Annotated in this window: 214 protein-coding genes, 2 tRNA genes and 3 pseudogenes (2 of these 219 only partly in view); 116 read left to right on the top strand and 103 right to left on the bottom strand. The window is 63.1% G+C overall.

All coding sequences use genetic code 11. The features are described from left to right. The 3 genes from ACZYHG_RS13035 to ACZYHG_RS13025 all read right to left on the bottom strand — a co-directional run. A protein-coding gene (locus ACZYHG_RS13035; RefSeq protein WP_464614138.1) for an SAM-dependent methyltransferase crosses the window boundary here: on the bottom strand, window positions 1–765 show its 5' portion. 264 nt of this gene lie to the left of the window's left edge; 765 of the gene's 1,029 nt are visible here — the first part of the coding sequence; the start codon lies at window positions 763–765; its stop codon lies beyond the left edge, outside the window. Beyond that, entirely contained in the window at window positions 762–1,598 is an 837-nt protein-coding gene (locus ACZYHG_RS13030; RefSeq protein WP_464614137.1) for a DUF1295 domain-containing protein, read from the bottom strand. Before ACZYHG_RS13030 ends, ACZYHG_RS13035 begins: the two co-directional genes overlap by 4 nt. A 180-nt stretch (window positions 1,599–1,778) precedes the next feature. After that, a complete protein-coding gene (locus ACZYHG_RS13025) occupies window positions 1,779–2,459 on the bottom strand; it encodes a hypothetical protein (RefSeq protein ID WP_464614136.1) in 681 nt (226 codons plus the stop codon). 3 nt (window positions 2,460–2,462) lie between these two features. Here ACZYHG_RS13025 and ACZYHG_RS13020 point away from each other — a divergent pair, with 3 nt between their 5' ends. The 6 genes from ACZYHG_RS13020 (at window position 2,463) to ACZYHG_RS12995 (ending at window position 6,684) form a co-directional block, all read left to right on the top strand. Beyond that, entirely contained in the window at window positions 2,463–3,125 is a 663-nt protein-coding gene (locus tag ACZYHG_RS13020; protein ID WP_027060047.1) for a response regulator, read from the top strand. Beyond that, window positions 3,122–4,516, top strand: coding sequence for an ATP-binding protein (locus ACZYHG_RS13015; protein WP_464614135.1), 1,395 nt, complete (start codon window positions 3,122–3,124; stop codon window positions 4,514–4,516). Before ACZYHG_RS13020 ends, ACZYHG_RS13015 begins: the two co-directional genes overlap by 4 nt. A 96-nt stretch (window positions 4,517–4,612) precedes the next feature. After that, the gene (locus tag ACZYHG_RS13010) at window positions 4,613–5,185 is read left to right on the top strand and encodes a rod-binding protein (RefSeq protein ID WP_464614134.1); all 573 of its coding nucleotides are present in this window, start codon (window positions 4,613–4,615) and stop codon (window positions 5,183–5,185) included. Between the two features lie 13 nt (window positions 5,186–5,198). After that, window positions 5,199–5,624 carry a hypothetical protein gene (locus tag ACZYHG_RS13005; protein WP_027030856.1) on the top strand — a complete coding sequence of 142 codons (426 nt, stop codon included), beginning with the start codon at window positions 5,199–5,201 and terminating at the stop codon, window positions 5,622–5,624. 29 nt (window positions 5,625–5,653) lie between these two features. Further along, window positions 5,654–6,184 carry a hypothetical protein gene (locus ACZYHG_RS13000; RefSeq protein WP_464614133.1) on the top strand — a complete coding sequence of 177 codons (531 nt, stop codon included), beginning with the start codon at window positions 5,654–5,656 and terminating at the stop codon, window positions 6,182–6,184. Window positions 6,185–6,399: 215 nt separating this feature from the next. Next, window positions 6,400–6,684 (top strand): SCP2 sterol-binding domain-containing protein, encoded by a 285-nt coding sequence (locus tag ACZYHG_RS12995; RefSeq protein ID WP_464614132.1) that lies wholly within the window; start codon window positions 6,400–6,402, stop codon window positions 6,682–6,684. Between the two features lie 73 nt (window positions 6,685–6,757). Here ACZYHG_RS12995 and ACZYHG_RS12990 read toward each other — a convergent pair whose 3' ends face one another. Together ACZYHG_RS12990 and odc2 are read right to left on the bottom strand one after the other, a co-directional pair. Continuing rightward, window positions 6,758–7,327 (bottom strand): GNAT family N-acetyltransferase, encoded by a 570-nt coding sequence (locus ACZYHG_RS12990; RefSeq protein WP_464614131.1) that lies wholly within the window; start codon window positions 7,325–7,327, stop codon window positions 6,758–6,760. A gap of 96 nt (window positions 7,328–7,423) precedes the next feature. Then, window positions 7,424–8,557, bottom strand: coding sequence for an ornithine/lysine decarboxylase (gene odc2 / locus ACZYHG_RS12985; RefSeq protein WP_464614130.1), 1,134 nt, complete (start codon window positions 8,555–8,557; stop codon window positions 7,424–7,426). Between the two features lie 541 nt (window positions 8,558–9,098). Here odc2 and ACZYHG_RS12980 point away from each other — a divergent pair. From ACZYHG_RS12980 to ACZYHG_RS12960, 5 genes and pseudogenes are all read left to right on the top strand, one after another. Beyond that, window positions 9,099–10,293 (top strand): annotated as a pseudogene (locus ACZYHG_RS12980) (amidase). Window positions 10,294–10,295: 2 nt separating this feature from the next. Continuing rightward, window positions 10,296–11,195, top strand: a complete 900-nt coding sequence (locus ACZYHG_RS12975; RefSeq protein WP_027030861.1) for a LysR family transcriptional regulator — start codon at window positions 10,296–10,298, stop codon at window positions 11,193–11,195. A gap of 163 nt (window positions 11,196–11,358) precedes the next feature. Beyond that, window positions 11,359–12,027: a DUF1007 family protein gene (locus ACZYHG_RS12970; RefSeq protein ID WP_464614129.1), complete on the top strand. Its 669-nt coding sequence runs from the start codon at window positions 11,359–11,361 to the stop codon at window positions 12,025–12,027. Next, window positions 12,024–13,259: a nickel/cobalt transporter gene (locus tag ACZYHG_RS12965; protein WP_464614128.1), complete on the top strand. Its 1,236-nt coding sequence runs from the start codon at window positions 12,024–12,026 to the stop codon at window positions 13,257–13,259. The genes ACZYHG_RS12970 and ACZYHG_RS12965 overlap by 4 nt, the downstream gene beginning before the upstream one ends. 145 nt (window positions 13,260–13,404) lie before the next feature. Next, window positions 13,405–13,758 carry a hypothetical protein gene (locus ACZYHG_RS12960; RefSeq protein ID WP_464614127.1) on the top strand — a complete coding sequence of 118 codons (354 nt, stop codon included), beginning with the start codon at window positions 13,405–13,407 and terminating at the stop codon, window positions 13,756–13,758. 15 nt (window positions 13,759–13,773) lie between these two features. Here the strand turns inward: ACZYHG_RS12960 and denD are convergent, their stop codons facing one another. The 4 genes from denD to ACZYHG_RS12940 form a co-directional block, all read right to left on the bottom strand. Then, on the bottom strand, window positions 13,774–14,751 hold the full coding sequence (gene denD / locus ACZYHG_RS12955; protein ID WP_464614126.1) for a D-erythronate dehydrogenase: 978 nt from the start codon (window positions 14,749–14,751) through the stop codon (window positions 13,774–13,776). A 12-nt stretch (window positions 14,752–14,763) separates the two neighbouring features. Then, window positions 14,764–14,976 (bottom strand): hypothetical protein, encoded by a 213-nt coding sequence (locus ACZYHG_RS12950; protein WP_027030865.1) that lies wholly within the window; start codon window positions 14,974–14,976, stop codon window positions 14,764–14,766. 89 nt (window positions 14,977–15,065) lie between these two features. Next, the gene (locus ACZYHG_RS12945) at window positions 15,066–16,040 is read right to left on the bottom strand and encodes a cation diffusion facilitator family transporter (protein ID WP_464614125.1); all 975 of its coding nucleotides are present in this window, start codon (window positions 16,038–16,040) and stop codon (window positions 15,066–15,068) included. 31 nt (window positions 16,041–16,071) lie between these two features. After that, window positions 16,072–16,758 carry a GNAT family N-acetyltransferase gene (locus ACZYHG_RS12940; RefSeq protein WP_464614124.1) on the bottom strand — a complete coding sequence of 229 codons (687 nt, stop codon included), beginning with the start codon at window positions 16,756–16,758 and terminating at the stop codon, window positions 16,072–16,074. Window positions 16,759–16,841: 83 nt separating this feature from the next. On the opposite strand from ACZYHG_RS12940, the gene ACZYHG_RS12935 reads away from it, so the two are divergent. Further along, window positions 16,842–18,026, top strand: coding sequence for a pyridoxal phosphate-dependent aminotransferase (locus tag ACZYHG_RS12935; protein WP_464614123.1), 1,185 nt, complete (start codon window positions 16,842–16,844; stop codon window positions 18,024–18,026). A gap of 150 nt (window positions 18,027–18,176) precedes the next feature. Then, window positions 18,177–18,551, top strand: a complete 375-nt coding sequence (locus ACZYHG_RS12930; protein ID WP_464614122.1) for a YciI family protein — start codon at window positions 18,177–18,179, stop codon at window positions 18,549–18,551. 32 nt (window positions 18,552–18,583) lie between these two features. Here ACZYHG_RS12930 and ACZYHG_RS12925 read toward each other — a convergent pair whose 3' ends face one another. The 3 genes from ACZYHG_RS12925 to trhO all read right to left on the bottom strand — a co-directional run bounded on the left by ACZYHG_RS12925 (window position 18,584) and on the right by trhO (window position 21,422). Beyond that, window positions 18,584–19,339, bottom strand: coding sequence for an SDR family oxidoreductase (locus tag ACZYHG_RS12925; RefSeq protein ID WP_464614121.1), 756 nt, complete (start codon window positions 19,337–19,339; stop codon window positions 18,584–18,586). 295 nt (window positions 19,340–19,634) lie between these two features. After that, window positions 19,635–20,375: a tellurite resistance TerB family protein gene (locus tag ACZYHG_RS12920; RefSeq protein WP_464614120.1), complete on the bottom strand. Its 741-nt coding sequence runs from the start codon at window positions 20,373–20,375 to the stop codon at window positions 19,635–19,637. 117 nt (window positions 20,376–20,492) lie between these two features. Further along, on the bottom strand, window positions 20,493–21,422 hold the full coding sequence (gene trhO / locus ACZYHG_RS12915) for an oxygen-dependent tRNA uridine(34) hydroxylase TrhO (RefSeq protein WP_464614119.1): 930 nt from the start codon (window positions 21,420–21,422) through the stop codon (window positions 20,493–20,495). A gap of 213 nt (window positions 21,423–21,635) precedes the next feature. On the opposite strand from trhO, the gene ACZYHG_RS12910 reads away from it, so the two are divergent. Beyond that, window positions 21,636–22,274 carry a 2-dehydro-3-deoxy-phosphogluconate aldolase gene (locus ACZYHG_RS12910; protein WP_464614118.1) on the top strand — a complete coding sequence of 213 codons (639 nt, stop codon included), beginning with the start codon at window positions 21,636–21,638 and terminating at the stop codon, window positions 22,272–22,274. Between the two features lie 71 nt (window positions 22,275–22,345). Here ACZYHG_RS12910 and ACZYHG_RS12905 read toward each other — a convergent pair whose 3' ends face one another. The 3 genes from ACZYHG_RS12905 to ACZYHG_RS12895 all read right to left on the bottom strand — a co-directional run bounded on the left by ACZYHG_RS12905 (window position 22,346) and on the right by ACZYHG_RS12895 (window position 26,691). After that, the gene (locus ACZYHG_RS12905) at window positions 22,346–22,546 is read right to left on the bottom strand and encodes a hypothetical protein (protein WP_464614117.1); all 201 of its coding nucleotides are present in this window, start codon (window positions 22,544–22,546) and stop codon (window positions 22,346–22,348) included. 168 nt (window positions 22,547–22,714) lie between these two features. Beyond that, complete coding sequence (locus ACZYHG_RS12900; RefSeq protein WP_464614116.1) at window positions 22,715–24,583, bottom strand: peptidoglycan L,D-endopeptidase MepK; 1,869 nt, start codon at window positions 24,581–24,583, stop codon at window positions 22,715–22,717. 545 nt (window positions 24,584–25,128) lie between these two features. Continuing rightward, window positions 25,129–26,691 carry a sigma-54-dependent transcriptional regulator gene (locus ACZYHG_RS12895; RefSeq protein WP_464614115.1) on the bottom strand — a complete coding sequence of 521 codons (1,563 nt, stop codon included), beginning with the start codon at window positions 26,689–26,691 and terminating at the stop codon, window positions 25,129–25,131. Window positions 26,692–26,846: 155 nt separating this feature from the next. On the opposite strand from ACZYHG_RS12895, the gene ACZYHG_RS12890 reads away from it, so the two are divergent. The 13 genes from ACZYHG_RS12890 (at window position 26,847) to ACZYHG_RS12830 (ending at window position 42,558) form a co-directional block, all read left to right on the top strand. Beyond that, window positions 26,847–28,685, top strand: coding sequence for a M3 family oligoendopeptidase (locus tag ACZYHG_RS12890; RefSeq protein ID WP_464614114.1), 1,839 nt, complete (start codon window positions 26,847–26,849; stop codon window positions 28,683–28,685). Between the two features lie 360 nt (window positions 28,686–29,045). After that, complete coding sequence (locus tag ACZYHG_RS12885) at window positions 29,046–29,849, top strand: proton-conducting membrane transporter (RefSeq protein ID WP_464614113.1); 804 nt, start codon at window positions 29,046–29,048, stop codon at window positions 29,847–29,849. 170 nt (window positions 29,850–30,019) lie between these two features. Beyond that, the gene (locus tag ACZYHG_RS12880) at window positions 30,020–31,177 is read left to right on the top strand and encodes an aminodeoxychorismate synthase component I (protein ID WP_464614671.1); all 1,158 of its coding nucleotides are present in this window, start codon (window positions 30,020–30,022) and stop codon (window positions 31,175–31,177) included. After that, entirely contained in the window at window positions 31,126–31,788 is a 663-nt protein-coding gene (locus tag ACZYHG_RS12875; RefSeq protein ID WP_464614112.1) for an aminotransferase class IV family protein, read from the top strand. The genes ACZYHG_RS12880 and ACZYHG_RS12875 overlap by 52 nt, the downstream gene beginning before the upstream one ends. A 3-nt stretch (window positions 31,789–31,791) precedes the next feature. Next, window positions 31,792–32,718, top strand: coding sequence for a heme-dependent oxidative N-demethylase family protein (locus tag ACZYHG_RS12870; protein WP_464614111.1), 927 nt, complete (start codon window positions 31,792–31,794; stop codon window positions 32,716–32,718). A gap of 2 nt (window positions 32,719–32,720) precedes the next feature. Continuing rightward, window positions 32,721–33,959 carry a hypothetical protein gene (locus ACZYHG_RS12865; protein ID WP_464614110.1) on the top strand — a complete coding sequence of 413 codons (1,239 nt, stop codon included), beginning with the start codon at window positions 32,721–32,723 and terminating at the stop codon, window positions 33,957–33,959. 126 nt (window positions 33,960–34,085) lie between these two features. After that, window positions 34,086–35,531, top strand: a complete 1,446-nt coding sequence (locus tag ACZYHG_RS12860) for a homospermidine synthase (RefSeq protein WP_464614109.1) — start codon at window positions 34,086–34,088, stop codon at window positions 35,529–35,531. Between the two features lie 182 nt (window positions 35,532–35,713). Beyond that, complete coding sequence (locus ACZYHG_RS12855) at window positions 35,714–36,091, top strand: outer membrane lipoprotein Omp10 (RefSeq protein WP_027030884.1); 378 nt, start codon at window positions 35,714–35,716, stop codon at window positions 36,089–36,091. A gap of 189 nt (window positions 36,092–36,280) precedes the next feature. Beyond that, the gene (locus ACZYHG_RS12850; RefSeq protein WP_464614108.1) at window positions 36,281–38,431 is read left to right on the top strand and encodes a 5'-nucleotidase C-terminal domain-containing protein; all 2,151 of its coding nucleotides are present in this window, start codon (window positions 36,281–36,283) and stop codon (window positions 38,429–38,431) included. A 136-nt stretch (window positions 38,432–38,567) separates the two neighbouring features. Continuing rightward, window positions 38,568–39,632 carry a ferrochelatase gene (hemH, locus tag ACZYHG_RS12845; RefSeq protein WP_464614107.1) on the top strand — a complete coding sequence of 355 codons (1,065 nt, stop codon included), beginning with the start codon at window positions 38,568–38,570 and terminating at the stop codon, window positions 39,630–39,632. Between the two features lie 157 nt (window positions 39,633–39,789). Next, window positions 39,790–41,001, top strand: a complete 1,212-nt coding sequence (locus tag ACZYHG_RS12840) for an NAD(P)/FAD-dependent oxidoreductase (RefSeq protein ID WP_464614106.1) — start codon at window positions 39,790–39,792, stop codon at window positions 40,999–41,001. Between the two features lie 121 nt (window positions 41,002–41,122). Beyond that, the gene (locus tag ACZYHG_RS12835) at window positions 41,123–42,073 is read left to right on the top strand and encodes an SPFH domain-containing protein (protein ID WP_464614105.1); all 951 of its coding nucleotides are present in this window, start codon (window positions 41,123–41,125) and stop codon (window positions 42,071–42,073) included. 20 nt (window positions 42,074–42,093) lie between these two features. Further along, entirely contained in the window at window positions 42,094–42,558 is a 465-nt protein-coding gene (locus tag ACZYHG_RS12830) for an NfeD family protein (RefSeq protein WP_464614104.1), read from the top strand. A 168-nt stretch (window positions 42,559–42,726) separates the two neighbouring features. Here the strand turns inward: ACZYHG_RS12830 and ACZYHG_RS12825 are convergent, their stop codons facing one another. Further along, window positions 42,727–43,728: a KpsF/GutQ family sugar-phosphate isomerase gene (locus tag ACZYHG_RS12825; RefSeq protein ID WP_464614670.1), complete on the bottom strand. Its 1,002-nt coding sequence runs from the start codon at window positions 43,726–43,728 to the stop codon at window positions 42,727–42,729. A 248-nt stretch (window positions 43,729–43,976) separates the two neighbouring features. Here ACZYHG_RS12825 and ACZYHG_RS12820 point away from each other — a divergent pair, with 248 nt between their 5' ends. Further along, complete coding sequence (locus ACZYHG_RS12820) at window positions 43,977–45,779, top strand: outer membrane beta-barrel protein (RefSeq protein WP_464614103.1); 1,803 nt, start codon at window positions 43,977–43,979, stop codon at window positions 45,777–45,779. 24 nt (window positions 45,780–45,803) lie between these two features. Here the strand turns inward: ACZYHG_RS12820 and galU are convergent, their stop codons facing one another. Beyond that, the gene (gene galU / locus ACZYHG_RS12815) at window positions 45,804–46,709 is read right to left on the bottom strand and encodes a UTP--glucose-1-phosphate uridylyltransferase GalU (RefSeq protein ID WP_464614102.1); all 906 of its coding nucleotides are present in this window, start codon (window positions 46,707–46,709) and stop codon (window positions 45,804–45,806) included. 207 nt (window positions 46,710–46,916) lie between these two features. On the opposite strand from galU, the gene ACZYHG_RS12810 reads away from it, so the two are divergent. Continuing rightward, window positions 46,917–48,140, top strand: a complete 1,224-nt coding sequence (locus ACZYHG_RS12810) for a lytic murein transglycosylase (RefSeq protein WP_464614101.1) — start codon at window positions 46,917–46,919, stop codon at window positions 48,138–48,140. 28 nt (window positions 48,141–48,168) lie between these two features. Beyond that, window positions 48,169–49,395, top strand: coding sequence for an SGNH/GDSL hydrolase family protein (locus ACZYHG_RS12805; protein ID WP_464614100.1), 1,227 nt, complete (start codon window positions 48,169–48,171; stop codon window positions 49,393–49,395). 68 nt (window positions 49,396–49,463) lie between these two features. Here ACZYHG_RS12805 and ACZYHG_RS12800 read toward each other — a convergent pair whose 3' ends face one another. Both ACZYHG_RS12800 and gltB read right to left on the bottom strand, forming a co-directional pair. Next, window positions 49,464–50,918 (bottom strand): glutamate synthase subunit beta, encoded by a 1,455-nt coding sequence (locus ACZYHG_RS12800; protein WP_464614099.1) that lies wholly within the window; start codon window positions 50,916–50,918, stop codon window positions 49,464–49,466. 141 nt (window positions 50,919–51,059) lie between these two features. Beyond that, entirely contained in the window at window positions 51,060–55,805 is a 4,746-nt protein-coding gene (gene gltB, locus ACZYHG_RS12795) for a glutamate synthase large subunit (RefSeq protein WP_464614669.1), read from the bottom strand. A 483-nt stretch (window positions 55,806–56,288) separates the two neighbouring features. Between gltB and ACZYHG_RS12790 the strand changes: the two genes are divergently transcribed. After that, window positions 56,289–57,341, top strand: coding sequence for a threonine aldolase family protein (locus tag ACZYHG_RS12790; RefSeq protein ID WP_464614098.1), 1,053 nt, complete (start codon window positions 56,289–56,291; stop codon window positions 57,339–57,341). A 69-nt stretch (window positions 57,342–57,410) separates the two neighbouring features. Here ACZYHG_RS12790 and ACZYHG_RS12785 read toward each other — a convergent pair whose 3' ends face one another. After that, window positions 57,411–57,884, bottom strand: coding sequence for an Hsp20 family protein (locus tag ACZYHG_RS12785; RefSeq protein ID WP_464614097.1), 474 nt, complete (start codon window positions 57,882–57,884; stop codon window positions 57,411–57,413). Between the two features lie 480 nt (window positions 57,885–58,364). Between ACZYHG_RS12785 and ACZYHG_RS12780 the strand changes: the two genes are divergently transcribed. The 4 genes from ACZYHG_RS12780 to ACZYHG_RS12765 all read left to right on the top strand — a co-directional run bounded on the left by ACZYHG_RS12780 (window position 58,365) and on the right by ACZYHG_RS12765 (window position 60,833). Then, window positions 58,365–59,342, top strand: a complete 978-nt coding sequence (locus ACZYHG_RS12780; RefSeq protein WP_464614096.1) for an alpha/beta fold hydrolase — start codon at window positions 58,365–58,367, stop codon at window positions 59,340–59,342. Window positions 59,343–59,488: 146 nt separating this feature from the next. Then, entirely contained in the window at window positions 59,489–59,644 is a 156-nt protein-coding gene (locus tag ACZYHG_RS12775) for a hypothetical protein (RefSeq protein ID WP_464614095.1), read from the top strand. A gap of 3 nt (window positions 59,645–59,647) precedes the next feature. After that, complete coding sequence (locus ACZYHG_RS12770) at window positions 59,648–59,902, top strand: DUF1127 domain-containing protein (protein WP_464614094.1); 255 nt, start codon at window positions 59,648–59,650, stop codon at window positions 59,900–59,902. 100 nt (window positions 59,903–60,002) lie between these two features. Next, window positions 60,003–60,833, top strand: a complete 831-nt coding sequence (locus tag ACZYHG_RS12765) for a helix-turn-helix domain-containing protein (RefSeq protein WP_464614093.1) — start codon at window positions 60,003–60,005, stop codon at window positions 60,831–60,833. A 6-nt stretch (window positions 60,834–60,839) separates the two neighbouring features. On the opposite strand, the gene hisN is transcribed toward ACZYHG_RS12765, so the two are convergent. Further along, on the bottom strand, window positions 60,840–61,613 hold the full coding sequence (gene hisN / locus ACZYHG_RS12760) for a histidinol-phosphatase (RefSeq protein WP_464614092.1): 774 nt from the start codon (window positions 61,611–61,613) through the stop codon (window positions 60,840–60,842). A gap of 314 nt (window positions 61,614–61,927) precedes the next feature. After that, window positions 61,928–62,869 carry an N-formylglutamate amidohydrolase gene (locus ACZYHG_RS12755; RefSeq protein ID WP_464614091.1) on the bottom strand — a complete coding sequence of 314 codons (942 nt, stop codon included), beginning with the start codon at window positions 62,867–62,869 and terminating at the stop codon, window positions 61,928–61,930. Window positions 62,870–63,032: 163 nt separating this feature from the next. On the opposite strand from ACZYHG_RS12755, the gene cpdR reads away from it, so the two are divergent. After that, complete coding sequence (gene cpdR / locus ACZYHG_RS12750; RefSeq protein ID WP_027030909.1) at window positions 63,033–63,395, top strand: cell cycle two-component system response regulator CpdR; 363 nt, start codon at window positions 63,033–63,035, stop codon at window positions 63,393–63,395. 105 nt (window positions 63,396–63,500) lie between these two features. Beyond that, a tRNA-Val gene (locus ACZYHG_RS12745) sits at window positions 63,501–63,575 on the top strand. Between the two features lie 87 nt (window positions 63,576–63,662). On the opposite strand, the gene ACZYHG_RS12740 is transcribed toward ACZYHG_RS12745, so the two are convergent. The 3 genes from ACZYHG_RS12740 to ACZYHG_RS12730 all read right to left on the bottom strand — a co-directional run bounded on the left by ACZYHG_RS12740 (window position 63,663) and on the right by ACZYHG_RS12730 (window position 67,454). Continuing rightward, the gene (locus ACZYHG_RS12740; RefSeq protein ID WP_464614090.1) at window positions 63,663–65,111 is read right to left on the bottom strand and encodes a hypothetical protein; all 1,449 of its coding nucleotides are present in this window, start codon (window positions 65,109–65,111) and stop codon (window positions 63,663–63,665) included. Then, window positions 65,089–66,057, bottom strand: a complete 969-nt coding sequence (fcl, locus tag ACZYHG_RS12735) for a GDP-L-fucose synthase (RefSeq protein WP_464614089.1) — start codon at window positions 66,055–66,057, stop codon at window positions 65,089–65,091. The genes ACZYHG_RS12740 and fcl overlap by 23 nt, the downstream gene beginning before the upstream one ends. A 242-nt stretch (window positions 66,058–66,299) precedes the next feature. Continuing rightward, window positions 66,300–67,454: a dihydrodipicolinate synthase family protein gene (locus ACZYHG_RS12730; RefSeq protein WP_464614088.1), complete on the bottom strand. Its 1,155-nt coding sequence runs from the start codon at window positions 67,452–67,454 to the stop codon at window positions 66,300–66,302. Window positions 67,455–67,693: 239 nt separating this feature from the next. Here ACZYHG_RS12730 and ACZYHG_RS12725 point away from each other — a divergent pair, with 239 nt between their 5' ends. The 14 genes from ACZYHG_RS12725 to ACZYHG_RS12660 all read left to right on the top strand — a co-directional run bounded on the left by ACZYHG_RS12725 (window position 67,694) and on the right by ACZYHG_RS12660 (window position 83,718). Then, complete coding sequence (locus tag ACZYHG_RS12725) at window positions 67,694–68,752, top strand: LacI family DNA-binding transcriptional regulator (RefSeq protein ID WP_464614087.1); 1,059 nt, start codon at window positions 67,694–67,696, stop codon at window positions 68,750–68,752. After that, entirely contained in the window at window positions 68,749–69,765 is a 1,017-nt protein-coding gene (locus tag ACZYHG_RS12720) for a Gfo/Idh/MocA family protein (protein ID WP_464614086.1), read from the top strand. The genes ACZYHG_RS12725 and ACZYHG_RS12720 overlap by 4 nt, the downstream gene beginning before the upstream one ends. After that, the gene (locus ACZYHG_RS12715; protein WP_464614085.1) at window positions 69,762–71,363 is read left to right on the top strand and encodes an acyl CoA:acetate/3-ketoacid CoA transferase; all 1,602 of its coding nucleotides are present in this window, start codon (window positions 69,762–69,764) and stop codon (window positions 71,361–71,363) included. Before ACZYHG_RS12720 ends, ACZYHG_RS12715 begins: the two co-directional genes overlap by 4 nt. Next, on the top strand, window positions 71,356–72,132 hold the full coding sequence (locus ACZYHG_RS12710; protein WP_464614084.1) for an enoyl-CoA hydratase/isomerase family protein: 777 nt from the start codon (window positions 71,356–71,358) through the stop codon (window positions 72,130–72,132). Before ACZYHG_RS12715 ends, ACZYHG_RS12710 begins: the two co-directional genes overlap by 8 nt. A gap of 14 nt (window positions 72,133–72,146) precedes the next feature. Continuing rightward, the gene (locus ACZYHG_RS12705) at window positions 72,147–73,658 is read left to right on the top strand and encodes an aldehyde dehydrogenase family protein (protein ID WP_464614083.1); all 1,512 of its coding nucleotides are present in this window, start codon (window positions 72,147–72,149) and stop codon (window positions 73,656–73,658) included. Window positions 73,659–73,716: 58 nt separating this feature from the next. Next, the gene (locus ACZYHG_RS12700; RefSeq protein WP_027030918.1) at window positions 73,717–74,970 is read left to right on the top strand and encodes an ABC transporter substrate-binding protein; all 1,254 of its coding nucleotides are present in this window, start codon (window positions 73,717–73,719) and stop codon (window positions 74,968–74,970) included. 153 nt (window positions 74,971–75,123) lie between these two features. Next, window positions 75,124–76,074: a carbohydrate ABC transporter permease gene (locus ACZYHG_RS12695; protein WP_464614082.1), complete on the top strand. Its 951-nt coding sequence runs from the start codon at window positions 75,124–75,126 to the stop codon at window positions 76,072–76,074. Continuing rightward, entirely contained in the window at window positions 76,071–77,030 is a 960-nt protein-coding gene (locus ACZYHG_RS12690; RefSeq protein ID WP_464614081.1) for a carbohydrate ABC transporter permease, read from the top strand. Before ACZYHG_RS12695 ends, ACZYHG_RS12690 begins: the two co-directional genes overlap by 4 nt. Before the next feature lie 20 nt (window positions 77,031–77,050). After that, window positions 77,051–78,166: an ABC transporter ATP-binding protein gene (locus ACZYHG_RS12685; RefSeq protein WP_464614080.1), complete on the top strand. Its 1,116-nt coding sequence runs from the start codon at window positions 77,051–77,053 to the stop codon at window positions 78,164–78,166. 5 nt (window positions 78,167–78,171) lie between these two features. After that, window positions 78,172–79,674 carry an FAD-dependent oxidoreductase gene (locus ACZYHG_RS12680; RefSeq protein WP_464614079.1) on the top strand — a complete coding sequence of 501 codons (1,503 nt, stop codon included), beginning with the start codon at window positions 78,172–78,174 and terminating at the stop codon, window positions 79,672–79,674. After that, window positions 79,671–80,432, top strand: coding sequence for a 3-ketoacyl-ACP reductase (locus ACZYHG_RS12675; RefSeq protein WP_464614078.1), 762 nt, complete (start codon window positions 79,671–79,673; stop codon window positions 80,430–80,432). Before ACZYHG_RS12680 ends, ACZYHG_RS12675 begins: the two co-directional genes overlap by 4 nt. Window positions 80,433–80,443: 11 nt before the next feature. Then, entirely contained in the window at window positions 80,444–82,072 is a 1,629-nt protein-coding gene (locus ACZYHG_RS12670) for a GMC family oxidoreductase (protein ID WP_464614077.1), read from the top strand. Window positions 82,073–82,092: 20 nt separating this feature from the next. Then, the gene (locus ACZYHG_RS12665) at window positions 82,093–82,410 is read left to right on the top strand and encodes a Dabb family protein (RefSeq protein ID WP_464614076.1); all 318 of its coding nucleotides are present in this window, start codon (window positions 82,093–82,095) and stop codon (window positions 82,408–82,410) included. A 90-nt stretch (window positions 82,411–82,500) separates the two neighbouring features. Beyond that, on the top strand, window positions 82,501–83,718 hold the full coding sequence (locus tag ACZYHG_RS12660) for an MFS transporter (RefSeq protein ID WP_464614075.1): 1,218 nt from the start codon (window positions 82,501–82,503) through the stop codon (window positions 83,716–83,718). 6 nt (window positions 83,719–83,724) lie between these two features. On the opposite strand, the gene ACZYHG_RS12655 is transcribed toward ACZYHG_RS12660, so the two are convergent. From ACZYHG_RS12655 to ACZYHG_RS12600, 12 genes are all read right to left on the bottom strand, one after another. After that, window positions 83,725–84,570: an EamA family transporter gene (locus ACZYHG_RS12655; RefSeq protein WP_464614074.1), complete on the bottom strand. Its 846-nt coding sequence runs from the start codon at window positions 84,568–84,570 to the stop codon at window positions 83,725–83,727. A 7-nt stretch (window positions 84,571–84,577) separates the two neighbouring features. After that, window positions 84,578–85,486: an endonuclease/exonuclease/phosphatase family protein gene (locus ACZYHG_RS12650; protein ID WP_464614073.1), complete on the bottom strand. Its 909-nt coding sequence runs from the start codon at window positions 85,484–85,486 to the stop codon at window positions 84,578–84,580. 207 nt (window positions 85,487–85,693) lie between these two features. Next, window positions 85,694–87,247: a cation:proton antiporter gene (locus ACZYHG_RS12645; RefSeq protein ID WP_464614072.1), complete on the bottom strand. Its 1,554-nt coding sequence runs from the start codon at window positions 87,245–87,247 to the stop codon at window positions 85,694–85,696. An 85-nt stretch (window positions 87,248–87,332) separates the two neighbouring features. Further along, window positions 87,333–88,397 (bottom strand): ABC transporter ATP-binding protein, encoded by a 1,065-nt coding sequence (locus ACZYHG_RS12640; protein WP_464614071.1) that lies wholly within the window; start codon window positions 88,395–88,397, stop codon window positions 87,333–87,335. Window positions 88,398–88,411: 14 nt separating this feature from the next. After that, on the bottom strand, window positions 88,412–89,203 hold the full coding sequence (locus ACZYHG_RS12635; RefSeq protein ID WP_464614070.1) for an ABC transporter permease: 792 nt from the start codon (window positions 89,201–89,203) through the stop codon (window positions 88,412–88,414). Next, window positions 89,200–90,117, bottom strand: coding sequence for an ABC transporter permease (locus ACZYHG_RS12630; protein ID WP_464614069.1), 918 nt, complete (start codon window positions 90,115–90,117; stop codon window positions 89,200–89,202). The genes ACZYHG_RS12635 and ACZYHG_RS12630 overlap by 4 nt, the downstream gene beginning before the upstream one ends. A 65-nt stretch (window positions 90,118–90,182) precedes the next feature. Further along, entirely contained in the window at window positions 90,183–91,289 is a 1,107-nt protein-coding gene (locus tag ACZYHG_RS12625; protein WP_464614068.1) for an ABC transporter substrate-binding protein, read from the bottom strand. A gap of 243 nt (window positions 91,290–91,532) precedes the next feature. Next, the gene (locus tag ACZYHG_RS12620) at window positions 91,533–92,705 is read right to left on the bottom strand and encodes an iron-containing alcohol dehydrogenase (protein ID WP_464614067.1); all 1,173 of its coding nucleotides are present in this window, start codon (window positions 92,703–92,705) and stop codon (window positions 91,533–91,535) included. 17 nt (window positions 92,706–92,722) lie between these two features. Beyond that, window positions 92,723–94,111: an aldehyde dehydrogenase family protein gene (locus ACZYHG_RS12615; protein ID WP_464614066.1), complete on the bottom strand. Its 1,389-nt coding sequence runs from the start codon at window positions 94,109–94,111 to the stop codon at window positions 92,723–92,725. Window positions 94,112–94,198: 87 nt separating this feature from the next. After that, a complete protein-coding gene (locus tag ACZYHG_RS12610) occupies window positions 94,199–95,569 on the bottom strand; it encodes a glutamine synthetase family protein (protein WP_464614065.1) in 1,371 nt (456 codons plus the stop codon). Between the two features lie 97 nt (window positions 95,570–95,666). Further along, window positions 95,667–97,280 (bottom strand): amino acid permease, encoded by a 1,614-nt coding sequence (locus tag ACZYHG_RS12605; protein WP_464614668.1) that lies wholly within the window; start codon window positions 97,278–97,280, stop codon window positions 95,667–95,669. Window positions 97,281–97,299: 19 nt separating this feature from the next. Continuing rightward, window positions 97,300–98,118 carry an N-formylglutamate amidohydrolase gene (locus tag ACZYHG_RS12600; protein ID WP_464614064.1) on the bottom strand — a complete coding sequence of 273 codons (819 nt, stop codon included), beginning with the start codon at window positions 98,116–98,118 and terminating at the stop codon, window positions 97,300–97,302. A gap of 136 nt (window positions 98,119–98,254) precedes the next feature. Between ACZYHG_RS12600 and ACZYHG_RS12595 the strand changes: the two genes are divergently transcribed. The 3 genes from ACZYHG_RS12595 to ACZYHG_RS12585 all read left to right on the top strand — a co-directional run bounded on the left by ACZYHG_RS12595 (window position 98,255) and on the right by ACZYHG_RS12585 (window position 103,571). Continuing rightward, entirely contained in the window at window positions 98,255–99,082 is an 828-nt protein-coding gene (locus ACZYHG_RS12595) for a MurR/RpiR family transcriptional regulator (RefSeq protein WP_027030940.1), read from the top strand. 200 nt (window positions 99,083–99,282) lie between these two features. Next, entirely contained in the window at window positions 99,283–100,443 is a 1,161-nt protein-coding gene (locus ACZYHG_RS12590) for an efflux RND transporter periplasmic adaptor subunit (protein WP_464614063.1), read from the top strand. Continuing rightward, window positions 100,440–103,571: an efflux RND transporter permease subunit gene (locus ACZYHG_RS12585; RefSeq protein ID WP_464614062.1), complete on the top strand. Its 3,132-nt coding sequence runs from the start codon at window positions 100,440–100,442 to the stop codon at window positions 103,569–103,571. The genes ACZYHG_RS12590 and ACZYHG_RS12585 overlap by 4 nt, the downstream gene beginning before the upstream one ends. Before the next feature lie 20 nt (window positions 103,572–103,591). On the opposite strand, the gene ACZYHG_RS12580 is transcribed toward ACZYHG_RS12585, so the two are convergent. From ACZYHG_RS12580 to ACZYHG_RS12555, 6 genes are all read right to left on the bottom strand, one after another. Continuing rightward, complete coding sequence (locus ACZYHG_RS12580) at window positions 103,592–103,996, bottom strand: GtrA family protein (protein ID WP_464614061.1); 405 nt, start codon at window positions 103,994–103,996, stop codon at window positions 103,592–103,594. Then, window positions 103,993–104,811, bottom strand: a complete 819-nt coding sequence (locus tag ACZYHG_RS12575) for a ChbG/HpnK family deacetylase (protein WP_464614060.1) — start codon at window positions 104,809–104,811, stop codon at window positions 103,993–103,995. The genes ACZYHG_RS12580 and ACZYHG_RS12575 overlap by 4 nt, the downstream gene beginning before the upstream one ends. Then, entirely contained in the window at window positions 104,808–105,791 is a 984-nt protein-coding gene (locus ACZYHG_RS12570; RefSeq protein WP_464614059.1) for a glycosyltransferase family 2 protein, read from the bottom strand. The genes ACZYHG_RS12575 and ACZYHG_RS12570 overlap by 4 nt, the downstream gene beginning before the upstream one ends. Beyond that, entirely contained in the window at window positions 105,784–106,965 is a 1,182-nt protein-coding gene (locus ACZYHG_RS12565; protein WP_464614058.1) for a glycosyltransferase family 87 protein, read from the bottom strand. Before ACZYHG_RS12565 ends, ACZYHG_RS12570 begins: the two co-directional genes overlap by 8 nt. A 210-nt stretch (window positions 106,966–107,175) precedes the next feature. Then, window positions 107,176–108,213, bottom strand: coding sequence for a zinc-binding dehydrogenase (locus ACZYHG_RS12560; protein WP_464614057.1), 1,038 nt, complete (start codon window positions 108,211–108,213; stop codon window positions 107,176–107,178). A 55-nt stretch (window positions 108,214–108,268) separates the two neighbouring features. Then, complete coding sequence (locus ACZYHG_RS12555; RefSeq protein WP_464614056.1) at window positions 108,269–109,510, bottom strand: acyl-CoA dehydrogenase; 1,242 nt, start codon at window positions 109,508–109,510, stop codon at window positions 108,269–108,271. A 119-nt stretch (window positions 109,511–109,629) separates the two neighbouring features. Between ACZYHG_RS12555 and ACZYHG_RS12550 the strand changes: the two genes are divergently transcribed. The 6 genes and pseudogenes from ACZYHG_RS12550 (at window position 109,630) to ACZYHG_RS12525 (ending at window position 113,994) form a co-directional block, all read left to right on the top strand. Next, window positions 109,630–110,445 (top strand): SDR family oxidoreductase, encoded by an 816-nt coding sequence (locus ACZYHG_RS12550; RefSeq protein WP_464614055.1) that lies wholly within the window; start codon window positions 109,630–109,632, stop codon window positions 110,443–110,445. 39 nt (window positions 110,446–110,484) lie between these two features. Further along, on the top strand, window positions 110,485–110,970 hold the full coding sequence (locus ACZYHG_RS12545) for a MaoC family dehydratase (RefSeq protein ID WP_464614054.1): 486 nt from the start codon (window positions 110,485–110,487) through the stop codon (window positions 110,968–110,970). Further along, window positions 110,967–112,019 carry a phosphotransferase gene (locus ACZYHG_RS12540; RefSeq protein WP_464614053.1) on the top strand — a complete coding sequence of 351 codons (1,053 nt, stop codon included), beginning with the start codon at window positions 110,967–110,969 and terminating at the stop codon, window positions 112,017–112,019. The genes ACZYHG_RS12545 and ACZYHG_RS12540 overlap by 4 nt, the downstream gene beginning before the upstream one ends. Next, window positions 112,003–112,781: pseudogene (locus ACZYHG_RS12535) on the top strand (SDR family NAD(P)-dependent oxidoreductase). Before ACZYHG_RS12540 ends, ACZYHG_RS12535 begins: the two are co-directional and overlap by 17 nt. A gap of 116 nt (window positions 112,782–112,897) precedes the next feature. Beyond that, the gene (locus ACZYHG_RS12530) at window positions 112,898–113,542 is read left to right on the top strand and encodes a TetR/AcrR family transcriptional regulator (RefSeq protein WP_464614052.1); all 645 of its coding nucleotides are present in this window, start codon (window positions 112,898–112,900) and stop codon (window positions 113,540–113,542) included. Between the two features lie 203 nt (window positions 113,543–113,745). Next, entirely contained in the window at window positions 113,746–113,994 is a 249-nt protein-coding gene (locus tag ACZYHG_RS12525; RefSeq protein WP_464614051.1) for a DUF680 domain-containing protein, read from the top strand. 149 nt (window positions 113,995–114,143) lie between these two features. On the opposite strand, the gene ACZYHG_RS12520 is transcribed toward ACZYHG_RS12525, so the two are convergent. The 8 genes from ACZYHG_RS12520 to ACZYHG_RS12485 form a co-directional block, all read right to left on the bottom strand. Further along, on the bottom strand, window positions 114,144–115,193 hold the full coding sequence (locus ACZYHG_RS12520) for a Gfo/Idh/MocA family protein (RefSeq protein WP_464614050.1): 1,050 nt from the start codon (window positions 115,191–115,193) through the stop codon (window positions 114,144–114,146). Between the two features lie 49 nt (window positions 115,194–115,242). Continuing rightward, window positions 115,243–116,028: a ThuA domain-containing protein gene (locus ACZYHG_RS12515; RefSeq protein WP_464614049.1), complete on the bottom strand. Its 786-nt coding sequence runs from the start codon at window positions 116,026–116,028 to the stop codon at window positions 115,243–115,245. Between the two features lie 77 nt (window positions 116,029–116,105). Beyond that, window positions 116,106–116,336, bottom strand: coding sequence for a hypothetical protein (locus ACZYHG_RS12510; RefSeq protein ID WP_464614048.1), 231 nt, complete (start codon window positions 116,334–116,336; stop codon window positions 116,106–116,108). A 58-nt stretch (window positions 116,337–116,394) separates the two neighbouring features. Beyond that, window positions 116,395–116,979 carry a sarcosine oxidase subunit gamma gene (locus tag ACZYHG_RS12505; protein WP_464614047.1) on the bottom strand — a complete coding sequence of 195 codons (585 nt, stop codon included), beginning with the start codon at window positions 116,977–116,979 and terminating at the stop codon, window positions 116,395–116,397. Further along, complete coding sequence (locus ACZYHG_RS12500; RefSeq protein WP_464614046.1) at window positions 116,972–119,980, bottom strand: sarcosine oxidase subunit alpha; 3,009 nt, start codon at window positions 119,978–119,980, stop codon at window positions 116,972–116,974. Before ACZYHG_RS12500 ends, ACZYHG_RS12505 begins: the two co-directional genes overlap by 8 nt. Then, complete coding sequence (locus ACZYHG_RS12495; RefSeq protein WP_464614045.1) at window positions 119,977–120,273, bottom strand: sarcosine oxidase subunit delta; 297 nt, start codon at window positions 120,271–120,273, stop codon at window positions 119,977–119,979. Before ACZYHG_RS12495 ends, ACZYHG_RS12500 begins: the two co-directional genes overlap by 4 nt. 11 nt (window positions 120,274–120,284) lie before the next feature. Next, window positions 120,285–120,707, bottom strand: coding sequence for a hypothetical protein (locus ACZYHG_RS12490; protein WP_464614044.1), 423 nt, complete (start codon window positions 120,705–120,707; stop codon window positions 120,285–120,287). Then, entirely contained in the window at window positions 120,707–121,960 is a 1,254-nt protein-coding gene (locus ACZYHG_RS12485) for a sarcosine oxidase subunit beta (protein ID WP_027060149.1), read from the bottom strand. Before ACZYHG_RS12485 ends, ACZYHG_RS12490 begins: the two co-directional genes overlap by 1 nt. A gap of 214 nt (window positions 121,961–122,174) precedes the next feature. Here ACZYHG_RS12485 and ACZYHG_RS12480 point away from each other — a divergent pair, with 214 nt between their 5' ends. The 8 genes from ACZYHG_RS12480 to ACZYHG_RS12445 all read left to right on the top strand — a co-directional run bounded on the left by ACZYHG_RS12480 (window position 122,175) and on the right by ACZYHG_RS12445 (window position 128,239). Beyond that, window positions 122,175–122,543: a YrdB family protein gene (locus ACZYHG_RS12480; protein ID WP_464614043.1), complete on the top strand. Its 369-nt coding sequence runs from the start codon at window positions 122,175–122,177 to the stop codon at window positions 122,541–122,543. Window positions 122,544–122,651: 108 nt separating this feature from the next. Beyond that, window positions 122,652–123,410, top strand: a complete 759-nt coding sequence (locus ACZYHG_RS12475; protein WP_464614667.1) for an SDR family oxidoreductase — start codon at window positions 122,652–122,654, stop codon at window positions 123,408–123,410. Window positions 123,411–123,536: 126 nt separating this feature from the next. Next, window positions 123,537–123,923 carry an SET domain-containing protein gene (locus tag ACZYHG_RS12470; RefSeq protein WP_464614042.1) on the top strand — a complete coding sequence of 129 codons (387 nt, stop codon included), beginning with the start codon at window positions 123,537–123,539 and terminating at the stop codon, window positions 123,921–123,923. 176 nt (window positions 123,924–124,099) lie between these two features. Next, window positions 124,100–124,378: a 30S ribosomal protein S21 gene (gene rpsU, locus ACZYHG_RS12465; RefSeq protein ID WP_023671138.1), complete on the top strand. Its 279-nt coding sequence runs from the start codon at window positions 124,100–124,102 to the stop codon at window positions 124,376–124,378. Between the two features lie 138 nt (window positions 124,379–124,516). Then, on the top strand, window positions 124,517–125,359 hold the full coding sequence (locus ACZYHG_RS12460; protein ID WP_027030965.1) for a tetratricopeptide repeat protein: 843 nt from the start codon (window positions 124,517–124,519) through the stop codon (window positions 125,357–125,359). 198 nt (window positions 125,360–125,557) lie between these two features. After that, window positions 125,558–126,034, top strand: coding sequence for a DUF992 domain-containing protein (locus ACZYHG_RS12455; RefSeq protein WP_464614041.1), 477 nt, complete (start codon window positions 125,558–125,560; stop codon window positions 126,032–126,034). Between the two features lie 86 nt (window positions 126,035–126,120). Continuing rightward, window positions 126,121–126,603, top strand: coding sequence for a DUF992 domain-containing protein (locus ACZYHG_RS12450; RefSeq protein ID WP_464614040.1), 483 nt, complete (start codon window positions 126,121–126,123; stop codon window positions 126,601–126,603). A gap of 202 nt (window positions 126,604–126,805) precedes the next feature. Then, complete coding sequence (locus ACZYHG_RS12445; RefSeq protein WP_464614039.1) at window positions 126,806–128,239, top strand: MFS transporter; 1,434 nt, start codon at window positions 126,806–126,808, stop codon at window positions 128,237–128,239. 24 nt (window positions 128,240–128,263) lie between these two features. Here ACZYHG_RS12445 and ACZYHG_RS12440 read toward each other — a convergent pair whose 3' ends face one another. Genes ACZYHG_RS12440 through kdpF form a run of 7 tightly spaced genes read right to left on the bottom strand, consistent with a single transcriptional unit; the run spans window position 128,264 to window position 136,458 of the window. Further along, on the bottom strand, window positions 128,264–128,953 hold the full coding sequence (locus ACZYHG_RS12440) for a response regulator transcription factor (protein WP_464614038.1): 690 nt from the start codon (window positions 128,951–128,953) through the stop codon (window positions 128,264–128,266). Further along, window positions 128,950–131,685, bottom strand: a complete 2,736-nt coding sequence (locus ACZYHG_RS12435) for a DUF4118 domain-containing protein (RefSeq protein WP_464614037.1) — start codon at window positions 131,683–131,685, stop codon at window positions 128,950–128,952. Before ACZYHG_RS12435 ends, ACZYHG_RS12440 begins: the two co-directional genes overlap by 4 nt. 57 nt (window positions 131,686–131,742) lie before the next feature. Continuing rightward, window positions 131,743–132,306 (bottom strand): potassium-transporting ATPase subunit KdpC, encoded by a 564-nt coding sequence (gene kdpC / locus ACZYHG_RS12430; RefSeq protein ID WP_464614036.1) that lies wholly within the window; start codon window positions 132,304–132,306, stop codon window positions 131,743–131,745. Between the two features lie 11 nt (window positions 132,307–132,317). Beyond that, complete coding sequence (kdpB, locus tag ACZYHG_RS12425; protein WP_464614035.1) at window positions 132,318–134,411, bottom strand: potassium-transporting ATPase subunit KdpB; 2,094 nt, start codon at window positions 134,409–134,411, stop codon at window positions 132,318–132,320. After that, window positions 134,408–134,623 carry a hypothetical protein gene (locus ACZYHG_RS12420; protein WP_464614034.1) on the bottom strand — a complete coding sequence of 72 codons (216 nt, stop codon included), beginning with the start codon at window positions 134,621–134,623 and terminating at the stop codon, window positions 134,408–134,410. The genes kdpB and ACZYHG_RS12420 overlap by 4 nt, the downstream gene beginning before the upstream one ends. A gap of 7 nt (window positions 134,624–134,630) precedes the next feature. Beyond that, window positions 134,631–136,334: a potassium-transporting ATPase subunit KdpA gene (gene kdpA, locus ACZYHG_RS12415; RefSeq protein ID WP_464614033.1), complete on the bottom strand. Its 1,704-nt coding sequence runs from the start codon at window positions 136,332–136,334 to the stop codon at window positions 134,631–134,633. A 34-nt stretch (window positions 136,335–136,368) separates the two neighbouring features. Further along, a complete protein-coding gene (kdpF, locus tag ACZYHG_RS12410) occupies window positions 136,369–136,458 on the bottom strand; it encodes a K(+)-transporting ATPase subunit F (protein ID WP_032918612.1) in 90 nt (29 codons plus the stop codon). Between the two features lie 396 nt (window positions 136,459–136,854). Here kdpF and ACZYHG_RS12405 point away from each other — a divergent pair, with 396 nt between their 5' ends. Beyond that, window positions 136,855–137,352 (top strand): YciE/YciF ferroxidase family protein, encoded by a 498-nt coding sequence (locus ACZYHG_RS12405; RefSeq protein WP_464614032.1) that lies wholly within the window; start codon window positions 136,855–136,857, stop codon window positions 137,350–137,352. Between the two features lie 40 nt (window positions 137,353–137,392). On the opposite strand, the gene ACZYHG_RS12400 is transcribed toward ACZYHG_RS12405, so the two are convergent. Further along, window positions 137,393–138,112: a Crp/Fnr family transcriptional regulator gene (locus ACZYHG_RS12400; protein ID WP_464614031.1), complete on the bottom strand. Its 720-nt coding sequence runs from the start codon at window positions 138,110–138,112 to the stop codon at window positions 137,393–137,395. 220 nt (window positions 138,113–138,332) lie between these two features. On the opposite strand from ACZYHG_RS12400, the gene ACZYHG_RS12395 reads away from it, so the two are divergent. Together ACZYHG_RS12395 and ACZYHG_RS12390 are read left to right on the top strand one after the other, a co-directional pair. Continuing rightward, window positions 138,333–138,569, top strand: a complete 237-nt coding sequence (locus ACZYHG_RS12395; RefSeq protein WP_464614030.1) for a DUF6894 family protein — start codon at window positions 138,333–138,335, stop codon at window positions 138,567–138,569. A 143-nt stretch (window positions 138,570–138,712) separates the two neighbouring features. Further along, complete coding sequence (locus ACZYHG_RS12390) at window positions 138,713–138,931, top strand: hypothetical protein (protein ID WP_464614029.1); 219 nt, start codon at window positions 138,713–138,715, stop codon at window positions 138,929–138,931. Window positions 138,932–139,069: 138 nt separating this feature from the next. On the opposite strand, the gene ACZYHG_RS12385 is transcribed toward ACZYHG_RS12390, so the two are convergent. From ACZYHG_RS12385 to ACZYHG_RS12365, 5 genes and pseudogenes are all read right to left on the bottom strand, one after another. Beyond that, complete coding sequence (locus tag ACZYHG_RS12385) at window positions 139,070–139,372, bottom strand: DUF982 domain-containing protein (RefSeq protein ID WP_464614028.1); 303 nt, start codon at window positions 139,370–139,372, stop codon at window positions 139,070–139,072. 715 nt (window positions 139,373–140,087) lie between these two features. Beyond that, window positions 140,088–140,291, bottom strand: coding sequence for a hypothetical protein (locus ACZYHG_RS12380; RefSeq protein ID WP_464614027.1), 204 nt, complete (start codon window positions 140,289–140,291; stop codon window positions 140,088–140,090). Window positions 140,292–140,477: 186 nt separating this feature from the next. Beyond that, entirely contained in the window at window positions 140,478–140,690 is a 213-nt protein-coding gene (locus ACZYHG_RS12375; RefSeq protein ID WP_464614026.1) for a hypothetical protein, read from the bottom strand. Between the two features lie 101 nt (window positions 140,691–140,791). Next, window positions 140,792–140,908 (bottom strand): annotated as a pseudogene (locus tag ACZYHG_RS12370) (MucR family transcriptional regulator); the annotation flags it as partial. 225 nt (window positions 140,909–141,133) lie between these two features. Further along, window positions 141,134–141,223 (bottom strand) — tRNA-Ser (locus ACZYHG_RS12365). Window positions 141,224–141,593: 370 nt separating this feature from the next. Between ACZYHG_RS12365 and ACZYHG_RS12360 the strand changes: the two genes are divergently transcribed. From ACZYHG_RS12360 to ACZYHG_RS12340, 5 genes are all read left to right on the top strand, one after another. Further along, window positions 141,594–142,325, top strand: a complete 732-nt coding sequence (locus ACZYHG_RS12360; protein ID WP_464614025.1) for a hypothetical protein — start codon at window positions 141,594–141,596, stop codon at window positions 142,323–142,325. A gap of 120 nt (window positions 142,326–142,445) precedes the next feature. After that, on the top strand, window positions 142,446–142,769 hold the full coding sequence (locus tag ACZYHG_RS12355) for a hypothetical protein (RefSeq protein ID WP_464614024.1): 324 nt from the start codon (window positions 142,446–142,448) through the stop codon (window positions 142,767–142,769). 38 nt (window positions 142,770–142,807) lie between these two features. Beyond that, window positions 142,808–143,470 (top strand): peptide-methionine (S)-S-oxide reductase MsrA, encoded by a 663-nt coding sequence (gene msrA, locus ACZYHG_RS12350; protein WP_464614023.1) that lies wholly within the window; start codon window positions 142,808–142,810, stop codon window positions 143,468–143,470. 339 nt (window positions 143,471–143,809) lie between these two features. After that, a complete protein-coding gene (locus ACZYHG_RS12345) occupies window positions 143,810–144,799 on the top strand; it encodes a BMP family lipoprotein (protein ID WP_464614022.1) in 990 nt (329 codons plus the stop codon). Window positions 144,800–144,902: 103 nt separating this feature from the next. Then, window positions 144,903–145,343 carry a GNAT family N-acetyltransferase gene (locus ACZYHG_RS12340; protein WP_464614021.1) on the top strand — a complete coding sequence of 147 codons (441 nt, stop codon included), beginning with the start codon at window positions 144,903–144,905 and terminating at the stop codon, window positions 145,341–145,343. On the opposite strand, the gene ACZYHG_RS12335 is transcribed toward ACZYHG_RS12340, so the two are convergent. After that, a complete protein-coding gene (locus tag ACZYHG_RS12335) occupies window positions 145,338–145,727 on the bottom strand; it encodes a hypothetical protein (RefSeq protein WP_027031024.1) in 390 nt (129 codons plus the stop codon). The two genes, ACZYHG_RS12340 and ACZYHG_RS12335, sit on opposite strands and share 6 nt — an antisense overlap. 23 nt (window positions 145,728–145,750) lie before the next feature. Next, complete coding sequence (locus ACZYHG_RS12330; RefSeq protein ID WP_464614020.1) at window positions 145,751–145,960, bottom strand: SlyX family protein; 210 nt, start codon at window positions 145,958–145,960, stop codon at window positions 145,751–145,753. 199 nt (window positions 145,961–146,159) lie between these two features. Between ACZYHG_RS12330 and ACZYHG_RS12325 the strand changes: the two genes are divergently transcribed. The 6 genes from ACZYHG_RS12325 (at window position 146,160) to deoA (ending at window position 152,413) form a co-directional block, all read left to right on the top strand. Beyond that, the gene (locus ACZYHG_RS12325; protein WP_464614019.1) at window positions 146,160–147,689 is read left to right on the top strand and encodes an ABC transporter ATP-binding protein; all 1,530 of its coding nucleotides are present in this window, start codon (window positions 146,160–146,162) and stop codon (window positions 147,687–147,689) included. Next, window positions 147,686–148,825: an ABC transporter permease gene (locus ACZYHG_RS12320; RefSeq protein WP_464614018.1), complete on the top strand. Its 1,140-nt coding sequence runs from the start codon at window positions 147,686–147,688 to the stop codon at window positions 148,823–148,825. Before ACZYHG_RS12325 ends, ACZYHG_RS12320 begins: the two co-directional genes overlap by 4 nt. A 1-nt stretch (window position 148,826) precedes the next feature. Further along, window positions 148,827–149,798 (top strand): ABC transporter permease, encoded by a 972-nt coding sequence (locus ACZYHG_RS12315; RefSeq protein WP_464614017.1) that lies wholly within the window; start codon window positions 148,827–148,829, stop codon window positions 149,796–149,798. 63 nt (window positions 149,799–149,861) lie between these two features. After that, window positions 149,862–150,254: a cytidine deaminase gene (cdd, locus tag ACZYHG_RS12310; RefSeq protein ID WP_464614016.1), complete on the top strand. Its 393-nt coding sequence runs from the start codon at window positions 149,862–149,864 to the stop codon at window positions 150,252–150,254. A 30-nt stretch (window positions 150,255–150,284) separates the two neighbouring features. Next, window positions 150,285–151,094 (top strand): purine-nucleoside phosphorylase, encoded by an 810-nt coding sequence (locus ACZYHG_RS12305; protein WP_464614015.1) that lies wholly within the window; start codon window positions 150,285–150,287, stop codon window positions 151,092–151,094. Further along, window positions 151,094–152,413 carry a thymidine phosphorylase gene (gene deoA, locus ACZYHG_RS12300; protein ID WP_464614014.1) on the top strand — a complete coding sequence of 440 codons (1,320 nt, stop codon included), beginning with the start codon at window positions 151,094–151,096 and terminating at the stop codon, window positions 152,411–152,413. Before ACZYHG_RS12305 ends, deoA begins: the two co-directional genes overlap by 1 nt. Window positions 152,414–152,430: 17 nt before the next feature. On the opposite strand, the gene ACZYHG_RS12295 is transcribed toward deoA, so the two are convergent. The 3 genes from ACZYHG_RS12295 to ACZYHG_RS12285 all read right to left on the bottom strand — a co-directional run bounded on the left by ACZYHG_RS12295 (window position 152,431) and on the right by ACZYHG_RS12285 (window position 154,868). After that, window positions 152,431–152,994: a TIGR02281 family clan AA aspartic protease gene (locus tag ACZYHG_RS12295; RefSeq protein ID WP_464614013.1), complete on the bottom strand. Its 564-nt coding sequence runs from the start codon at window positions 152,992–152,994 to the stop codon at window positions 152,431–152,433. A gap of 121 nt (window positions 152,995–153,115) precedes the next feature. Next, window positions 153,116–153,745 carry a uracil phosphoribosyltransferase gene (gene upp, locus ACZYHG_RS12290; RefSeq protein ID WP_015315749.1) on the bottom strand — a complete coding sequence of 210 codons (630 nt, stop codon included), beginning with the start codon at window positions 153,743–153,745 and terminating at the stop codon, window positions 153,116–153,118. A 148-nt stretch (window positions 153,746–153,893) separates the two neighbouring features. Continuing rightward, window positions 153,894–154,868, bottom strand: coding sequence for an adenosine deaminase (locus ACZYHG_RS12285; protein WP_464614012.1), 975 nt, complete (start codon window positions 154,866–154,868; stop codon window positions 153,894–153,896). 134 nt (window positions 154,869–155,002) lie between these two features. On the opposite strand from ACZYHG_RS12285, the gene ubiE reads away from it, so the two are divergent. The 3 genes from ubiE to coaBC all read left to right on the top strand — a co-directional run bounded on the left by ubiE (window position 155,003) and on the right by coaBC (window position 158,979). Further along, window positions 155,003–155,779 carry a bifunctional demethylmenaquinone methyltransferase/2-methoxy-6-polyprenyl-1,4-benzoquinol methylase UbiE gene (gene ubiE / locus ACZYHG_RS12280; protein ID WP_464614011.1) on the top strand — a complete coding sequence of 259 codons (777 nt, stop codon included), beginning with the start codon at window positions 155,003–155,005 and terminating at the stop codon, window positions 155,777–155,779. Window positions 155,780–155,849: 70 nt separating this feature from the next. Beyond that, the gene (gene ubiB, locus ACZYHG_RS12275) at window positions 155,850–157,424 is read left to right on the top strand and encodes a 2-polyprenylphenol 6-hydroxylase (RefSeq protein ID WP_464614010.1); all 1,575 of its coding nucleotides are present in this window, start codon (window positions 155,850–155,852) and stop codon (window positions 157,422–157,424) included. Between the two features lie 85 nt (window positions 157,425–157,509). Further along, window positions 157,510–158,979 (top strand): bifunctional phosphopantothenoylcysteine decarboxylase/phosphopantothenate--cysteine ligase CoaBC, encoded by a 1,470-nt coding sequence (gene coaBC / locus ACZYHG_RS12270; protein WP_464614009.1) that lies wholly within the window; start codon window positions 157,510–157,512, stop codon window positions 158,977–158,979. Between the two features lie 56 nt (window positions 158,980–159,035). Here the strand turns inward: coaBC and ACZYHG_RS12265 are convergent, their stop codons facing one another. Both ACZYHG_RS12265 and ACZYHG_RS12260 read right to left on the bottom strand, forming a co-directional pair. Further along, window positions 159,036–159,617 (bottom strand): invasion associated locus B family protein, encoded by a 582-nt coding sequence (locus ACZYHG_RS12265; RefSeq protein WP_464614008.1) that lies wholly within the window; start codon window positions 159,615–159,617, stop codon window positions 159,036–159,038. Window positions 159,618–159,652: 35 nt separating this feature from the next. Next, window positions 159,653–167,713 carry an autotransporter outer membrane beta-barrel domain-containing protein gene (locus tag ACZYHG_RS12260; RefSeq protein WP_464614007.1) on the bottom strand — a complete coding sequence of 2,687 codons (8,061 nt, stop codon included), beginning with the start codon at window positions 167,711–167,713 and terminating at the stop codon, window positions 159,653–159,655. A 682-nt stretch (window positions 167,714–168,395) separates the two neighbouring features. Here ACZYHG_RS12260 and ACZYHG_RS12255 point away from each other — a divergent pair. Together ACZYHG_RS12255 and ACZYHG_RS12250 are read left to right on the top strand one after the other, a co-directional pair. Beyond that, window positions 168,396–168,704, top strand: coding sequence for a hypothetical protein (locus ACZYHG_RS12255; protein ID WP_464614006.1), 309 nt, complete (start codon window positions 168,396–168,398; stop codon window positions 168,702–168,704). Window positions 168,705–168,828: 124 nt separating this feature from the next. Beyond that, window positions 168,829–169,305 carry an NUDIX hydrolase gene (locus tag ACZYHG_RS12250; RefSeq protein ID WP_464614005.1) on the top strand — a complete coding sequence of 159 codons (477 nt, stop codon included), beginning with the start codon at window positions 168,829–168,831 and terminating at the stop codon, window positions 169,303–169,305. Between the two features lie 9 nt (window positions 169,306–169,314). Here ACZYHG_RS12250 and ACZYHG_RS12245 read toward each other — a convergent pair whose 3' ends face one another. From ACZYHG_RS12245 to ACZYHG_RS12225, 5 genes are all read right to left on the bottom strand, one after another. Beyond that, window positions 169,315–170,166 (bottom strand): citryl-CoA lyase, encoded by an 852-nt coding sequence (locus ACZYHG_RS12245; protein WP_464614004.1) that lies wholly within the window; start codon window positions 170,164–170,166, stop codon window positions 169,315–169,317. Next, window positions 170,163–171,347, bottom strand: a complete 1,185-nt coding sequence (locus ACZYHG_RS12240) for a CaiB/BaiF CoA transferase family protein (protein WP_464614003.1) — start codon at window positions 171,345–171,347, stop codon at window positions 170,163–170,165. The genes ACZYHG_RS12245 and ACZYHG_RS12240 overlap by 4 nt, the downstream gene beginning before the upstream one ends. A 15-nt stretch (window positions 171,348–171,362) precedes the next feature. After that, window positions 171,363–172,886 (bottom strand): tripartite tricarboxylate transporter permease, encoded by a 1,524-nt coding sequence (locus tag ACZYHG_RS12235; RefSeq protein WP_464614002.1) that lies wholly within the window; start codon window positions 172,884–172,886, stop codon window positions 171,363–171,365. 4 nt (window positions 172,887–172,890) lie between these two features. Continuing rightward, window positions 172,891–173,427, bottom strand: a complete 537-nt coding sequence (locus ACZYHG_RS12230) for a tripartite tricarboxylate transporter TctB family protein (protein ID WP_464614001.1) — start codon at window positions 173,425–173,427, stop codon at window positions 172,891–172,893. 124 nt (window positions 173,428–173,551) lie between these two features. Beyond that, complete coding sequence (locus ACZYHG_RS12225) at window positions 173,552–174,529, bottom strand: Bug family tripartite tricarboxylate transporter substrate binding protein (protein WP_464614000.1); 978 nt, start codon at window positions 174,527–174,529, stop codon at window positions 173,552–173,554. Window positions 174,530–174,713: 184 nt separating this feature from the next. Between ACZYHG_RS12225 and ACZYHG_RS12220 the strand changes: the two genes are divergently transcribed. After that, on the top strand, window positions 174,714–175,472 hold the full coding sequence (locus ACZYHG_RS12220) for an IclR family transcriptional regulator (protein ID WP_464613999.1): 759 nt from the start codon (window positions 174,714–174,716) through the stop codon (window positions 175,470–175,472). 256 nt (window positions 175,473–175,728) lie between these two features. Then, window positions 175,729–178,206, top strand: coding sequence for an EAL domain-containing protein (locus tag ACZYHG_RS12215; protein ID WP_464613998.1), 2,478 nt, complete (start codon window positions 175,729–175,731; stop codon window positions 178,204–178,206). Between the two features lie 3 nt (window positions 178,207–178,209). Here the strand turns inward: ACZYHG_RS12215 and ACZYHG_RS12210 are convergent, their stop codons facing one another. Both ACZYHG_RS12210 and ACZYHG_RS12205 read right to left on the bottom strand, forming a co-directional pair. Next, window positions 178,210–179,310 carry an OmpA family protein gene (locus ACZYHG_RS12210; RefSeq protein WP_464613997.1) on the bottom strand — a complete coding sequence of 367 codons (1,101 nt, stop codon included), beginning with the start codon at window positions 179,308–179,310 and terminating at the stop codon, window positions 178,210–178,212. 61 nt (window positions 179,311–179,371) lie between these two features. Continuing rightward, window positions 179,372–179,911 carry a GNAT family N-acetyltransferase gene (locus ACZYHG_RS12205; RefSeq protein WP_464613996.1) on the bottom strand — a complete coding sequence of 180 codons (540 nt, stop codon included), beginning with the start codon at window positions 179,909–179,911 and terminating at the stop codon, window positions 179,372–179,374. Window positions 179,912–180,121: 210 nt separating this feature from the next. Here ACZYHG_RS12205 and ACZYHG_RS12200 point away from each other — a divergent pair, with 210 nt between their 5' ends. Beyond that, on the top strand, window positions 180,122–180,577 hold the full coding sequence (locus ACZYHG_RS12200) for a DUF2214 family protein (RefSeq protein WP_464613995.1): 456 nt from the start codon (window positions 180,122–180,124) through the stop codon (window positions 180,575–180,577). Here the strand turns inward: ACZYHG_RS12200 and nth are convergent. After that, window positions 180,571–181,377: an endonuclease III gene (gene nth, locus ACZYHG_RS12195; protein ID WP_464613994.1), complete on the bottom strand. Its 807-nt coding sequence runs from the start codon at window positions 181,375–181,377 to the stop codon at window positions 180,571–180,573. The two genes, ACZYHG_RS12200 and nth, sit on opposite strands and share 7 nt — an antisense overlap. Before the next feature lie 22 nt (window positions 181,378–181,399). Between nth and ACZYHG_RS12190 the strand changes: the two genes are divergently transcribed. Then, window positions 181,400–181,894 carry a DUF2244 domain-containing protein gene (locus ACZYHG_RS12190; protein ID WP_464613993.1) on the top strand — a complete coding sequence of 165 codons (495 nt, stop codon included), beginning with the start codon at window positions 181,400–181,402 and terminating at the stop codon, window positions 181,892–181,894. 2 nt (window positions 181,895–181,896) lie between these two features. On the opposite strand, the gene ACZYHG_RS12185 is transcribed toward ACZYHG_RS12190, so the two are convergent. Next, entirely contained in the window at window positions 181,897–182,712 is an 816-nt protein-coding gene (locus tag ACZYHG_RS12185) for a class I SAM-dependent methyltransferase (protein WP_464613992.1), read from the bottom strand. Between the two features lie 115 nt (window positions 182,713–182,827). Here ACZYHG_RS12185 and ACZYHG_RS12180 point away from each other — a divergent pair, with 115 nt between their 5' ends. The 8 genes from ACZYHG_RS12180 (at window position 182,828) to ACZYHG_RS12145 (ending at window position 188,980) form a co-directional block, all read left to right on the top strand. Beyond that, complete coding sequence (locus ACZYHG_RS12180) at window positions 182,828–183,706, top strand: methylated-DNA--[protein]-cysteine S-methyltransferase (protein WP_464613991.1); 879 nt, start codon at window positions 182,828–182,830, stop codon at window positions 183,704–183,706. Between the two features lie 217 nt (window positions 183,707–183,923). Then, a complete protein-coding gene (locus ACZYHG_RS12175) occupies window positions 183,924–184,394 on the top strand; it encodes a hypothetical protein (RefSeq protein WP_464613990.1) in 471 nt (156 codons plus the stop codon). A 20-nt stretch (window positions 184,395–184,414) separates the two neighbouring features. Next, complete coding sequence (locus tag ACZYHG_RS12170) at window positions 184,415–184,807, top strand: hypothetical protein (protein ID WP_464613989.1); 393 nt, start codon at window positions 184,415–184,417, stop codon at window positions 184,805–184,807. Then, window positions 184,774–185,292, top strand: a complete 519-nt coding sequence (locus tag ACZYHG_RS12165) for a hypothetical protein (RefSeq protein ID WP_464613988.1) — start codon at window positions 184,774–184,776, stop codon at window positions 185,290–185,292. The genes ACZYHG_RS12170 and ACZYHG_RS12165 overlap by 34 nt, the downstream gene beginning before the upstream one ends. After that, window positions 185,264–185,749 (top strand): hypothetical protein, encoded by a 486-nt coding sequence (locus ACZYHG_RS12160; protein ID WP_464613987.1) that lies wholly within the window; start codon window positions 185,264–185,266, stop codon window positions 185,747–185,749. The genes ACZYHG_RS12165 and ACZYHG_RS12160 overlap by 29 nt, the downstream gene beginning before the upstream one ends. A 154-nt stretch (window positions 185,750–185,903) precedes the next feature. After that, on the top strand, window positions 185,904–186,809 hold the full coding sequence (locus tag ACZYHG_RS12155; RefSeq protein WP_464613986.1) for a ribokinase: 906 nt from the start codon (window positions 185,904–185,906) through the stop codon (window positions 186,807–186,809). Between the two features lies 1 nt (window position 186,810). Next, entirely contained in the window at window positions 186,811–188,259 is a 1,449-nt protein-coding gene (locus ACZYHG_RS12150; protein ID WP_464613985.1) for an amidase, read from the top strand. Between the two features lie 106 nt (window positions 188,260–188,365). Next, window positions 188,366–188,980 (top strand): LysE family translocator, encoded by a 615-nt coding sequence (locus tag ACZYHG_RS12145; protein ID WP_464613984.1) that lies wholly within the window; start codon window positions 188,366–188,368, stop codon window positions 188,978–188,980. A 190-nt stretch (window positions 188,981–189,170) separates the two neighbouring features. On the opposite strand, the gene ACZYHG_RS12140 is transcribed toward ACZYHG_RS12145, so the two are convergent. Continuing rightward, a complete protein-coding gene (locus ACZYHG_RS12140) occupies window positions 189,171–190,112 on the bottom strand; it encodes a nucleoside hydrolase (RefSeq protein ID WP_464613983.1) in 942 nt (313 codons plus the stop codon). Between the two features lie 291 nt (window positions 190,113–190,403). Here ACZYHG_RS12140 and ACZYHG_RS12135 point away from each other — a divergent pair, with 291 nt between their 5' ends. Further along, complete coding sequence (locus ACZYHG_RS12135; protein ID WP_027031061.1) at window positions 190,404–190,829, top strand: Hsp20 family protein; 426 nt, start codon at window positions 190,404–190,406, stop codon at window positions 190,827–190,829. A 64-nt stretch (window positions 190,830–190,893) separates the two neighbouring features. Beyond that, window positions 190,894–191,148 (top strand): BQ00720 family protein, encoded by a 255-nt coding sequence (locus ACZYHG_RS12130; protein WP_027031062.1) that lies wholly within the window; start codon window positions 190,894–190,896, stop codon window positions 191,146–191,148. Between the two features lie 131 nt (window positions 191,149–191,279). On the opposite strand, the gene ptsN is transcribed toward ACZYHG_RS12130, so the two are convergent. From ptsN to lptC, 6 genes are all read right to left on the bottom strand, one after another. Beyond that, window positions 191,280–191,744: a PTS IIA-like nitrogen regulatory protein PtsN gene (gene ptsN, locus ACZYHG_RS12125; protein WP_027031063.1), complete on the bottom strand. Its 465-nt coding sequence runs from the start codon at window positions 191,742–191,744 to the stop codon at window positions 191,280–191,282. Between the two features lie 59 nt (window positions 191,745–191,803). Then, window positions 191,804–192,388 carry a ribosome hibernation-promoting factor, HPF/YfiA family gene (gene hpf, locus ACZYHG_RS12120; protein WP_464613982.1) on the bottom strand — a complete coding sequence of 195 codons (585 nt, stop codon included), beginning with the start codon at window positions 192,386–192,388 and terminating at the stop codon, window positions 191,804–191,806. 264 nt (window positions 192,389–192,652) lie between these two features. Next, complete coding sequence (gene rpoN / locus ACZYHG_RS12115) at window positions 192,653–194,185, bottom strand: RNA polymerase factor sigma-54 (RefSeq protein WP_464613981.1); 1,533 nt, start codon at window positions 194,183–194,185, stop codon at window positions 192,653–192,655. A 300-nt stretch (window positions 194,186–194,485) separates the two neighbouring features. After that, window positions 194,486–195,304 carry an LPS export ABC transporter ATP-binding protein gene (gene lptB, locus ACZYHG_RS12110; RefSeq protein WP_464613980.1) on the bottom strand — a complete coding sequence of 273 codons (819 nt, stop codon included), beginning with the start codon at window positions 195,302–195,304 and terminating at the stop codon, window positions 194,486–194,488. Continuing rightward, window positions 195,304–195,903, bottom strand: a complete 600-nt coding sequence (locus ACZYHG_RS12105) for an LptA/OstA family protein (protein ID WP_464613979.1) — start codon at window positions 195,901–195,903, stop codon at window positions 195,304–195,306. The genes lptB and ACZYHG_RS12105 overlap by 1 nt, the downstream gene beginning before the upstream one ends. Next, entirely contained in the window at window positions 195,890–196,603 is a 714-nt protein-coding gene (gene lptC / locus ACZYHG_RS12100; RefSeq protein ID WP_464613978.1) for an LPS export ABC transporter periplasmic protein LptC, read from the bottom strand. The genes ACZYHG_RS12105 and lptC overlap by 14 nt, the downstream gene beginning before the upstream one ends. A 357-nt stretch (window positions 196,604–196,960) precedes the next feature. Here lptC and sppA point away from each other — a divergent pair, with 357 nt between their 5' ends. From sppA to lhpI, 5 genes are all read left to right on the top strand, one after another. Continuing rightward, window positions 196,961–197,917, top strand: coding sequence for a signal peptide peptidase SppA (sppA, locus tag ACZYHG_RS12095; RefSeq protein WP_464613977.1), 957 nt, complete (start codon window positions 196,961–196,963; stop codon window positions 197,915–197,917). Window positions 197,918–197,998: 81 nt separating this feature from the next. After that, complete coding sequence (locus tag ACZYHG_RS12090) at window positions 197,999–198,283, top strand: integration host factor subunit beta (protein ID WP_006200394.1); 285 nt, start codon at window positions 197,999–198,001, stop codon at window positions 198,281–198,283. A 31-nt stretch (window positions 198,284–198,314) separates the two neighbouring features. Next, complete coding sequence (locus ACZYHG_RS12085) at window positions 198,315–198,647, top strand: DUF1049 domain-containing protein (protein ID WP_464613976.1); 333 nt, start codon at window positions 198,315–198,317, stop codon at window positions 198,645–198,647. 171 nt (window positions 198,648–198,818) lie between these two features. Next, window positions 198,819–199,409 carry a hypothetical protein gene (locus ACZYHG_RS12080; RefSeq protein WP_464613975.1) on the top strand — a complete coding sequence of 197 codons (591 nt, stop codon included), beginning with the start codon at window positions 198,819–198,821 and terminating at the stop codon, window positions 199,407–199,409. 75 nt (window positions 199,410–199,484) lie between these two features. After that, window positions 199,485–200,450 (top strand): bifunctional Delta(1)-pyrroline-2-carboxylate/Delta(1)-piperideine-2-carboxylate reductase, encoded by a 966-nt coding sequence (lhpI, locus tag ACZYHG_RS12075; protein WP_464613974.1) that lies wholly within the window; start codon window positions 199,485–199,487, stop codon window positions 200,448–200,450. Here the strand turns inward: lhpI and ACZYHG_RS12070 are convergent. The 3 genes from ACZYHG_RS12070 to ACZYHG_RS12060 form a co-directional block, all read right to left on the bottom strand. After that, a complete protein-coding gene (locus ACZYHG_RS12070; protein ID WP_464613973.1) occupies window positions 200,447–200,881 on the bottom strand; it encodes an EVE domain-containing protein in 435 nt (144 codons plus the stop codon). The genes lhpI and ACZYHG_RS12070 overlap by 4 nt on opposite strands. Beyond that, a complete protein-coding gene (locus tag ACZYHG_RS12065; protein WP_464613972.1) occupies window positions 200,878–201,258 on the bottom strand; it encodes a VOC family protein in 381 nt (126 codons plus the stop codon). The genes ACZYHG_RS12070 and ACZYHG_RS12065 overlap by 4 nt, the downstream gene beginning before the upstream one ends. 78 nt (window positions 201,259–201,336) lie before the next feature. Then, window positions 201,337–202,023, bottom strand: coding sequence for a helix-turn-helix transcriptional regulator (locus ACZYHG_RS12060; RefSeq protein ID WP_464613971.1), 687 nt, complete (start codon window positions 202,021–202,023; stop codon window positions 201,337–201,339). Between the two features lie 132 nt (window positions 202,024–202,155). Here ACZYHG_RS12060 and ACZYHG_RS12055 point away from each other — a divergent pair, with 132 nt between their 5' ends. The 6 genes from ACZYHG_RS12055 to olsB all read left to right on the top strand — a co-directional run bounded on the left by ACZYHG_RS12055 (window position 202,156) and on the right by olsB (window position 209,261). Next, the gene (locus ACZYHG_RS12055) at window positions 202,156–203,241 is read left to right on the top strand and encodes an RsmD family RNA methyltransferase (RefSeq protein WP_464613970.1); all 1,086 of its coding nucleotides are present in this window, start codon (window positions 202,156–202,158) and stop codon (window positions 203,239–203,241) included. Between the two features lie 17 nt (window positions 203,242–203,258). Further along, window positions 203,259–204,116, top strand: a complete 858-nt coding sequence (locus ACZYHG_RS12050) for a TrmH family RNA methyltransferase (protein WP_464613969.1) — start codon at window positions 203,259–203,261, stop codon at window positions 204,114–204,116. Between the two features lie 13 nt (window positions 204,117–204,129). Next, entirely contained in the window at window positions 204,130–204,615 is a 486-nt protein-coding gene (lspA, locus tag ACZYHG_RS12045) for a signal peptidase II (protein ID WP_464613968.1), read from the top strand. Window positions 204,616–204,668: 53 nt separating this feature from the next. Beyond that, window positions 204,669–205,658, top strand: a complete 990-nt coding sequence (acuI, locus tag ACZYHG_RS12040; protein ID WP_464613967.1) for an acrylyl-CoA reductase (NADPH) — start codon at window positions 204,669–204,671, stop codon at window positions 205,656–205,658. 155 nt (window positions 205,659–205,813) lie between these two features. Next, window positions 205,814–208,096, top strand: a complete 2,283-nt coding sequence (locus ACZYHG_RS12035) for a hybrid sensor histidine kinase/response regulator (protein WP_464613966.1) — start codon at window positions 205,814–205,816, stop codon at window positions 208,094–208,096. 289 nt (window positions 208,097–208,385) lie between these two features. Next, window positions 208,386–209,261, top strand: coding sequence for a l-ornithine N(alpha)-acyltransferase (gene olsB / locus ACZYHG_RS12030; protein ID WP_464614666.1), 876 nt, complete (start codon window positions 208,386–208,388; stop codon window positions 209,259–209,261). A 63-nt stretch (window positions 209,262–209,324) separates the two neighbouring features. Here olsB and ACZYHG_RS12025 read toward each other — a convergent pair whose 3' ends face one another. From ACZYHG_RS12025 to ACZYHG_RS12015, 3 genes are all read right to left on the bottom strand, one after another. Then, the gene (locus ACZYHG_RS12025) at window positions 209,325–209,957 is read right to left on the bottom strand and encodes a trimeric intracellular cation channel family protein (protein WP_464613965.1); all 633 of its coding nucleotides are present in this window, start codon (window positions 209,955–209,957) and stop codon (window positions 209,325–209,327) included. Window positions 209,958–210,075: 118 nt separating this feature from the next. Further along, entirely contained in the window at window positions 210,076–210,708 is a 633-nt protein-coding gene (gene grpE, locus ACZYHG_RS12020; protein WP_464613964.1) for a nucleotide exchange factor GrpE, read from the bottom strand. A 180-nt stretch (window positions 210,709–210,888) separates the two neighbouring features. Next, the gene (locus tag ACZYHG_RS12015; RefSeq protein ID WP_464613963.1) at window positions 210,889–211,257 is read right to left on the bottom strand and encodes a hypothetical protein; all 369 of its coding nucleotides are present in this window, start codon (window positions 211,255–211,257) and stop codon (window positions 210,889–210,891) included. Here ACZYHG_RS12015 and ACZYHG_RS12010 point away from each other — a divergent pair. Then, the gene (locus tag ACZYHG_RS12010; RefSeq protein WP_464613962.1) at window positions 211,250–212,272 is read left to right on the top strand and encodes a fatty acid desaturase; all 1,023 of its coding nucleotides are present in this window, start codon (window positions 211,250–211,252) and stop codon (window positions 212,270–212,272) included. The genes ACZYHG_RS12015 and ACZYHG_RS12010 overlap by 8 nt on opposite strands. A 93-nt stretch (window positions 212,273–212,365) precedes the next feature. Here the strand turns inward: ACZYHG_RS12010 and ACZYHG_RS12005 are convergent, their stop codons facing one another. The 7 genes from ACZYHG_RS12005 to cysG all read right to left on the bottom strand — a co-directional run bounded on the left by ACZYHG_RS12005 (window position 212,366) and on the right by cysG (window position 219,779). Next, the gene (locus tag ACZYHG_RS12005) at window positions 212,366–212,986 is read right to left on the bottom strand and encodes a DJ-1/PfpI family protein (RefSeq protein ID WP_464613961.1); all 621 of its coding nucleotides are present in this window, start codon (window positions 212,984–212,986) and stop codon (window positions 212,366–212,368) included. Window positions 212,987–213,173: 187 nt separating this feature from the next. Next, window positions 213,174–214,781, bottom strand: coding sequence for a GMC family oxidoreductase (locus ACZYHG_RS12000; protein WP_464613960.1), 1,608 nt, complete (start codon window positions 214,779–214,781; stop codon window positions 213,174–213,176). 95 nt (window positions 214,782–214,876) lie between these two features. Continuing rightward, window positions 214,877–215,410: a DUF934 domain-containing protein gene (locus ACZYHG_RS11995; protein WP_464613959.1), complete on the bottom strand. Its 534-nt coding sequence runs from the start codon at window positions 215,408–215,410 to the stop codon at window positions 214,877–214,879. Between the two features lie 172 nt (window positions 215,411–215,582). Further along, complete coding sequence (locus ACZYHG_RS11990) at window positions 215,583–216,347, bottom strand: phosphoadenylyl-sulfate reductase (RefSeq protein WP_464613958.1); 765 nt, start codon at window positions 216,345–216,347, stop codon at window positions 215,583–215,585. Then, window positions 216,322–217,992 carry a nitrite/sulfite reductase gene (locus tag ACZYHG_RS11985; RefSeq protein WP_464613957.1) on the bottom strand — a complete coding sequence of 557 codons (1,671 nt, stop codon included), beginning with the start codon at window positions 217,990–217,992 and terminating at the stop codon, window positions 216,322–216,324. Before ACZYHG_RS11985 ends, ACZYHG_RS11990 begins: the two co-directional genes overlap by 26 nt. Window positions 217,993–218,037: 45 nt before the next feature. Further along, a complete protein-coding gene (locus ACZYHG_RS11980) occupies window positions 218,038–218,331 on the bottom strand; it encodes a DUF2849 domain-containing protein (RefSeq protein WP_464613956.1) in 294 nt (97 codons plus the stop codon). Next, complete coding sequence (gene cysG, locus ACZYHG_RS11975) at window positions 218,328–219,779, bottom strand: siroheme synthase CysG (protein ID WP_464613955.1); 1,452 nt, start codon at window positions 219,777–219,779, stop codon at window positions 218,328–218,330. Before cysG ends, ACZYHG_RS11980 begins: the two co-directional genes overlap by 4 nt. Before the next feature lie 313 nt (window positions 219,780–220,092). Between cysG and ACZYHG_RS11970 the strand changes: the two genes are divergently transcribed. Together ACZYHG_RS11970 and ACZYHG_RS11965 are read left to right on the top strand one after the other, a co-directional pair. Beyond that, window positions 220,093–220,326, top strand: a complete 234-nt coding sequence (locus ACZYHG_RS11970) for a hypothetical protein (RefSeq protein ID WP_464613954.1) — start codon at window positions 220,093–220,095, stop codon at window positions 220,324–220,326. Window positions 220,327–220,329: 3 nt separating this feature from the next. After that, complete coding sequence (locus tag ACZYHG_RS11965) at window positions 220,330–222,111, top strand: cation:proton antiporter domain-containing protein (protein ID WP_464613953.1); 1,782 nt, start codon at window positions 220,330–220,332, stop codon at window positions 222,109–222,111. Here ACZYHG_RS11965 and ACZYHG_RS11960 read toward each other — a convergent pair. Continuing rightward, entirely contained in the window at window positions 222,108–222,920 is an 813-nt protein-coding gene (locus ACZYHG_RS11960; RefSeq protein ID WP_464613952.1) for an AraC family transcriptional regulator, read from the bottom strand. The two genes, ACZYHG_RS11965 and ACZYHG_RS11960, sit on opposite strands and share 4 nt — an antisense overlap. A 102-nt stretch (window positions 222,921–223,022) precedes the next feature. Between ACZYHG_RS11960 and ACZYHG_RS11955 the strand changes: the two genes are divergently transcribed. Then, entirely contained in the window at window positions 223,023–223,943 is a 921-nt protein-coding gene (locus ACZYHG_RS11955) for a zinc-binding dehydrogenase (protein WP_464613951.1), read from the top strand. A gap of 9 nt (window positions 223,944–223,952) precedes the next feature. On the opposite strand, the gene ACZYHG_RS11950 is transcribed toward ACZYHG_RS11955, so the two are convergent. Further along, window positions 223,953–224,705, bottom strand: coding sequence for an SDR family NAD(P)-dependent oxidoreductase (locus ACZYHG_RS11950; RefSeq protein ID WP_027031095.1), 753 nt, complete (start codon window positions 224,703–224,705; stop codon window positions 223,953–223,955). Between the two features lie 63 nt (window positions 224,706–224,768). Beyond that, window positions 224,769–225,052: the end of a transglycosylase domain-containing protein gene (locus ACZYHG_RS11945; protein ID WP_464613950.1), read on the bottom strand. It continues 2,002 nt past the right edge of the window; 284 of the gene's 2,286 nt are visible here — the last part of the coding sequence; its start codon lies beyond the right edge, outside the window; its stop codon occupies window positions 224,769–224,771.

Below are 225,052 nucleotides of genomic sequence, written 5' to 3'. Positions count from 1 at the left end.
GATCAGACCGTGGCTCGGCATGATGCCGCCGGTGAAGAAATGCTGGGCGATCCAGTCGGACTTGTCGCGATGGTCGAAGCGGTAGGACCGGCTCTTGTGGGTGAAGACATGGATGAAAAGCCGGCCTTCCGGCTTCAGCCAGGAATGCACACGTTCGAGCAGCTTTTGCCAGTTCGACATATGCTCGAACATCTCGACCGAGACGATCCGGTCGAACATGCGGCCCGGATGAAAACTGTTCATGTCGGCGGTGATGACGCGGATGTTTGCGAGGCCCTTCTCCCGGGCCCGTGCTTCGATGTATGCCCTTTGCGGCGCCGAGTTGGAGACCGCGGTGATCCTGGCGGCGGGAAAACGCTCCGCCATGTACAACGTCAGCGAACCCCAGCCGCAGCCGAGTTCGAGGATGTCCTGGCCTTCACTGAGATCGGCGTGGGCGACGGTTTCCTCCAGCGCAAGCAGCTCGGCCTGCGCCAGGGTCTCGTCGCCGCGCCGGTAAAGGCATGAGGAGTATTTGCGCCTTGGGCCGAGCACCAGCCCGAAGAAGGCCGGCGGCAATTCATAGTGCTGTTCGTTGGCGGCTTGCGTGTGCTCGGCAATCGGATGATCGGCCATCGCGTGAACGAACGCCTGCTCCTGAATGGCTGGGCTTTCGAGCAGGTTTCGGCGGGTGCGTCCGACCAGGAGGCCGATGCCCGTCCGCGTCACGGGATCGGGCAGCGGGCTGCGTTCGACGGTGCGTATGGCGGATGCGATGAGGCTCATGATGCCTGACCTTTCGAAGTCTGTGGAGGGGTATGGCGGGACGGCCCCGGCCAGAATGCATTGACGCGCGCCTGGTAGGCGCGGAACTTTTCGCCACGCGATTTCAGCATGTGCGCTTCGAGCGGCGGAATGCCGGACACATGAACCAGAAGCCAGTACATGAAGAGCGGGCCGGACACGGCGACCCAGCCCCATGCGTAGGCGCCGGTAAAATCCAGCGCGATCGCCACATAGGCCAGCCAGCCGAACCACTCGAAGAAATAGTTGGGATGGCGCGAAAGTGCCCAGAGCCCGACGTCGCAGACTTTTCCTTTGTTGGCCGGGTTGTCGCGAAACCGCGCAAGCTGGCGGTCGGCCAGGCCTTCGCCAAGGATGGCGATCACCAGAATGGCAATGCCCAGCCAGTCGCCGATTTGCAGTTGTGGGGCCGGATTGCGGGCTGCCGCGAAGATGGAGAGAGCAAGCAGCCAGGCAGCGCCGGCCTGGATCTGCAGAAACCAGAACAGCCGGCGTGGAAAATCCTCGCCCCATTCGCTGCGCAATTGCGCATAACGCGGATCGTCACCGCCGTGCAGGGTTCTGCCAACGATATGCAGGCCAAGCCTGATCGCCCAGATCGCCGCGAGCAGCGCGACGACGACAGCCCTCGTCCCCGCGTGCTGCCAGCCGGGCAAGGGAACAAGCGCCATGGCGATACCGGCGGCACCCACCGCGAACGACCAGATCGCATCCACCCAGCCGGACTTGCCGCTTCGAAGGGCAATTGCCCAGGCGATCGACATGACGAGAGACAGGCAAATGCCCACACCGATAAACAAGATTGCAAACGTCACGACGTAGCCCTGCACGATCACTGTGATCTGTTGGGTGAGTTACGCATCGACGTGGCGGCAAGTTTCTCGCGCCCTTAGAGTTTTGCCGGACCGGCACTTTCCATCCGTTCCCGTATCGGCAGCGTGTGACAAGGCAGCCCCGGCTTCAGCCGGAGCCGCCTTGTCGATCTGGTGGTGCGCTCAGGCTTTAGGCGGAGGGGGTGCGTCATCGCCCGGGCCGGGCCTACGCGCATCCGGTCCGAAATCACGCCAGCCATGACGCGGGCCGTGAGGATGTGGCGGGCGCAGCTCATCGACGCGGCCGTCGCCATGGATCACCATCCCGGCATGAACGAAGCCGTCGTCGAAGCGGCCTTGCACCGTCACCTCCTCGTTTTGCGCCACAAGTGCTGCGTTGCTGCCTCCAGGCCCGACATCGACCAGTGTCCGGCCTGTGCTGTCGGAAATGATGAACTTGTTGCCGAATATCTCGGCGACTTTGCCCTTGACCGCGACGAGGCTGTCATTGGCCATTGCGTTGATCGCAACGGGCGGAAGCAGCGCCTGACGTTCATCGTGGTGCGATACCTTCATGGCGACTGCACCCGCTACGGCGCCAACCAGAAGCATACCCACCAGCGCCGAGCCGCTGATGATTCTAGCGCCGAGCCGGCGCTTGGACGGTCGGGTGGTTTCAACACCACTGGTTTCCGTTGGGCTTGCGGGTCCAATATTGTCTTGGTTCGACATTCCTAAAAATCCTTTTGTGCGTTGTAGACACCGCATTTCTAGCCGAGCAGGTCGAACCGAAACTGAACCGAGCCGTTCAGGCTGAGTTAAGCTGGAGCGCCTATCCGGCACGTCAGAAAGGATACGGTCCAACACATGCGCATCCTGCTCATAGAAGACGACAAGACGCTTTCCGACGGTATCGCCAAGGCGCTCCGATCGGAGAACTTTGCTGTCGATGTGGCGCGCAACGGCGAAGACGGTATGCATCTTGGTGACACGGAAGCCTATGACGCGGCCGTGCTCGACCTCGGTCTGCCCAAAGTCGACGGAATTAGCGTGCTCACCTCATGGCGCAAGGCGAACCGGACGATGCCGGTCCTGATCCTCACCGCACGCGATGGATGGTCGCAAAAGGTCGAGGGCTTCAAGGCCGGTGCCGACGACTATATGACCAAACCATTCCGGATCGAGGAACTTGTCATTCGGTTGCGAGCCCTTGTGCGGCGCGCGGCAGGCCATGCAGCCCCGCAAATCAGCTGCGGCCCACTCAGCTTTGACGCGCAGCTCGGGACGTTTGAAAAGGACGGGCTGCCGCTCAAGCTCACGGCGCTGGAATGGCGGGTCCTGCAATGTCTCATCCTGCGCAAGGATACGACAATCGATCGGTCCAACCTTGTCGAGCGTGTCTACGAAGGTGATGCCGACGTCGATTCGAACTCAATCGAAGTCATCATTGCCAGGCTTCGCCGAAAGATCGGGCATGACATGATCGCCACGGAGCGTGGCCGAGGCTATCGCCTGGTATCGGCGCCATGAACCCGCTTGGTCGCTTCCGGCGATTGGCACCGAAATCCATTGCGGCGCGGCTGGCGTTGGGATCAGCCGTCCTGGTTGTGGCGGCTCTGATCGCCACGGGCGTCAGCACGGGTATCGTTCTTTCGCGGTTCATCCGCGACCAGATCGACCAGCGCCTCGATACGCAAATCGGTGCCGTAACGAGTGCGCTGGAAAACAAGCCATCATTGCCCGATGTCCTGGCGTTGAACGATCCGCCGCCATTCGACCGGCCCGGTGCCGGCTGGTACTGGACGGCGACGGTCGATAGCCACACCTATCGTTCGGCATCGCTTAATGGCGGTGATATCACCAACCGCGGTTCAGACCACTGGTGGGGTGGATGGCATTACGGGCCGCCGGACGCCAACGAGCGCCCTCGCCCGTTCAACGGGGTCGGCCCACGAGGCGAGCCGCTTTATCTGCGCGTTCAGGTCGTGCCGATGAACGGTACATGGATAACAATTACGGCTTCCGCACCCGCCCATGCGCTGGTGCGGCCACTTCGCGATGCGCTGGCACCCGTCATTTTGACGATGCTGGCCCTGGGGGTGCTGCTCGCGGCTGCAAGCGTTTTGCAGATGCGACTGGGTCTTCGACCCCTCAAGCGCGTGACGAAGGGCCTGGAGGATGTTCGCGCAGGCCGCGCCACCCACATCGAAGGCAACCAACCCAGGGAATTGAGTGGGTTGGTGAATGAGCTGAACTCACTGATCAAGCAAAACGCCGAAGGGATGAGGCGTGCCCGTGGTCACGTCTCGAACCTTGGCCACGCGCTCAACACGCCACTCGCGGCTTTATCGTTGTCTCTCGCCGGCAGCAGGAACGGACGCGATGCCGAGCGTCTGAGGCTTGTTGGCGAGATGCAGGAGCGTATTCGACATCACCTTGGGCGAGCGCGCGCTGCGGCCCTGAATGGACCCGCCCACATCAGCACCGCGATCAGGCCGCGCATTCTGGACTTGAATATTGTTCTGTCAAAAATCAACGCTGAGCGCGGGTTGAGCGTGGCGGTCGATGTGCCCGAGACCCTTGCCGCCGCCTGCGAACCGCAGGATCTGGATGAGATGCTCGGCAACATACTGGACAACGCCTTCAAATGGGCTGCGAGCACAATCTCCATCAGAGGTCGCAATGACGGCACCCAGGTCTCGATAGAAGTCGCCGATGACGGACCTGGCATAAGTGTGGAGAAGATCCAGGACGTTCTGCAGGCCGGCAAGAAGCTCGATGAGAGCGTCGTCGGCCACGGGTTTGGCCTGTCGATCACCAGGGAACTCGCAGAGCTGTACGGCGGAGATCTCAATCTTGGCAAAGCTGCGGTGGGCGGACTGAAGGTCGTCGTTCGACTGCCAAGCGCGGTAGCATCATGAGTAGGCTACCGTCTGGGGCTTTCTCGCCCGCAAGCCTGCCACAAGCTTGTTGAGGCATGGTCTGGCTAAGGAACCCCCGGCAAAAGGCGGACTTTCTTGGCGATTTCTCCACCCAGCGACATCGTGATGGATGTCGCCCGAGCTGCCGATCCGATGGATATCGAGGCTGCCCGTGCCGCGCTGACCAAGCGCGCGAATGGGGCCGCTGGTGGCTTTTCGGTCGACACCGCGGCGTCCGTCGATGCCGGCTCGATCCTGTCGCGCGCCACGGCTGACAAAGCGGCGGCGACAGCCGATCCGGCCAAGAAATTCAAGAAGTTCGAGGCGATGGTCTTGCAGACCTTCATCCAGAACATGCTGCCCAAGGACACCGAAGGCGTCTACGGCACCGGTCTCGCCGGCGACATGTGGAAATCGCAGCTGGCCGAGCGCGTCGCCGACGTCATGGCTGAGCGCGGGGGCATCGGCATCGCCAAATCGATGCTTGCCGACCACTATATGGACGGCAAGCGCAAGGTGCCGATCGGCCCGATTTCAAACGGACTGGAAAAGACCGAGATCGATCAGCAAACCCGTCTGTCCACCTCGCTCGTCCAGGAACTGCAGCGCAAGGCCGCCAGGTCGATGACCGGCGACGAGACAACCATAAAAACAGACATCAAGATCTAAACTGGGAAACGCCATGGCCGACAATTCGGAATTCACACCCAACCTGCCGGCACGCACGACGGAATCGGAAACACCGATCCAGTTCGCGCGGCCGGGCAACCTCGCCGCCATCATCGGCCGCATCGAGGAGGTGGTCGAGGAAGAGACCGCCGGCATCCGCAACGACACCAGCTACGACCTCAAGGCGTCGAACGCCCGCAAGAGCAGGTATCTCTATGAATTGAACCGCGCAATGAAGGGCGGTGCCGAAGCCGAGTTCGTCGAGCAGCACCGCGAAGGCCTGACCCGGCTGCGCCAGAAGCTGGCGAAGAACGAGGCTGCCATCCTGGCGCATCTGAGCGCCGTCAATGAAGTCGCCAATCTGCTGCGCAGCGCCATCCAGCGCGCCGAGACCGACGGCACCTACTCCGCCGGCGAGTTCGGCCGGGCGCAAGGCTAGGCGCAGATGATCCAACGCTCGATATCTCTGTGATCAAGGTCATCGCCATCGCGGTCTGGGTCTGCGCCGCCACGCTGGGCGCGGTCTTCTATTCGTTCCAGGCCGCAGGCGAACGCGGTGTCGGCGAGAAACCCAAGCCGATGCTGGGTGGGCTCGATTACGTCAAGACCGATATCATTTCGGTCCCTCTGATCCGCGACTCCGAGATCAGCGGCTACTTCCTGGCCAAGCTCGTCTACACCGTCGAGCCCGAGCAAATAAAGAAACTGTCGATCCCGGCCGAGGCGCTGATCACCGATCAGGTCTACACCTATCTCTATTCCAATCCCCAGATCGACTTCAGCAAGAAGGGGTCGATCGACCTCGATGCCTTTCGCGCCGCGATCCGCGACACCATCAACACCCGTGTCGGCGCAACCCTTGTGCATGAGGTTCTGGTCGACCAGATCAATTTCCTGAGCAAGGACGAGATCCGCGACAACTGGTTGCGCCGCCGGCAGGATTCCAGCCCGAAGGCGCCCGGGACGCCTGAGACGGCAAAGCCGGTCGGCACGCATTGAACCACATCGCACTGGCCCTGCAGCGGTAATCCCCGCAGGTCGCCCCATGCGACGATAGGAACCAGCTTCCAGGATTTGCGTTGACGTAAACGTCAACCCAAAGCTATATGCGGCAGCGACTTTGATCGCCATGCGGCATGGGCTTCGACAGCATCGAAGCGCCGTAGCGCGTCAGATATAATAGACCAGAAGATGCAACAAACCAGGAGAACAGCGTGAGCGTTCAGGAGATTGCCGAGAAGATCAAGTCGCGCGTGGCCAGCAGCGGGTTCGATCGTTCCGTGAAATTCGACACCGGCAGCGACGGCGTCATCGTCATCGACGGCGCAACCGTCTCGACATCAGACGCCCCCACCGACTGCACCATCAAGCTTTCGCTCGACGATCTCGATTCGCTGATCGCCGGCGACCTGAACCCGACCATGGCGTTCATGACCGGCAAGATCAAAGTCGAAGGCGACATGACGGTTGCCATGGCGCTCAGCCAGTTGATCGGCTGAGCAGCCCGCCCGGATGTTACAAAAAACGCCGCCTTTTCGGGGCGGCGTTTTCATTTGAACGGCAATAGGGGTTTCAGGCGGCCAGCGTACGCGCCTGTGTCTTCAGCTTGCGGCCTGAAGCCTTCAACGTGCCGTGCACGCCATCAAGCGAGCCGTCCACCAGTTCCAGCGCCAGCAGGCGGTGCCGCTCATATGGCCCCGGCATGGCCAGCGAACCGGTCCTGGCGGCCGAGAAGCCGAAGCGGCCGTAATAGGGCGCATCGCCAACCAGCAGGATGGCCGCGTGACCGAGACGCGCGGCTTCCGAGATGGCGTGGCGCATCAGCGCCGAGCCGATGCCTGCATTCTTGAGCGACGGATCGACGGCAAGCGGGCCAAGCAGCAGCGCTGCCGGGCCGCCCTCGCCCAGCCTGACATCCCAGAGCCGCACCGTGCCGGCCACGCCACCCGATGCATCGCGCGCGACAAAGGCCAGGCCTTCCGAAGGCCGCCGGCCACGCCGCAGCTTCTCCGACGATTTGGTCTTGCGCTTCGGCCCCATGGCACGATCGAGCAAGGCTTCGCGCGCCGTGACGTCGGCAACGGTTTCGGCGACCATCATGAAGGCCGGCGCCTGAGCTACGATTTCAACTGACATTTCCATTTCCGCGATCCTTCACGAGCGGAGCTTGTTCCACAGGCGAGCCCAAGTGGGCGACTGACGCCCACCTGGGATGATCTGATCGGTTCTTTCGAACCGTCAGATCACGTAGGATCGGAGAGGCTCGAAGCCGTTGAACGCGACCGCCGAGTAGGTGGTCGTGTAGGCGCCGGTGCCTTCGATCAGCACCTCGTCGCCGATGGTCAGCGACAAGGGCAGCGGATATGGCGTCTTCTCGTACATCACATCGGCCGAATCGCAGGTCGGGCCGGCGAGCACGCAAGGCGCGGTCTCTGTGCCGTCATGGCGGGTGACAAGCGGATAGCGGATCGCCTCGTCCATCGTCTCGGCCAGGCCGCCGAACTTGCCGATGTCGAGGAACACCCAGCGCACATTGTCGTTGGCGGCCTTCTTCGAGATCAGGACGACTTCCGACTTGATGACGCCGGCATTGCCGACCATGCCACGACCCGGCTCGATGATGGTTTCCGGAATGGCATTGCCGAAATGCTTGCGCAGCGCCGAGAAGATCGCCTGTCCATAGGCCTGGGCCGCCGGCACGTCACGCAGATAGCGCGTCGGGAAACCGCCGCCCATGTTGACCATCTTCAAGACGATGCCTTCCTCGGCCAGCGTCGAAAACACCTTCTTGGCGTCGGCCAGCGCACGGTCCCAGGCGGTCAGGTCGGTCTGCTGCGAGCCGACATGGAACGACACGCCATAGGCGTCGAGGCCGAGGCCTTTGGCATGGCGCAGCACGTCGACAGCCATGTCAGGCACGCAGCCAAACTTGCGCGACAGCGGCCATTCGGCACCTTCGCCGTCGGTCAGCACGCGGCAGAACACGCGCGCGCCGGGAGCAACGCGGGCGATCTTCTCGACCTCCTCGACACAATCGACCGCGAACAGCCGGATGCCGAGCTGGTAGGCGCGTGCAATGTCACGCTCCTTCTTGATGGTGTTGCCGAAGGAGATGCGGTCCGCCGGCGCACCGGCGTCCATCGCCATCTCAACTTCGGCAACGGAAGCGGTGTCGAAGGACGAGCCCATCGCAGCAAGCAGGCGCAGGATTTCCGGCGCCGGGTTTGCTTTCACCGCATAGTAGATCTTGGAATCGGGCAACGCCTTCTCGAAGGCGCGGAAATTGTCGCGCACGACATCGAGGTCGACGACCAGGCAGGGGCCGGACGGACGTCGGGTGGCGAGGAAGTCGAGGATGCGCTGTGTAGCCATCGGAATTCTCCAACACGCCTTTCGGCGCGCACAAGGGTGCGTACGCGGGCTGTCGGCCTCGCGAACACGCGGTCAAACAAAGGCGGGACGGAAATCCATGGAACCAGCCGGTGGAGACCCCGGAACCATGAAACGCCGTCTCGCGGCGATGAACCTTGGCCTTGCCCGGCTTCGGTTCGCTTTGTCTGCCTTGGCTTGGATTGGGAGAACCCCGTTCCGCACTGCCGGCAATGAAGGTGTGCCTCTTTAGTAACCCCGGTCTTTGGACAACCGGAAGAGAACCAGAAAGGCCCGCACCGTCGTTGCTTCAAGGTGTCCTCGGGCTGGCGGTTGGCCGCTAGACCGACTGGAGGGGTTGGCTCCAGTTACCTTACCGATTTCCCTCACCATTCGAGGATCGGCGGACACCCACAGGCACGTGCGACTTTGGGCAAGCGCGATATATGGCTGGTGGCCGTCACAATCAATAAAAATCGTATCTCCGGTTGTAAAATTTCTGGCATCGAACAATGTAGGCGCAATCGTATCCGGATATCGAACGATGACAGGCACGCACGGCCCCTTCAACGCCTTTCTCGATCTTCGCCAGATGCCGGTGGCCCATGCCGAGCTCGGCCCGCTCGCCGGCCTGCGCCTCGCCGTCAAGGACATCTATGACGTTGCCGGCTACCGCACCGGTTGCGGCAATCCTGTGAAATTCGCCGAAAGCCATGCCGCCTCCCGCACTGCGCCTGCCGTGCAGATGATTCTCGATGCCGGCGCGCGCTTTGTCGGCAAGACACAGACCGACGAGCTTGCCTTCGCGCTGTATGGCCAGAACGCGCATTTTCCGTTTCCGGTGAACCCCGCAGCACCCGACCGCGTCACCGGCGGCTCGTCGTCCGGATCCGCCGCGGCGGTCGCGGGCAGGCTGGCAGACATCGCCACCGGCTCCGACACCGGCGGCTCGATCCGCGCGCCCGCGAGTTTTTGCGGGTTGATTGGCCTGCGCACCACGCATGGCCGCATTTCGCTTGATGGAGCCATGAAGCTGGCACCGAGCTTCGACACGTTCGGCTGGTTCGCCGACGACATCGAGACCTACGAGACCGTCGGCAAGCTGCTGCTTGGCCGCGACCCGCACCAGCACGCCCTCGACCGCCCCCTGTCGATCGCCTGGCTGGACGAGATGGTCGCTCGCCCAGCCCTTGCCGAATATGCCGGGATGAAGGCGCTGGCGGGTAGGGTTTGCGGCGCACTGGCAACACCAACGACACGCTTCAGCTCTACCCCTGATGAACTCTACTGGTGCTTTCGCCGGTTGCAGGCCAGGGAGGCCTGGGGCGTGCATGGCGAATGGATCACCAGTGGCGAGCGCGACCTTGGCCCCGGCGTCGAGGAGCGTTTCGGCTTCGGCCGCGCCGTCGATGACCGCACAGTGCAGGCCGAGAAGGTACGCCGGCTGACCTTTCGGGGCGAACTCGGCGCCCTGCTCGGCAAAGACGGCGTCCTTGTCCTGCCGACGGTGCCGGGCCCGGCGCCCTATGTCGAACTCGACGCCGGAGCAGTTCCAGGCCTATCGCGAGCGGGCCCTGCATCTTTTGTGCCTGGCCGGGCTCTCCGGCTTCCCGCAAATCACCTTGCCCATCGGTTCGGTCGCCGGCGCACCGTTCGGCCTGTCGCTGCTTGGCCCTTCCGGCAGCGACATCGCCCTGATACGGCTCGGCCGAAAACTTCTCGACGCAGCAAAGGCCTGACCATGGACACACTGACCCGCATGCGCGCCTTCATCGACGTCGTCGAGGCCGAGGGCTTTTCGGCGGCGGCGCGCAAGATCGGCCGCTCCAAGGCGCTGCTGTCAAAGTATGTGCGCGAACTGGAGGACGAGCTCGGCGCGCTGCTGCTCAACCGAACCACGCGCCAGTTCTCGATGACCGAGGCCGGCCACACCTATTACCGGCGCGCCTCGGAAATCGTGCGCGAGGTCGACAGCCTGGCTGATGCCGTGCGCGAATCCTCCGGCGACGTGCGCGGCCGGATCAAGCTGTCGGCGCCGCGCACCTTCGCCGACGCGCCGATCGGCCAATCGCTGATCGACTTCGCCAAGCAATATCCAGACATCGTGCTCGACATCCAGCTCGACGACCGCTTCGTCGACCTGGTCGAGGAAGGCTTCGACCTCGCCGTGCGTATCTCGCGACTGGAGAATTCGTCGCTGATCGCCAGGCGGCTGGCGCCATTCTCGATCAAGCTTTGCGCTTCTCCCGAACTGATCGCCAAGCACGGCATGCCGACGCGACCGCAGGACCTCGGCCACATGCCCTGCATCGTCGACACCAATGGCCGCGGGCTGAACAACTGGGCATTCAAGGGCGACAACAACGATCAGTTAAGCGTCGCCGTGTCGGGTCCGATCGAGGTCAACAGCCCGATGGCGGCGCGCGCTGCCGCCGTCTCGGGACTCGGATTTTGCATCCTGCCGGACTTCATCGCCTCGCCCGATCTCAAGAGCGGTGCGCTGGTGACGGCGCTCGACGACCGCATCCTGTCCGGCGGCGGCATCTTCGCCGTCTACCCGCACCGCCGCTATCTGCCGGCCAAGGTCCGTGTTTTCGTCGACTTCCTGGTGCAGTGGTTCAGGACGCGCGAGGTCGCTTGACCTATTCCAACCATCAAAGCGCGACGCGCTTTGAGTTTTGTTTGTGCGTGTCGTTATCCCAAAACCGCTGCGCACTTTTGGGCGACAAGCACTGGTCCCAATTTCGCCCCCTTTCTGGTTCCCTTCGGTATCTCTCCGAAGCCCAAGGGAATCGCGACCGGGAATGCACCTGAAACGGCACGCAATCATGCTGGCTTCGGCCCTGGCGGCGGTTTTCGCCGCCACGGGACCGGCTTATGTGCATCCACACGTCTTCGCCGAGGCCCGGCTCGACGTGATCCTGTCCCCGGATCACCAAAGTGTGAAAGCGTTGCGCCATCTCTGGCGCTTCGACGACCTGTTTTCGAGTACGGTGATGATGGAGTTCGACAAGAACTCCGACCTGAAGCTTGACGACAAGGAGCTGAAGGATGTCGCCGACACCGTTCATGCCTCGCTGGCCGAGTTCAACTATTTCCAGCTCGTCACGCAAAACGGCAAGGACGTGACGATGGTGCCGCCTCCACATTTGATGGCCAATTTCGACAACGACCAGCTGATCATCCTGTTCGAGTCCGAACCCAAGGTGCCGATCAAGCTGACGGGCACGATCGACATCGGCGTCTATGACCCGACCTTCTACACGGCGATCGACTTCACCGAGGATTCCAACATCACGGTCGAAGGCCTGCCGTCGAATTGCACCAGCAAGGTGATCCGGCCGGATCCGGATGAAGCCATCAAGGAAAACCAGAAGACCCTGACGGACGCCTTCTTCAATGACCCGACAGGCACCGACATGAGCAAGATCTTTGCCACCAAGCTCGAACTGACCTGTCAGCCAGAAGGATGACCCCGGTGACGAAACCGTCCCTGCGTTTGGCATTCGGCCTGTTGGCCCTCGCCTTTGTCACGATGCATTTCGCCAATGCCGCGCACGCCCAGAGTTCGCTCGGCATCGGCGTCAATGACGGCATGGCGCCGACCACCGGTCCGTTCGCCCACATCCTGATGTGGATCAACCTGCGGCAGCAGGAATTCTACCGCGCTCTTGCCGGCGCGATGAAGGCGATGCGCCAGGACGGCAGCAAGATCTGGATCCTCATCGGCCTATCCTTCGCCTATGGCATTTTTCATGCCGCCGGCCCCGGCCACGGCAAGGCCGTGATCTCGTCCTACATGGTCGCCAATGAAGTGGCGCTGCGGCGCGGCATCCTGTTGTCTTTCGTCTCGGCCCTCCTGCAGGGCCTGACGGCAATCGTGGTCATGCTGCTTGCCTATTTCGTCCTGCGCGGCACCACCATCTCGATGACCGACGCCGCCTGGTTCATGGAGATCATGAGCTTTGCCCTCGTCACCCTGTTCGGCGCCTGGCTGTTGTGGCGCAAGCTCGGCCCGTCCATCCTGCGCCTGTTCGGCAGAGCGCCCGCCTACAGCCTGTCGGCTGCCCATGCGGGTCATTCTCACGCCGGTCACTCCCATACAGGCCATTCGCACGCCGGGCATTCCCACGCCGGCCATTCGCACGCAGCCCACAGCCATTCGGCACATGCCCATTCGCACGCGCTGCAGGTCCATGACGACCACGACCATGTGCATGACCATTGGCACGATGACCACGACCACAGCGCGCATGAACATGATCACGGCGCGCACGAACACGCGCACCATGACCATGCGCATCACGATCATGCCGATGGCGAGGTCTGCGAAACCTGCGGCCATTCGCACGCGCCCGATCCGGCGCTGCTGTCGGGCGATCGCTTCGACTGGCGCACCGCCTGGTCGGCGGTGGCCGCCGTCGGCATACGCCCCTGCTCCGGCGCGCTGATCGTGCTCAGCTTCGCGCTGCTCAACGGGCTCTGGCTCGGCGGCCTGCTGTCGGTGCTGGCGATGTCGCTGGGAACCGCCATCACCGTCTCGGCGCTGGCGACGCTCGCGGTGACCGCCAAGAACTGGGCGGTGTATTTCGCCGGCGACGGCCGCATGGGCAACCGCATCCATTCGATCGTCGAGATCGGTGGCGCCGCTTTCGTGTTCCTGTTCGGATTGCTGCTGCTGTCGGCGAGCCTGGCCGGCGCCTGAGTGGCGTCAAGTGTCTGGGCTCTAAGATTTAGCTCCTGATTTCTGTCAGGCTCTTCGACTTGCCGTTTCCCGAATAGCGAAGAGGCTATTTTAACGAGTTACCGTCTTTCGTGTGAGCGTGTCAGGCTCGTGCGGGTATCTCGCGATGAACAAAGACTTCAGGACGTTTTTGTTGCGTATGGCGCTCGGCATCCCCGCCGTCATTGCAGGAGTTGTATTCCGCCCATTTTGGCTATCTGATTGGGGAATGCCCACTTTTATTTTTTTGGCATGGCTCGCAACGTCAATAGCGATAATTTGGGCGGGAAAAGGAACCCGACATTCGTTCCTTATGGGGATCATTGTAGGAGGCAGTTTTGCACTGGCTCTTGTTGCAGTAGCTCTTACCCACAGCGTTCTTGTCGGAATAGCGTTATTGCTGGCTTTGCTTTACGTGGGAGCAAAGACGAGATTCTTCGCGCGGTGGGGTGAACAAGAAAATTCTCGTCCGGAAGAGTAGCCGCAGCAGCAGATTTCAGACGCTATGCTTGCCGCCCAGCTCATCCTCGATATGGGCGCGGATGATCTCGTCAAAGCTCTTCTCGGCGCTGAAGCCGAGTTCCCTTGAACGCCTCGCCTCGAAGCGGGTCGGCCAACCCTTGACGATCGCCCAGATCGTCTCGTCGGGCACCTCGCGGATCAGGCCTACCGTCTTCGACCCGGCGATGCGCTCCAGCGCCTCGATCTGCTCGCCGACGGTGACGGCGACACCCGGCATCGTCAGATTGCGGCGCGGCCCAACGGTGGCGCCATCGATCCCGGCTGCATGGGTCAGGAAATTCACCGCCGAACGCGGGCTGGCATGGGTGTGCACGACCGAGCGCGGCACCGGCAGGATCGCCTCGTGGCCGCTCAACGGCTCGCGGATGATGCCGGAGAAGAAGCCGGAGGCCGCCTTGTTCGGCTTGCCTGGCCGCACGCAGATGGTCGGCAGCCGGATGCCGATGCCATCGAAGAAGCCGCGCCTGGAATAGTCGGCGAGCAGCGCCTCGCTCATCTGCTTCTGCGTGCCGTAGGAGGTCAGCGGCGTCGGGTGGAATTCATCCGGGATGACATCCGGGAACGGCGCGCCAAACACCGCGATCGATGAGGTGAAGACCACGCGCGGCGCAAAGCCAGCCAGGCGGATGGCATCGAACAGGGCGCGGGTGCCGTCGAGATTGACGCGGTAGCCGAGGTCGAAATTGGCCTCCGCCTCGCCCGACACGATGCCGGCGAGATGAAAGACGACATCGGGGCGCGACGCGACCAGGCTTTCAGCCGCACCGGCCTCGGCGAGGTCACCGGTATGGGTGCTGATGCTGACGCCGTCCATGGCCGGCGCCGGCGGCGGCACGATGTCATGCAGATCGAGCGCGGTGATCTTCTCCCCACGCAGCGTGCCGTCCTTGGCCAGCCGGGCGATGAGCTTGCGGCCGACCATGCCTGCGGCGCCGGTGATCAGAATGCGCATGTCAAAAATCCCTTATTTGCCCTGATTTTTGCGCTGGGTGCGCGCACGCAGCCAGAACACGAGGAAAAACGCCAGCACGAAGACGATGCCGAAGATGCCCGCCAGCACGGTCGAAAAACTGCCGAGTGCCAGCATCACCGTCGGCAGGTAGAAGGCGGCAATGCCGAACAGCAGCATGATCCAGACCGCCGCGATGGCCGCATTGCGCGTGTCACGGTCCATCATGCCGCACCGGGGCGGCGGTCGTTCATTGGGCTGGGTTTCAAAGCTGGAGAACTCCTGAGGCAGGTCCGATCAATGGTCATCAATCGGGCCTAGTGATGGTGGCCGTGATGCGTAGCCGCATCATGCTCATGCTCGTGATCATGGTCGTCGTCACCGTCATCGGCGCACTGGCCGAATTCCGGTTCCACGGTGGCATGGCTGATGCCGTGCTCGCTGGCAAGCCGCTTCTTGATGACGCTGACCGCCCGGTGTGCATCGACGCCCTCGTCGAGGCAGGCATGCAGCGTCGCCATGTTGCTTGACCCATCGAGCGACCAGACATGCATATGGTGTATCTCGCGCACGCCGGGAACCGTCGTTTCCAGGTCCTTGGCTACCAGGTCCCGATCGAGGCTTGGCGGCACGCCTTCGAGCAGGACATGGGCCGCTGCGCGCATCAGCGACCAGGCCGTCGACAGGATCAGCAGCGAGACCAGCACCGACAGGATCGGGTCGATCGGCGTCCAGCCGGTCGCCAGGATCACCAGTGCCGCCACGATCGCCGCGACCGAGCCGAGCAGGTCGCCAAGCACATGCAGGATGGCGCCGCGCATGTTCAGGCTTTCGCGGTCGCCGCCATGCAGCACCAGGAAGGAGCCGATATTGACCAGCAGACCGAGCACCGCCACCACCAGCATCGGTCCGCCCAGCACCGGTGCCGGCGTGAGCAGGCGATCCCACGCCTCGTAGACGATCCACAGTGCGATGACGAAGATGGCGATACCGTTGGTGTAGGCCACCAGCGTCTTGACCCGGCCAAAGCCGTAGGTGAGCTTGCCGGTCGCCGGCCGTCCCGCAAGATGGAAAGCGTACCAGGCAAGGCCGAGCGCAATCGCATCGGCCAGCATGTGGCCGGCATCGGCCAGCAGCGCCAGCGACCCGGTGAAGAGACCGCCCAACGCTTCCGCCACCATGAACCCTGCTGTCAGGCAGGCCGCGATCAGCACGCGCTTCTTGTCGGTCGAGCCATGCACATGGCCGGGACCGCCATGGTCATGCCCGCTATGATCGTGGGTGTCCGCCAATGGCAACTCCTGTCATGCGCCCAAGCCGGACTTAAGCTCCGAATTCCGCGCGAAAATCCTCGAGCCGTCGCTTCTGCTGGCCTTCGCCATCGAAATTGGCCGGATCGAGCCACGCCTCATAGGCCTGGCGCAGAGCCGGCCATTCCTTGTCGATGACCGAATACCATGCGGTGTCGCGGTTTTCACCCTTGACGATGAGGTGCTGGCGGAAAATGCCCTCGAACTTGAAACCGAACCGTTCCGCCGCCCGCTTCGACGGCTCGTTGCGGTTGTTGCACTTCCATTCGTAGCGACGGTAACCGAGCTCGTCGAAAATGTATTTCATGAACAGGAACTGCGCTTCGGTCGCTGCCGGTTTGCGCGAGATCAGCGGCCCCCAATAGATATTGCCGATCTCGATGACGCCGTAGGCGGGATCGGTGCGCATCAGCGTCTGGCGCCCGGCTACCTTGCCGCTGGCCTTGTCGATGATGGCGAAGAACAGCGGATCCTCGCTGGCCTCGACCTTGTCCAGCCATGGTTGGAAGGCGGCACGGGTTTCCGGCGGATAGTCTGGCAGCCAGGCGAAGCGGCCGTCGACATCGGACACTGAAGACGCTTCATAGAGGCCATCGCCGTGCTTTGTGGCGCTCAGCGGCTCAAGCCCGACATATCGGCCGTCGATCGCCTTGCGCTCAGGTCGCGGGCGCGGTTGCCAATCCTTGAGATTTTCGGACACCAAAAACTCCAATCCGTTTGACTTTTTCCTGATGAGGCTCACAAAAACGCAACCTCACAGTAAGAACCACATGGACGGGAAAAATGCTCCACACGATTTCGGCCTTCGATCGTCTCGGCGAGGAAAATGCGTTCGCGGTGCTGGCGCGGGCGACCGCACTTGCGAGCCAGGGCCGCGACATCGTCAATCTCGGCATCGGCCAGCCCGACTTCAAGACGCCGCAGCACATCGTCGAGGCCGCGATCAAGGCACTGCGTGACGGCCACCACGGCTACACGCCGGCCAACGGCCTTCTGGCGACGCGCGAGGCGGTGGTGCGCCGCACGCTGACGACCACCGGCGTCGAAGTCTCACCCGAGACGGTGATGATCCTGCCCGGCGGCAAGCCGACCATGTTTGCCGCCATCCTGATGTTCGGCGAACCCGGCGCCGAGATCCTCTATCCCGACCCCGGCTTTCCCATCTACCGTTCGATGATCGAATTCACCGGTGCGGCACCCATTCCCGTACCGATGCGCGAGGAAAACGGCTTTGCCTTCTCGGCCGAGGAGACGCTGGCGCTGATCACCTCGAAGACCAGGCTCCTGATCCTCAACTCGCCGGCCAATCCAACCGGCGGCGTGACGCCCCGCGCCGAGATCGAAAAGCTGGTCAAGGGGCTGGAGAAGCACCCTGATGTCGCCATCCTGTCCGACGAGATCTACGACGTCATGACCTATGACGGCGAGAAGCATTGCTCGCTGCTTGCCTACCCCGAAATCCGCGACCGGCTGATCGTGCTCAACGGCTGGTCGAAGACCTGGGCGATGACCGGCTGGCGCATGGGCTGGTCGATCTGGCCGAATGGCGACAAGGGCGCCCATCTCTACGACAAGGTGCGCAAGCTGGCGGTCAATTGCTGGTCCTGCGTCAACGCGCCGAGCCAGTTCGCCGGCATCGCCGCGATCGACGGCCCGCAGGACGACGTCGACACAATGATGCGCGCCTTCGACAACCGCCGGAAGATCGTCGTCGAAGGCCTGAACGCCTTGCCCAACATTTCCTGCATCACGCCCAAGGGCGCGTTCTATGCCTTCCCCAATGTTTCGAAGACCGGCTGGAAGGCCAAGAAACTCGCCTCCGCTTTGCTCGACGAGGCCGGCGTGGCGCTGATCGGCGGCCCCGATTTCGGCATTCTCGGCGAAGGCTACATCAGGCTCTCCTACGCCAACTCCGAAGAGAACATCTTGCGCGCGCTGGAACGGATCGGAGCATTCCTGGCGAAGTGAGGCTTCAAAGCGGCCTGTTGCCATCTTCCGGATTTGCGGCTGGCTGCCATGGCGGTGTCATGAGCCGTCCGGATGCGCTTGGCCAAGACTGGGCCTGCACGTCGAGAACGGCTACGGTCCTCGAATAAGGATCGAATTAGGGTGCCCCGGATGTTCTATGCAATCCTTGCCTATCACGTGGAAGATGCGATCAAGGCTCTGACGCCGCAGGAAGATGAAGCACTGATGGCCGAGTTGCTGAAGATCAACATCCGGCTTCATGAGGAAGGCGCGCTTGGACCGTCCGCGCGTCTTGGGGCGACACAGGATGCCTTCACCTTGCGCGGCCCTGGCGACGGCGTGATCATCGACGGTCCTTTCGCCGAAACCAAGGAACAGTTGCTCGGCCTCTACGTCGTCGACTGCGTCACGCGAGACGCGGCAATCGCGATCGCCCGCGACCTTCGCCGCGTCAATCCGACCGCCGTTTACGAGATCAGGCCCATTCTGCTGTTCAAGCCCGGCGTTCCGCTAGCAGGCAAATAGACCGGGGGGAAAGCCCTGTCAGTGCCCGCCGTTCACCCACGCCCGACAAACGGCATCTTGGTCGCCATCACGGTCATGAACAGCACGTTGGCGTCGAGCGGCAGGCTGGCCATGTGGACGACGGCATCGGCAACGCGCTGGACGTCCATCACCGCTTCGGCTGATATCGAGCCGTTGGCCTGCGGCACGCCGACGGTCATTGGCTGCGCCATGTCGGTCAGCGCGTTGCCGATGTCGATCTGGCCGCAGGCGATGTCATAGGGACGGCCGTCGAGCGACAGCGTCTTGGTCAGCCCCGTAATGGCATGCTTGGTCGCCGTATAGGGCACCGAGCCGGGGCGCGGCGCATAGGCCGACACCGAGCCATTGTTGATGATGCGGCCGCCCATCGGCCGCTGCTTGCGCATCGCGCCGAAGGCGGCACGCGCGCACAGGAACGAACCGGTGAGATTGACGCCGACAATATCGTTCCAGACCTCGACCGGAATCTCGTCGATCGGCGTCGACTTGTAGCCCATGCCGGCATTGTTGAAGAGCAGGTCGACGCGGCCGAAAGCGGCCAGCACTGTCTCGAACAGGTCATCGACCTCGCCGGCCTTGCTGATGTCGCAGGCAACGGCCAATGCCCTGGCCTCGGTCGGCCCGGCCTCGGCGATGGCCGCATCGAGCACCGGCTTGCGGCGGCCGCAGAACACGGTGTTCCAGCCGGCCTTAAGCAGCGCCCTGGCGACGCTCTTGCCGATACCCGTGCCGGCGCCCGTGACGATAGCGGTTTTATGCTCGGTCATATCTATCCTCCGGCAGCGCCGTGCGTGCCTGACTTATTTCTGGGGATTTGGCTCGGGAAGAAGGCATCGCAAATGACGGCGGCGATGGCAAGCGCGCGCGTTGGGCCGTGATCCCGAAAAGCTGGATGAGTTTTGGGGAGCCCTCGTAGGGGCCGACAAAAAGGGCGGTCATTGGCGACCGCCCTGATCTGAACCGGGCTTGGGAGGAGGAAAGCCGATCCGACTGTGTAGAATCATGCGCTTCCTGAGTTAACGCGGGGTTAACGCGGGGAAAGGCTGGCTGTGCCGTTTTGGCCTACCAGCGCGGATTGGGCGAAGTACCCGTTGTTGTTGCGGGAACCTTGGCCGCCGAGACCGTCGCCTCGACATGGTCGACCAATGCGTCCGGCAGGCCAAGCCGGCCGGCGAGCAGGTCGAGATAGCCACGCTCGGCGCGCGTGTCGGGATCGATGGTGAGGCGCGACGCCGTATAAAGTTCGAGCTTCTGCGCGTCGGTGTGCGCACCCGCCACCAGGGTGTCGAGGTCGAGCGGGCTTTCCAGCTCCGCCATCAGGAATTTCTCGGCATCGGTGCCGATCCCCGCAAGGCTGAGCTTGCCGGCGATCTTCTTGCGTTCCTCGTCGTCGACATGGCCGTCGGCCTTGGCCGCCGAGATCATCGCGCGCACCAGGGTCAGTGTGAATTCGTCCTCGCCTTGCGGCGCCTGCGACGGGTGGAAGGCGGTGTCCTTGGGCGGCGGCAGCAATTCGGGCTCGCCGGAAGCGGGCGCCTGCTCCGGCGCGTTGCCGGCCTTGTAGTTCTGGTAGGCCTTGTAGGCGAGGCCGCCGATCGCGGCCAGGCCACCGAGCTTCACGGCGGCACCGGTCACTTCCCGGCCGGCACCTGTTCCAAGCAGCACTGCCGCAAGCGCACCGGCGGCCAGCGGATTGTCCTTGGCCATCTGCACGGCCTGGCCCGCCTTGTCGCGGACAGTGCCGCTGGTGCCGGGAACTTGCGAACCGAGCAGATCGTCGAGAAGCTTCTTGGGATCGAACATTCAGTGCCTCCAGCATGTGCCCGGCCGAACGGGCAGGTTTCGAACGCCGAAGACGTAGGTCCCAAAACTTGACATTGCAATGACAGGCCCCGCTTTGCCGCGCGCCCTAGCCCTCGATCAGGATCCGATATGCGGCCCCTTGCCTCGCGCCTGCGCGAGCTCCACCTGCCGCTGGCGCTCTGCGTAGCGCTGACGGTCTTCGTCGGTACGGGCTTCAAAACAATGCGGGCAAGCGACGCCGGCGGCATATCTAGGCGACGCCAAATCGCTTGCCGTCAGCGGATGGCGGCAGGCACGACACAGTTCCGCATCGCCCTCGGTGAGGCCGTGTGACACCGAAACCCGCTCGTCGAAGACGAAGCACTCGCCTTGCCACAGGCTCTGTTCGGCTGGCACCTCTTCGAGATATTTGAGGATGCCGCCCTTGAGATGGAACACGTCCTCGAAGCCGAGCGACTTCACATAGGCCGTCGCCTTCTCGCAGCGAATGCCGCCGGTGCAGAACATCGCCACCTTGCGGCCTTCCAGCTCCGCCCGATGCGCTTCCACCCAGGCCGGGAATTCGCGAAAGCTCGCGGTCGCCGGATCGATCGCGCCCTTGAAGGTGCCGATCGAGACCTCGTAGGCATTGCGCGTGTCGATGACGATGGTGTCGGGCTGCGAAATCAGCGCGTTCCAGTCGGCGGGTGCGACATAGGTACCGGCACTCCTCGCCGGATCGATGTCCTCGACGCCCATGGTGACGATCTCGCGCTTCAGCCGCACCTTCATGCGGTGGAACGGCATGTCGGCGGCAACGCTGTACTTGACCTCGAGGCCCGCCAGTCCGTCGATGGCTTCGATGTAGTCGATGAGTTCGGCAATCGCGGCCTCACTGCCGGCGACCGTGCCATTGATGCCTTCATGCGCCAGCAGCAGCGTGCCCTTGATGCCGCGTCCGCAACAGAAGGCAGCAAGCGGCGCGCGCAGTTCGTCAAAGGCATCGAGCCGGGCAAACCGGTAAAGCGCGGCGACGCGGACGGGCTGGAATGGAGCGGACGGTGTCATTGCCAGAGCAACTAGACGCTCGTAAAAGCCGATTCAAGGCAAAACGGGTTTGGCAGCCTACTTCGGCTGATGTCATGGCTCTGACGGGGAACAGCCGGTAAACTGTCCGACGGCGCGTGACATCGCGACGCGACCGGTTTCGTGGACAGGCAAAGACGCGTCTGCTAATCGGTTGAAATCGACTTCGATATGGCTCGATACGGAGAGAGACAGATGCCCAGCAAGACCGAAAAACTCCTGTCGCTCCTCAACGGCCAGCCAGTCATCCCGGTGCTGAAGATTGCCAATGTTGCTGATGCGGTGCCGCTGGCCCGTGCCTTGGCGCGTGGCGGCCTGCCGGCCATCGAGATCACGCTCCGAACAGCCGATGCGCTGGAAGCGATCCGGCGGGTTGCTGCCGAAGTCGAGGAAGCCATCGTCGGCGCCGGCACCATTCTGGATAGCAAGCAGTTCGACGAGGCGGCCAGCGCCGGTTCGCGCTTCATCGTCAGCCCCGGCATCACGCGCGAACTTCTGGCGGCAGCCGCCGACAGCGAGGTTCCGCTGCTGCCTGGCGCCATCACGCCCGGCGAGATCATGGCCGCGCGCGAGGCCGGCCTGCGCTTCCTGAAGTTCTTCCCGGCCGAACAGTCCGGCGGCATCGCTTCGCTGAAGGCTTTCGCCTCGCCGCTCGCCGACGTGAAATTCTGCCCGACCGGCGGCATCACCGGCAAGAACGCCGCCGATTACCTTAGCCTGCCCAACGTCATCTGCGTCGGCGGCTCCTGGGTTGCGCCCGATGACCTGGTCAAGGCCGGCAAATGGGACGAGATCGAAGCGTTGGCCCGCGCGGCGAGCAAGCTCAAGAAATAGTGTTGCCACGCGCACACAAAAAACCCGGCCAGCTTCCGCCGACCGGGTTTTTCAAAATCGACTTTGACTGATCAGTTGCAGACCTTGACTTCTTTGGTCACCTTGTGATGGTGCTTCCAGGTCGTCACCACCCTGGTGTGGCAGTGCTTCTTCATCATGTGCATATGCCTATGATGATCGGTCTTGACGACAACGGTCTCTGCCTGTGAGGGAGCAATGGCCGCCGAAACGGTTGCCAGCGCAATGACCGATGCCAATAGAATGTTCTTCATGGATATCCCCGGGTTTGAAGGTACGGGGAGAAACTCTTGCAGCAGCAACGAGTTCCACGATCACGGCAATGTCAGGCCGCCGTGATCACAGCGGCGATCACCCTTAACCAGCGCAAAAAAGCCGCGCGGGTTGCCCAGCGCGGCTTCTGCTAAAAACTGGCCTGTCCGTTACTCCGTCTGGAAGCGGGCGACCGACATGAACTTGACGGCGTTGCCGGTGAAGCGGTTGGCGTCGGCCATCTCGTTGCCCGCCTGGAAGCCCGCCGTGTAAACCTCGCTCGGCGCGGTATGCACGATATTATAAGCATAGCCCGGCGCCGTTGTAGGGCTCGCGACGGTGGCAACAGCCTCGCCGCTGGTCAGCGCCCAGCGCGCGGCCTGGGGTGCCGCGGCGACAACCACGGCCCTGGGGCCGGGTTTCTGGTCGCGCGCGGTGGCCCTGGCTTCCTTGCGGGTCGTCTTCACGCCGGCGCCGATCGCGGCGGCCGGATCGGAACCGGCCGGGCGGGCGGCGACGGCCTGGCGGGGCGTTGCGACATCGACATAGGACGGATCGTTGAAGGCCGAGCGCGGTTCTTCGGCCAGCGAGGCAACCTGGTATTCGTCGGCGTTGCCGACTTGGGTCCCGACTTGGGCCTCAACCTGAGCATTGGCCTCGTCGAGCACCGCCTTGACGGCGTCCGGCTTGGCCGGCTCCGGCCGTGCCGAAGGCAGCACCGCGAACGCATCGGTCGCGGTCTTGCCCTGTTCGGCCGTCTCCGCCAGCGCCATCAGCACATCCTTGCTGGGCGGCGGTGCAAGCTCGGCCGGCAGCGTCGGACGCCATGTCGGCAAGGGAATGTTGTTGACGGCGACCTGCGCCGGATCGGCGGCGGCGGTTGCAGCCGCTGTTACCGCGGCAGGATCAGCCTTGCCGAAAGGCATGTTCGCCGGCGCCTGCGCGGTCGCAACGGCCTGTTCGGTCGTGGCCGTCGCATCCGCCGTGGCGAACGGAACATTCTCAGGCTGCTGCGCGCCAACGTCAGCCTTCGGCCGCGGCGCGAAATCGGGCAGCGGAATCTCCTTGGCCGGCAGCGCCGCGATGATCGTCTCCGGCGTATCCTTCTCAGGCTCGGGAGCCTGATCTTCGGCGACCTGTGGAATTTCGGCACGCTGCGCATTCTCGGGCGCGACGATGGCGATGCCCGGCAGGTTGCTGCTCTTGGCCGTCGCTGCCGGCTTCAGGCTCTTGGCCCTGGGCGCGGGGGCTGCCGAAGCGGTCTCGACATCGGCGCTGTCATCGGCCTCGTCGTCGCCACCACCGCCGAAGAAGGCAGAGAGGAACCCGCCCGATTTCTTGCTGCCGCCGCCGACACTGGCCATCTCGACATTCGGCGTGCCCGAGCCCTTGCGCGCCTTGTAGGAAGCCATTGCCTGCTCATAGCCGGGCAGCGGCCGGCCGTCGCTCGGCACATGCAGCGTCTTGCCATTGGGGAACAGGCTGACCAGTTCCTGGCGGCTGATGCCGGGCCAGTGGCGCACATTGCCGACATCCATATGGACGAATGGCGAACCGGAGGTCGGGTAGTAGCCGACGCCACCACCCTGCATCTTGAGGCCGATATTGCGCAGCTTCTTCAGCGGCACGCCGGGAATATAGAAATCCATCGCCTTGCCGAGCATGTGCTGGCTCTTCTCGGCGACACCCCGGCCGCGGCTGCGCAGCATCGAGTTGGTCGACGGCGAGCGGTAACCGCAGACGACCTGGATATAGTCGGTAGCGCCGCTTTCGCGATAGGCTTCCCAGACCAGGTCCAGCAGGCGCGGATCCATCTTGGTCGGCTCGTTGCGGCGCCAGTCGCGCAGGATGATGTTGATCTTGCGCAGGCCCTCGGGATCGTAGCGGCCGTTGCGCTTATAGACGATCTCGGCCTTCTCATGCGTATGCAGGTGATAAAGCTTCAGCGAACGAACTTCGGCCTGCGCGCCGGTGGCGGCCGCGGCGACAAAACCAAAAGCGACGATCAACGCTACCAGCCATCGCGGCCAGACGCTCAAGTGATCGTGACGCCCGTTTGTGAGTCGTTCGATTCTGTTCAAATCAAAAGGCCTTGCAGGCTGCCGTTTGTCCCCGGATTTGCCCAAACGGATGTGTGGTTTTCACATCCGAATATCGATCCTAATGGTTAATCATCGCTTATTGAAGCCGAAATGCGGTAACACCGTGGCGATATCCCGTCAAAAATTGTTCACAACGTTTCTTGGTAAACCGCTGGTTTAGATCAGGATTCCGGCTTTGGCCGAACACGATCTGTTACCGTTAGCCTTAATGCGTGAACAGAGCTGTCCATAGGCCTGCCATATTCCAGCCGAAACCCCCGATACAGGGCCAATCCTGGCATTGCAAGCTGGTCCCGGCCTTGCGTCCAGGCATGTCGCCCAAAAGCGGGAAGACAAGATGCATGAAGCAGACGCCTGAAGCGCGTCGCGGGAATCCGTTTCGGCGTTACGCGATTTAGAGCAATTCCAGGAAAAGGGTGAAACGGTTTTCCCGGGAGAAGCGCATAGCGCTTCCCCTTGGGAATTGCGTAAAAACAAAGAGTCTACGACGCGAGCCGTTCCACGCGGCCGGTCTCAGGGTCGATGCCGTATTCCTTGAGCTTGCGGTAGAGCGTCGAGCGGCCGATGCCGAGGCGGCGGGCGACTTCGCTCATCTGGCCATTATAGTGGTCGATAGCGAGCTTGATCATTTCAAGCTCGACATCGGCCAGCGCCCGCACATTGCCGCGCTCGTCGAGCGCGCGCAGCATCCCGAAGCGAGGCTGAAGTCTTGATGGCTGCTCGGGCGCGGCCGTTGGCGCCGCTTCGCCAACCAGGAGATCGTCGTCGCGTGGTTCCAGCGATGGCGGCGCGGCGATTTCCGTTTCGAGATTGCCATCCGCCGCGAGATTGCGATCTGTCTTGAGATTGACAGTGCCTTCGACCTGCGCCCGGATCTGCGGAAAATCATCGACATCAAGCACATCGCCTTCACACAGCACCGAGGCGCGGAAGACGGCGTTTTCCAGCTGCCTTATGTTGCCGGGCCAGTCATAGGTCTGCAGCACGGCGAGTGCCGCCGCCGAAATGCCTTGCAGGCGGTGGCGCGGGTCGGCGGGCGCCACCTTCTCCATGAAATGCGTGACCAGATGGGGAATGTCATCGCGCCGGTCGCGCAACGGCGGCACGAAGATCGGATAGACGTTCAGCCGGTAGAACAGATCCTCGCGGAACTTGCCGTCCTTGACCTGCTGCAGAAGGTTGCGGTGCGTCGCCGAAATCAGCCTGATATCGACCCTGACGGTAGCCCGGCCGCCGACCGGATCGACCTCGCCGTCCTGCACGGCGCGCAACAGCTTGACCTGCACGTCGAGCGGCAGGTCGCCGATCTCGTCCAGGAACAGCGTGCCGGAATGCGCCTCGACGAACTTGCCGGTGTGCTTGTCGGTGGCGCCGGTGAACGAGCCTTTCTCATGGCCAAAGAGGATCGATTCGACCAGATTGTCGGGGATGGCACCGCAATTGACGGTGACGAAGGGTTTTGAGCGGCGATCGCCGGTGCCCTGGATGGCGCGCGCCACCAGTTCCTTGCCGACGCCGGATTCGCCTTCGATCAGGATCGGGATGTTGGACGCCGCCGCTTTCTGGCCGAGGCGTATCACCCTGTCCATCGCCGGACTGTGGGTGATCATGTCCCTGAAGGTCAAAAGCCCGCCGCGCTTGCGTGATGTGCGTTTGACCTCGCCCTCGACCGCCTCGACCTTGAGCGCATTGGCGATCGAAGCCTGCAGCCTGTCGGGAGAGGCCGGCTTGACGACAAAATCGAAGGCGCCGTGACGCATCGCCGAAACCACGGTCTCGATGCCGCCCTGGGCGGTCTGCACGATGACCGGAATGGTGATGCCGCGTTCGCGCATCGCCTTCAGCACGCCGATGCCGTCGAGACCAGGCATGACCAGATCGAGAATGACCACTGAGACGTCGCGGGCGCTTGGCCCGTCGAGCACGTCGAGACCTGCGGCGCCACCATCGGTGACGATTGCCGTGTGGCCGAACCGCGTCACCGCGGCCTCGAGCAGCCGGCGCTGCACGGGATCGTCATCGACTATGAGAATGGAACCTGTCATGACTTTATGAGTTGCCCGCTCGAAATCCGCATGGATCATCTTGGCACAGGGTTCTAAATAAGCTTTCAAAAAACCCGGTGAACGAATTGCTTAGGATTTGACCGGCTTCCTCATTCCCCTCGATTCTGGCTCCGTGGTTCAAAGAGGTATCGTCCATGCGCATGATGTTTGATCAGCGGCTTGCGGCACCAGCGTCCGGTCAGGGCGCGGCCGAGCTTGGCGATCTGCCGGAATGGAACCTGCACGATCTTTATGCCGGCATGGAAGCGCCGGAGTTGAAGCGTGATATCGCCAAGGCCGCCACTGATGCGATCGCCTTCGAGACCCGCTGGAAAGGCACGCTTGCCGCCGAGGCCGGGCGTGGCAGCGCAGGCAAGCTTGGCGAGGCGCTTGTCGCCTACGAGGCGCTGGAGGAGCTGATCGGCCGCATCGTCTCCTATGCCGGCCTCATCTATGCCGGCAACACCGCCGACCCGCAGCGCGCCAAGCTCTATGGCGATATCCAGGAGAAGATGACCGATGCCAGCGCGCATCTTCTGTTCTTCGCGCTCGAACTGAACCTGATCGAGGATGCCGCGATCGAAGGTGCCTTGGCCACCGATTCCGCGTTCGGCCATTACCGGCCGTGGGTGCTCGACCTCAGAATGGACAAGCCCTACCAGCTCGAGGACCGCGTCGAGCAGCTTTTCCACGAGAAGTCGATAACCGGGCGCGGTGCCTGGAACCGCCTGTTCGACGAGACGATGACCGACCTGCGATTCGACATCGACGGCGAGGAATTGACGCTGGAACCGGCGCTCAACCGCCTGCAGGACGCGGACAGTGATGTGCGCCGCTGTGCCTCCGAGGCACTGGCCGCGACCTTCCGAAAGAATTTGCGCACCTTCACGCTGATCACCAACACGCTGGCCAAGGACAAGGAAATTTCCGACCGCTGGCGCGGCTTCGAGGACATCGCCGATTCACGTCATCTCGCCAACCGCGTCGAGCGCAGCGTGGTCGATGCGCTCGCCACCGCGGTGCGCGAGGCCTATCCGCGCCTGTCGCATCGCTATTACGCGATGAAGGCGCGCTGGCTCGGCATGGAGGTGATGAACCACTGGGACCGCAACGCGCCGCTGCCGGAGACGCCGCAGGCGGTGATCGGCTGGGACGAGGCCAGGAACACCGTGCTGTCGGCCTACCAGCGCTTCTCGCCCGAGATGGCCGAGATCGCCCGCACCTTCTTCGACCGCAACTGGATCGACGCCCCGGTACGCCCGGGCAAGTCGCCAGGCGCCTTTGCCCATCCCACCGTGCCGTCGGCCCACCCCTATGTGCTGCTCAACTACATGGGCAAGCCGCGCGACGTGATGACGCTGGCGCATGAACTCGGCCACGGCGTGCATCAGGTGCTGGCCGCCGGCCAGGGCGCGTTGATGGCCTCGACGCCGCTGACGCTGGCCGAGACAGCGTCCGTCTTCGGCGAGATGCTGACCTTCCGCTCGCTGCTCGAGCAGACCACCGACAAGCGCGAGCGCAAGGCCATGCTCGCCCAGAAGGTCGAGGACATGATCAACACGGTGGTGCGCCAGATCGCCTTCTACGAATTCGAGCGCAAGGTGCATGCCGAGCGCCGCAACGGCGAACTGACATCCGACAGGCTCGGCCAGTTCTGGCTGGAAGTGCAGGCCGAAAGCCTGGGACCGGCGATCAAATTGCGCGAGGGCTACGAGGTGTTCTGGACCTATATCCCGCACTTCATCCATTCGCCCTTCTACGTCTACGCCTATGCGTTCGGCGACTGCCTGGTGAACTCGCTCTACGCCGTCTACCAGAACGCCGAGCGCGGCTTCCAGGACAAGTACTTTGAGATGCTGCGCGCCGGCGGCACCAAGCATCACTCCGAGCTTCTGGCGCCCTTCGGCCTCGACGCCACCGACCCCGCCTTCTGGCAGATCGGCCTGGGGGTGATCAGCGGCCTGATCGACGAACTGGAAGCACTCGACGGCTGACCCCTCTCGCCTGCGCAGAACAGTTTAGCCGGAATGCATATCGGGATCGCACTATTCCTATGCTAAATATTTGTTCTTGAAGGACTCTAGACAGAAGTTTTTCCCATAGCTTTCCACAAGCTCTATGATAGCCTTCACTCCAAGCTCAGCCGGAGCGCATGCGGATCGGCGAGGGAAAGTCTCAGCCGGCCGTGACGCTCAGGCGAACGCGACAACGGCCGTTGGCCATGGGCAAGCAAAGCCGATCGCCGACAGCTCGAACCGAGGCCGGCTGTTCCGCGAACCCGCGGAACCATCATCGATTAGTCCATCGCCTGAGGTCATGAGCCCACGGCAGACGGATCTGACTGGAGAGAGACAATGGGCACTTTTTTCTACGTGGTCCTGGCGTTCCTGGTAGGCGTGTTGGTTGGCTGGTTCATCTGGGGCCGTCTGCGCGGTGAGCTCGACAGTTTGCGCGGCGACCTCGACCGCACCCGCAGCGAGCGTGACAGGCTGCGTGCCGACAGCGACCGCCTGACCGGCGAACTCAATGCATGCGGCAAGACCAGGGCCGACCTTGAGCGCCAGTTGCGCGACGCGCAGGCTGCAGGCAGCGGCGGGGCAAAGGCTGCCACTCAGCCGCCGGCCGCCCTGGTGTCGACGCCGGCCGTGGCCAAACCCGCCCCGGCACCGGCCAAGGCTGCACCGGCCAAACCAGCCGCGCCAAAGCCCGCAGCAACAAAACCCGTCGCGGCCAAATCCGCGGCTCCAGCCAAACCCGCGGCGAGCAAAACCGCAGCCGCCGGCTCCGCAACCAAGAGCGCGGCCGCTCCCAAGACTGCTGCAGCCGCCGCGCCCAAGGCAGCCGCTCCCAAGGCTGCCGCGCCGGCAGCGGCCAAACCAGCGGCGGCCAAACCAGCGGCGGCCAAGCCAGACAATCTGCGTCGGCTGATCGGCATCGGCCCAGCCAACGAAAAACTGCTCAAGGGACAAGGCGTGACCACCTTCGCCCAGATCGCTGCCTGGACAACCGCCGACATCGAACGGATAGAGCACGCCCTGCAATTCGGTGGCCGCGTCGAGCGTGAGCGCTGGGTTGAACAGGCCAAGCTGCTGGCAGCTGGCAATGAGGCGGAGTTCGCGAAACAATTTCCGAGCGCGGGAACCTCCAGCAACACCTGAACGCTGGAGGCCAGGACCATAGCCGGCGGCGCCAGTTGCGCCGCCGGCTTGTTTTTGCCGGCAAGGCAGGCCCTGTGAGGTTGGCCATAGGTCGGCTTTGAGGGGCAAGGTGCCGTTCCCTCCATTGCACGCGAGCGGCCCCCCATATAGAGCGATCGTCGGCTTCATCGATCCCGGTTCCCATGTCCCTGCCCGCCGCCATTTTCCGCAACGACGAAAGCGCGCGCCAGCTCGTTTTCGAGCGGCCGGCCGACATCATCGTGGCGCATGAGGCGCGGGACTTCTTGCCGGCGCTGGAAGCCGCACAGGCAGCGCACGACGCCGGCAAGTGGCTGGCCGGCTATTTCTCCTACGAGGCGGGTTACCTGCTCGAGCCGAAGCTCGTTCCCTTGCTGCCGGACGGGCGCCGCGCGCCGCTGATCTGCCTCGGCGTCTTCGATGCCCCGGTCGAAGAAGCAGTGCCGCCCCGCAACGCAGCAACCCCTAACGGCCCGATCTTCGATGCCAGGGCAAGCTGGTCGTTCGAGGATTACGAAAAGCGTTTCTCACGGCTGCATCAGCACATCAGGCAAGGCGATTGCTACCAGGGCAATCTGACCTTTCCGGTGCAGGCGAAATGGTCGGGCGACCCGCTCGCCGCCTTTGACGCGCTGACCGAACGCCAGCCGGTGAAGTATGGCGCGCTGGTCGCGCTTGGCGATCCCATCGTGCTGTCGCGCTCGCCCGAACTGTTCTTCGAGATCGATGCCGCGGGCATGATCGAAACCCATCCGATGAAGGGCACCGCACCGCGGGGCGCGACCAGGGACGAAGACGATCGGCAGAAGAATTTCCTGCGCAACGACGAGAAGAACCAGGCCGAGAACCGGATGATCGTCGACCTCCTGCGCAACGACATCTCGCTGGTCAGCGAGGTGGGTACGCTGGAGGTGCCGGCGCTGTTCCGCATCGAAAGCTACCCGACCGTCCACCAGATGGTCAGCGACGTCAGGGCAAGGCTGCTGCCCGGCCTCTCGATCCGCCAGGTCTTTGCGGCGCTGTTCCCCTGCGGCTCGATCACCGGCGCGCCAAAGATCCGCGCCATGGAGATCCTGCACGACCTGGAAGGCAAGCCGCGCGACGTCTATTGCGGTGCCATCGGCTGGATCGCGCCCGGCGGCACCATGCGCTTTTCCGTGGCGATCCGCACCATCTCGCTCTTTGCCAGTGGCGAGGCCGTCTACAATGTCGGCGGCGGCATCGTCTTCGATTCGACGCCCGAGGAGGAGTATCAGGAGTGTCTGCTCAAGGCCCGCTTCGCGACGGGGACACCGCCGATTTCGAGTTGATCGAGACCATGCGCTGGGAACCCGGTCCGGGCTTCCTGCGCTTCGATCGCCACCTTGCACGCCTCTACAGCTCGGCGGCGGAATTGGGTTTTGCTTGCGACCCGCAAAGGATCGCCGAGGTGCTGGGCGATGCCCTCGATGGCGCCCGCACCGACACGCGCACACGGCTCGCTCTGGCGCGCAATGGCGACGCGACGGCCTCGGCGCAACCTTACGAACCGCTTGCCGCCAGCAAGGTCTGGGTGCTGCGGCTGGCGCGGACGAGGCTCGATTCAGGCAACACGCTGCTGCGCCACAAGACGAGCCGGCGGCAACTCTACACGCATGCCCGCTCCGAATATCTCATCACCCAGGCCGACGAAGTGCTGCTGGCCAATGAGCGCGGCGAACTCTGCGAAGGCACCATATCAAATGTCTTCGCCGATTTCGGCGACGGGGTGCTGGCAACGCCTCGGCTCGATTGCGGCCTGGTGCCTGGCGTATTGCGCGCCGAGCTTCTGGATGAAGGCCGGGCGAAGGAAGCAATCTACAGCTACGATGATCTGAAATCCGCCAAGGCCTTGTTCGTCGGCAATTCGCTGCGCGGACTGATTCCTGCGAGACTGACCTGAAGCATGACGTCCTTGCCCACCCACACGCCCTATGATGGCTCGTCGAAGCTGTTCACCATCGGGCTGAAGCCGCTCGACCCAGCAGACTGGATCGAGGTCGACGGCTATCTTCTGCCCTATCTCGCCGAGAAGCGCCGGCTCTATGCCGAAATCCCAGAGCGGGTTTTCGTTGAGGAGGACGGCACGCGCGAGGCCCAGCAGGAAGTGCTCGAACTGCTCGGCGCGTATCTGCCGGAAAGGTTTCCGAGTACCCATCGCCGCACCGATGCGGGCATCGAGGTGACGGAGACCGCGAACCACCCTGCCCTGCCTTCTGGTCTCGCCGGTGCGCCACTGGTCACAGCCTCGCTGCTGGTCCAGGAAGACCTGATCCTTATGCGCCGCGACGACAGCGGCTGGCGGCTCGCAGCAGGGTCTTTGTGCTTTCCCTCGTCCTGGTCGCTCACCGAAAAATTCGGCAAGCCGCTGCAGCAGATCCACGAGCCCGTGCCGGGCTTCGGCCCAGGCACGCGTCCGGCCGAATTGATCAACCGTATGTTCGACGGCCTGCAGGGGCAGGCGGTCGAGCGCTTCAACTGGTCGATCCAGGCCGACAATGCCCTCTACCATCCGCTCTCCAATATCGAGCGCATCGACCGGGCCACGAACCGGCCGACACGCTTCCCAGACGGTGACGTCAAGGCACACGCCTTCATCCGCGTCGAACGCCAGACGCTGCGCAAGCTGCCCTTGTCACGCGACATCCTGTTCACCATCCGCATCCACCTCGACCCGCTCGCCGTGCTGGCGCGGCATCCGGACCGGGCCGCGCTGGCATCCTCCTTTGCCGGGCAATTGCTGGCGCTGGACGAGGCTCAACTTGACTACAAGGGGCTGACATCGGACCGTGACCGGATGGTGCAAAGCCTGGAAGCCATGGCGCAGGGGTGACAATGATCTGGACTGTCGTGAAGCGGGCAGCACTGCTCGGTGCCTTGCTAGCGTTGCCGCTGACGGCGCGCGCCGAGCCGGCGACCTATGCCGGCAAGCTCGGCAATATCGACATCGTCGTCGAATTCACCGGCGACCCGGCAACGGCCGGCGCGGCCTTGGCGGGCCGCTATTTCTACCGCTCCAAGGGCGTGGATATCCCTTTGCAGGCGAAGTCGAACAAAGGCACCGCCTTCCAGCTGGCCGAGGAAGAAGCGTGCGATGCCAAGAAGTGCGGCGACGGCCAGGCCCCACCGATTGCCGCTATCTGGCGGCTGAGTTCATCCGACAAGGGCAAGACGCTGGAGGGCACCTGGACAGCGAAGAAAGCCCTGCCGTTGAAGCTGACCCGGATCGCCAGCCGGGCGCAGACCGAGACGCCGGCGACAACGCCACGCGATCTCTATGATTTCACCGACATGACCTTCTCGGCCGACGATGCGCCGATCACCATGGACGCTTCACCCTATGACTATCTCAGGCTCGATTTCGCACCAAAGGCGGATGCCAAGACCGGCTGGCCTGACGCAGCCTATGATTACGTCACCGATCCGCGCACCAAATTCGCCCGGCCGCGCATCGTCGATCTCGCCGGCGGCACGCCTATCGAGGCCGCCAATGCCTTGCTGCAGAGCCGGCATTGGCATGACAGCCTCAGCGCCCTGAGCTGTGCGGCGCTGCGTTACGCTGGCTTCCATGAAGGTCCGCCCATCGAAGGCATGGATGACGGTTCCCTTGGCGGTTACGAGGATTCGCATTCGGAAGTGACGTCGCTGACGCCGAAGCTGATGAGCTGGCGGGAATCCGGCAGCCTGTTCTGCGGCGGAGCGCATCCGGACAACTATTCCGACGCCTATGTCATGGACGTACGCCGCGGTGCCCTGCTCGGCCTTCAGGACATGTTCTCCGATACGGTCGATGGCAAACCCGGCCCTTCGCTGCTCGCCTTCGTCAAGGAGAAACGCAAGAAGCCAAGCGAGCAGACCGAAATAGAGTCCGAGGCCGAATGCGGCACCGATGATCTGATCAACGACTATCTGGCCGCCAGCCTCAAACGCGATGGCGACAAGCAGATGCTGGTCTTCGGGCTGCAGGGTTTGCCTAACGTCATCCAGGCTTGCGGAGACGACTTGCTCGAAATGCCGGCCTCCGAGGCACAGGCGCTGTTCAAGCCGGAATTCGCGAAATTGCTCGAACCCTAGGCGGATACCAAGGTGCTGGGCTAACCCTGTTCCTGCTTTTCCCTTTATTGTGACAATGATCTATGGTTTGTCGCGCCGCGGCCGAACGGCTGCGGCCAAGCGTTGTCTGAAGGAGTGCTCGATAAAATGGCGAATGAAAACTGGCCCGTTTACGGTGAGATCACCGGCCCCGTGGTGATGATCGGCTTCGGTTCGATCGGCCGGGGAACGCTGCCTCTCCTCGAACGCCATTTCAAGTTCGACAAGTCGCGCATGACGGTCCTCGACCCACGCGATACCGACCGCAAGCTGCTCGACGAGCGCGGCATCGCCTTTGTCCAGGAAGCGGTGACCCAGAAGAACTACAAGAAGCTGTTGACGCCGCTGCTGACCAATGGCGGCGGCCAGGGCTTTTGCGTCAATTTGTCGGTCGATACCGGCTCAGTGGACCTGATGCGGCTCTGCCGCAAGCTCGGCGTCCTCTACATCGACACCGTCGTCGAGCCGTGGCTCGGCTTCTATTTCGACGCCAAGGCCGACAATGCCAGCCGCACCAACTATGCGCTGCGCGAAGCGCTGATCAAGGAAAAGCACGACAGGCCCGGCGGCGCCACCGCGGTCTCCACCTGCGGCGCCAACCCCGGCATGGTCTCGTGGTTCGTCAAGCAGGCGCTGGTCAATCTCGCTACCGATCTTGGCCTGGAGTTTTCGGAGCCCGGGCACGAAGACCGCGAAGGCTGGGCCAAGCTGATGAAAAAGGCCGGCGTCAAGGGCATCCACATCGCCGAGCGCGACACCCAGCGCGCCAAGAAGCCGAAGCCAATGAATGTGTTCTGGAACACCTGGTCGGTCGAGGGCTTCATCTCCGAGGGCCTGCAGCCGGCCGAGCTCGGCTGGGGCACGCATGAGAACTGGATGCCGAAGAACGCCAAGAAGCACAAGCATGGCTCCAAGGCCGCCATCTACCTGGAGCAGCCCGGCGCCAACACACGGGTGCGCTCCTGGTGCCCGACGCCCGGCCCGCAATACGGCCTGCTGGTGACGCACAACGAGGCGATCTCGATCGCCGATTTCTTCACCGTCCGCTCCAAGAAGGGCAAGGTTCAGTACCGGCCGACCTGCCACTATGCCTACCATCCCTGCAACGACGCGATGCTGTCGCTGGATGAGATGTTCGGCGCCGCCGGCAAGCCTCAGCCGGTGCACCACGTGCTTGACGAGAACGAACTGGTCGACGGTGTCGATGAGCTCGGCGTCCTGCTCTACGGCCACGACAAGAATGCCTACTGGTACGGTTCGCACCTCTCGCTCGCCGAGGCTCGCAAGCTGGCGCCCTATCAGAACGCCACCGGCATGCAGGTCACTTCGGCGGTTCTCGCCGGCATGGTCTGGGCCCTGGAAAACCCTGACGCCGGCATCGTCGAGGCCGACGAGATGGACTACAAGCGCTGCCTGGACGTGCAGGCGCAATATCTCGGACCGGTCGAGGGCCACTACACCGACTGGACACCGCTCGACAGGCGCCCGGGCCTGTTCCCCGAGGACCTTGACCGCAGCGACCCGTGGCAATTCCGCAACATCCTCGTCCGATAGCACCCTGGGCACCATGCCTCATTGCCTTGCAATCGCCCGGAAATCGGGCGATTGAAGGAATGCGGCTTGAAGCGGTGTGCATCCCATAGGACGCTTACCGCTATAACACTTGGGACGTTCGCATCGAGCCTTCCAGAAATCGAATCCGATTTCTTGGCCGATGCGTTTGGAGAGGATTTGATATGACTATTGCGCGCAAAGTTCTTTCTATGGGCGCGGCGGGTGCCCTTGCCACGATGCTCGCTGCCTGCACGACCAGCGGTCCTGACCAACCGCCGATGGCGGCCGCGCCGAAGGGCGTCGAGGGCTCGTGGATCGATGGCACCGGCAAGGCCCTGTCGACATTCAACGGCGGAAAATACAAGACTGTTTCGGCCGAAACCGGCGAGCCATTCGCCGAGGGCACCTACACCATGACTGGTGCTACGTCCCTCGAGATCACCGGTACCTCCTTGATCCGTCAGACGCAGATCAACACCAACTGTCTGATGGTGTCCATCAATCAGCTCAACTGCACGGACGCGGCCGGCAAGAACTTCGTGTTTACGCGCCGGAGTTGAACCGACACCGATCGGACTTCAAAAAAGGACGGCGGCCACTGGCCGCCGTCCTTTTTATGCTGGCAAATGTCACCGGATTTCTGCTTGCGTCGACCCGAACGCGATGGGAACATGACCCAGGCGCTGACTGTTATATCCCAGTCAAGCAAGAGCGTTAAACGCCTCTGATCAGCTTTCCGGGAGACGAAGATGAAGAAGATTGCCGCCATTGCCGCACTTTCCGCCTCCGCGCTCGGCCTGTCGGCCGGCGCGTCCTTTGCCGACTACACATTGAACATTTTGCATTTCAACGATTGGCACAGCCGCATCGAAGGCAACAACAAATACGAGTCGACCTGTTCGGCCGACGAAGAGACCAAGGGCGAATGCATCGGCGGCGCCGGCCGGTTGATCACGGCGATCGCCCAGGAGCGCAAGAAGCTTGAAGGGCAGAACGTTCTGCTGCTCAATGCCGGCGACAGCTTCCAGGGATCGCTGTTCTACACCACCTACAAGGGCGCTGTGGAAGAGGAATTCCTCAATCAGATCAAGCCCGACGCGGTGACGCTGGGCAACCACGAATTTGACGACGGCGAGAGCGCGCTGGTGCCTTACCTCGACAAGGCGAAATTCCCGATCGTCAGTGCCAATGTCATCGCCAACGACAAATCCGGCGCAGCCGGCAAGATCAAGCCGTCGATCGTCGTCGAAGTCGGAGGCCAGAAGATCGGCATCATCGGCGCCGTCACCAACGACACGCCCGAACTCGCTTCCCCCGGCCCGAACATCGCGATCGCCGACGACGTCAAGTCGATCACCGCGGAAGTCGAGAAGCTCAAGGCGCAGGGCGTCAACAAGATCATCGCCGTGACCCATATCGGCTACAACCGAGAGCGCGATATCATTGCCAAGATCCCGGGTATCGACGTGGTTGTCGGCGGCCACAGCCACACGCTCTTGTCCAACAAAGACCCGAAGGCGGCAGGCCCCTACCCGACGATGGTCGACAATCCCGACGGCTACAAGGTGCCGGTGGTACAGGCTGCCTCCTATTCGAAATATCTCGGCGAGTTCAAGGTGGTGTTCGACGACAATGGCGTCGTCAAATCGGCGAGCGGCGACCCGATCTATCTCGACAAGTCGATCACGCCTGATCCGGCAGTGCTCGCCCGCATCAAGGAACTCGGCGCGCCAATTGAAGCCTTGAAGAACAAGGAAGTGGCCGAAACCACCGACGTGATCGACGGCAGCCGCGAGAATTGCCGCGCCAAGGAATGCGCGATGGGCAACCTCGTCTCCGACGCCATCCTCGACCGCGTCAAGGGACAGGGCGTCGAGATCGTCATCTCCAATGGCGGCGGCCTGCGCGCCTCGATCGACAAGGGCACCGTCACCATGGGTGAAGTGCTGACCGTGCTGCCGTTCCAGAACACGCTGGCGACCTTCCAGATTTCCGGCAAGGATCTGGTCGCCGGTCTCGAAGGCGGCCTCAGCCAGATCGAGGACGGCGCCGGCCGCTTCCCGCAGGTTGCTGGCCTGAAATACGCCTTCGACAAGTCGGTCGCGCCCAATGCCGGCCGTGTCAAATCGGTGGAGGTGATGGAGAACGGCGCCTGGACGCCGATCAACCCCGACAAGGAGTATCTCGTCGCCACCAACAACTATGTCCGCCAGGGCGGCGACGGCTATAAGGTCTTCGCTGAAAAGGCCAAGAACGCCTATGATTACGGTCCGGGCCTCGAACAGGTCGTCGCCGACTATCTCGCCGCGCACCGGCCCTACACGCCGAAGCTCGACGGCCGCATCACCGAAATCGCCGCGACCGTGGCGGCGGCGCCTGCTGCCGAACCGGCCAAACCTGCCGAACCGGCAAAGCCGGCGGAGGCCGCACCGGCAACGCCAGCTCCGGCCGAAGCTGCCAAGCCGGCTGAACCGGCAAAGCCGGCGGATGCGGCGCCGGCAATGCCTGAACTGCCCGCCAACTCAGGCAACATCGCCAACACGCCACCGGCCATATCGACGGAGAATGCACCTCCCCCGCCAGCACCGCCAGCTCCAGCACCTGCGACCCCGGCACCTGCAGAAGCTGCAAAACCAGCCGCCCCGGCCACCCCGGCACCTGCGGAGCCAGCAAAGCCGGCAGAACCGGCGCCCGCACCAGCAGCGCCTGCGCCTGCAACGCCCGCCGAGGCCGCGCCGGCCACCGGCAGCCATGTCATCGTTGCCGGCGACACCTATTGGGATCTGGCCAAGAAAGCCTATGGCGATGCGACCAAGTGGAAACTGATCTATGACGCCAACAAGGGCCAAAAGCCCCACCAGCTCAAGCTTGGCGCGACACTGACCATTCCGGCGAAGTAGCGCCGCTTCGCCTCTTCCAACACCAGCCCGCCTGGGAAACCGGGCGGGTTTTGTGTTTTCGGGTTAAAGGTGCGGCCAGACGCTGCATTGAAAGAGCGCGCAAGATGATTAGGTTCGCGTCTCCTGGAGAACTTCAATGACGCTATCCACCCCTGTCGATGCCAAAGCCGCGAAGGCCGTCGGCCCGTTGCCGGCCGGCCATCCGCCGGTCAGGGCCGGCAAGATCGGCGTCATGCTGGTCAATCTCGGCACGCCTGACGGCACCGACTTCAAGCCGATGTGGCGTTATCTCCGTGAATTCCTGTCCGATCCGCGTGTCATCGAGCTCAACAGGGCAATCTGGTATCCGATCCTCTACGGCCTGGTGCTGACGACGCGACCGAAAAAATCGGGCGCTAACTACGCCCGAATCTGGAACCGGGAGAAGAACGAGTCCCCTTTGCGCACCTACACCCGCGCCCAGGGCGAAAAGCTTGCCGAGGCGCTGCGTGACCTGCCCAATGTCATCGTCGACTGGGCGATGCGCTACGGCAATCCTTCGACGGCGAGCGTCACCGAGAGGCTGGTCGCGCAAGGCTGCGACCGCATCCTCTCGTTCCCGCTCTATCCGCAGTACTCGGCGACCACCACGGCGACCGCCAACGACCAGCTGTTTCGGGCGCTGATGAAGATGCGCCGCGCGCCTGCCGTCCGCAGCGTGCCGCCCTATTATGACGAGCCGGTCTACATCGAGGCGCTGGCACGTTCGATCGAGCAGCATCTGGCGACACTGGATTTCGAACCGGAGGTGGTCATCACCTCCTATCACGGCATCCCGAAGCCCTATTTCGAGAAGGGCGATCCCTATCATTGCCACTGCCAGAAGACGACACGGCTGTTGCGCGAACGGCTCGGCTGGGACGACAAGAAACTGATCATAACCTTCCAGTCGCGCTTCGGCGCCCAGGAATGGCTGCAGCCCTATACCGACAAGACCGTGGAGAAACTGGGCAAGGACGGCGTGAAGTCGATCGCCATCGTCAACCCCGGCTTTTCCGTCGACTGCATCGAAACGCTGGACGAGATCGGCCGCGAGGCCGCCGAGACCTTTCACCACGCCGGCGGCACGAATTTCGCCCATATTCCTTGTCTCAACGACAGCGCCGAGGGCATGGCGGTGATCGAGGCCATGGTGCGGCGCGAACTGTCGGGCTGGGTCTAGGAGAAATTCCAGGAAAAGTGTGAAACGGTTTTCCCGGGAAAAGCGCGTAGCGCTTTCCCTAGGAATTTCGTCAACCAGAGAGTTAGAGCGGCTCGCCGCTCTAACACCGGAACAACACTCGCTTCGGGGCGTTGAGGCGCGCCTTCCGGAGAATTGAATGTCCCGCAAACTCGACCTCAGAACTGGCCGGCCCGTCTGGTCCGCCTATCGCGCGCCGGCTGTGCCGACGGATAGCCTGACCCGGGACGTCAAGACCGACGTGCTGATCATCGGCATGGGCATCAGCGGCGCCATGATGGCCGAGGCGCTGACATCAGATGGCCATTCCGTGATCTGCATCGACCGACGCGGACCGCTGAAGGGCTCGACGCCTGCGACCACCGCGCTTGTTCAGTTCGAAATCGACCAGCCGCTTTCGACGCTCTCGAAAATGATCGGCAAGACCAAGGCTGAACAGGCCTGGCGGCGCTCGCGGCTGGCCGTGACCAACCTTGCTGGCCGTATCGCAGAACTTGGCATCAACTGCAGCCCAACTCGCACCCAGTCACTCTATCTGGCAGGCACGGTGCTGGGTCCTTCGGAGCTGCGGGAGGAAGCCGACGCGCGACGGCAAGCTGGCATCAAGGCGACCTATCTCACACCAGCCCCGCTGGCCGAGCGATACGGCATCGATCGCGACGGCGCCGTCCTCAGCCATGACAACATCGCGCTCGATCCGCGCAAGCTGACGGCCGGGCTGCTGCTCAAGGCCCTGGAGCGCAAGGCGCGCTTCTACGCCCCTGTCGAAGCGACGGCGATCAAGGACGATGCCGACGAAGTTCTCGTCTATACAAAGGACGGGCCCACCATCACGGCACGGCATGTTGTCCTGGCCACCGGGTATGAACTGGTCGACATCGTGCCGGCGGCGGCGCACCAGGTCATCTCGACCTGGGCGATCGCAACGCGCCCGCAATTGCGAAAGATTTGGCCGGAAGCCGCGTTCATCTGGGAAGCATCGGACCCCTATCTTTATATGCGCGCGACAGCCGATGGACGTGTCATCTGCGGCGGCGAGGACGAGGATTTTGTCGACGAGGCCAGACGCGATGCACTCATCGCCGACAAGAGTGCGCGCATTGCCGAAAAACTGGGCCGGCTGTTTCCTCATCTCGACGTGCGGCCCGAATTCGCCTGGACCGGCTCGTTCGGCACCACGACATCAGGCCTGCCCTATATCGGGGCCATCCCCCGACATCCCCGCATCCATGCCGTCATGGGGTATGGCGGCAACGGCATCACTTTCTCCCAGATCGCTTCCGAAATCATTCCGGCTTCGATCAAAGGGCTTGCCGACACGGATGCAGAGCTGTTCGCATTCAATCGCTGATTGCAATCCTGCAAACAATCCCTCATCACCTGATTGTAACGTTGCTGAAACACACTTAAGTCTTTGGTGAAGTCGGCGGCGCTGAAATATGTCGCGCGGCTTGCATCTGAGGGAGAGCCAAATGGGTTTTAGTGGTTTCGATATTGCGGTTGTCGTTCTGGTGGCCCTTGTCGTGCTGGTGCTGTTCAAGGGCATCAAGACAATTCCGCAAGGCTACAACTATACCGTCGAACGCTTTGGCCGTTACACCAAGACACTGAGCCCGGGCCTCAACATCATCACACCATTTGTCGACCGCATTGGCGCCAAGATGAACATGATGGAGCAGGTGCTCGACGTTCCGAGCCAGGAGATCATCACCCGCGACAACGCCATCGTCGGTGTCGACGGCATCGCGTTCTACCAGATCCTCAACGCGGCACAGGCGGCCTATCAGGTTGCCGGCCTGCAGAACGCCATTCTCAACCTGACGATGACCAACATTCGTACCGTCATGGGCTCGATGGACCTCGATGAGCTCTTGTCGAACCGCGACGCCATCAACGAGCGTTTGCTGCGCGTCGTCGACGAGGCGGCGCATCCGTGGGGCATCAAGATCACCCGCGTCGAGATCAAGGACATCAACCCGCCCGCCAACCTCATCGAATCGATGGGTCGCCAGATGACCGCCGAGCGTAACAAGCGTGCGCAGATCCTGGCCGCCGAAGGTCTCAAGCAGTCGCAGATCCTCGAGGCCGAAGGCCGCAAGGAAGCCGCCTTCCGAGACGCCGAGGCGCGCGAACGTTCCGCCGAGGCCGAAGCCCGCGCCACGCAGGTGGTGTCGGAAGCGATTTCCAAGGGTGACGTGCAGGCGCTGAATTACTTCGTGGCGCTCAAATACACCGAAGCGCTTGGCAGGATCGGCACCGCCACCAACAGCAAGATCGTGCTGATGCCCTTCGAGGCGTCGTCGCTGATCGGCTCGCTGGGCGGCATCGGCGAGATCGCCAAGGAGGTCTTCCGCAGCGAAGGCACGACCGGCGCGCAGCGCCAGACCGCCCGCCCACCGGTCGTACGTCCGAGCGACAACTGAGATCATAGGGGTACATTCCCATGCTCGACCGCATCGTTTCCGAACTCGGCCCCTGGAACTGGATGGTTCTGGGCTTTGTCCTGCTGGTGATGGAAGTCATAGCACCCGGCATCTTCATGCTCTGGATCGGCATCGCGGCGCTCATCATCGGCGCTGTGTCGCTGCTGATCTGGGATGCGGCGATCTGGACCTGGCAGGTTCAGGTCCTCGCCTTTCTGGCCCTTTCGCTGGTTTCGGCCTATGTCGGCAAGAAGGTCGTCGGCAGTCGCAATGATCCGACGGACCAGCCGCTGCTCAACCGGCGCGGCGCACAGATGGTCGGCAGGATGGCAACGCTTGCCGAACCGATCAAGGACGGCCGTGGCCGCATCAAGCTCGGCGACACGCTGTGGCGCGTTGCCGGCCCGGACCTGCCAGCCGGCACACAGGTGCGGGTCACCGCAGCCGCCGATACCGATCTGGAACTGACGGTGGAACGGGTCTGAATTTTCACAGCACGCCGCGCGTTGGCGAGGTGTATTGAGATTCGGGTCAGGCCGAGCCGAGAACAATGGCTTTCGAGAACCGGAGCGGAGCGTACTTTAAGTACGTGAGCACCGGAAGCGCAGAAAGCCGTCGTTCGCAGGCCGGCCTCACCTGAATATCAATGCACCTCAGGCGGCGCCGATGCGCAACAGATCGTGGAAATGAACGACGCCTAGCGGCATATTGTTCTTCGTAACCACCAGCGCGCCGATATTGTGCTCGTTGAGCAGTGCGATGGCCGTGCCCGCAAGCGTTTGCGGGTCGACCGTCTTGGGCGTGCGGGTCATCACCTCGTCGACGATGACGTCGGCCAGGTGGCGGTGCAAATTACGGGCGACATCACCGTCGGTGATGATTCCGGCCAATTCGCCATTGGTGTCGACGATCAGGACGCAGCCGACCTTCTTCTGCGACAGCGTCATGACCGCTTCCGGCATCTTGGTGCCGAGAAGCGCTAGCGGAATCTGGTCGCCGACCCGCATGATCTCGGAGACCAGCGTCAGGTTGGCGCCGAGCTGGCCGCCTGGATGGAAGGTGCGGAAATGGTCCGGCGTGAAGCCGCGCGCCTCGAGCAGCGCGATCGCCAGCGCATCGCCGATCACCAGTTGCAGCAGCGTCGATGTCGTTGGCGCCAGGCCATGTGGGCAGGCCTCCGGGGTGCGCGGTAAAAGCAGCACCACGTCGGCCGCGCGCGCCAGCGCCGATGTCTCCCCAGCGGTGATGGCGATCAGCGGAATGGAGAAGCGCCTGGAATAGGCGATGATGCCCTTGAGCTCGAGGCTCTCGCCCGACCACGACATGGCGATGATGGCATCGTCCTTGGCGATCATGCCGAGATCGCCATGGTTGGCCTCGACAGGATGGACGAAAAAGGCCGGTGTGCCCGTCGAAGCCAGCGTCGCGGCGATCTTCGAGCCGATATGGCCGCTTTTGCCGACGCCGGTGACGATCAGCCGGCCTTCGATGTTCGAGATCATCTCTACGGCCTGCGCGAACGGCGCGGCCAGCCCGTTCTCCAGCGCGTCGGCAAGGGCGGCTATCCCGGCCTGCTCGGTCGCCACGGTTCTCAGCGCCGAAGCGATCGAGGCTTGCTTGTCCACGGGCTTCTTGTCGAGCGATTTCGCATGCATGGGGGATGCGATTAGCGCTTTGCCGGCGCGCTGTCCAACAGAAATGGCCATAGGGAAGTCGTCCAAACCGCGCGATGAATTGGGGCAAGGACCATGCTGAGAAGAACAAGTCTGATGAAGGCCGCATGATTCCATTGCGAAACCGGCTTTTGAAGGCCGAACGGCGGCCGCCTCAACCCTCCGTTAACCATCCCCATTTACGGTTCGGTAAGTATGGCGCGCATAGCGCCGCGCAAGCAGTGATGGCGATGTCCGGGGCCCAGCTAGAAAAATCAACACGACAGGGCAAGGCGGTATGCGCCTTGTTGCTGGCGACCAGCATGCTTGCCTTGCTGCGCCCGGGCGCCCTTCATGCCCAGGAAACGGAGCTTCGTGGCGAGGTTTCGGAATCCGCGATCCTGTCCGACCAGCAGCGCAAGGCACGGCAGCTCGCCCTTGCCGCCCAGGGCCAGCAGGCACCGGCCGACGCCGCGACCGACAACACGCCGCCGCGCACCTATTTGCCGGCCAGCGCCGGCGCTGTCCCTGACGACACGAACACTGATGCCGCGACCGCCACTGGCAGCATTTTCGATCCACCGCAGGCGACGGACGACACCGCCACCGACAATCCGACGCCGCCCAAGCCCCGCCGCCGCCCTTCGACGACCGGGCAGACCGCGGCGGATCAGGACAAGACCAAGGCCGGCACCAAGGCGGCCGACAAGTCGAAAAAGAAGAAAAAAACGACGGCTGCAACCACCGATACCACCGCTTCAACGACCGCTTCCACGACGGACGCTGCCGGTGCGACCGGCACGGATGAGGAGACGGCCAACCGCCGTGCGCTGACCGTCGACAGCGCTGACAGGCAGAAGCTCGACCCCGGCGCGGAGCGCACCGCCGCCATCGAAGGCCAGAACAAGAAAGCCGAGGAGGATCCCTTCACCGCCACCGGCGTCAAATGGGGCTCCTTCGTCATCCGGCCGACGATCGAACAGGGCCTGACCGCCACGACGAACGGCGATTCAAGCAGCGCCGGAACCTCGGCCCTGCTGTCCGAGACGGCGTTGCGTTTTACCGCTGTTTCCGACTGGCGTGAAAACTCCGCTACCATCGATGGTTATGGCATTTTCCGCGAGACCGTGTCGGGCTACCCGGTCCACGATGCGCAAGGCCGCATCGAGGGCCAGCTCAATGTCGACCTCGACAATGAGCTGCGCGCCATCGCCAAGCTCGGCTACGAAGCCGTGCCGGAATCCGCGTCTTCGCCCGATGCCATTGCCGGTGTCAGCACGCAGCCGCTGCGGCAGACGATCGACGGCAGCCTCGGCCTCGAAAAGGCGGTCGGCAAGATGCAGTACACGCTGACCGGCGCGGTCGCGCACGACTTCTATGGCGACGCCAAGCTTTCGGATGGCACCACGCTGTCGCAGAAGGATCAGGACAACACGCTCTACACCGCAACCTTGCGCGCCGGCTACGAAATCTCGCCGGCCCTCACCCCGTTCAGCGAAATCGAGGTCGGCCGCCGGACCTATGACCAGCGCATCGACAATGAAGGCTTCGAGCGCTCCTCGACACGCCTCGGCGCTCGCGCCGGCCTGCAACTCGACATGGGTGAGAAGCTGTCGGGCGAATTCTCGGCCGGCTGGCTGAGGGAAGCCATCGACGACAACAGCCTGGAGGCGATTTCAGGCGCCACCGTCAACGCCGACCTCAAATGGTCGCCGGAGCGCGGCACCACGATCGGCCTGACCGGCAAGACCACCGTCGAGACCACGACCACGGCAGGTGAAAGCGGCGACATTCTCTACTCTGGTCGCCTGACGGGCGAGCGGATAATCCGTGCCAATCTGACCGCGAATGCGGCGCTCGGCCTCGACTGGCGCCACTATGTCGGCATCGACGGCCATGACCAGATCTTGAGCGCCGAGGCCGGCCTGACCTGGTGGCTGAACCGCTACGCTGGCCTCACCACAAGGGTGAGAACCGAGAAGCTGACCAGCAATTTGCCGGGCCGCGACTACACCGCCAACAGCATTTATCTCGGCCTGAAAGTGCAGCGCTGAGGGCACGCCTGAACGGTGTGGCGCCTAAAAAGCGGCCCCGCGGCGCTCCGATGGCTTCATCTCGTCAAGCAGCGTGCGGATGACGCCAGCCATGTTCTCGTTCATGTCGCTGCGCCACAGCGCGAAGGCGACATTGGCCTCGACAAAACCTTCCGGCGAGCCGCAGTCGAAGGTGCGGCCCTGATAGTGGTAGCCGTAGAAAGGCTGTTGCTTTTCCAGCTTCAGCATGGCGTCGGTGAGCTGGATTTCGTTACCGGCGCCCTTCTCCTGGCCTTCGAGAATCTTGAAGATCTCCGGCTGCAGGATGTAGCGGCCGTTGATGTAGAGATTGGACGGAGCCGTGCCGGTCTTCGGCTTCTCCACCATCTCGGTGATGCGGAAGCCGTGATGCGTGTCCTCGCCACGGCCGACGATGCCGTATTTGTGGGCTTCGGCCGGGTCGCATTCCTGCACGGCGATGATGTTGTTGCCGGTTTCCTCGTAGAGCTCGACCATCGACTTCATGCAGCTCTTTTCAGACTGCATGATCATGTCGGGCAACAACAGGGCGAACGGCTCGTCGCCAACCAGTTCGCGCGCGCACCAGACGGCATGGCCGAGCCCCATCGGCACCTGCTGGCGGGTGAAGCTGGTCTGCCCAGGCCCCGGCTGCAGCCGCTGCAGGCGGGCAAGCTGCTCGTCCTTGCCGCGTTGGGCCAGCGTGTCATAAAGCTCGAACTGGATATCGAAATGGTCCTCGATGACCGCCTTGTTGCGGCCGGTCACGAAGATGAAATGCTCGATGCCGGCCTCGCGCGCCTCGTCCACCACATACTGGATGACCGGTCGGTCGACGACCGTCAGCATCTCCTTGGGGACAGCCTTGGTGGCCGGGAGGAACCGTGTGCCGAGACCGGCGACCGGAAAAACTGCCTTGCGAACTCTCTTCATGCTTTCAATTATCCGTTTGCTGGCCGGCTCCGCAACCCTGTCTCGCGACATTTTCACGCCGGAATTGAGGATTACTTGAGCGGTTGAGGGAACTTCCACCGTAAAGCATCAAGACGTCTTTTCGTTCCAGGTTCCGACTATGGTAAACTAATTCCTAACCCGGTTCGGCGATGAATGGTCTTTCCTGAGACAGAGAAGGAGGAAAAGATGTCCGTTCGCAATGCCGCAAAACGTTTGACCAGCGTCATGACGGCAGCCAGCCTCTCGCTCGCTCTGCTGATGCCTGCCGGGCCGGCTTTCGCCGATGCCGGTTTCCGGCAATGGGTCGCCGGTTTCCGTGCCACCGCGGTGGCGGGCGGCGTTTCCGGCGCTGTTTACGACCAGGCTTTCCGGGACATCAAGGACCCCGACCCCGTGGTGCTCGACAAGGCGCGCACGCAGCCTGAATTCACAGCGCCCGCCTGGGATTACTTCGACAACCGCGTCCACGACCAGTCCATCGCCGTCGGCCAGCAGATGGCCAAGAAATGGAAGCCGTGGCTGGACAAGATCGAGACTAGGTTCGGCGTCGACCGCTACATCCTGCTGGCCATCTGGTCGATGGAATCGAACTATGGCGAAATCCTCAAGCGCGACGACATCATGCGCAATGTCGTGCGTTCGCTGGCGACACTCGCCTATGGCGACCCCAAGCGGTCGAAATATGCCCGCACCCAGCTGGTCGCGGCGCTGAAGATTCTGCAAACCGGTGACATCGATGAAAGCCACCTCATGGGCTCCTGGGCCGGCGCCATGGGCCAGACCCAGTTCATCCCCACCAGCTATCAGCACTATGCCGTCGACATGGACGGCAACGGCAAGCGCGACATCTGGAATTCCATCCCCGACGCGCTGGCGACATCAGCCAACCTGCTGAAGAAGAATGGCTGGCAGGCCGGCAAGACCTGGGGCTATGAAGTCACCTTGCCGGCCGGCAAGTTGCCTGCCGGATCGAAGACGATCGCGCAATGGCAGGCACTCGGCGTCGCCAGAGCAAGCGGCAAGCCGTTCAAGAACCTCACCGACAAGGCAACGCTGAAGGTGCCGGATGGCCGTGGCGGGCCAGCCTTCCTGATGGTCAGGAATTTCTCCGTCATCAAGGCTTACAACAACGCCGACAAATATGCCCTCGCCGTTGGCCTTCTCGCCGACGAGATCGCCGGTGGCAGCGGCCTCGTGCAAGACTGGCAGCGGCCTTTCACCAAGCTCTCCTTCGAGGAAAGGCAGGAGCTGCAGAAGCGGCTTTCGCAGCACGGGCTTTATGACGGCAAGTTCGACGGCAAGATCGGTGACGGCACGAAAACAGCCATCATGACCTATCAGGCGAAGGTCGGCTTGACCCAGGACGGGTATCCGAGCATGGAAGTGCTCAAATGGCTTAGGAAGAAATAGGGCCTGTTACGGACTAGGGAGGAAATGTTTGGTCTGGGCTAAGCGCATTGGGACGCTCGTTCGTCGCATGCCGGTGCTTGTTCTGGCCATCGCCGTGCTCGCTATTGCCGTGGCGGGCACCTTCCATGTGCCGGCCATGGCGCAGGAACAGCCGCAACAAAATCGCGGCTGGTCGTTGCGAGATCTTCTCTTTCCACGCCGCAGCGAACGGGTCGAGCCGCCGCTCGACATCCTGAAGGCCAAGCCGAAGCCGCGCAAACCCAAGGCCCCACGCGCGCCCGCCGAGCCACAGACGCCAATCGTTGAGAAGGCACCGGACGCCCACACTGTCCTGGTCGTCGGCGACTTCATGGCGTCCGGTCTCGCCGAGGGCCTGGACACGGCCTTTGCCGACAACCCAGCCGTCAAGATCGTTGTTCGTTCCAATGGCTCGTCGGGCTTCGTGCGCGATGATTTCTACAACTGGCCAGAACAGATCAAATCGTTGATCGAGACCGAAAAACCAGCCGCCGTCGTCGTCATGCTGGGCTCCAACGATCGCCAGCAGATGAAGGTGGGGGATGTGCGCGAGCAGCCCCGATCCGAGAACTGGACCAAGGAGTATGAGCGCCGCACCGACGAACTGGGCAAGGCGATCGCCACCGCCAAGGTGCCATTCCTCTGGGTCGGCATGCCGGCCTTCCGTGTGCCGAAGATGACCTCCGACATGCTGGCCTTCAACGACATCTACCACAAGGCCGCCAAAAGCCATGGCGGCGAATTCGTCGATGTCTGGGACGGCTTTGTCGACGAGAACGGCGCCTTCATCACCAGCGGCCCCGACATGAACGGCCAGCCGGTGCGGCTGCGCGCCGATGACGGCATCAACGTGTCGACAGCCGGCAAGCGCAAGCTCGCCTTCTATACCGAAAAGCCGCTGGCGAAGATTCTCGGCCTGGCCGCGCCAGGAAGCCTGGCGCCTTCGACCGCCCCAGCCGGCGCGCCCGTCGAAGCGCCGGCGCCGGCCGCAGCACCAATCGTCATCGACCGCACCGCGCCGATGCTGCTCAGCGATCCGGCACTCGACGGCGGCACGGAATTGCTCGGTGCCGCGCCGCCGGTAAAGGCCAATCCGGACTTGCCCGGAGAAAAACTGGTGATCGAGGGCAAGGCACCGGAGGCTTCCCCCGGCCGCGCCGACGATTTCTCCTGGCCGCCAAAGGCAAGCCCGGCAGACACTGCGGCGGCCGATACGACGACTACCGTCAATCGCTAAGCGATCCGGGTTTCGTGGAAAACAAAAAAGGCGCCAGATCGGCGCCTTTTCCATTCGAAGCAGAAGCCTCAGCGCGGCAGGACGCTCGTCCCCATCAGCACCTCATCGATGGCGCGCGCCGCCTGGCGTCCCTCGCGGATCGCCCAGACGACCAGTGACTGGCCACGGCGCACGTCGCCGGCGGCATAGAGCTTGTCGACGCTGGTCTTGTAGTCACGGTCATTGGCCGTGACGTTCCTGGAGCGGCGGCTATCTGTGGTGATTTTCATCTCACCCTCCAATTCCGCTGCCACGCCGGCCTTCGCCGGACCGGCAAAGCCGATGGCTATGAAGGCGAGATCGGCGCGGATGACGAATTCGGAACCGGCGATCGGCTGACGCTTCTCGTCGACCTCGCAGCATTTGACGCCGGTCAACTGGCCCTCTTCGCCGATGAATTCGAGCGTCGCCACCTGGAATTCACGCTCGGCGCCCTCAGCCTGCGAGGACGAGGTGCGCATCTTGGTCGCCCAGTAAGGCCAGACGGCAAGCTTGTCTTCCTTCTCCGGCGGCTGCGGGCGGATGTCGAGCTGGGTGACGCGCACCGCGCCCTGGCGGAAAGCAGTGCCGACGCAGTCGGAAGCGGTATCGCCGCCACCGACGACGACGACATGTTGTCCGCCAGCGATGATCGGATGTGACGGCCAGGCCACCGACTGGATCGGCTCGCCACCGACACGGCGGTTCTGCTGCACCAGATAGGGCATGGCATCATGCACGCCGCCGAGGTCGTCGCCCGGAATGCCTGCCGCGCGCGGCGCTTCCGAACCGCCGCAATAGAGCACGGCATCATATTCGGCGAGCAGCTCGGTCACGGGCTTGTCGACGCCGACATTGACGCCGCAATAAAACGTCACGCCCTCGCCCTGCATCTGTTCGATGCGCCGGTCGATATAGTGCTTCTCGATCTTGAAGTCCGGGATGCCGTAGCGCATCAGCCCGCCCGGCCGACTTTCGCGCTCATAGACATGAACATCGTGACCCGCGCGGCCGAGCTGCTGGGCGGCTGCCATGCCGGCCGGGCCGGAGCCGATGATGGCGACCCGCTTTCCCGTCTTCTTCTCCGGCGGATAGGGCCTGATATGGCCGGTCTCGTAAGCCTTGTCGGCGATCGCCTGCTCGACCGTCTTGATGGCGACGGGAATGTCCTCGAGGTTCAGCGTGCAGGCTTCCTCGCAGGGTGCGGGGCAGATGCGGCCGGTGAATTCGGGGAAATTGTTGGTCGAATGCAGGTTGCGGATCGCGTTGTCCCAGTCGCCGGCATAGACGAGGTCGTTCCAGTCGGGGATCTGGTTGTGGATCGGGCAGCCCGTCGGTCCGTGACAGAACGGAATGCCGCAATCCATGCAGCGCGCGGCCTGTTTCTCGACCTCCTTGTCCGACATCGGCAGCGTGAATTCACGGAAATGCCGGATGCGGTCGGAAGCTGGCTGGTACTTGTGCACCTGCCGGTCGATTTCGAGAAAGCCTGTTACCTTGCCCATGGTCCAGTTCCTGCTGTCCAGATGGTGCGGGGTTCGCCGCACCCGTTAACCTCTTGACGCAGCCATGGCAAGCTTGCACCCGAGGTCAAACCGTCGATGAAGGTGGGCCGGGAAGCCTGGACCTCCCGGCAATTGCGAAATCTATTCGGCCGCGACGCCCATGCGCATGCGTTCCATCTCGATCAGCGCGCGGCGGTATTCGACCGGCATGATCTTGCGGAATTTCGGCCGGAAAGTCGTCCAATCGTCGAGGATCTCACGGCCGCGCACCGAACCCGTGAAGTGCACGTGGTTCGAGATCAGCTGATAGAGCCGCTCCTCATCATGGCTGGTCATGTCGCCCGAGACGTCGACGCGGCCCTTGTGGTCGAGATCGCCGCCATGGTGCAGCAGCCTTTCCATCAGATCGTCTTCTTCCGGCACCGGCTCCAGCTCGACCATCGCCATGTTGCAGCGCTCGGCGAAGTCGCCCGCCTCGTCCAGCACATACGCAACGCCGCCCGACATACCGGCGGCGAAGTTGCGGCCGGTCTTGCCGATGACGACGACGATGCCGCCGGTCATGTATTCGCAGCCATGGTCGCCGACGCCTTCGACGACGGCAGCCACACCCGAGTTGCGAACCGCGAACCGCTCGCCGGCAACACCAGCGAAATAGGCCTCGCCCTCGGTCGCACCGTAGAGCACGGTGTTGCCGACGATGATCGATTCCGCCGCGACGATCTTGGACTCTTCCGGCGGCCGGATGACGATGCGCCCGCCCGACAGGCCCTTGCCGACATAGTCGTTGGCGGCGCCGACGAGCTCGAACGAGACGCCGCGCGCCAGGAAGGCGCCGAAGGACTGGCCGGCCGTGCCGGCCAGCTTGACCTGGATCGTGTCCTCGCGCAGACCCTTGTGCTTGAAGCGCCTGGCCACCTCGCCCGACAGCATGGCGCCCGTCGAACGGTCGACATTGCGGATGTCCACTTCGATCTTCACTGGCAGCTTGCTCTCGAGCGCAGGCTTGGCCAGTTCGATCAGCTTGCGGTCCAGCACGTCGGCGATCGGGTGCTTCTGCCGCTCGGTCCAGTGCACTGCTTCGTGCGGCGCATCGGGCTTGTGGAACATCTTTGAGAAGTCGAGACCCCGCGCCTTCCAGTGCACGATCAGGTCGCGCTTTTCCAGAAGATCGGTATCGCCGATGATCTGGTCGATATGGGTGTAGCCCATCTCGGCAAGCAGCTCCCTCACCTCTTCCGCGACATAGAAGAAGAAGTTGATGACATGCTCTGGCGTGCCCTTGAAGCGCTTACGCAGCACCGGGTCTTGCGTCGCGACGCCGACCGGGCAGGTGTTGAGATGGCACTTGCGCATCATGATGCAGCCGGCCGCGATCAGCGGCGCGGTCGAGAAGCCGAACTCGTCGGCGCCGAGCAGCGCGCCGATGATGACGTCGCGGCCAGTGCGTAGGCCACCGTCGACCTGCAAAGCCACGCGTGAACGCAGACCGTTCAGCACCAGCGTCTGATGCGTCTCGGCAAGGCCCATTTCCCACGGGCTGCCCGCATGCTTGAGCGACGTCAGCGGTGAAGCACCGGTGCCGCCATCGTAGCCCGAAATGGTGATGTGGTCGGCGCGCGCCTTGGCAACGCCGGCCGCGACCGTGCCGACACCGACTTCCGACACCAGCTTGACCGACACGTCGGCCGCCGGATTGACGTTCTTCAGATCGTAGATCAGCTGCGCCAGATCCTCGATCGAATAGATGTCGTGATGCGGCGGCGGCGAGATCAGGCCGACGCCCGGCGTCGAGTGCCGCACCTTGGCGATGGTGGCGTCGACCTTGTGGCCGGGCAGCTGGCCGCCTTCGCCGGGCTTGGCGCCCTGCGCGACCTTGATCTGCATGACATCGGAATTGACGAGGTATTCGGCCGTCACGCCGAACCGTCCCGACGCGACCTGCTTGATCGCCGAACGTTCGGGATTCTTGCCGCCGCCAGGCAACGGCAAGTAACGGTCCGCTTCTTCGCCGCCCTCGCCGGTGTTCGACTTGCCGCCGATCTGGTTCATGGCGCGCGCCAGCGTCGTGTGCGCTTCACGCGAGATCGAGCCGAACGACATCGCCCCGGTCGAGAAGCGCTTGACGATGTCGGCCGCCGACATGACGTCGTCGAGCGCGACCTTCTCGCGACCGGTCTCCTCGGCCAGCTTGATCTTGAATAGGCCGCGAATGGCCTGAGCGCGCGCCGTCTCGCTGTCGATCTGCGCGGAATAGTCCTTGAACGTCTCCCACGAGCCCTGGCGCACGGCATGCTGCAAGGTGGCGACCGCGTCGGGCGACCACATATGCACCTCGCCGCGCATGCGGAACAGATATTCGCCACCGACTTCCAGGCTGTTGCGCAGCACCGGATCGTTGCCGAAGCCGTCGGTGTGACGGCTGACCGTCTCGCCCGCGACCTCGTCCAGCCCGACGCCTTCGATCAGCGTCGCGGTACCGGTGAAGTATTGCTGCACGAAATCGGTCTTCAGCCCGATGGCGTCGAAGATCTGCGCGCCGCAATAGGACTGGTAGGTCGAGATACCCATCTTGGACATCACCTTGAGGATGCCCTTGCCGATCGACTTGATGTAGCGCGAGACGACCTCGTAGGCGTCGACCTCTTCCGGCAGCTCGCCGCGCTTGTGCATGTCGAGCAGCGTGTCGAAGGCGAGATAGGGGTTGATCGCCTCGGCACCATAACCGGCGAGGCAGCAGAAATGATGCACTTCGCGCGGCTCGCCGGATTCGACGACGAGGCCGACCGAGGTCCGCAGACCCTTTCGGATTAGGTGATGATGGACTGCGGCTGTCGCCAGCAGTGCTGGAATGGCGATGCGGTCCGGGCCGAGCTGGCGGTCGGACAGGATGATGATGTTGTAGCCGCCGGCGACCGCCGCTTCGGCGCGTTCACACAGGCGGTCGATGGCGCCCTGCATGCCAGCAGCGCCCTCGCTCGACCCATAGGTGATGTCGATCGTCTTGGTGTCGAAACGGTCCTCGGTATGGCCAATGGAGCGGATCTTTTCCAGATCGCCATTGGTCAGGATCGGCTGGCGCACCTCGAGCCGCTTGCGGCGCGAATTGCCGACCAGATCGAAGATGTTCGGCCTGGGACCGATGAAGGACACCAGGCTCATCACCAGCTCCTCACGGATCGGGTCGATCGGCGGGTTGGTGACCTGGGCGAAATTCTGCTTGAAATAGGTGTACAGCAGCTTCGACTTGTCCGACATCGCCGAGATCGGTGTGTCGGTCCCCATCGAACCCACGGCTTCCTGGCCGGTGGTCGCCATCGGCGACATCAACAGCTTCGTGTCTTCCTGGGTGTAGCCGAACGCCTGCTGGCGATCGAGCAAGCTCACATCCCTGCGCAGTTCGCGCGGTTCGACCGGCTTCAGATCTTCGAGGATCAACTGCGTGTTGGCGAGCCAGGTCTTGTAGGGATGCTTGGTGGCGATCTCCGACTTGATCTCCTCATCGGGAACGATGCGGCCCTTGGCAAGATCGATCAAAAGCATGCGGCCAGGCTGCAGCCGCCACTTCTTGACGATCTTCTCCTCCGGCACCGGCAGCACGCCGGCTTCCGAGGCCATGATGACGCGGTCGTCATCGGTGACGATGTAGCGCGCCGGGCGCAGGCCATTGCGGTCCAGCGTGGCGCCGATCTGGCGGCCATCGGTGAAGGCGACTGCCGCCGGCCCGTCCCACGGCTCCATCAGCGCTGCATGGTATTCGTAGAAGGCCTTGCGGTCGGCACCCATGAGCTTGTTGCCGGCCCAGGCTTCCGGGATCAGCATCATCATGGCGTGGCTGAGGCTGTAGCCGCCCTGGAACAGGAACTCGAGCGCATTGTCGAAACACGCCGTGTCGGATTGGCCGTCATAGGAGATCGGCCAGAGCTTCGAGATGTTGTTGCCGAACAGTTCGGAATCGACGGACGCCTGGCGCGCCGCCATCCAGTTGTTGTTGCCGCGCACCGTGTTGATCTCGCCATTGTGCGCGACCATGCGGTAGGGATGCGCCAGCTTCCACGACGGGAAGGTGTTGGTCGAGAAACGCTGGTGGACGAGGATCAGCGCGGTCTCGAAGCGCGGGTCCTTGAGGTCCTTGTAATAGGCGCCGACCTGGTAGGCCAGGAACATGCCCTTGTAGACGATGGTGCGCGCCGACAGCGACACGCAATAGGCGCCGATATCCTTGTTGTCGTTCTCGGCGTAGATGCGGCCGGAAATGACCTTGCGCAGCAGATAGAGCCGGGCCTCGTATTCCTCGTCGTCGGGAATATCCGCCGTGCGGCCGATGAACACCTGGCGATGGAACGGCTCGGACGCGACGATGTCGGGCGCCTTCGACAGCGACGAATTGTCGACCGGCACGTCACGGAATCCGAGCAGCGGCAGCCCCTCGGACTGCGCCGATTCGGCGATGATTTCTTCGATATGGGCACGCAACGCCGCGTCCTGCGGCATGAACCAGTGTCCGACGCCATACTGGCCCGCCGGCGGCAGTTCGATGCCGTGGGCTGCCATTTCCTCGCGGAAGAACTGGTCGGGAAGTTGCACCAGCACGCCGGCGCCATCGCCAACCAGTGGGTCGGCACCGACGGCGCCACGATGCGTCAGGTTTTCGAGCACGGCAAGGCCGTCCTGGACGATCTGGTGCGACTTCACGCCCTTCATGTTGACGATGAAGCCGACGCCACAGGCGTCATGCTCGTTGCGCGGATCGTAGAGACCCTGAGAGGCAAACCCGGTTCGGCCAATGTCGGCTCGGCCAATGGCGGTTCGGGACGTATTTTTGACGGTTGCCGCTTTCGTCTGCGCGGCCTGGCCGTTCGTCGCAGAGAGCGTCATGTCCGTCATTGTCATGTCCTCCATCCCAGCCCTTCAGGCGCTGATTTGCCTCGGCAAGCGCTTGGCTCGCCCTGATCCTTGTGGCACGTCTTGCGAAATCCTTGCGAACCAGGCGGCCTCCCGCATGGCTCCATCGTACAGGCCAGCTACCGGCCGTCCACCTGTCGCTCGCGGCAACAGCCGGAGAGGCCAATATGTTACGCCAATCCAGCCTGTTTTGTGCGACAAAATAAGACAGCACTACTGTCCTAAATTTTTATGGCAGAATTCCCCGACACACACAAGACCGATTCACAAAAAACTTGGGCTTTCCGCGACATAAAATTACGTGAAGTTGATAGAAAACGTAAGCTTAAGTCGCCAACCCCTTGGCGCTAAGTTGATTGGCTTTAACGGTTTTCCGGCATCTGGCCCCTTGCGATTGGCCCGCGAAACCGGTCAAGTTCGCCCCGGTTTCCCCAAACCCCGATTTCCCCAGATATAGGCAGATGCATGTTCTTCGCTTCCGACAATTGGGCAGGCGCCCATCCCAACATCGTTGCCGGCCTGTCGGCCGCGGCCGGCGGCTTTGCCACCGCTTATGGTGACAGCGCACTCGACCAGGCGGTCTATGAGCGCTTCAGCGAGATTTTCGAACGCGAGGTCGCGGTGTTCTTCGTGGCGACCGGCACCGCCGCCAATTCGCTGTCGCTGACCACCTTCAACAAGCCCGGCGGCATTTCCTTCTGTCATCGCGAATCGCATGTCATCGAGGATGAATGCGGCGCCCCGGAATATTTCTCGGGCGGTTCGCGGCTTCACGCTGTGGATGGCGCGCTGGGCAAGATCGACCCGCACAATCTGGAACGGACAATCGGCCGTTTCGCACCAGAAATCGTCCATTGGGGCCGGCCGATGGCCGTCTCCATCACCCAGTCGACCGAGGTTGGCACCGTCTACGGTCTGGAAGAGATCGAGACGATCTCGGCCATCGCCAAAGAACATTCCGTGCCGCTGCACATGGATGGCGCCCGCTTTGCCAATGCGCTGGTCGCGCTCGACACGACGCCGGCCGAAATGACCTGGAAGCGCGGTGTCGACATCCTCTCCTTCGGCGGCACCAAGAATGGCTGCTGGTGCGCCGAGGCGATCGTTTTGTTCGACATCGACCGCGCCAAGGAATTGGCCTTCCTGCGCAAGCGTGCCGCGCAGCTGTTTTCGAAGTCGCGCTTCGTCGCGGCGCAGTTCGAAGCCTATTTCAAGGACGGCCAATGGCTCGACACCGCGCGCCACGCCAACACCATGGCCGCGCGGCTGGCGGCGGCGATCGAAGATTCGGCCAACGCGAAGCTTGCCTGGCTGCCGCAGGCCAACGAGGTGTTCGCGGTGATCAAGAAGAGCGAAGCCGACAGGCTGCAGGCGGCAGGCGCCGCCTTCTACGACTGGCACAAGCCGCATGGCTTCGACGGCCATGTCGGCGAGGACGAGTTGCTCTATCGCTTCGTCACCAGCTTTGCCACGACATCAGAGGATGTCGACCGCTTTGGCCAGCTGATCGCCGGATAATCGATCTCCCGGACAAAAAGAAGCGGCGCCTCGCGGCGCCGCTTCCGTCTCGGGAGGAGACTTTAGATATTACGCGGCGGCAGCGGTCTTGGCCTCGATCTGCTTGGCCTTGGCCGGAGCCGAGGTGATCGCGATCTTGCGCGGCTTCAGCTCCTCGGGAATGTTGCGCTTGAGGTCGACGAAGAGCAGGCCGTTCTTCAGCGCGGCGCCGACGACTTCAACGTGATCGGCAAGCTGGAAGCGGCGCTCGAAGGCCCTGGAGGCAATGCCGCGATAGAGTAGCTCGGAACCTTCGCCGTTGCCCTCGTCCTTGCGCTCACCCTTCACGGTCAGAACGTTGCGGTGGGCTTCGATCGAGATTTCCTCGTCGGAGAAGCCGGCAACCGCCATCGAAATCCGGTAGGAATCCTCACCGGTGCGCTCGATGTTGTAGGGCGGATAGGTCTGCGCGCCATCGGGCTGCGCAAGCGAATCCAGCATGGTGAAGAGACGGTCGAAGCCGACGGTCGAGCGGTAAAGCGGGGAAAAATCAACGTGACGCATGAGGTGTTCTCCTGTTGAGCAACATGGTTTGCGTATGGCCGGTGCGAAACCCGTAAGCGGCGTTTCGGGAGGACCAGCGGCCCCGACATTGGCGACCGCAACCCACATCTGGGGAGCGCTCGAAAGCATTTCAAGATTTTTTGCTGGATGGCAAAAGCGGAGCGACCTGCCCTTGATGAACGGGAGATGAACCGGCGCTTCGGCGCCCGTTCAGGCAGCCGCCGCTAAAGTGTCCTCAAGATCAAGGACAGGCGGCACCAGAGTTTACAGAGGTGCCGCAACGAGGCCGACCGGGTGTTAACGTCCCTTCCTCCCGGATCGACAGAGGCCGGAAGCACGCTCTCGAGCGGCTTCCGGCCTTCGCCGTTGCAGTGCGGCAAAACCCGGATTTGCTTTGCTTTTGATGTGTTGACGTCTATCACCTTGGAAGGGCCAGCCGCGACAGGCTGGCACGTGAAGACGCCAAGCACAAAGCGCCGAATGACGGACCTTTTCCAAGACACGCCGCTTTTCCACGAAACCGAGGGCAATCCGCGACCGGAAAACGCCACCGGTGGCTTCTTCGTCACGCGTGATCGCAAGAAGATCCGCTATGGCCTGTTCGCGGCGGTGGCGCGCCCAATGCGGGGCACCGTGGTGCTGCTGCCCGGCCGCAACGAGTGCATTGAGAAATATTTTGAAACCATCCGCGACCTTGCCGCGCGGGGCTTTGGCGTCGCTACCCTCGATTGGCGCGGCCAGGGCGATTCCGACCGGCTCATCCGCGATCGCCAGCGCGGCTACGTCAAAAGCTTCCGCGACTACACCGCCGACCTCGAACAGTTCTTCGAGGAGATCGTGCTGCCCGATTGCCGCGGGCCGTATTACATCCTCGCCCATTCCGCCGGCGCGGTGATCACGCTGCTCGCCGCGCCATCCATGGTCAACCGCGTGCGGCGCATGGTGTTGATCGCGCCGTTCCTGACGCTGCCCGACCTGCCCGTCTCGATCACGACCGTCCGCCGCATCTGTTCGGTTTTCTGTGCTTTGGGCCTTGGCCGGCTCTATGCTGCCTGGGGTCCGCGTCCCAGACACACCCTGCCGTTCGAGGCCAACAAGGTGACGTCTGACCCGCAGCGCTACCGCCGCAACACGCGCATCTACGAAGAATATCCGCAAATGGCGCTTGGCGGTCCGACGATCCGCTGGCTGCAGGCAGCGGCGAAGGCTTCGGAGGCCGTCAGCGACCCTGACTTCATGGCCCGGATTCACGTGCCCTTGCTAATCATCGCGGCCGGCGCCGACCAGGTCGTCTCAACCAAGGCGGTGGAGGCATACGCCAGAAGCCTGCGGCTCGGTTCTATGCTGATGATCGACGGCGCAAAACACGAAATCCTGCAAGAAGTCGACCTCTACCGCGAACAATTCCTCGCTGCCTTCGACGCCTTCATTCCCGGCTCCGACGACCCGACGGCCTGATCGGCGCCATAGCTGACACACCGTTGTCAGTATGGCCGGGCGGCCGCACCCCCACGGCACACAAACTGCTAAAGATTCTGACAGCCCATACCCGTTCCAGAATGCTCATCTGCATGCGTCGAACTGAACGCCACGGAGATGAGATCATGACCGAGAAAACCTGCGCCGCCTGCGATTGCCAGCTCGATGCCAACCCGATCCGCGTCAAGGTCGGCGGCAAGACCGTCGAGGTCTGCTGCGAAGAATGCGCCTTCGCGCTGAACGAAGCCGGCGCCTTGGCGGCCGGCACCGGGGAGGAGTGAGCGATGCGCCCGAACCATACAGCGGCAGCGCCCTGCCTGGCCGGCAACGGCCGAGCCGAGACGCCAGCAATCGGCGCCTCGACCTTTCGCGGGTCCGTGCGCGCACGCAGCGTCGCGGTTGCCAACTGGATTGGCCGACAGATGGAGAAACGCCGAAGCCGGATGGCCTTGCAGGAAATGACTGACGACCAGCTCAAGGACATCGGTCTGTCACGCGGCCAGGCCTATTCGGAATTCAGGCGGCGCTTGTGGGATTGAGAACCACCTGTCGAGAAGTCTCCTGACAGGATTGGGCAGGCCGCCGGCGTAAAGTGCCCATAGCGTCGGACTCCCGGCGCTATGCTGGAATCCAGACGTCATGTCGCAATTCACGGTTCACCCGCTCCTCGACACCGGCACCGTCAAGGTGCGTGATGTCGTCTGCAGCGGCGAATGCCGGCACAAAAGCGAAGAGGAGTGCACCGCCGCCACGCATCTGGTGTATCCCTATCGCGGCGTCTTCGTGCGCCATGTCGGTCGCAATGACGCCGTCGCCGAAGCCAACCAGCTGCTGTTCTTCAACGAGGCGGAACCCTACCGGATCAGCCACCCGATCGAAGGCGGCGATTCCTGCCTCGACCTCGTCATCGACGAGGCTCAGTTGCGGGAACTGGCGCCGAAGGAACAACTGCGCTCCGGTGGCGTCCTGGCATTTCGTCGCCAGCGCCGCCGCATCGACCCTCGCGCGCAGGCACTGGTGGCACTGCTGCGCCACAGCTTGAGCCGCAAGGTTGCAGAAACGCTGGAGGCCGAGACACTGGCGCTGACGCTGGTGCGACGCTCTCTCGGCGAGCGCACCTCGCATGTCGCAGGCGCCAGCCCGGGACGTCAGAAGCTGGTCGACCGTGCCAAGCTCGTTCTGTCATCGGACCTGTCGCGGCGCTGGACGCTGGCCGAGATCGCCGCCGAGGTCGGCGTCTCGCCGGTCTACCTGACGCAGATGTTCCAGCAGGTCGAGGCGATGCCGCTCTATCGCTATCATCTGCGTCTGCGGCTGGCGCGTGCGCTCGACCTGCTTGGCCGCTACGACAATCTGACGACGCTCGGCATGGATCTCGGCTTCTCCAGCCACAGCCATTTCAGCTCGGCCTTCAGGCAGGTCTATGGTCGAACGCCGGCGGAGTTCCAGCGCTCGATCAGATTGCGCTGAAAGTAGTTAGCCGCGCAGGGCAGCCATGGCGGCCGCGTGCAGCTCCGGTGTCGCGGCGGCCAGGATATCGCCGCCCTTTTCCGCCGGGCCGCCGTCGAAGGTGGTGATGATCCCACCGGCCTTCTCGATGATCGGGATCAGCGCCACGATATCGTAGGGCTTCAGACCGGGGTCGGCGACGATATCGACGCTGCCAGACGCAATCATGGCGAAGGCATAACAATCCGCGCCGTAGCGGGCGAGTTGGACCTGTTTCTCGAACTGGTCGTAGCGTTTGCGCGCTTCGCCCTTGTAGAGCGCCGGCGTGGTGGTGAACAGCGTCGCCTCGTCGAGCTTTGTCGTCTTGCGGGTTGTCAGTTTTCGCGGGCCGCCCGGCCCCTCATAGTGCGAGCCCGAGGCATTGGCGTAGAACAATTCGCCGGTGAAGGGCTGCGCCATCATGCCGGCGACCGCATCGCCATCGACCGTCAGCCCGACCAGTGTCCCCCACACCGGCAGGCCGGAAATGAAGGCGCGTGTCCCGTCGATCGGGTCGATCACCCAGACATGCCGGCTGGAGATGTTTTCGCTGCCGTGCTCCTCGCCGAGGATGCCATGCTCGGGATACTCAGCCGATATCAGCGCCCGGATGGCGCGTTCCGTCTCCCGGTCAGCTTCCGTGACCGGATCGAAGCTGCCCTTTTCCTTGTTGGCGACAGCGCCCTGGGCACGGAAGCGCGGCAAGGTTTCCGCCGCTGCCGCTTGCGCGATACGGCGCATGAAATCGATGCTGATGTCCAACTGAGTCTCCCGCCTTACGACATGCCCAACTGGCTCTGTCGCGACTTTCCTGCCAAAACAAGGGTGTTTATCGATTTATCTGCCGCGTTCAGCGTTGCCAAAATGTCACAAAGGCACCCTCGAAACGCAATTTCCACATCACTCTGAATTAAAAAAGCTTAGAGGTCGCTTGACATTTGTGCACCGCACAATACCCTCGACCTCGGACAGGTTTTCCTGTCCATGCCCTCCTTGGGCGTTTCCTCCCTAGACTTCGACCGTATCGTGAAAACGATGCGGTCTTTTTTTACGCCTTGCACTTTGGGCGGCCCATTTCACTCCGCCGCCAGCGGCAGGTCGATGAAATGATGGTCGGGCATCGCCATCAGATCCGCCGAAAATCGCGTCAGATCGTCGGCCAGCGCGTCGAAGCCGGCGGCCTTCTCGAATGTCCGCTCATTCATGTAGAGCCCGCGATTGACCTCGATCTGCAGCGCATGCAGATGACGCGCCGGGCGGCCATAGTGCTCGGTGATGAAGCCGCCGGCATAGGGCTTGTTGTGGGCGACCGTATAGCCCATCGCCGAGAGCAGGCCGATCGCCGTTTCGGTCAGAGCCGCGCTGGCGGAAATGCCAAAACGGTCACCGATGATGAAGTCCGGCCGCAGGCCGCTGTCGCCGACACGGATGCTGGCCGGCATCGAATGGCAGTCGATCAGCACGGCAAAGCCGAAGCGGGCATGCGTTCTGGTCAAAAGCCGCTTCAGTGTTTCGTGATAGGGCTTGTAGACGGCTTCGATGCGGGCAACCGCCTCGGCGAGCGGCAAGCGGCCGGAATAGATGTCGAGCCCTTCGCCAACCAGCTTCGGCACGGTGCCGAGGCCGCCGGCCACTCGCGCCGAGCGGATGTTGCAGAAGGACGGCACCGGCTCGGCGAACATGCGCGGGTCGAGTTCCCAGGGCTCACGATTGACGTCGAGATAGGCGCGCGGAAAATTCGCCGCCAGCATCGGCGCACCCAGCGCCACCGCGCCGCCGAACAGCTCGTCGACATAGCAATCTTCCGAGCGGCGGATGGCGTTGCGGTCGAGCCTTGCCATGGCAAGGAAGCGTTCGGGATAATAGCGGCCGCTATGCGGTGAGTTGAACAGGAAGGGTACGCGCTGCTCGGCGCCCGATCGGATTTCGAAGGGTGGAACGACCGAAAAATCCTCGGCTGCCGTCTTCAATTTGCACGAACCCGAAAACACCAATGCATCATCGTATGAAAGTGCCACCTTGCTGGCTTGATGTCCAGCATTTCGCCACGCACATTGCCTTGCCAAATGCGGATAATGCTTCGCCGCGTTCACTTGATGTTTACCGTCACCTCCTCATATACAGGATGGTTAACGGGCTGCCCCGGCGGCAGGCTCGGGCGGGTGATTCGGACGGGATATCATGGCACGCATTCTTCTGGCGGAAGACGACGACGATATGCGTCGGTTCCTCGTCAAGGCGCTGGAACGCGCCGGCTACCAGGTCACCGATTTCGACAATGGCGCCAGCGCCTATGAGCGGCTGCGCGAGGAACCGTTCTCGCTGCTGTTGACCGACATCGTCATGCCGGAGATGGACGGCATCGAGCTGGCGCGGCGTGCCACCGAGATCGATCCCGACCTCAAGGTCATGTTCATCACCGGTTTCGCCGCCGTTGCGCTGAACCCGGATTCCAAGGCGCCGAAAGACGCCAAGGTGCTGTCGAAGCCCTTCCACCTGCGCGACCTCGTCAACGAGGTCGAGAAGATGCTGCAGGCGGCCTGAGCCGCCTTCCGCAAAGGCATCATCGCTGCGGCGAGACGACGCCTTCTTTCCTTTTTCTCGCTATTGACGCGCCGGACCAAAAATGGTGTATGCGCGGCTTCGGATGGGCGTGTAGCTCAGCGGGAGAGCACTGCATTGACATTGCAGGGGTCACAGGTTCAATCCCTGTCACGCCCACCATCCAGACCTCTACTTCCCTCAGTATGATTGCCGGCGTACAGACCTGCCTCGCAGCGCACCGGTCGTCCTGATATGCTCGATCAGGACTCAGACCCAAAACCTCAACCGGCCAAGCCGCCATCTTGCCCTGGCCAGCCGGCCGGATTTCGGCTTCTTGCCCAGAAGAATTCGCCGTCTGACCCTCCTGAAGATCGGATTTTCCGGCTCGACCTTCACCAGCCTTGCCGCCATCTCCACCGCCGACTTCCTGTCCTCCAGCACTTCAAGCAGGATGTAGGCCGCGCAAGCCATGGCGTAGGGGTGGCCCGCTCTTGCCGCGGCGAAGAAGACCTCTAGGTCCCTGGCCATGGTAAGACCACCGCCGACCTGGCCGGCTAGGGCGCCCATCATCTGCAGTGGAATTTTAGAGCGCCGTCGGGATTGGTCGATCATCAGCGATTTCAGGATGGCCTCGCCGGCTGGATAATTGCCTTCGTGGAAATAGGACGCCGCCATCTTCAGATCATAGACGTCGTTTTCCGGATCCAATGCCCCGGCCTTTCCCAGCAATTCCCTGGCTTGCGCCGGAGCAATCTCGTCCTCCCGCGACAAAAAAGCCCATTGGTAGCCAAAGGCGGCCTCGAGAGGATGGTAATCGGCTTGATGCGCCTGCAATTCCTCCATGATGAGTTCCGCCGCGCGCTGCTTGTCGAACAACGCACTGATGCCCAGGCATGGGACCTCGCCCATGACGGACGCCACTACCGCGTAGATGCTGCTACCGGCATGAATCTGCTGGCATCTTGCCATCAGCGCCATCTCGAAGAACGCGCTGAGCGCCTCCTCCCCCTTGAAGTCCGCGGCGCCGAAATCGTCTGTCCGCAACGCTCCGGTTTGCGCGCTGACATAGTCGACCGTCGCGCGATCCTGGCCGACAAGAAGCGTCGTCAGCCCCCTCGATGAGAGCTCCGCCACGATAGCCCTGGCCAAGGTCGAAGGGATGACCTTGTCGGCGAAAACCAGCCTTTTGCGATATTGACCATAGACAATGTCGCCACTGCGAAGGTGCAAGGCGGCCATCGGACCGGGAAACCGGCATTTGCCGGCGGCATCCAGCGCCTGCCGCACGGCCGGCGCGAAGCCGAAGGCCCGCAGCGCTTCGGATGGGGCTGGTCGGACACCCTCATCGCGGAAGAAATCGAGAACGCTGAAATCGTCACAGATCCAGCCGCGCAGCTTTCCCGATCTTGCAACCGCTTCAAGATCCGACGGCGCGAAAGCGGAGCCGCCAAGAACACCGAACTCGGCAGTCTTGATCCTGTCGCCCAGCCAGTGCTTCTCGATAAAGTCCGCGGAGAAGATCTTCCCGACCACGTCGACGGTATGGGAGTCCTCGTCGGTGATATCCCTGCTGTTCCAGGTGAAGCCGAACCGGTAGCCGAGCCGGTCGGCAAGGGACTTGGCGTTGGCCATGGCCAACAGGCGGCCGCCCAGCCCGTCGATCCTGTTGGCGACAATCAACATCGATCTGTCGTCACGCGGCTCCGAGCCGGACATCGCCCTTTTCAACGTGGCGGAGCAACCATTCATATGTCTGTTCCAATCCGCTGCGCAGCGAATATCGGGGCCGCCAGCCGGTGGCAAACAGCCGCGACACGTCCAGCAGTTTGCGCGGTGTTCCATCCGGCTTGGTTGTATCGAACGTAATATCCACGTCTCCGCCAACGATCGAGGCAACCGTCCCGGCCAATTCGGCGATGGTGATATCCTGACCCGAGCCGACATTGACATGGCTTTCGCCGCTGTATGTTTTCAGGAGGCAGATCAGCGCATCAGCCGCATCGTCGACATAGAGGAATTCGCGCATCGGCTTGCCCGATCCCCACACCTGCAGGGTCTTGCGACCGGCTTGCTTTGCTTCATGGGCCTTGCGCATCAACGCGGGTATGACGTGGCCGGATTCGAGGTGGAAATTGTCCCCTGGACCGTAGAGATTGGTTGGCATCGCCGAGATATAGTCGACGCCGTATTGGCGCCGGTAGGCCTGGCAGAGTTTCAGCCCGGCAATCTTGGCGATCGCATACCATTCATTGGTTGGTTCGAGCGGACCGGTCAGCAGCGCGTCCTCGGAAATCGGCTGCGGCGCGAGTTTCGGATAGATGCAGGAGGAACCGAGAAATAGAAACTTGCCCACATCGCTGCGGAAAGCGCCCTCGATGAGATTGGTTTGCACGGCGATATTGTCATACAGGAAATCGGCCGGAAACCGGTCATTGGCCAGGATGCCGCCGACCTTGGCCGCAGCCATCACCACGGCATCCGGCCGACGATCGGCCATCCAGCGCCGCACACCAGCCTGATCCAGGAGATCGAGTTCAGCACGCGTCGCGGTCAGGATCTCGCAGTCCTCGGCTGCCAACCTGCGCACGACGGCAGACCCGACCATGCCGCGATGCCCTGCCACGAATACCCGTTTGCCCCTGAGGTCGAAGGTTTCGCTCATAGTTCTGCCCTCCCGAGGAACGGTAGCCGGGCGAATGGCGCTTCACGCTGTGGGCAACACAGCCCTTCAGCAAGAGCAATTGCGCCAGATGGGCTCCCTTCCTGGCCGGTTATCCCGGTGATGAGGGCCGCTTTGTCTGCCATTGCCTACTGGTCCATCAATCTGCGCTCTCGCAATACAGACTGAAACCAATACCGCAAATCCCCCGCACGGGGGAATCTTCATTGCCCGATTTCGTTGGCTCAAACGCCTGCGACGGCGCACAGGCTCTTCATCCGCGATATGGCAAGGTCGGGATCGGCCAGTAATCCTGCCTGGTCAGCAAGGCGAAAGACCTCTGCATAGTGACGGATGCCGCGCGCCGACTGCATGCCGCCGACCATGGTGAAATGGTCCTGGTGGCCGTTCAGCCAGGCCATGAAGACGATGCCGGCCTTGTAATACTCGGTCGGCGCCTCGAATATCTTTCGCGACAACGGCACCGTCGGCGCCATCAGCGCGTCATAGCCGGCCTGATCGCCTGCGGCGAGCTTTGCCAGGGCAGCGTTGGCAACCGGCGCAATGGCGTCGAAAATGCCGAGCAGCGCGTGCGAATGCCTATTGCCGTCTCCGGCGATCAGTTCGGGATAATTGAAGTCGTCACCGGTAAACATGACGACGCCATCCGGCAGCCGGTCTCGGAGCATAATCTCCTTATCGGCATCGAGGAGCGATATCTTTATGCCTTCGACCTTGTTTGCGTGGCGTTCGATGACGGCAACCACCGTATCGAGCGCGGTCTCGAAATTGCTGCTGCCCCAATAGCCCTTCAGGGCCGGGTCGAACATTTCACCCAGCCAGTGCAGGATAACCTTGCCGGAGGCCTGGCCCAGAATGCGGTCATAGACGGCGGCGTAGTCGTCCGGTCCCTTTGCCACTTCAGCCAGAGCGCGGCTGGCCATCATGATGGCCTTGCCGCCCTGTCCTTCGATGAAAGCGAACTGCTCTTCATAGGCGCAAATAACGTCATGCAGTGTTCTGGCCGACATCGGCGCCAGATGGTCGGTTCCGGCACCCGAGGCAAGGTCGGCGCCAGCAACGGTGCGCGCCTCGGCGATTGAGCGGCGGATCAGTTCCTTTGCGCTTGCCCAGTCGAAGCCCATGCCGCGCTGCGAAGTATCCATCGCCTCGGCGATGCGGAAGCCGAGTCGCCACAGATGATGGCGAAACGCCATCGTGCTTTCCCAGTCGACCACGGGCCGCGACCACGGATCGGTCATTGCAAGGGGATCGGCAACGACATGCGCGGCGGCATAGGCGATGCGCGAAAACCGCGCGCCGATGTCAGGCTGCACCGGCTGTCCGACGAGCGCGTAGCGGGTGCTGCGGCCACCCTCACCAGGCAAGGCTATATCCATCGATCTCTCCCTTTATCGCGCCTATAAATGGAACGTTCCAATAAATCAAGAACCTTTAAGATTCGCAGGCAATTCCCTGGAAAATGCTGCGCCGCAGCACATGATCCGTTTTCCTGTATGGTTTGTGGCGTCGAATTATCAATTCTCCAGGCCGATAAAAAATCCTGATTGACTCTCGATTGGAGCAATGATTAGAACGTTCCAATAACTTTGACCAAAACCAGGGAGGAAATATCTGGATGGCCAGCCGGGCCAAGGCGACGATCTTCGACATCGCCCGCGAGGCAGGCGTGTCCAAATCGACGGTGTCGCTCGTGCTCCAGGGCAGCGGGCTGATCCGGCCTGAGACGGCGGTCAAGGTGCGCAAGGCGATCGAGGATGTCGGCTATGTCTACAACCGCGGCGCTGCCAATCTGCGCAAGGCCCACTCCAACGTCATCGGCATGGTCATCAACGATCTCACCAATCCCTTTTTCGCCGAACTGGCGGTCGGCATGGAGCGCGTATTCCAGTCGGCCGGCATCGTTCCCTTCATCGCCAACACGGCGGAGAATCCGGTGCGTCAGGAAGAGGTGCTGAAGTCGCTGATGGAGCAAGGCGTTGCCGGGCTCATCGTCTCGCCGGCGCGTGGCACCGCGCCGGGCGCGTTCCGGCGGCTGGAAACGGCGGGCGTGCCGGTCGTCTTCGCCATGCGCCGCCTGCCTGAAAGCCGCATCCCGGTCATCGCACCCGACAATCATCGCGGCGCCTATCTTGCCGCTGCTCATCTGATAGGCAAAGGCCATCGCCGGCTCGCCTTCTTCGCCGGCTCTTCGGATCTGGTGGTCTATCAGGAGCGGCTGGGCGGCTTTCGCGAAGCCTGCGAGACGCTGGGCATCGCCGCCCGCGACGTGCTGGTGGTCGAGGGCGAGACCAGCCGCAGGGGCGGCATTGCCTGCCTGGAAACCGCGCTCACAATGGTTGAGCCGCCGACCGCCGCACTTTGCTTCAACGATGCCGTCGCCTTCGGCGTTATGCTGGCGCTGCGCAAGCGCCACCTTGAACCGGGCGCGGATTTTGCCGTCGTCGGCTTCGACGACGTGGTCGAGGCCGAGCACTACATGCCGGCGCTGACCAGCGTTGCCGTGGACACCGCCGGCCTTGGCGAGCGCGCCGCCCACGTCATGATCAAGATGATCCAGTCGCGCACCACGCGTGCCGAAGACCATATAGGCGCCGTCAATCTCGTGGTCCGGGAAAGCTGCGGTCCGGATCGCCGCAAGCAAAACAGGCCTGCGGCAGCGGGAGGGGCTGCATGAGCGTCCGATGGGGACTGATCGGCGCCAGCACGATCGCCAGACAATTCATGATCAACGCCATTCGCGCGCAAGAGGGTGGCGAGATCGCGGCGGTGATGAGTTCCAGCGCCGACCGCGCCACGGCCTATGCCGGGGAAAACGGTATTCCGCTCGCGGTGTCGACCGTCGATGCCTTGCTCAATTCCGATATCGACGCCGTCTACATCTCGACCACCAACGAACTGCATCTCGAACAGGCGCTCGCCGCCATCAAGTCGGGCAAGCATGTGCTGTGCGAGAAGCCGCTGGCGCTGACCAGCGCCGACGCGCGCAAGATGGTCGCCGCGGCCAGGGCCGCAGGCATCGTGCTCGGCACCAATCATCATCTGCGCAACGCCGGCGCGCATCGCGCCATGCGGGACGCCATTGCCTCCGGCCGTATCGGCAAGCCAATCGCCGCACGCGTCTTCCATTCCGTCTATCTGCCCGAGAACCTGCAGGGCTGGCGGATCACCAAACCCGAGGCGGGCGGCGGCGTGGTGCTCGACATCACCGTGCACGATGCCGACACGCTGCGCTTCGTGCTGGGTGACGATCCGGTCGAGGTCTCGGCCTTCACCCAAGCCGCCGGCATGGCCGGCAGCGGGCTGGAAGACGGCGCCATGTGCATCTGGCGCTTCAAGTCCGGCCTCATCGCCCAGTCGCATGAAGGCTTCACCACCAAATTCGCCGGCACCGGCTTCGAGGTGCACGGTTCAGAAGGCTCGCTGATCGCCAGCAATGTGATGACCCAGAAGCCTGTCGGCTCGGTGCTGTTGCGCACGGCCAATGACGAAGAGGAGCTGAATTTCGATCGCGGGGATCTCTACACAAGATCTGTGCGCCAGTTCCACGCCGCGATCCTCGGCGAGGGTCAACCCGCCGCCACCGGCGAGGATGGCGTCTGGTCGCTCGCCGCAGCTGAGGCAGCACTCCAATCGGCCAGCTCCGGCAAGGCCGTCAAGATCGACCCGAAACTCGGGAGCATGAAGTGAGCAAGGTCGTTTCCGCAGCCCAAGCTGCCAGCCTGATCAAGGACGGCATGACCGTGTCCGTGTCGTCGTCGAGCGGCCTCGGCTGCCCGGACGCTGTGTTGGCAGCCATCGGCGAACGCTTCGATACAGAAGGCCATCCGAAGAACATCACCACGCTGCACCCGATTGCCGCCGGCGATATGTATGGCATCAAGGGCATCGATCATCTGGCAAAGCCCGGCCTGTTGAAGCGCACACTGTGCGGCTCCTATCCGTCTGGCCCCTCCTCCTCCGAGCCGCCGCAGATCTGGAAGATGATCGGCGACAATTCGGTCGCCGCCTACAATGTGCCGTCCGGAATCCTGTTCGACATGCATCGCGAGGCCGCCGCCAAGCGGCCGGGCGTGCTGACCAAGGTCGGCCTAGACACCTTCGCCGACCCGCGCCACCAGGGCTGCGCCATGAACGCGGCGGCAAACGAGCCGATCGTCTCGGTGCAGCAGTTCGATGGCGAGGAATGGCTCTATTTCCGCTCGATCGTGCCTCACGTCTCGATCATCCGCGCCACCACGGCGGATGAGCGCGGCAACCTGACCTATGAGCATGAAGGCGCCTATCTCGGTGGCCTCGAACAGGCGCTGGCCGCCCGCAACAATGGCGGCGTCGTCATCGCGCAGGTCAAGCGCGTCGTCGAGAACGGCACGCTGAAACCGCATGATGTGCGCGTGCCGGGCGTACTTGTCGACCACATCGTCGTCGCGCCCGACCAGTTCCAGACGACGCTGACGCCTTACGATCCGGCGATCTCGGGCGAGATCTTCCGGCCGCTGTCGACCTTCCGCAATGCCGAGATGAACGTCCAGAAGGTGATTGCCCGCCGCGTCGCCATGGAGCTTCGCGACGGGATGGCCGTCAACATCGGCTTCGGCATCTCGGCCAATGTGCCGCGTATCCTTCTGGAAGAAGGCCAGCACGGCAAGGTCACCTGGGTGATCGAACAAGGTGCGGTCGGCGGCGTGCCGCTGCTCGACTTCAAATTCGGCTGTGCCTCGAACGCCGAGGCGATCATGCCCTCGCCGCACCAGTTCATCTATTTCCAGGCCGGCGGCTTCGACGCCTCGCTGCTATCCTTCCTGCAGATCGACCGTCACGGCTCGGTCAATGTTTCGAAACTGTCGGCACGGCCGCATGTCACCGCTGGCGCCGGCGGTTTTGTCGACATCACCGCGCGGGCGAAGAAGATCGTCTTCTCGGGCTTCTTCAATGCCGGCGCCAAGCTTTCGCTGGCCAATGGCGGCATCCGCATCGACGCAGAAGGCAAGGTCAAGAAGGTGGTCAACGAGGTCGAGCATATCTCCTTCTCCGGCAAGCGTGCCGTCATGCAGGGGCAGGACATCACCTATGTCACCGAGCGCTGCGTGATGAAGCTGACACCGGATGGGCTGATGGTGACGGAACTGGCGCCGGGCATCGACCTCGAGCGCGATGTGCTGGCGCAGTCGGAAACGCCACTTAGTGTCGCCAATGACCTCAAGGTGACGCCAGCGGCGCTCTACCAGGACCAGCCGATCGGCCTGTCGCTGAATGGCGGCGCCTCGCTCGGAGGCGCGCATGGCTGAGCGCCTCGTCACCTTCGAGCAGGACGGCGCCATCGGCGCCGTCACGCTGCGCCGGCCGGAAAAGTTCAACGCGTTGGATATCCCGATGCTGCGCGCGCTGGAAGCGGCACTCGATGAGGCGGAGGCGGCTGAGGCCGTCCGCGTCGTGCTCATCCGTGGCGAAGGCAAGGGCTTTTGCGCCGGTGGCGATGTCGAGGCCTGGGCGCAAATGAGCGCCGCCGATTTCCAGGTACAATGGGTTCGCTATGGCCACCGCGTCTTCGACCGGTTGGCCAGGCTCCGGCAACCAACCATCGCCGTGCTATCAGGCCATGCGCTGGGCGGCGGGCTGGAACTGGCGGTCGCCTGCGACTTCCGCGTCGCCGAAGCGCATGTGAAACTCGGCTTCCCCGAAACCTCGATCGGCGTCGTGCCCGGCTGGTCCGGCACGCAGCGCGCCGTACGCCGATTTGGCGCGCAGACGGTGCGCCGCATGGCCTTGGGCGGCGAAGTTTTCCTGGCGGCCCAGGCGCTCGTTTTGGGCATCGTCGACAGAGTTATCGAAACCGGCGGTGGGTTAGCCGAAGCCAAAAGCTGGGCCGAAAAGATCGCCGAGCGCGGCCCGCTGGCGACGGAAGCGGCCAAGCTGATGATCGCTGTGGCCGAAGGCGAGGAAAGTGCGGCGGCAACAGAAGCGCTGGCAAGCGGCTTCATCGCTTTGACCGGCGATCTCAAGGCTGGCGTGAGCGCCTTCAAGACCAAGCAGAAACCGGCATTTTCAAGAAGCTAGAGAAACCAATTCTGATGAACGCACCCCTCAACATCGCCATGCCCGCGGAGGCATCAGCTGCGCCAAGGGCCTATCGGCTGCTGATCGACGGCAAGCACGTCGATGCCCGCGACGGCCGCACGCTGGAGCGCAAGAGCCCCGGCCATGGCTTCACCGTTTCGCGTTATGCGCAGGCCGGCGAGGCCGAGGTGGAAGCGGCGATGCAGGCCGCGCACAAGGCGTTCGAGACCGGCCCCTGGCCGCGCATGAAGGCCTCCGAACGCGCCGCAATCCTGCTCAAGGCCGCCGACCTGATCGAGACGCGGCTGGAAGACATTGCCCGGCTCGACGCGCTGGAATCGGGCAAGCCGATCGCCCAGGCGCGCGGCGAGATCGGCGGCGCCGTGGACATCTGGCGCTATGCCGCTTCTCTCGCCCGCACGCTGCACGGCGAGAGCTACGCCAATCTCGGCGATGCCATGCTGGGCGTGGTCGTGCGCGAACCGATCGGCGTCGTCTCGATCATAACGCCGTGGAATTTCCCCTTCCTCATCGTCAGCCAGAAACTGCCTTTCGCGCTCGCCGCCGGCTGCACGGCGGTGGTGAAGCCCAGCGAGATGACCTCGGCCTCGACCTTCGTGCTGGGCGACATCCTGCTCGAGGCCGGCCTGCCTGCCGGCGTCGTCAACATCCTTGCCGGTCTCGGCGCCGATGTCGGCGCGCCGATGGTCAGCCATCCCCTGGTCGAGATGGTGTCGTTCACCGGTTCGACCCGCGTCGGCAAGATGACCATGGCCGCGGCCGCGCAATCGTTGAAGAAAGTCTCGATGGAGCTCGGCGGCAAGAATGGCCAGATCGTCTTCCCCGATGCCGACCTCGAAGCCGCCGCTGATGCCGCCGTGTTCGGCGGCTTCTTCAATGCCGGCGAATGCTGCAATGCCGGCAGCCGGCTAATCGTGCATGAGGCGATCGCTGACGATTTCCTGGCCGCCGTCAAGGCGCTCACAGCCAGGGTGACGGTCGGCGATCCGCTCGACGACCGAACCAAGGTCGGCGCGATGATCTCGTCCGACCATCTGGCCAAGGTGACCGGTTACGTTACGGCAGCGACAGGCGAAGGCAGTAATGTCTACAGCGGCGGCAAGCAGCTGGCTTCGAATGCCGGCCAGTATCTCGACCCCACCATCATTCGTGGCGTTACCGAGGACATGGCAATCGCACGCGAAGAAGTGTTCGGGCCGGTGCTCTCCGTGCTGACTTTTGAAACGATTGAAAAGGCGTTGCACATCGCCAACAACACGCCCTATGGTCTGTCTGCGGGTGTGTGGAGCGCCAGCATCGACACATGCATGTCGGTGGCGCGTGGAGTGCGTTCGGGGACGGTTTGGGTGAACACATTCATGGAAGGTTATCCCGAGCTGCCTTTCGGAGGCTACAAGCAGTCCGGTCTCGGACGCGAACTCGGCAAACGCGCTGTCGAAGACTATACCGAGGAAAAGACAATCCAGTTTCATCGCGGCCAGCGCACCGGATGGTGGGTCGGCTGAGTTGGGAAGAACCCGGTGGGCTTCCACCGGTCGTGTAATGCAACAAGGGAGGTAGTACATGTTGCGCAAACTGCTTATCGGAACGGCTCTTGCGACGAGCTTTGCGTTCTCGGCGCATGCCGCGGACGTCAAGGAAGTGCAGATGCTGCATTGGTGGACGTCGGGCGGCGAAGCGGCTGCTCTCAACGTGCTGAAGGGCGATCTGGCCAAGGAAGGCTATGCCTGGAAGGATGTGCCGGTGGCCGGCGGTGGCGGCGACGCTGCAATGACCGCGCTGAAGGCGATGGTCGCGGCCGGCAATTACCCGACCGCCTCGCAGATGCTCGGCTACACCGTGCTCGACTATGCGGCCGCCGGCGTCATGGGCGACCTGACCGAGACGGCCAAGAAGGAAGGCTGGGACAAGGCGGTTCCGGCTGCCCTGCAGAAGTTCTCCGTCTATGAAGGCAAATGGGTCGCGGTTCCCGTCAACGTCCACTCCGTCAACTGGCTGTGGATCAACAAGGCCGTCATGGACAAGATCGGCGGTACCGAGCCGAAGACCTTCGATGACTTCATCGCCTTGCTCGACAAGGCCAAGGCAGCAGGCGTGATCCCGCTCGCTCTCGGCGGCCAGAACTGGCAGGAAGCCACCATGTTCGACTCGGTCGTGCTGTCGACCGGCGGACCTGAGTTCTACAAGAAGGCCTTCAACGACCTCGACGACGCCTCGCTCAAGTCCGACACGATGAAGAAGTCGTTCGACAACCTCGCCAAGCTCGTCACCTATGTCGACCCGAACTTCTCGGGCCGCGACTGGAACCTGGCCACCGCCATGGTCATCAAGGGCGATGCCCTGGTGCAGGTCATGGGCGACTGGGCCAAGGGCGAGTTCCACGCCGCCAAGAAGACCCCGGGTACGGACTTCCTGTGCTATCGCTTCCCGGGCACCGACGGCTCGGTGATCTACAACTCCGACATGTTCGCCATGTTCAACGTTCCGGACGACCGCAAGGCCGCCCAGATCGCGCTGGCCACCGCCACCCTGTCGAAGAGCTTCCAGTCGGCCTTCAACGTCGTCAAAGGCTCGGTTCCGGCCCGTACCGACGTTCCGGACACCGACTTCGATGCTTGCGGCAAGAAGGGCATCGCCGACCTGAAGGCAGCCAACGACGGCGGCACGCTGTTCGGCTCGCTGGCCCAGGGTTACGGCGCGCCTCCGGCGGTCGCCAACGCCTACAAGGATGTCGTGACCAAGTTTGTCCATGGTCAGATCAAGACCTCGGACGAAGCCGTGACCGAGCTGGTCAAGGCAATCGACGACGCCAAGTAAGCGCCACGTCCCAAAACGCCTTCCCCGCTCCGGCGGGGAAGGTCCATCCCACGATTGGCCGGCTGAACACCATGCCAAACCAAGGACCCGTATGCACGGGCCGCCTTGCCGCCTGACGGCAGAGCACGGACGACCCGGAACGGGAGGAGCCTCATGAGCAGTGTAGCGACGACACAGATCAAGCTGACGCCGGAGCGGCCGCGCGCTTCGATGCGCTCGCGGCTGCAGGATGCCTTGCCGAAGATCGTGCTGGCGCCGAGCTTCGCCATCACCATCGTCTTCGTCTACGGCTTCATCCTGTGGACGATCTATCTGTCCTTCACCAATTCCAAGACTTTCCCATCCTATGTCCTCACCGGCTCGCGCGCCTATCAGCGGCTGTGGGGCTGGACTTTCGACAGCGACCCACCATCGAGCTGGTACACGTCGATCACCAACATGGGCATTTTCGGCTTTCTCTACATCGGCATCTGCCTGGCGCTCGGCCTGTTCCTGGCCATCCTGCTCGACCAGAAGATCCGCGGCGAAGGCGTGCTGCGGCCGATCTATCTCTATCCGATGGCGCTGTCTTTCATCGTCACCGGCGTCGCCTGGAAATGGTTCCTAGATCCCGGCCTCGGCCTCGAACAGACCTTGCATCAGTGGGGCTGGACGAGCTTCCATTTCGACTGGATCAAGAACAAGGATTTCGTCATCTACACGGTGGTCATCGCCGGCGTCTGGCAAGCCTCCGGCTTCATCATGGCGATGTTCCTGGCCGGCCTGCGCGGCATTGACGGCGAGATCATGAAGGCGGCGCAGATCGACGGCGCCACCACCTTCCAGCTATACCGCCGCATCGTCATCCCGCTGCTGCGACCGATCTTCCTGTCGGCCTTCATCGTGCTCGCGCACCTCGCCATCAAGTCGTACGATCTGGTCGTTGCGCTGACCAGCGGCGGCCCCGGCGGCTCAGCCTGGCTGCCGTCCAACTTCATGTATGAGTACACCTTCAAGCGCAACGAGATGGCCGTCGGCTCGGCAAGCGCCGTGATCATGCTGATGACCATCGTCGCCATGATCGTGCCCTACCTCTATTCGGAACTGCGGGAGAAGCCGCGATGAGCGCTGTCGCCACCCCTGCCCGCCCCACTGCTTCCCGGCAAAACTCAAGCGGCATCAACACCAGGATCGTCAACCGCATCGTCATCTACGGGTTGCTGGCGCTGTTTGCGATCTTCTACCTGATGCCGCTGTTCGTCATGCTGGTTACCTCGTTCAAGACCATGGACGAGATCCAGAACGGCAACATGCTTTCCCTGCCCAAGGCGCCGACCTTCGACCCGTGGCTGAAGGCCTGGGGCGAGACCTGCGTCGGCCTCACCTGCGCCGGAATCAAGGGCTATTTCTGGAACTCCATCAAGATGGTGGTTCCGGCCGTTTTGATCTCGACCATGCTCGGCGCGCTCAACGGCTACGTGCTGACCAAATGGCGTTTCCGGGGCGCAACCCTGGTCTTCGGCCTGATGCTGTTTGCCTGCTTCATTCCGTTCCAGTCGGTGCTGCTGCCGATGGCCACCATCCTCGGCAGCCTTGGCCGTTTCGGCGTGACCCTGCAGAACGACGTGGGAACCAGCTTCGGCCTTGGCAATCCGACGGTCAATCTCGTCTTCGTCCACGTCGTCTACGGCCTCGGCTTCACCACGCTGTTCTTCCGTAACTATTACGAAGCGTTCCCGACCGAGCTGATCAAGGCAGCCCAGGTCGACGGTGCCTCTTTCTTCCAGATTTTCCGCCGCATCATGTTGCCGAACTCGATGCCGATCTTCGTCGTCACCGTCATCTACCAGTTCACCAACATCTGGAACGACTTCCTGTTCGCTTCGGCTTACGCCGGCACCGGCGACGCGATGCCGATGACGGTGGCGCTCAACAACGTCGTCAACACCTCGACCGGCGTCGTCGAATACAACGTCAACATGGCGGCCGCGATGATCGCGGCTCTGCCCACCCTGATCGTCTATGTCGTCGCCGGCCGCTATTTCGTGCGCGGGCTGATGGCGGGCGCGGTCAAAGGCTGACCAATTCAGAAGGAACGACCATGGCTTTTCTGGAAATTGATGGGCTGAAGAAGCGCTTCGGAAATGTCGAGATCCTGAAGGGTATCGATGTCGAGCTCGAAAAGGGTGGCTTCCTGGTGCTTGTCGGACCGTCCGGGTGCGGCAAGTCCACCTTGCTCAACACCATCGCCGGCCTGGAGCAGATCACCGAGGGCGAGATCCGCGTCGACGGTCGCGCCATCAACGATCTGCACCCTTCCAAGCGCGACATCGCCATGGTGTTCCAGAGCTATGCGCTCTATCCGAACATGACGGTGGCCGGTAACATTTCCTTCGGCATGGAGATGCGCGGCGTGCCGGCCGACGAGCGCCAGAAGGCGATCGACAAGGTGGCCAAGGTACTGCAGATCGGCCATTTGCTGCAGCGCAAGCCGAGCCAGCTTTCTGGCGGCCAGCGCCAGCGCGTCGCCATGGGCCGGGCGCTGGTGCGCGACCCCAAACTGTTCCTGTTCGACGAGCCGCTGTCCAATCTCGACGCCAAGCTGCGCGTCGACATGCGCATCGAGATCAAGCGCCTGCATGCCACGACAGGCACCACCATCGTCTACGTCACCCATGACCAGATCGAGGCAATGACGCTGGCGACCAAGATCGCAGTCATGCGCGACGGCGAGGTGCAGCAGTTCGGCACGCCTGCCGAGATCTACAACAACCCGACCAACCTGTTCGTCGCCGACTTCATGGGCTCGCCGGCGATGAACCTGATCCCGGCGACCATAGCCACGTCGGGCAATGCGCTGTCCGTCGTGCTGCAGCGCGAGGCACGCGAGCCGATCACGCTGCCGATGGCCAATGCGCCGGCGGGTCTCTCGGCCTTCCAGGGCAAGCCGATCATCTTCGGCGTGCGGCCGGAAGCGCTGACCGATCCGGAAGGTGCTGAACGCAACGCCTCCAACATCGCCACCGCCGAACTGCATATCGAAGTCGTCGAGCCGGCTGGCTCCGACACCTTCGCGGTCACCAATCTCGGCGGCAAGGGTGTGGTGGCTCGGCTGCGCGCCGACGCCAACATCCAGCCGGGCACCAACACGCCGCTCGCCTTCAACCTGACCAAGGCGGTGTTCTTCGATCCGGCGACTGAAAACCGCATCCGCTGACGGCTATGGCAAATCCGGACATCGTTATCATCGGCTCCGGCATCGGCGGCTCGACAATCGCCTCCGGCCTTGCCGGCAGCGGCGCCTCGGTCCTGATGCTGGAGCGCGGCGAACCCTTGCCGGCAACGCCGCATGCCCGCGACACGCGCTCGATCTTCGTCGACGGCCATTACAGGCCAAAGGAGATGTGGCGCGAGGCCGGCGGTGCTGCCTTCAACCCCGGCAACTACTACTATGTCGGCGGTAATTCAAAATTCTACGGCGCGGTGCTGATTCGCTACCGCAAGGAAGATTTTGCCGCCATGGAGCACTTCGGCGGCGTCTCGCCGGCATGGCCGTTTTCCTACGACGAGTTCGAGCCTTGGTATTCCAGGGCGGAGCAGCTGTTTCGCGTACGCGGCGCGCTGGGCGAGGATCCTACCGAACCGTTCCACTCGATCCCCTATGCCTTCAAGCCTGTGCCTGACGAAGCCCCGATCGCGCGTGCCCGCGCCGAACTCAAAGGGCTCGGCCTGCATCCGTCCTCGCTGCCGCTCGGCGTCGACATCGACACCTGGCTGAAGGAGGGCAAGACCGGTTGGGACGCTTTCCCGAACACCGGCCAGGGAAAGATGGACGCCCAGACGGCACCGCTGGCGGTGGCGCTCAAGGACCCCAACATCCGGCTTGAGACCGGCTGCTACGTCGAGTATCTCGAAACATCGCCAGACGGCAAAACCATATCAGCCATCCACTACCGCCAGAATGGCGAGGCAAAGACAGTCGCGCCGAAGCTGGTCATCCTGTCCGCCGGCGCGGTCAATTCCGCCGTCATCCTGCTGCGTTCGCCTTCACCGGATGGCAAGGGCCTCGCCAACCGCTCCGACCAGGTCGGTCGCAATTTCATGAACCACAATTCCAGCGCCATGCTGGCGATCGATCCGCGCCGCAGGAACACATCCGTCTACCAGAAGACGCTGATGCTGAACGACTATTATCTGTCTGACGGCAAGGGCGGCAAACCGCTGGGCAATGTCCAACTGCTCGGCAAGATCGACGGCAACATGCTTAAGGCCAATGTGAAGACGATACCAAAATTCGCGCTCGATTACATGGCCGGCCACGCCGTCGACTGGTATCTGATGTGCGAGGATCTGCCCGATCCCGAAAGCCGCATCATGGTCGACGGCAAGGACATCGTCATGCAGTGGCGGCGCTCCAACATGCAGTCGCTCGACGGCCTGACCAAGGTGATGCGCGAAAACTTCCGCGCCTGCGGTTATCCCATCGTGCTGTCGCGCCCCTTCGACAAACGCACGCCCTCGCATCAGTGCGGCACGGTCAAGATGGGTGACGACCCGGCCACCGCGCCACTCGATCCGTTCTGCCGCGCGTTCGACCACCAGAACCTGTTCGTCGTCGACGGCAGCTTTTTGCCGAATTCGGCTGCGGTCAATCCGGCGCTGTCGATCGCAGCACAGGCGCTGCGGGTTGCCGACCATATCCGCAAGACCGAGCTTGCAGCATGACCCGCCCCGCAGCCATCGTTACTGGCGGCGCGCGTGGCATCGGCCTTGCCTGTGCCGAGGCGCTGGCCGATGCCGGCTTCGACATTCTGGTCGCCGACCTTGCCGAACAAGCGCCGGATGGGCTTTCCACCAACCTCAGCACTCGTGGCGCGAAATTCGCCTATATCACCTGTGACATTGCCAACCTCGACAGCCACGCCGCGCTTGTCGACACCGCCATGCATGCCTTCGGCCGCATCGACTGCCTCGTCAACAATGCCGGCGTCGGCGCCGTGGTGCGCGGCGACCTGCTGGAACTTACGCCCGAAAATTTCGACCGCACGCTGGGCATCAACCTGCGCGGCACCGTCTTCCTCAGCCAAGCCGCCGCCAAGGCGATGTTGGCGACGCCCGGTGATCACCCGAAATCGATCATCACCGTCACCTCGGTCAGCGCCGAGATGGCCTCGCCGGAGCGCTCTGAATACTGCATGTCGAAGGCCGGGCTTTCGATGTGGGTGAAGAACCTGGCGCTCAGGCTCGCCCCGGAAAACATCGGCGTGTTCGAGCTGCGGCCGGGCATTATCCGCACCGACATGACGGCAGGTGTATCAGCCAAATACGATGCCTTGATCGGCAACGGCCTGGTGCCGGCCAAACGCTGGGGCGAGGCCTCCGATATCGGAGCCGTGGTGGCGACGCTCGCTGCCGGCAAGCTCGGCTTTTCGACCGGCTCGATCATCAATGTCGACGGTGCGCTCTCCGTGCCGCGGCTGTAAGTGGAAACGACATGACCGACTACATCATCGTGGGCGCCGGCCCGGCCGGCTGTGTTCTGGCCAACCGGTTGAGCGAGGACCCCGGCAATTCCGTGCTGCTGCTGGAAGCCGGCGGCAAGGACTGGCACCCCTATATCCACATGCCGGCGGGCTTCGCCAAGATGACCAAGGGCATCGCGTCCTGGGGCTGGTCGACCGTGCCGCAGAGGAACATGAAGGACCGCGTCTTCTGGTACACGCAGGCCAAGGTGGTCGGCGGCGGCTCCTCCATCAACGCCCAGATTTACACGCGCGGCAACGCCCGCGACTACGATGCCTGGGAGAAGGAAGAGGGTCTCGCCGGCTGGGGCTATCGCGACGTGCTGCCCTATTTCAAACGCGCCGAGAACAACCAGCGCTATGCCAACGATTTCCATGGCGACCAGGGCCCGCTCGGCGTCTCGAACCCGATTTCGCCGCTGCCTATCTGCGAGGCCTATTTCCGCGCCGGGCAGGAGATGGGCATTCCCTTCAATCCGGACTTCAACGGCGCTAACCAGGAAGGCGTCGGCTATTACCAGTTGACGCAGAAAGATGCCCGGCGCTCGTCCGCGTCGGTCGCCTATCTCAAGCCGATCCGCGCGCGCAAGAACCTGAAGGTCAGGACCAATGTGCTGGTGACCCGCATTGTCGTCGAGAAGGGCCGCGCCATCGGCGTCGAGATCGTCGACAAACCGGGCGGCCAGAAGACGATCCTTCGCGCCGACCGGGAAGTGATCGTCTCGTCTGGCGCCATCGGCTCGCCGAAGCTGCTGATGCAGTCGGGCATCGGTCCGGCCGATCATCTGAAATCGGCGGGCGTCACGCCGGTGCATGACCTGCCCGGCGTCGGCTCGAACATGCAGGACCATCTCGATCTGTTCGTCATTGCCGAATGCACCGGCGACCACACTTACGACAATTACGCCAAGCTGCACCGCACGGCCTGGGCCGGCCTGCAATATCTGCTTTTGAAGAAGGGGCCGGTGGCCTCCAGCCTGTTTGAGACCGGCGGCTTCTGGTACGCCGACCCCACCGCCGCCTCGCCCGACATTCAGTTTCATCTCGGCCTGGGATCAGGCATCGAGGCCGGTGTCGAGAAGCTGAACAATCCGGGCGTCACCTTGAACTCGGCCTTCCTCCGGCCGCGCTCGCGCGGCACGGTGCGGTTGAAGAGCGCCGATCCGGCGGACCACCCGCTGATCGATCCCAACTACTGGTCCGATCCTTATGATCGCGCCATGTCGATCAAGGGCCTCAGGTTGGCGCGCGAGATCATGCGGCAGAAGGCGCTTGCCCCCTACGTGCTGCGCGAAGTCCTGCCTGGCCCGTCGCTTGCCAGCGATGACGAGCTGGTCGACTACGCCTGCCGCAGTTCCAAGACCGATCATCACCCGGTCGGCACCTGCCGCATGGGCCATGACGCCATGGCCGTGGTGACGCCGGATCTACGCCTGCGCGGCATAGAGGGGTTGCGTGTCTGCGACGCCTCGGTGATGCCGCGCGTGCCCTCCTCCAACACCAATGCGCCGACCATCATGGTTGGCGAAAAGGGTGCTGACATCATCCTGGGCCGCGAGCCGCTGCCGCCGGCGGTGTTTTCCGGAAATCGGGCCGCTTAGTAAGTCAGGAAGGACATCCGATGATCAGGCACTGTGTCTTCGTCATATTCCGAAAAGATGTTCCCGCTGCCGAGCGCGCGGCGATACACGCCGACCTCGAGGCGCTGCGGCAGGTGATCGACGGCATGGACACCGTCCGCTTCAGCGCCAATGTCAGCCCCGAACCCTTCGCACGCGGCTTCACACATGGTTTCACCATCGATTTCCGCGACGCCGGCGCCCGCGATGCCTATTTGGTGCACGAGGCGCATCAGCGCGCCGGAGCCCGGCTGGTCGCCGCGCTCGAAGGCGGCACAGACGGATTGATGGTCTTCGACCTCGATCTTACGAAAAAGTGACCGCCGGTCTTTCGAAAGCCGACTGATAACTGTTCTCTTTTGCCAATAGGGCGACATATCGTTCCTTTGGGGGAACCAAAGGAGGACGCCTTGAATCTCACTGCCGAGCAGAAGAAAACCGTTCTGGCTTCATTCCTGGGCTGGACACTCGATGCGTTTGATTTCTTCCTTCTGACATTCCTGCTCACCGATATTGCGAGTGAGTTCCAGACAGATGTCCCGGCAGTCTCCAAGGCACTGTTCCTGACCTTGGCGACGCGCTTTATCGGCGCGTTCTTCTTTGGCATGCTCGCCGACAAATATGGGCGCAAGCCGATCCTCATGCTCAACATCGTCAGCTATTCGGTGATCGGCGCGCTGGCCGCCTTCTCGCCCAATCTCGGCATCTTCCTGGCGCTGCGCGCTCTGTTCGGCATCGCCATGGGCGGCGAATGGGGGCTCGGCAGTTCGCTCGCCATGGAATCCGTCCCGCCCAGCGCACGCGGCCTGGTCTCGGGCATCCTGCAATGCGGCTATCCGGCCGGCTATCTCCTGGCAGCGGTGGTCTATGGCCTGCTCTATCAGCAGACGATCGGCGGCTACACGATCGGCTGGCGCGCCATGTTCCTGCTTTCCTTCGTGCCGGCGCTGATCGTGCTCTTCATCCGCTCGCACGTGCCGGAATCACCCGCCTTCGTCGAGGCGCAGAAGGCACCCAGGCCTGGCCTCTTGGAAACGCTTCAGAAGAACTGGGGTGTCGCGCTCTATGCCGTCGTGCTGATGATGTTCTTCAACTTCTTCAGCCACGGCACGCAGGACCTCTACCCGACCTTCCTGAAGAAGCAGCATGGCTTTGATCCGCATACGGTGAGCTGGATCACCATCGTTGCCAATCTCGGCGCCATCGCGGGCGGCCTGACCTTTGGCGCACTGTCCGAGAAGATCGGCCGCGTCAACGCCATCACCCTGGCGTGCATTATCGCCCTGCCGGCAATTCCGCTGTGGGCCTACAGCTCCACGCCGTTCATGCTCGCCATCGGCGCCTTCGTCATGCAGGTTGCGGTGCAGGGCGCCTGGGGCGTCATCCCCGTGCACCTCAACGAACTCTCGCCCGGTGCGGTGCGCGCGACCTTGCCCGGCTTCATCTATCAGGCGGGCAATCTCGCAGCATCCTATGGCGGTCCATATCAGGCGGGTATCGCGGAGGCACCCGGGGGCAGCTACGGCTACGCGCTGGCGCTTTTTGCCGGCGTGGTCGCCGTCTGCATCATCGTCGTCATCCGCTTCAGCCCGGAACGGCGCGGTCAAGTCATGACTGTGCTGAGTTAGGCGCGGTTAGCCCATCCGGAGTGCGATGACACCCGCAACAATGCTGAGCGCGGCCGCACCGCGCCAGCCCGTCATCTTCTCGCCAAGCGCGTAGACCGAGATCATCATGGCAAACAGGATCGAGGTCTCGCGCAGCGAGGCGACCGAGGCGATTGGCGCCTTGGTCATCGCCCACATCACGATCCAGTAGGCAGCACCGCTGAGCACGCCGGTGAACAGGCCGGTCTTCCAGCTGCTGGCCAGCACCGGCAGCGCTTTTGGACCCCGGAAGATCAGGCACAGCACCAAGGCTCCCATGGCATCGCAGACGAACAGCCATGCCGCGTAGCTCTGTGCGGTGGCGGCGAGCCTGGCGCCGCTGCCGTCCGACAGCGTGTAGCTGGCGATGAACACCGAGGTGCCGAACGCAAAGCCGACCGCGCGCAGATTGAGCTTCTCCAGATGCGCGCCACCGCGAAACGACATCACCAGCGTGCCGGCGGACAGAAGAAGAATGCCGAGGATGGCAAACGGCCCTGGCACCTCGGCGACAACGAATATGCCACCCAGTGCCGCAAGCAGTGGGGCGGTGCCGCGCGCCAGTGGGTAGGTCTGCGCGAAATCGCCAGCCTTGTAGGCACCGATCAGGAATGTCCTGTAGCCGATATGGAAGATCACCGAGGCGATGATGTAGGGCCACACCTCGGCCCTGGGCACTTCGACGAACGGCAAGGCAAAAAGCGCGGCGAACCCCATGCCAAGCGTCATCAGCGTGATCGACATGAAACGGTCGAGATGCACCTTGACCAGCGCGTTCCAGATCGCGTGCATGGCAGCTGCGGCAAGCACCGCGAAGAAGACGAAAAGCGTCATTTCAGGCTTACCGACCTCCCAAGCCAAGCGGCGTTTCGAGATCGATGTCGACCCGGACCGGGAAGTGATCGGATGCCACCTCGCCAATGTCGGATCCGACCGAGCGCACGCGGCCCGCGAACATGCCGCCGACGAAACAGTGGTCGAGCCGGCGCTTTGCCAGTCTGCCGTCGATGATCTTCTCATGCGTGTGGAAGTCATCCACCGGTTCGCTGGCAACGGCGGCAGCATCGACGAAGCCTTCGAGATAGGCGGCATCCTGATGATAGGGCGTGCTGCCGGTGATGCGGCCATATTCGGCGCTGCCCGGCTCCATATTGAAATCGCCCATCCAGATCGCCGCCAGCGGATTTTCCGGCTCGGCTTCGCCGCTGGTCCAGTTGCGCGAAGGTTCGTCGTCAGTTCCGCTCCACGGCCCGCCATCGGAGGGCGCCCGGCGATGTTCGGCCAGGAGATAGTCGATCTGCTCCAGCCGCTCCTCGGCCGCTATGTGGGCGAGATGCAGCGAGACGATCCGCACCGGGCCGGCCGGCGTGCGGATCATGCATTCCAGCGCCGCATTGCGGGTGTTGAGCGGCCGCAAGGTGCGGCGCATCGGCAGCGCATGCAGCCGCGACCAGACGATCGGCAGCTTCGACAGCACCATGGTGCCGAACTGCCGGCGCCGGTTGACTAGGCGGCCGTCCCGCCGCTCGCTGGCATCCATGTCGAAGGCCGGGCCGTAGACCCAGTGATAGTCGGGCAGCAGGCCCGAAAGCAGTTCCGGCTGATCGTCAAAATTGCTGCGCTGCCAGTTCCGCTCGACTTCCTGCAGTGCAATGATATCGGCGCCGTCAACGATGCGCGCGGCGCGCGAAAGATCGTAGCGGCCGTCGCTGCCGAACCCGTACTGGATGTTGTAGCTGACCAGCTTCATTGCTTATCCGGCTCACTTTCGGTGATGGCAGTAGCGGTTCGGTGGATTGCTTGCAATGTGCAGGAGAATGAAAGCGGCTTGTGCCAGAAGCGCCCTTGCTGCGCGATCATGCACCGATTCCGGACCGCGTCGGTATCCTCCGCACGCCGGAAGACGCCGCGAGGCTTCTCATGAGCGCTGGCGGCTCAGCTATGACGATAAATCGTCCTAGTAGGTCGTCAGCGGCTGAAAACTCCCGGCCGGCGACGCCGCCAACTCCGACCAGTCGATCTCTTCCTCCAGCCGGTGATAAGCCTCGTCGCCGATCGTGCCGTTGCGGCGCAGTTCCTCGAGCGTGTCGCGCTGGCGGTTGATGGCGTAGAGGCGCAGCCGGTCGTATTCGGTTGCGGCTTGAGCGTCCTCCGGGTTTTCAGCAATCACCCGCTGAGCCTCATACTGCTCGCGCACGACAGAAGCTGCGGCTGACGTCTTGCGGCTCAGCACATCGAGCGCTGCCTGCATGATGGCCACGCGCGCCTGCGCCACTTCGCGATCAACAGTCGTATCCCTGGGGAAGTCGAGTATCCGCAGCAAGGGCTTCAGCGTCATCCCCTGCAACACCAGCGTGCCCAGCACCACCGCGAAGGCAGCAAGCACGATCGGATCGCGGCCGGGAAAGCCGGCCGGCAGGGCAATGGCCACCACCAGCGTCACCAGCCCCCGCATGCCACACCAGCCGACGAGCACGGCGCCGCCAAATGTCGGCACGTCCTGCCTTCTGTCTTCGCTGCCGAAGCGGGCAAACCACTGTATGATCGCAACGTAACTCGCCACCCAGACAAGGCGTGCCACGATGACGACGACCAGCACTGTCGCGGCGAAGAGAAAGGCCTGGCCTTGCCCGTCCCCGGCAAGCCGGCCGACGATCGATCGCGCCTGCAGGCCCATCAGCACAAAGGCCAGCACGTTGAGCACGAAAACCACAGATTCCCACACCGAATAGGTGCTGACGCGGCGTCTCGCCGATACGCGTCGCGGCCCCCTGCGCGCGATCGTCATGGCATAGACGACGATGGTGATGATGGCGGAAAGGCCGAGCTTGTCAGCGATGATCCAGACCGCGAATGTTCCCGCGAACTGCACCACCGTGCTGCTCGCCGCATCTTCGATCCGGGTAAGCGTCAGCAGCGACAAGCGGCCAAACAGATAACCCGCGACCAGACTGCCGATCGTTGCCAGCAGGATCGTCGGAATGGCGTTGCTCAGCATGATCGTGCCGAGAGCCGCCGAGACCGCCAGCCGGTAGATCAGGAGCGCGGTGGCATCGTTGAGCAGGCTCTCGCCCTGCAGGATGGCGGTGATGCGGTGCGGCACCTTGAATTGCCCAAGCACGGCACTTGCCGCAACCGCATCCGGCGGCGCGACGATGGCACCGAGCGCGATCGCCGCCGCGATCGGCAGACCCGCCATCTTCCAGCCAACGAAGGCAACCACCGCAGTGGTGAAGACCACGGCGCCAAGCGCCAGCAGCAACAGCGCCAGCCGATAGCGCTTGAGATCACGCAGCGACGTGTCATAGGCGGCATCGAGAAGCACCGGCGCGATGAACAGGGCAAGCGCCAGTTCCGGATCGATTTCGATCATCGGCGCGCCAGGCACGAAGGCAATCGCCACCCCGGCCAAGGCCAGCAGCGACGGATAGGGTATCTCCAGCCGCCGCGACAGCGCCGTCAGCGCGACGGCGGCCAGAAGCAGGACAAGGGTTAGTTCGAAAAGAGCCATGGCTCATCGTAGCGATGGAACAAGCCGATTGGCAGTGCCAAAGTCACTACAGAGATCAGTTGCGTATGTCTTTGCGCGGCGGTGGCTAGTGCAGCACCAGCATGTCGTCGGACGAGAACGAAATCTCGGCCTTTTCGCCGACAGCCGGTGGCGGCGTGGCTGGGCTGTTGAACGTATCGAGCGATACCGTGTTGCCGCCTATGCCGACCCGGACGCGGATGACCGAGCCGAGGAAATGCACTTCCGAGATTTCGCCGGACAGGCTGGAATCGCGACCGGGCTGGCGACCGAGCGAAATGGCTTCCGGACGCAGCGCCAGCGACAGAGTATCTCCCGACTTGGATCCGTTGAGCTTGCCCTTCAGCAAGACCTGTTCGGAATTGACCCGGACCGTGCCCGCCGCTGCGTCGGTGACAGTGCCCTCCAGCACATTCAGCGTGCCAACGAAATTGGCGACGAACTTGGTTGCCGGCCGGTTGTAGATCTCGAACGGCGTGCCGACCTGCTCCGCCTTGCCGCCATACATAACGGCGATGCGGTCGGAGATCGACAGCGCCTCTTCCTGGTCATGGGTGACGAAAATGGTGGTGATGCCGAGCTTCTTTTGAATGGAGCGGATTTCCTCGCGCAGCGAGACGCGCACCTTGGCATCGAGCGCCGACAGCGGCTCGTCGAGCAGAAGCAGCTTCGGCTTCGGGGCAATGGCGCGCGCCAGCGCTATACGCTGCTGCTGGCCGCCCGAGAGCTGATAGGGATAGCGGTCAGCCATCTGCGGCAGCTTGATGATGTCGAGCATCTCGGCGACGCGGCGGTCGGCGTCGGCCTTGTTCATGCCGCCGACTTTGAGGCCGAAGGCGATGTTCTGCGCCACCGTAAGGTTCGGGAACAGCGCGTAGGCCTGGAACACCATGCCGACATTGCGCTGGTTGGGCTTCAGCCGCGTAATGTCCTTGCCGGCGACGACGATCTTGCCGGCCGATGGCTCCTCGAAGCCGGCGACCATGCGCAGCACCGTCGTCTTGCCGCAACCGGATGGTCCGAGGAACGAGACGAACTCGCCCGGCGCGACATCGAGGCTGAAATCCTGGACCACGGTGTTGGTGCCGTAGGATTTTCGCACATGCTGGATGGACAGAAATGGCTCGACCATGGCTTTTCTCTCGATCAATTCGGGCGGTTCGCCGATTTCGGCGCGAAGCGTGACAGGATCTGGATCAGCGACATGCAGCCCCAGGTGATGGCGAAGGCGATGATGGCAAGCGCCGCCGGCTCATAGGCGCGATTGGCGCCGATGTTCTGCAGGTAGGGCCCAAAGGCCGGCCGGTTGAGCAGGCTTGCCATGGTGAACTCGCCGATAACGATCGCGAAGGTCAGAAACGCGCCCGACAACACCGCGATCAGCACATTGGGCAGGATAACCCTTGTGATGATCGTCGACCAGCCGGCACCGAGTATCTGCGCCGCTTCGGTCAGCGTGCGCACGTCGATGGTGCGAAGTCCGGTATCGACCGCGCGGTACATATAGGGCAGCGACAGCGTCGCATAGCCGATCACCAGCAAGGCACTGGCGCCTAGATCGCTGGCAAGGAACGGCAACGGCGAATTCGAGCCATACATCCTGATGTAGCCGAAGACGATAACGATGGCCGGGATGACCAGCGGCAGCAGCGTGATGAATTCCACGATTGGCCGCAACTGCGGCAGCCGCAGCCGGATCCAGTAGGCCGCCGGCACCACGACCAGCACACCCAGGATGATGGTGAAGATCGCTGCAACCACCGAATACATGAACGTTGCCTGGAACCGTGGGTCGCCCAGCACGATCTGATAGGCATCGAAGGAATGGACGCCGCGCCGCAGGCGCAGCGAGAACTCGAACGTCGCGAGCAGAGGAATGAAGAAATAGGCGGCGCTAAGCGCGAAAACGACCCAAGCCCAGAATTTTCCCGACTTCATTTGAGCCACCTCTCAGAACGCGTCCGGAACCAGATGTAGAAGACGTTGGCCAAGCCCGTGATGACGATCATGCCGAAGGCGATGGCATAGCCGAGTTGCGGGTTGTGCAGCACGTCGCCATTGATCTGGGAATACAGCTTGATGGGCACGATGTTGAGCGCCGGGCCGGCAAACGCATAAGCCGTGGCAATGGCGCCGAAGGAATTGGCGAACAGCAGGATGACCGTGCCGAGAAAGCTTGGCCACAACACCGGTACGACCACCATGCGCCAGTACTGCGCCTGGGTGGCACCGAGTGTGGCTGCCGCCTCGCCCCATTCCTTCTTCAAACCGTCGATTGCCGGCACGATGATGACCACCATCAGCGGAATCTGGAAGAACAGGTAAACCACGATCAGCCCGGCCGTGGTCAGGAAATTGAACCCCATCGCATAGATGTTGAGGTTGAACACATCGCGCAGGAGCGCCGTCACAATACCGACGCGACCGAGCGTTGCTATGAACGCGAAGGCGAGCGGCAAGCCGGCGAAGTTAGAGGCCACGCCAGAGAATGTCAGCGTCGCCGACCGTATCCAGTTAGGCAAGCCGCCGCGCACGATGGCGATAGCCAGCGCGAGGCCGGCAAATGCCCCGATGATGGCCGACCAGAAACTGATCTTGATCGAAACCCAGTAGGCATTGCTGATGGACGGGTCGCTCACCAACTGCAGGAGGTTGTCCAGCGTCAGGTGGCCGTTCCCGTCTTGAAAAGCACCAACGACAAGATAAAGCGTCGGCAGGATCAGGAACATGATGGTGAAAATGAAGAACGGCGCCACCCCGATCCATTGCGTCGGGAACCGGAAAGTGGTCGCCGCATTGGGCGGCGCGGGCTTCGAGGCAATCGTTCGATTTGAAAGCGAGAGATCGGTCATGCGCCGGCTACCGTCTTCGAGGGAGGGCCGGGCGGCCTCGCGACCGCCCGGTGGATTTTCAAATCTTACTTGACGTTGGCACCGACAACGGCGTCCCAGTTCTTGCTGATAACTTCCTTGGCCTTGCCCTGCTCGTCGAGCGTCGGGAACGCGGCCGAGGCATAGGATTCAGCCGGAGGCAGCTTGGCCAGCACATCCGCCGGGATCTTGCCGTTCTTGGCGAGATCGTTGAAGCGGATCGGGTGGCAATAGCCCTTCAGCCAGCCGATCTGGCCTTCGTCGGAATAGAGGTATTCCATCCAGAGCTTGGCAGCGTTCGGGTGCGGCGCGAAGGCGCTGATCGCCTGTACGTAGACACCGGCGACGACGCCCGTCTTCGGCACGATCACGTCGACGGGCGGGTTGCCCTTCAGCGTGTCGCGGCCAGCAAGCGCGTTGTAATCCCAGTTGATCAGGATCGGGGTCTGGCCCTGGGCGAGCGTAGCGGGCTTGCCGACGACCGGCACGAAATTGCCGGCGGCGTTGAGCTTCTTGAAGAAGTCGAGGCCAGCGGTGCCGGCGGCTTCACCAGCAGCGGCGCCTGTCGACAGACCGGAGGCGTAGACCGCCTGGATGGCCTGGTTCGAAGCGCGCGGGTCGCCGGCGACGGCAACCGCGTTGGCGAATTCCGGCTTCAGGAGATCGGCCCAGTCCTTCGGCGATTCCTTGATCAGGTCCTTGTTCACCATGAACGACAGAACGCCGTAATAGTCGCCGTACCAGGCGCCATCGGCATCCTTGGCGCTGTCCGGGATCGAGTCCCAGGTCGACACCTTGTAAGGCATCAGCAAGCCAGCGGCCTTGGCGGTCGGGCCAAACGACAGGCCAACGTCGATGACGTCGGGAGCCTGCGGGCCCTTGTTGTCCTTGTTGGCCTTGATCGCCTCGACCTCGTCGCCGGAACCGGCATCGGGGTTGAGCTCGTTGATGGCGATTTCCGGATACTTCGCCTTGAAGCCGGCGATGACGTCGCCGTAGCCGCACCAGTCATGCGGCAAAGCGATCGTGGTGAGCTGGCCTTCGGCCTTGGCGGCCTTGACGAGATCGTCCAGCGAAGCCGCGGACGAAATCACCGACGACACCATAAGGGTCGCGGCCGAAAGGGAAAGTACTTTCCCCGTGAATTTGAACATGTGTTCTCTCCGTTGAACTGACGCCGTTGGACGCCTGCGATCCGGTATCGTTTTCATGTGACAGCCAGATGAAAGCTTTGTGAAACCGGGTGCTCGCAGTGCGAAAAAGTAAACTCTTTTTAACCGGTTGTAGCAATCGCCGCGCGATTCTTTTTCCGGCTAACTAGTTTCTGCCTTGCCCGTCATCCCTCCCCCTTGGTTTTCTACCCCTTTTCCAAATCAATTTCCTGCGCCGAAAACGCCTCACACCGTGCCGGCTATGGCGTTTTCGAGCAAGGCCAGCGCCGCCTTCTTGGTCAGCTTTACCGGATTGCCGCCGGCGGTCGGATCGACCACCGCCATGTCGGCGATCAGCGCCTTGCGCTTCTTGTCCATGTCGAGCCCCTTGATCAGGCCCGGCAGGGCGTGCGGCACCTTCAAATCCTTGCGCAGCTTGATGATCGCCTTGGCGAAGCCGTCGAAGCCACCCTTGATGCCGCAATAGGCGGCGAGCCTGGCAATGCGCTCCTCGATGGAGTCACGGTTGAAGGCCAGCACATAGGGCATGAACACCGCATTGGTCATGCCGTGATGGGTGTCATAGAGCGCACCGATCGGATGCGACAGCGAGTGGATGGCGCCGAGCCCCTTCTGGAAGGCGGCCGCGCCCATCGCCGCCGCGCTCATCATATGGGCGCGCGCGACGAGGTCCTTGCCGTTGGCGTAGGCCTTCGGCAGGTTCTCGAACACCAGATGGACACCTTCCACCGCAATGCCGTCGGCCATCGGGTGATAGCCCGGCGCGCAATAAGCCTCGAGGCAATGGGCAAGCGCGTCCATGCCGGTGCCGGCGGTGATGAAGCTTGGCATGCCAACCGACAGTTCCGGGTCCGCGATAACGATCGCCGGCAGCAGCTTCGGATGGAAGATGACCTTCTTGGTATGCGTTGCCTCATTGGTGATGACGCCGGCGCGGCCGACTTCCGATCCGGTGCCGGCCGTGGTCGGCACGGCAATGATCGGCGCGATCGCATCGGAATTGGCGCGCGTCCACCAGTCGTCGACATCCTCGAAATCCCAGACCGGCCGTGTCTGCCCGGCCTGGAAGGCGATCAGCTTGCCCAGATCGAGCGCCGAGCCACCACCGAAGGCGATGACGCCGTCATGCTTGCCCTTCTTGAACACGGCGATGCCGGCGGTCAGGTTGGAATCCACCGGGTTGGGCTTCACTTCGGAGAACACGCCGTAGGGGACCTTGGCGTCATCGAGGATTTTCAAGGTCGAAGCGACGACCGGCAGTTTCGCCAGGCCGGGATCGGTGACGAACAAAGGCCGCTTGATGCCGGTAGCCGCCAGCACCTCGGGCAGTTCCTTGATGCGCCCGGCGCCGAAGCGGACGGTGGTGGGGTAGTTCCATTTGGAGATCAGCTTGGACATGTCTTGTCTTTCAAAAATCAGATGGCTTCGCGCAGGTGGAAGGATTTTGGCCGGGTCAGATTGTCGTAGCCGATGGCCGACAGCCCCGCACCCTTGCCGGTGTCCTTGACGCCGGTCCAGACCAGCGCCGGATCGAGATAGTCGCAACGGTTCATGAACACCGTGCCGGTCTCGATGCGATTGCCGATCGCCACCGCGTGCTCGGTATCGCGCGTCCAGATCGAGGCCGTCAGACCGTATTGGCTGTCGTTCATCAGCGCGATCGCCTCTTCGTCATTGCGCACCCTCATGATGCCGACGATCGGGCCAAAGCTTTCCTCGCGCATGACGCTCATCTGGTGATCGACGCTGGTCAGCACCTCAGGCGCCAGGTAGGGCGAGCCGGCCTTGTCGTTAGCCACCTTCATGTTGATATGCGCCACTGCACCCTTGCGCAGCGCTTCGCCCTTCTGCTCGCGGATCAGGTCGGCAAAGCGCGCCTGCGCCATCGGTCCCATCGTCGTCGCCTGGTCCAGCGGATTGCCGACGACATAATTCTTCGTCTCGGCGATGAAGCCCTCGACGAACTCGTCATAGACCTTCTCATGCACATAGACGCGTTCGATGCCGCAGCAGCACTGGCCGGAATTGTAGAAGGCGCCGTCGACCAGATTGGCGACCGCGTGATCCAGCTTGGCGTCGGGCAGCACATACGCCGGGTCCTTGCCGCCAAGCTCCAGGCCGAGCGTCATGAAGGTGCCGGCCGCCGCCTTTTCAATGGCACGGCCTCCGCCGACCGAACCGGTGAAATTGACATGGTCGATCTTGCCCGAGCCGAGCAGCTTCTCGGTCTGGGCATGGTTGAGCACCACATTCTGGAACACGCCCTTGGGCAGACCGACCTTGTCGAAAGCCTGTTGAAACCGCTCACCGACCAGCAGCGTCTGCGCCGCATGTTTCAGGATGACGGCATTGCCGGCCATCAGCGCCGGCACGATGGTGTTGACGGCCGTGAGATAGGGGTAGTTCCACGGCGCGATCACCATGACGACGCCGAGCGGGTCCTTCTTCACATAGCGGCGGAAGCCGTCCTTCGGGTTGGAGGCCGGCACGGACTTCAGCGCAGCTTCAGCGATCTCGACCATGTAAGTGGTGCGTTCCCTGACACCCCCGAATTCGCCGCCATAACGCACCGGCCGCCCCATCTGCCAGGCGATCTCCGGCACGATCTCGTCTGATATCGCGACCAGCGCTTCGAGCATCGCCAGCATGTACTTGCCGCGCTCGACGATCGGCACCTGCGCCCACTTCTCCTGCGCTGCCTTGGCGCGCTCGACCGCGGCGTTGATCGCCTGGTCGGTCGCGATCGGCCGCTCGGCATAGATCGAGCCATCGATGGGAGTTATCAACTTGACCGTTTCGGTCATTCCTTTAGTCCTCGCACTTCATAAAATCTTGATTTTGACGTCGCCCGCCATTCCGGCGATGGCCAAGGCGGGCAACGCCGACATAGCTTAATACCGCTCGAAACCCCTATGCAGTTCCCAATCCGTAATGCGGCGGTCGTATTCGAACTGCTCCCACTTGGCGGTGTGGACATAGTGTTCGAGCACGTCCTCGCCGAGTGCCTCTTTCAGCATCTTCGACTTGGCCAGCGTCTCGGTGGCGTCGCGCAGCGTCTTCGGGATTTCCGGCAGGCGCGAGGCCTGATAGGCATCGCCGACGAACGGCTTTTGCAATTCGAGCTTCTCATCGATGCCGGCAAGGCCGGCCGCGATCAGCGCCGCGAAGGCGAGATAGGGGTTCAAGTCGGCGCCGCCGATACGGCATTCCATGCGGATGCCCTTGGTGCCCTCGCCGCACAGGCGGAAGCCGGCGGTGCGGTTGTCCTCGCTCCACATGATCTTGGTCGGCGCGAAGGTGCCGGCCTGGAAGCGCTTGTAGGAATTGATGTAGGGCGCCAGGAACCAGGTGAACTCCTTGGCGTATTTCAGCTGGCCCGCCCCCCATTGCTGGCCGAGCGTCGACAGTGTCCAGTCCGCCTTCTTGTCGAAGAACAGCGCCGTCTTGCCGTCGGCGCTCCAAAGCGAATTGTGGATGTGGCTGGAATTGCCGGCGAGCCCGTAATTGTATTTCGACATGAACGAAATCGCCTTGCCTTCGGACTCGGCGATCTCCTTGGCGCCGTTCTTCAGGATCACGTGACGGTCGGCCATGTCCAGTGCTTCGGCATAGCGCACATTGATCTCTTCCTGGCCCGGACCCCATTCGCCCTTGGAGTTCTCGATCGGGATGCCGGCCGCTTCCATCTCATTGCGAAGCCGGCGCATGACGCCTTCTTCCTTGGTGGTGATACCGATCTGGTAGTCGCCGATATAGGGCGAAGCGGTTTCGAGGCCCTGCCAGTGCTTCTTGCGGGCGGAATCATAGGTTTCGTTGAACAGGTAGAATTCGAGCTCGGAAGCGAAATAACCAATATAGCCACGCTCGCTCAGCCGCTTGACCTGCTTCTTCAGGATCGCGCGCGGCGAATGCGGCAGGTCGTCATGGGTGTGGTGGTCGAGCACGTCGCAGACCACCAGCGCCGTCTTCTCCAGCCACGGAATGCGCCGCAATGTGGCGAGATCCGGCTTCATGACGAAATCGCCATAGCCCTTCGACCAGCTCGCCGCCTTGTAGCCCGGCACCGGCTCCATATCGATGTCGGCGGCCAGCAGATAGTTGCAGCCATGCGTTTCATCATGCGCGGAATCGACGAAGTACTGCGCCAGGAAGCGTTTTCCCGCGAGCCGCCCCTGCATGTCGACGATGCAGGCCAGCACCGTGTCGATCTCACCGCTGGAGACCGCTTTCTTCAATTGATCGAACGAGAAATTTCCGGCCATTCCTTTGGCACTCCAGCGCTTGTCGTTTCGGGCTTGTCACATTGAACGAGTGCAAAAGCCGTGGCGAGGGAAACTCGCCACGGCTTCGGCTTGTTGCTTAAGCAGTTTCGCCAACAGCCTTTTCGGCAGCTGCGATGACTGCCTTGCGCTTGGCTATTGCCGCTTCGCCGATGGGCGGGCCCTGGAAGCGACGGTTTTCAATGGCGAACCAAAGAATTGCCAGGATGATCGCAAAGCCAACCGAATAGTACCAAAGACCCGGCACAAAGTCCGAGGCAGGGACAGGCGGATTGGCCGCGGCGTCGCCCGGCGAGCTGGGAATGGACACGACGAAGGCGTGACCGCCAATCGTGACCAGGACCGTGCCAATCATGACGATGACAGCGAAGACTTTCGAAAGGCCGCCAAGGCGGAAACTGCCGAAGCTTGTCCAGGTTTTGCCTTCGGCGAAGAAGCCGGCGATGATCGGCATGGCGTAGGAAATGTAGAGATACATCGCGCAGCCGGTGGAGAGAGCGGCAAAGGCATTGAGCGGCGTCGTCACCGCGGTCAGCACCACAGCCATGACGGCCGAGAACCAGATGGCCGCCACGGGGGTGCGATACTTCGGGCTGACCGAGCTCAGCACGCCGGAGAATGGCAAACCGCCATCACGAGCAAACGCATAGATCATCCGCGATGTGGAGGTCACGGCGGCCAATGCACAAAGGAAGTTGGAGACGATCACGCCGATCAGCATCAACTTGCCGATGAACGACGTCATGATGGCTGCGATGAAGAGATTGTTGAAGGAACTCCAGCCCGAGGCGGCGGCGGCATTCAGATCCGGGATTGCCATGATCATGACAACGATCAGCACGAAACCGAACACGCCAGACCAGAAGACCGAATGCAACATACCCTTGTGCACGGTGTCACGGGCATTGACCGTTTCTTCCGCCGTGTGCGCAGAAGCGTCAAAACCGGTGATGGTGAACAGCGGATAGAGAAGGCCGATGATGATCGCCATCAACGGACCCGTTTGAGGCGAAACGCCGCCTCCGGGCGCGCCCGTGTTGTTCACAAAGGTAAATGCCTTGCTGATATCGAAGCTTGGCGCCGCCATTAGAAACATGACGATGAGGATGACGGTGACCGCGAGGATCAGATAACCGGAAAAATCCGTCAAAATGGTCGTCAGCCTGATGCCGAAATGATTCAGCAAGGCTTGCGCCGCGGTGATAACGGCGACCGAAGCAATTTGCGTCCCCATCCCCCAGCCGGAAACGTCCCAGCCGAGTACGGAACCGAAGAACAGATCCCGCGTGATGAGATAGAGAAACACGTTCACCGCCGGGATGACGAACAGCAGTCCCAGCAGATTGACATAGGCCGTTGCCCATCCCCAGAACCGGCCGCCGAGGATTGACGACCAATGATACAGGCTGCCTGCCGTCGGGTAGGCGGATGCAATCTGGCCAAGACTGGCGGCAACGATAAGTGCATACGCGCTGCCAATGATCCAGCCAATGGTCAATGAGAATGGGCCGCCCGTCGACAGCGCGATCGGAAACGATCCGAATCCGCCGGACAAGATGCAGATGATGGAGAACGAGATGGCAAAGCTCTGGAACGCCCCCATGCGCCGGGATAGTTCCTGGGCGTAGCCCATGCTGTGAAGGATTTTCACATCCTCCGACTTGTCGACATCTATTTGACCTGGTGCTGCCATTTGAAGTCCCCTGTTGTTTTTAGCTGGCCGATTGTGCTGACTTTCCGACTGCGCTTGATCGAGAGCCCCTGACCTCTTCTGGCTCCAGATCCGAAAAAATGCCCGTGAGCAGATCCGCCCATTTCCGCTGCCCGGTCTCGCCGGCGATTTCATCGTTGCGGATTTCGATCATCGCGCAGGGCAGCCCACGCGAGCGCGCATGCCGTTCCAGCGTGAAATAGACGCGGTCGGCTGGCGAATAGGGTTCGTTGACACCGACGGTGAAGCCGGCAAGCCGCTTGAGCGCCGATACCAGCGGCGATGCCAGCCGCTGATCGTCATCGTGGATGATGCCGATATGCCAGGGCCGGTTCTTTCCCTTGTAGACCGGCGTGAAAGAATGCACGGAAACCAGCCGGGTTTCTTGCCCACGCGCCAGCCGTTCCTCGATGAGGCGCTCAATGGCACCATGGAATGGCTGCCATGACAGGGCAATGCGCTCGGCGCGCTGCTTGTCGCTCAGGCCGGCATTGCCGGGTATCGCCGTTGTCTCGCTGACCGGCGGCACCAGGTCCGGCGCGTCGAGCGGCCGGTTGCAATCGATCACAAGACGCGAAATGCGGGTTTCGACCAGCGTTGCATCAAGCGCCTGCGCCATGCGTGTAGCCACCGGCAGCGCGCCGGGATCCCAGGCGATGTGACGCGACAGGTCCTCGGCGGCAAGGCCGAGCGTGCCGAATTCGGCGGGCAGGAAATTGGAAGCGTGATCGCAGGTCAGCACGAAAGGGCTCGATCCGCCCGGGTTGGTCACCCTCACGGTATCGGACGATGCAAGGCTGGCGGGCCGTGCTTTCTCCATAGTCTGCCGTCCCCGGGGAGCGCTGTATCGTATGTTACGTATTTTGCCTCATTGCGTCCCTATGGATGATTTCATACAGTTTGCCCGGCTTTGTCAAATGCGAACTCATGGACCAGGCCAAGGGGTGGGGGAAAAGATGATTTCCAGCATTGCCGAACTTATCGCCGACCGCATTGGCACGATGCCGGCCAGCGAAAGGCGCGCGGCGCAGACGCTTATTGCCAGCTATCCGATGATCGGCCTCAAGACGGTCGCCGAATTCTCGACTGCGGCCGGCGTTTCTTCGCCGACGATCCTGCGCTTCGTGGCCCGGCTCGGCTTCCAGAACTATCCGGAATTCCAGTCGAGCCTGCAGGACGAACTGGCGGCACAGCTGCAGTCGCCGGCGATACGGACGCTCAACCCGCCCTCGCCCGGCGGCGGCACGGTCTCGCCAATGCTGGAAGCGACGCTCGACAATATGCGCGAGACCTTTCGGCATCTGTCCGACAAGCAGCTTGCCGACATCGCGGCACGGCTTGCCGACCGGCGCGGCAAGACGTTCCTGATCGGCGGCCGCTTCACCGATCCGCTGGCGCGTTACATGGCCGCCCATCTCGCCGTCATCCAGCCCGATGTCTTTCATCTCGCCGGCCAGGAGAGCATGTGGCGCGACCGGCTGATCGACATGGGCAAGCGCGACGTGCTGGTGATCTTCGACATCAGGCGCTACCAGGACAGCCTCGTCCGCTTCGCCGAGAAGGCGCACCAACGCGGCGTCCAGATCGTGCTCTTCACCGATCAGTGGCTGTCGCCCATCGCCCGTTTTGCCCGCCACGTCATCGCCGGGCGAACCGCCGTGCCATCGGCATGGGATTCCTCGGCAGCACTTTTCGTCGTCGCCGAAACGCTGATCGGCGCCGTCACCAGGCAACTCGAGGCCGACGGCGCCCGGCGCATCCGGGAAATGGAAGGCCTTCGGTAAGCAACTCCGCAAAGTCTTCCGCGGTCGCCTCAAGATCACTTCGCGATCACGTTACCGAGATTTAATGTGCACGATTGCGTGATAATTGCCATAAACCGGTGATATCGGGCTGTGGTGGCCGGTTTTGACCACCAGCCCTTGTCGTCGCTGCATCCGCTTCCACTTGGAACCGGCAGACGATTTTTGCTGCTGGAGTATCGATGTCGGGTTGGAAACAGATTGTCCTTGCGCTTGTCGTCGTGGTCGCCGCCGCGGCCGCGTGGGCTCGATTTTACCCCGGCGCTCCGCAAGTGCTGGCGCGCTGGGGCATCGACTGGGCCTATGGCGCGACGCCTCCAACGAAAGAAACGGCGGCTGGGGGCTCCAGGCAGGCTGGGCGCAACGGAACCCAGATTGCCACCATCGTTGCATCGCCGGTGGCGTCCGCTGTTATCAACGACCGCTTGCAGGCGATCGGCACCGGCCGCGCCAACGCCTCGGTGACCGTCAATCCTTACAGTTCCGGTCGTCTTGCCGAACTGCTGGTCGAATCCGGCACACATGTCGACAAGGGACAGATCATCGCCACGCTCGATTCCGAGACCGAGATCATCTCCCAGGACCGGGCCAAGCTCGCTTTGCAGGATGCGCAATCCAAGCTTGACCGTGTCAAGTCGCTGCGCGCCTCCAATGCCGCCACGCCTGTCGCCGTTGCCGACGCCGAAGTCGTGCTGGCAGGCGCCAAGCTGGCGCTTCAGGATGCCGAGCTTGCGCTGCAGCGCCGCTCCATTCTGGCGCCGATCGCAGGCACCGTCGGCATCCTGCCGATCTCGGCCGGCAATTACGTGACAAACCAGTCGGCGATCGCCACGCTTGATGACCGCTCCTCGATCCTGGTCGATTTCCAGGTGCCGGAGCGCTTTGCCGCCGCCATCAAGGTCGGTGCGCAACTGACGGCGACGCCGATCGCCAATCCGAGCAACGCCTATACCGGCACGGTATCGGCCATCGACAACCACATCGACGAGAAGAGCCGCACGCTCCTGGTCAAGGCCAAGATCGCCAATCCCGCCGATTCACTGCGCGCCGGCATGTCGTTCTCCATCACCATGAAATTTCCCGGCGAAACCTATCCTTCCGTTAGCCCGCTGGCGATCCTGTGGGGCTCGGACGGCGCCTATGTCTGGCAGATCGAGGACGGCAAGGCCAAGCGCGTGCCGGTGCGCATCATCCAGCGCAACACCGAGACCGTGCTGATCGACGCCGAGATCGACAATGGCGACATGGTGGTCACCGAAGGCACGCAGAGCGTCAGCGAAGGCGGCGAGGTCCGCATCGCCGGCCAGGACCAGCGCGCGCCCAACAGCGCCGAAGGCTCATGACCGGACCCGTCAACGCCGCCAGCGATACCGGCTTCACCGCGCTCTTCATCCGCAGGCCAGTCATGGCCTTCGTGCTCAACGTCCTCATCGCGGTTGCCGGCCTCGCCGCCTTCTACGGCGTCGAGATCCGCGAACTGCCAGATGTCGACCGTGCCGTGGTCACGGTCTCGACCGCTTTCGAAGGCGCGGCGGCCGAAACCGTCGACCGCGAACTGACCGACACGATCGAAGGCGCGGTCGCGCGCGTCTCCGGCGTCAAGTCGATCTCGTCTTCCTCCTCCTTCGGCTCGAGCCGCGTCACCATCGAATTCAATGACGGCGTCGATCTCAACGTCGCCGCCTCCGACGTGCGCGATGCCGTCGGCCGCGTCGCCAACCAGATGCCGGACACCGCCGATCCGCCGCGCATCGTCAAGGCCGACGCCAATTCCGACGCGGTGATGCGGCTGGCGGTGACCTCCGAAAACATGTCGATCCAGGACATGACGGTCGTGGTCCAGGACCAGATCGAGGATGAACTGGCCGCCGTGCCCGGCGTTGCCGATGTCCAGGTTTATGGCGACCGTGACAAGATCTTCCGCATCGACGTCGACCAGAACAAGCTCGCCAGCCTCGGCTTCACGGTGGCCGACCTCCGGGCATCGCTTGCTTCCGTTGCCTTCGATTCGCCGGCCGGTTCGATCACCACCACCAACCAGGACCTGATCGTCCGCACGACCGCCGACGTGACGACGCCCGAGGAATTCGAAAACATCATCATCGGCGGCACGACGCGCATCCGCGATGTCGCCACCGTCACGCTCGGCCCCGATGTCGGCCAGACGACACTGCGCTCGGATGGCAAGACCGGCATCGGTATCGGCATTATCCGCCAGGCGGAATCCAACACCTTGGACATCTCGACCGGCGTCCAGGCCGCCGTCGCCAAACTGCAGGAGAACCTGCCCAAGGGCATGGCGATCAAGATCACCAGCGACGACGCCGTCTTCGTCAAGGGCGCCGTGCACGAGGTCGAGATCGCGCTTGGCCTGTCGGTGACCATGGTGCTGATCGTCATCTATGTCTTCCTGCTCGACTGGCGCGCGACACTCATTCCGGGCCTGTCGATGCCGGTCGCCATGATCGGCACCATCGCCGCCATCTATCTGGCCGGCTTCTCCGTCAACATTCTCACCTTGCTTGCCCTGGTGCTGGCCACGGGCCTCGTTGTCGATGACGCCATCGTGGTGCTGGAAAACATCGTGCGACGGCGCAATGAGGGCATGGGGCCGCGTGCGGCCGCCGTGCTCGGCGCGCAGGAAGTGTTCTTCGCCGTCATTGCCACGACGCTGACGCTGGTCGCCGTCTTCGTGCCGATCTCGTTCCTGCCCGGCCAGACCGGCGGCCTGTTTCGCGAATTCGGCTTCGTGCTTGCCATGTCGGTGCTGCTGTCCTGCGTGGTGGCGCTCACACTTTGCCCGATGCTCGCCTCGCGCATGCTGACCAGCGCCTCGCTTCACCATGAAGGCGGCCACGGCATCGGCGCCCGTATAGGCGGCGCGCTGAATGCCGCCTACAAGCGCGGCCTGCACGCCTGCCTCGATGCGCCCTGGATCGTGGTTCTGGTCGCGGTGCTGTTTGCCGGCACCGCCTTCGCGCTGTTCGGCACCATCCGCCAGGAACTGACGCCGACCGAGGACCGCGCGGCCGTGCTGTTGCGCATCAGCGCCCCGCAAGGCGTCAGTCTCGACTACACGACGCAGCAGATGCAGAAGATCGAGAAACTGATCCAGCCGATGCGCGATTCCGGCGAAATCCGCTCAACCTTCGAGAATGCCGGCCAGAACGGCTCCTATAACTCCGGATTCATGGTGATGACGCTCGCACCTTGGAACGAGCGCAGCCGCAGCCAGCAGGAGATCATGGCCGAGATCAGCCAGCTGACCAAGCAGGTGCCAAGCGTGCGCATCTTCCCGGTGCAGCCCAACAGCCTCGGTATCCGCGGCGCCGGCAACGGCCTGCAGTTTGCGCTCGTCGGCAACGACCGCAAGGCGCTTGGCGACGCGGCGGTGAAAATTATTGCCGAGATGCAGAAGGACCCGCGCTTCCAGACGCCGCGCCTGTCGATTGACCCGACGCAGCCGCAGCTCGCCGTCGCCATCGACCGCGAGCGTGCCTCCGATCTCGGCATCGACATATCAGGACTCGCCAACACCATGCAGGCCATGCTCGACGGCAACGATGTCGTCGATGTCTACATTGCCGACCGCAGCTATGGCGTGAAGCTGGTCTCGACTACCAACCCGATCAACGATCCGACCGATCTGGAAAACGTCTTCCTCAAGACAGCCGATGGTCGCTTTGTGCCGATGTCGACTATTGCCACGCTGACCGAACGCGCCGTGCCACCATCGCTGTCGCGCGAACAGCAGCAGCCATCGGTGGCCATCACCTCCAACCTCTCGGGCAATTTCGCGCTTGGCGATGCACTGAACCAAGCCGAGCAAATCGCCACGCCGCTGCTGCCGCCGGGCAGCCGCATCCTGCCGCTGGCCGAGGCGGCGACGCTGGGCGAAACCAACAGCGCCATGGTCACCATCTTCGGCTTCGCTCTGGTCATCATCCTGCTGGTGCTGGCCGCGCAGTTCGAAAGCTTCGTCAGCGCCGTCATCATCATGGCGACGGTGCCGCTCGGCCTCGCCTGCGCCATCTTCGCGCTGCTGCTCTCAGGCACCAGCCTCAACGCCTACAGCCAGATCGGCCTGGTGCTGCTGGTCGGCGTCATGGCCAAGAACGGCATCCTGATCGTCGAATTCGCCAACCAGTTGCGTGACCGCGGGCTCGGTGTGCGCGAGGCGATCGAGCAGGCCTCGATCATCCGCGTACGGCCGGTGATGATGACGATGATCTGCACCGTGCTCGGCGGCCTGCCGCTGGTGCTGGCAGCGGGCGCCGGCGCCGAGGCACGCGTGGCGCTCGGCTGGGTGATCGTTGGCGGGCTGGGCCTGGCCACCATCTCGACACTGTTCCTGACGCCGGTCGCCTATCTCCTGCTTGGCCGCTTCGTCACCCCGAAAACGCATGAGGAAGCACGCCTGAGGCGCGAGCTGGAGGAAGCCGCCTACACCAACGTGGAACCGGCAGAGTAGAGCGAAATTCCGGAACAAGCCTACTTCAGCAGCCTGCCTTCGATCGACCAGCGCGCGGCAACGAAATTCAGCGCCGCCGCCACCACGACGCCACCGATCTTTGCCGGCCACACGCCGGCGATGCCGGCGAAGAGTGCAATCGACAAGGTGGAGACGCTGAGCGAAATGAGCGCCCCAAGCGAGACGAAGCGCAGGAAGGCCTCATGCAGCTTGATGGCCCGATTGCGCTCGAACGACCAGAAGCCATTGGCGACGAACGAGAAGACGACGGCGATCGACCAGGAGACGATGTTGGCCGGCAGTGGCGGGACATGCAGCTTGAGCAGCAGGAAAAAGCCGGCAAGGTCGATGGCCGTGTTCACCAGCCCGACCATGGCAAAGCGCACGATCTTGCTGCCGGTCGAACGCTTGGGCTCGCCGCTCATTCCTGGCCGCCCATGATCTCGACACCGGCACGGGCGAGGCTCGCGCCGAACGCGTCCGAGGCCAGGACCGCGAATTCCACCTCGCGCACGCCTTGCATCGGGTCGCGCGACCGCAGCGTCTCGTCGACATGGCCGGGATGGCACATGAACAGGCCCCGTTCGGGCAGCGCTTCGACCGCGGCTTGCAGAACCGGTGCGAACCGCTCGGGTTGCCGCCAGTCATAGATACCGGCAAGCGGCTCGAAAACGGTGAAGCCGGCGCGCGCCATCGACCGGTTGAAGCCGGCGGCCACGGCCGCGATTGCCGCGACCTTCGGTGCCACGACGGCATTTCCCAGCGACGGAGCACCGCGCAGCACCGGCCTGCCGGTCGCTTCCGCGAAACGCGTGCTTAGCCAACTGCGCACAACAGGCAGGAAATGCACATGCTGGTGCCCATCGATGAAGTCAGGCTGGCGACCAAGCGCCTCGACGAAGCGGCTGTGCTGCGCGTCGAGCTCGGCATCGACATCGCGAGCCTCGATCTGACCGCGCAGGACCGGCAGTGCCAGCGAACGCAGCGGCGGCAGCCGGCCTTCCGGCGCCAGGCTCGACCGGCCGGTGAGGGCCGGCTGGTCAGTCAAGGTAAGATGCAGCCCGATCGCCGCACGGCCGCACAACGGCTTGATGCGCTTCGCATCGTCAGCCCATTCCGGAAAGCCCGTCATGCAGCTGGTGCCGGTCAGACGTCCGCGACCGAGCAGATCCAGGATCGCGGCGGAGACGCCGGGCGCGAGGCCGTAATCATCGGCGATGAGGCGGATGCGCCGCGTCATGCGCCGGGTCTGCCCGGTGGCCTGTCCGAAATGTTGCCGCGCAAGACATCGCGCACGATATAGACCGGCCGGTCCTTGCTCTCCGAGAGCGTGACCCAGACATATTCGCCGATCAGGCCGAGCAACGTAAGGTTGAGGCCACCGAGCAAGACGACGGCGACCATGAGGCTGGGATAGCCCGGAACGGCGATGCCATAGAACATCACCTCGAAGAACACTTTGGCTCCGTAGACGAGACCCGCCAGCGCCGCCAGCATTCCGCTCAGGCTGATGATGCGCAGTGGGATGACGGAGAAGGAGGTAAAACCCTCCAGCGAGAAGGCGATCAGGTTGAGCCGGCTCCATTTCGACGTGCCGGTGACACGGTTTTCCGGCGAATATTCTATCGCCTTCTGGCGAAAGCCGGCCCAGGCGAACAGACCCTTGTTGAAGCGCCGCTTGTCGCGCAGGCTGGTCAGCGCGCGCACCACGGCACCGCGCATGACGCGAAAATCACCCGCGTTCTCGGGAATGTCGAAACGCTGGCTGCTGTTGATCAGACTGTAGAAAAGCCGCGCCAGCTGGCTGCGCCGCCAGCTGGCCTCGCGGCGGTCGTTCTGCGCGTAGACGACATCGATATCCGGGTGTTCCACCAGCTCGGCGATCATCTTCAGGCTGGTGTCCATCGAATGCTGCAGGTCGGCGTCCATGATCAATGCCATGTCGCCGCGCGACTGGTCGAGGCCGGCGAGCACCGCGACCTCCTTGCCGAAATTGCGGCTGAGCCGCACGATCTCCCAGGAACCCGACAGCGCCCGGGAAAACCGCTCGGCGCCATCGTCGCGACTACCGTCATCGACCAGGATCTTGTGGACTTCCATGCCGAAACGCTGCGCCACCGCGGCTTCGAGCTTGTCGAGCAATGCGGCAAAAGCCGAAGCCGATTGCGCCTCATTGAAGAACGGCGCCACGATGTCGAGAACAGGTCGCGACTCAGCCATTTGCGACGGGCCTTTCATTCATAACCTTGTCTCTCGCCATCTTGTCTCTCGGCCTGGCCCAGAACCACCAGATCAGGAAACCGGCGATAATGGTGACCGCGACCGGCCGGAACCAGGGGTATGTCAAATCCTGGATATGGCGCTCGACGCCCGTCAATCCGGTCAGCAACAGCATCACCGACAGCACCGAGGCCAGAACGCCGCCTCGTTCCTCGCGCCACAACAAGGCAATAGCGAGACCGGCGGGCGCCGCGATCATGGCATAGGTGTTGGGCTCGACGCGCGGGTTGAAGACGCACATGTAGAACGTCGCCGTCAGGAAGATGGCGAGCCCGGCCGTTCCATGTTCGAGCTTGCGGTCGAACCAGAGGACCATGGAAAGCGTGAACAGGGCCATGACGATCCGCACGATCGTGGCCCCGAATTCAGGGATGGGCAGCCCCATCCTGGTGAAGGGCGCCGTGAAGTCGGTGGGGACAAAATGGCTGGTGTTGTCGACAGCCATCGAGGTCAGCATCTGGCCAAAAACACGATACTGGTCGTTCAGATAGCTGGCTGGGGCGAAAGCGTAGGGCAGAGCGAGCACGAACAGCACCGCCAGCACGAGCACCGGTATCAGCCGGAAACGCAGCGCTCCGACCAACAGCAGCATGATGATCGCGGTCGGCTTGGCAATGATAGCAACCGAGGCCCAGAAGAAGGTCTCGGCGCGCCGCCCTTCCAACGCCGACAAAGTGAGAAGCCAGCAGGCCCCAGTCAGGAGGATCGTCGCCTGGCCGTTGCGGATCGCACCTGCCGCCATCGGCAAGGCAAGAAAGAGACCGAAGGAAAGCAGCCATGGCAATTCGCCACCGCCGAGTTTGCGCACCTGCCGCATCGCGGCAAAGGTCAGCACCGCGAAGCCAATCGCATGCCAGACCAGGCCGCCGAGTTGCGGCCCCAGCTTGAGTATCGGAACATAAAGCGCGGCAAAGGCCGGCGCGTAGAGATACCCCATCTCGGACCGGATATTGTAGAGCGGCTGGCCGGCCAGGAATTCCTGGCTGCCATATCTGTACGCCAGCAGCACGGTGCGTGTGTCGGGTGCCAGCAGGACAAGCACAAGAACTACCAGGAACGCCGTGATCCACAGGCCAAGTCCCAAACGGTCGAAAACCGGCTTGGACATCGTCATCAAGACACCCCACAACATCCGGAACAGGCTCAGTCCACCACTGTCCCGGCATTCGATGGCGGCGGCATATCACGGACAAAGCGGCGTGGCATAGGGGGCTGAAAGACGCTTATACCTTTGCCTTGGCCCTGATGGCCACGCAGCGCCCGCCCTTCTGTTGATCGTCACGAGCCTGCTGAAAGCAACTTATCCTGAGTGTTTCAAATGAGGCTAAGGTTTGATGAACACCTTGCCGTTGGGCTTGGCCAGTTCCGCAGGCACCCGCGCGATCGCCTCGGCGAGCGGCACGATCGCCGTCACGTCGGTCGACCAGCGCCCGTCGGAGAAACGCTTTTGCGCTTCCAGGATCGCCGGACCGCGCCGATCTCTAGACTGCCGCATCCATTCGCTCAGCCAGAAGCCTTCGATGTGCTTGTGCTGGAAGATCAGCTGGCCGGGTTCGCGGATGATGGTGGCGTCCGTGTCGAGCCGGCCATAGATGATCCAGCGCGCCCGTTTCGGCATCGCATGGAATATGGCCGAGGCCAGCGGCCCGGTGACCGCATCGAGGAAGATGCGCGGCTGTTCGGCCTTCATCACCTCGCTCAGCGTGGCCTCGAAATCCGGCGCCTTTTCATTGAGGACATGCGCCGCGCCGAGATCCTTCAGAAGCCCGATCTGCTCGTCGCGGCGCACGGTGACAACAGGCCGGAACCCTTCTTCCCTGGCCAGGCCGATGATCAGCTTGCAGAGCTGGCTGGCGCCGGCGGTCATGACGAAGGCCTTTTCGCCCTCCTGTTTGACGATGTCGAACATGGCGATGGCGGTGAGCGGATTGACGATCATCGCCGCGCCATCCTCGTCGCGCACCGTGTCAAGCAGCGGAATGCAGGCCGCCGCCTCGGCGACGGCATAGTCGGCCCACGAGCCCCAGTTGGTGACGCCGGTGGCAAAGGCGACGCGCTTGCCGACGAGGCTTTTGGGATAGGGTTCGTCGCCGCTTGCGACCACGGTTCCGACCCCCTCGAAGCCGGCCGGCCGGCCCTTTGCGCGTGGCTGGCCATACTGGCCCTTGATGAAGGCGACATCGGACGGATTGATCGAAGCCAGGCTGGCCTTTATCAGCACCTGGCTCGGTCCAGGCGCCGGCACCGCGATGCTGCCCGGCTGCAGATAAGGCTCCATCGCTTCCAGCGCGCTGCCGCTCGGCGTTCTGGTGTAGCCGTCGCCGACAAGCAGCAGCGCCTTCATTTCGGAGGGGATGGTCATTGGTGACACTCCTTGGTTGTCAGCGGAAAACCGCAGCCGCAGCCCGATCTGCCGCTCAGATCTTCTCCTGCGTGTATTTTCTCAGCTCCATCCGCGCCACCTGCCGACGATGAACCGCGTCAGGCCCGTCGGCCAGGCGCAATGTCCTCAGATGCGTCCACGAGCGCGCCAGCGGCGTGTCCTGGCTAATGCCTTGGGCGCCGAACATCTGCACCGCCTCGTCGGTGACTTTCAGCGCGACGCGCGGCGCAATGACCTTGATCTGACTGATCCAGGGGGCAGCAGCGCGCGCATCGCCCTGGTCGATCATCCACGCCGCCTTGAGGCAGAGCAGCCGGGCCATCTCGATCTCCATGCGGCATTCGGCGATGATGTCGAAATTGGCGCCGAGTTTTGCCAGCGGCTTGCCGAAGGCTTCGCGGCGCACCGAACGCTGGCACAGCAACTCCAGCGCCATCTCGGCCTGGCCGATGGCGCGCATGCAATGATGGATGCGGCCTGGGCCGAGGCGGCCTTGGGCGATCTCGAACCCCCTGCCCTCGCCGAGGATCAGGTTCGATGCGGGTACCCGGACGTTGTCGAAGCGAAGATGCATATGGCCGTGCGGCGCGTCGTCGTCGCCATAGACCTGCATGGCCCGGACCTTGGTGACGCCTTTCGTGTCCGACGGCACCAGGATCATCGAATGACGGCGGTGCTGCGGTTCCTGATCGCCGCCGGTCCGCACCATGACGATGTAGATGGCGCAGCGCGGATCGCCGGCGCCCGATGCCCACCATTTCTCGCCATTGAGCACATAGTCGTCGCCCTGGCGCTCGCAGCGCATCGCAATGTTGGTGGCGTCGGATGAGGCGACATCAGGCTCGGTCATCAGATAGGCCGAGCGGATTTTCCCATCCAGAAGCGGTTCCAGCCATGTTTTCTTGTGCTCGGCCGAGCCATAGCGCTCCAGCACCTCCATATTGCCGGTGTCGGGCGCCGAGCAGTTGAAGGTTTCAGCGCCGAGATGCGCCTTGCCCATTTCCTCGGCGAGATAGGCGTACTCGACGGTGGACAGGCCATAGCCACGTTCCGAGCCAGTCAGCCAGAAGTTCCACAGACCGCGTTCCCTTGCGGTCTTCTTCAGCCCTTCGAGGATCTCGCTCTGCCGCGCGCTATAGGTCCAGCGGTCGCCTGCCTTGCCGACTTCGCTCAGGAACTCATGGTCGAGCGGCATGATCTCGTCGCGCACCATGGCCGCGACGCGGGCGTGGATCGGCTTTAGCCGCTCGGTCATGCCGAGATTCATCTCTGTCATCGGTCGCTAACCCTTCATGCAGGCCGGGCATTTTGTCAGTGGCAAGGATGACCGTACTTCGGATAGCCTTGTCAACGCGAACTCTTTGCCCAGATACCGAAGCGAAGTGCGGAGGATTGATGGCCTATCTCGACGAGCTGTTTTCGGTGGCCGGCAAGACCGCGCTGGTGACGGGCGCGGCAACCGGCATCGGCCGCATGGCGGCGACCGCACTGGTCAGGGCCGGCGCCACCGTGATGATCGCCTCGCGCAAGGGCGAGGATTGCGTCAAGGTTGCCAATGAGCTGAACGAGCTCGGCGCGTCGGGCCGGGCCGATGGCTTCGTCGGCGATGTCTCCAGCGAAGCCGGCATCGCCGCCCTCGTCGCCGAGGTCAAGGCGCGGACGGAAAAACTCGACATTCTGGTCAACAATGCCGGCGTTTCCTGGGGTGCGCCGCTGGAAAGCTTCCCTTATTCGGCATGGGCCAAGGTGTTCGGCGTCAATGTCACCGCCGTCTTCCATCTGACGCGCGAATTGCTGCCGCTGCTCGAAGCTGCCGCCAGCGATGCCGATCCGGCCCGCGTGATCAATCTGGGTTCGGTGATGGGCACGCAGCCGCTGGCCGACGACGCCTATTCCTACACCGCCTCGAAGGCCGCGGTTCATCACCTGACGCGCACGCTCGCACTTGAATTCGCCGCCCGCCGCATCACCGTCAATGCCTTCGCTCCCGGGCCCTTCCGGAGCCGTATGACGGCGTTTGCAACAGGAACGGAAGAACAGGCTAGGCATGTCGGCAGCCATGTTCCGATTGGCCGTATCGGCACAGCGGATGACATTGCCGGCGCAACGCTCTATTTGTGCAGCCGTGCGGGCAGCTATGTCACCGGCGCCATCCTGCCGATCGACGGCGGGCAGTCGGTGCAGCATGGGTTGACCATGTTCAAGGAATGACATTTTCCGGCCGCAGAAGCCGGAGGTGAACTGGAGGACATGCGCGTGGAACCAATCAGCATTGATGTGCTTCTGGCCAGTGTCGGCAAGGAGGTCGGCATCTCGCCATGGCGGGTGGTGACGCAGCGGATGATCGACCAGTTCGCCGACGCCACCGACGACCACCAGTTCATCCACTGCGACCCGGAGCGGGCCAAGCGCGAGACGCCGTTCGGCGGCACCATCGCGCATGGCTTTCTGTCGCTGTCGCTGCTCTCGGCAATGACGTTCGAAACCATGCCGCCGCTGGAAAACGGCAAGATGGGCGTCAACCATGGTTTCGATTCGCTGCGCTTCCTGGCGCCGGTAAAGACCGGCGCGCGCATCCGCACCCATTTCGTTCTGGCCGACGTCAAGGTCAGGCCGTCGGGCTGGGTGCAGACGGCGCATGACGTGACGATCGAGATCGAGGGCTCGAAGAAGCCGGCGCTGACCGCCCGCTGGCTGACGCTGACCTTGATCGAACGCCAGCCCGAGACGGCATGAGCGACCCGAACGCGCTCGACCAGGCAGCACTTGAGCCTTATCTCGCGGCGGAAATCCCGGGCTTTTCAGGGCTTGCTGCAATCGAAAAATTCAAATCCGGCCAGTCCAACCCGACCTATCTTATCACGGCGACCAGCGGCCGCTATGTGCTGCGCGCCAAGCCGCCGGGCCAGCTGCTGAAATCGGCGCATCAGGTCGACCGCGAATTCACCGTGATGAAGGCGCTTGCCGGCACCGCCGTGCCGGTGCCCGAAATGCTGCATCTGTCGGCCGAGGATTCGCCGATCGGCCGCATGTTCTATGTCATGGATTTCCTCGACGGCCGCATCTTCTGGGATCCGACGCTGCCTGAGGCGCGCGACAATGACGAGCGCGTAGCCATCTATGACGCGATGAACGGCACGCTCGCGGCCCTGCACGATGTCGATGTCGAGGCCGTGGGTCTCTCGGATTTCGGCCGGCAAGGTAGTTATTTCGAACGGCAACTGGCGCGCTGGACCAGCCAGTATCGCGCCTCGGAGACCGGCACCATTGCAGACATGGACCGGCTGATTGCCTGGCTGGAGACGCACATACCAGCCGATGACGGCCTGATATCGTTGGTCCATGGCGACTACCGGCTGGACAATCTGATCTTTGCGCCGGACCAGCCAAAGGTCATCGCGGTGCTCGACTGGGAGCTGTCGACGCTTGGCCATCCGTTCGCCGACATTGCCTATCAATGCATGCAATGGCGCCTGCCGCACACCTCGGGCTTTCGCGGCCTCGGCGGCATTGACCGCGCCGCAATCGGTCTCCCCACCGAAGAAGAGTATGTCGCCGCCTATTGCCGACGGCGCGGGTTCACTGGCATCGACAACTGGACCTTCTTCCTCGCTTTCTCCTTCTTCCGGTTGGCCGCGATCTGCCAGGGCGTCTACAAGCGCGCGCTGGACGGCAATGCCTCCAATCCCGAAAAGGCAAAAACCTATGGCGAGGCGGTGAAGCTGCTTTCGCATCTTGCCGCCAAGCTGATCGACAAGCAGGGGAGACATGATGGGCCGCTTTGACGGAGCAACGGTACTGATCACGGGTGCCGCCGGCGGGCTCGGCCGGGGCGCCGCGAAAGGCTTTGCAACGGAGGGCGCGCGGCTGGTGCTGTCGGACATCGATGAAAAGGCGCTCGCCGATCTTGCTGATTCCTTGCCGGCCAGACAGCGATCCTTGCCGGCAACATAGCGGACGAGAAACTGTCCGAGGATCTGGTCAGGCTGGCGGTCGAAAAATTCGGCAGGCTGGACGTCGCCATCAACAATGCCGGCATCGTCCAGAGTTTCGTGCGCCTGCCGCAGGTTCCGTCGGACGAGGCCCGCGGCATCCTGGAGGTCGACCTGTTCGGCGTTTTCTATGCCATGAAGCACCAGATCCCGCAGATGGAGCGGCAGTTCAAGGCCACGACCAAGGGCGGCGCCATCGTCAACATCGCCTCGGTTGCAGGCCTGGTTGGCGCGCCAAAACTTTCGGTCTATGCCGCCGCCAAGCATGGCGTTGTCGGGCTGACCAAATCGGCTGCCGCCGAATACGCGACCAAGGGTGTGCGGATCAACGCCATCTGCCCCGCTCACACGAGAACCGCCATGGTGGACGGGTTTGTCCGCGTTTCCGGCGCTCCGGAGGCTGAAGCGCTGGCGGACCTGACACGTGGCGTGCCGATGAAGCGGGTGGCGGAAGTCGACGAGATCATCACCGCCATCCTGTTCGCCGCCGACCCGGCCAATTCCTTCATGACCGGCCATGCGCTGGCCATCGACGGCGGCGTCGGCGCAATCTGACCCTTGGCGATCCAATCAGATGCCGCGTGGGAACTTCCCGCGCCCTTGTCCGTTTCCGTACAGCGTATATAACTTAGCCAGGCACCAACCCCAGACACCGAGGAAAGGCACCAGACGTGCCGCAGAGCGTCCAGACACGCCGCGAGAAACAAAAGGCCGAACTGCGCTCCGAACTGGTCGAAGCCGCGCATAAGCTCGTCCAGGAAGAAGGCTATGATGGCCTGACCATCCGCAAGCTGGCCAAGCGGGTCGGCTACGCGCCGATGTCGGTCTATTCCTATTTCGCCGACAAGCAGGACATCCTGTTCGCGCTGGCCGAAGACGCCTTCGAAACGCTTGCCCGCCGCATCGAGGAGCATCCGTCCGACGATCCGATCGAGGCCTTGAAGGTCGTCATGACCGAATATGCCGCCTTCGGGCTCGGCAATCCCAACGAATACCGCACCGTCTTCATGACCGAAAAGACCAAGCTGCCGGAAGGCAGGAGCTATGAAGATATGGAAGAGGGCAACCCTGCGATGAAAGCGCTCATCAAGCGGGTCGAGGCCTGCATCGCCGCAGGCAAATTGCACGGTGATGCGCGCGCCATCGCCACCATGCTGTGGGCGGTGGGCCACGGTACCATATCGCTGCTGATCACTTTTCCGTTCTATCCCTTCGGCGACCCGCAGGCTTTCGTGAAGCGGATGTGCGATTCCACCCTTGCCTCGCTCAGCACGCAAAACGTGCCGTCGCTGACCGAAACACCGGTCAACTGCTGACCTGGTAATTCTGACATCCGACCTGACGGTTGAACGATCGGATCGTAACGCGCTGTTGTGTCAGTACGTCGCTATTTTCGTCATTCAAAAAAATTTGTCGTACGTGTACGTTTTCTGACTTGAACATCGGCGCCTCCAGGCGTATCTGTACGTTACACCGTACGTGTACGGAAAAGATTCAAACGCTAAACTGGAGACTGACCATGAAAAAGATTGTCCTCACCCTCGCAGCCGTTCTGGCTCTTTCGGGCTCGGCTTTCGCCGCCAACACCACCCACCCGGTCAAGCAGGTGCCGGCTGCGACCTGCGTCGACACCAAGACCAATGTGAAGCTCGATTGTGCCTCGACCGGTTCGGTCGAGAAGAAGGGCGCCACGGAAAACACCGTTGACAGCAAGGGCCCGCGCCTTGGCATCAGCATCAACCCGTGGATCGTGCCGAGCGCATTCTAAGATTTGCGCCAAACGCTTCAGGCCGGCACAAGCCGGCTAAGCAATTCCAGGAAAAGTGTGGGCGGTTTTGCGTCCGGAATTGCGTCAATAAAAAGAGGTAGAGCAATTCGCCGTTTCCGTGAAACGGTGAAGTGCTCTGGCTGAGTATGTCAGCCGATCGAGATCGGCAGCCTGCTCGCTGAACTCTCGAAGGCTGCGTCGATCAGCTTCTGCATGTCGGCGGCGCGCCGGAAGGATGGGGCGCCGTTCTGCCCGGCATCCAGCGCGTCGACAAAACGCTGGGCGTTGCGCTTCGCATCCGGCAGGCCCAGCTCTCGCCACAGCTGAACATCGACGTCCTCTCCCAGGCACGCCGACAGCCGCGCCGCCTTGCCATCGGTCTCGACCTTGAGCGCTCCTTTGGTGCCGTGCAACGCCAGCGACAGGTCATTGCCATGGCCGGTTGTGTAGCGGCTCGCCATGATTGTCGCCAGCGCGCCGGATGTCAGCCGTGCCGTGATCGCCACACTGTCATTGGCGTCGAGCACGTAGTCGCCGATCCGCTCACCTTCGGCCTTCGGAAACGTCACCAGATCGGCGTGCAGGCTGACAATATCCTGGGCCGCGCCATAGGTGGCGAAGTCCAGTATGTGGATGCCGACATCGCCCAGAACCCCCGTGGAACCATGCCGGGTCGACAGGCGCCACAGCCATTTGTCCTCGACGCGCCAGTCGCCCCAGGACTTGCTGACCAGCCAGCTCTGCTTGTAGCTCGCCTCGACATGGCGCAGTTCGCCGATCGCGCCGGCCAACACCAGACGCCGTGCTTCCTGGATCGCCGGCGAATTGCGATAGGTCAGGTTGACCATGTTGACGAGGCCGGCGGCCTCGGCCGCTTCGGTCATGGCAAGCGCGTCGGCCTGGTTCGGCGCCAGTGGCTTTTCGCAAAAGACATGTTTTCCCGCGGCAAGCAGCGCCAGCGTCGTCGCCTTGTGCACACCGTCCGGCGTCGCGTTGATGGCGGCGTCGAAATCGCCCCAGGCGATCGCCGCATCAAGGCTCTCGAAAGAAACGCCGATTTTGTTGGCGGCGGCAAACGCCGCCGCGCGGCCAGGCAGCTGATCGACACAGGCGACAATGCCGCAGCCAGGAACCTTTGCAAACTCTTCGATATGATGTCCGGCGATCCAGCCGGTGCCGAGCAAGAGCAGGCGATGCATCAGATCAGGTCCCCCATCAACTCAAGTCCTCCATCAACTCAAGCCCCCATCAGCTCAAGCCCTTGTCGCCGTCGGCATGCAGGCGCAAGCCTTTCTGCACGATCTTTTCCTTGGCCTTGTTCGTCGGCACGTTCGGCGCGTTGGTGATGCCGGACCATGCCGGCGCCGGGTTGTGCGCCCAGTGCACGGCATTGCGCAGCACCTGCTGCACGCCCTCATTGTGGTAGATCGGATAAGTCTCGTGGCCGGGCGAGAAATAGAAGATGTGGCCGGCGCCGCGCTGGTAGGTCAGCCCGGACCGGAACACCTCGCCGCCCTCGTACCAAGAGACAAACACCGTCTCCAGCGGCTCCGGCACCGCGAACGGCTCGCCATACATTTCCGTCTCGCCGATCTCCAGGCATTCGCCGATGCCTTGCGCGATCGGATGGCCGCGATTGATCGCCCAGACACGCTCGCGCTCGCCCGCCTCGCGCCATTTCAGCGAGCAGGGCGTGCCCATCAGCCGCTTGAAGATCTTCGAGTAATGACCGGAATGAAGCACGATCAGCCCCATGCCTTCCCAGACCCGCTTCTGCACGCGCTCGACGATCTCGTCCTTGACCTCGCCATGCGCGGCGTGGCCCCACCACAGAAGCACGTCGGTGGCGGCAAGGCGCTTCTCGCTCAGGCCGTGCTCGGGCTCCTGCAAAGTGGCGGTGCTCGCCTCAATGCCCTTGTCCTGGTTGAGCGCGGCGGCAATCGTGCCATGCATGGTCAGTGGATAGAGGTCGCGCACGGCGGCATTGGTCTGCTCATGGACGTTCTCGCCCCAGACGACAGCTTTAACAGGCATTTTTCCTCTCCAAAGCGCTTTGAATATCGCATCCACGGACGTCTTGGGAAGATGCCTTCCACCAAAATTACGGAAAATCAGGGCTTGCGGCTTTTCCGGCCAGGGACGGTCTTGGCCTTGCCAGGCTTGGCGGGCGCACCGGGGATCGCCGAGCCGGTGATCGACACCGGGTCGCTGGCCGGGAACGTATCTTCGAGGCCTTCCTCGAGTTCCTCTTCGGCGCTCGGCGCTTCGTGTTGCTCATGCTCGAGCGAGCGGACGGCGGGCGTCTTTTTCACCGGCGATTTCGGCGCGGATTTTGACGGCATCGACACTTCTCCCTCGACTGTTGCCGCACAACGGGCGCGGACGACAAACATTCCGGGATCAGACCGCCGCGTCGCGTGCTCCCTCGGAGAGGAAAGTAAAGACATAGTCCGAGAAGGAACGCCAGCATTCGAGCCGGAAAGCGTCATCGGCCGTGCGCAACAACACGATCTCGGTCTTGCCGAGGATGGTGCGCGAGGCGGCACCCACCGGGAAGGCTTCGAGTGACAGGTCCTGCGGGCACCCCGAATTGATCGTGGCCGCAGCCCCGGCACCAGCAACCGATATCGCGATGTTGCGATGCGAGATGCCAACGGCCGAATGCAGGGAGGAAACCCCTGCGCAATCGGCTAGTGGATCGTTTCCGGCCTCATCGATGACAAGCCATTCATCGGGGCCGAGCCACAAAGCAGTGCGCCCTGCTTTTGACGCCGAGGTTTTCGGCTTCTTCGGCAAGGTCAGCCCAAGCGCCTTCGAAAGCGCTGCGACCGAAGCTTCCGGTGCGCGCAACGACATGCGCTCCGCCGGCGGCAGGATCTCGACCTTGACGCTCGGCGCCGTCGTGCTGCGACCAGCCAGGGTCGGACGGCGTTCGACCGAAGGCATTGCGGCCGCAGCCGACTTCTTTGCAGCAGCCTTAGCCATTGAGGCGCCCTCCTGTCTCGTCGAAGAACACCATGCCGGTAACCTCCACTTCTATCACCCCGTTCGGCATCGGCACGTAGAGCGTGTCGCCCATCCGGTCGCGGCCGCCGGCGACCAGCGCCAGAGCGATCGAGCGGCCGCAATTTTCCGACCAGTAGCTTGATGTGACATGGCCGATCATCTTCATCGGGATCGCCTGTTTCGGATCCTCGACGATCTGCGCGCCCTCTTCCAGCACGACCTTCGGATCCTTGGTCTTGAGACCAACCAGCTGCTTGCGGCCCTTGGCGACCAGATCCGGCCGCGCCATGCCCCTGATGCCGACGAAATCGGTCTTCTTCTTGCCGACCGCCCAGTCGAGGCCAGCGTCGTTCGGCGTCACCGTGCCGTCCGTATCCTGCCCGACGATGATGTAGCCCTTTTCGGCGCGCAGCACGTGCATCGCCTCGGTGCCGTAGGCAACAGCACCGTGCTTCTGGCCCTCAGCCCAAAGCGCCTCCCATACGGCTTGGCCATAGTCTGCCGGCACGTTGACCTCGAAGCCGCGCTCGCCGGTGAAGGACATGCGGAACAGCCGTGTCGGCACACCGCAGATCTTGCCTTCGCGCACCGACATGTGCGGCAGTCCCTCATCGGACATGTCGATGCCTTCGACCAGCGGCGCGATGATGTCGCGCGACTTCGGACCCTGCACCGCGATGACAGCCCACTGCTCGGTGATCGAGGTCAGCCAGACATTGAGATGCGGGAACTCGGTCTGGAGATAATCCTCCATGTGGTTCATGACGCGCGGCGCACCGCCCGTCGTCGTCGTCACATGGAAACGGTCCGGCGCCAGCCTGCCGACGACGCCGTCATCATAGATGAAGCCGTCCTCGCGCAGCATGATGCCATAGCGGCAACGGCCCGGCTCCAGCTTCTCCCACGGATTGGTGTAGAGCAGTTCCATGAACTTGGCCGCGTCCGGCCCGACCACTTCGATCTTGCCCAGCGTCGAAGCATCGAACAGGCCGGCCTTGGTGCGAACCCCGACACATTCGCGGTCGACCGCGGCGTGCATGTCTTCGCCGCCCTTGGGGAAATACCAGGCCCGCTTCCACTGGCCGACATCCTCGAATACGGCACCTTGTGCCTCGGCCCAGGGATGGATCGCCGTCTTGCGCGTCGGGTCGAACAGCGGCCCGCGCGCATGGCTGACGATCGCGCCAAAGGTGACCGGCGTATAGGGCGCGCGGAAGGTGGTGAGGCCGACCTCGGGGATCGGCTTGCCCAGCGTCTCGGCGGCAATCGCCAGGCCGTGCATGTTGGACGTCTTGCCCTGGTCGGTCGCCATGCCGTTGGTGGTGAAGCGCTTGACATGCTCGATCGAGCGCATGCCTTCATGCACCGCCTGGCGGATGTCCTTGGCGGTGACGTCGTTCTGGAAATCGACAAAGGCCTTGACTGTCTTGTCCGGCCCGGCGCCGGGAGCCGCGCCCAGCATGCCGCGCGACCAGCTTTCCGAGGCATCGACCTTCGGCTTCGTCCCCTTGCCCGCCTTAACAATGGAATCCTTGGCGCCTGCATCCTTGGCTGCCTTGGCGCCAGCCGCATAGGCCTCTTCGACCGATGCCGACAGCCCATCGGTGCCATTGCAGGCGCCGACGGAAACACAATCCTGCGCATAGGTGCCCGGCACGAAGCGCTTGGTCTCGTCGTTGAAGGCAACCTTGCCGCGCGACTGCGAGAACAGGTGTACCGACGGCGTCCAGCCGGCCGACATCAGGATCGCATCGACCGGGATGGTGCGTTCGCCGCCGCCATTCTTCGGCTGCACCGTCATCGACGACACCCGCAGCTTGCCACCGGCGCGGATCACCGCGCGGCCGAAATTGACCTCGATGCCGAGCGCCCTCGCCTCGTCGATGACCGGTCCGGTCGGATGGTCGCGCAGGTCGACGATTGCCGCCACATTGACGCCGGCCTTCTTCAGGTCGATCGCTGCGGCATAGGCGGAATCATTGGCAGTGTAGACGCCGACATTTTTGCCGACCGCCACACCATAGTGGTTGAGGAAGGTGCGCGCTGCACCCGCCAGCATGATGCCCGGCCGGTCATTGTCGGCGAACACCATGTGGCGCTCGATGGCACCAGAAGCCAACACGACGCGCTTGGCGCGGACCTGCCACAGCCGCTCACGCGGCAGATCATGGCCGGGGGCCTTCAGATGATCGCTGACGCGCTCGACCAGGCCCACGAAATTTTGCGCGTAGTATCCGAAAGCCGTCGTGCGCGACAGCACGTGGACATTGTCCATGGCGCTCAGCCTGGCGATCGCCGCCTGCGCCCAGCCAAAACCGTCCTGGCCGTCGATTTTCGCGCCGCTCTCGAAACGCAGGCTGCCGCCGAATTCGGCCTGCTCGTCGGCCAGGATGACGCGCACGCCGGTTTCAGCCGCCGCCAGTGCCGCCGCGATGCCGGCGGCACCGCCGCCCAGAACCAACACGTCGCAATGGGCATAGCGGGAGGAATAATGGTCTGGATCGGGCTTATCTGGAGAAACGCCAAGGCCGGCGGCTTCACGGATTCTGGGCTCGTAAAGGCTCTTCCAGGCAGCCTTCGGCCACATGAAGGTCTTGTAGTAGAAGCCGGCAGAAAACATCGGCGACGCAATGTCGTTGACCGCGCCAACGTCGAAGGCCAGCGACGGCCAGCGGTTCTGCGAGTTGGCGGCAAGCCCGTCATAGAGCTCCTGCACGGTCGCCCGCACATTCGGTGTCTTGCGCGCGTCGTCGCGCACGATCTGCACCAGCGCGTTGGGCTCTTCAGCGCCGGCCGACAGGAAGCCGCGCGGCCGGTGGTACTTGAACGAGCGGCCGACCAGGTGCACGCCATTGGCGAGCAGCGCCGAAGCCAGCGTGTCGCCCTCGATGCCGGTATGGGACTGGCCGTCGAAGCTGAACCGCGCGGTCTTGGCCTGGCTGAGGCGACCGGCGCTCGGGATACGGAACGCGCCGCTCATTTTGCAGCTCCCGGCAGCTTGGAGGGTTTCGGCTCGCCGGCCTTGTAGGTCATGACGAACTTGTCGGTGACGGTGTCGCGCACGGCATTGAAGAACCGCGCGCAGCCATGCATATGCCGCCAGCGCTCATAGATGATGCCCTTGGGATTCGAGCGGATGAAGAAGAACTTTTCGAAATCGTCGTCGCTCTCGCCTGATATGTTGGCCGAGCGCGCAATATGCGCCTCGCCGGCGTTGCGGAATTCGAGCTCCGGGCGCTCTTCCTCGCAATAGGGGCAGCGGATGAGAAGCATTCTGTTCGTTCCTACAGTTCGCCGTGGCCGACGCGGGCGCCGGGAGGTTGGTCGCAAAGCTTCTGACCCATGGTCACGAACGGCGCGACGAGCCGCAACCGGTCCGCTACATCAGCGGAATCGCGAAACAAGGCGCGGTTGGCGATGTTGCCGAGTGTCAGCTGCATCGGGTCGGTCGTGACGATCACGCCACGCGGTTTGAAATCCTCGTCTTCGTCCAGGCCCTTCGGCCGGCCTTCGAAGAACATCACAACTTTCTGGCCGCCGCCCCAGACGCAGGCCAGCGTTCCCTCGTCGACCGAAAAAGGCCATCCGGCCTCGTTGCCGGCGCGCGCGATCGGCTGCAGCCGCACCTCTTGCGCCGACGGCATGTGGAACATGCCCTGTTCCCCCGCCAGCATCAGCGGCACTGCGACTGCCACCTCGGCCATCATCAGTGCGCCACCGCCGCCGCTGCCGCCTCGTCGATGAGGCGGCCGGTGCGGAAGCGCTCGATGGTGAAGGGCGCGTTGATCGGATGCGGATCGTCCCTGGCGATGGTGTGGGCAAAGACATGGCCCGAACCCGGCGTCGCCTTGAAGCCACCGGTGCCCCAGCCGCAATTGACGTAGAGGCCGGGCACCGGCGTCTTGGCCAGGATCGGCGAACGATCCGGCGTGACGTCGACGATGCCCCCCCACGAACGCAGCATCTTCATGCGCGTGAAGATCGGGAACATCTCGCAGATAGCGTCCAGCGTATGCTGAAGAATATGCAAGCCGCCGGTCTGCGAATAGGAGACGTACTGGTCGGTGCCGGCGCCGATCACCAGCTCGCCCTTGTCGGACTGCGAGATGTAGGCGTGCACGGTGTTCGACATCACCACGCAAGGCACGACCGGCTTGACCGGCTCCGACACCAGCGCCTGCAGCGGATAGCTTTCCAGCGGCATGCGCACCCCGGCCATGTTCATGATGACCGAGGAATGGCCGGCGGCCACCACGCCGACCTTTTTGGCGCCGATGAAGCCGCGCGTCGTGTCGACGCCCATGACGGCGCCGTTCGGTGCGCGCTTGACCCCGGTGACCTCGCAATTCTGGATGATGTGGACGCCGCGGGCAGAAGCGCCGCGCGCATAGCCCCAGGCCACCGCGTCATGGCGGGCCGTACCGCCGCGTCGCTGCAAGGCAGCACCGACGACCGGATATCGTGCTTCTTTAGAGATGTTGAGCGGCGGGCAGAATTCCTTCGCCTGCTCCGGCGACAGCCATTCATTGTCGATGCCGTTCAGCCGGTTGGCATGAACGTGGCGCTTCAGCACCTGGATGTCATGCACATTGTGCGCCAGCATCATGACGCCGCGCGCCGAATACATGACGTTATAGTTGAGTTCTTGGCTCAGCCCATCCCACAGCTTCAGCGCATGGTCGTAGATGCCGGCGCTCTCGTCATAGAGATAGTTGGAGCGGATGATGGTGGTGTTGCGGCCGGTGTTACCGCCGCCGAGCCAGCCCTTTTCCAACACCGCGACATTGGTGATCCCGTGCACCGTGGCGAGATAATAGGCGGTGGCCAGGCCATGGCCGCCGGCGCCGACGATGATGACGTCGTATTCCTTCTTGGGCTCAGGTGAGGACCATTGTTCCTCCCAGCCCTTGTGGCCGCGCATGGCCTCCCGGGCGATGGCGAATACCGAATATTTTTTCAACGTTCCAGCCTCGCGCCAACAGATCTCGCGGATTGCAGCCAGGCTTTTGTTCGGCCCGGCGCGAGGTGTATCACTAGCGAAACAGCGCTTCCACCCTTGCGCTGTTTGCGACGGCGCTTGCCGTTTTGCGCCGCGGTGGAAAAGGACGCACTTAGGCTGGCTCCCTTGAGGGCCTTCAGCCACATTGCCTGTCGCAAAATTCTGGAGGACGGCTATGGGCAATGCCTGGTGGAATCTGACGTTGCGCTTCCTGCTGGAACTTGCCGCCTTGCTCGGTCTCGGCGTTGCCGGCTGGAGTCTCTTCGGTGGCGTGTGGCGCTGGATTGTCGCGCTGGCCGTACCACTCATCGCGGCGGCACTCTGGGGAACCTTCGCCGTGCTCAATGACCCGAGCCGCTCGGGTCGTGCGCCAGTGCCCGTGCCTGGCATCGTGCGTCTGGTGCTCGAACTCGTCATCCTGTTTGGCGGCGCGGCCGGATTCTATGTGGCCGGTCATTCTACTACGTGCGTCATCATCGCCGTGCTTATCGCCATCAGCTACGCATTTTCGCTCGACCGCCTCGGTTGGCTGATGAAGCAATAGCCTGGATCGAAGCGGCCTTCGCAGGTATCGGGTGGCTCCGACCTGCGCCATCTGCGACCAAGCATCCGATTGCCGGAAAGACCGGCATAAGGAACAGGGATGCAAAAGATGTTCGCACTCGCCAACAAGATCGCCATCGTCACCGGCGCCAGCTCCGGCATCGGCCGGGCCGCGGCAAAGCTTTTTGCCGACGAAGGCGCCAGGATCGTCGTCGCAGCGCGACGCCAGGCAGAGCTCGACACGCTGGTCGCTGAAATCAAAGACGCCGACGGCACGGCCATCGCGCTTGCCGGCGACGTCAGGGACGAGGCCTATGCGAGAGCCCTTGTCGATCTGGCGGTCGAAAGCTTCGGCGGCCTCGACATTGCCTTCAACAATGCCGGCGCCGTCGGCTTGATGGCACCCGTGCCCGACATGATGCCGGCGGCATGGCACGAGACGATGGACATCAACCTGACCAGCGCCTTTCTCGGCGCGAAATACCAGATACCGGCCATGCTGGAGCGCGGCGGCGGCTCGCTGATCTTCACCTCGAGCTTTGTCGGCTACACCGCCGGCATGCCGGGCATGGCCGCCTATGCCGCCGCCAAGGCCGGCCTGATCGGCCTGACACAGGTGCTGGCCGCCGAATACGGGCCGAAAGGCCTGCGCGTCAACGCACTGCTGCCGGGCGGCACCGACACCCCCGGCGCGACAACGACCACGCCCGAAGCGCGCGCCTTCGTCGAAGGCATCCATGCCTTGAAGCGCATGGCGCAGCCGGAAGAGATCGCCCGCTCGGCGCTTTATCTTGCCTCCGACGCCTCGAGCTTCACCACCGGAACCGCACTGTTTGCTGATGGCGGCGTCTCGATCAACCGGACCTGAAGGATTTTTGCGGCGAACAGGCTGGTTCGTCGCTTTGACGCAGCCTGCCGGACTTGCTTTTTCGGCGCGATTTGGCGATTCCCTTTTGTCGAAACGGGTCTTCTTGCCAAAACAGGTCCTGGAACCATGATGCTGATCCGAACCTATGTCGCCCAGAGCGCAATCGAGGGCGTCGGCATGTTCGCCGCCGAGCCAATCCGGAAAGGCGCCTCGATCTGGCGGCTTGACCCGGATTTCGACCGGCTGATCCCGATGGACAAATATGAGGCCGCACCCCAGCCTCTGAAGGAATTGCTCGACCGCTACGCCTATCCGAGCCCGGATCGGCCGGGTTTCATGGTCTATGAAGTCGACAATGGCCGCTTCATGAACCATTCGGCGACGCCAAATACCGATTTTTCGCAGTATGGTGGGGCAACAGCGACCCGCGACATCGCCGCCGGTGAAGAGATCACCTGCGACTACGGCGAGTTCTTCGAGGATTTCGAGCGGCTGCACCTGGCCACGGCGTAGTTGGCGCCCTATCTCGGGGTGACCGTGGCAATTTGGCTGTTGTCCTGCATTTCGACTGTGGACAGCACGGCCTGATTCTGCTATCAGCCGCCACAATTCGTGGTGTCGACCGCCGCGGAGGCTAGTGGCTATGGCCGCTTGCCTGTTGATATCAAACCCGAAAGACAGGATTGCCCGTGCAGGTACTCGTCCGCGACAATAACGTTGATCAGGCGCTTCGCGCGCTCAAGAAGAAGATGCAGCGCGAAGGCATTTTCCGCGAAATGAAGATGCGCGGTCACTACGAGAAGCCTTCCGAGAAGCGCGCCCGTGAAAAGGCCGAGGCCGTTCGCCGCGCCCGCAAGCTGGCCCGCAAGCGCGCCCAGCGCGAAGGTCTCCTGCCGATGACGCCGCGCCCGGTTGCGGCTGGCGCCGCCGGTGGTCCTGGTGGTGCTCCGCGCCCGCCGCGGTTCTAACGCCTATTTTTCGTCCTTTTCGAAGGATATCAGAGGTGGCGCGATGCGGAATCGCCGCCACCTTTTTGTTTTTGACGTGACCCGGCCCGGAGGGGGGATCCGGACCCGAACGACGGCGCAAGTGAGGACAGGGCAGACATGAACGCAACAAGCGTGGAGCGCGGGACCGCATTGCGTGGTTTCGCCCTGGCAGCAGCCCTGCTCTCCGGACTGGTGCTTGCCGGCTGCCAGACATCGGGCCCGGCTGGCGAATTCAACAACATCGACAAGGCGCAAGGCTCGAGCGAGAACATCTCCTCGCTGTCGGCGGTCATCCAGCGCAATCCCCAGGATCCCGAAGGCTACAATGTGCGCGGCTCGGCCTATGGCCGGGGCGGCCAGTACCAGGCGGCGCTCAAGGATTTCAACCAGGCCATCCAGCTCAATCCGAATTTCTACCAGGCCTATTCCAACCGCGCACTCATCCAGCGCTTCCTCGGCAACCAGCCGGCCGCGCTCGACGACTACAACAAGTCGATCCAGATCAACGGCAATTATGACGCTGCCTATATCGGCCGTGGCAATCTCTACCGCAAGGCAGGCCGCACCCAGGATGCCTTCAACGACTTCCAGAAGGCGATCCAGCTCGATACGACCGACGCCCGCGCCTACCACAATCGCGGCCTGATCTACCAGAGCCAGGGCCAGCACAAATTCGCCATCGAGGATTTCTCGACCGCCATCTCGCTGGCGCCGGACGCGGCCGAGCCCTACAACGGCCGTGGCCTCTCCTACCTGGCGACGGGCGACGAGGACAATGCCTTCTCCGACTTCAATATGGCCATCAAGCTCGACGGCCAGAACGCCGAGGCCTGGGCCAACCAGGCGCTGATCTACGAACGGCGCGGCGATAAGGCCAAGGCGGCGAAATCCTATCGCGAAGCCGTGCGCCTCAATCCCAGCTACCAGCCGGCCAAGGACGGCCTCGCCCGCGTCAGCTGATCTGCGATTTCGCCCTGCGCAAAGGCGCGGGGCATCCAAATGCACCATCCTCTGCGTGTCCAAAAAGACGCAGTCCGGCTACCGCGCGTTAACCCCAGCAACAAGCTGTTAACGCTTGCCTTGTTCACGCCAAGTTTTCGACGGAACGGTCTAGCCACTCGAACCGTTATTCGAAGTTATTTGCGAAAGGACCCTCCCATGATCAAGAAACTCGCCTGTGCCGCTGCCCTCGCCACGACGGTGTTCGCCGTCGCCCCGGCCAGCGCCGGCAAGCTGCAGCTCGGCACGCTCGACTGCACCATCGACGGCGGCACTGCTTACATCGTTGCCTCCAACAAGGGCGTGTCCTGCGTCTTCCGTCCGTATCACCATGGACCGTCCGAGGTTTACACCGGCGTCATCTCCAAGGTCGGCCTCGACGTTGGCCAGACGCATCAGGGCCAGTTGATCTGGGCGGTTTTTGCCGCGACCCGCGACCGTGACGCAGGCGATCTCGCCGGCAGCTATTATGGCGTCAACGCCGAGGCGAGTGTTGTTACCGGCGGCGGCGCCAATCTGCTGGTCGGTGGCTTCGACAGCGCCTTCATGCTGGAGCCGCTCAGCGTCCAGGCGCAGACCGGCGTCAACCTCGCCGTGGCCGTGACCTCGCTTGAGTTGATCCACTCCTTCAAGTGATTGCATGGAGCCATGCGCTCCCCTCTACTCTGCGGCGCGGAACCGGATAGACTGGTTCCGCGCCGTTTGATTTTGAGGGGAACAGTATGCCGAAGACAGCCATTGCCGCTGCCGTGATCACAACCTTGCTCGCCGGCGTGGCGCAAGCGCAGGACCGGGGCGTCGAACTCGGCAGGCTTGAATGCGCAATAGCCGGCGGCACCGGCTACATTTTCGGCTCGAGCAAGGATTTGAGCTGCACCTTCACTCCGGCCGATAAGAGCTTCGCGCCCGAAGCCTATTTCGGCGCCGTCAACAAATATGGCCTCGACATCGGCACCACCAAGCAGACGGTGATGCAGTGGCTGGTGCTGACGCCATTGAAGAAGATCTACGCGCCAGGCGCACTGGCGGGCGATTATGTCGGCGCCAGTGCCGAGGTGACGGCGGCCGTCGGCGCCGGCGCCAATCTGCTGGTCGGCGGTTCCTCGCAGGCTTTTACCCTCCAGCCGCTCAGCCTGCAGACGCAGACCGGCATCAACCTCGCCATCGGCGTCAGCCAGTTCCAACTGCGCAGCACCGAGAACTGATCGCGTAACGACGACGGTCAATCGCAGCAAACGGCCGCACAAAAAACTGTCAAAAACCGCTTGAGCTCAACTGCGGTTGAGGTCCTACAAGCCTGCTCCATTGAAGCAGCGTCTCGATCCCGACGCGCATGGTCCTGCCGGAAAGCCTTGCTGGCTTCTGGTGCCGTGCGACTGCGTTGGAATATGCAAGGCAGGGGTGGACATGACTGAAATCGGTACAAACAGGGTCGACTGGCGCGCATTGTGGGCAAGCGGCGACCTTGCACGCTTCTGCTTCATCAGCCTCGGCATCCTGCTGCATGCCACCAATGAGACGATGGTGGCAACCGTCATGCCGGCCATGGTCGGCGAAATGGCCGGCGTACAGCTCGTCGGCTGGTCGCTGGCGGTCTATGAGCTCGGCGCTATTGTCGCCGGTGCCGCGGCCGGACGGCTGGTGAGCTACGTGGCGCTGCGCACCAATATGGTGGTCGCAGCCCTGCTTTACGCCGCCGGGGCGCTGATCTGCGCCACCTCGCCCTCCATGCAATTGTTTCTGGCCGGCCGCCTGGTCGAAGGGCTTGGCGGCGGCGCGCTGGTGTCGCTGGCCTACGTCTCGGTCGAGCGGCTGTTTTCGCGCGCCATCTGGCCGCAGCTTTTCGGCATCATGTCGGCCATCTGGGGCGTCGCCGCCTTCAGCGGCCCGCTGCTGGGCGCGATCATGACCGAGCTTTTGTCATGGCGCTGGGCCTTTGGGGTCTTCACTCTCGGCGGCACGGCCATGGCGCTGGCCAGCTTCATCGTGCTCGACACGCCGGAGGCAACGCGACCCGTTCCCAGCGCCGCCAAGGTGCCGCCCTTCCCGTTTGCAGCCCTTGGCTGCCTCGCGGTCGCCGTGGTGCTGATCGCCTTGGCCGGCGTCGACATCGCGCCGCTGCGTTCCTCGCTGCTGATCGTGCTAGGCCTCGCCGGCCTGGCACTGTTCTTCTTGATCGACGGGCTGAAGCCGCGCTCGCGGCTGTTCCCGTCACGGCTGTTCTCGTGGCGCACGCCAGTCGGCGCCGGCATGACCATGGTCGCCGCCTTTTCAGTGGCGACCGTCTCCTTCGGCATCTACGGGCCGCTGCTTTTGACCAGCCTGCACGACATTCCGCTTTTGACCACCGGCTACATCATCGCCGCCGAATCGATCGCCTGGTCGATCCTGTCGATCCTCGTCGCCAACGCGCCGCCGCGGCGCGAGCGGCTGATCATTGTCGTCGGCGCGCTGATGATCGCGGCGGGCATCGCCGGCTTTGCTTATACGATACCCCTTGGCTCGATCCCGCTGATCCTGTTCTGCGCCTTGTTGCAGGGCGGCGGCTTCGGCATTGCCTGGCCGTTCCTGGCCCGCGTCATCGTTGCCTCCGCGCCCGACAACGAACAGACCATCGCCTCGGCAGCGGTGCCGACCATGCAGCGCATCGGCTATGCCGTGGGTGCGGCGCTCGCTGGCATCGTCGCCAATGCCAGTGGCTTTTCGCAAGGGCTGAACCACGACGCCGCGGCGAATGTCGCGAGCTGGCTGTTTCTTGCTTTCGTGCCGCTCGGCATTCTCGGTTGCCTGGCGGCCTTGCGCGCATCCGCGACGACCCGGCCCCTGCAAGCCATCGGCTGATGCAGGTTCGATCGAGGGATTTTCTCAGTCGACCCGCAGGCGATAGCCGACACCGGTCTCGGTGGTGATGTGGTGCGGCTGGTCGGGGGTCTTCTCGATCTTCTGCCTGAGCTGCCTGACATAGACCCTGAGATACTGCACGTCGGTCGAGTCGCCCCAGATCTGCTTCAGGATGAAATGGTGGGTCAGCACCTTGCCGGCATGCTGCACCAGGATGCGCAATATGTCGTATTCCTTCGGCGAGAGTTTTATCTCCTTGCCCTCGACCTTGACGATGCGCTTGACCAGATCGACGCTGAGGTCGCCGCTCTGGAAAACCGGCTTCTCGCCCTGCTGCTGGAACTTGTGCCGCAACGCCACGCGGATGCGCGCCACCAGCTCGTTCATGCCGAACGGCTTGGTGACATAGTCGTCGGCACCGAGTTCGAGCGCGTTGACGATGCCGGCTTCGTCGGTGCGGCTGGAGAGGATGACGACGGGAATGTCGAGGCCGTCGTCACGCCATTTGCGCAGCAGCTCATGGCCGCTCATGCCGGGCAGGCCGAGATCAAGCAGCACCAGATCCGGCTTTTCCGCATCCATCAGCTCGATCGCCGCCTTGGCGTTTGGCGCCTCGCTGACCGCATAGCCCTGGCTGCCGAGGCCGACCCGGAGCAGTTTGCGGATCGGTGGCTCGTCATCGACAACCAATATCCTGACATTCGCGTTCGTCATGCCAAATCACCCACATCATTGTCGTCCGTAGCGGCGGCGCCGAGATCGGGCGGGTTCGACGGCTTCGGCATCTTGATGGTGAAAACCGCGCCCGAACGGTCGGTTCGGTTTGCCGCCGTGATCGTGCCGCCCATCGCCTCGATGAAGCCGCGGCAGATCGACAGGCCGAGCCCGGTGCCGGCGCGAACCTGGTCGCGCTTGCGCACCCGGTAGAACGTGTCGAAAATCCGTTCCAGATCGCCGGGAGGAATGCCCGGCCCTTCATCCATGATCTGCAGGCTGACGGACCCATTGTCGGTCCAGCCCTGCACGCGGATGGTCGAGGCTGCCGGCGCGTATTTCGCCGCATTGTCGAGGAGATTGAACAGCGCCTGTTCGAACAGGACCGGATCGACTTTCAACATCGGCAAATCCCCAGGGATATCCACCTCGGTCTTGTGCTCGCCGATGATTTTCCTGGCCCTCTGCAGGGCGGAGCCGACGATGTCGCCGACATAGTGGAAAGCGAAATTCGGCTCCATTGCGCCGGACTCGATTTTGGTCATGTCGAGCAGGTTGGCGATGAAACGGTTCAGCCGCTCGGATTCATCAAGCACGGTCGTCAGCAGCTCCGCCCGGTCCTCTTCGGGAAGTGCCGACGCGAATTCCCGCAGCGTGCCGGCCGCGCCCATGATGGCGGCGAGCGGAGTCTTCAGATCATGCGAGATGGAGGTCAGCAGCGCCGAGCGCAGCCGGTCCGCCTCGGCCAGGAGCGTGGCCCGGTCGACATCGGCGACCAGCTGGATGCGTTCGATGGCGACCGCTGCCTGGTCGGCCAGTGCGTCGAGCAGGCGCTGCTGTTCCGGCGTCAACAGTGGGCCTTGCTTGTCATTGTCGAGGCCGACGACACCGATTGCCGTGCGCCCTGTCCGCAACGGAAGATAGAGGCGCTTGGCGCCAGGCAGCGTGTCTGCGCCGCGCCCCGCCGCGCGGTTGTGCTCCCAGGCCCAGCGGGCAGCGGCGATGTCGGCCTCGGCCAGCGTGTCGTCAGGCGGATAGCCGGCCTTGACGGTGATGGTGCCGTCTTCGGGCAGAAGCAGCACCACCCGCAGCTTCAGCATCGAGGCGATCTGGAAAGCGGTGGCCCACAAGACGTCGTCGAGCGTCCCGGCACCGGCGAGCTTCTTGGAGAAGAGGTAGATGTCCTCCGTCGCCCGTGCCCGTGAGCGGGCGGCGACGGCCTGGCGCTGCACGCGCACCGTCAGATTGCTGGCAATGACGGCGACGACCAGGAACACGCCGAGCGCGACGATGCTCTCCGGATCCCGGATCGTCAGCGTGTAGCGCGGCTCCAGGAAGAAATAGTTGAAGGCAAGGGCGCTGGCGAGACAGGCGTACAGAGCCGGCCACAGACCGCCGGTCACCGCCGATGCCAGCACCCCGATAAGGAAGATGATCGCAAGGTTGCGAACATCGAGGAACTGGTCGAGCAGGACGGCGAAGGCGAGCGAGCCGGCGACATAGGCCGTGGCCATGAGATAGGGCCAGATCTGGAATGGCGTCTGCTCGTCCGCGGTCCTGACGTTCCTCGACGTCGCCTCGGTACTGCGTTCGGTTCCCGAAATGACATGGACGCTGATGTCGCCGGCGTTGCGGATCAGATCATAGGTCAGCGATCCCTCGATCAATTCGCGCCAGCGCGAGCGGGTCGGCCGGCCGACCACGATATGGGTGAAATTGTTCGCCGTCGCATAGCGCACGATATCCTGCGCCACATTCTGACCCGGAATGGTCGTCACCTCGGCACCAAGCTGTTGGGCGAGGCGCAGATTGTTTGCAAGCCGGTCCTTGTCCTCCTCGGGCATGCTGGCCGAGCGGGGACTGTCGACATGCAGGGCCGTCCACGGGGCACGCAGCCGGTCGGCCAGCCTCCGCGCATAGCGGATGCGGGCCGCGCCGCCCGGGCGCGCATCGAGGCAGACGAGGACCCTTTCCCCAGCCGCCCAGGGGCCTTGGATAGCATGGGACTGCATGTGATTGAGCAACTGCTCGTCAACGCGCTGCGCGGTGCGGCGCAGCGCCAGTTCCCTGAGCGCCGTCAGGTTGCCGGGCGAAAAATAATTCTCGATGGCGCGCTGCGCGGTGTTGGGGAAGTAGACCTTGCCTTCCTCTAGCCGCTTGATCAGGTCGTCGGGGGTGAGATCGATGATCTCGACATCGTCGGCCTCATCGATGATGGAATCCGGAACCGTCTCGCGCACCCTGACCTTGGTGATCTGGGCCACGACATCGTTCAGGCTTTCGACGTGCTGGACGTTGAGCGTCGTATAGACATCGATGCCTTGCGTCAGGATTTCCTGGACGTCGAGGTAGCGCTTGGGATGGCGGCTGCCGGGCGCGTTGGTGTGGGCGAGTTCGTCGACGAGGACCAGCGCCGGGCGCCGGGCAATGATGGCGTCGATATCCATCTCGTCGAGCATGCGCCCCTTGTAGTCGACCTTGCGGCGGGGAATGATTTCATAGCCCTCGACCAGAGCCTGGGTTTCCTTGCGGCCATGCGTCTCGACGACGCCGATCACCACATCGACGCCATCAGCCAGCCTGGCACGGCCCGACATCAGCATTTCGTAGGTCTTGCCGACACCGGGCGCAGCGCCAAGGAATATCCGCAGACGGCCGCGCCCCTCCCGCTCGGCATGCTCGAGCAGCGCGTCGGGGGAAGGCCTGTTTTCGTTGCTTCTGTCTTCCGGCATCAGGATCGATCATGGAGAGGTCCGGGGATACTGTCGATCCCCGGACCTCGCCATCAACTATTTAGCGGCGTCCAGCGCGATGTTGAGCGCCAGCACGTTGACCACCGGCTCTCCCATGAAGCCAAGCTCCCTGCCTTCGACCTGGCCGTCAACAAGCGCCTTGACCTTGGCTTCGTCGATGCCCCTGGCCTTGGCGACGCGCGGAACCTGGAAATAAGCCGCTTCCGGGCTGACATGCGGATCGAGGCCGCTGCCCGACGTCGTCACCATGTCCATCGGCACCGCTGCGTTCGGATTCTCCGCCTTCAGCTTCTCGGCATCGCCCTTGATGCGGTCGATCAGCTTGGGGTTGGTCGGGCCGAGATTGGAGCCGCTGGAGGCCGTGGAGTCGTAACCATTGCCGGCCGCGGAAGGCCTGCCATGGAAATACTTGTCGCTGGCGAAGGCTTGGCCGATCAGCTCGGAGCCGATGACGGTTTTGTCCTTCACGATCAGGCTGCCATTGGCCTGGTGCGGAAACAGCGCCTGGGCGATGCCGGTCATGCCGATCGGATAGATCAGGCCGGTCAGGACCGTGAAGAAGACGATCATGATGATCGCGGGTCTTATCTGGGTGAGCATGAGCTTATTCCTTAAGCGAGGCCGAGGGCGGTGACGATCATGTCGATCGCCTTGATGCCGACGAAGGGAACGATGATGCCGCCGAGGCCGTAGACGAGCAGGTTGCGGCTGAGCAGCGCGCCGGCGCCGATCGCACGATATTTGACGCCTTTCAGCGACAGCGGGATCAGCGCGATGATGATCAGCGCGTTGAAGATAATGGCCGACAGGATGGCGCTCTCCGGCGTCGCCAGATGCATGATGTTGAGCGCCTGCAGCGGGCCGGTGGTTTGTCCCGGCGCGACGTAGAAGACGGCGAACATGGCCGGGATGATGGCGAAGTACTTGGCCACATCGTTGGCGATCGAGAAGGTCGTCAGCGAGCCGCGCGTCATCAGCAGGGCCTTGCCGATCTCGACGATCTCAATGAGCTTGGTCGGATCGCTGTCGAGATCGATCATGTTGCCGGCTTCGCGCGCGGCAACCGTGCCGGTGTTCATGGCGACGCCGACATCGGCCTGCGCAAGGGCGGGCGCATCGTTGGTGCCGTCGCCGCACATGGCGACCAGCTTGCCCTTGGCCTGTTCGTCGCGGATCAGCTTCAGCTTGTCCTCGGGCGTCGCCTGGGCGAGGAAGTCGTCGACGCCGGCTTCCGCCGCGATCGCGGCCGCCGTCAGCGGATTGTCGCCGGTGATCATCACCGTGCGGATGCCCATGCGGCGCAGTTCCGTGAAGCGCTCGCTGATGCCGCCCTTGACGATATCCTTGAGATGGACGACGCCGAGCAGGCGCCCGTCACGCTCGACCGCCAGCGGCGTGCCGCCGGACTTGGCGATCTCGTCGGCGACCGCCTGGAGATCCTTGACGGACTCACTGCTTGGGCGCGTGCCGTGGGCGGCAACCGTCGACTGGTTGACATGGGCAAGCACCGAATCGACCGCGCCCTTGCGCACCGACGAGCCGTCGACGTCGACACCGCTCATGCGGGTCTGTGCGGTGAAGGGCACGAAGGTTGCGTGCAGCGTTGCCATGTCACGGGCGCGGATGCCATATTTCTCCTTGGCCAGCACGACGATCGAGCGGCCCTCCGGTGTTTCGTCGGCGAGCGAGGCGAGTTGCGCCGCGTCGGCCAGTTCCTGTTCGGTGACGCCCTTGACCGGACGGAATTCCGTCGCCTGGCGGTTGCCGAGCGTGATCGTGCCGGTCTTGTCGAGCAGCAACGTATCGACGTCGCCGGCCGCCTCGACGGCACGGCCCGACATGGCCAGCACGTTGAAGCGCACCAGACGGTCCATGCCGGCAATGCCGATCGCCGACAGCAGTGCGCCGATCGTGGTCGGGATCAGGGTGACGAACAGCGCGACCAGCACGGTGACCGAGATATAGCCGCCCGAATAGGAGGCGAAGCTCGGGATGGTTGCGGTGGCCAGCACGAAGATCAGCGTCATGCCGACCAGCAGGATGTTGAGCGCGATCTCGTTCGGCGTCTTCTGGCGTTCGGCACCTTCGACCAGCGAGATCATGCGGTCGAGGAAGGTGTGGCCGGAGGCGGCCGTGATGCGCAAGCGGATCCAGTCGGACAGCACCTGCGTACCGCCGGTGACGGCCGAACGGTCACCGCCGGATTCGCGGATGACGGGGGCCGACTCACCGGTGATCGCCGCTTCGTTGACCGAGGCAACGCCTTCGATCACTTCGCCGTCCGACGGGATGATGTCCCCGGCCTCGACGAGCACGATGTCACCGACCTTCAGGCTGGTGCCGGGCACCAGCTTGAACTTGGTCCTGTCCTCGCCGGCCAAAAGCTTGGCCTGGGTCTCGGTGCGCGCCTTGCGCAGCGAGTTGGCCTGGGCCTTGCCACGGCCTTCGGCGACCGCCTCGGCGAAATTGGCGAACAGCACGGTGAACCACAGCCAGATGATGATCTGCAGCGTGAACTTGAAATCGCCGCCACCGGTGATCAGATCCCTGACAAACAGGACTGTGGTCAGCGCCGAGACGACGGCGACGACGAACATCACCGGGTTCTTGATCAGGGTGCGCGGGTTCAATTTCTTGAAGGCGCCGCCGATGGCGGGCCACAAGATGGCGGCATCCAGGATGCTCGCGGATTTGGACTGGCTCATTTGTTGGCTCCAGTATCGATGTTGTTGGCAGGCACCGATCGATCGGATGCCGAAGGAAGATGCGGCGGCCCATAGACCAGCAGCCAGATCACGATCATGACTGCCGCAATGCCGAGGAAGGTGGATACGGTCGGGAAAGGAGGGGGGATTGTCTCCCCCTCCCGCTCGGTCCGATGCTCAACGTTGCGTCGCATGTTTTTGAACCAGGACATGGCGGTATCAGAAGGTCTGCCCATGGATCATGGCCAGGTGTTCGACGATCGGTCCGATCGCCAGCGCCGGGAAGAAGGTCAGGCCGACGACGATCAGGATGACGCCGACCAGCAGGCCGACGAACAGCGGGCCATCGGTCGGGAAGGTACCGGCGGAAGCCGGCACCGTCTTCTTCGTCGCCAGCGAGCCGGCGATGGCAAGCGCTGGAATGATGACGAAGAAGCGACCCATCCACATGGTGATACCGAGGGTGATGTTGTACCAGGGCGTGTTGCCGGAAAGGCCGCCAAAGGCCGAGCCGTTGTTCGCCGCCGCCGAAGTGTAGGCATAGAGAACTTCGGAGAAGCCGTGCGGACCGCCATTGGCCATCGAGGCCACGGCGCTTGGCAGCACGACCGCGATGGCTGTGAAGGTCAGCATCGCCAGCGGCAGGCAGAGGATGGCGAGCATCGCCATCTTGACCTCCTTGGCCTCGATCTTCTTGCCGAGATATTCGGGCGTGCGGCCAACCATCAGGCCGGCGACGAAGACGGCAACGACGATGAACATGATGATGCCGTAGAAGCCGGCGCCAACGCCGCCGACGATGACTTCGCCAAGCTGCATGTTGACCATCGGGATCAGGCCGCCAAGCGCGGTGAACGAGTCATGCATCGCGTTGACAGCGCCGCACGACGCAGCGGTGGTGATGACCGCGAACAACGCCGATAGGGCGATGCCGAAGCGGGTCTCCTTGCCTTCCATGTTGCCGCCGTCGATGCCGAGCGCATGGACAAGCGGATTGCCTGATGCTTCCGACCAGTAACAGATGGCGACGCCGGCGATGAACAGCACGCCCATCGAGGCCAGGATCGCCCAGCCCTGGCGCTGGTTGCCGACCATGCGGCCGAAGACGTTGGTCAGCGCCGCACCGAGCGCGAAGATCGTGACCATCTGGATGAAGTTCGAGATCGCGTCGGGGTTTTCGAAAGGATGCGCGGCATTGGCGTTGAAGAAGCCGCCGCCGTTGGTGCCCAGCATCTTGATGGCGACCTGCGAAGCGACTGGGCCGAGAGCGATGGTCTGCTTGGCGCCTTCGAGCGTGGTGGCATCGACATAGGGGCCGAGCGTCTGCGGCATGCCGAGCCAGACATAGACGAGAGTGAGCACGATGGAGAGCGGCAGCAGGATGTAGAGCGTGCAGCGGGTCAAATCGACCCAGAAATTGCCGATCGACTTGACCGAATGCCGGGCGAAGCCACGGATCAGCGCCACCGCGATGGCGATGCCGACCGCCGCCGACATGAAGTTCTGCACCGTCAGGCCGGCCATCTGCACGAGGTAGGACATCGTGCTTTCGCCGCCGTAATTCTGCCAGTTGGTGTTGGTCACGAAGCTGACGGCGGTGTTGAAGGCGAGGGTCTGCTCAACGGCTTGCATACCGGCCGGATTGTAGGGCAGCACGCCTTGCACGCGCTGCAGGACATAAAGCACCAGGAAGCTGGCCAGGCTGAAGAATATGATGCCGGCCGCATAAGCGGTCCAGTGCTGTTCCTCGCGCTCGCTGGTTCCCGAAATGCGGTAAAGGGCCCGTTCAACGGGCCCAAGGATCGGCGAGAGGAATGTGCGATCGCCGTTGAAAACGCGGTACATGTAGCCGCCGAGCGGCTTTACCAGCAGAACGACGACCACGCAGTATGCGAGGATCTGTATCCATCCGTTGAGTGTCATTGGAGTAGCTTTCCGTGCCTTGCTTCGGTTGTCGTCAGAAGCGTTCTGGGCGAACGAGGGCGTATGTCAGATAGGCGAGCAGGAACAAGGTCACACCGCCGCCAAGGATATAGTCGAGAAGCATGTTGCGATCCTCCGGCTTAAAGAATGTCGCAGACTTTGATGTAGGCGAGGGAGAGAGCGAAAAACAAAATCTCTAACCCGAGAACGACGATATCCATCGTGCATGTTCCTTATCTTCGTTTTATTTGCGCTTTGCATTGTAGGCCAGCAGTTCGCAGACCGAAATCCATATGGAACCACTCCGTCACGATGGATGATCGCGACCGAGTTGTGTGTTCCCTGCGGAATATGGACCCAATCGCCATAAAGGTTCGAGACGGCGCGGACGGAAAAGAAATAGGAATTTTATAAAGATTTTGCCGGTCTGCTCCTGGCGTTCGCTCATTGGCCGAGCCACCGGAACAAATCCTTCAATGCGAGATTGTCGACCTGAGGGGACCACCTGAAGGAGATGACAATGGCAAAGCCGAAAATGCTCGACGACCTGTTTCACGACACGCTGAAGGACATCTATTTCGCCGAAAAGAAGATCTTGGCGACTCTGCCGAAAATGGCCAAGGCCGCGCAAAGCGCCGAGCTGAAAGCCGCCTTCGAAAAACACCGCACCGAAACTGAAGGCCACGTCGCCAGGCTTGAGGAGGTCTTCGGCGTGATCGGCAAGAAGCCGGTCGGCAAGACCTGTGCGGCCATCATGGGCATCACCGAGGAAGGTGCCGAGATCATGGAGGAGTACAAGGGCTCTCCCGCGCTCGATGCCGGCCTGCTGGCCGCCGCGCAAGCGGTCGAACACTACGAGATCTCGCGCTATGGCACGCTGAGGACCTGGGCCGGTGAGCTCGGCCTGAACGAAGCCGTGACGCTTCTCGAAGCGACGCTGAAGGAAGAGAAGGCGACCGACGAAGCGCTGACCACGATCGCGGAGTCAGCGGTGAATGTCGCCGCCGAAGCGGCGTAATTTCTCACGCACAAGATCAGGGGGCCGCGTTTAGAATAATCTAGCGCGGTTCCCGCATCATGCTGAGATAGGTCGGATCGAACTCGGCGATTTCCTGCAGCCGGTGCCAGTCCAAAATGGTCACCGTATGGTTCGCCCAGCTGACGACGCCGACCTTGCGCAAGGCGCCGATGACGCGGTTCATGTGCACCACCGACAGGCCGAGGACGTCGGCCATCTCTGCTTGCGAGAGCGGCAGATGAAAGCTCATGCCGTTGGTGCGCTGCACCACCTGCAGCCGCACGAAAAGCTCGCAGACAAGATGGGCCAGATGCGATGTCTTGGAGCGACGCCCCATGGCGACGATCCATTCGCGATGGATGGCGCCGTCGACCAGCGTGTCCAGCCACAACAGCCGCGTCAGGTGCGGCGCCTGCTCGGTGATGGTGCGAAGCCGGCCGTGATCGGCGAACATGACATGACAGGGCGATAAGGCGACAATGCCGTGATCCATGGTCTTCAGCAGGAAGGCATGCAGATCGACGAAGTCGCCGGGCACCTGCAGTGAGGTGAACTGCCGGCCGCCATTCTCCAGCACCTTGTAGCGCGCCGCCAGTCCGTCGAGGATCAGCGTCGAATAGGTCGGCCGCGATCCCGATGCGACGATGTCCTGGCCGGTGGCGAAATGCCGCTCGAAGGTCATGGCGCCGGCCAGCAGCGCTTTCTCGGCGTCGGACAGCGCGTCGTGCTGACCCAAGTTCAGATAAAGCGATTCAAGCACGGCAACCTCCGGCGAAAGGGCTTCAGGGGCCGACCCCCAAGTTTTTCTGTCGGAAGCAAGGCGGCTTTGCATGGACTAGGCCCTTGGCTGCTCATGGGCATTAACATTTGTTGGACACGCTTGTTCCACGGCAAATGCCACCATTGGTGGAACAACTGCCCAGCCCGCGAATTGTCGGTTGAATGTCTCGCCATTTCATCAGTCTGAGGTCCAGCCCACCATGCCTCGATATTATCTTGACCTCTACAATGGCGACGGTCTGACGGTTGATGATGACGGCCAGGTCTTCGAAACCCGCGAACGCCTGCGGCGCGAGGCGATCCGCATCCTGCCCGACATCGTCCGCGATGAGATCATCGAAAACGACTACACCGCGATCACCGTGAAGGTACGCGACGAGGACGGGCGCCAGATCTTCGAGGCCTCGCTCGTCGTGTCGTCAGGGTGGTGCGACTGACGATCCACTACGGGCATCGCGGACAAGGTTTCCGACCATCATTTGTAATAGCAGGCCTTACTACCCCGCTGCATCCTGGCGGCGGTAGGAAGGCCAAAGCGGGCGCTGGTGAAACCGGCGCGACAAAAGATGGAGTGAAGGCCATGACCCGCGCGAAAGTCGATACGCACCGGGACGAACGCGCCAAGCGTGAATCGCAGATTGTGATCGATGCCGAGCGCAAGGCCCGCGAAGAAAAGACGGCGAGGCTGAGAGCCCTGCGCCTCGCCGCGCAGCAGAGCGCCAAGGCCGCACCGGCAAACTCCAACAAGGAGGGCCGGAACCAACGTCCGACAAATCGAACCATCACGCAAAGCGGATGATCAACTGATCAGCCTTGGCTCGAACGCGGGGCATTTGGTAGGTGACAGAAAATGAAGGCCCGGCTCGGGAGAGCCAGGCCAGTTTTCTGTGGTGGCCACTGGAGAGTTGGCCGCCACTATGGGAGATGGCATCAATTCTCAGGCGGCGTAGCCGCCGTAGCCACGGGCAACGGCGTGGACGCCCGCCACCGGCTCAAGCTCGGGCCACAGTATGCCCGAAGCCTGCGCGAATTCGACCAGCGCCTGGCGCGCTTGCTCTGTCGTGACGTAGCCCGGAATGGCGAGATCGCAGGCCTTCACCGCATTGCGGTAGAGCGGACCACGCCGCGCGGTCGTCCAATTGGTCAGGAAATCGTGCATTTCGGCCAGCGAGGCAATCTCGCGCTTGAAGCCCAGGCCGACGGTGAGTGCGACCGGTGAATGAAACAGCTTGTCGTGCATGAAGCAGGCTCCTGATTATCGCAGCGCCAGGAGAGATATCCGGGCTGGTCCACGGACGGGACGCCGTGAAACGCGCGGTGGGCCAAGAGGTTCCACGAGGCCAACGCTTCTGGCATCCGACATCACGTCCGTTGACGATCTTATAGTCCTGGCTGTCGCGCTCATGCTGCGGTTGCGGGGGATCGATAGGACCGATCCCTTTGAAGCGCTTTCGCTGGCATGTCACGCCGAAGGGGCTAAGAGGCGCTAAAACCAAAATGGCCGGCGCCAGTTGGGAGTTGGGTGGCTTTGGGGATGACGCCGGCCAGGCGAACATCAGGTCCGCCGCAAGCAGATGCTAATATACCGAGGGCGATCCGTGGATATGGTGTGATCACGGAAGCCCTGCTGCCGTCGTGTTTGGGTTCACGTCCCGTGGATCAAACTGACTGTCAGCCAAAAGGCAAGCGCCGTAAAAAACAGAACGCCAAAAGCGATAAGCAGGAGCCTCATCGGTCTAATTTAGCACACCCATGAAACAAGGGCCGCGCGTGAGTTCCTTACGGATTCGTAAGTGGCTGTTTCTAGCAGCGCCAGCTAACCATCCATCGGCAGCGAACGGCACATTTGCAGCCCGGTGGGCCTCCACCCGCCGAAACAAAAGGCCCGCTGCCCGCTCACCAGTAGGCAGCGGGCTTTACCAGTCTCCACTGTAAGCCGGCAAGCGAGAACGAGGCTATTCGGCTGATCCATTGTCGGTGAAGGGCGAGGCGCTCGGCACGCACTGTATGGACCAGCCGGTGGGTGTCGGCTGCTTCTGATATTCGGTGATGGCCGCGGTGCACTGTTCGCGCTTGTCGAAGGTGCTGGGCAGCACCACCATGCCGCCCTGCGGGCCGGCGATTACCAGATACCAGACCAGAACTGCGGTAGCAGCCATGTGAACTCCTTGTGCTACTCAATAGAATACGTGAAGGGGTTATGAACGCGCCTCGGGTGGCGGAAGAAAGGCCGCGCCGCACGATATGTGCGCGTCCGCCAAAGGATTTCGCGAAGTTGCACATTACGTGTGAAAGGCAAGCTCGAAAATGAGCCTCGCAGCGCCCGCAACAGAAGTGCGCGCTTATTAGCCGCCGCCGTCTTGCCCGCCGCGGCGGGCACCCGCTTGGCTAAAGACAACTGTGCCGTCAGGCTTGCGAACTTCCGCCGCCACGACGCCGTCATCCTGCTGTCGAGCAGCAAACGACGCCTGGGCATGCTCCTTGGCCTCCTTCTCGGCATCGAAGGGCGTCTTTTCGACGGTTCCCTGCTTACCGTACCAAATCACTGTGTAGACCATCGTGACAACGCTCCCAGCAGTCCGTCGAGGACGAAACTATGCGCCCTGTCGCTGGGCCGGTATATAGCGGGCCGATGTTATTGGGGTTTGTTTCGCTCTGCTTATTTAGCTTTCCGCTTAGCAAGAGCCTTCTTGGCTGGTGCAACGGGTACTGCCTTGCGGCCAAGCCCAATAGATTTCGCCGGCGCCGAGCGCTGAGCGGCGTAATTCGGAGCTACCCGTGCCGCGACAGGATGATACTAGGCGATAGCTTGGTGGACGTCGTACCGGGCAGCTTGCCGTGCCAGGAGTGCTTGTTGCATCAAACAGGCATGTGTCCTGGTGATAAGCGGGCGGACTGCCCCGTATCCATCACGCAACGATAAGGCCCGCTTCGGCGGGCTTCGTTCCGGGTTACGGCAGCCGGTAAAAAATGCCAAATAAATCAATGAAATCAATGGTTATGGCGGAGAGAGCGGGATTCGAACCCGCGTTACGGTCTCCCGTAAACACACTTTCCAGGCGTGCGCCTTCAACCACTCGGCCACCTCTCCGTCCTTGCATGTCGCACCGGCCGGTTTCGCCGCGCGGGTTGGGGAGATGCATCTCCTTGGGGCTTCGGGGCGGAATGCCCGCACCATGGATGCCGCCCAACCAGCAGACATCCTTCCCCGGCACCTGAGCCGTCAAAGCAACAGGCGCGGGGCTCATCTAGTCGATCCCGCGCCGAATGCCAAGCCATAACGGCAGTCTATTCGCTTTGCCGGCGACACAGCGTTTCGCGAGGCCGCCGTCGCAGCCGTTTTCGAGGCACCAGCACCCCGAATGATGTGCACAGGCAAGGCCGCGAGGCCGGCCATGCTTGACTTCGCTGGCGGCCAGCTGTCGAGTGATAGAGAGGCTTTGCGGGGGCATCGTCCTGATATGACATCAAGCAGCGAACAACCGGCCAGCGGAATCCCGGGTGGACAGGCGCCGATCGGGCGTCCGGGCGGCGACCTGTCTTACGTTCCGGTGGGCTGGCTCATCTTCGTCATGGCGTGGTCGGTCTATGGCCTGGCATCGTCCTGGTGGCTGGTCGGCAATTCCGGCCTGCCGGACAAGATTCTCTATTTCCTGCTTGGCGGGCTCATCGCGGATGTCATCATCATCCTGTGGGGGCTTTACCTGCTCGGCCTCGCCTTCGGCCGCTCAGCGCGCTTCCCCCGCCATTTCACCGTCTGGCAGATCGCCCTCATCGTCTGGGTGCTGGCAAGGCAGGCCTATGTGCTCACCGTGCCGGAATTCGTCTTCTCCGCCAGGAGCCTGGGCATCACCGCCATCGAGATCGGTGTTGGCCTGCTTTGCATCTACCTGCTGCGCGGCGGCTCCGGCGCCGAGACCGTCTATACCAAGCCGGAAACCGAAGCGCCGCCGGTCCTGGTTTCCATTGCCGCGGCCTTGCTCGGCATCGTCCTCGGTGCCGCCGTCGGCGCCGTGGGCGGCTTCCTGGCCGGATCGGTGATCGCCGATGTCGCGCAGGTTAGCTGCTTCGAAGGTGGCTGCGGCTATTTCGCCGCCTTCTTCGGCCTGGGCGGGCTGGTGATCGGTGCCATTGCCGGCGGCATTCTCGCCGTCTGGCTGGTTCACCGGCGCAAGCGCAAGCCGGTGGCGTAGGAGAGAAGGCGCGCGCCCTCAAATTCGCGTATTCGGTTGCGGGCAGGCGCTGCGCACTCTATTTCTCGCTGGTGCCGGAGATTGCGGGGAAGCGTCCAGGATCGGCCGGGGGAGAGCTTGATGTTTCGCTTCATTTTTCGTCTTGCCGCCATGGTCGCGCTGTCGATTTCCGTCATCATGGCGGTGCTCGACACGACGCGTACGGTCGCGGCTTCGGCTCTCGTGCTGACCCCGCTCAACGCCAGCTGGCTGGCCGTCTCGCCGGACACGCGGGCGGCGTTCGAAACCTTCGTCCGCGCCAAGGCCAGTCCGCTGGTGTGGGACGGCGCCATCGCCTGGGTGCTCAACCAGCCGGGCTTTGCCGTGTTCGCGGTGCTGGCCTTCCTGCTTTATGCGATCGGCTACCGCCGGCAGCGGCGCACCAACCAATTCGCCACCAACTGACCTATTCTTGAACGCTACCCAGGGAAGGAAGGCCGCGCATGTTCTTTCTCAGCGACATGCTGAACAGGAAGCTCCATTTGCCGAAGCCGTCCGAGGCGCTGCCGGGCCGCGCCAAGGCGGTCTCGACCGCATCAAAACACCATGTCCTGAAACGGCCGCTCAAAGGCCCCTATCCCGATGGGCTGGAGACGGCGATGTTCGGGCTCGGCTGTTTCTGGGGCGCCGAGCGGCTGTTCTGGCAGATCGAAGGCGTCTGGGTCACCGCCGTCGGCTATGCCGGCGGCATCACGCCCAATCCGACCTATCAGGAAACCTGCACCGGGCTCACCGGACACACCGAAGTGGTGCTGGTCGTCTTCGACCCCCGGATCGTCTCCTACGGCGAACTTCTGCAGCTGTTCTGGGAAAGCCACGACCCGACGCAAGGCATGCGCCAGGGCAACGATGTCGGCACCACCTACCGCTCCGCGATCTACACGCTTGGCAATGCACAATTCCAGGCGGCGAGCGCCTCGCGCGCTGCCTACGAAGCCTCGCTGCGCGGCGCCGGCCATGGCAGGATCACCACCGAGATCGCGCCGGCGCCGGCCTTCTACTTCGCCGAGGCCGATCACCAGCAATATCTGGCTAAGAACCCTTACGGCTACTGCAACCTCAAAGGCACGGGCATCGCCTGCGCCATGCCGGCCGCCACCGCCTGATCGCCAGAGCAATTCCAGGAAAAGTGTGAAACGGTTTTCCCGGGAGAAGCGTGAAGCGCTTCCCCTTGGGAATTGCGTCAAAACAAAAAGTTAGAGCGGTTCGGCGTTTCCGCGAAACGATGAACCGCTCTTGCGCGCAAGCATTGGCCTGCGCCGTAGCTTGCCCGTGGCATGCTTTTCCAAAAGGTCAAAATTCCGCGTGAATTTTGTTTCGGGCCGTGCCAGATTGCCCGGGAGCGGGAGGGGAATACCACTCCAGGCTGACGTCGCGTGGCTGCCGGTGAACCGGGCAGCCAGGCGGTGCGTAACGGAAAAAATAACCGACAGGGTGTGGATCACATGAAACGTATCGTTCTCGGCCTCCTGGCCGCAACCGCAATGGTTCTTCCGGCTTTCGCCGCGGATGTCCAGCCGGCCATCCTCTATGATCTGGGCGGCAAGTTCGACAAATCCTTCAACGAGGCTGCCTTCCATGGCGCCGAGAAATTCAAGACCGAGACTGGCACGCCCTATGTCGAGTTCGAAGTGTCCAACGCTTCGCAGCGCGAGCAGGCGCTGCGCCGATTCGCCGAGGACGGCCACAACCCGATCGTCATGGCCGGCTTTGCCTGGGAAGATGCGCTGAAGAAGGTCGCGGCCGAATATCCCGATCTCAACTTCGCCATCATCGACGATGCCGTCGACCTGCCCAATGTCCGCTCGCTGGTGTTCAAGGAGAATGAAGGCTCGTACCTCGTCGGCATCATGGCGGCGATGGCTTCGAAGTCGAAGAAGGTTGCCTTCGTCGGCGGCATGGACATCCCGCTGATCCGCAAATTCGAATGCGGCTATGTCGGCGGCGCCAAGTCGGCCGGCGCGACCGACGTCATCCAGAACATGACCGGTGACACGCCGGCGGCGTGGAATGATCCGGCCAAGGGCGGCGAGATCGCCAAGACGCAGATCGACCAGGGCGCCGACGTGGTTTACGCAGCCGCCGGCGGCACCGGCGTCGGCGTGCTCCAGGCGGCGGCGGATGCCGGCAAGCTCGGCATCGGCGTCGATTCCAACCAGAACGGCCTGCAGCCCGGCAAGGTTCTGACCTCGATGATGAAGCGCGTCGACGTTGCGGTCTACACCGCCTTCATGGATGGCAAGAACGGCACCTTCAAGGGCGGTCTCGAGAACCTCGGCCTCAAGGAGGGCGGCGTCGACTACGCCATGGACGACAACAACAAGGCGCTGGTGACTCCTGAGATGAAGGCGGCGGTCGAGAAGGCCAAGGCCGACATCATCTCCGGCAAGATCCAGGTGCACGACTACACCGCTGACAACGCCTGCCCTTATTGATCGGCCTCCGCTAAAGTTAGAAACCGCCGGGCCTCGTCCCGGCGGTTTTGTTTTTGGAAGAAGTCTGACGACCGAGGCAAGAGTGACGCCGATCATAGAACCCATGGCCGAATGCGACGTCGAGGCGGCGGCACGATTGCGCGTTGCCGCCTTTTTTGAGGGCAGCGCAAGGACGGCGGACGAAGACGCCACCGGGCTCCGCCTGCTGTTGGCCGGTGACAGCTTCGAGAAGGCGCTTGTGGCCCGAATCGGCAACGTACCCGTCGGCACATGCCTGCTGGTTCGCCACGAATTGGAGCCCGCGCATGATCTGACGCCATGGCTGGCGGGGCTGGTCGTTGATCACCATCACCGCAACAAGGGGATCGGCCGCAGGCTGGTCGCGGCCATCGAATCGCACGCCGTGTCGATCGGTGTGGAGAGGCTCTACCTCTATACGTGGGAAGCGCGTGATTTTTTTGCCGGGCTCGGTTGGGTGGTCGTCGAGCCGTTCGAGCAGGACGGTCACCCTATGCTGCTGATGGCGCGCGAACTGCGGCTATAACCGACCGACGAGATAGCCGAGCGCGAAGACCGCGATCAGCACGATCGCGATGATGGCGCCGCGCCAGCCGCCAAGCGAATGCACGCCGACCCCGTACGGTGGCTGTGAGAGTTTGTGGATCACCGCTGGAGACCGCGAATTGCCCAACCCGGACGTACGCATCTGCGGCAATTCCGCGATACGCTGGGTGACCAATTCCCAATGATTGGCTGGCAGGCCACCCGGTTTTCCGGCACGGTCGAACATGTGCATGCGTTCGGCAAGCTGCAGCACGGCGTCGCGGAAGGCAGGGTCGATCTCCAGATCGCGCTCGGCGCGTTCGCGCTCCGCGTCGTTCATCAGGCCAAGCACATAGTCACCAGCCCTTGCGATGCGGTCGCCCATGATTTGCGCCCTCCCCTTTTTCCTCAATAATGCGGCGGCTTGGTCACAGGCACGTCGGCTGCGGACTGCTCCTCGAGCGCCAGGAAGCGGTCGGTCAGCGCGTCGAGCTTGCGCTGCATGCGTTCGATCACCGTCCACTGCTCGGCGATCTGCCCTGACAGCTCCTCGATGGTCTTTTCCTGCTCGGCGGCGCGAATCTCCAGCGTCGTCAGCCGGTCGGCGGGCATGGTCATTGGCAATCCCTGGCTTTCATCTAGATGCCTATTTCAGCTTCAACATATTAGCGAATATGAAGGCCACGGACACGTTGGAAATTGACAAGCGCACCGCGATTTGCCGAGAGTGGATGCTGCTCCAGCCGATTGGCATGGGCGGAGCGTCATGCTAGGCATTTTGACCAAGCGATAAAAAAATAAGAGTGGGACTGGCTGCATGGCGCAAGCCGCAATCGAACTGATCGGCATCAACAAGAGTTTTGGCGCCGTGCGCGCCAACCGCGACATCAATCTGGAGATCGCGCGCGGCACCATCCATGGCATCGTTGGTGAGAACGGCGCCGGCAAATCGACGCTGATGTCGATCCTCTATGGCTTCTACCAGGCCGACAGCGGCGAGATCCGCGTCGGCGGCCAGCCAGCATCGATCAAGACACCCAACGACGCCATCGCGCTCGGCATCGGCATGGTGCACCAGCATTTCATGCTGGTCGACAATTTCTCGGTGCTGGAAAACATCATTCTCGGCGCCGAAAGCGATGCGCTGTTGAAGCGCAGCATCGCCAAGGCGCGCTCCGAGCTGGAACGGCTGGAGCGTGAGTACGGGCTCGAAGTCGATCCTGACGCCGTCATCGAGGAACTGCCGGTCGGCCTGCAGCAGCGCGTCGAAATCCTCAAGGCGCTTTATCGCGGCGCCGAGATCCTGATCCTCGACGAGCCGACGGGCGTGCTGACACCCGCCGAGGCCGACCATCTGTTCCGCATCCTCAAGCAGTTGAAAGAACAGGGCAAGACGGTGGTGCTGATCACCCACAAATTGCGTGAGATCATGGCCATCACCGACACAGTGTCGGTCATGCGCCAGGGCACGATGGTGGCCACACGCGAGACCAAGAAGACCACCGTCGAGGAACTGGCCGAACTGATGGTCGGGCGGCGCGTGCTGCTGCGGGTCGAGAAAGGTGAAGCCGAAGCCGGCGCCGTCAAGCTCGCGGTCAAGAACCTGACGGTCAAGGATTCGCGCGGCGTCACCATGGTCGACGACATTTCCTTCGATATCAGAGCCGGCGAGATCGTCGGCATCGCCGGCGTCGCCGGCAACGGACAATCCGAACTGCTCGAGGCGATTTCCGGCATCAGGCGCGCCGTTTCCGGTTCGGTCACGCTCGACGGCAAGCCGATCGACCTGACCGGTGCCGCCGATCCTGGCGAGTTGCGCGACCGCGGCCTGGCTCACGTGCCGGAGGATCGCCACCATGTCGGGCTGGTGCTGGCCTTCGAGGAAAACGAGAATTCGATCCTCGGCTATCACGACGACCCCCGCTATCTCAGGGGGCCGTTCCTCAACGTCGATGCCATCATGGCCGATGCCAAGGACAAAATCGAGAAATACGACATCCGTCCCGGCAATCCGCGCCTCAAGACAGCAAACTTCTCCGGCGGCAATCAGCAGAAGATCGTGCTGGCGCGGGAAATCGAACAGGATCCCGGCGTGCTGATCGTCGGCCAGCCGACGCGCGGCGTCGATGTCGGCGCCATCGAATTCATCCACAAGCGCCTGATCGCCATGCGCGACCAGGGCAAGGCCGTGCTGGTGGTGTCGGTCGAGCTCGACGAGATCCGTTCGCTCTCCGACCGTATCCTGGTGATGTTTGCCGGCCGTATCGTCGGCGAGCGCGGCCCGGAGGCGACGGAGGGCGAACTCGGCCTGCTGATGGCGGGCGTCGAGCAGGAGGCCGCGGCATGAGCACGCCTTACGCCAAATTGCCGGCCTGGGCCGATTATGGGTTGATCCCGCTGATCAACCTGTCGGTGGCTTTCATCGTCGCCGGCTTCGTCGTGCTTTTGGTCGGCGAAAACCCATTCCGCGCCGCCGTCATTCTGGTCGAGGGCGCCTTCGGCAAGGGAACAGGCATCGCCTTCACCCTGTTCTATGCCACCACATTCATCTTCACCGGGCTTTCAGTGGCGGTGGCGGCGCATTGCGGCCTGTTCAACATCGGCACCGAGGGGCAGGCCTACATCGCCGGCCTCGGCATCGCCATCGTTTGCCTGTCTTTCGACAGCGTGCTGCCCTGGTGGCTGACATTCCCGCTGGCGATCGTCGCTGCGGCGGTCGTGGGCGCCTTATGGGCGCTGATCCCCGCTTATCTGCAGGCCAGGCGCGGCTCGCACATCGTCATCACCACCATCATGTTCAACTTCATCGCCGCCTCGATCATGGTCTACCTGCTGGTAGGGCCGTTGAAGCCGGCGGCCTCGCAGGCGCCGCAGACACGCAACTTCCTCGCCGGCGCGGAATTGCCGAAGCTCAACTGGATCATCGAGCTGTTTGGCGCCAAGATCCGCTCGGCGCCGCTCAATGTCACCTTCCTGCTGGCGCTGGCCATGGCCTTCCTGGTCTGGCTGCTGATCTGGCGCACCAAGCTCGGCTATGAGATGCGCACCTACGGCCACAGCCCGAAGGCTGCGCGCTATGCCGGCATTTCCGAAACCCGCATCATCATCACCGCGATGATGATCTCGGGCGCGCTGGCCGGCATGATGGCGCTCAATCCGGTGATGGGCGACCAGCACAATGTGGCGCTCGACTTCGTCTCCGGTGCCGGCTTCGTCGGCATTGCCGTGGCGCTGATGGGGCGGCTCCATCCGGTCGGTATCGTGCTGGCGGCGATCCTGTTTGGCATGCTCTATCAGGGCGGCGCCGAACTCGCCTTCGAGATGCCGGCGATCAGCCGCGACATGATCGTTATCATCCAGGGCTTGGTGATCCTGTTCGCCGGCGCGCTGGAGCACATGTTCAGGCCTTACATCCAGGCGCTGTTCGCCTCGTTCAGTCCGAGGTCGGTCGGCATGGAAGCGGTCAAGGGAAAGGGTGCCTGAGATGGATATCTTCATCGCCATCGTGCAGATACTCGACTCCACCATCCGCCTGTCGGTACCGCTGTTGCTCGCTTGCCTCGCCGGTCTCTATTCGGAACGCGCGGGCGTCTTCGACATCGGGCTCGAGGGCAAGATGCTGGTCGGTGCCTTCGCTGGGGCCGCCGCTGCGTCGGTCTTCCATTCGGCCCTTGTCGGCCTCGGCATGGCCATCCTGGTTTCGGTCGCCTTCGCGTTGATCCACGGCTTTGCCTCGATCACGCACCGCGGCAACCAGATAGTTTCCGGCGTCGCGATCAATTTCATCGCCGCCGGCTCGACCGTCATGCTCGGCCAGGCCTGGTTTCAGCAAGGCGGGCGCACGCCGGCGCTGCAGCCGGGCGAGCGGTTCGAGGCGATTGTCTGGCCCGGCGCCGACGCAATCAGGGACGTGCCGATCATCGGACCGATCTATGCGGAGCTGATCTCCGGCCACTCGATCCTGGTTTATCTCGCTTTCCTGATGGTGCCGTTCACCTGGTGGGTGCTGTTTCGCACCCGCTTTGGCCTCAGGCTGCGCGCCGTCGGTGAGAACCCCGCCGCCGTCGACACCGCCGGCATCTCGGTCGCGTGGCTGCGCTACCGCGCGCTGATCTGCACCGGCATCCTCACCGGCATCGCCGGCGCCTACCTGTCGATGGTGCAGAATGGCGGCTTCGTGAAGGACATGACCGCCGGTAAGGGCTACATCGCGCTCGCCGCGCTGATCTTCGCCAAATGGAAGCCGGTCAACGCCATGTTCGCCTGCCTCTTGTTTGGCTTCCTCGACGCGCTGGCGATCCGCCTGCAGGGTTCGCCGCTTCCGATCATCGGCAAGGTGCCGGTGCAGTTCATGCAGGCGCTGCCCTATATCCTCACCGTCATCCTGCTCGCTGGCTTCATCGGCAAGGCGATCCCGCCGCGCGCTGGCGGCGTGCCCTACGTCAAGGAACGCTGAGGTCACGGCTCGGCGCGAGGCAAGCGCCGGGTTTTGGACACGATCATCGGAGAAAACAGCTGAATGTCGCATGATCTGTTCGAAGCGGCCAAGACCGCCATGGCCAAGGCCTATGCGCCCTACTCGAAATTCCCCGTGGGTGCCGCACTTCGCACCGAGGACGGACGCGTCTTCACTGGCGCCAACATCGAGGTCGCTTCCTATCCGGAGGGCTGGTGCGCCGAAACCACAGCGCTTGGCCACTACATCATGGGCGGCGGCGGCAAGATCGTCGAAATCGCTGTCCTTGCCGAGCGCATGGCCAAATGCTCGCCTTGCGGTGGCTGCCGTCAGCGGCTCGCCGAATTCTGCCGGCCTGAAACCAAACTCTACCTCTGCGACAACACGGGCGTTGCCGAGACCGTGACCATGGGCGACATGCTGCCCTATGGTTTTCGCGGCGATGTCTTGAAATGAAGAATTGGCTGAAATGACGGGCTGGCTGCAATGACCGAAAAGGCGGTGGACCATCTTATCGAAAGGCTGGACGGCCTGGCGCCGTCGACGGCACTGGTGCTGGGTTCAGGCCTCGGCGGCCTGGTCGACCGGATCGAAAACCCGATACGCGTCTCCTATACCGACCTGCCCGGCTTTCCCAAGAGCGGCGTCAGCGGCCATGCCGGCGAAGTCGTGGCCGGGCTGTTTGCCGGCGTGCCGGTGCTGATGCTGTCCGGCCGCGCCCATTATTACGAGCACGGCAACGCGGCAGCAATGCGCCCGGTGCTGGAAGTGCTCGCCGGCATCGGCATCACGAAACTGATCCTCACCAACGCCGCCGGCTCGGTCGATCCGGACATGCCGCCGGGCTCGGTTATGCTGATCACGGACCACATCAACTTGTCCGGCAGCAATCCGCTGATCGGCGAGCCGAGCGACCGCCGCTTCGTCGGCCTGACCGAAGCTTATGATGCCGGCATCCGTAAGGCGATCGAGCGCGCGGCGAAGGCGACCGGCACCGCGCTGCACCAGGGCGTGTACATGTGGTTTTCCGGCCCGTGTTTCGAAACGCCGGCCGAAATCCGCATGGCGCGCATCATGGGCGCCAATGCGGTGGGCATGTCGACCGTGCCGGAAGTCATTCTCGCCCGCTTCCTTGGTCTGCGTGTCGCCGCCTGTTCGGTCATCACCAATTTGGCGGCCGGCATGACCGGAGCCGAGCTTTCGCACCAGGAGACCAAGGACATGGCGCCGGTTGGCGGGTCGCGGCTGGCGACGGTCCTGCAGCGTGTGTTTCGCGACGGGCTGCTGGAGAGCTGATGCTTCCGCAGGAAATCATCCGCCACAAGCGCGACGGCCACAGGCTGTCTGCTGGTGAAATCGCTGCCTTCATTGGCGGCGTGACCTCAGGCGCCGTCACCGATGGCCAGGCCGCGGCTTTCGCCATGGCGGTGTTCTTCAACGGCATGAGCCGCGACGAGGCCGTGGCGCTGACGCTCGCCATGCGCGATTCCGGCGATGTGCTCGACTGGTCGGATTTGCCCGGCCCGGTGACCGACAAGCATTCGACGGGCGGCGTCGGCGACAATGTCTCGCTGATGCTGGCGCCGATCGTCGCCGCCTGCGGCGCCTACGTGCCGATGATCTCGGGCCGTGGCCTTGGCCACACCGGCGGCACGCTGGACAAGATGGATGCGATTCCCGGCTACACCAGCCAGCCCGATATCGCGCTGTTTCGCCAGGCGGTGCTCGAAACGGGTTGCGCCATCATCGGCCAGACCGCCGATCTGGCGCCCGCCGACCGCCGGCTCTATGCCATCCGCGACGTCACCGGCACGGTGGAATCGGTGCCGCTGATCACCGCCTCGATCCTGTCGAAGAAGCTGGCCGCCGGGCTGGGTTCGCTGGTGCTGGACGTCAAGGTCGGCAACGGCGCCTTCATGGAGAAGTCGCGCGACGCGACCGCGCTGGCCAACAGCCTGGTCGAGGTTGCCAGCGGCGCCGGGCTGAAGGTCTCGGCGCTGATCACCGGCATGAACGAACCGCTGGCCTCGGCCGCCGGCAACGCGGTCGAGGTGCGCAATGCCGTGGATTTCCTGACTGGCCGCCTGCGTGACCGGCGCCTGGAGGACGTGACGCTGGCGCTGGCGGCCGAAATGCTGCAGTCGACGGGACTGGTGTCGTCCAACCAGGACGGCATCAGGCGCGCCACCGAGACGCTTGCCAGCGGCCGCGCCGCCGCGACCTTCGCCCGCATGGTGGCGGTGCTTGGCGGACCCGCCGATTTCATCGAGAGACCGGAAAAATACCTGGCCGTGGCGCCAACGGAATTCGCGGTCAAGGCGACGACGGACGGCTTCGTCACTGGCATCGCCACCCGCGACATCGGCCTTGCGGTGGTTGGCCTGGGTGGCGGGCGAACACGGCCCGACGACAGGATCGACCCGGCGGTCGGCATCACCAGGCTGCTGCCCATTGGCGCGGAGGTCAGGGCTGGCGAGCCGCTGGCGCTGGTCCATGCCAGCTCGCAATCCGATGCCGATGCCGCCGCCGCCGCCGTGCTTTCAGCCTACGCGGTTGGCTCTTCGAAGCCAGCCGCCGACAAGTCGGTTATCCGAAGGATTCTTCCGCGCAGCTGATCAGATTGAGGTCGCTGCTACTGCACCAGCAGCAGCGTGCCATTCTCGGCCTGGTATTTGCCGAGCCGATTGAGAAAACTCATGCCGATCAGATTGGTCTTCAGTGCCTTGTCGTCGAGCACGATGGCTTGCACGTTATCGACGCTGATGCTGCCGATCTGCAGGCGATCAATCGCCACCACCGCCGCCTTGATCGTGCCGTTGGCAGTGCTGACCTCATGGCTGAAATCGGACGGGTTGAGCGACAGCCCGATCCGGCGCGCCGTCGACGTGTTGACGGCCACCAGAGTGGCGCCAGTGTCGATCATGCCGTCAACCTGACGGCCATTGAGTTTGAAGGTCGACGAGAAGTGGCCGCGACTGTCCGCCGCGACGACGACCTTGCGGCCAGTCGGCAACGGCGCCACCGGCTTGTCGGGAACCGACGCCAGGTTGACTTCAGGCTGAGCCTCAGCGGTGGGCTTGGCTGTCGTCGCCGACTTCAGCAGGTTTTCGAAGATCTGCGGATTCGCCTGGTAGACAACCGGGATCGACGCCGATGTGCCGGCGAAAACGCTGAGGATGAGAAGCTTGCGCAGCATGGGTCGGCCTTTGTGATGGCCGATCATTTAGCCCTGTATGGTGTTCGTCGCTTTAACGGGCGTCGAAACCATGTCGTTGCGTAAACATTTGGTAAATCGCAACAGGCAAGTTTGCCTGGTATTACTTCGTCCCGTACATCCGGTCGCCGGCGTCGCCGAGACCCGGCATGATGTAGCCCTTTTCGTTGAGCTGCCGGTCGATGGAAGCGGTGAACACCGGAACGTCCGGATGCGCCTTGGTGAAGCGCTCGATGCCTTCGGGCGCCGCCAAAAGGCAGAGGAAGCGGATATTGGTGGCGCCGCGCTCTTTCAGCTTGTCGATCGCCGCGATCGCCGAATTGGCGGTCGCCAGCATCGGGTCGACGACGATCACCAGCCGGTCGGCGAGATCGCTCGGTGCCTTGAAGAAATACTCGACCGCTTCCAGCGTTTCGTGATCGCGGTAGAGGCCGACATGGGCGACGCGGGCCGCCGGCACCAGGTCAAGCAAGCCCTCGAGCAAGCCGTTGCCGGCGCGCAGCACCGATGCAAAGACCAGCTTCTTGCCCTCCAGCGTCGGCGCTTCCATGGTTTCCATCGGCGTTTCGATCGTCGTCGTCGTTAGTTCTAGATTGCGCGTGACCTCGTAGCCGAGCAGCAGCGAGATCTCGCGCAGCAGGCGCCGGAAGCCGGCCGTCGAGGTCTCCTTCTTGCGCATGATGGTCAGCTTGTGCTGGACAAGCGGATGGTCGACGACGGTGACGCCCTTCATGGTGTTCTCCTGATGCGTGTCGCTCGAAACTGCGCGCATCAATCCTTTCGGATGTGTCGCGCTTCAAGCTGCTTGAGCGAACCCTAGCGGCAATGTATCGGCCAAGGAACCGCCTGGCCGGCATCGACCACAGCTTTGTCGGAAGAAATCAGCGAGAGGCGCCGTTCAGCCGGGCAAGAAGTGCGGTCTTGGTCTTCCGGTCGACGAAGGCGGCCTCGATTGCGGTCTTGGTGACGGCGGCCAGCGCCTTTTCGTTCATCGAGAAATGCTCCGCGGCGATGTCGTATTCGCGCTTCAGCGAGGTCCAGAAATAGGGCGGATCGTCGGAGTTGAGCGTCACCTTGCAGCCGGCCGCCTGCAGCGCCGGAAACGGATGGTCGGCAAAACTGTCGAACACCTTGAGCGCGATGTTGGAGCCGGGGCAGCATTCCAGCACGATGCCTTCGTCGGCAATGCGCCGCACAAGGTCCGGGTTTTCGATGGCGCGCACGCCGTGCCCGATACGCGAAGGCTTGATATGGTCGAGGGCCGACTGCACAGTCTCCCATCCCGTCAGTTCGCCAGCATGGATAGTAATGCCGAGCCCGGCCTCACGGGCGATCTCGAACGCCCTAACATAGTCTTCCATCTCGCCCATGCGCTCATCGCCCGCAACGCCGAAGCCGGTGACCAGCGGATGCCCGCAGCGCGCCGCGAAGCGCGCCGCCCGTTCGATCGATTCGACACCGACATGACGCACGCCGGTGACGATCATGCGGCCCTCTATGCCGGTCTTGGCCTTGGCGCGGGCCATGCCTTCGCCAAGCGCGTCGGTATAGGCCTTGGGCGACAGCCCCGCCCTCGTGGCATGGTCCGGTGAGGTGAACACTTCGGAATAGATGGCGCCATCGCGGGCCAAGCTGGTCAGATAGTGGTCGGCCAGCCGGGCATAATCCTCCTCGGTCCGGAACAGGTCGGCGGAAAAATCGTAGGCCGCGAGGAAGGAGGTGAAATCGTGCCAGACAAACGAGCCATTCTGGATATAGGGCGAGGTATCCTTGCCGTATTTCTGCGCCTGGCTGATGACGAGCTCTGGCGCCGCTGCCCCTTCAATATGGCAGTGCAGTTCCGCTTTCAAAGGCATTCAAACATCCCGTCGGTCAGTCCAGGTCTTGAAAACCCACCACCTGGAAGCGCGGCTGAACACCGCGCCTTAAACAATAGCGCCCGCATCATCGATCGGCTATGGTCCCGCCGGTTTTATGACGGATCAAAAAAATGTCAGTTGAGAGAACCACGGCCGCGGGCGGCATGGAAACCTCTTATGGTTTCAAGCGTGTAGGGGAAGGCGAGAAGCAGTCCCTGGTCAACGATGTTTTCCACAAGGTCGCCAACCGCTACGACCTGATGAACGATCTGATGTCGGCTGGCTTGCACAGGCTGTGGAAGGACGCCATGGTGACATGGCTCAATCCGCCGAAGCGCTCCGGCTGGAAGGTCCTGGATGTGGCCGGCGGCACTGGCGACATCGCCTTCCGCATTGTCGACGCCAGCCACGGCCATGCCCATGCCACCGTGCTTGATATCAATGGCTCGATGCTTACCGTCGGCCGTGACCGTGCGGAAAAAAAAGGCCTGTCCGGCAATACGGATTTCGTCGAAGCCAATGCCGAGGAATTGCCCTTCCCTGACGCCACATTCGACGCCTACACCATCGCTTTCGGCATTCGCAACGTGCCGCGCATCGATGTCGCGCTCAGCGAAGCGTTCCGCGTGCTGAAGCCGGGCGGGCGGTTCCTGTGCCTGGAGTTTTCAGAGGTCGAGATGCCGCTGCTCGACAAGGTCTATGAAGCCTGGTCGTTCAACGCCATCCCGAAAATCGGCAAGATGGTGACCGGCGATGGCGAACCCTATTCCTATCTGGTCGAATCGATCGCGAAATTCCCCAACCAGCAGAACTTCGCGGCGATGATTTCCCGCGCCGGTTTCGACCGCGTCTCCTTCCGCAACTATTCCGGCGGCATCGCGGCCCTGCATTCGGGCTGGAAGCTTTGAGGCTGCACCGCATTTCCCATCCTGGCTATGGCTTGTGCCGGCTCGAAGAACCGGCAGGATGGGCCCGGCCATGAGCACCGTCAGCGCAGGATTTCGGCTCGTACGGGCCGGCTGGGTGCTGGTGCGCGAAGGCGTCGTCGCCGCTCTGCCGGGCGAGGAGCTGACTGGCCTGCCGAAATTCGGCTGGCGGCTGGCGCGGCTGTTCACCCGCCGCCGCGCGCTCGCCTATGAGCGCAGCGACCGGCTGGCCAAGGCCGTGGTCCGGCTTGGCCCATCCTACGTCAAGCTCGGCCAGTTCCTGGCGACGCGGCCAGACGTTGTCGGTAACGACATGGCGCTCGATCTCGCCATGCTGCAGGACAAGATGCACACCTTCCCCAAGGCCGAGGCGGTCGCTGCCATCGAAGCCTCGCTCGGGCGCAAGATCGGCGATCTCTATGCTGAGTTCGGCGACCCGGTCGCCGCCGCCTCGATCGCCCAGGTCCATGCCGCCGACACCGTCCGTGACGGCGTTGCCACCAAGGTCGCGGTCAAAGTGATCCGGCCGGGCGTGCGACGCCGCTTCTTCCAGGATCTCGAAAGCTATTTCCTCGCCGCTCGCCTGCAGGAGAAATACATCCCCTCCTCACGCCGGCTGCGGCCGGTGGAGGTCACCGAGACGCTGGCGCAGACCACCAAGATCGAGATGGACCTGCGCCTTGAGGCGGCGGCACTCTCCGAACTCGGTGAGAACACCAGGGACGACCCCGGCTTTCGCGTGCCATCCGTCGACTGGGAGCGAACCGGCCGCGACGTGCTGACCATGGAGTGGGTCGACGGCATCAAGATGAACAACATTGCCGGCCTGGAGGAGGCCGGCCATGATCTCAAGGCGATAGCCGCCAATCTGATCCAGTCCTTCCTGCGCCATACGCTGCGCGACGGCTTCTTCCACGCCGACATGCATCCGGGCAATCTGTTCGTCGAGGCAAACGGCACCATCGTCGCCGTCGATCTCGGCATCGCTGGGCGTCTCGGCAAGAAGGAACGCCGCTTCCTCGCCGAGATCCTCTACGGCTTCATCACCCGCGATTATCTGCGCGTCGCCGAGGTGCATTTCGAGGCCGGCTATGTGCCGCGCCAGCACAATGTCGCGGCCTTCGCGCAAGCGATCCGCGCCATTGGCGAGCCGATCCACGGACAGCCGGCCGAGACCATTTCGATGGCCAAGCTTTTGACGCTGCTGTTCGAGGTGACCGAACTCTTCGACATGGCGACGCGCCCGGAGCTCATCCTGCTGCAAAAGACCATGGTCGTGGTCGAAGGCGTGGCGCGCACGCTCGACCCTGCCTTCAACATGTGGAAGACGGCCGAGCCGGTGGTCGGCGGCTGGATATCAGGCAACCTTGGCCCGCGCGGCATGATGATCGATGCCCGCGACGGCGCCAAGGCGCTGCTGACGCTCGCCCGCCAGATACCCGAACTTGCGGCGCGCACCGACCGGCTGTCGCGCGAGATCGACCTGATGGCCGAGCACGGCCTGCGCTTCGACGAAACCACCGCCCACGCCATCGGCAAGGCCGAGGCCCGCTACAGCCGCTCCGGCCGCGCGGCCCTGTGGGTGATCGCGCTGACGCTGGTCTATATCGCGTGGAAGTTGCTTTAGCCCCGTCGCGGCCTTGTCCCAACTTGCGATGATTTGATTGCATTGCTATCATTGCCATCGAGATAGGTGAGCAGAGTGCAATCACATGGCAAGCATCACGATCCGCAACCTTGACGACGAGGTCAAGGAACTGCTGCGCCGACTGGCGGCGGAGAACAACCGCTCGATGGAAGAACAAGCGCGGGTGATGATCCGGGCCGCCGTCGACGGTCAGATCGAACCAGGCCGCATCGACCAGATCGAAAAGACTTTGCGCGATTTGGCCAGTGCACGCAGTGCGGCGACGCCGGCTGCCTCCCCGGCAGGCAAGACCTTCCCGCGCGGTACCCTCTCCAGCAAGCGCATCCTGCTCATCATCGGCGGTGGCATCGCCGCCTACAAGGCGCTCGACCTGATCCGCCGCCTGCGCGAGCGCGGCGCGGCTGTGCGGGTGGTGATGACCGCTGCAGCGCAGGAATTCGTCACCACGCTGTCTGTCGGCGCGCTCTCGGCCGACCACGTCTTTACCGAACTGTTCGACCGCGATGACGAACATGACGTCGGCCATATCAGGCTGTCGCGCGAGGCAGACCTTCTGGTGGTCGCGCCCGCCACCGCCGATCTGATGGCCAAGCTTGCCAACGGCCATGCCAACGATCTCGCCTCGACCGTACTCCTAGCTACCGACAAGCCGGTGCTGATGGCGCCGGCGATGAACCCCAGAATGTGGGCACACCCGGCCACCCGCCGCAACCGCGCGACACTGGGCAAGGACGGCATTGCCTTCGTCGGCCCGGCCAGGGGCGAGATGGCCGAGAGCAATGAGGCCGGCGAAGGCCGCATGGCCGAACCGCTGGAGATTGTCGCCGCGATCGAGGCGCTGCTCGATGCCGCCCCGAAGCCGCTGGCGGGGCGCAAGATCATCGTCACGTCCGGCCCGACGCACGAACCGATCGACCCGGTGCGCTATATCGCCAACCGCTCGTCCGGCAAGCAGGGCCACGCCATCGCGGCGGCGTTGGCAAGACTTGGTGCCGACGTGCGCCTTGTCTCCGGCCCTGTCAGCATTGCCGATCCAGCCGGCGTGAAGACCATCCATGTCGAGCGCGCGCAGGAGATGAGCGATGTGGTCGAACAGCTTCTGCCCGCCGACGCGGCGGTGTTCGTTGCCGCCGTCGCCGACTGGCGCAGCGAGAATTCAGCGGATGAGAAGATCAAGAAGGTGGCCGGCGAAGGACCCCCGGCACTGCACATGGTCGAAAATCCCGACATCCTTGCCGGCGTCGGCCATCACAGCCAGCGGCCCGGCCTCGTCGTCGGCTTCGCCGCCGAGACTCAGGATCTCCTGCGCAACGCCGAGGCCAAGCTCAGGAAGAAAGGCGCCGATTTCATCGTCGCCAACGATGTGTCGCACGAAAGCGGTATCGGCCCTTCAGGGGTGATGGGCGGTGATCGCAACCGGGTGCGGATCGTATCGAAGGCCGGCGTCGAGGAATGGCCCGAGATGACCAAGGACGAGGTGGCGGCGCGGCTCGCCGCCCTCATTGCCGAGCGGTTGAAAGCGATTGTCGTGTGAGGTGTTGGCGGAAGCGTCTGCCGTCAACACTTTGTTGCTTACAGTGGTCTAAGCCGTCAGTTGGCCAAGAGCTCGGCGGTGCGGGCGAGAGCGCCGCTGAAGCCGTTGAGCGGAATGGAAAAGCTCACCGCTTGCCCCGTATCCGCCGCGAAGGCGTCGATCTTCAGCGTGGTGCCTGCCTTGAGCAGTGGCGTGACATTGCCATCGAAAGCCACCGGCACTAGGCAGCCGACGACCTGGCAGGTGTTGAATGGCAGGCTGCCATCCAGTTTCTGGTCATCGATGGTCAGGTTGACGCCCTTGGCCAAGGCTAGGCCGAACGGCAGCGCAAGGGTTCCGGTCGCATCGTCACCGGTCTTGCTCGACAACTCGATTGCCAGCAGGCGCTGGTTGTTTTGCTTGTTGAACTGCTGGTGCGACAGGCTGCAGATCTTGGTCGTGCCCGATATCTGGCAATTGACGGTCCAGTCGCCGTGGGTTTCGGACAGGGCAGACGCACCGCCGGGCAGTTGCGGAGCATCCGCCGCCGCGGGCGGCGTCGCCGCCACCTTGTCGCCCTTGGTCTGCGCGGCGACAGCCGGCAGACCGACAACAGCGGCAACACCCAGCATCGCTGCAAAATACGCGTATTTCCTCATCAAGACCCCTCCCGCCCGGCTCCGTCCCGGGCCAGCTAGAAACTGACCTTGAGAGACGCGCTGACTGCGTTCTGTTTTACCGTTTCGCCGAAGGCGCCGTTATATCTGACCGACAGGCCGACGCCATTGACGCCATTCAGCTCGATGCCAGCGCCGACCCGATAGAGCGGCGAATCGACGGCTTCCGTCAAGTGCAATGCGGGGTTGCCGGGCAGATTCTCCGCTGCCGCGAAGCGGCCTTCGATTTCCCACTCCTTGTTGGAAAACTCCGCCCCGGCCTTGCCGTAGATGCGGACACTGGCGAGGTCGCTGATCGGAATGTCCGCGCCGATCTCCAATGCCGGCGTTGCGGAATAGTAGGTATTGGCCGAGCCGTCGAAATTGAAGGCCGCGACCGAGCCCTCCTCCGTGCCTGAGACACGCAACCATCGCGCGTCGAATTGCACGGTCGGCTGCAAATAGAACGCACCCATCTCCTGCGTGAAGCCCAACCGCGCCGAGCCGCCGAATATGGCGGTCTTCTGCGTGTAGGTGACGCTGCTGCCGATGCCAGGCAGCATTTCCTCGTCCAGATAATCGCCCACCAACGTTTCGCCGGGAATGAAGAATGCCGGATCGATATGGGTATCGCGTTCGCCCTTGAACGAGCCCGTGCCGCCACCGACTGCAAAGTCCACGAAGTAATTCTTGTTGGTGTATTTGGCCAGCGCGTAGGCCTGCCAGGCCTCACCGGTGGTCTCCGACAGCAGGTCTCCATTAAAGCCAATCTTGGAATCGAACTCGGTGCGGCCGATGGTGGCACCCAGCGACCAGTTCTGGCCAATCTCGCCAATACCGCCAAGCGACATTGTTTTTTCGGTATCATCGCGGCTGGTGGTTCCCGCTCCCGCGTCACGGCTGTATTCGCCCTGCGGGGTTATCGTTGCCCAGATGCAGCGCCCATCTTGATTCTTGGAGGCCGGACCAGTGCACTCGCGCGCTGTATCCAACATGGTTTCGGCTTCGCGGTTGATCATGTCGAACGTATGCACGGCATAGTGCGGCGTCAGCCGGGTCAACGCGGCACCAATCTCTGCCTCGCTCGGCAGGAAGCGCAACAGATTGATCAGACGCGCCATCGGATTGTCGGGGCTCGACGACGCCTCGACGTCGTCGAGATACTGCGCCATCTGGTACACGCCCGGATCGTTGACGCCGGCTTGCGGATCTTGCGCGAGTTGGAGGAAAGTCTGGTTGTCGGTGGTCAGCACCAGATCGGTGCCATTTTCGACCTTGAACACGAAATTGAAGCCTGCCGCCGGATGCTCCACGGGCATGGTTGCCACGATGCCGGCGTCGGTCATCGAAGAACCCTTGGCCAGTGTATAGGCGGTAAACAGCTTGTCGATGGACAGGAAATTGAGAGGCGCGGTGCCGTCGAATTTGCCTGTATCGGTCAAGACAACATTATCGGTGGTCTGGTTGTTGAGGTCGATATCGGTGACGAATTTGCCGCCAAGATCCTGAGTGAAACCGCCGCCGACATTGACCGTCGCAACCACACCAATGCCCTGGTTGGTGTAGAGTCCGTCATTGGTGAACAGCCCGCCGCCGAGATCGATGGTCTTCAGACCGACCATCGAGGCATCGGCGAAATTGTGGAAGCTGTTGTTGCCACCGCCGAGATCGATATTGCCGATGACGCGGCCAAGCGTGCCGCCCAGCGGCGAATTGTCGACATGGTCGTCACCAGACGTGCCGGTGATGGCGAATGGACTGAAATCATCCAGCAGCGATTCCAGGATCGCATTGGTCGGCACAACCGGACCCGGCGCCAGCAGGAAGGTCTGGAACGCCTGGAACTGCGATGCCTGGACCTGGAATGTCGGCGTTGCCCCCATGGCGTAGAGCAGACTGTGGTTGGTCAGCGTGTTGTCGGCGCCGCCGACGAGCATAGCCGCCACGCCCGTCCCGGCGCCGCCAATCGTGTAGTCACCATTGAGATTGATTTCGATGTTGCCTTTCCCGTGCTCGGCGGTGCTTTCGCCATAGACGGCCACCGAATCCGCGCCCTGCGCGAACAGGCTGCCACCAGCCGTCAGCGTAACGGCATGCGCATCGCCGTTGCCGGTGGCGCTCTGGCCGAACATGGCATACGAACTTGCGCCCTTGACCCAGACCTGGCTGTCGGTGCTTGCGGAGGCGGCCGCCGCATCGCCGATGCCGCCTTGCGAGCCCGCTGCCGAACTGCCCATGGTCAGAGAATCCGTGCCGCCCGCGCCACCGCCGCCGCCGACGGCCTGGGCCACGATGCCGTGTGCGCGGTCGCCGTCGGTTTCGATGGCGCCGGACTGGATGATGGTCACCACGCCGCCATTGCCCTTGGCGGCGCCAGGCGTGTTGAAGCCGATCGCGTTCGGGCCGCCGCCATCGTCATCGGCGCCAAAGCGGCCGAAGCCCGCGCCACCGAAGCCGCCGCCGCCGCCGATCGATTGCGCGATGATTGCAATGGAGTCCTTGCCGGTCGTCGTGATGGTGCCCGTGCGGATGACAGTGACGTCGCCGCCGTCGCCACCTTTTCCGCCGGTGCCGCCAATCGCCAGCGCATTCGAGCTCTTGCCCTTGGCATCGCCACCGTAGCCGCCGCCTCCACCCACCGATTGCGCGACCACACCGTGCGCGCGCTCGCCATGCGTGATGATGCTGCCGGAAACGGTGACGTCAACGTTGCCGCCATTGCCGCCCCGGCCGCCAAGGCCGCCGAGTTGCAGTGCTACCGAATCTTCTCCGGCCGTGTCGGCCGACACCACGCCGCCGTATCCGCCGCCGCCGCCGATGGATTGGGCGAAGATGCCGATTGCCCCGTCTTTCATGGTTTCGATGGCGCCGTCATTGTTAACGGTGACATGGCCGCCATTTGCGGCATCGCCCGCCAGAGCAGAAAACGCGCCGCCGATTGTCATATCGGCCTTGGATGCATTGGCGGCCGCACCCGATGCACCGCCGCCGCCGCCTACCGATTGCGCGAAGATGCCGTGCGAGAGATAGCCCAGGGTTGTGATCTTGCCATGATTGTCGACAAGCACGTCGCCACCGCGGCTGCCTGAACCACCCAAGCCGCCGATCGACAACGTCACCGAAGTCTCGGCACTGCCCGTCTCTGTCGAGCCACCGCCCGCCGCGCCGCCGCCGCCGCCTATCGATTGGGCGAAGATGCCGTAAGAATTGTCGCCCTTTGTCAGGATCGTGCCCGACTTGGAGTTGGTGACATGAACGAGATCGCTGAAGCCGCCGGCACCGCCAGCACCGCCGAGGCTGAATGTTATGGCCACGTTTGCATCTTTGGCGGAGGTGCCTGAAGCACCGCCGACACCGCCGCTGCCGCCGATCGACTGCGCCAGGATACCATGCGAATAGGCCTTCTCGGTATGGATATAGCCGTCGTTCTCGACGTTCACTTTGCCGCCGTTGCCGCCAACCTCGCCTGATCCGCCAAGCGACAGATTGACACTCACTTCCGAGGCGTCCGTCTTGCCAGTGCTCTGGCCAGCGCCGCCAGCGCCACCGCCACCGCCGACCGACTGCGCGAAAATGCCGATGGATCGCTCCTGCTTGGTCCAGATCTCGCCTGATGCAAGATTGGTGACATCGACTTGCAAACCGTTGCCGCCGCCGCCGCCGGCACCGCCAAGCGCGCCACCGATCGCATATTTGCCGATGACCCCCGATGTCGCCGACCCACCGACGCCGCCGCCGCCGCCTATGGAATTGGCTGAGATGCCGTATGAATCCGCGCCATCCGTCACGATCAGGCTGTGGTTGGTCACCGAAACCGTGCCGCCATTGCCGGCGCCGCCGGCGGCAAGACCGATCGCCGCGCCAATGCCCACGGACGTGTCACCTTCGCTGCCGCCGCCGACGATCTCCTCGTCGGTCGAGGCCGCACCTCCGCCGCCACCGCCGCCGCCGACCGACATTGCCAGGATGCCGATCGAATTGAAGCCTTGGGTGCGTATCTCGCCTGAATTGTCGACATGCACGCCAGTGCAGATGACGTTGCCGCCACCGTCCAGTTTTGAGCACGCCGCGTCGTTACCGGAACCGCCTTTGCCGCCAATGCCGACATTGACGGTGACGCTGGTGTCGCTGGTGCCGCCGACGTGGAAGGCCTTGGCATTGCTCGCCCCACCCATGCCGCCGCCGCCGCCCAGGGATTGCGCCACGATGCCCGAGGAGAAATCGCCCGTCGTTGTCAGGTTGCCGCTGTTGATCACATCGACCGCGCCCGACGTATTGCCCGAGCCGCCGCCGCCGCCGACACCAACATTGACCGCGACATTGACCTCGCTGCCGCTGAGATCCGCTGTCGCGCCGTTGGTGGATCCACCATTGCCGCCACCGCCACCGACTGACTGCGCAAGGATCGCCGCGCTCATGTCGCCCGCGGTCTGGATTGTCATGGCATTGGTGACATCGACATTGCCGGCGATATTGCCCTTGCCGCCGCCACCACCGATACTGACCGTCGCATTGACGCTGACATCGGCACCGAAACCGCCCGCTGCCGCCCAGGAATCACCGCCATTGCCGCCGCTGCCGGCGACCGACTGGGCGAGAATGCCGACGGCCTGATAGCCCTTGGTAACAATGCTGCCGCCGCCGTTGATGCCGGTTTCGACCGTCACCAGATCGCTGAGGCCGCCGTCGCCGCCCCAACCGCCAACCGTCACGCCGAGGCTGATACTGGCGTCGGTACCGACCGCGCCGGCCATGCTGACTGCGCGGCCGCCATTGCCGCCGCCGCCGCCGATCGATTGCGCAACGATACCACCGGAGCCGACCGCGTCGGTATCAGCGATGATGTTGCCATCCGCTTTGACGGTGACCTTGCCGCCGGGACCACCATTACCACCCGTACCGCCGACAGATACACCTACGGCGGCGGAAGCATAGAGGCCGCCGCTGAAGGCGCCGGAATAGGCAGAGCCGCCATTGCCGCCGCTGCCACCGACCGATTGCGCGAGAATGCCCTTTGAGCCGATGCCGCCGACATGAATATCGCCTTTGTGGGTAACGGTAACCTCCTTGCTGAGGTTGGCGTCACCGCCACCACCACCGATCGCCACGCTGGCTGCGCCGAAGATGCCGGCGGCAAGGGCTCCCGTACTGCCGCCATTGCCGCCGCCGCCGCCGATCGACTGCGCCAATATGCCGTTCGAGAGCGATCCGGTGGTGGTGATGTTGTTGTTGTTGATGACCTCGACGATGCCGCCTTCGCCGCCAGCGCCACCCGCGCCGCCGATGCCGACAGCCGCGAAAAGCCCGGCCGCCAGGGCAAAACCGCCATCGCCACCTGAACCGCCGACCGATTGCGCGAAGATGCCGTTGGACAGATCGCCACCCGTAACGATCTTGCCGGAATTGTTGACGAAGACTTTCATGCTTTTGCCGGCCGCTGCCCCGGAGCCGCCCAGCGACAAGGACGGGCCACCCGCCGTGACGCTAAACCCGCCCGAACCGCCGCCGCCGCCGATCGACTGCGCAAGCAGCCCGTGCGAATTGTATCCGCTGGTGGTCAAGGCAGCCGCGTTGATAACGTCCACCGTGCCTGCGGTGCCGCCGCCGGCGCCCTTGCCGCCGATCCCGATATTGACGCCCAGGCCGAGTCCTACGACACCGCCGCCATTGCCGCCACCGCCGCCGATCGACTGCGCGACCATCGCTGAAGATCGGTCATGCGTGGTTGTCACGGAGCCGCCATTATCGGTGAGCTTGACCGCGCCGGCATCGCCCGCCGTACCGCCGCTGCCGCCGATACCGACGGAAGCTGCCAGGCCGATGCCCCCGACGAAGCTGCCATTGCCGCCACCGCCACCGATCGACTGGACAAGGATACCGATCGAATCGGTGCCGTCCGTCTTCACGATTGAATTGTCCGTGGAGAAGGTGGCGGCAAGGCCCTTGCCGCCACCGCCACCGCTGCCGCCCACGCCGACGTTCACACCACCGCTGCCGCTGACCACCACGCCGGCATTGCCACCACCGCCACCGATCGATTGCACGACGATGCCGATGGACCGGTCCTTGGACGTGGTCACGCTGCCATTGGAGCGTGCATCGACGACGCCGCCATCGCCAGCAGCACCACCGCTGCCGCCGACGCCCACCGAAACGATTGCCGACACCGCGACGGAAAAGCCGCCATTGCCGCCGCCGCCACCGACCGACTGCACGATGATGCCCGCCGAATCCGCGCCATGGGTCGTGACATCGGACTGGGTTCCATTGAAGGTGACAGCATCGCCTATGCCACCGCCAGCACCCTTCCTGCCTATGCCGACGCTGACGCCGAGGCTGCCCGTAACGCTGCCGCCACCATTGCCGCCACCACCGCCGATTGACTGCGCGACAATGCCGGTGGACCGATCCTGGAAGGTTTCGACACTGCCGCCGGTCGTCATGTCGACCGTACCGCCCTTGCCGCCCGGTCCGCCTTCGCCGCCAACGCCGACCGAGATAGCGGCCGAGATGGCCAAGGCAAAGCCACCATTGCCACCGCCGCCGCCGACCGACTGGCTCAGTATGCCGATAGAATCGGTGCCATGCGTGGTTACATGCGATGTGCCGACATTGTAGATGACGTTGCCGCCGTCGCCCCCGGCGCCGCCCTTGCCGCCAACCGAAACCGAGACGGCTCCGCTGACGGTATAGGCTCCGCCTCCATTGCCGCCGCCCCCGCCAACCGACTGCGTCAGAATGCCGATAGCAGAAGTTCCACTTGTTTCGACCGTGGGGCCGGCGGCTGCCAGCTGGACATTGACGTTCCCACCATTGCTGGCAGCTCCACCGGAACCGCCGACGCCGACAGCCGCGACCGGGCCGACGCCTATCGCGAAGCCGCCATTGCCGCCACCGCCGCCGACCGACTGGATGACGATACCGTGAGCCCCGTCGCCGCTGCCATCAGCACCCGTCTTGATGCTGCCGCCAATATGTCCGAAGACGTCGCCGCCCTTACCGCCGCCGCCGCCGGACCCACCCAATGCGATCGACCCGATCGCACCGCCGCCGTCACCGCCACCGCCACCGACTGATTCGACAAGCATGCCGATAGAGCCGACGCCGTTGGTGATGATGGTCCCGGTATTCGTGCCTGTGACCGTGCCGCCATTGTTTCCGTCCTTGCCCGCCCCGCCGCCGCCGAACAGCCCGAACGCGCCTCCGCCGTCACCGCCACCGCCACCGACTGATTGAACGACCATGCCGCTGGCATGGTCACCGCTGGTCCCGATGGTGCCATTGTTGGTGCCGGTCGCCGACCCGCCGATCGTGGCCGGGCCGCCATTGCCACCGCTGGCAATAATACCGGGAATAATGCCGCCGGCGCTGCCGCCGCTGCCGCCGGCCGCTCCGGCCGATCGTACCAACATACCAGTTGAAAAATTCCCGATGGTTGTCACGCCGCCATCGTTTGTCGCCTCAGCGCTGCTCCCTGATCCGCCGCCACCGCCATCGCCGGCATCCTGAGCCGACAAGGGGCTGAGACCGCTGATACCACCACCATCGCCGCCGAATCCGCCTTCCGACCGGGCCAGAATACCAAAGGCGCTCGGACCGGTGGTGCTGATCACGCTTCCCACGCCGGCATTGGCCGTCGCCGACCCGCCGCTGCCGCCGCTGCCGGCATCGCCGCCGCTGGAGACCGCCGCATTGCCGATACCGGTAACCGACCCTCCGTCTCCACCGCGGCCACCGATCGATTCCGCAACCAACCCGTGACCGCCTGCTGCGCTACCGGTCAGGCTTCCCGTATTGCCTGCGGTAACAGTTCCGCCTGCCGCTCCATTCTTGCCGTCACCGCCAATAGCGACCGGCGTACAGAAGGGGCAGATGCCGACACCGATGGCGTTGCCTCCCTTGCCACCGGCACCGCCCGTGGATATCCCGCCAAAAACAGGACCGCCGCTTGAGATCACCAGATTGTTGTTGACGATCAAAGGATCCGGCGACGGTGCATGGCCGGGATCTCCGTTCGTGCCAGCAGCAACGATATTGCTGCCATCGTCGCCCGCCGCACCAGTAACGGTTGTAACTTGCGCGTGGAGCGAGACTGGCACGAGGGAAACGAGACCAGCCAACGCGGTGAAGGCCAGAAACCGAGATAGGCCCCACGGCCGGATTGCCCGCCCTGCCGATGACACCGGTGTAGCGGGTATGACGTTGCAAAGAACCCGCGAATGAGCGGCGTGGGACGAACAGAGTGAAAAGCGAGGCAACGCTTCGCCTGAGCCAGAAGCTTGCCCGAACAATTTGGCAATGTTGGATTTAACTACGCCGCCTGCGCGAAATACGGTCAATGAGTCCGGGTGCGCCTCGTCCACAACGACACCCACGCGCTTTGAAAACAACGCCATGCACTTTCCCCCTTTTGGCAGGCGCTCTCAATCCCTCCTTGAGTTAGGCGTCCCCGCCACGGTCAGCCCACGCAATGAAATTCTGGCAATTCGCAATAAGTTTAGTGCATCGAGGCCAGCATATCGGCATCCCGACTTATGCAGCGCTGACTCAATTAGAGCGCACTAACTTATTTCAGAAGGAGCCGAAACTTACGCGGGGACACTGACCAAGGGTCCCGTCGTTTCATAGTCGTCATATGACGACTATCTAATGGTTCGCGGCGGGAGTGGCGCTTCATTCAACGGAACTGTCGATTTCAAGCAACACAACGTCTTGGCCATGGCATCGCCGGACAAACGCCCTATATCAACGGTTGCAAGTAATTTTCATGGGAACAAGCAGATGCCAGCAGCTGCAGTATCGACGATTTTCGCATCGGCAGTGCTGGCCACGGTGGCTCTGGCGTGCCTGGGTTCGCCCGCCTCCGCACAGATTACCATCCCCTCCACCAACGGCAGGGTTCAGATTCAGCAGAACGACCTGCAGACCTTGCAGAACCGGGTGCAGCGGCAGCAATTTCAGCAGCAGCAACAGCAGTACCGTGCCCAGGACCGCGTGATCGTCCAGCAGCCGCCGCCGGTCGTGCCGCAGGTCAAGCCAAGCTGCCAGACACAGATAATCGGCAGCACCGCCGTGAGCACCTGCCGCTGACAAGCGAGCACTCTTTTATTTAGCCGACTTACATGGTAGGCGCCTTTGGGTGTCGTTGCGGCAGTTTTGCCTTGCAACGGTGCCAGATCACGTTATGGGGCATTTGAGCGACTGGATTCAATCGATGGCAGCCACCAGGAAAAAGGCAGTGCGCAAGGCCAAGAAAGGCGAGCGGATCCGCCAGGTTGCGGCTATCCCCTTTCGGCGGAATGCGCTGGGGGACATCGAGGTGATGCTGGTCACATCTAGGACGACGCAGCGCTTCATCGTCCCCAAGGGGTGGCCGATGAAGGGCAAGAGCGGCCGCAAGGCAGCCACCATCGAGGCGATGGAAGAAGCCGGCGTGCTCGGCAAGACGTTGAAGAACCCGGCGGGCACTTATTCCTACTGGAAACGGTTGGCCAACAACTTCATTCGTGTCGACGTCATCGTCTATCTGCTTGAGGTGACCGAGGAACTGGCCAAATGGCAGGAAGCCAAGCGGCGGCAGCGGGCCTGGCTGGCGCCGGCGGACGCGGCGATGCTGATCGACGAGCCGGACCTCTCGACGCTGGTCGCGACCTTGACGATCCCCCGGCCAGCACCGATCGACCCCGCCTGAGGCAGGTCCTCACCCGCCCTTGTCGCCATCGCCGGGAAAAGGCCGCAGCGGCGTGCCGGTATAGGCCCACAGCCATTCCCGCGGCAGCGGCCCCTTGTTGCGCTCGCTCTGTTGTGACTGCTCCCAGGCATGCGCCAGGATGCCGACCGACCGCGACAGCACGAAAAGCCCGCGTGTCAGCGGCGGCGGAAAACCGAGTTCGCCATAGATGACGGCAGTGGCGCCATCGATGTTGAGCGGGATTTTTTTGCCCTTGCGCCGCGCCACATCAGCCTCGACAGCCTCGGCGATGTCGGCAAAGCGTCCATTGACGACACCACGCGCAGCAAAATCCCGGGTCAGTTCCAGCAGGCGCGGCGCGCGCGGATCGACCGGGTGGAAGCGATGACCCAGACCCGGCACATAGCCCTTATCCTCGGCGAAGAACCTGTCGAGCCGGGCCGAGACGGCCTTATCCAGCGCCATCCCGCCATCCATCGACACGGCGATATCGCCATAGAACGACAGGGCCTGTTCGCCGGCGCCTCCATGCACGTCGCCGAGCACGTTGATGGCCGAAGCCATGGCGCTGTTGATGCCGACGCCGCATGTCGCCGCCATGCGGGCAATGGCGATCGACGGCGCCTGCGGGCCGTGATCGACGGCCGCCCCAAGCGCAATGCCGAGAAGTGCCGCCTGTTCCTCGCTGGGCAATTCGCCACGCAGCATCAGCCAGATCATAGCTGGGAAGCTGACGTGGCCGATCAGGTCCTGGATCTCATAGCCGCGCAGCCTGATGACGCCGGGGCTCATCTCGATGATGGCGGTCTGCCACCATTCCTCGCCGCGCTCACGGCCTGAATTCTTCTCCGGGCCGCTCATGCCCGTGCCCCGGCCTTGGCGCGTCGCGGCAAGCAGGCGAACACCTCGTCCATATGCTCGCCCAGTGCCGGCGGAGGTTTCGTCGGCAAGGGTGCCGCGCCATCGACCATGAAGCCGCCGCGCAGCACGGTCAGCGGCGTGTCCATCCCGGCCACATCGTCAAAATTGGCGGTTACCTGGCGTTCGAGCACTTGCGGCTCGGCCAGCACTTGCGGGATCGTCAGCACCCGGCCGGCGGGGACGCCGGCACGGTTGAAGATTTCCTCCCAGGCCGCCGCCGGAGCACCCGCCAGAGCGTCCTCGATTTCGACTTTAAGCGCCGTGCGGTTGTGCTTGCGTGTCTCGCGCTCGGCAAAGCGCTCGTCCGACGCCAGCTCCGCTCGCCCGATCAGCCGGCAAAGCGTCACGAACTGCTCCTGCTTGTTGGCGGCGATGTTGAGCAGTCCGTCGCCGGTGCGGAAAGCGCCGGAAGGTGCCGCGGTCATGTTCTCATTGCCCATTGGCCGGGGATCGACCCCTGCCGTCAAATAGTTCGACACCGGCCAGCCAAGCGCCGAAAGCGTGCATTCGAGCATCGAGACGTCGAGGAAGGCGCCCTCGCCTGAGGTCTTCTGCCTGACCAGCGCCGATGCAATCGCGAACGCACCGACCAGTCCGCCAAGCGTGTCGGCAACGGGATAGCCAACACGCAGCGGCGCCGTTTCCGGCGTGCCGGTGATGCTCATGATACCGGAAAGCCCCTGGATGATCTGGTCATAGGCGGGATTGCCGCGCATCGGCCCGGTCTGGCCGAAACCCGAGATCGCGCAATAGACGAGGCCGGGGCGGACCGCTTTCAGCGCTTCATGGCCAAGGCCAAGGCGATCCATGACGCCCGGGCGGAAATTCTCCACCAGCGCATCGGCGCTGGCGACAAGGTCGAGGAACCGCTCGCGATCCGCTTCCTTCTTGAGATCGAGCACCACCGATCGTTTGCCGGCATTCTGCGCCAGGAACGAGGCGCCCATGCCGGCTTGGTTGAGCTTTGGCGAGCCGCCAAGCTGCCGTGCAAGATCGCCGCCTTGGGGTCCTTCGACCTTGATAACGTCGGCCCCAAGCAACGCTAGCTGGTAGGCACAATAAGGCCCGGCGAGCACATTGGTCAGGTCGAGGACGCGGATACCGGAAAGCAGGCCTGTCATATCTTTTCAATTCGATCAGGCATCGCCCGGCACATGCTCCGGGCCGCGCCGACGGCGATGCTCGATGAAGGCCCAGATATGCGGCCCGGCGAGGCCGATGAAAGCGAGCGTCAGCAGCGTCAGCGACAGCTTGTGTGTATAAAACACCGACCAATCGCCGTTCGAGATCGTCATTGCCCGGCGGAACTGGGTTTCGGCGAGCGGCCCCAGGATCATGCCGATGATGACAGGCGCGGTCGGGAAGTCGAAACGCCGCATCAGGAAGCCTGCCGCGCCGAGCAGATAGAGGATGACGAGGTCGATGGGCGATTGCGAGATGCCATAGGTGCCGACGGTCGCGAACACCAGGATGCCGGCATAGAGCCGTGGTGCCGGGATCTTCAACAGCCGCACCCACAGGCCGATCAGCGGCAGGTTGAGGATGACGAGGATGACGTTGGCGATGAACAGGCTGGCGATCAGGCCCCAGACCAGGTCGGCCTGCGTCGTTAGAAGCAGCGGCCCGGGATTGATGCCGTAGCTCTGGAAGGCCGACAGCATGATCGCCGCCGTCGCCGAGGTCGGCAGGCCGAGCGTCAGCATCGGCACCAGCACGCCGGCGGCGGACGCATTGTTGGCGGCCTCGGGACCAGCAACGCCCTCGATGGCGCCGACCGTGCCGAACTCCTCCTTGTGCTTCGATAATTTCTTCTCAATGGCATAGGACAGGAAGGTCGGGATTTCTGCGCCGCCGGCCGGCATGGCGCCGATCGGAAAGCCGATTGCGGCACCGCGCAGCCAGGCCTTCCATGAGCGGCCCCACTCGGCCGCGGTCATGTAGAGCGAGCCTTTCAGCGGCACGATCTCGTCCTTCCCAGCATAGCGGCGCGAGGCCATGTAGAGCGTCTCGCCGACGGCGAACAGGCCGACAGCGGCGATGATGACGTCGACGCCGTCGAGCAGTTCTGATGTGCCGAAGGTGAAGCGCGGCTGGCCTGTCTGCAGGTCGACGCCGATCATGCCGATGACGAAGCCCGCAAACAGGCTGGTCAGTCCTCGCACCGAGGACGAGCCGAGCACGGCCGAAACGGTGATGAAGGCGAGCACCATCAGCGAGAAATACTCGGCCGGGCCGAAGGCCAGCGCGAACTTGACCACCACCGGCGCCAGGAAGGCGACGCCCAGCGTGCCGAGCGTGCCTGCGACGAAGGACCCGATCGCCGAGGTCGCCAGCGCCGCCCCGCCACGCCCGGACCGCGCCATCTTGTTGCCTTCCAGCGCGGTAACGATGGTAGCGCTCTCACCGGGCGTGTTGAGCAGGATCGATGTCGTCGAGCCGCCATACATGGCGCCGTAATAGATGCCGGCGAACAGGATGAAGGACGCTTCCGGCGCCACCTGGTAGGTGATTGGCAAAAGCAGCGCGATGGTCAGCGCCGGCCCGAGACCGGGCAGAACGCCGATGGCGGTGCCGAGCGTGGTGCCGAGCAGACACCACATCAGGTTCATCGGCGTGAAGGCGACGGAAAATCCGTGTGCGAGATGGCCAAGCGTGTCCATGGCATCAGCCTCCCAACGCGCCGATGATCGCATCGATCACCGCGTTCAGCTGGTTCTCGATGAAGCCCGCACCAATGTTGACGCCGAGCGCCCTGGCAAAGCCGAAATACGCGGCCAGCGCCAGGATGAGACCGGTAAGCGCATCGCGCAGCGTACGCTTGCTGCCAAAGCCATAGCAGACCAGAACGAACATGATGACCGACGACGCCGTGAAGCCGAGCGTCCGGATGAGCAGCAGGTTGGCGACCAGGCCGATGACGACGAAGCCCATCGCCTTCCAGTCGGTCGGCGTTTCCTTTTCCTCTTCCGGCTGCCAGCCGCCGCGAAGTGCTGCGAGGATAAGCAGCAGGGAGAGCACCACCAGGCCGGCCATGGTGAGATAGGGAAAGACAGTCGGGCCGACCTTGGAATAGAGCGGCGACACCGGGATCGCCAGCGTCTGCCAGGCCACGGCGCCGGCACAGGCCAGAAGGCCGATGCCAACAAGCAATTCCGGCACGGCAAGACGCGATGGCGCCGCCGGCTGGTTGATGGTGCTCATGGATGTCCTCCCAAGACAGCCGGCATCCTGCTGCCGGCTTCACGTACCTTGACTGACCGCACTCCCCTGCGATCGGCTGGAACTGAAAAATGAGGGACGGCTCGCGCCGTCCCCCTGGGGAAAATCAGGCGAGGCCGAGATCCCTAAGAATGGCTTCGATGCGCGCCGAGTCCTCGGTGACGAATTTCGCATAATCGTCGCCGGTAAGCAGGATGGACGTCCAGTGGCGGTTCTTGCACTCGCTCGCCCAGGCATCGCTCTTGGCCATGGTTTCAACCAACGTCATCATCGCCGCCTTGTCGGCGTCGGACACGCCGGGAGGCGCGAAGACGCCGCGCCAGTTGAACAGTTCGACATCGATGCCGGCTTCCTTCAGCGTCGGTGCGTCGATGCCGTCCTGGCGCTTGTCGGCCGAGATGGCAAGCAACCTGAGCGCACCCGCCTTGACTTGTTCGGAGAACTCGCCAAAGCCGGAGATGCCGGCCGCGACCTGGTTGCCGAGCAGCGCCGACAAGGCCTCGCCGCCGCCGGCGAACGGCACGTAGGAAAGGCTGGGAGCCGGAACGCCGACCGTCTTGGCGATCAGGCCGAACAATATGTGGTCGGAGCCGCCGGCCGAGCCGCCGGCGACCGGAACCTTCGTCGAATCGGCCTTGAGTGCGGCTACGAAGTCACCGGCGGTCTTGAATGGCGATTCCGCCGGCACTACCAGGGCCTCGAACTCGCCGGTGAGGCGGGCGATCGGCGTGACCTGCGTCAGATTGTTGGCGGCCTTGTTGGCGATGATGGCGCCCACCATGACCATGCCGGCAACCATCAGCGAATTGCCCTTGCCGTTCCACTGGCTGATGAACTGCGGCAGCCCGACCGTGCCGCCGGCGCCAGCGACATTGGTGATCTGCGAGCCGGAGATCAGCTTCTCGCCGCGCAGCACCTGATCCATCGTGCGCCCCGTCTGGTCCCAGCCGCCGCCCGGTGCCGCCGGTACGAAAATCTGGATCTGCGGTGCACCTTCGGCGAAAGCGGAAGTGAGATGAAGTCCTGCAAGGCCGGCAGCGCCTGCCGCCCCAGTGCTCATCAAAAATCTGCGTCTGTTCAGCATGGGATTCCTCCAGATCACGACACCTCCTCCGGTGCCTGCCAAACGCGCCTGTGTTCACAGACCCGTGATCGAGTTCAAGCAGATGTTACCGAGTTCTGTCAACGGGAACGACATTCTGCTGGACAGAACGGTCTAGCAGCGCGACAGAGTGGCCCGCCCGGGTTTCTCCGGATTGGGAACTGCAATGGACTTACCAGGCAGATCGACTGAAGCGGAAAGCCGGCGCGCGTCCGCCGACGGTGTCGCGGCGCTGGATCGGGCGATTGCCATCCTCGATGCCTTCACCACAGCCGATCGGTCGCTTAGCCTGGCCGAAATCGCTGCGCGCACCGGCCTTTACAAGAGCACGATCCTACGGCTGTCGAATTCGCTGCTGCGTGGGCAACTGCTCGAGCGGCTGGACGACGGGCGCTACCGGGTCGGGCCTGCTACCTTCCGGCTCGGTGCGCTTTATCAACGTTCCGTCGTGGCGGTCGATATCCTGTTGCCGATCATGCGCGACCTCTCCGAGCGCAGCTGGGAGAGCGTTGCCTTCTACGTCCGCTCGGGCGACGTGCGCACTTGTCTCTACCGCGTCGAATCCAAGCATCCGATCCGCTACACGATACGCGAGGGCGATGTGCTGCCCTTGTTGGCCGGCTCGGGTGGGCGCGTGCTTGCAGCGTTTTCCGACCAGCCGGGCGAGCCCTACGACACCATCCGCAGGACGTACAACTGTCTTGCCGTTGGCGACCGCGATCCCGAAACGGCGGGCATATCGGCGCCGGTGTTCGGGCCAGGAAGCGTCCTCATCGGCGCGTTGACACTGGCTGGCCCGAGCACGCGCGTCGACGCCGCCTTCCTTCAGCGCATGAAACGTCCGCTGCTCGAGGCGGCGGCCCGTGCCACGCGTGCCTTCGGCGAGGACGCCTCGCTGCTGGAACAGGCTAGTCTGTCGGTGTAGCCTAATGGCTTAATACAATCTGATTCAACTTGAAGCAGTTAAGTGACGCTGGGTAATATTCGACGACCGGCCGCAAGAATCTCCTCGACAAATAGTGCAGGTCTTTAATCGCTGTTAAGTCCCCGCGTGATACCGGCTTGTTGTCGCCAACCGTGCGACATGAGGGACGAACATAGTCTCAACCGGCGGATGAAACAGCCGGACAGACAGCTGACAGGATCATGGCACGCCCGTGAATTCGAAGAAGCCGTCATCGATGGACTCCAGCCCCCGTCTTCTCGGGCTCGTCTGGCCGTTCATTGCCGTCGTCCTCATCCAGGCGCTCGTCGCCAGCCTCAGCCTCTACACCCTTTCAGCGGTTCGCGCCTATGTCGGCGGCGAAAGCCAATGGTCCAAAGGCCAAAAGCACGCCATCTATTTCCTCAGCCTTTATGCAGACACCGGCAAGGAGGAGTTCTTCAGCGAGTATCGTGCAGCGATCGCCGTTCCGCTGGCCGACCGCTCGGCCCGCCTGGCACTTGAGCAGCCCGAGCCCGACACTGAAGCGGCGCGTGCCGGCTTTCTGCAGGGCAGAAACCACCCGGACGACGTTGCCGGAATGATCTGGCTGTTCCAGAATTTTCGCAGCTTCATCTATCTCGACACGGCCATCCGCCACTGGACCGCCGCCGACACGATGATCCTCGCCATCCAGCGGCTCGGCGACGCGATGCACGCGACGTTGGCCAAGGGGCAGGTATCACCGGCTGAGATCAACGCCTGGAAGACGGATATCCATCAGCTGGATCGTCAGATCAGCCCTCTTTCCAAGGCCTTTTCGGACAGTCTTGGCGAGGGATCGCGCTTTATCCGGATGCTGCTCACCTTTGCCAATCTCGTCACCGCTGCCTTGCTGATCCTGCTTGCCGTATGGCGCACGCGCAAGCTCCTGGCGCAACGCCAGGCCTTCCAGCTGGCTCTCAATGCCGAGCGCGAGCGCGCCCAGATCACCCTGGCTTCGATCGGCCAGGCCGTCATCAGCACCGGCCGTGACGGGCGGCTGGACTACATGAATGCGGTTGCCGAGAAACTCCTGGCCTGCTCGGTCGGCACTGCCAGGGGCAAGCCGATCGCATCGCTGTTTCGCCTCGTCGACAAGGACACCAGCGTTGAAGAATCGCAGCTGGTCGAGCGTCTCCTGGCCGGCGAACCGCGCCGTTCCAGCGCCCGTCCGCAACTGCTGCAGCGGCCGGACGGCTCTGTTGTTCCCGTCGCGCTGACCGGCGCACCGCTGCTCATTTCCGGCGAGGTCGTCGGCGCCGTGCTCGCCTTCCACGACATGACGCGTGAAGAGGATTATATCGAGCGGCTTTCATGGCAGGCGTCGCATGACGCATTGACCGGGCTCGCCAACCGGCGCGATTTCGAAAGCCGGCTGGAAAGGACGATCGTCGAACTGCAGGACCAGCCCCGGCAGCACGCCTTGATGTATCTCGACCTCGACCAGTTCAAGCTGGTCAACGATACCTGTGGCCATGCCGCGGGCGACCAGTTGCTGCGCCAGATTTCCGCGCTGCTGACCACCGAATTGCGACCGGGCGATGTGCTGGCTCGGCTCGGCGGCGACGAGTTCGGCGTGCTGCTCGTGGACAGTGACTGCGAAACCGCCGCCGACACCGCCGAACGTCTGCGCGCGGCCGTGCAGGACCTGCATTTCGCCTGGGATGGCAGACCATTCAACACCAGCGTCAGCATCGGCATGGTGCAGATCGCCAACGCGCAAGCGACGATCGAGGAAACACTGCGTGCCGCCGATGTCGCCTGCTACATGGCCAAGGAAAAAGGCCGCAACCGCGTCCAGATCCACAGTGACAGCGACATGGCCTTGCGCGAGCGTTTTGGCGAGATGGCCTGGGTGCAACGCCTCCACGCTGCACTGGAGCAAAATCGCTTCAGGCTTCATGCCCAGGAAATCTGGCCGCTCAACGACGACGTCGCCGAGGCGGGAGCACATATCGAGATCCTGTTGCGGCTGACCGACGAAGACGGCAGCTTCGTCACCCCGCAGAGCTTCATTCCAGCGGCCGAGCGTTACGGCCTGATGCCTTCGATCGACCGCTGGGTGGTGCGCAACACGTTCCGCATCCTTGCCGCACGGCAAGCCGATCCGCGAATCGCGCCGATCGCCACATGCGCCATCAATCTTTCCGGCGCGACTTTCGGCGACGAAACCTTTCTCGGCTTCCTGCGCGAACAGTTCCTTGTCCATGGCATTTCGCCTGCCATGATCTGCCTGGAGATCACCGAGACCAGCGCCATTGCCAATCTCAGCAATGCCATGCGCTTCATTGCCGATCTGCGGGGGCTGGGCTGCCGTTTCGCGCTCGACGATTTCGGCTCGGGCATGTCGTCCTTTGCCTATCTCAAGCACCTGCCGGTGGACTACCTCAAGATCGACGGCAGCTTCGTCAAGGACATGCTGGACGACCGTATCGATCGCGCCATGGTCGAAATGATCCACCATATCGGCAAGGTCATGGGCAAGCGCACCATCGCCGAGTTCGTCGAAAGCGACGGCATCATCGCCGCCCTGAAGACGATCGGTGTCGACTATGCCCAGGGCTATGGGATCGCCAGGCCGAAGCCTTTCGATGCTTCGACGGTGCTGTTCGGCCCGAGCGTTAAATCGGCGGCCAAGGACACCACCGATCCATGGGGCGATCTGGCACGAACGCTGCGCCGCAAGGCCGGCTGAAGCTCAGTTCAGCTTGACCAGAACCACCCGGCGGTTCTTCGCACGGCCGGTTTCGTCATCATTGCTGGCGACAGGCGCCATCATGCCGGCGCCGGCCGCGGTCAGCCGCTTGCCGTCGATGCCATATTTCGACACCAGCGCTTTCTTGACCGCTTGCGCACGCCGCGACGACAGATCGAGATTATAGTCGAAAGCGCCCTGATTGTCGGTGTGACCGACGACGATCACCGCCATGTCGGGTTCGTTTGCCAGAAGCGTCGAAATCTCCTTGAGCGTCGGTTCCGATTCCGGCTTGATGACCGCCTTGTCGGTGTCGAAGAAGATACCGTAGAGTGAAATGCTGCCGGTGGCGGAAATCGAATCCGCCATCTTGGCCGCCTCGACGACCACCATCTTCTTGTCGCGCGCCTTGGGCTCCAACACCTGGACGACGGCGACGGTGCGGCCGTTGAGCGCCTTGCAGTAGAGATCGTCGGTCAACGAATAGGTCTGCACGGTGACATAGGCGTCGCCGCCATCCTGCGGCACCTTGGCCGCGAAGTAGCGCTGGTCGTTGATGCCTGTGGCCAACGCGCAAGCGCCGTTGGAGAAGGCGGCATCCTTGAGATCGCTCTCGTGGAAGGAATACATCGTCAGGCTCATGTCGCCACCGCCACCGCTCGACGAACGGTCGGCAGCGCCGCCGCACTCCTCCTTCTTGCATTCGAACAGCACTTCGCCGCCGGCCGCCTTGATCACATCCTGATAATTGCGCAGCACCTCGAGCGGCGAGCGCTCGGCGGGCAGCACATAGGCGATGCGGGTCAAGGCACCCTCGACCTCGGCCTTCTTGTCAGGCGCGAAGACGCGATTGTTCATCGCATCACGCGCTTCCGGCTCGGCACTTGGCTTCAAGGGCGACAGCGGCACGCTGAAATCGGTGAAGGCAAGCTTCTGGTAAGAGACGATGAACGAGCCTTCATAGCGCTTGGCCAGCTGGTTGTCGGCGGCGCCGTCGATATCGGCGGTCGGCACCGTCGCGTCGGCCGCGGCAAGCCGCATCGTCAGCATGAGCACCAGCCCTGCCCAGAAGAATTTCATGACAGTCGTCTTGAATACACGCATCGATCATCCCCCATTTGACGATCGATGCTTAGCAGAGCGGGTATGTCCAGTCGATGACGCCTCAGGGGCGCCGCTCAAGCAGAACAGTCGGAGCATCGTGATAAGTGGTCCGCATCACTTCGCGGTAGCCGACCTTGCCAGCGACATTCAACGATGCGGTGTTCTCCGGATCGATGATGCAGACGGTTTTCGCACGCCCGAAGGTTTCTTCGCCCCAGGCGAGTACCCGGCCGACGACCTCGGTGGCGAGGCCTGCCCCATGCACGGCTGGCGCCAGCGCCCAGCCGGCCTCGGGAATGCCTTCGATCGACGGCTCGATATCGCGCTTCAGATCATGAAACCCGGCCTCGCCGACGAAGCGGCCCGTCGCCTTCTCCTCGATGGCCCAGAAACCGTAGCCCAGCAGCGACCACAGGCCAGCGTGCCGCAGGAAACGCATCCAGCTTTCCTCGCGCGTGCGCGGCTTGCCGCCGATGAAGCGGGTAACCGTCGGGTCGGCCCACATGGCGGCATAGGCGTCGAAATCCTCCAGCCGGTGCGCCCGCAGGATGGTCCGCTTCGTTTCAATGACGGGGGCGACGGTCGCTTGCGAATTGTTCATGGGATTTGGCCTCGCTGATGGTGTCCGCGCTTAGCAAATCGCCCCTGCGATGCAAGGGCCAGCAGAAGACGCGCCATCATCCAGGGAGGCGACAGCAATGCCCGCCATGGGAATTCTGGTCGACGGTGCTATTTTTCCGGCAGGCTGATTCAGCCCATTTGCGACGCGACCTCCTCAACGCGGGCTGGTGCTCAAACCCAAGGGAAAACCATGGACACGACCGATCTTGTGCTTGCCATTGTCCATCATCTGCTGGTGTTTTCCCTGGCCGGGATCATCGGCGCCGAATTCGTGCTGATCCGTGGCGACCTGCCCGCCGTGACGCTCAAGCGGCTCGCCGGCATCGACCGTCACTATGGCGTCATCGCCGCGCTCATCATCATCGTCGGTATCGGCCGTGTCGTCTGGGGCCTCAAGGGCTGGGAGTTCTACGTCTACAACTGGGTGTTCTGGGCCAAGATGGCGGCGTTTGGCATTGTCGGCCTGCTGTCGATCATCCCGACCGTGCGCTTCATTTCCTGGAACCGGCAGGCCAATGCCAATCCCTCCTTCACTGTACCCGCGAGCGAGATGGCTTCGGTGAAGACCTATATCCGCGCCGAGGCCTTCGTCTTCCTGCTGGTCCCGGTCTTCGCGGCAGCGATGGCGCGCGGTTACGGCTACTGATGGTCTGAGGCAATTACTTCGATCGGAGCAATCTCGACAAGAGGCGCTGGTACGTCGGTCGTCTTCTCCTGCGCCTTGCAGATGTCGGCGATGACGCAGGCCGGGCAGTCCGGCTTGCGCGCCTTGCAGACATAGCGGCCATGCAGGATCAGCCAGTGATGCGCATGGCGCATATATTCGTCCGGGATGATCTTCAGCAGCCCCTGCTCGACCTGTTCGGGCGTCTTGCCGGGCGCCAGGCCAAGCCGGTTGCCGATCCGGAAAATATGCGTGTCGACCGCCATCGTGTGCTGGCCGAAGGCCATGTTGAGCACGACATTGGCGGTCTTGCGCCCGACGCCCGGCAGCTTGACCAACTCGTCGCGGTCATCAGGCACCTCGCCGCCATGGTCCCGGATCAGCGCCTGGGACAATGCGACGACATTCTTGGCCTTGTTGCGCCACAGCCCAATGGTCCTGATATAGTCGCCGACCTTGGCCTCACCCAGCGCCAGCATTTTCTGCGGCGTATCGGCAACCTTGAACAGCGCCCGTGTAGCCTTGTTGACGCCGGCGTCGGTCGCTTGCGCCGAAAGCACCACCGCCACCAGCAGGGTGAAGGCGTTGACATGTTCGAGTTCGCCCTTCGGCTCCGGCCGCTGCACGGAAAAGCGCCGGAAAATCTCATGCACTTCGGCCGGACTGTAGCGCGACGTTCGCCGCACCGGCCGTGGGCGCGGCTTGGCGTTCGAACCATCGCGCCGTCCGGGCAACGGTTCATTTTTAGGCATGGAAGAATCTTTGGACTTGGGGCTCGCCATTTCCCTCCTATAATATCCCGTCATGAGTGACACAAACGCCTCGTTTAAGGCTGACGAGCCCTTCTTTCACGCATTGCTGACCCCACACCGGTCGCTGGGCAGGACAGGCTTCCTGATCCTGATGGGTGCGCTGCTGTTCGGCTGGCTGGTGACCGGCGCGTTTTTCCTGTCGCGCGGCGCCTGGCCGGTGTTCGGCTTCTTTGGCCTCGACGTTGTCGCGGTCTACATCGCCTTCCGCACCAACTATCGCGCCGCCCGCGCCCGCGAGGAGGTTTCGGTCTCGCGCACCAGCCTCGATATCCGCAAGACTGCCCCGTCGGGAAAATCGGAAGCACATCGCTTCAACCCGTTCTGGGCGCGGTTTTCGGTTGCCCGTCACGCCGAGATCGGCATCACCAAGATGACGGTGGAAGGACAAGGCCAGAACGTGCCGATCGGCGGCTTTCTCGATCCCGAATCCCGCGAAAGTTTTGCCACCGCCTTTTCACGCGCGCTGGCTACCGCCAAGGCGCGCTGAATCTAGAACCGGTAGCGCAACAGCCTGCCGATCTTGCGCAGCGCCGGAATGTGTTTCCAAACGCGAACGAACAGCTTGGCGGACCAGCCCATGCGGGCGGCGTGTTCAGACTTGTAGGCGGAAATATCCTCGACGAACCGCAGCTTCGGGACCGCCAGTTCCAACTCGTGCGGATCATCGATCGCCCAGTGGACTTCGGCGCCCGTCGCCCTCAAGGACGGATGGAGACGAAGCAGCGTCAGGCCGAAATGGCTGTAGGCGTCGAACATCAGTTCGCCGCCGGCAAGATGCGAGACAAGCCGCGAGACCAGGCGCAGCCCTTCGTCGGCAGGAAGATAGGGCGTCAGCCCCTCCGCCACCACGATGGCCGGGCGGTTGCGGGGCACTTCGGCCAGCCAGCCGGGCTCGGTCACCGATGAAGCGATGAGGTGGTAATGGTCGCGGGACTGGTAGAGCTTGCGCCTGAGGTCGATGACTTGGGGATAGTCGACATCGAACCAGTCCACGCCTGGTGGCGGATCGACACGGAAGATTCGCGTATCGAGCCCGCAACCCAGATGCAGCACGATGGCGCCGGGATTTCTGGCCAGAAAATCCTGAACGCGGACGTCCAGCGTCTTGGCCCGGATCGCCAGCCCAATGCCGAGATTGTCGTCGACCTTGAGCCTGGCAAAATCATAGTCGATCTTGCGCACCGCCTCGTCGGCGAAATGATCCCCGAGCAGCGAATCGGGCAGCCGGCTCTCCAGCGCCTTGCCGTAAAGCGTCATCAGCAAGGTTTCCTTTGCCCCGGTCAGATGCACTTTCTCGCCAGCCATGAGGGCCTCCTGGGCACGAAGCCCCAGTCTATCTGGGCATGCCCGGCAAGAAGGCAAGTTTCGGGTGGCGGCCGGCGCCCCAAGGGGCGATATTCCAGCTCAAGGAGACAGGCCCATGAGCAAACACACGGCAGTCCTCAAGAAGGACATCACGCCGCAAGGCAGCGACTACGAGATCGTGCGCCGCGCCATTGAGAAGATCAGCCTCGACTATCGCGACCAGCCATCGCTGGAAGAGCTGGCCGAGGAAGTCGGCGAGACGCCGACCGGCCTGCAGAAACTCTTCACCCGCTGGGCCGGCCTGTCTCCCAAAGCCTTCCTGCAGGCGGTGACGCTGGACCATGCGCGCCGGTTGCTGGATTCCGGCATGCCGCTACTCGAAACCTCATTCGAACTGGGCATGTCCGGTCCCGGCCGGCTGCATGACCTGTTCGTCACCCATGAGGCGATGTCGCCGGGCGACTACAAGACGCGCGGTGCTGGCCTCACCATCCGCTACGGCTACCACCCGTCGCCCTTCGGCACCGCCCTGATCATGGCCACTGACCGCGGGCTTGCTGGCCTTGCTTTCAGCGACCCCGGCGAGGAACATGCGTCGTTCGCCGATATGTCCAGCCGCTGGCCGAATGCCATCTATGTCGAGGATATGGCGGCGACCGGTCCCTATGCCGCGCGCATCTTCGACCAGACGCTGTGGCGCGCGGACCAGCCGCTGCATGTCGTCATGATCGGCACCGACTTCCAGGTTCGCGTGTGGGAAGCATTGCTGCAGATTCCGATGGGCAAGGCGCGCACCTATTCCTCGATCGCCGCCAGCATCGGTGCGCCAAGCGCCAGCCGCGCCGTCGGTGCCGCCAATGGCGCCAACCCGCTCTCCTTCGTTGTGCCTTGCCATCGCGCCATCGGCAAGTCCGGCGATCTCACCGGCTATCACTGGGGCCTGACCCGCAAGCGGGCCATCCTGGGCTGGGAAGCAGGTCAGGTGTCGTCTTGAAATATCGAGTTTTCAGAATATTACCGTAAAAATCGAAGAAATACAGGAAGTATTGATAAGATTTATTATGTCGGATTTATTGATTGCAACCTGAGACAACCCACGGTTTGCGCAGTCGATACTTTAACATGATATTTTAGTTTACGCTAAATTAACTATGATAAAGCGATGATGACCCCATATTAATTCGGGCGATCCGACTTAATAGGAGGTCTTGATGAAGTTGTTTCGCACTGCCTTCGGTGCAGCCCTGCTGGCCGCCTGCAGTGGCCAGGCCGCGTTAGCCACGACGCAGAATGTCATTTTCAATGGCACGATCACCGCGACCTGTACCCTGGTGGTCGCCACCAACGGCACGATGACGGTCAGCCCCGATCTCCAGTCGCTGAGCTCGCACAACAGCGGCGGGTCAGCGGGGACGGTCACGCTTACCACCACCGGAGGTGTGTCGCTGAGCGTAGACCCGGTCACCACCACCACGGTGCCAGCCGCCGACACCACCGCCATCACCTGGACGCCAACCTATTCGGCCAGCGGTACCCACACGATCGCGGAGACAGGCTCGGCCACCAGCCTGACTGCCCCCGGTGCCGATCTCGTCTCGGTCCACCTCGCCGGCACCAAGGGCGGCAGCAACCGCTTCGCCTCCGGAAACTATCAGGCAACGGTGACGGTGCGCTGCGAATAGCCATCGGGAAGGAGGCATCCTTGACATTTTTTGGAACCTTGGCGACGGCACTGGCCGTCGGCCTGATACCTGTTGCCGCCGTGGCCCAGTCGATGTCGCCGATGCGAGGCGAGGTCAACAGTTTCACCGACGTCTTCGCGGTCCGCGTTTTTCCGGCCAATCCCTACGACCAGAAGATCAAGATCGAAGTCCACGTCTACGACCAGGATTTTCAGCCGGTAGAGGCCAAAATCTCTCCCGGCGTCTTCCAGCTGCCTTCTCAGGCTTCCCGCCCCGTCCTGGTGGTCGTGCCCTTTGACGGCGCCCCCGACCGCAAGGTGCGTATCTGTACCGAAAGCATCCCCTTTCCCAATCAGCAGACCCAGATAAAGGCACAGATATGCGGAAAGTTCTTTGGACATCGCAAGTCCTGACGCTGGCACTCGCGGTTGCCACCGCAAGCGCCGCGCCGGCTCTGGCCCAGGATGTCTACAACCTCAACCAGAACGAGACCGGCTTCAATTTGCCCGGCGTTACCTTGCCCCAGGGCCAGGACGAGGTACACGCTGCCGACGGCACCACCTGCCGCTCGGCGGTTTCCGGAAGCGGTGCCTATCTCGATCTCGGCGTCATCAGGGGCAACAACCAGTCGAACAATGACGTCGCCACCTATGGCCGGGTGGTGATCCCGATTGGCCGGACGCCGAAGCGTCTCGACTGCAGCCGGCTCTATGAACTTGAGGTGCAGCGCCTGCAGATGGAGCTCAAACTGTTGAAGATGGGCGTCAATGTCGACGGTGGCACGACGGCAAGCGTTGCCACAACTGCTCCTGCGGCCGCATCACCCGGATGGGCCAACGAGGGCTGGAGCCTCAGGACTGGAAATAGCGATGGCAAGAAAAAGAGGAAGAAGAAATAGCCGCGCGCTGCTTGCGGTGGCAGCCCTCGCCGGCTTCTGCCTTCCGGTGCAGGCGGCGATCATCGGCACCTGCACCATCATGGTCGGGGCATCGGGAACAATGACCGCAAATCCTGCCATCAGCATACTGGGCTCCAAACAGGCAGGCGGATCGAGCGCCAGCGCCACGGTGGTGGCAAACTCCCTGCTGTGCTCAATACTTAATTTGCTTGATTGTTATTCTGTTTCAGCGCCGGCGCCTGCCGCATTCTCATCGGCGCCCAGCGGCGGCGGCACCAATGTGACCTTCGCCTCGGTCTTCCGTCTCGATGGCTCGGGGGTCGACACCAACGGAAGCGTGCCGCAAAGGGTCGTCAACGGCACCCACAGCATGCAGGTCGATCTCACCGCCACCAAGTCGAGCGGCATCTTTCCCGCCGGCAACTATCAAGGCACGGTCACCGTGCGCTGCGAATAGGCCAGGACACGACAAATCAAGCTGGACCATTCGCGTGGTCTGGCAAGCCGCGGCCTTCCAGGCTAGCTTCCCGCGCGATTGGAACGACCGGCGTTCGCCCGAACGCTCCGTGGACGCTCCGACATCTTGAATTTGCACTGGCAGGAGGCCTTGCTTGATTATCGTTATCGGCTCGATCAACCTCGATCTGATCGCCAATGTCGACCGTTTACCGAGCCCCGGCGAAACGGTCAGCGGTTCCAGTTTCGCCACCGCGCCCGGCGGCAAGGGTGCCAACCAGGCGCTGGCTGCCGCGCGCGCCGGCGCCTCGGTGCGCATGGTCGGCGCGGTCGGCAAGGACAGTTTCGCCGCCGAGGCACTGGCACTGATGCGCCAAGCCAAGGTCGACCTGTCGGGCGTGGGAGAAACCTTTGCCTCGACCGGCACGGCGCTGATCATGGTCGGAGACGATGGCGAAAACATCATCGCCGTGGTCCCCGGCGCCAATGGCTCCGTGGTGCCTGGCGATCTTTCCAAGGCCTTGCTGAAAAAGGGCGATGTCGTGCTGCTGCAGCATGAGATCCCGCTGGCGACCGTCGATGCCGCGCTCGACCAGGCAAGAGCCGCCGGCGCCGTCACCGTGCTCAACACCGCACCCTTCCAGGGTCAAGCAGCCGCGTTTCTCGGCAAGGCCGACTATGCCGTCGCCAACGAAACCGAGTTCGACCTCTATGGCGAGGCGCTGAAGCTAAGTGGCCGCGACCGCGCGGCCCGCATGCGCGACTTTGCCACGAAAACCGGCCGCACCATCGTCGTCACGCTCGGCGGCGATGGCGTGATGGCAGCGACGCCGACCGATTTCCTCACCGTTCCGGCAATGAAGATCATCCCCGTCGACACGGTCGGCGCCGGCGACACCTTCTGCGGCTATTTCGCCGCCGGCCTCTCGTCCGGCCTGGCCCTCGACAAGGCACTGGAGCGCGCCGGTGCGGCTGGGTCGCTGGCCTGCCTGAAGCCTGGCGCCCAGCCGGCGATCCCGCTGGCCAGGGATGTCGATCAGGCTTTGCAGGAAACCCGCTGAGATGATGCGCCCCCAGACCAAACATGCCGTGCCGCCGGCCGGCGACATCTGCCGCCTGTCCGCTGTCGAACTGGCCGACGCGATCCGCAACAAGAAGCTTTCCGTACGCGAGGTGGTGACCGCCTTCCTCGACCGCATCGAGGCGGTCAACCCGCTGGTCAACGCCATCGTCTCGTTGCGCGACCGCAGCGACATCCTGCGCGAGGCAGATGCAGCCGATATCAGGCGGGCCGATGGCGAAACCGGGACACTCTTCGGCCTGCCGATCGCCATCAAGGACCTTGCCTCGACCACGGGCCTCAGGACTTCCTTCGGCTCGCCGATCTTCGCCGATTTCGTGCCGCAGGAAGACGATTTCTTCGTCGAGCGCATTCGTGACGCCGGCGCCATCATCATCGGCAAGACCAATGTCCCCGAATTCGGGCTGGGATCCAACACCTACAACAACGTCTTTGGTCCGACGCTGAACGCATTCGATCCGGCGCTCACCGCCGGTGGGTCGAGCGGCGGCGCGGCGGTGGCGCTGGCGCTCGACATGGTGCCCGTCGCCGACGGCAGCGACTTCGGCGGCTCGCTGCGCAATCCCGCCGCCTGGAACAATGTCTACGGCTTCCGACCGTCGCAAGGGCTTGTGCCCGGCGGGCCGGACTTCGAGGTCTTTCATGCGCAGATGGGCGTCGAGGGCCCAATGGGCCGCAACGTCGCCGACATGGCGCTGCTGCTCGACGTGCAGGCGGGCTACCACCCGCGGGCGCCCTTGTCCTATGAGAAACCCGGCTCGTTCCTCGAAGGGCTCGCAGTGCCGTCAGCCGGCGGTCGTATCGCCTGGCTCAGTGACCTCGGCGGCCATTTGCCGATCGAACCCGGCATAGTTGAGCTGTGCGAGACGGCACTCGGCCGGTTCTCGGACACATCCTTCCCAGCCGAACCCTTGTTGCCGGACTTCGATTTCGAAGCGCTGTGGCAGGCCTTCGTGACGCTGCGCCAGGCCAGCAGCGGCTGCGCCCTCAAAGTCCACTACGACGATCCCGCGAGGCGCGGCCTGCTGAAGCCCGAAGCCATCTGGGAAGTCGAGAATGCGATGCGGCTCACCGCGCCGCAAATCCGCGCGGCCTCGGTCGTGCGCACCTCCTGGCACCGCACGCTGCTGTCGATCTTCGACCGCTTCGACCTCATCGCCCTGCCGACCGCACAGGTCTTCCCCTTCGAAGTCGGTACCCACTGGCCGCGCGAGGTCGCCGGACGGGCGATGGACAGCTATCACCGCTGGATGCAGGTTTCCGCCTACGCCACGCTGGGCGGCTGTCCGGCGGTCAATGTTCCCGTCGGTTTCGACGACATGGGCCGGCCAATGGGCATGCAGTTGATCGGCCGCCCGCGCGGCGACCTTGCCGTGCTGAAGGCGGCGGCGGCCTACGAGGCGACACTGCCCTGGCAGACTGGCGCCTGACCCGAGTGCAACAACGCAGCACTTCGCGCATGTCTTGCGCGGAAACTGTCGTCATGCATTGATTGTCCCAGTCGCGCCGCATCAGCGGCATTCCAAGGGAAAAGCCATGTCGCTCGAACTTTACGCCGCCTATGTCCTTGCCTGCATCGTCATCATCCTGGTGCCCGGTCCGACGGTCACGCTGATCATCGCCAACAGCATCCGCCATGGCGCCCGCGCCGGCCTCGCCAATGTCGCCGGCACGCAGGCCGGGCTTGCGATCATGATCGCCATCGTCGGCATCGGGCTCAACACGCTGATCTCAGGCATGGGCCACTGGTTCGAATGGGTCAGGCTGATCGGCGCCGCCTACCTGATCTGGATGGGCGTGCAGATGTTCCGCTCCAAAGGTACGCTGAACGCGGATGGCACCGCCAGGAAGCCGCGTGGCGGCTTCTTCCTGCAGGGCCTGCTGGTGGCGCTCAGCAACCCGAAGACGCTGATCTTCTTCGGCGCCTTCTTTCCGCAATTCATCTCTCCAGCCGGAAACTACCCGCTGCAGATCGTCATCATGGGCCTGACCGCCATGATCTTCGCCGCCATGTCGGATTCGACCTATGCATTGGCCGCCGGACGCGCCGGTCGCATGCTGTCGGCCAGCCGCATCAAGCTTTTGTCGAGGATCAGCGGCAGCTTCATGGTCGGTGGCGGCCTCTGGCTGGCGTTTTCGCGATCGAAGTAACATCGTCCCTTCCCTCGCCCCGTCTACGGGGGTCCGAAGGACGGGCGAGACAAGCGGGTCGCCCCGGCAGGGTGGTCGCGAAGCGATCGGGTGAGGGGCAGCGCCGAGGATGCAGGCAAAGTATCAACGTTTGCGCCACCCCTCATCCCCCTGCCGGGACCTTCTCCCCGTGAACGGGGAGAAGGGAGTTTCACAGCCGCCCCAGCCTCTCCACCAGCAGGGCGAAGAAGCCGTCATGGTCGATGTCGCGCATCACCATGGCGTTCTTTTCCCGCTTGGTCACGCCCCACCAGTCGACGACGGTCATGCCCATGGTCAGTTCCGAGGCGGTCTCCACGCTGACGTTGCAGTGGCGTCCCTTGAACAGCTCCGGCTTCAAGAGATAGGCGATGACGCACGGGTCGTGCAGCGGCCCGCCGTCGGTGCCGTACTTGCCCTCGTCGTAGCGCTCGAAGAATTCCAGCATTTCGGCGGTCGCCGTGCCGACCTTGGTGCCCAGCGCGCGAAAAGCCTGTATGCGCTTGGTCGTGGTTAGCGCCTTGTGGGTTACGTCGAGCGGCATCATCACGATCGGGATGCCGGACTTGAACACCAGGTCGGCGGCCTGCGGATCGACATAGATGTTGAACTCGGCAGCGGGCGTGACGTTGCCGCCCTCGAAGAAGCCGCCGCCCATCAGCACGATTTCCTTGATGCGCGGCGCGATGCGTGGCTCGCGGATCAGCGCCAGCGCAATGTTGGTGAGCGGCCCGAGCGGGCAGAGCGTGATGGTGCCGCTGTCTTCCTTCATCAGCGTCTCGACGATGAAGTCGACGGCATACTGCTCCTGCAGCTTCATCGTCGGTTCGGGCAGTTGCGGCCCGTTGAGGCCGGTCTTGCCATGCACTTCCTCGGCGGTGACCAGTGTGCGCGCCAGAGGACGGATGGCGCCGGCATAGACCTTGATCTCCGGCCGGCCGGCCAGTTCGCAGATCTTGCGGGCATTGTTCTGGGTCAACTTCAGCGGCACGTTGCCGGCAACGGCGGTGATGCCGACGATCTCCAGCTCGCTGCTGCCTAGCGCCAGCAGGATGGCGACGGCATCGTCCTGGCCGGGGTCGGTGTCGATGATGATCTTGCGTGATTGGGGCATTTCAATTCCTTGTTTGGCTGGCCGTGAGCTCACCGGGCCCATCGCGCGCCTGAAGGACGACCTTGGCGCTTCTCCCTGCATCCAAGCGTCGTTTCAAGCGCCATGTCGATTGTTCCTGTGAGTCCACGACCTGATCCTTTTTGGTTATTCCTGTGGGTCCAAGGTCGGGTCTTTTTGGGCGGGTCTTCTGGTGGCTTGAACTTGGTCGCGGGGCGGACCATATCAAGAGCATCGGGAAAAATGCCATCCGGGTTTTTCCACTTTATGTCGCTCTTGAGAGGACAGTGTAACATGAGCCGAATGACGCCTTTTTCCAGCCCGCTTCTGCTTGGCTTCGACGCCATGGAAAAGACCCTGGAACGCCTGGCGAAATCCGGTGACAGCTACCCTCCCTACAACATCGAACGCCTCAGCGGCCCCGACGGCACGACCGAAAGGTTGCGCATCACATTGGCCGTCGCCGGTTTCGCCGAAAGCGATCTCGATGTGACGACGGAGGAAAACCAGCTGGTCGTGCGCGGCCGTCAGACCGACGACACCGAGCGCGAATTCCTTCATCGCGGCATCGCCGCACGCCAGTTCCAGCGCTGCTTCGTGCTGGCCGATGGCATGCGGGTGATCGCGGCGGAGCTGAAGAACGGCCTTTTGTCGATCGACCTCGATCGGCCTGAGTCCGAACGGCTGGTACGGAAAATAAACATATCGGTGAAAGACTGATCTTTGCCGATAGCTCTCATGCGGGATGGCCTTGAGCGGCGTCCTCGCGCCAAGGAGGCTTGAAATGACCAGAACTGAAAACATCACCATGACCAATGGCGAATTCGCCCATCTCGGCGAGGGCTCGGTCGCATATCTGCGCAAGGTCTCGAGCGATGAACTGCTCGGCCGCTTCCCCAATCTCGGCGAAATCGCGCCAGGCATGCAACTGTGGGCGCTGTTTGCCGCCAATGGCCAGCCGATCCTGCTGGCCGATGCGCGTGACCGCGCACTGGCCGGTGCCATGGAAAACGACCTGACCACAGTCGCCATTCACTAGAGCAATTCCAGGAAAAGTGCTTAGCGGTTTTCCGTTCGGAATTGCGTCACAAGAAAGATTGGCGATCGGTTGGCTGAAACGAAAAGGGCCGCTCACGGCGGCCCTTGGCGATCTCATTCAAAAATCCGGCTTCAGGCGGCGTGCGATGCCTGCGTGTCCGACAACAGCGCGTGGATCGCGGTGGCGTCGCGCGTGCCCCTGACCTTGGCCACCGTGTCGGCGTCGCGCAGCACGCGTGCGATGCGCGACAAGGCCTTGAGATGATCGGCGCCCGCGCCTTCCGGCGCCAGCAGCAGAAACACAAGATCCACAGGCTGGTCATCCAGCGATTCGAAATCGACCGGCGTTTCCAGCCGGGCGAAAACACCGGCGATGCGCTTCACGCCGGCTAGCTTGCCATGCGGAATGGCGATGCCGTTGCCGACGCCGGTCGAGCCCAGCCGCTCACGCTGCAGGATGGTGTCGAACACTTCCCTCTCCGGAATGCCCGAAATCGCCGCTGCCCGTTCGGACAGAAGTTGCAGAAGCTGCTTCTTGGAGTTCGCCTTCAACGCCGGCAAAATCGCCGGAACGCTGATAAGATCGCTCAGATCCATGCTTGAAAATCCCTTGTTCGCCTGCCGTCACCAGTCCCCACCCCTCGTGCGGCCGGCGTTTATCCCTGCGCGACCTTGGTCGTGGACGGGTCGATCCAGCCAATGTTTCCGTCGGGCCGGCGATAGACGATATTGAGATGGTCGGTTCCGGCGTTGCGGAAAACGAACACCGGAGTGTCCTTGGTATCGAGTTCGATGACCGCCGAGGCCACCGACATGGTCTTCAGCGTCATGGTTGATTCGGCGACGATGGCGGGCGCGTAGTCCTCCGGAATTTCCTCGTCGTCATCGGCGAGCGGCGCCATCACCGTATAAGCGATGTCGGTCAACTCGCCGTTGCCATTGCCCGAATTGTGCGATTTGAGACGGCGCTTGTAGCGCCGAAGCCGGGTTTCCAGCCGATCGGCCGCGGCCTCGAAGGCGAGCGTCGGATCCTGGGCATCGCCGGTGGCCTGCAGCGAAGCGCCGGAATCCAGCCGGATCATGCAATCCGCCTGATAGCGCGAACCCGATTTGATGACAGTGACGTGTCCCGCAAAGCCGCGATCGAAATATTTGCCGATCGCTTCGCCGACACGATCGTTGATGCGTGTGCGGAACGCATCGCCGATATCCATGTGCTTTCCCGATATGCGCAAATTCATCTGAAAACTGACCTTCCTTGCTCAGGCTTCAAACTCGCCCGAGTTTATACTCGTGGTCCGTGCGCACAAGCTTTGCGGCGCCACTAACGCCGATTTAAATCCGAACTTTTCCGGTTGATCACAAGCCGCCTTTTTGACCGTCCCGAAACCATTGTCGTGACGGACCATCCGCTGCGGGCGTCAGCCCGTCTCATGCGGGCGGGCTTCTAGCCACTTCACCGCAGCTTGTCAATGAACAGCCCGCCTGTGGAGAACCCGGCAGCCTTAACGCCCGGCGCTGGCCAGCGCCCGTTTCTCGCGCCGGCGCTGCACGGAAGACGGAATATTCATGCCTTCCCGGTACTTGGCGACCGTGCGCCGGGCAATATCGACGCCGCTTTCGCGCAACATGTCGACGATCGCGTCGTCCGAAAGGACATCGACGGGCTTCTCCTCATCGATCAGCTGTTTGATGCGGTCACGCACCGCTTCCGACGAATGCGCGTCGCCGCCGCCCGATGCGGCAATCGAGGCGGTGAAGAAATAGCGCAATTCGAACACGCCGCGCGGGGTCAGCATGTACTTGTTGGCGGTGACCCGACTGACGGTCGATTCGTGCATGCCGATGGCATCCGCCACCGTGCGCAGGTTGAGGGGTTTCAACTGGCGCACGCCATGGACCAGGAAGGCATCCTGCTGGCGCACGATTTCCGAGGCCACTTTCAGGATCGTCTTTGCCCGCTGGTCGAGGCTGCGCGTCAGCCAGTTGGCGTTTTGCAGGCACTCGGCCAGGAAATCCTTTTCCGCCTGGTTCTTCGCATGCGGCGACACCTGGGCGAAATAGATGTGGTCGACCAGCACACGCGGCAGCGTCTCGGCATTGAGCTCGACGGTCCAGCTGCCGTCATTGGCCGCACGCACCTCGACATCGGCGACGATGGCGTCGCTGGCGCCGCCCGAAAACGCCATGCCCGGACGCGGATCGAGCGCGCGGATCTCGGCCAGCATGTCGAGCAGGTCTTCCTCGTCGACGCCGCAGATCCGTTTCAGCGTCTGGAAATCGCGCCGCGCCAGGAGTTCGAGATTGGCGACCAGGGCCTTCATCGCCGGATCGAGACGGTCGCGCACCGCAAGCTGCAAGGAAAGGCATTCGGCAAGATCGCGGGCGAAGAGCCCGGCCGGCTCGAAGGTCTGGCACACCGCCAGCACCTTGGCCACAGCCGTAGCATCCGTCCCCAGACGCGTCGCGATCTCGGCGAGATCGACCCTGACATAGCCGGTCTCGTCGAGGCCATCGGCGAGTTCGCCTGCGATTAGCCGCGCCGCTGGATCGGCGAAGGCGAGTGCGACCTGCTCGGCGACATGATCGCGCAGCGTAATCGCGCCCGCCGCCATGTCGCCTGCGTCGAGCCCCTCGGACGAGGAGCCGCCGCCACTGCCATTGCCGGAAGCCGATTTCCATTGCGCCGTCAGGTCGGGTCCGAGCCGTTCGCTGGTGCCGGGATCGTCGGGAAACAGGTTCTCCAGAGACGTATCGAGCTTCTCCGAGATCGCCTCGGCGCTCCACTGCGTCTCATTCTCGAACCAGTCGCCATCAGCGGTCCCCTGCGGCTCCGCCTCGGCCTTCTGCGCCTGGTCGCTGGCGGCATCATCCTGCGGCTCGGCGCGCTCCAACAGCGGGTTGCGTTCGATCTCCTCGTCGATGAAATGCTCTAGCTCGACATGGGTGAACTGCAGCAGCCGTATCGACTGCATCAGCTGCGGCGTCATCACCAGCGACTGCGACTGTCGGAGCTGTAGTTTTGCCGCCAACGCCATGGTTCGGTTTCAAACGCCTCGTCTACGCATCCGCACGCGGACAGAAATTTTGCAGCCACCCATAGAAACTGGCCCGGCTTTTGCTTGTCAAGGCAATAGCTAGCAAAACTCAATTACCGGAGCGTTATCTCGGAGTAAAACCGTACAAAAAGAGGTTACAGCGTGCGAAAAATCGCGTCAGGAAACAAATTTCACGCTCAAGGCAATTCTGCACGACAAGGCAATTCCAAGAAGAGCATGTACGCTTTTCCCGGGAAAAGCGCATAGCGCTTCCCTTGCGAATTGCGCAGGAAAAGAGAGTTAAAGCGTAAAACCCTCGCCGAGGTAAAGACGCCGCACATCCGGGTTCGCCACCACTTCATCGGCGCGGCCATGGGTCAGCACCTGGCCGGCGTGGATAATGTAGGCGCGGTCGATCAGGCCGAGCGTCTCACGCACATTGTGGTCGGTGATGAGGACGCCGATACCGCGTGCCGTCAGGTGGCGCACCAGTTGCTGGATATCGGCGACGGCGATCGGATCGATACCGGCAAAGGGCTCGTCAAGCAGCATATAGGCCGGGCGCGTCGCCAGTGCCCGCGCGATTTCCAGGCGCCGGCGCTCGCCGCCGGAGAGCGACATGGATGGCGCCTTGCGCAGATGGCTGATGTGAAACTCCTCGAGCAGTTCGTCGAGGCTGCGCTCGCGCACCTTGCGGTCCTTTTCGACCACTTCGAGCACGGCGCGAATATTCTGCTCGACATTGAGGCCGCGAAAGATCGAGGCTTCCTGTGGAAGATAACCGATGCCGAGCCGGGCACGGCGATACATCGGCATCGAGGTAACATCGAAGCCGTCGATCTCGATCGTGCCTTCATCCACCGGCACAAGGCCAGTGACCATGTAGAAACAGGTCGTCTTGCCGGCGCCGTTGGGGCCGAGCAGCCCGACGGCCTCGCCGGCACGCACGCCGATGGTGACACCGCTGACGACCTTGCGGCCCTTGTAGCTCTTGGTCAGCCCTTTGGCGATCAAGGTGCCCTTGAATTTTCCCGCATCGACGGTCACCGTGGCCGGTGCCGAAACCTTGCTGGCGGCCCGTCCCGGAAGACGCGCCGTCAGCGACGACAGGCTAGCCATCAGGGGTTCGTCGCTCCCGATTTCGCCGCATCCGCTTTCGGTGGCGGCGTCATCGACATGATGACACGACCGCCGCAACCATCGACGTTGGCGAGGCCAGTCTTCATCTGCACGGTCAGCTTGCAGCCCTTGAGCACGTTGGGGCCTTGCGACAGCACCACTTCCTTGCCCGACAGGACCAGCACCTGCGTCTTCATGTCGAAAGTACCGTTGTCGCCGGTCGCCACCTGGTCATCCGACTTGATATAGACCCTGTCGCTGACTTCGAGGTGATCGATGTTGGCGGAGCCGGTCATCGCAGCGCCTGCCGCTTCGGTGCCCTTGGCGGCGGCCTTGGGATCCTTGACGTAGTAAACCATCATCTTGCCGGCCTTGAGCAGGGTTGGTCCCTGCACGACGGTGACATTGCCGGTGAACACGGCAACATTGTCAGCCTGCCGAACCTCGAGCTTGTCGCTCTCTATCTGGATAGGCTTGTCGCCGGTCAATTTCAGGCCGGACAGGCTTTCGGCGCCGGATTGCGCCAGCGACGGTCCCAGCCCCAGCAGGAGCAGTGCCGAAGTCGCGGCTGCAAGCCGTGTTGAACTATTGAGCCACATTCGCTTCCTCGCCCTTTGCCTCGGCCGCCTTCAGAGCGGCGGGATCTATGTTGACGCGCACCCTGTTCTCGAACACCAGGACCTTGCCATTGTCCTGGACCGACATGGAATTCGCTGTGATCTGTGACCCGCCACGGCTGACATCGACGGGATCATCCGTCTTCATAGTGCCTTTGCCCATGTCGAGGAAGACCGATTTGAACTTGGCCTGCATGCCGTCGGTCGTTGTGATCGTGACGTCGCTGGTCAGTTTCATCGTATTGCCGTCGCGATCGTAGGTCCCGTGCGAGGCTTTGACCGCCGCCACATTGTCTGGCCCGACCGGCACCTTGGCGTCTATGCCTTCCAGCTCGATGATGCCTTGCGTGTTAACATCCTGAATCGCCCGCAGGGCCGTCATCGAATAAGGCTGCTTCTGCTTGGTGAAACCGTTGAGCTTGGGATTGGCCATAACCAGCTTGCCATTGGAAAAGGCCGTCCCTTCCGTCTGCACCGCTATCGCGACAGGTGCGGCCAGATAGGAATAAACCGGGAAGGCGACGGCGATCAATGCCGCGGCCAGGGGCACGGCGAATTTAAGCACGCGCACGCGGCGCGAATGACGCTGCGCGCGGTCGAACGCATCGCTGCGTGTCTGGCCATCCGCCGCGGGAGCCAACTCCATTTCTGGGTTGGTCGGTTCATTCGGTCGCGCTAACATGACTGCTTTCTTCTAAACCCCTGCCCGCCAGCGAGCACCGCCTATAGGTGGGGGGCCGGTGCCCTCAAGCAAGCACAAGCCCACGAAAACCGCAAAAATGTGACAACTGCCGCTGTACAAACGAAAACGAGGTCAGCACAACAGCCGGTACTTCATAGCAGAAATGGACGCGCCTGCGTCGTTTTTCGTCACCGCCATGCTCCCACTTACCTCGCGTCCCTTGCGCAGGCCAGTCACAAAACAGACAGCATGGGATGGCCGCGCGCGGATTGCCGCGCCACATGGAAGACGGAACAGCTTCCCGATCAAGACATCATGGTCTAAAAGCGTCTCTTCCCGCCGACTGTGAGGCTGACCATGGCATTGAGAGCCGACGACCTGATCGACCGCCGCCGTTTGCGGCGCAAGCTTACGTTCTGGCGTGTTGCGGCCATAGGCATCATCGCACTCGGCGTGATCGGGCTGTCGGCTTGGCTCTATGGCGACGATCTCGGCGGCTCGTCCATCGACCATATCGCCAAGGTCAGGATCGAAGGCACGATCACCGAGGACGAGGAACTGATCAAGCGGCTGGAGGACATCCGCAAATCCTCGAAGGTGAAAGGCGTGATCCTGGCGATCGATTCACCCGGCGGCACCACCGTCGGCGGCGAATCGATCTTTGAGGAGGTCCGCAAGGTGGCCGCCGACAAGCCTGTCGTGGCCGAAGTCGGTACGCTCGCCGCCTCGGCGGGCTACATGATCGCAAGTGCGGCCGACCATATCGTTGCCCGCAAGACCTCGATCGTCGGCTCGATCGGCGTGCTGATCCAGTATCCTGACGTTAGCGGCCTGATGGACAAGCTCGGCATCAAGCTGGAGGAGGTGAAATCCTCGCCGCTGAAGGCCTCGCCGTCTCCCTTCAAGCCGACCAATGACGACGAACGCGCCATGGTCCGCAAGCTCATCCTCGACAGCTACGACTGGTTCGTAGGCATCGTCGCCGACCGCCGCAAGATGACGCACGAGCAGGCGCTGGCTCTTGCCGATGGGTCGATCTTCACCGGCCGCCAGGGCCTCGCCAACGGGCTGATCGATGCCGTCGGCGGCGAAACCGAGGCGATCGACTGGCTGGCGACCAAGGGCGTAGACGCCAAGCTCAAGGTGGTCGAATGGAAAGACACGGACCGGCGCGGGAGCTTGCTATGGTCCAAGTCGATGGTGAAAACGATCGGCAGCGCGCTCGGCCTGCCGGATTACAGCGGCGATGTCATCCACGAACTTGGCGCCGACCGCTTGTTTCTTGACGGTCTCGTTTCCGTCTGGCACCCTTGAGATGCCGGTTGGGGCGAGTAAAAAAGCAAATAAAATCATCCTGATAATTTTGACCGCATCGCTTTCTCGGGGACCCGTCTGATGATCAAGTCCGAACTTGTGCAGATTATTGCCACGCGCAATCCGCATCTTTTCCTGCGCGACGTCGAAAACATTGTCGGCGCGATCTTCGATGAGATCACCGACGCCCTTGCCGAGGGCAACCGGGTCGAGCTGCGTGGCTTCGGCGCATTTTCGGTGAAAAACCGCCCCGCCCGCACCGGTCGCAACCCGCGCACCGGCGAATCCGTCGAGGTCGAGGAGAAATGGGTGCCGTTCTTCAAGACCGGCAAGGAACTGCGCGAAAGGCTGAACGGCGGCAAGTAGGCATCAGCGCCAGCTTCCGACGGAAAACATAATGCTCAATCGTTTCATGCTCATCGTGGTCTTCGTGCCCCTGGCGATCATCCTGATCGCCCTGGCAGTCGCCAACCGCGAACTTGTCGCCTTCACGCTGGATCCGTTCAATCCCGGCAATCCGAAGCTGACGCTAACCTTGCCGCTGTTCATCTTCCTGTTCCTGGCGCTTGCCATCGGCATGATTGTTGGCAGCTTGGCGACCTGGGTCAAGCAGGGCCGCTATCGAAAGCTGGCGCGCCAGCGCGGCGTGGAGGCGGAAAACCTGCGCCAGGCGGTCAGCCGCGCGCCATCGGTACCGCAGGCCCCGGTACTGCCGAAGCCGACCGCCTGACTCTCGGTCTCGCAGTATCTGCAAACATCGTTCTAAGAGAGACCAGGTCTTGGCGCCGCAACGACAATCATCAGGAAGATGGAGCGTATTTTATTTTCTGCTAATGTAATAACATGCTCTGGACCTACCAGCACCGGAACGCGTCCGGGCGGTCGTTTGGGGGATGAAGAGATGGCGGGAAATATATCTTTCGCCAAAGTGCCGAAACTGCCCGACAACTGGTGGACGGGCACCGACGCCGACACGGTCTGGCCGACCTGGGGCAAGACCACCTCCTATCTGTGGGGCGCCAATTCGGGCAATCAATTCATAGCGCGCGGTCAGCCGCTGAATGGCGGCGGCATGGCGAGTACGAGCGGACCGTCGCTCGGCCGGGGCCATCCGCAATATGTCGGCATCGACACGATGGAACTGTCACAGAAGGCCAATGATGGCGTGTTTGACACCCTCGCGGCGGGCCTTAAGGCCGGTGAGGATATCGTCGTCCCCGTGTTCATGAAGCACGGCAGTCCCGACAACGGCATCTACAGCCTCGGCACCGGTTACGGCCTCGACGTCAAGAATCACGTCCAGATTCACGCCTATATCTGGGCAAAGCTGCTGGAACTGATCGCGATCGCCGCCAATACGGAAATCCCGTCGATCATGTGGACGCCTGACGTAACACAGGCGACTCACGAATTGAGGAAGAACACGCAGGTGAAATTGCCCGATCTGGCGGCGGTGAAAGCCTGGGCAGCGACACTGGCGGCGGCTAACTGATCTCGGTCGCTCATCGCTTGACCGGCATGTCCCGACGGGGCATGGCAGACATCCGATGATAACGAGAGTTGCACCATGAAAATGATCGATGCCGCCGCGGTCGACCGTGCGCTGAGTTTTTCCGGCCTGGTCGAGACCTTGCGCATGGCTTTCCGAGACGGCGCGGTTCAGCCGGTAAGGCACCATCACCCCGTGGAGCGGCCTGACGGCGCCGCTTCGACCTTGCTGTTGATGCCGGCCTGGACCGATTTCCACGCCGCCGGCACGTCTTCCGGTGGCCACATCGGCGTCAAGATCGTCACCGTCTCGCCCGACAACAATGCCATCGGCAAGCCGGCTGTCATGGGGCTCTATCTCCTGCTCAATGGTGCCACCGGCGAACCGGAAGCCTTGATCGACGGACAGCGGCTGACTCAATGGCGCACCGCCTGCGCTTCGGCGCTCGCCGCTTCCTATCTGGCTCGCGAGGACGCTTCACGGCTCCTTGTGGTTGGCGCCGGCGCCCTGTCGCCGTTCCTTGCCAAGGCACATTCGGCCGTGCGGCCGATCAAAACCATCCGCATCTGGAACCGAACCCCGGCCAATGCCGAGAAAGTCGCGGCCGAGTTGCGCGCCGAAGGTTTTGCAGCCAGCGCCGCAACCGATCTCGATGCCGAGCTTGGCCAGGCCGACATCGTCTCCTCGGCGACGATCACCACCACGCCGCTGGTCAAGGGCGCGCTGCTGCGGCCGGGAACCCATGTCGATCTGGTCGGCGGCTTCACGCCGGCGATGCGCGAAAGCGATGATGACGCTATCGCGCGAGCCCGCGTCTATGTCGACACCCGCGCCGGTGCCACCAAGGAGGCCGGCGACATCGTCCAGCCCCTGGCCTGCGGCCTGCTGAAGCCGGAAGCCATTGTCGCCGATCTGCACGAACTGGCGCGCGACCAGAAGAAGGGCCGGGAGAGCTCCGACGAGATTACGCTGTTCAAGTCGGTCGGTGCCGCGCTCGAGGACCTTGCCGCCGGCATTGCCGTCTACAACGCACTCAAGGCCTAGCTCACCGCCGCCATTTTGGCGCCCATCGCCTGCGCGATCAGACCGAAATCGGCCGCGCTAACCGAAAACAGGCCAAAGCGAAGCTGGTAACCCCAGTTCGACTTGCCGGCGGTGAAGTCCAGCCGGCCAAGCAACGGCTTGATCGGCGCTTCTTCAGCCGTCGCCCAGTCGACATCGCGGCGGAACGGCGTGAAACCGGCGCCCATGTCGCCTTGATAGGGTTCTCCCTCTCGCACGGTGCCGATTGCCGTGAACGCATGCAGGCCATCCTTTTCACCCAAAATGGTGGTCGGCGAATAATACACAATGCCGTCGCCGGGCTTGACGCGGCGCAGAGGGGCCGCCTTGCCGTGGTTGACCTGCATGAAGCCGTCTTTCCGGCCGCGCCGGACATGTTCGGCCGACGCAACCGCGATCCAGTACGCGCTCATTTCTGTTCCCCGTCGTTCAGCCAGTAAACACGCAGACGATGATTGTCGGGATCGAGCGCAACGAAGGTGCGGCCAAAATCCAGGTCGGTCGGTGTCTGCAGGATCTTCAACCCGCGCCCGGCCCAGTCGGCATGGGTGGCATCGACCGCGTCGGGCGTCTCCAGCGCAAACACGATCTCGGAACCGCCACCGGCCGCTTCTGCCGCCGGCTCGACCGTATGGCGTGACCAGAGGCCGAGCTTGAAGCCGTTGTCGAGCACGAACAGCACGAAGGTCGGCGCGCTTTCGACCGGCTCGCGCCCCAGCAGCGCGCTGTAGAAGGCGCCGCTGTCAAGCGGCTTGTCGACATAGAGAATGACGAAATTCGGGGTGGTCATGATCGGCTCTCCAGGGTTCGGCGTTTCCATGCGCTAGACATAGGCCGGGCTACTGTCAGTTTCTGGCAGTAGCATTCATCACCCACGCGGTTTGTCTAACGTCGCCCGCCATTCCTTGAGCAACACCTGACGGCGACGCGGATAACGCGTATCGATTGTGTTGAGGCCGGAGATGCGATCGGCGCGAAAATGGCGGAAATCCTGCCGCATCTCGCACCACGCCACCACCATCCGCACCTTGTCGAAGAAGCCGAGCGCGAACGGCCACACCACGCGCTCGGATCCGGCGCCGCCTGCGTCGCGATAGAGAAAGCCGAGTTTTCGTTCGTGGCGGATGGCCTGCCGCACGATGCCGAGGTCGATGCCTTCAATGACCGTCATGGGCGGCCCGACCAGCAGCGTCGAGGCATCGAGATCCTCGCGCAGATCGTCGGGCAGCACGGCGGCGATCTTGGCCAGTGCGTTGGCGGCGGCGGCTGAAAGACGACGGTCCGGCTGCTTGGCGACCCAGCGCGAGCCGAGCACGATGGCTTCGATCTCCTCGTCGCTGAACATCAGCGGCGGCAGCATGAAGCCGGGTTTGAGCACATAGCCGAGCCCCGCCTCTCCCTCGATCGGCGCCCCCTGCCCCTGCAGCGTGGCGATGTCGCGATAGAGTGTGCGGATCGAGATCCTGAGCTCGTCGGCAAGCGTGCGCCCGCTCACCGGCCGGCGGTGCCGGCGCAGGCACTGGATGAGATCAAGCAGGCGTTCGGAGCGGGACATCCGCCAGATTTGCCTGTTTCTTTGACATTGGTCCATCGCTGGCCGACATGAACAGGAGAGGTAGCGGCAGACTTGGTTGCGAAGCCGGTTGCCCTATGCCAAAAGCGGCACGCCGCTCGGAGATGCTCCTGCTTGAAGTCTTTTCGCGACAAACGCCGCGACAACCGCCCGCCCGCAAAAGGCGGAACGGGAGACGCACGTCCGCACGAGGCGCGTGGCGCGGCACGGCCGGACGCCAGGCCGCGCGAGCGGCCCGAGGCCAGAACCGATGATCGAACCGAACCGAAAGCCGCACCGCGCATCCTCGCCCGCCGCGAAGGGGCGCTGCCCGCCGAGCAACTTCCGGTCATCCTGGAAGTAGCACCCAACGCGGATTATGCCCTGCTCGACAGCGGCGCCGGCGAAAAGCTCGAACAATATGGCCCCTATCGCATCGTGCGGCCCGAGGGCCAGGCGATCTGGCAGAAGGCCTTGCCGGCCAAGGACTGGGAGCGGGCCGACGCCATCTTCACCGGCGACACCGACGAGGAAGGTATCGGCCGCTGGCGTTTCCCGAAAACGCCGCTCGGCGAAACCTGGCCGATGAAGCATGACGGCATCGACTATCTCGGCCGTTTCACCTCGTTTCGCCATGTCGGCGTCTTTCCCGAACAGGCCTCGCATTGGGATCATATGGCGGGCCTGATCGCGTCGGCCAGGCGGCCGGTCAAGGTGCTCAACCTGTTCGGCTATACCGGGCTTGCCTCGCTGGTAGCGGCCCGCGCCGGCGCCGAAGTCACCCATGTCGATGCCTCGAAGAAGGCGATCGGCTGGGCACGTGAAAACCAGGAGATGGCCGGGCTTGGCAGCAAGCCGATCCGCTGGATCGTCGACGATGCGGTGAAATTCGCCGAGCGCGAGGAACGCCGTGGCAGCCGCTACGACATCATCCTGTTCGACCCGCCGGCCTATGGCCGCGGCCCCAAGGGCGAGGTCTGGCAATTGTTCGAGGACCTGCCGGCATTGACTGACCTCTGCCGCGCGATCCTGACGCCGAAGCCGCTGGCGGTGGTGCTGACCGCCTATTCGATCCGCGCCTCCTTCTTCGCCATCCATGCTCTGATTCGCGACACCTTCGCCGGCATGGGCGGCAGGGTTGAATCGGGTGAGCTGATCATCCGCGAAAAATCCGCCGGCAGGGCGCTTTCGACCTCACTGTTTTCGCGCTGGGTGGCCTGAATGCCCCGGAGTCCTGAATGAACGAACGGCATGCCGGCGCACCGGGCCAGGTGAAGGAAGTCACCAGCCTCGCCAATCCGCTGATCAAGGACATCAAGGCGCTCGCCTTGAAGAAATTCCGCGACCAGCAGAACGCCTTTATGGCCGAGGGCCTGAAGCTGGTCATCGATGCGCTCGACTTGGGCTGGCAGATCAGGACGCTTGTTTTCGCCAAGGCCGGGCGCGGCAATGCGGTGGTGGAAAAGGTCGCGGCGCGCACCGTTGCCGCCGGCGGCACTGTGCTCGAAGTCTCGGAAAAGGTTCTTGTCGCCATCACCCGCCGCGACAACCCGCAAATGGTGGTCGGTGTCTTCTCGCAGAAATTCCTCGCCCTTAGGGATATCCGCGCCGACAATGGCGACGTCTGGGTGGCGCTCGACCGGGTGCGCGATCCCGGTAATCTCGGCACCGTCATCCGCACCGTCGATGCCGTCGGCGCCAAGGGTGTCATCCTGGTCGGCGACACCACCGATCCATTTTCCGTCGAGACGGTGCGCGCCACCATGGGTTCGATCTTCGCCGTGCCTGTGGCCAAGGCGACGACCGAAGGTTTCCTTGCCTGGCGAGGCGGCTTCTCGGGCCTCGTCGCCGGCACGCATCTGAAAGGCGCCGTCGACTATCGCTCGGTCGATTTTTCCCGCGGGCCGGTGCTGCTGATGATGGGCAATGAGCAGCAGGGCCTGCCCGAGAGCCTGGCGGCGAGTTGCGACAGGCTGCTCCGGATTCCGCAAGCGGGCCGCGCCGATTCGCTCAATCTCGCCGTCGCCACCGGCATCATGCTGTTCGAGATCCGGCGCGGCGCGCTGAAGCTCGAACCAATCACCGACCAGCAATGAAGGTTGCCCGCCCGTGAGATCATGGTCCCCCTACGCGCTGCTCGTCGTCGCGGCCATTGCACTTGATCAGTGGATAAAGCACTTGGTCGAGACCGGCCTGCCCTTCCAAGAGAAGTTCGATCTGGTGCCGTTCCTGGCGCTGTTTCGTACCTACAACACCGGCATCGCCTTCTCGATGTTCTCCTCCTTCGGCGACACCGGCCTCGTGCTCATCGCCGTGCTGGTCGTCGCTTTCGTGCTCTACCTTGCCACCCGCACGCCATCGGCCCATGTCATCGCCCGCGCCGGCTTTGCCCTGATCATCGGCGGCGCGCTCGGCAATTTGATCGACCGCGCCGTCTACGGCCACGTCATCGACTACATCCTGTTCCACACGCCGGTCTGGTCCTTTGCCAACGTCTTCAACCTCGCCGACGCCTTCATTTCCGTAGGCGCGGCACTGGTTGTCTTCGACGAACTCATCGGCTGGCGGCGCGAGCCCAAGCCTTCGAAAGATTGACCGCAGGCGGCCATCGCCGCACAGTCCACACCGAGCAGCTCGCGGAGAAAAAGATGTCCGAAACCTTCAAAGCCATCCTCGTCTCGCGCGATGCCGACAAGAAGCAATCGGTGGCCGTGACCGATCTCACCGATGCCGACCTGATGGAAGGCGACGTCACCGTCGCGGTCGAGGCGACGACGGTGAACTACAAGGATGGGCTGGCCATTACGGGCAAGGCGCCAGTGGTCCGCCGCTGGCCGCTGGTGCCAGGCATCGATTTCGCCGGCACGGTGATCTCGTCTTCCAACCCCGACTGGCGCCAGGGAGACAAGGTCATCCTGAATGGCTGGGGCGTCGGCGAAACGCATTTCGGCGCCTATGCCGGGCACGCGCGTGTCAAGGGAGACTGGCTGGTGCCGCTGCCGACAGGCATCAGCGCGCATGACGCGATGGCGGTCGGCACCGCCGGCTACACCGCCATGCTCAGCGTCATGGCGCTGGAACGGCACGGCATCCTGCCCGATCGCGGCCCTGTGGTGGTGACGGGTGCTGCCGGCGGCGTCGGCTCGGTCGCGGTCTCCATCCTGTCCAGCCTCGGTTACCATGTCATTGCGTCGACCGGTCGCAACGCCGAAAGCCCCTATCTGATCAACCTCGGCGCCGCCGAGGTGATATCGCGCGATGAACTCAACCAGCCCGCCAAGCCGCTGGCCAAGGAACGCTGGGCCGGCGGCATCGATTCGGTCGGCAGCCACACACTGGCCAATGTGCTGTCGATGACCTCCTATGGTGGCGCTGTCGCGGCCTGCGGTCTGGCCGGCGGCATGGATCTGCCGTCGAGCGTGGCCCCGTTCATCCTGCGCGGCGTCTCGCTGCTCGGCATCGATTCGGTGATGGCACCGAAGGCTGTGCGCCTTGAGGCCTGGCGGCGCATCGGCTCCGATCTCGACCTGCAGAAGCTCGCCGGCCTGTCCAGGACCATCGGCTTCGACGACATCATCGATGCCGCGCATGATATTGTCGACGGCAAGATCCGCGGACGCGTCGTCGTCGACATGTGAGTTCACGGATTGGGTGGGTTCGCCGCCCGGAAGGGCTGGCGAAATTGACACGCCCTGGCGACAAATCCGGCTCGCCGGGCGAAAAGATGCGCATCCGCTAAAATTCGAACGATCCGCCGCAATTTTCCATAATCTCTGTCTGGCAAGGGTTTCGCATGATCGCGGAATCCGGCACGCAACAGGCAGATATTGGCGACGACGTCGATGCGGCACCCGCGGCGACACGGCGATTTATCGCCGCGCCGCCGCTGGTGCCCGAGCAGCAAGTGGTAAGGCCCGAAGGTCTGCCGCTGCTGACTTACGGTGCCATCATGATACTGGCCGGCCTCGCGCATCTGACCGGGGCGCCGATCTTCATCAGCCTGGCTTTGCTAGCCACCGGCCTCGCCGGCCTTGGCTTGCATCTGCATGCCAGACGCAGCGTCCACCGTACCGTGGTGCTGCTTGATGAGACCACCGCCCGCAGCCGCGCCGAAATCGAGACGCTGGCCGACCGCATGTGGGAGATGCAGGAGAGCGAGGAGCGTTTTCGCGGTCTCATCGACGCGCTTGGCGATCTTGTCATCCATCGCGACCGCGACGGCTACATCGTATACGCCAACAAGGTGTTCGCCGATCTGGTCGAAACCGATCAGCGTGATCTTGCCGGCAAGACCCTGGCCGAACTCGGCGTCGAGGTCGGCATCGTGCCCGATGCCGCCTTTTCCGACCATGAGTGCCTGAGTTCCACCGACGTCGCCATCCGCACGCCGAGCGGCCCGCGCTGGTTCTCCTGGATCGAACTGTCGGTGCGCGACAAGGACAGCGGTGCGGTTTCGCATCGCGCCATCGCCCGCGACATCACCGCCCGCAAGCGCGCCGAATCGTCACTGATCACCGCGCGCGAGCGCGCCGAATACGCCAGCCAGGCCAAATCGCGCTTTCTCGCCACCGTCAGCCATGAAATACGCACGCCGATGAACGGCATCATGGGCATGGCGAGGCTCTTGGCCGATACCAGCCTGTCGCCGGAGCAGCAAACCTATGTCGGCGCCGTCTCGACCTCGGCCAGCGCCCTGCTCGCTTTGATCGAGGATTTACTTGACTACTCCAAGATCGAGGCCGGTCGCTTCGATCCGGAACCGCAGCCGATGTCGGTGCGCGAGATCGCCGACAACATCATCGAATTGCTGGCCGCGCGCGCCTTCGCCAAGGACATCGGCCTCGGCTGCCACGTCGAACCGGATGTACCACAATTGATCACCGCCGATCCGGGCCGGGTCAGGCAGGTGCTGCTCAACCTCATCGGCAACGCCATCAAGTTCACCGAAGGCGGCGGCGTGCTGGTCAGCGTTGCGCGTGCCCGCACCGAAACCAGCGACCGCATCTGCTTCACCATCACCGACACCGGCCCCGGCCTGCGCGACGAGGACATGGAGCGTATTTTCGAGGAGTTCGAGCAGGCCGACGGCACCTCGACGCGCACGCATGGCGGCGCCGGACTGGGACTTGCCATCTCCAAACGCCTGGTGGCCGCCATGGGCGGCACGATCTCGGTCTCCAGCCGGCTTGGCCAAGGGTCGGAATTCGTCTTTGAAATCCCGGCCACCGAGGCCACCGAGGCGCCTCAAGGCCGGCTGAATGCGCTTGCCGGCAGGCGCGCGGTGATCCTGTCCAGGAACGCCATCGAGGCCGACGCCATCGCGCGCACCATCCGCGCCAATGGCGGCACCGCCGGTATCGCCACCAGCGTGGCGCAGGCCGCGCCCTTTGCCGACGGCTGCGACGTGCTGCTGGTTGACGCCGCCATGGAGGAAAGTGACGGGAGGCTGCTTAAAAGGTTGCGCCAAAGCGGCTTTTCCGATTGCGAAGCCATTACGCTGATCGCGCCGACCGACCGCGGCATGCTTGGCGAGTTCCGCGCCAGCGGGTATGCGACATTCCTTGCCCGGCCGGTGCGCGGGGCAACGCTTTTGCGTGTGCTTTTGACCAGCCATGCGCCGGCCCTTGCCCAGCCACAGCCGGAAAAGCGCCGCGTCCCGGCGCTTCGCGCCCCAGGTGAGCGCCAGCAGGGCCTGTCCGTTCTGATCGCCGAAGACAACGACATCAATGCCATGCTGGCGCGAGCCACGCTGCTGAAGGCAGGGCACCGCGTCAAGGTGGTCGGCAATGGCAAGGCTGCCGTCGAGGCCGTCACCAGCGCCGGGCACAAGAACCGCTTCGACGTGGTGCTGATGGATCTGCATATGCCGGTCATGGATGGGCTGGACGCCATTGCGGCGATCCGTCGCCATGAGGAGGAAACATCGGCGCCACCCGTGCCGATCATGGTGCTGTCGGCCGATAGCCAGGAAAAGACGCGCCACGCGGTGCTCGCCCACGGCGCCAGCGGCTTCGTCACCAAGCCGCTCGATCCCGACGCCCTGGTCAACGCTGTCGAGGGTCAGGTCGCCGCTTGAGCCGCCTTTTTTCCTGCGCGCGACCCGTGCATGTCGCCCTGAAATGACCCGGTTTCCGGGACGACGACATGCATGAAAACAACGAACTGAAGCGCGTCGCCCTACCTCGCGCTGACCCCGCCGCGCTTGATGTTTTCCTCACCGAACGTAGCCGGTTGAGCGTTTTCGCCAGCCGACGAAGTATTGCCCGCGACGCCGTATCACGGTACTGTCACAATCCTGTTGCACCTACACCGTATCCCCGTGCCAAGAGGGATGGCTCGAAGGAGAATCACTCGTGCATACAGTTATGCCGGAATGTGACACTCGGCCGAACGCCAGCAGCGCCTTGCTCGCCGGACGTAACGTCGATTCCGTCATAAAGGGCGCAGCACTCGGCCGTATCGGCAATCTCGAAGTGCGGCTTGCCCGCAACGAGGCCGAGATTGCGGCCGCTCAGGAAGTGCGTTACCGGGTATTTTACGACGAACTTGGCGCCAGGAAGGACCTGTTCCAGGCGCATGACCGCCGTGACGCGGACCGGTTCGATCCGCTCTGCGATCATCTGCTGGTCCTGGATACCACCCTTTCCGGCCCCGAACATCGCCGCATCGTCGGCACCTACCGGCTGCTGCGGCAAGAAATCGCGGCCACCGCCGGCGGCTTCTATTCCGAAGGCGAATTCGAGCTGACCAAGCTCATCGCCCGTCACCCCGGCCAGCGTTTTCTCGAACTTGGCCGTTCCTGTGTTTTGCCGCAATACCGCTCGAAGCGCACCATCGAGGCGCTGTGGCAAGGCATCTGGGCCTACATCAATCACTACGAAATCGGCGTGATGACCGGCTGCGCCTCATTCCATGGCACCGTGCCGGCCGCGCATGCCGAGGCGCTCACCTATCTCGCCCATCACTGCCGCACCAATTCGGCCTGGGACGTGCGCGCGGTGTCCGATCGGTACTGCTCCATGGACCTGATGCCGATCGAGGCGGTCAACGCCAAGACGGCGATCGCGGCGATGCCGCCTCTGGTCAAGGGCTATCTGAGGGTCGGTGCCCGCATCGGCGATGGCTGCGTCATCGACCGCGAATTCTCGACCGTCGACGTCTTCGTGGTGATGCCGGTCAAGGAGATCGGCGCCCGCTACGTCAACTACTATGGCGGGGAAGCGCAGCGCTTTGCGGCGTGACGAATAGCGAATAGCGACGCCGCGATTCTGCGGCTTGTCATCCTACCCCCTACTCGCTTCTTTTCACGGAATGTCTTCCGGCCGCCGGCCGGGGCGGCTCTTGTAGGACGGAAACGACCAGCCGAAACGCAGCGCACCGCCGCGCACGGCAAGCGCCACGACGAAACCGGCCAACCCCGAGACAATCTGCGGTAAGCCGGCGACGTCGCCCAGTGTGAAGATTGCGGCGCCCGCCAGAGCGGCCGTGACGTAGATCTCCGGCCTCAGCAACACCGATGGCTCGCCGGCCAGCAAATCGCGCAATATGCCGCCAAAGGTCGCGGTCAGCATGCCGGTGATGATCGAAACGACCGGCGAGCCGGTGATGGCCAGGCCCTTTGCCGCTCCCATCACCGAAAAGGCGGCCAGCCCGATGGCGTCCAGCCACAGCAGCAGCTTGTAGCGGGATTCGACCCGATGCGCGGTGAAGAAGACCAGCACCGCCACCACCGCGCAGATCAGCACATAGTCGCGGTTTATCACCCAGAACACCGGCACATTGAGGATGAGGTCACGAAACGTGCCGCCGCCGATACCGGTGACGCTGGCCAGGAACAGGAACCCGATGATGTCGAGCTGTTTGCGCGACGCAGCCAGCGCCCCGGTCGCCGCGAAAACGGCGACACCGGCATAGTCGAGAAGGGCGATGGGATGCATGGAACGCCAAGGCAGTAGGGGAATAGGGCAGTAAGGCAGTATGTTTAACACGAAGCCGGAGGGTTGGGACGCCCCTATCCTCCTACTGCCCTACTGCCCTACTGCCCTACTGCCCGAACTACGCATCCTTCTCCGCCTGCTCATTCACCGGCCCCGGTTCGACCGGCGCCTCGGCTGCGAACTTAGGGCCACCCTTGGCGACGCCGACCATGGCCGGACGCAGCACGCGCTCGCCGATCGAATAGCCCGGCTGCACGACCTGGACCACGGTGTTGGCTGGAACATCGGGGTTGGGCACTTCGAACATCGCCTGGTGGAAATTGGGATCGAACTTCTCGCCTTCCGGCGTAAGCTTCTTTACCCCATGGCGCTCCAGCGCCGACAGCATGGCGCGCTCGGTCAGGTCGACGCCTTCGATCAGCGCCTTGAAGCCGGCGTCGCCCGACGCCTTGGCCTCAGCCGGTATGGCGTCCAGCGCGCGGCGCAGATTGTCCGACACCGACAACATGTCGCGGGCGAAATTCGCAACCGCGTAAGTGCGGGCGTCGTGCACGTCGCGCGCGGTGCGGCGGCGCAGGTTTTCCATCTCGGCCGCGACGCGCAGCGCGCGGTCCTTCAGCTCTTCATTTTCCTTCAGCAGCCGCACAAGCGCTTCATAGTCGCCGTCGATGCTGCCTTCCGTGCGCTCGGCATTGGCCTCGGCCGCTTCGGCTTCACTGGGCGCGCGTTCGTCTTTTGCCTGGTCGCTCATCGCCGTTTCCCGTCATCTCGAATGGTGTGGATTTTGTGCCCGATATCGAGGTTTGGCAGCCAAAAATCAAGGGGTAAGCGCCGGAGGCGGCGATCTGATGGATATGCAGGCGAAGATCACGCCATTTCAATTTTAATTCAAATTTTACCGTAACCGCCGGCTTTACTTGCCCTGATAGAGCTATGGGGGAACCATTCCCTTGCTGGAGGAGTTTCGAAACCGACAAAGGATTTTGAGATGATGACCAACAATAAAGCCGAAAAGGGAGCAGGGCTCGCTGGCGAAGTCCGGCGCCAGTTTGGCGCCGAGGCGATGACGCGCTTTCTGCGCACTTTGCCGACCTTCCGCCCTGAAGCTGGCATTCCTGACCGTTTCCGGGAATTGCTCGACCGCCTTGATGGCGCGGAGAATGATAATGCGGGCCGGCGCGATCAGTAAGGCATCCGTCCAAAGCCTGCTCGGTCGATAAGCGTCAATTACGCGCAGTAATTTCACGTGATCCTCGCCTTGCGGCGGCCACACGCCCCGCCTATGCTTCCTGATGAACATGATTTCCCCCGATGCGGCCGCCAACAGCAAGCGCGCCTGGTTGAAGATTCTGGCGCGCTACAAGAAGCCGGACCGGCGGCGCAGCGCCATCGAACTCGCCATCACCCTCATCCCGTTTGCCACGCTCTGGGCGCTGTCCTCGGCCGCCTATGCCTATGGCCATTGGTGGGGCCTGATCCTGATCCTTCCGGCGGCCGGGTTCCTGGTGCGCATCTTCATGATCCAGCACGATTGCGGCCATGGCTCCTTCTTCGCCAACCGCTATGCCGACGACTGGATCGGCCGGGCGCTCGGCGTCCTGACGCTGACACCCTATGATTGCTGGCGGCGCGCCCACGCCGTGCATCATGCCAGCGCCGGCAATCTCGATGAGCGCGGCATGGGCGACATCCGAACGCTGACCGTTGCCGAATACCGACAATTGTCCTGGCGCGGGCGCCTTGGCTACCGTCTCTATCGCCATCCCCTGGTGATGTTCGGGCTGGGACCGATCTGGCTGTTCATCTTCTCGCAAAGGCTGCCGATCGGCATGATGCGCGGCGGACTGACGCCCTGGGTGTCATCCATGACCACCAATCTCGCCATCGCGCTTGCGGCAGCCCTGCTTATCTGGGCCGTCGGCCCCGGTGCCTTCCTGGTTGTTCATCTGCCGATCGTTATCCTCGCCGGTTCGGCCGGCGTCTGGCTGTTCTATGTCCAGCACCAGTTCGAGGAGACGGAATGGGAAAAGGACGACGACTGGGAATTCCAGCACGCCGCCTTGCATGGCTCGTCCTACTACGACCTGCCGCCGGTGCTGAATTGGTTCACCGGTAACATCGGCGTCCACCACGTCCACCACCTCTCCGCCAAGGTGCCGGGCTACCGGTTGCAGGAAGTGTTGCGGGACTATCCAGAGCTGCGCGGCATCGGTCGCGTCACGCTGCTCGACAGCCTGCGTTGCGTCAAACTGGCGCTGTGGGATGAAAGCCGCCGCAAGCTGGTGTCGTTCCGCGAAGCACGGGCGGTTATGTAGGTCAATTCCAGGAAAAGTGTGAACGGTTTTGCGTCCGGAATTGCTATGGAAAGGCCGCCGCGCCATGGGCGCGGCAGCCCTGAAAATCCTGGATCAGGCGGCCTGGCGCTCGTCGCGCATCAGGATCTCGCCGTGGCGGATTTCCGTACCCAGCACTTTGAGGCATTCGCGGATAAAGTTGGACAGGCCCGGCCAGCCCTTGGCTGAAACGAGATTGCCGTCGACATGGGCGCCGGTCGGCGCGACATCGATGTAGATGCCGCCGGCCAGCGTCACTTCCGGCTCGCAATAGTGAAGTGCCGCCACTTCCCTGCCCCGCACAACGCCATCGACCGCGATCAGGATCTGCACGCCATGGCAGATGGTGAAGATCGGCTTGCCGGCATCGTGGAAATGTCGCACCAGCGCCTGCACCCGCTTGTCGATGCGGATGTATTCGGGACCGCGCCCGCCCGCCGCGTAGACCGCATCGTATTGGGCCGGATCCACCTCGGAAAACGTCTTGTTGAGGATGTAGTCGTGGCCGAGCTTTTCGGTATAGGTCTGGTGGCCTTCGAAATCGTGCAGTGACGTCTTCAGGATATCGCCCGCCTTCTTGTCCGGGCAGACGACATGCACGGTGTGGCCGACCGCATGCATGGCCTGTTCAAAGACGAAAATCTCATACTCCTCGCTGAACTCGCCAACGAGCATCAATATCTTCTTGCCAGCCATTTTCTGGTTCCTCCCTTGTGGCCATTTATTTCGGAGTGCGAAATAATGGACCTATCCTAAGGGCAGGATGGCCAAAGGGAAAGCGCAAATCGCACAATTGGTACGACCAGTTTTCCACGATCGGACCTACAAAGTCGTTATTGTCGTCCACAAGACGCTAAGACTAGCGCCACTGGTTCGACCAAGGTCAGGCGGCAGCCTTGATCATATCCGCCGCCTTTTCGGCAATCATGATCGTCGGCGCATTGGTGTTGCCGCCGATCAGCGTCGGCATCACCGAGGCATCGACGACCCGCAAGGCTTCAAGCCCATGGACCCGCAATTGCGGATCGACCACCGCCATCTCGTCGACGCCCATGCGGCAAGAGCCGACCGGGTGATAGACGGTGTCGGCGCGGGCGCGGATATGTCCCATCAAGTCGGCATCGCCTGGCGCGCCGGCGATGTGCATTTCCTTGTGCCGATAGCGCGCCAGCGCCGGTGAGCCCAGCACCTGCCGGGTGAGCTTCACGCCCTTCAGCAACAGCTCGGCATCGCGTTCGTCTTCGAGGAAGCGTGGATCGATGCGCGGCGCGGCCAGCGGATCGGCGCTGACCAGGCCGACCTCACCGCGTGAGTGCGGCCGCAAGATGCAGACATGGCAGGAGAAACCAAAGCCATAGTGCAGCGTGCGCGCATGGTTCTCGACCAGGCCGATAATGAACTGCAATTGCAGGTCAGGACGATCGAGCGCCGGATCGGATTTGACGAAAGCGCCGCTTTCGGCGGCCGGCGAGGAGATCAGTCCGGTGCCATCCCGCCGCCACTGCAGGATATGCCTGAGGAAACCGACCGCGCCGCGCGGGCTCATGCCGAGCATGTCGGTATCCCTTGATTTCCAGCCGACGATGAAATCGAGATGGTCCTGCAAATTCTTGCCGACACCCGGCAATTCGTGGGTGACGGGAATGCCGTGCATGGCAAGTTCGGCGGCCGGGCCGATACCGGACAACAGCAACAGTTGCGGTGAGCCGAAGGCACCGCCGCACAGGATCACCTCGCGCGACGCCTGCGCCACCGCCTCTCCCTGGCGGGTGCGGTAGCGGACGCCCGTGGCGCGCTTGCCGTCAAGGACGACGCCCGTGGCATGCGCCCGCGTAATGACGGTCAGATTGGCCCGCTGCATCACCGGATGAATATAGGCGGCGGCCGCCGAACAGCGCTCGCCGTTGCGCGCGCCGCCGGCAAATTGCGTGACCTGGAAATAGCCGGCGCCCTCTTGCTCCGGCCCGTTGAAATCGTCCGTCATGCGGATCTGGTTTTCCGCGCAGGCCTCGATGAAGGCTTTTGCGATTGGCCGCGGCGAACGCTGGTTCGAAACTTTCAGCGGACCGTCGCCGCCATGCAGGGCGTCCGTGCCGCGCTCGTTGCTTTCGGCGCGTCGGAAATAGGGCAGCACCTCGTCCCATGACCAGCCCTCACAGCCGAGATCGGCCCATTCGTCATAATCGCTGCGATGGCCCCTGACATAAAGCATGGCGTTGATGGCGCTGGAGCCACCCAGCGCCTTGCCGCGCGGCTGATAGCCCTTGCGGCCGCCAAGCCCGTCCTGCGGCACGGTCTCGAAGGCCCAGTTGTTGATCTTCGGCCGGCCAGAAAGCATGCCAATGATGCCGGCCGGAGCCCGAATCAGCATATCCCTGCCCTCGCCGCCGGCTTCGATCAGGCAGACCGTTTTCGATGGATCTTCGGAAAGCCGTGCGGCAAGCGCACAGCCAGCGGACCCGCCGCCGGCGATCACATAGTCGAAAGCCATGGTTTCCTCCTCGCATCCGGCGGATGTTTCCGTCCGGACAGCTCAGAGAAGGCCCGATCACGAGCGATGTAAAGACGCGCGCAATTACCGCAGCGTCAGCTGCTGCGAACGCGCCGCCAGGAATATTTCGGGCCGTTGGGCTCCGGCACGGCGGTCGGCTGGTAATAGAGCCCCAACCCGCCGGTGCGGCCCTCTTCCAGGCGCTTCAACAGCACCGGGTTTGAAATCTCGAACTCGTCGAAGCCAAGCCGCAGCATATGCGGCAGCGGGTCGACCAGCACCTGGCCGGTGGCACGAACGGCACCCTCGAAATGATAGCGGCTGCGCAGCAGTTCAGCCTTGGAGAAGGAGCGCCCGTCGCTGAAGGCCGGAAACACCAGCGCCACCAGCGACAGCTGGTCGAGCAGGTCGGCGATCTTCTCAAGCTGATCACCGGGCTGCAAAACGACGCCGAGCCGCTCCTTGGCCGAGCGGCGCACCTCGGGATCAAGATCGAGGAACGCCTGCAGCGGCAGGATGAAGCGGCCATTGCCGGACAGCGCGTCAGCGCTTTCGGCATGAGCCCACTCATCCTCGCGAAAACCCTCCGGGGTCCAGAGCCGGGTCTCCGGTGTCGTCGTTTCGGTCATAAAAAAGGTCCTAAATATTCAAACGAGCCAAGGATGTGTTGAGATTCAGGTCAGGCTGCGCCGAAAATGGCGGCTTCCGGGGTCGCCCTTGCGACGAGCGGAGCGTACTTGAAGTACGTGAGCACCGGAAGCTGTCGTTTGCAGGCCAGCCTCACCTGAATATCAACCCGCCCTATAGTGATGCGTCGGTCAGCGAAACTTCCAGTCCCGACAGGTGAATGCCGCACTCGGTCTTGGCATGACCGGCCCAGCGGCCGCTGCGCGCATCCTCGCCCGGCTGCACCGGCTGCGTGCACGGGAAACAGCCTATCGACAGGTAGCCATAGGCGACCAGCGGATTTTCGCGCAGCGCATGCGCGCGCATGTAGTCGGCCTGGTCCGATGTCGTCCAGTGCGCCAGCGGGTTGATGCGAATGCGCGCGCCGACCGCCTCGAACACCGGAAGCGCAGCCCGCGTCGAGGCCTGGAAGCGCTTGCGCCCGGTGAGCCAGGCACGGAACGGCGCCACGCCACGCGCCAGCGGCTCGACCTTGCGTATGCCGCAGCAGGCGTCGGTGTCGCTCTGGTGCAGATTGCCCGTCGGGTCGATCCGTTCGAGCGCTGCTTCGTCGGGTTTGATCACTTGGATGTTGGTCAGCCCGAAATCGGCAACGAGCGCGTCGCGGTAGCCAAGCGTTTCATCGAAATGCTTGCCGGTATCGAGGAAGATGACCGGCAGCGACCGGTCGATCTCGGAAATCATATGCAGCAGCACCGCCGAATCCGCCCCAAAGGACGACACGGCGGCGATCTCGTCATGAAACAGTTCGCCGGCCGCGCGTTCGATGATCTCGAGCGGCTTCAGATGACCGTAAAGCGCGTCAAGCCCCGCCGCCTTGGCGGCGACGCCGTCATCGACTTCGACAATGCGGTCAAGCGGCCTTGGTTTCGCCAGCATAGAGCGCCTCCTTGAACGGCGCGGGACCGACACGGCGGTAGGCGTCGATGAATCTTTCACTGGGGTTGAGCCGAAGGCCGAGATAAGTCTCGACGATCTGCTCGATGGCGTCGGTGATCTCTTCCGACGAGAAGCCGCGGCCGATGATCTCGCCGACCGACGTGTTCTCGTCAGCCGAACCGCCCAGCGTCACCTGATAGAGCTCGGAGCCCTTCTTCTCGACGCCGAGGATGCCGATGTGACCGACATGGTGGTGGCCGCAGGCATTGATGCAGCCTGAAATCTTCAGCTTCAGTTCGCCGATCTCGCGCTGCCGCTCCAGCGATGCGAAGCGTTGCGAGATTTCCTGCGCGATCGGGATCGAGCGCGCCGTCGCCAGCGCGCAATAGTCGAGCCCCGGGCACGCGATGATATCCGATATCAAATTGGAATTGGCCGTCGCCAGCCCGATATCGACCAGCGCGTCATAGACCTCCTTGAGGTCGGCGCGCGCCACATGCGGCAGGATCAGGTTCTGCTCATGGCTGACGCGCAGCTCGTCGAAGGCGTATTTTTCGGCGATGTCGGCAACCGCTTCCATCTGGCTGTCGGAAGCATCGCCCGGCACCTCGCCGATGCCCTTCAGCGAGATCGTCACCGCCGCATAGTCGGGATGGCGGTGCGTCACCACATTCTGGTCGAGCCACTCCGAAAAACCCTTCGAATCCAGGCGGGCGAGCTTGACCGCATGGTCGCCCTCCGGCCGCTCAGTAAGAGCCGGCGGCGCGAAATAAGCCTCGATGGCGCGGATGTCGGCTTCCGGCAGCTTCAGTTCGGCGTCCTTCAGCTCCTGCCACTCGGCCTCGACCTGACGGGTGATTTCCTCGACGCCGGTCTCGTGGACCAGGATCTTGATGCGCGCCTTGTACTTGTTGTCGCGGCGGCCATAGAGGTTGTAAACGCGCAGGATCGCCGTGCAGTAGGACAGAAGGTCGGCTTCCGGCAGGAAGTCGCGGATCTTCTTCGCCACCATCGGCGTGCGGCCCTGGCCGCCACCGATATAGACGGCAAAGCCGAGCTCGCCAGCGGCGTTCTTCTTCAGATGCAGGCCGATGTCATGCGTCTGGATGGCGGCGCGGTCGCGCTCCGCACCCGTCACCGCGATCTTGAATTTTCTCGGCAGGAACGAGAATTCCGGATGCACCGACGACCATTGCCGCAGGATTTCCGCGTAGGGGCGCGGATCGGCGGCCTCGTCGGCGGCGGCACCAGCGAAATGGTCCGCGGTGACGTTGCGGATGCAATTGCCGCTGGTCTGGATGGCATGCATCTCGACGCTGGCGAGATCGGCCAGGATCGCCGGAATGTCCGACAGCGCCGGCCAGTTGAACTGGATGTTCTGGCGCGTCGTGAAATGGCCGTAGCCCTTGTCGTATTTGCGTGCGATGTGGCCGAGCATGCGCAGCTGCTTGCCGCTCAGCGTCCCATAGGGCACCGCGATGCGCAGCATGTAGGCGTGCAGCTGCAAGTAGACGCCGTTCATCAGCCGCAGCGGCCGGAACTGGTCCTCGGTGATCTCGCCAGACAGCCGGCGCTCGACCTGATCGCTGAACTCGGCGACACGGGCCTGGACAAAATCGTGATCGAACTCATCGTAACGGTACATGTTTCGTCTTTCAGGGCGCGTCCGCCCGTTTCACTTAAATCTTGGCTACGCCGCCCGCTCGGCCTGCTTGCCGAGATCGCTGCGGATGGTCGGTCCTGCGGCGCGGATTTTTTCACGCAACCGCACCGGCTCGACAATGCCGTCGACGACATCAGCGTCGATCAGATTGACGTCGACCACTTGATTGGAGGCATAGGCCTTGGCGCCAATCGCCTCCAGGCGGTCCTCGGCGGCCTTGTCATGGGCGAGGTCGGCATGGTCCACGGTCTCGGCCCAGCCGCCATCGGCATACCAGACGGCAATGCCATCGGTCAGGCGGTTGGCGGTCAGTATCTTCATGGCTGAACTCTCTCAGTGGCGGCTTTGGCCGCGCTTTCATGCCTGTATGCCGTGAGCGGCTCGGACCGTTCAAAATTGGCGCCGGCAACGGCATCGCCGATGATGGTCATGACCGGCCCGGAAAGATCGGCGCGCGCCTCCAGCGACGGCAGGTCGGCCAGCGTGCCGTGGAAACGGCGGCGGTTTCGCAGGCTGGCATTCTCGACAACGGCCACCGCCGTGTCCGGCGACAGCCCGGCTCCGATCAGACGGCCGGCGACTTCGGCCGCGACCGAGCGGCCCATGTAGACGGCGACCGTGGCGCCGGAGATCGCAAGCTTGGCCCAGTCGGGCAATGAATTGCCTTTGAGATCGTGGCCGGTGGTGAACACCATCGAGGAAGACACACCACGCAAGGTCAGCGGCAGTTCGAAATCGGCCGCGGCGGCAAAGGCCGCGGTGACGCCCGGAACCACCTCATAGGCAATGCCGGCATCGCGCAGTGCCGCCATCTCCTCGCCGGCCCGCCCGAACACCAGCGGATCGCCAGACTTCAGCCGCACGACGCGCTTGCCCTGTCGGCCGAGTTCAACCAGCAGCGCATTGATCTCCGCCTGGCTCTTGGTGTGGCATCCCTTGCGTTTGCCGACCGGCAGACGCTCAGCGTCGCGGCGGCCCATGGCAACGACCGCCTCAGGCACCAGCGCGTCATGGACGATGACATCGGCTTCCATCAGCAGGCGATGCGCCCGCAACGTCAAAAGATCCTCGGCGCCCGGACCGGCGCCGACCAGCGCGATGTGGCCCACAGCCGGCGCGTTCGACAGCAGAAGATCCACAGCTGCGTCATGCGCCTGCGACAGCTGGCCGGCTTCCACCGCATGGGCCGGTGCACCCTGGAAAAAACTGCTCCAGAACCGGCGGCGGGCATTGCCTTTCGGCAGCAGTTTCTCGGCCGCACCGCGCAACGAAGCGGCAAGCGTTGCCAGCGACCCGAGCGACGGCGACAGCATCTGGTCGATACGGCTGCGCAGCATCTGGGCAAGCACGGGGCCGGCGCCTTCGGTTCCAATGGCGATGGCGACCGGCGCGCGATTGACCAGGGCCGGGGTAAAGAAATCGCAGAGCTCGGGCCGGTCGACGGCATTGACCGGAATGCTCAAGCGGCGCGCATCCGTGGCGACGCGGCGGTCAAGCGCCTCATCGCCGCTGGCGGCAAACACCATGACCGCGCCTTCGAGCTGCGAAGCATCGTAGGCCGCTGCAACAAGGCTTGCGCCGGACTGAGCAATGAACGCCAAGAGCTCGGGTTCGGCATTTTCGGCGATGATGCGCAGCACCGCGCTCGACTGCCCGATCAGCCGCGCCTTGGCCAATGCCTCATCGCCGCCGCCGACGATGGCCACGGCTTCGCCCTCGATCCGCATGAAGACGGGGAAGGCATTGAGCTTTGGGGTGACGTGCGACATGGCGGTGAGCGGAATCCTGAACAGGATTGCAGTTTTACGCCCGAGCGCGAAAAACCAGAAGCAAAGCACTCGCGCATCCTGCGATGGCAGGCAATCGCTTTTTCGCAACCGCGAAAGGCAGGAGAAAAATATTCCACATCCAGGGTGTGGGCGGATTCAAGCCGCTGAAGCGAGCCTTGATTTCAGCTCTTTTTAGCCGCTTGCCCTTTGTCTGGCAAAACAGTTTTTTCTAATTTCTACCAATTCAGTAGATTAAAGTCGCCAGCCGGCGGTTTTCAATCTTTGGCCCCCGCCGGCGGGGGTTCGGCCGGCGTTGGCGGATGGAAAATTTCGGTTTCGCGAGGCGTTCCCATCACGTCCGCAGCCGCAATCAAAACTGCTGCGGGCCGGCGGCATCTCGGCCGCCGGCCAAGCATTTTGCGGCCTCACCGTCGATTTTCGCACCCTCGCGGGTTGCATCACCATCACCCCTTCCACCATATTGCAAACGAGCGGCGGCTTCGGGCGGCGCACACCCGACATCGCTAATCTGAAAGGCGCTCCATAGACAATGCCGCATGACACGCCCCTTATCGCCACCATCGTTGCCGGTCTGGGGCTGGCTTTCGTCTTCGGCGCTCTCGCCAATCGGTTCCGCATCCCACCGCTGGTCGGTTATCTCGTAGCCGGCGTGCTGGTCGGGCCGAACACGCCGGGTTTCGTCGCCGATGCCGGCCTTGCCAACGAACTGGCCGAAATCGGCGTCATCCTGCTGATGTTCGGCGTCGGCCTGCATTTCTCGCTCAAGGACCTGCTGTCGGTCCGCGCCATCGCCGTGCCCGGTGCGATCGTCCAGATCGGCTTTGCCACGGCACTCGGTGCCGGGCTTGCCTGGATGCTCGGCTGGTCGATGGGCGCAGGACTGGTCTTCGGCCTGGCGCTGTCGGTGGCTTCCACCGTCGTGCTGCTACGGGCCTTGCAGGAGCGCCGCATAATCGAGACCGAACGCGGCCGTATCGCCGTTGGCTGGCTGATCGTCGAGGATCTGGCCATGGTGCTGGCGCTGGTGCTGCTTCCGGCGCTTGCTGGCGTGCTCGGCGGCCAGGAACAGGCTGATGCCCATGCCAGCGGCCTGCTGTCGCTGCCTGCCAGCTACGGCATCTGGGGCGTCGTCGGCGTCACTCTGGCCAAGGTCGCCGCTTTCGTCGTCGTCATGCTGGTCGTAGGGCGCAGGGTCATTCCCTGGATCCTCCACTATGTCGCCCATACCGGCTCGCGCGAACTGTTCCGGCTTGCGGTGCTGGCAATCGCGCTCGGCGTCGCCTTCGGCGCGGCAAAGCTGTTCGGCGTGTCGCTGGCGCTGGGCGCCTTCTTCGCCGGCATGATCATGAGCGAATCCGAACTCAGCCATCGCGCCGCCGAAGAGTCGCTGCCGCTGCGCGACGCCTTCTCGGTGCTGTTCTTCGTCTCGGTCGGCATGCTGTTCGATCCGTTCAGCCTGCTCAGCAACGGCCTGCCGATCCTGGCGACGCTCGCCATCATCATTATCGGCAAGTCGCTGGCGGCCTTCGTCATCGTCATCGCCTTCGGCTATCCCCTGGCCACGGCCTTGGTGATCTCCGCAAGCCTTGCCCAGATCGGCGAATTCTCCTTCATCCTGGCCGAGCTCGGCGTCGGGTTGAAACTGTTGCCTGAACAGGGCCGCGATCTGATCCTGGCCGGCGCCATCCTGTCGATCGTGCTCAACCCGCTGATGTTCCTGGTCATCGACTGGATGAAGCCGTGGCTCGAGGCCCGTGCCGCCCGCAAAGCGCCTGCAACGGAGGCAAAGCCGATCGGGCCGGCGACGGAACCCGGACAGGTCGCGTCGGTAGCGGCGGCAGCCAAGGTGGATGGTCCGCCGCCCAGGACTGGCCTTACCGACCATGCGATCCTGATCGGCTATGGCCGCGTCGGTAACCTCGTCGGCGCGGCGCTTAGACAGGCCGCTCTGCCCTTCCTCGTCATCGAGGACGCCGACAAGACGCTGGCGAAGCTGAAAGCGGACGGCATCGAAACCGTCTCCGGCAATGCGGCCAACGCCGAAGTGTTTGCCGCTGCAAATCCCGAAGGCGCCAGGCGTTTGATCCTCGCCATCCCCAATGCCTTCGAGGCCGGCCAGATCGTGCTCAGGGCGCGTGCCGCCAACCCCGGCATCAACGTCATCGCCCGCGCGCACTCCGATGCAGAAGTCGAGCACCTCAAGGGGCTCGGCGCCGATACGGTCATCATGGGCGAACGCGAGATCGCGCGCGGGATCGTGGAAGAGGTGCTGGGGCACAAGCCAGAGGCGGTTGAACCGTCCGCTGCCTAAGCTGATCGTACGAATGCAGAACCGCCATTCTGTGCGATGCTGCTGAGATACTGTGCGGGAGGCTTGCCGAGCGCCTTTTTGAACATGGTGATGAAAGCTGTGACGGACTCATAGCCGAGATCACCCGAAACCCGCTGAACGCTGGCGCCCGAAGCCAGCTCCCTTATCGCAACGATCAAGTGCAATTGCTGACGCCAGCGGCCGAAGCTTAAGCCTGTCTCCTTCACGATGAGACGCGCGAGACTGCTCTCGCTGAGCGCGACACGATTGGCCCACTCCGCCAGCGTGCTGCGGTCGGCGGGGTCTTCCGCCAACGCTTCGGCGATCCGCCGCAAGCGTGGCTCCGAAGATAGAGGCAGATGCAATTGCTGGACAGGCATATCAGGCAGTTCGGCAAGCAGCACACTTCCCAGGAAACCACACCTTACATCGTCCGGCGCGCAGTCCGACAGTTCGATGATGAGCTCGCGCAGCAGCGGCGAGATCGAAAGCGTGCAGCACCGGTCCGGCAGTTCGGCAGCACCGGGCTCGATGTAGACGAAGAATATCCGGGCGTTGGCCGTCGCGATGTTGCTGTGTTCCATGCGGCTCGGCACCCACACACCGCAGTGCGGCGGCACCATCCAGAGGCCACTGGGAACACGGCAGGTGACGCCGCCGCCAAGCGCGAAGACGAGTTGCCCCTTGCGATGCCAATGCTGCGACACCTCAGCTTTGGTCTCGGTAACGTCGACACGTACGGCGATCGCCGGAGCAAGGACGTCGTCGACGTCGAAATTGAGCCAGGGGTAACGAAGAGGCTGTCTCATATTTGCCTGTTTTTAGCGATCGATTGATTTTATATCTAGATTATTCGTCAACGCAAATCGGTAGGCTCGGCTCCTTCTCGCCAATTGGCAAAGGAAGACGCCATGCTCGCCCTCACCATCTCTTCCGACAACGCCGCCAGATTGAAGCTCGCCGAAGTGGTTGAGCCACAACCTCGCGCGAACGAGGCCCTGGTCGCCGTCCACGCAACCTCGTTGAACCGTGGCGAACTGCGCCTGCTCGCCATACGTCAGGACGGCTGGATACCTGGCCAGGATATCGTTGGGGTTGTCGAACGGGCGGCAGCCGATGGCTCCGGGCCAGTTGTCGGTACCCGCGTTGTGGCTTTGGTCGACGAGGCCGGCTGGGCCGAACGGGTCGCCGTTTCAACCGACCGTCTCGCCGTCCTGCCGAATGAGGTCAGCTCCGTCTCCGCCGCCACGCTTCCCGTGGCGGGCACGACGGCGCTGAGGACTTTGCGCCATGGCGGCGACCTCGCCGATCAGCAGGTGCTGATCACCGGCGCCAGCGGCGCGGTCGGTCGTTTCCAGATCCAGATCGCCCGCGAGCAAGGTGCCTCGGTAACCGCGATCGCTGCCGCACGGCACGCGGAGGATCTCCGCCAGTTGGGAGCCGAGCAAGTTGTCGAGTCGATCGAGCAGGCCAAGGGGCCGTTTTCGCTGATCACCGAGTCGGTCGGCGACGAAAGCCTTGCGCACGCGATTGAACGTGTCGCGCCGGGCGGCACCATAGTCATGTTCGGTTCAAGCAGCGGCGAACTCACCCCCATTGGCTTCCGCCAGTTCGTTCCCGGTCATGAGGGGGCGCGGCTCCAGACGTTCGCCTACTACATGTCCGGCTCGGGCATTGGCGCCGACATCGCCTCGCTGCTCGCTCTGGTCGCGGCTGGCCGGCTGGAAACCCGCGTTTCCTTGACCATGCCGTGGACGGATATCGCCCAGGCCGTGGACGCCCTGCGCCAGCGGAGCTTCAGCGGCAAGGCTGTTCTGACCATAGCCGGATGAGCAGCCGGCTCAAACGTGCTGACCGCCATTGATGTGGATTTCCGAGCCCGTCACATAGGACGCCTGCTGCGAACACAGAAAGAAGATGATGTCGGCGACCTCGGCCGTTTTGCCGAGCCGCCGCATCGGGATCGTCTCGACGATCTTGTCCGTGCCCGGAGAGAGGATCGCGGTGTCGATTTCGCCGGGTGCAATCGCGTTGACGCGGATCCCGTGCGGACCAAAGTCATGCGCCATCTCGCGCGTCAGCGAGCCGAGCGCGGCCTTCGATGTCGCATAGGCAGTGCCGGCGAAGGGATGCACGCGCGTGCCCGCGATCGAGGTGACGTTGACGATCGAGCCCTTGGCCGCGGCTAACTCTTTGAACAACCCCCGCGCGAGCATGATCGGCGCGAAGAAATTGACCTGGAACACGTCGCGCCAGACATGCATCGGCGTGTCGATCGAGTCCATGCGGCTGTTGCCATCCTTGAGCTTGGGCGAAATGCCGGCATTGTTGACCAGAGCGTGCAGCTGGCCGCCATGCGCTTCCAGCCGGTGGCGGATTTCGGAAACGGCGATGCCGACATCTTCCTGGTCGGCGAGGTCGACCTTGATGTGATCCTCGGGACCAGCCGGCCACGGGCAATCCTCGGCAAAAGCCTGCCGCGAACAGGTGATGACGCGCCAGCCTTCGCGCGAAAAACGCTTGACCGTGGCGTGGCCGATGCCGCGGCTGGCGCCGGTCAGCACGATAGTTTTTCTAGTGTCGGTCTCGGCCATGTCGGATCTCCAGGGCGGAGATGTAGCGGAACGCCGCGACGCTGGCGAGGGGCGGATTGACGCTTAGCCGCCGCCAAGGATGTCGAGGATCGAGGTCTGTTTCTTCTTCAGCGGACCGCCGACACTGCCGGGGGGTACCGGATGCCCGACCGATGCGGTTGTGCCATTGTCAGCCGGCATGTCGAAGCCATCGGCATCGACAGTCTGGGCGGGACGCACTGCACGTGCCGGCGTCGGCGCCTGAGCGACAGGCGCGGCTTGCGGCGCCACGGGAGCCGGCGCCTGCCGACCAACGGACGCGGACGGAACCGGCGCCTGCTGGTTGTTATCGGCCGAAGGAATGTCGT

The sequence above is a fragment of the Mesorhizobium subarcticum genome (assembly GCF_055456085.1).
The sequence above is the reverse complement of the archived record's forward strand: the minus strand, read 5'-3'. Positions and strand labels throughout refer to the sequence as shown.

Coding starts and splice junctions, on each gene's coding strand:
- ACZYHG_RS13020 (WP_027060047.1), top strand. CDS start 2,463: ATGCGCATCCTGCTCATAGAAGACGACAAGACGCTTTCCGACGGTATC.
- ACZYHG_RS13015 (WP_464614135.1), top strand. CDS start 3,122: ATGAACCCGCTTGGTCGCTTCCGGCGATTGGCACCGAAATCCATTGCG.
- ACZYHG_RS13005 (WP_027030856.1), top strand. CDS start 5,199: ATGGCCGACAATTCGGAATTCACACCCAACCTGCCGGCACGCACGACG.
- ACZYHG_RS12990 (WP_464614131.1), bottom strand. CDS start 7,327: ATGGAAATGTCAGTTGAAATCGTAGCTCAGGCGCCGGCCTTCATGATG.
- odc2 (WP_464614130.1), bottom strand. CDS start 8,557: ATGGCTACACAGCGCATCCTCGACTTCCTCGCCACCCGACGTCCGTCC.
- ACZYHG_RS12975 (WP_027030861.1), top strand. CDS start 10,296: ATGGACACACTGACCCGCATGCGCGCCTTCATCGACGTCGTCGAGGCC.
- ACZYHG_RS12970 (WP_464614129.1), top strand. CDS start 11,359: ATGCACCTGAAACGGCACGCAATCATGCTGGCTTCGGCCCTGGCGGCG.
- ACZYHG_RS12965 (WP_464614128.1), top strand. CDS start 12,024: ATGACCCCGGTGACGAAACCGTCCCTGCGTTTGGCATTCGGCCTGTTG.
- ACZYHG_RS12960 (WP_464614127.1), top strand. CDS start 13,405: ATGAACAAAGACTTCAGGACGTTTTTGTTGCGTATGGCGCTCGGCATC.
- denD (WP_464614126.1), bottom strand. CDS start 14,751: ATGCGCATTCTGATCACCGGCGCCGCAGGCATGGTCGGCCGCAAGCTC.
- ACZYHG_RS12950 (WP_027030865.1), bottom strand. CDS start 14,976: ATGATGGACCGTGACACGCGCAATGCGGCCATCGCGGCGGTCTGGATC.
- ACZYHG_RS12935 (WP_464614123.1), top strand. CDS start 16,842: ATGCTCCACACGATTTCGGCCTTCGATCGTCTCGGCGAGGAAAATGCG.
- ACZYHG_RS12930 (WP_464614122.1), top strand. CDS start 18,177: ATGTTCTATGCAATCCTTGCCTATCACGTGGAAGATGCGATCAAGGCT.
- ACZYHG_RS12925 (WP_464614121.1), bottom strand. CDS start 19,339: ATGACCGAGCATAAAACCGCTATCGTCACGGGCGCCGGCACGGGTATC.
- ACZYHG_RS12920 (WP_464614120.1), bottom strand. CDS start 20,375: ATGTTCGATCCCAAGAAGCTTCTCGACGATCTGCTCGGTTCGCAAGTT.
- trhO (WP_464614119.1), bottom strand. CDS start 21,422: ATGACACCGTCCGCTCCATTCCAGCCCGTCCGCGTCGCCGCGCTTTAC.
- ACZYHG_RS12910 (WP_464614118.1), top strand. CDS start 21,636: ATGCCCAGCAAGACCGAAAAACTCCTGTCGCTCCTCAACGGCCAGCCA.
- ACZYHG_RS12905 (WP_464614117.1), bottom strand. CDS start 22,546: ATGAAGAACATTCTATTGGCATCGGTCATTGCGCTGGCAACCGTTTCG.
- ACZYHG_RS12895 (WP_464614115.1), bottom strand. CDS start 26,691: ATGACAGGTTCCATTCTCATAGTCGATGACGATCCCGTGCAGCGCCGG.
- ACZYHG_RS12890 (WP_464614114.1), top strand. CDS start 26,847: ATGCGCATGATGTTTGATCAGCGGCTTGCGGCACCAGCGTCCGGTCAG.
- ACZYHG_RS12885 (WP_464614113.1), top strand. CDS start 29,046: ATGGGCACTTTTTTCTACGTGGTCCTGGCGTTCCTGGTAGGCGTGTTG.
- ACZYHG_RS12870 (WP_464614111.1), top strand. CDS start 31,792: ATGACGTCCTTGCCCACCCACACGCCCTATGATGGCTCGTCGAAGCTG.
- ACZYHG_RS12865 (WP_464614110.1), top strand. CDS start 32,721: ATGATCTGGACTGTCGTGAAGCGGGCAGCACTGCTCGGTGCCTTGCTA.
- ACZYHG_RS12860 (WP_464614109.1), top strand. CDS start 34,086: ATGGCGAATGAAAACTGGCCCGTTTACGGTGAGATCACCGGCCCCGTG.
- ACZYHG_RS12855 (WP_027030884.1), top strand. CDS start 35,714: ATGACTATTGCGCGCAAAGTTCTTTCTATGGGCGCGGCGGGTGCCCTT.
- ACZYHG_RS12850 (WP_464614108.1), top strand. CDS start 36,281: ATGAAGAAGATTGCCGCCATTGCCGCACTTTCCGCCTCCGCGCTCGGC.
- hemH (WP_464614107.1), top strand. CDS start 38,568: ATGACGCTATCCACCCCTGTCGATGCCAAAGCCGCGAAGGCCGTCGGC.
- ACZYHG_RS12840 (WP_464614106.1), top strand. CDS start 39,790: ATGTCCCGCAAACTCGACCTCAGAACTGGCCGGCCCGTCTGGTCCGCC.
- ACZYHG_RS12835 (WP_464614105.1), top strand. CDS start 41,123: ATGGGTTTTAGTGGTTTCGATATTGCGGTTGTCGTTCTGGTGGCCCTT.
- ACZYHG_RS12830 (WP_464614104.1), top strand. CDS start 42,094: ATGCTCGACCGCATCGTTTCCGAACTCGGCCCCTGGAACTGGATGGTT.
- ACZYHG_RS12825 (WP_464614670.1), bottom strand. CDS start 43,728: ATGCATGCGAAATCGCTCGACAAGAAGCCCGTGGACAAGCAAGCCTCG.
- ACZYHG_RS12820 (WP_464614103.1), top strand. CDS start 43,977: ATGTCCGGGGCCCAGCTAGAAAAATCAACACGACAGGGCAAGGCGGTA.
- galU (WP_464614102.1), bottom strand. CDS start 46,709: ATGAAGAGAGTTCGCAAGGCAGTTTTTCCGGTCGCCGGTCTCGGCACA.
- ACZYHG_RS12810 (WP_464614101.1), top strand. CDS start 46,917: ATGTCCGTTCGCAATGCCGCAAAACGTTTGACCAGCGTCATGACGGCA.
- ACZYHG_RS12800 (WP_464614099.1), bottom strand. CDS start 50,918: ATGGGCAAGGTAACAGGCTTTCTCGAAATCGACCGGCAGGTGCACAAG.
- gltB (WP_464614669.1), bottom strand. CDS start 55,805: ATGACGGACATGACGCTCTCTGCGACGAACGGCCAGGCCGCGCAGACG.
- ACZYHG_RS12790 (WP_464614098.1), top strand. CDS start 56,289: ATGTTCTTCGCTTCCGACAATTGGGCAGGCGCCCATCCCAACATCGTT.
- ACZYHG_RS12785 (WP_464614097.1), bottom strand. CDS start 57,884: ATGCGTCACGTTGATTTTTCCCCGCTTTACCGCTCGACCGTCGGCTTC.
- ACZYHG_RS12780 (WP_464614096.1), top strand. CDS start 58,365: ATGACGGACCTTTTCCAAGACACGCCGCTTTTCCACGAAACCGAGGGC.
- ACZYHG_RS12775 (WP_464614095.1), top strand. CDS start 59,489: ATGACCGAGAAAACCTGCGCCGCCTGCGATTGCCAGCTCGATGCCAAC.
- ACZYHG_RS12770 (WP_464614094.1), top strand. CDS start 59,648: ATGCGCCCGAACCATACAGCGGCAGCGCCCTGCCTGGCCGGCAACGGC.
- ACZYHG_RS12765 (WP_464614093.1), top strand. CDS start 60,003: ATGTCGCAATTCACGGTTCACCCGCTCCTCGACACCGGCACCGTCAAG.
- cpdR (WP_027030909.1), top strand. CDS start 63,033: ATGGCACGCATTCTTCTGGCGGAAGACGACGACGATATGCGTCGGTTC.
- ACZYHG_RS12740 (WP_464614090.1), bottom strand. CDS start 65,111: ATGTCCGGCTCGGAGCCGCGTGACGACAGATCGATGTTGATTGTCGCC.
- fcl (WP_464614089.1), bottom strand. CDS start 66,057: ATGAGCGAAACCTTCGACCTCAGGGGCAAACGGGTATTCGTGGCAGGG.
- ACZYHG_RS12730 (WP_464614088.1), bottom strand. CDS start 67,454: ATGGATATAGCCTTGCCTGGTGAGGGTGGCCGCAGCACCCGCTACGCG.
- ACZYHG_RS12725 (WP_464614087.1), top strand. CDS start 67,694: ATGGCCAGCCGGGCCAAGGCGACGATCTTCGACATCGCCCGCGAGGCA.
- ACZYHG_RS12720 (WP_464614086.1), top strand. CDS start 68,749: ATGAGCGTCCGATGGGGACTGATCGGCGCCAGCACGATCGCCAGACAA.
- ACZYHG_RS12710 (WP_464614084.1), top strand. CDS start 71,356: ATGGCTGAGCGCCTCGTCACCTTCGAGCAGGACGGCGCCATCGGCGCC.
- ACZYHG_RS12705 (WP_464614083.1), top strand. CDS start 72,147: ATGAACGCACCCCTCAACATCGCCATGCCCGCGGAGGCATCAGCTGCG.
- ACZYHG_RS12700 (WP_027030918.1), top strand. CDS start 73,717: ATGTTGCGCAAACTGCTTATCGGAACGGCTCTTGCGACGAGCTTTGCG.
- ACZYHG_RS12695 (WP_464614082.1), top strand. CDS start 75,124: ATGAGCAGTGTAGCGACGACACAGATCAAGCTGACGCCGGAGCGGCCG.
- ACZYHG_RS12690 (WP_464614081.1), top strand. CDS start 76,071: ATGAGCGCTGTCGCCACCCCTGCCCGCCCCACTGCTTCCCGGCAAAAC.
- ACZYHG_RS12685 (WP_464614080.1), top strand. CDS start 77,051: ATGGCTTTTCTGGAAATTGATGGGCTGAAGAAGCGCTTCGGAAATGTC.
- ACZYHG_RS12680 (WP_464614079.1), top strand. CDS start 78,172: ATGGCAAATCCGGACATCGTTATCATCGGCTCCGGCATCGGCGGCTCG.
- ACZYHG_RS12675 (WP_464614078.1), top strand. CDS start 79,671: ATGACCCGCCCCGCAGCCATCGTTACTGGCGGCGCGCGTGGCATCGGC.
- ACZYHG_RS12670 (WP_464614077.1), top strand. CDS start 80,444: ATGACCGACTACATCATCGTGGGCGCCGGCCCGGCCGGCTGTGTTCTG.
- ACZYHG_RS12665 (WP_464614076.1), top strand. CDS start 82,093: ATGATCAGGCACTGTGTCTTCGTCATATTCCGAAAAGATGTTCCCGCT.
- ACZYHG_RS12655 (WP_464614074.1), bottom strand. CDS start 84,570: ATGACGCTTTTCGTCTTCTTCGCGGTGCTTGCCGCAGCTGCCATGCAC.
- ACZYHG_RS12650 (WP_464614073.1), bottom strand. CDS start 85,486: ATGAAGCTGGTCAGCTACAACATCCAGTACGGGTTCGGCAGCGACGGC.
- ACZYHG_RS12645 (WP_464614072.1), bottom strand. CDS start 87,247: ATGGCTCTTTTCGAACTAACCCTTGTCCTGCTTCTGGCCGCCGTCGCG.
- ACZYHG_RS12640 (WP_464614071.1), bottom strand. CDS start 88,397: ATGGTCGAGCCATTTCTGTCCATCCAGCATGTGCGAAAATCCTACGGC.
- ACZYHG_RS12635 (WP_464614070.1), bottom strand. CDS start 89,203: ATGAAGTCGGGAAAATTCTGGGCTTGGGTCGTTTTCGCGCTTAGCGCC.
- ACZYHG_RS12630 (WP_464614069.1), bottom strand. CDS start 90,117: ATGACCGATCTCTCGCTTTCAAATCGAACGATTGCCTCGAAGCCCGCG.
- ACZYHG_RS12625 (WP_464614068.1), bottom strand. CDS start 91,289: ATGTTCAAATTCACGGGGAAAGTACTTTCCCTTTCGGCCGCGACCCTT.
- ACZYHG_RS12620 (WP_464614067.1), bottom strand. CDS start 92,705: ATGTCCAAGCTGATCTCCAAATGGAACTACCCCACCACCGTCCGCTTC.
- ACZYHG_RS12615 (WP_464614066.1), bottom strand. CDS start 94,111: ATGACCGAAACGGTCAAGTTGATAACTCCCATCGATGGCTCGATCTAT.
- ACZYHG_RS12610 (WP_464614065.1), bottom strand. CDS start 95,569: ATGGCCGGAAATTTCTCGTTCGATCAATTGAAGAAAGCGGTCTCCAGC.
- ACZYHG_RS12605 (WP_464614668.1), bottom strand. CDS start 97,280: ATGGCAGCACCAGGTCAAATAGATGTCGACAAGTCGGAGGATGTGAAA.
- ACZYHG_RS12600 (WP_464614064.1), bottom strand. CDS start 98,118: ATGGAGAAAGCACGGCCCGCCAGCCTTGCATCGTCCGATACCGTGAGG.
- ACZYHG_RS12595 (WP_027030940.1), top strand. CDS start 98,255: ATGATTTCCAGCATTGCCGAACTTATCGCCGACCGCATTGGCACGATG.
- ACZYHG_RS12590 (WP_464614063.1), top strand. CDS start 99,283: ATGTCGGGTTGGAAACAGATTGTCCTTGCGCTTGTCGTCGTGGTCGCC.
- ACZYHG_RS12585 (WP_464614062.1), top strand. CDS start 100,440: ATGACCGGACCCGTCAACGCCGCCAGCGATACCGGCTTCACCGCGCTC.
- ACZYHG_RS12580 (WP_464614061.1), bottom strand. CDS start 103,996: ATGAGCGGCGAGCCCAAGCGTTCGACCGGCAGCAAGATCGTGCGCTTT.
- ACZYHG_RS12575 (WP_464614060.1), bottom strand. CDS start 104,811: ATGACGCGGCGCATCCGCCTCATCGCCGATGATTACGGCCTCGCGCCC.
- ACZYHG_RS12570 (WP_464614059.1), bottom strand. CDS start 105,791: ATGGCTGAGTCGCGACCTGTTCTCGACATCGTGGCGCCGTTCTTCAAT.
- ACZYHG_RS12565 (WP_464614058.1), bottom strand. CDS start 106,965: ATGACGATGTCCAAGCCGGTTTTCGACCGTTTGGGACTTGGCCTGTGG.
- ACZYHG_RS12560 (WP_464614057.1), bottom strand. CDS start 108,213: ATGACCATCCCCTCCGAAATGAAGGCGCTGCTGCTTGTCGGCGACGGC.
- ACZYHG_RS12555 (WP_464614056.1), bottom strand. CDS start 109,510: ATGACAGAGATGAATCTCGGCATGACCGAGCGGCTAAAGCCGATCCAC.
- ACZYHG_RS12550 (WP_464614055.1), top strand. CDS start 109,630: ATGGCCTATCTCGACGAGCTGTTTTCGGTGGCCGGCAAGACCGCGCTG.
- ACZYHG_RS12545 (WP_464614054.1), top strand. CDS start 110,485: ATGCGCGTGGAACCAATCAGCATTGATGTGCTTCTGGCCAGTGTCGGC.
- ACZYHG_RS12540 (WP_464614053.1), top strand. CDS start 110,967: ATGAGCGACCCGAACGCGCTCGACCAGGCAGCACTTGAGCCTTATCTC.
- ACZYHG_RS12525 (WP_464614051.1), top strand. CDS start 113,746: ATGAAAAAGATTGTCCTCACCCTCGCAGCCGTTCTGGCTCTTTCGGGC.
- ACZYHG_RS12520 (WP_464614050.1), bottom strand. CDS start 115,193: ATGCATCGCCTGCTCTTGCTCGGCACCGGCTGGATCGCCGGACATCAT.
- ACZYHG_RS12515 (WP_464614049.1), bottom strand. CDS start 116,028: ATGCCTGTTAAAGCTGTCGTCTGGGGCGAGAACGTCCATGAGCAGACC.
- ACZYHG_RS12510 (WP_464614048.1), bottom strand. CDS start 116,336: ATGCCGTCAAAATCCGCGCCGAAATCGCCGGTGAAAAAGACGCCCGCC.
- ACZYHG_RS12505 (WP_464614047.1), bottom strand. CDS start 116,979: ATGGCTAAGGCTGCTGCAAAGAAGTCGGCTGCGGCCGCAATGCCTTCG.
- ACZYHG_RS12500 (WP_464614046.1), bottom strand. CDS start 119,980: ATGAGCGGCGCGTTCCGTATCCCGAGCGCCGGTCGCCTCAGCCAGGCC.
- ACZYHG_RS12495 (WP_464614045.1), bottom strand. CDS start 120,273: ATGCTTCTCATCCGCTGCCCCTATTGCGAGGAAGAGCGCCCGGAGCTC.
- ACZYHG_RS12490 (WP_464614044.1), bottom strand. CDS start 120,707: ATGATGGCCGAGGTGGCAGTCGCAGTGCCGCTGATGCTGGCGGGGGAA.
- ACZYHG_RS12480 (WP_464614043.1), top strand. CDS start 122,175: ATGGGCAATGCCTGGTGGAATCTGACGTTGCGCTTCCTGCTGGAACTT.
- ACZYHG_RS12475 (WP_464614667.1), top strand. CDS start 122,652: ATGTTCGCACTCGCCAACAAGATCGCCATCGTCACCGGCGCCAGCTCC.
- ACZYHG_RS12470 (WP_464614042.1), top strand. CDS start 123,537: ATGATGCTGATCCGAACCTATGTCGCCCAGAGCGCAATCGAGGGCGTC.
- ACZYHG_RS12460 (WP_027030965.1), top strand. CDS start 124,517: ATGAACGCAACAAGCGTGGAGCGCGGGACCGCATTGCGTGGTTTCGCC.
- ACZYHG_RS12455 (WP_464614041.1), top strand. CDS start 125,558: ATGATCAAGAAACTCGCCTGTGCCGCTGCCCTCGCCACGACGGTGTTC.
- ACZYHG_RS12450 (WP_464614040.1), top strand. CDS start 126,121: ATGCCGAAGACAGCCATTGCCGCTGCCGTGATCACAACCTTGCTCGCC.
- ACZYHG_RS12445 (WP_464614039.1), top strand. CDS start 126,806: ATGACTGAAATCGGTACAAACAGGGTCGACTGGCGCGCATTGTGGGCA.
- ACZYHG_RS12440 (WP_464614038.1), bottom strand. CDS start 128,953: ATGACGAACGCGAATGTCAGGATATTGGTTGTCGATGACGAGCCACCG.
- ACZYHG_RS12435 (WP_464614037.1), bottom strand. CDS start 131,685: ATGCCGGAAGACAGAAGCAACGAAAACAGGCCTTCCCCCGACGCGCTG.
- kdpC (WP_464614036.1), bottom strand. CDS start 132,306: ATGCTCACCCAGATAAGACCCGCGATCATCATGATCGTCTTCTTCACG.
- kdpB (WP_464614035.1), bottom strand. CDS start 134,411: ATGAGCCAGTCCAAATCCGCGAGCATCCTGGATGCCGCCATCTTGTGG.
- ACZYHG_RS12420 (WP_464614034.1), bottom strand. CDS start 134,623: ATGTCCTGGTTCAAAAACATGCGACGCAACGTTGAGCATCGGACCGAG.
- kdpA (WP_464614033.1), bottom strand. CDS start 136,334: ATGACACTCAACGGATGGATACAGATCCTCGCATACTGCGTGGTCGTC.
- kdpF (WP_032918612.1), bottom strand. CDS start 136,458: ATGCTTCTCGACTATATCCTTGGCGGCGGTGTGACCTTGTTCCTGCTC.
- ACZYHG_RS12405 (WP_464614032.1), top strand. CDS start 136,855: ATGGCAAAGCCGAAAATGCTCGACGACCTGTTTCACGACACGCTGAAG.
- ACZYHG_RS12395 (WP_464614030.1), top strand. CDS start 138,333: ATGCCTCGATATTATCTTGACCTCTACAATGGCGACGGTCTGACGGTT.
- ACZYHG_RS12390 (WP_464614029.1), top strand. CDS start 138,713: ATGACCCGCGCGAAAGTCGATACGCACCGGGACGAACGCGCCAAGCGT.
- ACZYHG_RS12385 (WP_464614028.1), bottom strand. CDS start 139,372: ATGCACGACAAGCTGTTTCATTCACCGGTCGCACTCACCGTCGGCCTG.
- ACZYHG_RS12380 (WP_464614027.1), bottom strand. CDS start 140,291: ATGGCTGCTACCGCAGTTCTGGTCTGGTATCTGGTAATCGCCGGCCCG.
- ACZYHG_RS12375 (WP_464614026.1), bottom strand. CDS start 140,690: ATGGTCTACACAGTGATTTGGTACGGTAAGCAGGGAACCGTCGAAAAG.
- ACZYHG_RS12360 (WP_464614025.1), top strand. CDS start 141,594: ATGACATCAAGCAGCGAACAACCGGCCAGCGGAATCCCGGGTGGACAG.
- ACZYHG_RS12355 (WP_464614024.1), top strand. CDS start 142,446: ATGTTTCGCTTCATTTTTCGTCTTGCCGCCATGGTCGCGCTGTCGATT.
- msrA (WP_464614023.1), top strand. CDS start 142,808: ATGTTCTTTCTCAGCGACATGCTGAACAGGAAGCTCCATTTGCCGAAG.
- ACZYHG_RS12345 (WP_464614022.1), top strand. CDS start 143,810: ATGAAACGTATCGTTCTCGGCCTCCTGGCCGCAACCGCAATGGTTCTT.
- ACZYHG_RS12340 (WP_464614021.1), top strand. CDS start 144,903: ATGGCCGAATGCGACGTCGAGGCGGCGGCACGATTGCGCGTTGCCGCC.
- ACZYHG_RS12335 (WP_027031024.1), bottom strand. CDS start 145,727: ATGGGCGACCGCATCGCAAGGGCTGGTGACTATGTGCTTGGCCTGATG.
- ACZYHG_RS12330 (WP_464614020.1), bottom strand. CDS start 145,960: ATGACCATGCCCGCCGACCGGCTGACGACGCTGGAGATTCGCGCCGCC.
- ACZYHG_RS12325 (WP_464614019.1), top strand. CDS start 146,160: ATGGCGCAAGCCGCAATCGAACTGATCGGCATCAACAAGAGTTTTGGC.
- ACZYHG_RS12320 (WP_464614018.1), top strand. CDS start 147,686: ATGAGCACGCCTTACGCCAAATTGCCGGCCTGGGCCGATTATGGGTTG.
- ACZYHG_RS12315 (WP_464614017.1), top strand. CDS start 148,827: ATGGATATCTTCATCGCCATCGTGCAGATACTCGACTCCACCATCCGC.
- cdd (WP_464614016.1), top strand. CDS start 149,862: ATGTCGCATGATCTGTTCGAAGCGGCCAAGACCGCCATGGCCAAGGCC.
- ACZYHG_RS12305 (WP_464614015.1), top strand. CDS start 150,285: ATGACCGAAAAGGCGGTGGACCATCTTATCGAAAGGCTGGACGGCCTG.
- deoA (WP_464614014.1), top strand. CDS start 151,094: ATGCTTCCGCAGGAAATCATCCGCCACAAGCGCGACGGCCACAGGCTG.
- ACZYHG_RS12295 (WP_464614013.1), bottom strand. CDS start 152,994: ATGCTGCGCAAGCTTCTCATCCTCAGCGTTTTCGCCGGCACATCGGCG.
- upp (WP_015315749.1), bottom strand. CDS start 153,745: ATGAAGGGCGTCACCGTCGTCGACCATCCGCTTGTCCAGCACAAGCTG.
- ACZYHG_RS12285 (WP_464614012.1), bottom strand. CDS start 154,868: ATGCCTTTGAAAGCGGAACTGCACTGCCATATTGAAGGGGCAGCGGCG.
- ubiE (WP_464614011.1), top strand. CDS start 155,003: ATGTCAGTTGAGAGAACCACGGCCGCGGGCGGCATGGAAACCTCTTAT.
- ubiB (WP_464614010.1), top strand. CDS start 155,850: ATGAGCACCGTCAGCGCAGGATTTCGGCTCGTACGGGCCGGCTGGGTG.
- coaBC (WP_464614009.1), top strand. CDS start 157,510: ATGGCAAGCATCACGATCCGCAACCTTGACGACGAGGTCAAGGAACTG.
- ACZYHG_RS12265 (WP_464614008.1), bottom strand. CDS start 159,617: ATGAGGAAATACGCGTATTTTGCAGCGATGCTGGGTGTTGCCGCTGTT.
- ACZYHG_RS12255 (WP_464614006.1), top strand. CDS start 168,396: ATGCCAGCAGCTGCAGTATCGACGATTTTCGCATCGGCAGTGCTGGCC.
- ACZYHG_RS12250 (WP_464614005.1), top strand. CDS start 168,829: ATGGCAGCCACCAGGAAAAAGGCAGTGCGCAAGGCCAAGAAAGGCGAG.
- ACZYHG_RS12245 (WP_464614004.1), bottom strand. CDS start 170,166: ATGAGCGGCCCGGAGAAGAATTCAGGCCGTGAGCGCGGCGAGGAATGG.
- ACZYHG_RS12240 (WP_464614003.1), bottom strand. CDS start 171,347: ATGACAGGCCTGCTTTCCGGTATCCGCGTCCTCGACCTGACCAATGTG.
- ACZYHG_RS12235 (WP_464614002.1), bottom strand. CDS start 172,886: ATGGACACGCTTGGCCATCTCGCACACGGATTTTCCGTCGCCTTCACG.
- ACZYHG_RS12230 (WP_464614001.1), bottom strand. CDS start 173,427: ATGAGCACCATCAACCAGCCGGCGGCGCCATCGCGTCTTGCCGTGCCG.
- ACZYHG_RS12225 (WP_464614000.1), bottom strand. CDS start 174,529: ATGCTGAACAGACGCAGATTTTTGATGAGCACTGGGGCGGCAGGCGCT.
- ACZYHG_RS12220 (WP_464613999.1), top strand. CDS start 174,714: ATGGACTTACCAGGCAGATCGACTGAAGCGGAAAGCCGGCGCGCGTCC.
- ACZYHG_RS12215 (WP_464613998.1), top strand. CDS start 175,729: ATGGACTCCAGCCCCCGTCTTCTCGGGCTCGTCTGGCCGTTCATTGCC.
- ACZYHG_RS12210 (WP_464613997.1), bottom strand. CDS start 179,310: ATGCGTGTATTCAAGACGACTGTCATGAAATTCTTCTGGGCAGGGCTG.
- ACZYHG_RS12205 (WP_464613996.1), bottom strand. CDS start 179,911: ATGAACAATTCGCAAGCGACCGTCGCCCCCGTCATTGAAACGAAGCGG.
- ACZYHG_RS12200 (WP_464613995.1), top strand. CDS start 180,122: ATGGACACGACCGATCTTGTGCTTGCCATTGTCCATCATCTGCTGGTG.
- nth (WP_464613994.1), bottom strand. CDS start 181,377: ATGGCGAGCCCCAAGTCCAAAGATTCTTCCATGCCTAAAAATGAACCG.
- ACZYHG_RS12190 (WP_464613993.1), top strand. CDS start 181,400: ATGAGTGACACAAACGCCTCGTTTAAGGCTGACGAGCCCTTCTTTCAC.
- ACZYHG_RS12185 (WP_464613992.1), bottom strand. CDS start 182,712: ATGGCTGGCGAGAAAGTGCATCTGACCGGGGCAAAGGAAACCTTGCTG.
- ACZYHG_RS12180 (WP_464613991.1), top strand. CDS start 182,828: ATGAGCAAACACACGGCAGTCCTCAAGAAGGACATCACGCCGCAAGGC.
- ACZYHG_RS12175 (WP_464613990.1), top strand. CDS start 183,924: ATGAAGTTGTTTCGCACTGCCTTCGGTGCAGCCCTGCTGGCCGCCTGC.
- ACZYHG_RS12165 (WP_464613988.1), top strand. CDS start 184,774: ATGCGGAAAGTTCTTTGGACATCGCAAGTCCTGACGCTGGCACTCGCG.
- ACZYHG_RS12160 (WP_464613987.1), top strand. CDS start 185,264: ATGGCAAGAAAAAGAGGAAGAAGAAATAGCCGCGCGCTGCTTGCGGTG.
- ACZYHG_RS12150 (WP_464613985.1), top strand. CDS start 186,811: ATGATGCGCCCCCAGACCAAACATGCCGTGCCGCCGGCCGGCGACATC.
- ACZYHG_RS12145 (WP_464613984.1), top strand. CDS start 188,366: ATGTCGCTCGAACTTTACGCCGCCTATGTCCTTGCCTGCATCGTCATC.
- ACZYHG_RS12140 (WP_464613983.1), bottom strand. CDS start 190,112: ATGCCCCAATCACGCAAGATCATCATCGACACCGACCCCGGCCAGGAC.
- ACZYHG_RS12135 (WP_027031061.1), top strand. CDS start 190,404: ATGAGCCGAATGACGCCTTTTTCCAGCCCGCTTCTGCTTGGCTTCGAC.
- ACZYHG_RS12130 (WP_027031062.1), top strand. CDS start 190,894: ATGACCAGAACTGAAAACATCACCATGACCAATGGCGAATTCGCCCAT.
- ptsN (WP_027031063.1), bottom strand. CDS start 191,744: ATGGATCTGAGCGATCTTATCAGCGTTCCGGCGATTTTGCCGGCGTTG.
- hpf (WP_464613982.1), bottom strand. CDS start 192,388: ATGAATTTGCGCATATCGGGAAAGCACATGGATATCGGCGATGCGTTC.
- rpoN (WP_464613981.1), bottom strand. CDS start 194,185: ATGGCGTTGGCGGCAAAACTACAGCTCCGACAGTCGCAGTCGCTGGTG.
- lptB (WP_464613980.1), bottom strand. CDS start 195,304: ATGGCTAGCCTGTCGTCGCTGACGGCGCGTCTTCCGGGACGGGCCGCC.
- ACZYHG_RS12105 (WP_464613979.1), bottom strand. CDS start 195,903: ATGTGGCTCAATAGTTCAACACGGCTTGCAGCCGCGACTTCGGCACTG.
- lptC (WP_464613978.1), bottom strand. CDS start 196,603: ATGTTAGCGCGACCGAATGAACCGACCAACCCAGAAATGGAGTTGGCT.
- sppA (WP_464613977.1), top strand. CDS start 196,961: ATGGCATTGAGAGCCGACGACCTGATCGACCGCCGCCGTTTGCGGCGC.
- ACZYHG_RS12090 (WP_006200394.1), top strand. CDS start 197,999: ATGATCAAGTCCGAACTTGTGCAGATTATTGCCACGCGCAATCCGCAT.
- ACZYHG_RS12085 (WP_464613976.1), top strand. CDS start 198,315: ATGCTCAATCGTTTCATGCTCATCGTGGTCTTCGTGCCCCTGGCGATC.
- ACZYHG_RS12080 (WP_464613975.1), top strand. CDS start 198,819: ATGGCGGGAAATATATCTTTCGCCAAAGTGCCGAAACTGCCCGACAAC.
- lhpI (WP_464613974.1), top strand. CDS start 199,485: ATGAAAATGATCGATGCCGCCGCGGTCGACCGTGCGCTGAGTTTTTCC.
- ACZYHG_RS12070 (WP_464613973.1), bottom strand. CDS start 200,881: ATGAGCGCGTACTGGATCGCGGTTGCGTCGGCCGAACATGTCCGGCGC.
- ACZYHG_RS12065 (WP_464613972.1), bottom strand. CDS start 201,258: ATGACCACCCCGAATTTCGTCATTCTCTATGTCGACAAGCCGCTTGAC.
- ACZYHG_RS12060 (WP_464613971.1), bottom strand. CDS start 202,023: ATGTCCCGCTCCGAACGCCTGCTTGATCTCATCCAGTGCCTGCGCCGG.
- ACZYHG_RS12050 (WP_464613969.1), top strand. CDS start 203,259: ATGAACGAACGGCATGCCGGCGCACCGGGCCAGGTGAAGGAAGTCACC.
- acuI (WP_464613967.1), top strand. CDS start 204,669: ATGTCCGAAACCTTCAAAGCCATCCTCGTCTCGCGCGATGCCGACAAG.
- ACZYHG_RS12035 (WP_464613966.1), top strand. CDS start 205,814: ATGATCGCGGAATCCGGCACGCAACAGGCAGATATTGGCGACGACGTC.
- olsB (WP_464614666.1), top strand. CDS start 208,386: ATGCCGGAATGTGACACTCGGCCGAACGCCAGCAGCGCCTTGCTCGCC.
- ACZYHG_RS12025 (WP_464613965.1), bottom strand. CDS start 209,957: ATGCATCCCATCGCCCTTCTCGACTATGCCGGTGTCGCCGTTTTCGCG.
- grpE (WP_464613964.1), bottom strand. CDS start 210,708: ATGAGCGACCAGGCAAAAGACGAACGCGCGCCCAGTGAAGCCGAAGCG.
- ACZYHG_RS12010 (WP_464613962.1), top strand. CDS start 211,250: ATGAACATGATTTCCCCCGATGCGGCCGCCAACAGCAAGCGCGCCTGG.
- ACZYHG_RS12015 (WP_464613963.1), bottom strand. CDS start 211,257: ATGTTCATCAGGAAGCATAGGCGGGGCGTGTGGCCGCCGCAAGGCGAG.
- ACZYHG_RS12005 (WP_464613961.1), bottom strand. CDS start 212,986: ATGGCTGGCAAGAAGATATTGATGCTCGTTGGCGAGTTCAGCGAGGAG.
- ACZYHG_RS12000 (WP_464613960.1), bottom strand. CDS start 214,781: ATGGCTTTCGACTATGTGATCGCCGGCGGCGGGTCCGCTGGCTGTGCG.
- ACZYHG_RS11995 (WP_464613959.1), bottom strand. CDS start 215,410: ATGACCGAAACGACGACACCGGAGACCCGGCTCTGGACCCCGGAGGGT.
- ACZYHG_RS11990 (WP_464613958.1), bottom strand. CDS start 216,347: ATGCTGGCGAAACCAAGGCCGCTTGACCGCATTGTCGAAGTCGATGAC.
- ACZYHG_RS11985 (WP_464613957.1), bottom strand. CDS start 217,992: ATGTACCGTTACGATGAGTTCGATCACGATTTTGTCCAGGCCCGTGTC.
- ACZYHG_RS11980 (WP_464613956.1), bottom strand. CDS start 218,331: ATGAAGATACTGACCGCCAACCGCCTGACCGATGGCATTGCCGTCTGG.
- cysG (WP_464613955.1), bottom strand. CDS start 219,779: ATGTCGCACGTCACCCCAAAGCTCAATGCCTTCCCCGTCTTCATGCGG.
- ACZYHG_RS11965 (WP_464613953.1), top strand. CDS start 220,330: ATGCCGCATGACACGCCCCTTATCGCCACCATCGTTGCCGGTCTGGGG.
- ACZYHG_RS11960 (WP_464613952.1), bottom strand. CDS start 222,920: ATGAGACAGCCTCTTCGTTACCCCTGGCTCAATTTCGACGTCGACGAC.
- ACZYHG_RS11955 (WP_464613951.1), top strand. CDS start 223,023: ATGCTCGCCCTCACCATCTCTTCCGACAACGCCGCCAGATTGAAGCTC.
- ACZYHG_RS11950 (WP_027031095.1), bottom strand. CDS start 224,705: ATGGCCGAGACCGACACTAGAAAAACTATCGTGCTGACCGGCGCCAGC.